Source organism: Loktanella atrilutea (assembly GCF_900128995.1).
Taxonomy (GTDB): Bacteria; Pseudomonadota; Alphaproteobacteria; order Rhodobacterales; family Rhodobacteraceae; genus Loktanella; species Loktanella atrilutea.
Window position 1 is genome coordinate 561927 of record NZ_FQUE01000001.1, and the last position, 221982, is coordinate 783908.

Annotated in this window: 229 protein-coding genes, 3 tRNA genes, 1 other RNA gene and 2 pseudogenes (2 of these 235 running past the window's edge); 107 read left to right on the forward strand and 128 right to left on the reverse strand. The window is 66.5% G+C overall.

The window, feature by feature from the left end; genetic code table 11:
- From BUA54_RS02660 to cysE, 17 genes and pseudogenes are all read left to right on the forward strand, one after another.
- A protein-coding gene (locus BUA54_RS02660; protein ID WP_072855636.1) for a phage portal protein crosses the window boundary here: on the forward strand, positions 1–1141 show its 3' portion. The gene continues 35 nt to the left of window position 1, outside the view; only the last 1141 of its 1176 coding nucleotides appear in the window; its start codon lies beyond the left edge, outside the window; its stop codon occupies positions 1139–1141.
- A complete protein-coding gene (locus BUA54_RS02665; protein WP_072855637.1) occupies positions 1141–1347 on the forward strand; it encodes a hypothetical protein in 207 nt (68 codons plus the stop codon). Before BUA54_RS02660 ends, BUA54_RS02665 begins: the two co-directional genes overlap by 1 nt.
- 20 nt (positions 1348–1367) lie before the next feature.
- Entirely contained in the window at positions 1368–1910 is a 543-nt protein-coding gene (locus BUA54_RS02670; protein WP_072855638.1) for an HK97 family phage prohead protease, read from the forward strand.
- A gap of 30 nt (positions 1911–1940) precedes the next feature.
- Positions 1941–3123, forward strand: a pseudogene (locus tag BUA54_RS02675) (phage major capsid protein).
- Between the two features lie 171 nt (positions 3124–3294).
- Positions 3295–3894 carry a head-tail connector protein gene (locus tag BUA54_RS02680; protein ID WP_072855639.1) on the forward strand — a complete coding sequence of 200 codons (600 nt, stop codon included), beginning with the start codon at positions 3295–3297 and terminating at the stop codon, positions 3892–3894.
- Positions 3891–4229: a head-tail adaptor protein gene (locus BUA54_RS02685; RefSeq protein ID WP_072855640.1), complete on the forward strand. Its 339-nt coding sequence runs from the start codon at positions 3891–3893 to the stop codon at positions 4227–4229. Before BUA54_RS02680 ends, BUA54_RS02685 begins: the two co-directional genes overlap by 4 nt.
- Positions 4226–4636 (forward strand): DUF3168 domain-containing protein, encoded by a 411-nt coding sequence (locus tag BUA54_RS02690; RefSeq protein ID WP_072855641.1) that lies wholly within the window; start codon positions 4226–4228, stop codon positions 4634–4636. The genes BUA54_RS02685 and BUA54_RS02690 overlap by 4 nt, the downstream gene beginning before the upstream one ends.
- Before the next feature lie 27 nt (positions 4637–4663).
- The gene (locus BUA54_RS02695) at positions 4664–5080 is read left to right on the forward strand and encodes a phage major tail protein, TP901-1 family (RefSeq protein WP_072855642.1); all 417 of its coding nucleotides are present in this window, start codon (positions 4664–4666) and stop codon (positions 5078–5080) included.
- Positions 5081–5395 carry a gene transfer agent family protein gene (locus tag BUA54_RS02700; protein WP_072855643.1) on the forward strand — a complete coding sequence of 105 codons (315 nt, stop codon included), beginning with the start codon at positions 5081–5083 and terminating at the stop codon, positions 5393–5395.
- Positions 5392–5595 carry a rcc01693 family protein gene (locus BUA54_RS02705; RefSeq protein WP_072855644.1) on the forward strand — a complete coding sequence of 68 codons (204 nt, stop codon included), beginning with the start codon at positions 5392–5394 and terminating at the stop codon, positions 5593–5595. Before BUA54_RS02700 ends, BUA54_RS02705 begins: the two co-directional genes overlap by 4 nt.
- Positions 5592–6251, forward strand: a complete 660-nt coding sequence (locus tag BUA54_RS02710; protein WP_072855645.1) for a phage tail tape measure protein — start codon at positions 5592–5594, stop codon at positions 6249–6251. The genes BUA54_RS02705 and BUA54_RS02710 overlap by 4 nt, the downstream gene beginning before the upstream one ends.
- A 12-nt stretch (positions 6252–6263) precedes the next feature.
- A complete protein-coding gene (locus tag BUA54_RS02715; RefSeq protein ID WP_072855646.1) occupies positions 6264–6896 on the forward strand; it encodes a DUF2460 domain-containing protein in 633 nt (210 codons plus the stop codon).
- Positions 6893–7774, forward strand: coding sequence for a DUF2163 domain-containing protein (locus tag BUA54_RS02720; RefSeq protein WP_072855647.1), 882 nt, complete (start codon positions 6893–6895; stop codon positions 7772–7774). The genes BUA54_RS02715 and BUA54_RS02720 overlap by 4 nt, the downstream gene beginning before the upstream one ends.
- Entirely contained in the window at positions 7771–8199 is a 429-nt protein-coding gene (locus tag BUA54_RS02725) for a C40 family peptidase (RefSeq protein ID WP_072855648.1), read from the forward strand. The genes BUA54_RS02720 and BUA54_RS02725 overlap by 4 nt, the downstream gene beginning before the upstream one ends.
- A 3-nt stretch (positions 8200–8202) precedes the next feature.
- Entirely contained in the window at positions 8203–12117 is a 3915-nt protein-coding gene (locus BUA54_RS02730) for a baseplate multidomain protein megatron (RefSeq protein WP_072855649.1), read from the forward strand.
- Positions 12117–12386, forward strand: a complete 270-nt coding sequence (locus BUA54_RS02735) for a DUF7742 family protein (RefSeq protein WP_072855650.1) — start codon at positions 12117–12119, stop codon at positions 12384–12386. Before BUA54_RS02730 ends, BUA54_RS02735 begins: the two co-directional genes overlap by 1 nt.
- A 66-nt stretch (positions 12387–12452) precedes the next feature.
- Entirely contained in the window at positions 12453–13262 is an 810-nt protein-coding gene (cysE, locus tag BUA54_RS02740; protein ID WP_072855651.1) for a serine O-acetyltransferase, read from the forward strand.
- 72 nt (positions 13263–13334) lie between these two features.
- Here the strand turns inward: cysE and BUA54_RS02745 are convergent, their stop codons facing one another.
- The 7 genes from BUA54_RS02745 to BUA54_RS02775 all read right to left on the reverse strand — a co-directional run bounded on the left by BUA54_RS02745 (position 13335) and on the right by BUA54_RS02775 (position 20061).
- Positions 13335–14693: a pyruvate dehydrogenase complex dihydrolipoamide acetyltransferase gene (locus BUA54_RS02745; RefSeq protein WP_072855652.1), complete on the reverse strand. Its 1359-nt coding sequence runs from the start codon at positions 14691–14693 to the stop codon at positions 13335–13337.
- Positions 14693–14947: a hypothetical protein gene (locus tag BUA54_RS02750; RefSeq protein ID WP_072855653.1), complete on the reverse strand. Its 255-nt coding sequence runs from the start codon at positions 14945–14947 to the stop codon at positions 14693–14695. The genes BUA54_RS02745 and BUA54_RS02750 overlap by 1 nt, the downstream gene beginning before the upstream one ends.
- A gap of 10 nt (positions 14948–14957) precedes the next feature.
- Entirely contained in the window at positions 14958–16337 is a 1380-nt protein-coding gene (locus tag BUA54_RS02755; protein ID WP_072855654.1) for a pyruvate dehydrogenase complex E1 component subunit beta, read from the reverse strand.
- Between the two features lie 4 nt (positions 16338–16341).
- The gene (gene pdhA / locus BUA54_RS02760; protein WP_072855655.1) at positions 16342–17367 is read right to left on the reverse strand and encodes a pyruvate dehydrogenase (acetyl-transferring) E1 component subunit alpha; all 1026 of its coding nucleotides are present in this window, start codon (positions 17365–17367) and stop codon (positions 16342–16344) included.
- 106 nt (positions 17368–17473) lie between these two features.
- A complete protein-coding gene (locus BUA54_RS02765; protein WP_072856118.1) occupies positions 17474–17773 on the reverse strand; it encodes an FtsB family cell division protein in 300 nt (99 codons plus the stop codon).
- 117 nt (positions 17774–17890) lie between these two features.
- Complete coding sequence (locus tag BUA54_RS02770) at positions 17891–18769, reverse strand: fructose bisphosphate aldolase (RefSeq protein ID WP_072856119.1); 879 nt, start codon at positions 18767–18769, stop codon at positions 17891–17893.
- 113 nt (positions 18770–18882) lie between these two features.
- Positions 18883–20061, reverse strand: a complete 1179-nt coding sequence (locus BUA54_RS02775) for a phosphoglycerate kinase (RefSeq protein WP_072855656.1) — start codon at positions 20059–20061, stop codon at positions 18883–18885.
- Positions 20062–20190: 129 nt separating this feature from the next.
- Here BUA54_RS02775 and BUA54_RS02780 point away from each other — a divergent pair, with 129 nt between their 5' ends.
- Both BUA54_RS02780 and BUA54_RS02785 read left to right on the forward strand, forming a co-directional pair.
- Complete coding sequence (locus BUA54_RS02780; RefSeq protein ID WP_072855657.1) at positions 20191–20697, forward strand: peptidylprolyl isomerase; 507 nt, start codon at positions 20191–20193, stop codon at positions 20695–20697.
- Complete coding sequence (locus BUA54_RS02785; RefSeq protein ID WP_072855658.1) at positions 20690–21238, forward strand: peptidylprolyl isomerase; 549 nt, start codon at positions 20690–20692, stop codon at positions 21236–21238. Before BUA54_RS02780 ends, BUA54_RS02785 begins: the two co-directional genes overlap by 8 nt.
- Before the next feature lie 155 nt (positions 21239–21393).
- Here the strand turns inward: BUA54_RS02785 and BUA54_RS02790 are convergent, their stop codons facing one another.
- The 7 genes from BUA54_RS02790 to yghU form a co-directional block, all read right to left on the reverse strand.
- A complete protein-coding gene (locus tag BUA54_RS02790) occupies positions 21394–22806 on the reverse strand; it encodes a protein adenylyltransferase SelO (protein ID WP_072855659.1) in 1413 nt (470 codons plus the stop codon).
- Positions 22803–23255: a GNAT family N-acetyltransferase gene (locus BUA54_RS02795; RefSeq protein ID WP_072855660.1), complete on the reverse strand. Its 453-nt coding sequence runs from the start codon at positions 23253–23255 to the stop codon at positions 22803–22805. The genes BUA54_RS02790 and BUA54_RS02795 overlap by 4 nt, the downstream gene beginning before the upstream one ends.
- Complete coding sequence (locus tag BUA54_RS02800) at positions 23252–24187, reverse strand: nucleoside hydrolase (protein WP_072855661.1); 936 nt, start codon at positions 24185–24187, stop codon at positions 23252–23254. Before BUA54_RS02800 ends, BUA54_RS02795 begins: the two co-directional genes overlap by 4 nt.
- Before the next feature lie 90 nt (positions 24188–24277).
- Complete coding sequence (gene ilvN / locus BUA54_RS02805; protein WP_072855662.1) at positions 24278–24850, reverse strand: acetolactate synthase small subunit; 573 nt, start codon at positions 24848–24850, stop codon at positions 24278–24280.
- Between the two features lie 39 nt (positions 24851–24889).
- Complete coding sequence (locus BUA54_RS02810; RefSeq protein ID WP_072856120.1) at positions 24890–26641, reverse strand: acetolactate synthase 3 large subunit; 1752 nt, start codon at positions 26639–26641, stop codon at positions 24890–24892.
- Positions 26642–26906: 265 nt separating this feature from the next.
- The gene (locus BUA54_RS02815) at positions 26907–27998 is read right to left on the reverse strand and encodes a YihY/virulence factor BrkB family protein (protein WP_072855663.1); all 1092 of its coding nucleotides are present in this window, start codon (positions 27996–27998) and stop codon (positions 26907–26909) included.
- A gap of 58 nt (positions 27999–28056) precedes the next feature.
- Complete coding sequence (yghU, locus tag BUA54_RS02820) at positions 28057–28920, reverse strand: glutathione-dependent disulfide-bond oxidoreductase (RefSeq protein WP_072855664.1); 864 nt, start codon at positions 28918–28920, stop codon at positions 28057–28059.
- Between the two features lie 167 nt (positions 28921–29087).
- Between yghU and BUA54_RS02825 the strand changes: the two genes are divergently transcribed.
- The gene (locus BUA54_RS02825) at positions 29088–29735 is read left to right on the forward strand and encodes a Type 1 glutamine amidotransferase-like domain-containing protein (protein WP_072855665.1); all 648 of its coding nucleotides are present in this window, start codon (positions 29088–29090) and stop codon (positions 29733–29735) included.
- On the opposite strand, the gene BUA54_RS02830 is transcribed toward BUA54_RS02825, so the two are convergent.
- The 14 genes from BUA54_RS02830 to BUA54_RS02895 form a co-directional block, all read right to left on the reverse strand.
- Positions 29732–30559, reverse strand: coding sequence for an arginyltransferase (locus BUA54_RS02830; RefSeq protein ID WP_072855666.1), 828 nt, complete (start codon positions 30557–30559; stop codon positions 29732–29734). The two genes, BUA54_RS02825 and BUA54_RS02830, sit on opposite strands and share 4 nt — an antisense overlap.
- Before the next feature lie 119 nt (positions 30560–30678).
- The gene (locus BUA54_RS02835) at positions 30679–31134 is read right to left on the reverse strand and encodes an RDD family protein (protein WP_245810546.1); all 456 of its coding nucleotides are present in this window, start codon (positions 31132–31134) and stop codon (positions 30679–30681) included.
- A 67-nt stretch (positions 31135–31201) separates the two neighbouring features.
- Positions 31202–31627, reverse strand: a complete 426-nt coding sequence (locus tag BUA54_RS02840; protein WP_072855667.1) for a DUF2852 domain-containing protein — start codon at positions 31625–31627, stop codon at positions 31202–31204.
- A 298-nt stretch (positions 31628–31925) separates the two neighbouring features.
- Entirely contained in the window at positions 31926–32837 is a 912-nt protein-coding gene (htpX, locus tag BUA54_RS02845; RefSeq protein WP_072855668.1) for a zinc metalloprotease HtpX, read from the reverse strand.
- A 107-nt stretch (positions 32838–32944) separates the two neighbouring features.
- Positions 32945–33691, reverse strand: a complete 747-nt coding sequence (locus BUA54_RS02850) for an amino acid ABC transporter ATP-binding protein (RefSeq protein WP_072855669.1) — start codon at positions 33689–33691, stop codon at positions 32945–32947.
- Positions 33688–34362: an amino acid ABC transporter permease gene (locus BUA54_RS02855; RefSeq protein WP_072855670.1), complete on the reverse strand. Its 675-nt coding sequence runs from the start codon at positions 34360–34362 to the stop codon at positions 33688–33690. The genes BUA54_RS02850 and BUA54_RS02855 overlap by 4 nt, the downstream gene beginning before the upstream one ends.
- Positions 34363–34366: 4 nt before the next feature.
- A complete protein-coding gene (locus BUA54_RS02860; protein WP_072855671.1) occupies positions 34367–35119 on the reverse strand; it encodes an amino acid ABC transporter substrate-binding protein in 753 nt (250 codons plus the stop codon).
- Between the two features lie 211 nt (positions 35120–35330).
- A complete protein-coding gene (gene rraA, locus BUA54_RS02865; protein WP_072855672.1) occupies positions 35331–35828 on the reverse strand; it encodes a ribonuclease E activity regulator RraA in 498 nt (165 codons plus the stop codon).
- Positions 35825–37333 carry a carboxypeptidase M32 gene (locus BUA54_RS02870; protein WP_072855673.1) on the reverse strand — a complete coding sequence of 503 codons (1509 nt, stop codon included), beginning with the start codon at positions 37331–37333 and terminating at the stop codon, positions 35825–35827. Before BUA54_RS02870 ends, rraA begins: the two co-directional genes overlap by 4 nt.
- Complete coding sequence (locus tag BUA54_RS02875; protein ID WP_072855674.1) at positions 37330–38322, reverse strand: ABC transporter ATP-binding protein; 993 nt, start codon at positions 38320–38322, stop codon at positions 37330–37332. The genes BUA54_RS02870 and BUA54_RS02875 overlap by 4 nt, the downstream gene beginning before the upstream one ends.
- Positions 38315–39319 (reverse strand): ABC transporter ATP-binding protein, encoded by a 1005-nt coding sequence (locus BUA54_RS02880; RefSeq protein WP_072855675.1) that lies wholly within the window; start codon positions 39317–39319, stop codon positions 38315–38317. Before BUA54_RS02880 ends, BUA54_RS02875 begins: the two co-directional genes overlap by 8 nt.
- Complete coding sequence (locus tag BUA54_RS02885; RefSeq protein WP_072855676.1) at positions 39316–40146, reverse strand: ABC transporter permease; 831 nt, start codon at positions 40144–40146, stop codon at positions 39316–39318. Before BUA54_RS02885 ends, BUA54_RS02880 begins: the two co-directional genes overlap by 4 nt.
- On the reverse strand, positions 40143–41081 hold the full coding sequence (locus tag BUA54_RS02890) for an ABC transporter permease (RefSeq protein ID WP_072855677.1): 939 nt from the start codon (positions 41079–41081) through the stop codon (positions 40143–40145). The genes BUA54_RS02885 and BUA54_RS02890 overlap by 4 nt, the downstream gene beginning before the upstream one ends.
- 75 nt (positions 41082–41156) lie before the next feature.
- A complete protein-coding gene (locus tag BUA54_RS02895; RefSeq protein ID WP_072855678.1) occupies positions 41157–42737 on the reverse strand; it encodes an ABC transporter substrate-binding protein in 1581 nt (526 codons plus the stop codon).
- A gap of 178 nt (positions 42738–42915) precedes the next feature.
- On the opposite strand from BUA54_RS02895, the gene BUA54_RS02900 reads away from it, so the two are divergent.
- From BUA54_RS02900 to BUA54_RS02950, 11 genes are all read left to right on the forward strand, one after another.
- The gene (locus tag BUA54_RS02900) at positions 42916–43884 is read left to right on the forward strand and encodes a GntR family transcriptional regulator (protein ID WP_072855679.1); all 969 of its coding nucleotides are present in this window, start codon (positions 42916–42918) and stop codon (positions 43882–43884) included.
- Positions 43881–44591, forward strand: coding sequence for a creatininase family protein (locus BUA54_RS02905; RefSeq protein WP_072855680.1), 711 nt, complete (start codon positions 43881–43883; stop codon positions 44589–44591). The genes BUA54_RS02900 and BUA54_RS02905 overlap by 4 nt, the downstream gene beginning before the upstream one ends.
- Positions 44588–45607: a ketopantoate reductase family protein gene (locus BUA54_RS02910; protein ID WP_072855681.1), complete on the forward strand. Its 1020-nt coding sequence runs from the start codon at positions 44588–44590 to the stop codon at positions 45605–45607. Before BUA54_RS02905 ends, BUA54_RS02910 begins: the two co-directional genes overlap by 4 nt.
- The gene (locus BUA54_RS02915) at positions 45604–46338 is read left to right on the forward strand and encodes an SDR family NAD(P)-dependent oxidoreductase (protein WP_072855682.1); all 735 of its coding nucleotides are present in this window, start codon (positions 45604–45606) and stop codon (positions 46336–46338) included. Before BUA54_RS02910 ends, BUA54_RS02915 begins: the two co-directional genes overlap by 4 nt.
- A complete protein-coding gene (locus tag BUA54_RS02920) occupies positions 46335–47717 on the forward strand; it encodes a M20/M25/M40 family metallo-hydrolase (protein WP_072855683.1) in 1383 nt (460 codons plus the stop codon). Before BUA54_RS02915 ends, BUA54_RS02920 begins: the two co-directional genes overlap by 4 nt.
- Positions 47718–47776: 59 nt before the next feature.
- Positions 47777–48784, forward strand: coding sequence for a tRNA dihydrouridine(20/20a) synthase DusA (gene dusA / locus BUA54_RS02925; protein ID WP_072855684.1), 1008 nt, complete (start codon positions 47777–47779; stop codon positions 48782–48784).
- 10 nt (positions 48785–48794) lie between these two features.
- Positions 48795–49613, forward strand: a complete 819-nt coding sequence (locus tag BUA54_RS02930) for a sulfite exporter TauE/SafE family protein (RefSeq protein WP_245810547.1) — start codon at positions 48795–48797, stop codon at positions 49611–49613.
- Positions 49614–49756: 143 nt separating this feature from the next.
- Positions 49757–49969: a twin-arginine translocase TatA/TatE family subunit gene (locus tag BUA54_RS02935; protein ID WP_072855685.1), complete on the forward strand. Its 213-nt coding sequence runs from the start codon at positions 49757–49759 to the stop codon at positions 49967–49969.
- Between the two features lie 21 nt (positions 49970–49990).
- Complete coding sequence (gene tatB, locus BUA54_RS02940) at positions 49991–50605, forward strand: Sec-independent protein translocase protein TatB (RefSeq protein WP_072855686.1); 615 nt, start codon at positions 49991–49993, stop codon at positions 50603–50605.
- Positions 50602–51480 carry a twin-arginine translocase subunit TatC gene (gene tatC / locus BUA54_RS02945; protein WP_072855687.1) on the forward strand — a complete coding sequence of 293 codons (879 nt, stop codon included), beginning with the start codon at positions 50602–50604 and terminating at the stop codon, positions 51478–51480. Before tatB ends, tatC begins: the two co-directional genes overlap by 4 nt.
- Positions 51477–52319, forward strand: a complete 843-nt coding sequence (locus BUA54_RS02950) for an ATP-binding protein (RefSeq protein ID WP_072855688.1) — start codon at positions 51477–51479, stop codon at positions 52317–52319. Before tatC ends, BUA54_RS02950 begins: the two co-directional genes overlap by 4 nt.
- A gap of 84 nt (positions 52320–52403) precedes the next feature.
- On the opposite strand, the gene BUA54_RS02955 is transcribed toward BUA54_RS02950, so the two are convergent.
- The 7 genes from BUA54_RS02955 to purF form a co-directional block, all read right to left on the reverse strand.
- A complete protein-coding gene (locus BUA54_RS02955; protein WP_072855689.1) occupies positions 52404–53645 on the reverse strand; it encodes a peptidoglycan DD-metalloendopeptidase family protein in 1242 nt (413 codons plus the stop codon).
- A 71-nt stretch (positions 53646–53716) separates the two neighbouring features.
- Positions 53717–54334 (reverse strand): protein-L-isoaspartate(D-aspartate) O-methyltransferase, encoded by a 618-nt coding sequence (locus BUA54_RS02960; RefSeq protein ID WP_072856123.1) that lies wholly within the window; start codon positions 54332–54334, stop codon positions 53717–53719.
- Positions 54335–54351: 17 nt separating this feature from the next.
- Positions 54352–55146 (reverse strand): 5'/3'-nucleotidase SurE, encoded by a 795-nt coding sequence (gene surE, locus BUA54_RS02965; protein WP_072855690.1) that lies wholly within the window; start codon positions 55144–55146, stop codon positions 54352–54354.
- A gap of 96 nt (positions 55147–55242) precedes the next feature.
- Positions 55243–55887, reverse strand: a complete 645-nt coding sequence (locus tag BUA54_RS02970; RefSeq protein WP_072855691.1) for an SDR family NAD(P)-dependent oxidoreductase — start codon at positions 55885–55887, stop codon at positions 55243–55245.
- 42 nt (positions 55888–55929) lie between these two features.
- Entirely contained in the window at positions 55930–56184 is a 255-nt protein-coding gene (locus tag BUA54_RS02975) for a hypothetical protein (protein ID WP_072855692.1), read from the reverse strand.
- Positions 56185–56331: 147 nt separating this feature from the next.
- Complete coding sequence (gene arsC / locus BUA54_RS02980) at positions 56332–56733, reverse strand: arsenate reductase (glutaredoxin) (protein WP_072855693.1); 402 nt, start codon at positions 56731–56733, stop codon at positions 56332–56334.
- A gap of 78 nt (positions 56734–56811) precedes the next feature.
- On the reverse strand, positions 56812–58275 hold the full coding sequence (gene purF, locus BUA54_RS02985) for an amidophosphoribosyltransferase (protein ID WP_143155348.1): 1464 nt from the start codon (positions 58273–58275) through the stop codon (positions 56812–56814).
- 307 nt (positions 58276–58582) lie between these two features.
- Between purF and BUA54_RS02990 the strand changes: the two genes are divergently transcribed.
- A complete protein-coding gene (locus BUA54_RS02990; protein WP_072855695.1) occupies positions 58583–59755 on the forward strand; it encodes an AI-2E family transporter in 1173 nt (390 codons plus the stop codon).
- 9 nt (positions 59756–59764) lie between these two features.
- Here BUA54_RS02990 and BUA54_RS02995 read toward each other — a convergent pair whose 3' ends face one another.
- The 5 genes from BUA54_RS02995 to alr form a co-directional block, all read right to left on the reverse strand.
- A complete protein-coding gene (locus tag BUA54_RS02995) occupies positions 59765–60325 on the reverse strand; it encodes a CvpA family protein (protein WP_072855696.1) in 561 nt (186 codons plus the stop codon).
- An 18-nt stretch (positions 60326–60343) separates the two neighbouring features.
- Positions 60344–61717 (reverse strand): DNA repair protein RadA, encoded by a 1374-nt coding sequence (gene radA, locus BUA54_RS03000; protein WP_072856124.1) that lies wholly within the window; start codon positions 61715–61717, stop codon positions 60344–60346.
- An 81-nt stretch (positions 61718–61798) separates the two neighbouring features.
- The gene (locus BUA54_RS03005) at positions 61799–62251 is read right to left on the reverse strand and encodes a paraquat-inducible protein A (RefSeq protein ID WP_072855697.1); all 453 of its coding nucleotides are present in this window, start codon (positions 62249–62251) and stop codon (positions 61799–61801) included.
- A complete protein-coding gene (locus BUA54_RS03010; protein WP_072855698.1) occupies positions 62248–63063 on the reverse strand; it encodes a DNA repair protein in 816 nt (271 codons plus the stop codon). Before BUA54_RS03010 ends, BUA54_RS03005 begins: the two co-directional genes overlap by 4 nt.
- Positions 63064–63424: 361 nt before the next feature.
- The gene (alr, locus tag BUA54_RS03015) at positions 63425–64459 is read right to left on the reverse strand and encodes an alanine racemase (protein ID WP_072855699.1); all 1035 of its coding nucleotides are present in this window, start codon (positions 64457–64459) and stop codon (positions 63425–63427) included.
- A gap of 193 nt (positions 64460–64652) precedes the next feature.
- Here alr and ctaA point away from each other — a divergent pair, with 193 nt between their 5' ends.
- Complete coding sequence (gene ctaA / locus BUA54_RS03020) at positions 64653–65798, forward strand: heme A synthase (protein WP_072855700.1); 1146 nt, start codon at positions 64653–64655, stop codon at positions 65796–65798.
- Complete coding sequence (locus BUA54_RS03025; RefSeq protein WP_072855701.1) at positions 65795–67267, forward strand: carboxypeptidase M32; 1473 nt, start codon at positions 65795–65797, stop codon at positions 67265–67267. Before ctaA ends, BUA54_RS03025 begins: the two co-directional genes overlap by 4 nt.
- Before the next feature lie 98 nt (positions 67268–67365).
- Here the strand turns inward: BUA54_RS03025 and BUA54_RS03030 are convergent, their stop codons facing one another.
- Positions 67366–68151, reverse strand: a complete 786-nt coding sequence (locus tag BUA54_RS03030) for an enoyl-CoA hydratase (RefSeq protein WP_072855702.1) — start codon at positions 68149–68151, stop codon at positions 67366–67368.
- Between the two features lie 51 nt (positions 68152–68202).
- Between BUA54_RS03030 and BUA54_RS03035 the strand changes: the two genes are divergently transcribed.
- Positions 68203–68622, forward strand: a complete 420-nt coding sequence (locus tag BUA54_RS03035; RefSeq protein WP_425434943.1) for a PaaI family thioesterase — start codon at positions 68203–68205, stop codon at positions 68620–68622.
- A gap of 45 nt (positions 68623–68667) precedes the next feature.
- Here BUA54_RS03035 and BUA54_RS03040 read toward each other — a convergent pair whose 3' ends face one another.
- On the reverse strand, positions 68668–68895 hold the full coding sequence (locus BUA54_RS03040; RefSeq protein WP_072855703.1) for a DUF1127 domain-containing protein: 228 nt from the start codon (positions 68893–68895) through the stop codon (positions 68668–68670).
- An 85-nt stretch (positions 68896–68980) separates the two neighbouring features.
- On the opposite strand from BUA54_RS03040, the gene BUA54_RS03045 reads away from it, so the two are divergent.
- The 7 genes from BUA54_RS03045 (at position 68981) to BUA54_RS03075 (ending at position 75427) form a co-directional block, all read left to right on the forward strand.
- A complete protein-coding gene (locus BUA54_RS03045) occupies positions 68981–70411 on the forward strand; it encodes an aminotransferase-like domain-containing protein (protein WP_072855704.1) in 1431 nt (476 codons plus the stop codon).
- A 149-nt stretch (positions 70412–70560) separates the two neighbouring features.
- Positions 70561–71022 carry a 50S ribosomal protein L13 gene (gene rplM / locus BUA54_RS03050; RefSeq protein WP_072855705.1) on the forward strand — a complete coding sequence of 154 codons (462 nt, stop codon included), beginning with the start codon at positions 70561–70563 and terminating at the stop codon, positions 71020–71022.
- Complete coding sequence (rpsI, locus tag BUA54_RS03055; protein WP_072855706.1) at positions 71022–71522, forward strand: 30S ribosomal protein S9; 501 nt, start codon at positions 71022–71024, stop codon at positions 71520–71522. The genes rplM and rpsI overlap by 1 nt, the downstream gene beginning before the upstream one ends.
- Positions 71523–71717: 195 nt before the next feature.
- On the forward strand, positions 71718–72602 hold the full coding sequence (locus BUA54_RS03060; protein WP_072855707.1) for a DUF2189 domain-containing protein: 885 nt from the start codon (positions 71718–71720) through the stop codon (positions 72600–72602).
- Positions 72603–72678: 76 nt separating this feature from the next.
- Complete coding sequence (locus tag BUA54_RS03065; protein WP_072856126.1) at positions 72679–73554, forward strand: ABC transporter permease; 876 nt, start codon at positions 72679–72681, stop codon at positions 73552–73554.
- Positions 73551–74351, forward strand: coding sequence for an ABC transporter permease (locus BUA54_RS03070; RefSeq protein ID WP_072855708.1), 801 nt, complete (start codon positions 73551–73553; stop codon positions 74349–74351). Before BUA54_RS03065 ends, BUA54_RS03070 begins: the two co-directional genes overlap by 4 nt.
- A complete protein-coding gene (locus tag BUA54_RS03075; RefSeq protein WP_072855709.1) occupies positions 74348–75427 on the forward strand; it encodes an ABC transporter ATP-binding protein in 1080 nt (359 codons plus the stop codon). Before BUA54_RS03070 ends, BUA54_RS03075 begins: the two co-directional genes overlap by 4 nt.
- On the opposite strand, the gene BUA54_RS03080 is transcribed toward BUA54_RS03075, so the two are convergent.
- From BUA54_RS03080 to mnmA, 7 genes are all read right to left on the reverse strand, one after another.
- Complete coding sequence (locus BUA54_RS03080; protein ID WP_072855710.1) at positions 75424–75936, reverse strand: acyloxyacyl hydrolase; 513 nt, start codon at positions 75934–75936, stop codon at positions 75424–75426. The genes BUA54_RS03075 and BUA54_RS03080 overlap by 4 nt on opposite strands.
- 152 nt (positions 75937–76088) lie before the next feature.
- On the reverse strand, positions 76089–76706 hold the full coding sequence (locus BUA54_RS03085) for a TetR/AcrR family transcriptional regulator (RefSeq protein WP_072855711.1): 618 nt from the start codon (positions 76704–76706) through the stop codon (positions 76089–76091).
- Positions 76699–77568: a polyphosphate kinase 2 gene (gene ppk2, locus BUA54_RS03090; protein WP_072855712.1), complete on the reverse strand. Its 870-nt coding sequence runs from the start codon at positions 77566–77568 to the stop codon at positions 76699–76701. The genes BUA54_RS03085 and ppk2 overlap by 8 nt, the downstream gene beginning before the upstream one ends.
- 43 nt (positions 77569–77611) lie before the next feature.
- Positions 77612–78613, reverse strand: coding sequence for an alpha/beta fold hydrolase (locus BUA54_RS03095; RefSeq protein WP_072855713.1), 1002 nt, complete (start codon positions 78611–78613; stop codon positions 77612–77614).
- Positions 78597–79520: a homoserine O-acetyltransferase MetA gene (metA, locus tag BUA54_RS03100; RefSeq protein ID WP_072855714.1), complete on the reverse strand. Its 924-nt coding sequence runs from the start codon at positions 79518–79520 to the stop codon at positions 78597–78599. Before metA ends, BUA54_RS03095 begins: the two co-directional genes overlap by 17 nt.
- A gap of 39 nt (positions 79521–79559) precedes the next feature.
- Positions 79560–80432, reverse strand: coding sequence for an ATPase (locus BUA54_RS03105; protein WP_072855715.1), 873 nt, complete (start codon positions 80430–80432; stop codon positions 79560–79562).
- Between the two features lie 84 nt (positions 80433–80516).
- Positions 80517–81656, reverse strand: coding sequence for a tRNA 2-thiouridine(34) synthase MnmA (gene mnmA, locus BUA54_RS03110; protein ID WP_072855716.1), 1140 nt, complete (start codon positions 81654–81656; stop codon positions 80517–80519).
- 130 nt (positions 81657–81786) lie between these two features.
- Between mnmA and sciP the strand changes: the two genes are divergently transcribed.
- From sciP to BUA54_RS21720, 5 genes are all read left to right on the forward strand, one after another.
- The gene (sciP, locus tag BUA54_RS03115) at positions 81787–82074 is read left to right on the forward strand and encodes a CtrA inhibitor SciP (protein WP_072856127.1); all 288 of its coding nucleotides are present in this window, start codon (positions 81787–81789) and stop codon (positions 82072–82074) included.
- A gap of 80 nt (positions 82075–82154) precedes the next feature.
- Positions 82155–82868, forward strand: a complete 714-nt coding sequence (gene ctrA, locus BUA54_RS03120; RefSeq protein ID WP_072855717.1) for a response regulator transcription factor CtrA — start codon at positions 82155–82157, stop codon at positions 82866–82868.
- Between the two features lie 518 nt (positions 82869–83386).
- Positions 83387–85609: an NAD-dependent DNA ligase LigA gene (ligA, locus tag BUA54_RS03125; RefSeq protein WP_072856128.1), complete on the forward strand. Its 2223-nt coding sequence runs from the start codon at positions 83387–83389 to the stop codon at positions 85607–85609.
- A complete protein-coding gene (recG, locus tag BUA54_RS03130; RefSeq protein ID WP_072855718.1) occupies positions 85606–87696 on the forward strand; it encodes an ATP-dependent DNA helicase RecG in 2091 nt (696 codons plus the stop codon). The genes ligA and recG overlap by 4 nt, the downstream gene beginning before the upstream one ends.
- Positions 87697–87802: 106 nt before the next feature.
- Positions 87803–87925 carry a hypothetical protein gene (locus BUA54_RS21720; protein WP_281250629.1) on the forward strand — a complete coding sequence of 41 codons (123 nt, stop codon included), beginning with the start codon at positions 87803–87805 and terminating at the stop codon, positions 87923–87925.
- A 161-nt stretch (positions 87926–88086) separates the two neighbouring features.
- On the opposite strand, the gene BUA54_RS03135 is transcribed toward BUA54_RS21720, so the two are convergent.
- The gene (locus BUA54_RS03135) at positions 88087–88533 is read right to left on the reverse strand and encodes an iron-sulfur cluster assembly scaffold protein (RefSeq protein ID WP_072855719.1); all 447 of its coding nucleotides are present in this window, start codon (positions 88531–88533) and stop codon (positions 88087–88089) included.
- A gap of 66 nt (positions 88534–88599) precedes the next feature.
- Here BUA54_RS03135 and hisI point away from each other — a divergent pair, with 66 nt between their 5' ends.
- On the forward strand, positions 88600–88962 hold the full coding sequence (hisI, locus tag BUA54_RS03140) for a phosphoribosyl-AMP cyclohydrolase (protein ID WP_072855720.1): 363 nt from the start codon (positions 88600–88602) through the stop codon (positions 88960–88962).
- A gap of 80 nt (positions 88963–89042) precedes the next feature.
- On the opposite strand, the gene gluQRS is transcribed toward hisI, so the two are convergent.
- From gluQRS to gyrA, 4 genes are all read right to left on the reverse strand, one after another.
- On the reverse strand, positions 89043–89888 hold the full coding sequence (gene gluQRS / locus BUA54_RS03145) for a tRNA glutamyl-Q(34) synthetase GluQRS (RefSeq protein ID WP_072855721.1): 846 nt from the start codon (positions 89886–89888) through the stop codon (positions 89043–89045).
- Positions 89885–91246: a methylenetetrahydrofolate--tRNA-(uracil(54)-C(5))-methyltransferase (FADH(2)-oxidizing) TrmFO gene (trmFO, locus tag BUA54_RS03150; RefSeq protein ID WP_072856129.1), complete on the reverse strand. Its 1362-nt coding sequence runs from the start codon at positions 91244–91246 to the stop codon at positions 89885–89887. The genes gluQRS and trmFO overlap by 4 nt, the downstream gene beginning before the upstream one ends.
- Before the next feature lie 39 nt (positions 91247–91285).
- On the reverse strand, positions 91286–91993 hold the full coding sequence (locus tag BUA54_RS03155; RefSeq protein ID WP_072855722.1) for a hypothetical protein: 708 nt from the start codon (positions 91991–91993) through the stop codon (positions 91286–91288).
- Between the two features lie 109 nt (positions 91994–92102).
- Positions 92103–94859 carry a DNA gyrase subunit A gene (gyrA, locus tag BUA54_RS03160; RefSeq protein WP_084114022.1) on the reverse strand — a complete coding sequence of 919 codons (2757 nt, stop codon included), beginning with the start codon at positions 94857–94859 and terminating at the stop codon, positions 92103–92105.
- A gap of 188 nt (positions 94860–95047) precedes the next feature.
- On the opposite strand from gyrA, the gene BUA54_RS03165 reads away from it, so the two are divergent.
- Positions 95048–95314, forward strand: coding sequence for an usg protein (locus tag BUA54_RS03165; RefSeq protein WP_072855724.1), 267 nt, complete (start codon positions 95048–95050; stop codon positions 95312–95314).
- Between the two features lie 89 nt (positions 95315–95403).
- On the opposite strand, the gene rocF is transcribed toward BUA54_RS03165, so the two are convergent.
- Genes rocF through BUA54_RS03180 form a run of 3 tightly spaced genes read right to left on the reverse strand, consistent with a single transcriptional unit; the run spans position 95404 to position 97372 of the window.
- A complete protein-coding gene (gene rocF, locus BUA54_RS03170) occupies positions 95404–96333 on the reverse strand; it encodes an arginase (protein WP_072855725.1) in 930 nt (309 codons plus the stop codon).
- An 11-nt stretch (positions 96334–96344) separates the two neighbouring features.
- Positions 96345–96794: a disulfide bond formation protein B gene (locus BUA54_RS03175; RefSeq protein WP_072855726.1), complete on the reverse strand. Its 450-nt coding sequence runs from the start codon at positions 96792–96794 to the stop codon at positions 96345–96347.
- The gene (locus BUA54_RS03180) at positions 96794–97372 is read right to left on the reverse strand and encodes a YqaA family protein (protein ID WP_072855727.1); all 579 of its coding nucleotides are present in this window, start codon (positions 97370–97372) and stop codon (positions 96794–96796) included. The genes BUA54_RS03175 and BUA54_RS03180 overlap by 1 nt, the downstream gene beginning before the upstream one ends.
- Positions 97373–97549: 177 nt before the next feature.
- Between BUA54_RS03180 and ypfJ the strand changes: the two genes are divergently transcribed.
- The 3 genes from ypfJ (at position 97550) to BUA54_RS03195 (ending at position 100264) form a co-directional block, all read left to right on the forward strand.
- The gene (gene ypfJ, locus BUA54_RS03185) at positions 97550–98407 is read left to right on the forward strand and encodes a KPN_02809 family neutral zinc metallopeptidase (protein ID WP_072855728.1); all 858 of its coding nucleotides are present in this window, start codon (positions 97550–97552) and stop codon (positions 98405–98407) included.
- 61 nt (positions 98408–98468) lie between these two features.
- Positions 98469–98554, forward strand: a tRNA-Leu gene (locus BUA54_RS03190).
- Positions 98555–98866: 312 nt separating this feature from the next.
- A complete protein-coding gene (locus tag BUA54_RS03195) occupies positions 98867–100264 on the forward strand; it encodes a sensor histidine kinase (RefSeq protein ID WP_072855729.1) in 1398 nt (465 codons plus the stop codon).
- 18 nt (positions 100265–100282) lie between these two features.
- Here the strand turns inward: BUA54_RS03195 and BUA54_RS03200 are convergent, their stop codons facing one another.
- Both BUA54_RS03200 and BUA54_RS03205 read right to left on the reverse strand, forming a co-directional pair.
- Positions 100283–100960, reverse strand: a complete 678-nt coding sequence (locus BUA54_RS03200) for a response regulator (RefSeq protein WP_072855730.1) — start codon at positions 100958–100960, stop codon at positions 100283–100285.
- A gap of 522 nt (positions 100961–101482) precedes the next feature.
- Positions 101483–102121: a hypothetical protein gene (locus BUA54_RS03205; protein ID WP_072855731.1), complete on the reverse strand. Its 639-nt coding sequence runs from the start codon at positions 102119–102121 to the stop codon at positions 101483–101485.
- A 202-nt stretch (positions 102122–102323) separates the two neighbouring features.
- Between BUA54_RS03205 and gspG the strand changes: the two genes are divergently transcribed.
- The gene (gene gspG / locus BUA54_RS03210; protein WP_178352699.1) at positions 102324–102752 is read left to right on the forward strand and encodes a type II secretion system major pseudopilin GspG; all 429 of its coding nucleotides are present in this window, start codon (positions 102324–102326) and stop codon (positions 102750–102752) included.
- Here the strand turns inward: gspG and BUA54_RS03215 are convergent.
- Genes BUA54_RS03215 through BUA54_RS03240 form a run of 6 tightly spaced genes read right to left on the reverse strand, consistent with a single transcriptional unit; the run spans position 102710 to position 106927 of the window.
- Positions 102710–103285, reverse strand: coding sequence for a hypothetical protein (locus BUA54_RS03215; protein WP_178352700.1), 576 nt, complete (start codon positions 103283–103285; stop codon positions 102710–102712). The genes gspG and BUA54_RS03215 overlap by 43 nt on opposite strands.
- 26 nt (positions 103286–103311) lie before the next feature.
- Positions 103312–103683 (reverse strand): type IV pilus modification PilV family protein, encoded by a 372-nt coding sequence (locus tag BUA54_RS03220; protein WP_072855734.1) that lies wholly within the window; start codon positions 103681–103683, stop codon positions 103312–103314.
- Positions 103673–104881 (reverse strand): type II secretion system F family protein, encoded by a 1209-nt coding sequence (locus BUA54_RS03225; RefSeq protein WP_072855735.1) that lies wholly within the window; start codon positions 104879–104881, stop codon positions 103673–103675. The genes BUA54_RS03220 and BUA54_RS03225 overlap by 11 nt, the downstream gene beginning before the upstream one ends.
- A 16-nt stretch (positions 104882–104897) precedes the next feature.
- Positions 104898–105407, reverse strand: a complete 510-nt coding sequence (locus BUA54_RS03230; protein ID WP_072855736.1) for a hypothetical protein — start codon at positions 105405–105407, stop codon at positions 104898–104900.
- A 3-nt stretch (positions 105408–105410) separates the two neighbouring features.
- Entirely contained in the window at positions 105411–105950 is a 540-nt protein-coding gene (locus tag BUA54_RS03235) for a GspMb/PilO family protein (protein ID WP_072855737.1), read from the reverse strand.
- Positions 105947–106927 (reverse strand): PilN domain-containing protein, encoded by a 981-nt coding sequence (locus BUA54_RS03240; protein WP_072855738.1) that lies wholly within the window; start codon positions 106925–106927, stop codon positions 105947–105949. Before BUA54_RS03240 ends, BUA54_RS03235 begins: the two co-directional genes overlap by 4 nt.
- A gap of 93 nt (positions 106928–107020) precedes the next feature.
- On the opposite strand from BUA54_RS03240, the gene BUA54_RS03245 reads away from it, so the two are divergent.
- Together BUA54_RS03245 and BUA54_RS03250 are read left to right on the forward strand one after the other, a co-directional pair.
- Complete coding sequence (locus BUA54_RS03245; RefSeq protein WP_072855739.1) at positions 107021–108478, forward strand: GspE/PulE family protein; 1458 nt, start codon at positions 107021–107023, stop codon at positions 108476–108478.
- Between the two features lie 680 nt (positions 108479–109158).
- Positions 109159–115290 carry a Hint domain-containing protein gene (locus BUA54_RS03250; protein ID WP_072855740.1) on the forward strand — a complete coding sequence of 2044 codons (6132 nt, stop codon included), beginning with the start codon at positions 109159–109161 and terminating at the stop codon, positions 115288–115290.
- 120 nt (positions 115291–115410) lie between these two features.
- Here the strand turns inward: BUA54_RS03250 and BUA54_RS03255 are convergent, their stop codons facing one another.
- The 3 genes from BUA54_RS03255 to hemB all read right to left on the reverse strand — a co-directional run bounded on the left by BUA54_RS03255 (position 115411) and on the right by hemB (position 117678).
- The gene (locus BUA54_RS03255) at positions 115411–115998 is read right to left on the reverse strand and encodes a nucleotidyltransferase family protein (protein WP_072855741.1); all 588 of its coding nucleotides are present in this window, start codon (positions 115996–115998) and stop codon (positions 115411–115413) included.
- Between the two features lie 18 nt (positions 115999–116016).
- Positions 116017–116571: a lipid-binding SYLF domain-containing protein gene (locus BUA54_RS03260; protein ID WP_072855742.1), complete on the reverse strand. Its 555-nt coding sequence runs from the start codon at positions 116569–116571 to the stop codon at positions 116017–116019.
- Positions 116572–116676: 105 nt separating this feature from the next.
- Positions 116677–117678, reverse strand: a complete 1002-nt coding sequence (hemB, locus tag BUA54_RS03265) for a porphobilinogen synthase (RefSeq protein ID WP_072855743.1) — start codon at positions 117676–117678, stop codon at positions 116677–116679.
- A gap of 124 nt (positions 117679–117802) precedes the next feature.
- Between hemB and BUA54_RS03270 the strand changes: the two genes are divergently transcribed.
- Both BUA54_RS03270 and mfd read left to right on the forward strand, forming a co-directional pair.
- The gene (locus BUA54_RS03270; RefSeq protein WP_072855744.1) at positions 117803–118327 is read left to right on the forward strand and encodes a component of SufBCD complex; all 525 of its coding nucleotides are present in this window, start codon (positions 117803–117805) and stop codon (positions 118325–118327) included.
- A gap of 47 nt (positions 118328–118374) precedes the next feature.
- On the forward strand, positions 118375–121827 hold the full coding sequence (gene mfd / locus BUA54_RS03275) for a transcription-repair coupling factor (protein WP_072855745.1): 3453 nt from the start codon (positions 118375–118377) through the stop codon (positions 121825–121827).
- 51 nt (positions 121828–121878) lie between these two features.
- Here the strand turns inward: mfd and BUA54_RS03280 are convergent, their stop codons facing one another.
- The 6 genes from BUA54_RS03280 to BUA54_RS03300 all read right to left on the reverse strand — a co-directional run bounded on the left by BUA54_RS03280 (position 121879) and on the right by BUA54_RS03300 (position 126442).
- Positions 121879–122295 carry a cupredoxin domain-containing protein gene (locus BUA54_RS03280; protein WP_072855746.1) on the reverse strand — a complete coding sequence of 139 codons (417 nt, stop codon included), beginning with the start codon at positions 122293–122295 and terminating at the stop codon, positions 121879–121881.
- Positions 122296–122404: 109 nt separating this feature from the next.
- Positions 122405–123049 carry a DsbA family oxidoreductase gene (locus BUA54_RS03285; protein ID WP_072856130.1) on the reverse strand — a complete coding sequence of 215 codons (645 nt, stop codon included), beginning with the start codon at positions 123047–123049 and terminating at the stop codon, positions 122405–122407.
- Positions 123050–123318: 269 nt separating this feature from the next.
- Complete coding sequence (locus BUA54_RS03290; protein ID WP_072855747.1) at positions 123319–123666, reverse strand: hypothetical protein; 348 nt, start codon at positions 123664–123666, stop codon at positions 123319–123321.
- A gap of 46 nt (positions 123667–123712) precedes the next feature.
- Positions 123713–124390: an aquaporin gene (locus BUA54_RS03295; RefSeq protein ID WP_072855748.1), complete on the reverse strand. Its 678-nt coding sequence runs from the start codon at positions 124388–124390 to the stop codon at positions 123713–123715.
- A gap of 115 nt (positions 124391–124505) precedes the next feature.
- On the reverse strand, positions 124506–124631 hold the full coding sequence (locus tag BUA54_RS21725; protein ID WP_281250630.1) for a hypothetical protein: 126 nt from the start codon (positions 124629–124631) through the stop codon (positions 124506–124508).
- On the reverse strand, positions 124628–126442 hold the full coding sequence (locus BUA54_RS03300; protein WP_072856131.1) for an extracellular solute-binding protein: 1815 nt from the start codon (positions 126440–126442) through the stop codon (positions 124628–124630). Before BUA54_RS03300 ends, BUA54_RS21725 begins: the two co-directional genes overlap by 4 nt.
- Positions 126443–126882: 440 nt before the next feature.
- On the opposite strand from BUA54_RS03300, the gene BUA54_RS03305 reads away from it, so the two are divergent.
- Positions 126883–127914, forward strand: coding sequence for a patatin-like phospholipase family protein (locus BUA54_RS03305; RefSeq protein WP_072855749.1), 1032 nt, complete (start codon positions 126883–126885; stop codon positions 127912–127914).
- Here the strand turns inward: BUA54_RS03305 and BUA54_RS03310 are convergent.
- The 5 genes from BUA54_RS03310 to BUA54_RS03330 all read right to left on the reverse strand — a co-directional run bounded on the left by BUA54_RS03310 (position 127907) and on the right by BUA54_RS03330 (position 131965).
- A complete protein-coding gene (locus tag BUA54_RS03310) occupies positions 127907–128509 on the reverse strand; it encodes a LysE/ArgO family amino acid transporter (protein WP_072855750.1) in 603 nt (200 codons plus the stop codon). The genes BUA54_RS03305 and BUA54_RS03310 overlap by 8 nt on opposite strands.
- Entirely contained in the window at positions 128506–129234 is a 729-nt protein-coding gene (locus BUA54_RS03315) for a DUF502 domain-containing protein (protein WP_072855751.1), read from the reverse strand. The genes BUA54_RS03310 and BUA54_RS03315 overlap by 4 nt, the downstream gene beginning before the upstream one ends.
- Positions 129235–129312: 78 nt before the next feature.
- On the reverse strand, positions 129313–130227 hold the full coding sequence (locus BUA54_RS03320) for a pseudouridine-5'-phosphate glycosidase (RefSeq protein ID WP_072855752.1): 915 nt from the start codon (positions 130225–130227) through the stop codon (positions 129313–129315).
- On the reverse strand, positions 130224–131117 hold the full coding sequence (locus tag BUA54_RS03325) for a PfkB family carbohydrate kinase (RefSeq protein ID WP_072855753.1): 894 nt from the start codon (positions 131115–131117) through the stop codon (positions 130224–130226). The genes BUA54_RS03320 and BUA54_RS03325 overlap by 4 nt, the downstream gene beginning before the upstream one ends.
- Before the next feature lie 47 nt (positions 131118–131164).
- The gene (locus BUA54_RS03330) at positions 131165–131965 is read right to left on the reverse strand and encodes a DUF4198 domain-containing protein (protein WP_072855754.1); all 801 of its coding nucleotides are present in this window, start codon (positions 131963–131965) and stop codon (positions 131165–131167) included.
- Between BUA54_RS03330 and BUA54_RS03335 the strand changes: the two genes are divergently transcribed.
- The 3 genes from BUA54_RS03335 (at position 131964) to tsf (ending at position 135185) form a co-directional block, all read left to right on the forward strand.
- Positions 131964–133298 (forward strand): HupE/UreJ family protein, encoded by a 1335-nt coding sequence (locus BUA54_RS03335; RefSeq protein ID WP_072855755.1) that lies wholly within the window; start codon positions 131964–131966, stop codon positions 133296–133298. The genes BUA54_RS03330 and BUA54_RS03335 overlap by 2 nt on opposite strands.
- Before the next feature lie 153 nt (positions 133299–133451).
- Positions 133452–134225, forward strand: coding sequence for a 30S ribosomal protein S2 (gene rpsB, locus BUA54_RS03340; protein ID WP_072855756.1), 774 nt, complete (start codon positions 133452–133454; stop codon positions 134223–134225).
- A gap of 87 nt (positions 134226–134312) precedes the next feature.
- Complete coding sequence (tsf, locus tag BUA54_RS03345; protein WP_072855757.1) at positions 134313–135185, forward strand: translation elongation factor Ts; 873 nt, start codon at positions 134313–134315, stop codon at positions 135183–135185.
- A gap of 191 nt (positions 135186–135376) precedes the next feature.
- Here the strand turns inward: tsf and BUA54_RS03350 are convergent, their stop codons facing one another.
- The 5 genes from BUA54_RS03350 to BUA54_RS03370 form a co-directional block, all read right to left on the reverse strand.
- Positions 135377–136726, reverse strand: a complete 1350-nt coding sequence (locus BUA54_RS03350) for a TrkH family potassium uptake protein (RefSeq protein WP_178352701.1) — start codon at positions 136724–136726, stop codon at positions 135377–135379.
- Between the two features lie 4 nt (positions 136727–136730).
- Positions 136731–137393: a potassium channel family protein gene (locus tag BUA54_RS03355; protein ID WP_072855758.1), complete on the reverse strand. Its 663-nt coding sequence runs from the start codon at positions 137391–137393 to the stop codon at positions 136731–136733.
- A gap of 239 nt (positions 137394–137632) precedes the next feature.
- A complete protein-coding gene (locus tag BUA54_RS03360) occupies positions 137633–138418 on the reverse strand; it encodes a LuxR family transcriptional regulator (protein WP_072855759.1) in 786 nt (261 codons plus the stop codon).
- 170 nt (positions 138419–138588) lie between these two features.
- Positions 138589–139617 carry a phosphotransferase family protein gene (locus BUA54_RS03365; protein WP_072855760.1) on the reverse strand — a complete coding sequence of 343 codons (1029 nt, stop codon included), beginning with the start codon at positions 139615–139617 and terminating at the stop codon, positions 138589–138591.
- A gap of 51 nt (positions 139618–139668) precedes the next feature.
- Entirely contained in the window at positions 139669–140631 is a 963-nt protein-coding gene (locus BUA54_RS03370) for an NAD(P)H-dependent flavin oxidoreductase (RefSeq protein ID WP_072855761.1), read from the reverse strand.
- Positions 140632–140754: 123 nt separating this feature from the next.
- Here BUA54_RS03370 and gndA point away from each other — a divergent pair, with 123 nt between their 5' ends.
- The gene (gndA, locus tag BUA54_RS03375; RefSeq protein ID WP_072856133.1) at positions 140755–142155 is read left to right on the forward strand and encodes an NADP-dependent phosphogluconate dehydrogenase; all 1401 of its coding nucleotides are present in this window, start codon (positions 140755–140757) and stop codon (positions 142153–142155) included.
- On the opposite strand, the gene BUA54_RS03380 is transcribed toward gndA, so the two are convergent.
- From BUA54_RS03380 to BUA54_RS03410, 7 genes are all read right to left on the reverse strand, one after another.
- Positions 142152–143333, reverse strand: coding sequence for a M24 family metallopeptidase (locus BUA54_RS03380; RefSeq protein ID WP_072855762.1), 1182 nt, complete (start codon positions 143331–143333; stop codon positions 142152–142154). The two genes, gndA and BUA54_RS03380, sit on opposite strands and share 4 nt — an antisense overlap.
- A gap of 39 nt (positions 143334–143372) precedes the next feature.
- Entirely contained in the window at positions 143373–144059 is a 687-nt protein-coding gene (gene phoB / locus BUA54_RS03385) for a phosphate regulon transcriptional regulator PhoB (protein WP_072855763.1), read from the reverse strand.
- A 4-nt stretch (positions 144060–144063) separates the two neighbouring features.
- Positions 144064–144774: a phosphate signaling complex protein PhoU gene (gene phoU / locus BUA54_RS03390; RefSeq protein WP_425434944.1), complete on the reverse strand. Its 711-nt coding sequence runs from the start codon at positions 144772–144774 to the stop codon at positions 144064–144066.
- A gap of 12 nt (positions 144775–144786) precedes the next feature.
- Positions 144787–145587: a phosphate ABC transporter ATP-binding protein PstB gene (gene pstB, locus BUA54_RS03395; protein WP_072855765.1), complete on the reverse strand. Its 801-nt coding sequence runs from the start codon at positions 145585–145587 to the stop codon at positions 144787–144789.
- Between the two features lie 10 nt (positions 145588–145597).
- Entirely contained in the window at positions 145598–146917 is a 1320-nt protein-coding gene (pstA, locus tag BUA54_RS03400) for a phosphate ABC transporter permease PstA (RefSeq protein ID WP_072855766.1), read from the reverse strand.
- Entirely contained in the window at positions 146914–148119 is a 1206-nt protein-coding gene (gene pstC / locus BUA54_RS03405; RefSeq protein ID WP_072855767.1) for a phosphate ABC transporter permease subunit PstC, read from the reverse strand. The genes pstA and pstC overlap by 4 nt, the downstream gene beginning before the upstream one ends.
- A gap of 82 nt (positions 148120–148201) precedes the next feature.
- Entirely contained in the window at positions 148202–149239 is a 1038-nt protein-coding gene (locus tag BUA54_RS03410; protein WP_072855768.1) for a PstS family phosphate ABC transporter substrate-binding protein, read from the reverse strand.
- Positions 149240–149432: 193 nt separating this feature from the next.
- On the opposite strand from BUA54_RS03410, the gene BUA54_RS03415 reads away from it, so the two are divergent.
- Positions 149433–149924, forward strand: a complete 492-nt coding sequence (locus BUA54_RS03415) for a DUF4188 domain-containing protein (RefSeq protein ID WP_072856134.1) — start codon at positions 149433–149435, stop codon at positions 149922–149924.
- Here the strand turns inward: BUA54_RS03415 and BUA54_RS03420 are convergent.
- Genes BUA54_RS03420 through BUA54_RS03440 form a run of 5 tightly spaced genes read right to left on the reverse strand, consistent with a single transcriptional unit; the run spans position 149921 to position 154212 of the window.
- Positions 149921–150946, reverse strand: a complete 1026-nt coding sequence (locus BUA54_RS03420) for a sensor histidine kinase (RefSeq protein WP_072855769.1) — start codon at positions 150944–150946, stop codon at positions 149921–149923. The genes BUA54_RS03415 and BUA54_RS03420 overlap by 4 nt on opposite strands.
- Before the next feature lie 12 nt (positions 150947–150958).
- Positions 150959–152164 carry a trans-sulfuration enzyme family protein gene (locus BUA54_RS03425; protein ID WP_072855770.1) on the reverse strand — a complete coding sequence of 402 codons (1206 nt, stop codon included), beginning with the start codon at positions 152162–152164 and terminating at the stop codon, positions 150959–150961.
- A complete protein-coding gene (locus BUA54_RS03430; RefSeq protein ID WP_072855771.1) occupies positions 152161–152685 on the reverse strand; it encodes a gamma carbonic anhydrase family protein in 525 nt (174 codons plus the stop codon). The genes BUA54_RS03425 and BUA54_RS03430 overlap by 4 nt, the downstream gene beginning before the upstream one ends.
- A 2-nt stretch (positions 152686–152687) precedes the next feature.
- A complete protein-coding gene (gene gmk, locus BUA54_RS03435) occupies positions 152688–153323 on the reverse strand; it encodes a guanylate kinase (RefSeq protein WP_072855772.1) in 636 nt (211 codons plus the stop codon).
- Positions 153324–153327: 4 nt separating this feature from the next.
- Positions 153328–154212: a YicC/YloC family endoribonuclease gene (locus tag BUA54_RS03440; protein ID WP_072855773.1), complete on the reverse strand. Its 885-nt coding sequence runs from the start codon at positions 154210–154212 to the stop codon at positions 153328–153330.
- 192 nt (positions 154213–154404) lie between these two features.
- Here BUA54_RS03440 and BUA54_RS03445 point away from each other — a divergent pair, with 192 nt between their 5' ends.
- Complete coding sequence (locus tag BUA54_RS03445) at positions 154405–155043, forward strand: PAS domain-containing protein (RefSeq protein ID WP_072855774.1); 639 nt, start codon at positions 154405–154407, stop codon at positions 155041–155043.
- Between the two features lie 5 nt (positions 155044–155048).
- Here the strand turns inward: BUA54_RS03445 and BUA54_RS03450 are convergent, their stop codons facing one another.
- Together BUA54_RS03450 and BUA54_RS03455 are read right to left on the reverse strand one after the other, a co-directional pair.
- Positions 155049–155414: a DUF2200 domain-containing protein gene (locus tag BUA54_RS03450; RefSeq protein ID WP_072855775.1), complete on the reverse strand. Its 366-nt coding sequence runs from the start codon at positions 155412–155414 to the stop codon at positions 155049–155051.
- Between the two features lie 89 nt (positions 155415–155503).
- Complete coding sequence (locus BUA54_RS03455) at positions 155504–156874, reverse strand: class II 3-deoxy-7-phosphoheptulonate synthase (protein ID WP_072855776.1); 1371 nt, start codon at positions 156872–156874, stop codon at positions 155504–155506.
- Positions 156875–157062: 188 nt separating this feature from the next.
- Between BUA54_RS03455 and BUA54_RS03460 the strand changes: the two genes are divergently transcribed.
- The 16 genes from BUA54_RS03460 (at position 157063) to BUA54_RS03535 (ending at position 169620) form a co-directional block, all read left to right on the forward strand.
- Positions 157063–158064: a GlxA family transcriptional regulator gene (locus BUA54_RS03460; RefSeq protein WP_072855777.1), complete on the forward strand. Its 1002-nt coding sequence runs from the start codon at positions 157063–157065 to the stop codon at positions 158062–158064.
- A 133-nt stretch (positions 158065–158197) separates the two neighbouring features.
- Positions 158198–159394: an ABC transporter substrate-binding protein gene (locus BUA54_RS03465; protein WP_072855778.1), complete on the forward strand. Its 1197-nt coding sequence runs from the start codon at positions 158198–158200 to the stop codon at positions 159392–159394.
- A gap of 84 nt (positions 159395–159478) precedes the next feature.
- Entirely contained in the window at positions 159479–160264 is a 786-nt protein-coding gene (locus BUA54_RS03470) for an ABC transporter ATP-binding protein (RefSeq protein ID WP_072855779.1), read from the forward strand.
- Between the two features lie 117 nt (positions 160265–160381).
- Positions 160382–161203, forward strand: a complete 822-nt coding sequence (locus tag BUA54_RS03475) for an ABC transporter ATP-binding protein (RefSeq protein WP_072855780.1) — start codon at positions 160382–160384, stop codon at positions 161201–161203.
- Positions 161204–161211: 8 nt separating this feature from the next.
- Complete coding sequence (locus BUA54_RS03480) at positions 161212–161586, forward strand: hypothetical protein (protein ID WP_143155328.1); 375 nt, start codon at positions 161212–161214, stop codon at positions 161584–161586.
- Positions 161586–162596, forward strand: coding sequence for a branched-chain amino acid ABC transporter permease (locus BUA54_RS03485; protein WP_072855782.1), 1011 nt, complete (start codon positions 161586–161588; stop codon positions 162594–162596). The genes BUA54_RS03480 and BUA54_RS03485 overlap by 1 nt, the downstream gene beginning before the upstream one ends.
- Positions 162593–163927, forward strand: a complete 1335-nt coding sequence (locus BUA54_RS03490; RefSeq protein ID WP_072855783.1) for a branched-chain amino acid ABC transporter permease — start codon at positions 162593–162595, stop codon at positions 163925–163927. The genes BUA54_RS03485 and BUA54_RS03490 overlap by 4 nt, the downstream gene beginning before the upstream one ends.
- A gap of 83 nt (positions 163928–164010) precedes the next feature.
- Positions 164011–164673, forward strand: a complete 663-nt coding sequence (locus BUA54_RS03495; RefSeq protein WP_072855784.1) for a phosphatidylserine decarboxylase — start codon at positions 164011–164013, stop codon at positions 164671–164673.
- A gap of 3 nt (positions 164674–164676) precedes the next feature.
- Positions 164677–165393 carry a CDP-diacylglycerol--serine O-phosphatidyltransferase gene (gene pssA / locus BUA54_RS03500; RefSeq protein WP_072855785.1) on the forward strand — a complete coding sequence of 239 codons (717 nt, stop codon included), beginning with the start codon at positions 164677–164679 and terminating at the stop codon, positions 165391–165393.
- A 29-nt stretch (positions 165394–165422) separates the two neighbouring features.
- Positions 165423–165774: a transfer-messenger RNA gene (gene ssrA / locus BUA54_RS03505) on the forward strand.
- Between the two features lie 81 nt (positions 165775–165855).
- On the forward strand, positions 165856–166587 hold the full coding sequence (locus BUA54_RS03510) for a phytochelatin synthase family protein (protein ID WP_072855786.1): 732 nt from the start codon (positions 165856–165858) through the stop codon (positions 166585–166587).
- Positions 166584–167237 carry a DUF1194 domain-containing protein gene (locus BUA54_RS03515; protein WP_072855787.1) on the forward strand — a complete coding sequence of 218 codons (654 nt, stop codon included), beginning with the start codon at positions 166584–166586 and terminating at the stop codon, positions 167235–167237. Before BUA54_RS03510 ends, BUA54_RS03515 begins: the two co-directional genes overlap by 4 nt.
- A gap of 67 nt (positions 167238–167304) precedes the next feature.
- Positions 167305–167781: an SspB family protein gene (locus BUA54_RS03520; RefSeq protein ID WP_072855788.1), complete on the forward strand. Its 477-nt coding sequence runs from the start codon at positions 167305–167307 to the stop codon at positions 167779–167781.
- Between the two features lie 35 nt (positions 167782–167816).
- On the forward strand, positions 167817–169208 hold the full coding sequence (gene fumC, locus BUA54_RS03525) for a class II fumarate hydratase (RefSeq protein ID WP_072855789.1): 1392 nt from the start codon (positions 167817–167819) through the stop codon (positions 169206–169208).
- The gene (locus tag BUA54_RS03530; protein ID WP_072855790.1) at positions 169205–169387 is read left to right on the forward strand and encodes a DUF4169 family protein; all 183 of its coding nucleotides are present in this window, start codon (positions 169205–169207) and stop codon (positions 169385–169387) included. Before fumC ends, BUA54_RS03530 begins: the two co-directional genes overlap by 4 nt.
- 8 nt (positions 169388–169395) lie before the next feature.
- On the forward strand, positions 169396–169620 hold the full coding sequence (locus BUA54_RS03535; RefSeq protein ID WP_072855791.1) for a ribbon-helix-helix domain-containing protein: 225 nt from the start codon (positions 169396–169398) through the stop codon (positions 169618–169620).
- Here the strand turns inward: BUA54_RS03535 and BUA54_RS03540 are convergent.
- From BUA54_RS03540 to BUA54_RS03550, 3 genes are read right to left on the reverse strand one after another with little or no spacing between them, the layout of a single operon-like run.
- The gene (locus tag BUA54_RS03540) at positions 169617–170975 is read right to left on the reverse strand and encodes a cytochrome P450 (RefSeq protein WP_072855792.1); all 1359 of its coding nucleotides are present in this window, start codon (positions 170973–170975) and stop codon (positions 169617–169619) included. The genes BUA54_RS03535 and BUA54_RS03540 overlap by 4 nt on opposite strands.
- Positions 170972–172213, reverse strand: a complete 1242-nt coding sequence (locus BUA54_RS03545; protein ID WP_072855793.1) for a hypothetical protein — start codon at positions 172211–172213, stop codon at positions 170972–170974. The genes BUA54_RS03540 and BUA54_RS03545 overlap by 4 nt, the downstream gene beginning before the upstream one ends.
- A 39-nt stretch (positions 172214–172252) precedes the next feature.
- Positions 172253–173008 carry a cytochrome c biogenesis CcdA family protein gene (locus tag BUA54_RS03550; protein WP_072855794.1) on the reverse strand — a complete coding sequence of 252 codons (756 nt, stop codon included), beginning with the start codon at positions 173006–173008 and terminating at the stop codon, positions 172253–172255.
- A gap of 113 nt (positions 173009–173121) precedes the next feature.
- Here BUA54_RS03550 and BUA54_RS03555 point away from each other — a divergent pair, with 113 nt between their 5' ends.
- A complete protein-coding gene (locus BUA54_RS03555) occupies positions 173122–173349 on the forward strand; it encodes a sulfurtransferase TusA family protein (protein ID WP_072855795.1) in 228 nt (75 codons plus the stop codon).
- A 65-nt stretch (positions 173350–173414) separates the two neighbouring features.
- On the opposite strand, the gene BUA54_RS03560 is transcribed toward BUA54_RS03555, so the two are convergent.
- The 7 genes from BUA54_RS03560 to purC form a co-directional block, all read right to left on the reverse strand.
- Positions 173415–176180 carry an Rne/Rng family ribonuclease gene (locus BUA54_RS03560; RefSeq protein WP_425434948.1) on the reverse strand — a complete coding sequence of 922 codons (2766 nt, stop codon included), beginning with the start codon at positions 176178–176180 and terminating at the stop codon, positions 173415–173417.
- Between the two features lie 454 nt (positions 176181–176634).
- On the reverse strand, positions 176635–177966 hold the full coding sequence (locus BUA54_RS03565; RefSeq protein ID WP_072855797.1) for a sigma-54-dependent transcriptional regulator: 1332 nt from the start codon (positions 177964–177966) through the stop codon (positions 176635–176637).
- Positions 177967–177978: 12 nt separating this feature from the next.
- The gene (locus tag BUA54_RS03570) at positions 177979–179739 is read right to left on the reverse strand and encodes a sensor histidine kinase (protein ID WP_072855798.1); all 1761 of its coding nucleotides are present in this window, start codon (positions 179737–179739) and stop codon (positions 177979–177981) included.
- Between the two features lie 43 nt (positions 179740–179782).
- Positions 179783–180448 carry a phosphoribosylformylglycinamidine synthase subunit PurQ gene (gene purQ, locus BUA54_RS03575; RefSeq protein ID WP_072855799.1) on the reverse strand — a complete coding sequence of 222 codons (666 nt, stop codon included), beginning with the start codon at positions 180446–180448 and terminating at the stop codon, positions 179783–179785.
- Positions 180445–180975 carry a 5' nucleotidase, NT5C type gene (locus tag BUA54_RS03580; protein WP_072855800.1) on the reverse strand — a complete coding sequence of 177 codons (531 nt, stop codon included), beginning with the start codon at positions 180973–180975 and terminating at the stop codon, positions 180445–180447. The genes purQ and BUA54_RS03580 overlap by 4 nt, the downstream gene beginning before the upstream one ends.
- Positions 180975–181205: a phosphoribosylformylglycinamidine synthase subunit PurS gene (gene purS / locus BUA54_RS03585; RefSeq protein WP_072855801.1), complete on the reverse strand. Its 231-nt coding sequence runs from the start codon at positions 181203–181205 to the stop codon at positions 180975–180977. Before purS ends, BUA54_RS03580 begins: the two co-directional genes overlap by 1 nt.
- A 13-nt stretch (positions 181206–181218) precedes the next feature.
- Positions 181219–181980, reverse strand: a complete 762-nt coding sequence (purC, locus tag BUA54_RS03590) for a phosphoribosylaminoimidazolesuccinocarboxamide synthase (RefSeq protein WP_072855802.1) — start codon at positions 181978–181980, stop codon at positions 181219–181221.
- A 136-nt stretch (positions 181981–182116) separates the two neighbouring features.
- On the opposite strand from purC, the gene BUA54_RS03595 reads away from it, so the two are divergent.
- From BUA54_RS03595 to bmt, 3 genes are all read left to right on the forward strand, one after another.
- On the forward strand, positions 182117–182431 hold the full coding sequence (locus BUA54_RS03595) for a DUF1476 domain-containing protein (RefSeq protein WP_072855803.1): 315 nt from the start codon (positions 182117–182119) through the stop codon (positions 182429–182431).
- 97 nt (positions 182432–182528) lie between these two features.
- Positions 182529–184466, forward strand: coding sequence for a phosphatidylglycerol lysyltransferase domain-containing protein (locus BUA54_RS21530; RefSeq protein ID WP_072855804.1), 1938 nt, complete (start codon positions 182529–182531; stop codon positions 184464–184466).
- Positions 184375–185346, forward strand: a complete 972-nt coding sequence (gene bmt, locus BUA54_RS03605; protein WP_245810575.1) for a betaine--homocysteine S-methyltransferase — start codon at positions 184375–184377, stop codon at positions 185344–185346. Before BUA54_RS21530 ends, bmt begins: the two co-directional genes overlap by 92 nt.
- Positions 185347–185458: 112 nt before the next feature.
- Here bmt and BUA54_RS03610 read toward each other — a convergent pair whose 3' ends face one another.
- Positions 185459–186538 (reverse strand): PA0069 family radical SAM protein, encoded by a 1080-nt coding sequence (locus BUA54_RS03610; RefSeq protein WP_072855806.1) that lies wholly within the window; start codon positions 186536–186538, stop codon positions 185459–185461.
- A gap of 145 nt (positions 186539–186683) precedes the next feature.
- Between BUA54_RS03610 and BUA54_RS03615 the strand changes: the two genes are divergently transcribed.
- The 3 genes from BUA54_RS03615 to BUA54_RS03620 all read left to right on the forward strand — a co-directional run bounded on the left by BUA54_RS03615 (position 186684) and on the right by BUA54_RS03620 (position 188253).
- Entirely contained in the window at positions 186684–187385 is a 702-nt protein-coding gene (locus tag BUA54_RS03615) for a corrinoid protein (RefSeq protein WP_072855807.1), read from the forward strand.
- A gap of 86 nt (positions 187386–187471) precedes the next feature.
- Entirely contained in the window at positions 187472–187627 is a 156-nt protein-coding gene (locus tag BUA54_RS21535; protein WP_245810582.1) for a hypothetical protein, read from the forward strand.
- A gap of 104 nt (positions 187628–187731) precedes the next feature.
- The gene (locus BUA54_RS03620; protein WP_342742677.1) at positions 187732–188253 is read left to right on the forward strand and encodes a DUF1638 domain-containing protein; all 522 of its coding nucleotides are present in this window, start codon (positions 187732–187734) and stop codon (positions 188251–188253) included.
- A gap of 88 nt (positions 188254–188341) precedes the next feature.
- On the opposite strand, the gene BUA54_RS03625 is transcribed toward BUA54_RS03620, so the two are convergent.
- The gene (locus tag BUA54_RS03625; protein ID WP_072855808.1) at positions 188342–188749 is read right to left on the reverse strand and encodes a SufE family protein; all 408 of its coding nucleotides are present in this window, start codon (positions 188747–188749) and stop codon (positions 188342–188344) included.
- Between the two features lie 122 nt (positions 188750–188871).
- On the opposite strand from BUA54_RS03625, the gene BUA54_RS03630 reads away from it, so the two are divergent.
- Positions 188872–189351, forward strand: a complete 480-nt coding sequence (locus BUA54_RS03630) for a hypothetical protein (protein ID WP_072855809.1) — start codon at positions 188872–188874, stop codon at positions 189349–189351.
- Here the strand turns inward: BUA54_RS03630 and rnd are convergent.
- The 3 genes from rnd to purM form a co-directional block, all read right to left on the reverse strand.
- Positions 189348–190505 carry a ribonuclease D gene (gene rnd / locus BUA54_RS03635; protein WP_072855810.1) on the reverse strand — a complete coding sequence of 386 codons (1158 nt, stop codon included), beginning with the start codon at positions 190503–190505 and terminating at the stop codon, positions 189348–189350. The genes BUA54_RS03630 and rnd overlap by 4 nt on opposite strands.
- Positions 190506–190585: 80 nt before the next feature.
- Positions 190586–191179, reverse strand: a complete 594-nt coding sequence (gene purN / locus BUA54_RS03640) for a phosphoribosylglycinamide formyltransferase (RefSeq protein ID WP_072855811.1) — start codon at positions 191177–191179, stop codon at positions 190586–190588.
- Positions 191176–192216, reverse strand: a complete 1041-nt coding sequence (gene purM / locus BUA54_RS03645) for a phosphoribosylformylglycinamidine cyclo-ligase (protein WP_072855812.1) — start codon at positions 192214–192216, stop codon at positions 191176–191178. The genes purN and purM overlap by 4 nt, the downstream gene beginning before the upstream one ends.
- A gap of 161 nt (positions 192217–192377) precedes the next feature.
- On the opposite strand from purM, the gene BUA54_RS03650 reads away from it, so the two are divergent.
- Positions 192378–192626, forward strand: coding sequence for a hypothetical protein (locus tag BUA54_RS03650; RefSeq protein ID WP_072855813.1), 249 nt, complete (start codon positions 192378–192380; stop codon positions 192624–192626).
- A 38-nt stretch (positions 192627–192664) separates the two neighbouring features.
- A tRNA-Ile gene (locus BUA54_RS03655) sits at positions 192665–192740 on the forward strand.
- Positions 192741–192978: 238 nt separating this feature from the next.
- Here BUA54_RS03655 and BUA54_RS03660 read toward each other — a convergent pair.
- From BUA54_RS03660 to iscR, 11 genes are all read right to left on the reverse strand, one after another.
- Positions 192979–193055, reverse strand: a tRNA-Arg gene (locus BUA54_RS03660).
- A gap of 50 nt (positions 193056–193105) precedes the next feature.
- Positions 193106–194326 carry a cysteine desulfurase gene (locus tag BUA54_RS03665; protein WP_072855814.1) on the reverse strand — a complete coding sequence of 407 codons (1221 nt, stop codon included), beginning with the start codon at positions 194324–194326 and terminating at the stop codon, positions 193106–193108.
- Positions 194326–194895 carry a YIP1 family protein gene (locus BUA54_RS03670; protein ID WP_072855815.1) on the reverse strand — a complete coding sequence of 190 codons (570 nt, stop codon included), beginning with the start codon at positions 194893–194895 and terminating at the stop codon, positions 194326–194328. Before BUA54_RS03670 ends, BUA54_RS03665 begins: the two co-directional genes overlap by 1 nt.
- Positions 194892–195389 (reverse strand): YIP1 family protein, encoded by a 498-nt coding sequence (locus BUA54_RS03675; RefSeq protein ID WP_072855816.1) that lies wholly within the window; start codon positions 195387–195389, stop codon positions 194892–194894. The genes BUA54_RS03670 and BUA54_RS03675 overlap by 4 nt, the downstream gene beginning before the upstream one ends.
- Positions 195389–196669: a SufB/SufD family protein gene (locus BUA54_RS03680; protein WP_072855817.1), complete on the reverse strand. Its 1281-nt coding sequence runs from the start codon at positions 196667–196669 to the stop codon at positions 195389–195391. The genes BUA54_RS03675 and BUA54_RS03680 overlap by 1 nt, the downstream gene beginning before the upstream one ends.
- Complete coding sequence (sufC, locus tag BUA54_RS03685) at positions 196669–197424, reverse strand: Fe-S cluster assembly ATPase SufC (RefSeq protein WP_072855818.1); 756 nt, start codon at positions 197422–197424, stop codon at positions 196669–196671. Before sufC ends, BUA54_RS03680 begins: the two co-directional genes overlap by 1 nt.
- A gap of 12 nt (positions 197425–197436) precedes the next feature.
- On the reverse strand, positions 197437–197748 hold the full coding sequence (locus tag BUA54_RS03690; protein WP_072856136.1) for a DMT family protein: 312 nt from the start codon (positions 197746–197748) through the stop codon (positions 197437–197439).
- A 40-nt stretch (positions 197749–197788) separates the two neighbouring features.
- Complete coding sequence (locus BUA54_RS03695) at positions 197789–198103, reverse strand: heavy metal-binding domain-containing protein (protein ID WP_072855819.1); 315 nt, start codon at positions 198101–198103, stop codon at positions 197789–197791.
- A complete protein-coding gene (gene sufB / locus BUA54_RS03700) occupies positions 198100–199623 on the reverse strand; it encodes a Fe-S cluster assembly protein SufB (protein WP_072855820.1) in 1524 nt (507 codons plus the stop codon). Before sufB ends, BUA54_RS03695 begins: the two co-directional genes overlap by 4 nt.
- Before the next feature lie 21 nt (positions 199624–199644).
- A complete protein-coding gene (locus BUA54_RS03705; RefSeq protein WP_072856137.1) occupies positions 199645–200679 on the reverse strand; it encodes a cysteine desulfurase family protein in 1035 nt (344 codons plus the stop codon).
- A 78-nt stretch (positions 200680–200757) separates the two neighbouring features.
- Positions 200758–201216 (reverse strand): Fe-S cluster assembly transcriptional regulator IscR, encoded by a 459-nt coding sequence (gene iscR, locus BUA54_RS03710; RefSeq protein ID WP_072855821.1) that lies wholly within the window; start codon positions 201214–201216, stop codon positions 200758–200760.
- A 162-nt stretch (positions 201217–201378) separates the two neighbouring features.
- On the opposite strand from iscR, the gene BUA54_RS03715 reads away from it, so the two are divergent.
- The 5 genes from BUA54_RS03715 (at position 201379) to BUA54_RS03735 (ending at position 206687) form a co-directional block, all read left to right on the forward strand.
- Complete coding sequence (locus BUA54_RS03715) at positions 201379–202032, forward strand: alpha/beta hydrolase (RefSeq protein WP_072855822.1); 654 nt, start codon at positions 201379–201381, stop codon at positions 202030–202032.
- A 5-nt stretch (positions 202033–202037) separates the two neighbouring features.
- Positions 202038–202256, forward strand: a complete 219-nt coding sequence (locus BUA54_RS03720; RefSeq protein ID WP_072855823.1) for a hypothetical protein — start codon at positions 202038–202040, stop codon at positions 202254–202256.
- An 85-nt stretch (positions 202257–202341) separates the two neighbouring features.
- On the forward strand, positions 202342–203481 hold the full coding sequence (locus BUA54_RS03725; protein ID WP_072856138.1) for an HD domain-containing protein: 1140 nt from the start codon (positions 202342–202344) through the stop codon (positions 203479–203481).
- Between the two features lie 84 nt (positions 203482–203565).
- Positions 203566–204405: a CPBP family intramembrane glutamic endopeptidase gene (locus BUA54_RS03730; protein WP_072855824.1), complete on the forward strand. Its 840-nt coding sequence runs from the start codon at positions 203566–203568 to the stop codon at positions 204403–204405.
- Between the two features lie 65 nt (positions 204406–204470).
- Complete coding sequence (locus BUA54_RS03735; RefSeq protein ID WP_072855825.1) at positions 204471–206687, forward strand: DEAD/DEAH box helicase; 2217 nt, start codon at positions 204471–204473, stop codon at positions 206685–206687.
- 172 nt (positions 206688–206859) lie between these two features.
- Here the strand turns inward: BUA54_RS03735 and BUA54_RS20775 are convergent, their stop codons facing one another.
- Entirely contained in the window at positions 206860–207153 is a 294-nt protein-coding gene (locus BUA54_RS20775; RefSeq protein ID WP_143155329.1) for a hypothetical protein, read from the reverse strand.
- A gap of 124 nt (positions 207154–207277) precedes the next feature.
- On the opposite strand from BUA54_RS20775, the pseudogene BUA54_RS03740 reads away from it, so the two are divergent.
- Together BUA54_RS03740 and BUA54_RS03745 are read left to right on the forward strand one after the other, a co-directional pair.
- A pseudogene (locus BUA54_RS03740) lies at positions 207278–207451 on the forward strand (YqaE/Pmp3 family membrane protein).
- Positions 207448–207822, forward strand: coding sequence for a DUF4112 domain-containing protein (locus BUA54_RS03745; RefSeq protein WP_072855826.1), 375 nt, complete (start codon positions 207448–207450; stop codon positions 207820–207822). Before BUA54_RS03740 ends, BUA54_RS03745 begins: the two are co-directional and overlap by 4 nt.
- Before the next feature lie 55 nt (positions 207823–207877).
- Here the strand turns inward: BUA54_RS03745 and ndk are convergent, their stop codons facing one another.
- The gene (gene ndk / locus BUA54_RS03750) at positions 207878–208300 is read right to left on the reverse strand and encodes a nucleoside-diphosphate kinase (RefSeq protein ID WP_072855827.1); all 423 of its coding nucleotides are present in this window, start codon (positions 208298–208300) and stop codon (positions 207878–207880) included.
- A 145-nt stretch (positions 208301–208445) separates the two neighbouring features.
- On the opposite strand from ndk, the gene BUA54_RS03755 reads away from it, so the two are divergent.
- The 5 genes from BUA54_RS03755 to BUA54_RS03775 all read left to right on the forward strand — a co-directional run bounded on the left by BUA54_RS03755 (position 208446) and on the right by BUA54_RS03775 (position 213832).
- On the forward strand, positions 208446–209066 hold the full coding sequence (locus BUA54_RS03755; protein WP_072855828.1) for a YceI family protein: 621 nt from the start codon (positions 208446–208448) through the stop codon (positions 209064–209066).
- A gap of 71 nt (positions 209067–209137) precedes the next feature.
- Complete coding sequence (locus BUA54_RS03760) at positions 209138–210577, forward strand: alanine/glycine:cation symporter family protein (protein WP_072855829.1); 1440 nt, start codon at positions 209138–209140, stop codon at positions 210575–210577.
- Between the two features lie 43 nt (positions 210578–210620).
- The gene (locus BUA54_RS03765) at positions 210621–212474 is read left to right on the forward strand and encodes an ABC-F family ATP-binding cassette domain-containing protein (RefSeq protein WP_072855830.1); all 1854 of its coding nucleotides are present in this window, start codon (positions 210621–210623) and stop codon (positions 212472–212474) included.
- 136 nt (positions 212475–212610) lie between these two features.
- Positions 212611–213237, forward strand: a complete 627-nt coding sequence (locus BUA54_RS03770) for a MarC family protein (protein ID WP_072855831.1) — start codon at positions 212611–212613, stop codon at positions 213235–213237.
- A gap of 16 nt (positions 213238–213253) precedes the next feature.
- Positions 213254–213832, forward strand: a complete 579-nt coding sequence (locus tag BUA54_RS03775; protein WP_072856139.1) for a retropepsin-like aspartic protease family protein — start codon at positions 213254–213256, stop codon at positions 213830–213832.
- Positions 213833–213934: 102 nt separating this feature from the next.
- Here the strand turns inward: BUA54_RS03775 and BUA54_RS03780 are convergent, their stop codons facing one another.
- Both BUA54_RS03780 and BUA54_RS03785 read right to left on the reverse strand, forming a co-directional pair.
- A complete protein-coding gene (locus tag BUA54_RS03780; RefSeq protein WP_072855832.1) occupies positions 213935–214396 on the reverse strand; it encodes a DNA polymerase III subunit chi in 462 nt (153 codons plus the stop codon).
- On the reverse strand, positions 214396–215862 hold the full coding sequence (locus tag BUA54_RS03785; RefSeq protein ID WP_072855833.1) for a leucyl aminopeptidase: 1467 nt from the start codon (positions 215860–215862) through the stop codon (positions 214396–214398). The genes BUA54_RS03780 and BUA54_RS03785 overlap by 1 nt, the downstream gene beginning before the upstream one ends.
- A gap of 136 nt (positions 215863–215998) precedes the next feature.
- Between BUA54_RS03785 and lptF the strand changes: the two genes are divergently transcribed.
- The 5 genes from lptF to pdxA all read left to right on the forward strand — a co-directional run.
- A complete protein-coding gene (gene lptF, locus BUA54_RS03790; RefSeq protein ID WP_072855834.1) occupies positions 215999–217129 on the forward strand; it encodes an LPS export ABC transporter permease LptF in 1131 nt (376 codons plus the stop codon).
- Entirely contained in the window at positions 217126–218220 is a 1095-nt protein-coding gene (gene lptG / locus BUA54_RS03795) for an LPS export ABC transporter permease LptG (protein WP_072855835.1), read from the forward strand. The genes lptF and lptG overlap by 4 nt, the downstream gene beginning before the upstream one ends.
- Before the next feature lie 8 nt (positions 218221–218228).
- Positions 218229–220322, forward strand: coding sequence for an LPS-assembly protein LptD (locus BUA54_RS03800; protein WP_425434949.1), 2094 nt, complete (start codon positions 218229–218231; stop codon positions 220320–220322).
- Positions 220323–220388: 66 nt separating this feature from the next.
- Entirely contained in the window at positions 220389–221573 is a 1185-nt protein-coding gene (locus BUA54_RS03805) for a peptidylprolyl isomerase (RefSeq protein WP_072855837.1), read from the forward strand.
- Between the two features lie 27 nt (positions 221574–221600).
- Positions 221601–221982: the 5' end (the start) of a 4-hydroxythreonine-4-phosphate dehydrogenase PdxA gene (gene pdxA, locus BUA54_RS03810; RefSeq protein ID WP_072855838.1), read on the forward strand. Its footprint extends 653 nt past the window's final position; the window shows 382 of its 1035 coding nt (coding positions 1–382); its start codon is at positions 221601–221603; its stop codon lies off the right edge, out of view.

A 221982-nucleotide genomic window follows, 5' to 3' on the forward strand; every position in this document is an offset into this window, starting at 1 on the left:
CAGGGCGGTGCCGGAGGTCAAGGCCTCTGCCGCCGGTCCGCTGGTCGCCATCGCCAGCCATGGCCGCGCCGCGTGGGGGGCGCGGGATACGGTGTCGCTGACGCGGGCCGGGTTCATCGCGAACCCCATCGGCTTTCGTGCGGTGAAGCTGATCGCAGAGGCCGCGGGTGCCCTGCCGCTGGTCGTGCAGGACCGGGTGCAGCGCTACGACACGCATCCGGTGCAGGAATTGCTGGCCCGCCCCAACGCGGCGCAGGGCCGGGCGGAGCTGCTGGAGGCGCTTTATGGCCAGCTGCTGCTAAGCGGTGATGCCTATCTGGAAGGTGTGGCAGAGACCGGTCTGCCGGTGGAGATGCATGTCCTGCGGTCGGACCGGATGCGGCTGATCCCCGGTGCGGACGGCTGGCCTGCCGCCTATGAATACACGGTGGGGGGGCGCAAGCACCGGTTCGATGTCGCGGGCGACGTCAGCCCCGTCTGCCATATCCGGAGCTTTCATCCGCAGGACGATCACTACGGCTTCAGCCCGCTGCAGGCGGCGGCCAATGCCATCGACGTGCACAACGCGGCGAGCGCGTGGTCGAAGGCGCTGCTGGACAATGCGGCCCGCCCCTCTGGCGCCATCGTCTATCGTGGCGGCGACGGGCAGAGCCAGTTGAGTCAGGATCAGTACGACCGTCTGGTGGACGAGATGGAAAGCCAGCATCAGGGTGCCCGGAATGCGGGGCGGCCGATGCTGCTGGAGGGCGGTCTGGACTGGAAGCCGATGGGGTTCTCTCCGTCCGACATGGAGTTCCAGAAGACCAAGGAGGCGGCGGCGCGCGAGATCGCCATCGCCTTCGGCGTGCCGCCGATGCTGCTGGGAATACCCGGCGATGCGACCTACGCGAATTATCAGGAGGCGAACCGGGCGTTCTATCGCCTGACGGTGCTGCCACTGGCGACGCGTGTGACGAGCGCGATCGCCGACTGGCTGTCGGATTTCACCGGGGAGCGGCTGGATATCCGCCCCGACCTCGATCAGGTCGCGGCGCTGTCGAGCGAGCGGGACAGCCAGTGGCGCCGGGTGGCCGAGGCGACGTTTCTGACCGACGCCGAGAAGCGCCGGTTGCTGGGGCTGCCGGCGCAGGAGGTGGAGTGATGCGCGAGAAGATCGTGTCGCTGAAGGTCGCGCCGCGGGGCGATCCGCCGCCCAGCGCGACGGACGTCTGGCAGGCGCAGATCAACGCGCGCCTGTCGGGGATCGAGCGGCTGATGCGGCGGCTGGAATGGCAGGTCTGGGCGCTGGTCTGCGGGGCCACCGGTTTGCTGGGTCTTGAAATGCTGCGCCATCTGGCGGGGCGCTGACACGACGTGAAAGGACGACCATGATGCTGGAACACAAGTTCTGTCAGCCGGAGACGGTGCTGACCGTGACGGAAGGGGCCGGGATTTCGGGCTATGCGTCGCTGTTCGATCAGACGGATCAGGGCGGCGACCGGGTCGGGCGCGGGGCCTATGTGGCCTCTTTGGCGGCGCTGACCGCCAAGGGGCGCGCGGTCAAGATGCTGTGGCAGCACGATCCGACCCAGCCGATCGGCGTCTGGGACGAGGTGCGCGAGGATGCGCGCGGACTGTGGGTCAAGGGACGCATCCTGACGGATGTGGCCCGTGGCCGCGAGGCCGCGGCGCTGGTCGCGGCGGGGGCGATCGACGGGCTGTCCATCGGCTATCGCACCGTGCGGGCCACGAAGGACGACAGGGGCGGACGGCTTCTGTCGGAACTGGAGCTGTGGGAGGTGTCGCTGGTGACGTTTCCCATGCTTCCCGATGCGCGGGTCGCGGCCAAGGCCGAGGACCCGGGCGATGCGGCGTTGCGCGATCTGGCGGCGGTGTTCACCGATGCGCGGGCCGCGCTGCGCCAAGGCTGATCGCAGCCGAACCAACCCGAGAGGAACAAGATGTCGACACCCGAGACCGAGTCTCGGACCGGGGAAGATGTGTCTCCGGCCGAGGCGCTGCGGACCGCGATCAGCGGATTCGTGCGCGAATTCAAGGATTTCTCCACCGGCGTTAACGCCACTTTGCAAAGACAGGACGACCGCATGAACAAGCTGGACCGCAAGACGATGATGATGAACCGCCCCGCGCTGGCCATGTCGGCCGAGACCGAGGCGCCGCACCAGAAGGCCTTTGCCGCCTACCTGCGGTCGGGTGACGATGACGGGCTAAGGGGTCTGGCGCTGGAGGGCAAGGGGCTGTCGACGGCGGTGGCCGGCGAGGGTGGCTATCTGGTCGATCCGCAGACCGCGGATACGATCAAGTCGACGCTGAGCACCACCGCCAGCCTGCGTGCCATCGCCAACGTGGTGAACGTGGATGCGACATCCTACGACGTGCTGGTCGATCATACGGAGATGGGGGCGGGCTGGGCGACGGAGAGCGCCGATCTGGAGGAAACCGACGCCCCGGTCATCGACCGCATCACCATCCCGCTGCACGAGCTGTCGGCGCTGCCGAAGGCGAGCCAGCGGCTGCTGGACGACAGCGCCTTCGACATCGAGGGCTGGCTGGCGCAGCGCATCGCCGACAAGTTCGCACGGTCCGAGGCGGCGGCCTTCGTCAAAGGGGGACGGCATCGACAAGCCGCGGGGCATCCTGTCCTATCCGGCCGTCGATAACGAAGTCTGGGCCTGGGGCAACATCGGCTATGTGCCGACCGGCGTGTCCGGCGAGCTGGGCGAGACCGACGCGATGATCGACCTTGTCTATGCGCTGGGTGCGGAATACCGCGCGGGGGCGGTTTTCGTGATGAATAGCCGCACGGCCGGGTCCGTGCGCAAGCTGAAGGACGCCGACGGGCGGTTCCTGTGGTCCGACGGCCTCGCCTCGGGCGAACCGGCGCGGCTGCTGGGCTATCCGGTGCTGGTGGCCGAGGACATGCCCGATGCGGCGCCGGGGGCCACACCCATCGCCTTTGGCGACTTCGGTGCGGGTTACACGGTGGCGGAACGGCCTGACCTGCGCGTGCTGCGCGACCCGTTCAGCGCCAAGCCGCATGTCCTGTTCTATGCCACCAAGCGCGTCGGCGGCGCGGTCAGCGACTTTGCGGCGATCAAGCTGCTGAAGTTCAGCGCCGCCTGATCCCGTTCCGCGCCGCGGGCCTGGGGAGGCTTTGCGGCGCGGACATCCGGGTGCGTTGCCATGAGGCAAGGCCCGCGTTGTCCAGCTGCTCACATCCGTCCGAGCAATGCGGGCAGGCGGCGCGCCCGGACCCTGACCCCCACCACGCCACAGGATTTGCGGAGAAGTTCCATGATGTTAGTCGAATTGAGCAGCGTGCCGCCCGCAGCGCTGGCCGTGGCGGGGTTCAAGGACCATCTGCGGCTGGGGTCGGGGTTCGCCGATGACGGCTTGCAGGACGAGACGCTGGAAGGGTTCCTGCGCGCGGCCCTTGCAGCGATCGAGGCGCGCACGGGCAAGGTGCTGCTGGAGCGGGAGTTCCGCTGGACGGTGACGGCCTGGCGCGACCGGGACCGGCAGGCGCTGCCGCTGGCGCCGGTCAGCGCGATTGCTGCGATGGTGCAGGTCGACCGGCATGGCACGCGGATTCCTGTCACGGCCTCTCGCTACACGCTTCAGCCGGATCAGCACAGGCCCGCCGTCGTGGCCTTCGGCACCAGCCTGCCAAGCATACCGCGCGGCGGTCATGTCGAGATCGACCTTCTGGCGGGCTACGGTCCCGACTGGTCCGATCTGCCGGCCGACCTTGCGCAGGCCGTGCTGCTGCTGGCCGCGCATTTCTACGAATACCGCAGCGATGCGGCGCTGCACGGGAATAGCATGCCGTTCAGCGTGACGACCCTGATCGAACGCTACCGCACGGTGCGGCTGTTCATGGGGGGGCGGTCATGAGCCTGCCGCTGCTGAACCGCAAGCTGGTGCTGGAGGCGGCGGTGCGGACGCCCGACCTGTCCGGTGGCTACGGCACCGCATGGCAGCCGCTTGGCACGCTCTGGGCCGAGATCAGGGCGGGGTCCGGCACGGCGCGGGGCGCCAACGGTCTGGCGCTGAGCCGGGTGCCGCTGCGGATCACCGTGCGGGCGGCGCCGGCGGGGTCTGACGCGCGTCCCGTGGCCGGGCAACGGTTCCGCGAGGGGGCGCGCGTCTATGCGATCGTCGCGGTGGCGGAGCGGGACGGCGGGGCGCGGTTCCTGACCTGTCACGCGGAAGAGGAGCGGACGGCATGAGCTATGCGATGTCACAGGCGCTGCAGGTCGCGGTCTTTGCGCGGCTAAGCGCGGACGCGGGCCTGACGGATCTGGTGGGGACGGCGATCTTCGACGCGCTGCCGCCGGGGGACGTGCCGGAGCTCTATGTGGCGCTGGGATCCGAGAAGGCGCGGGACGCGTCGGATGCGGACGGCACGGGGGCGGTGCACGCGTTCACGATCTCTGTCGTGACCGATCTGGCGGGGTTCGCCGCGGCAAAGCGGGCGGCGGCGGCGGCCTGCGACGCGCTGCTGGCGGCGCCACTGGTGCTGGCGCGCGGGCGGGTGCTGGGGTTCCGGTTCCACAAGGCGGAGGCCGCGCGCGTCGGCACCGGTGATACGCGCCGGATCGACCTGATCTTTCGCGCGCGTCTGTCGGACGACTGACCTTTCTTCAATCCAAGGAGCAATGACATGGCGGCACAGAGCGGCAAGGACCTGTTGGTCAAGGTGGACATGACCGGCGACGGGCTGTTCGAGAGCGCGGCGGGCCTGCGGGCGACGCGCATCAGCTTTAACGCGGAGAGCGTGGACGTCACCAGCCTGGAAAGTGCGGGCGGCTGGCGCGAATTGCTGGGCGGGGCGGGCGTGAAGACGGCCAGCATCTCGGGCTCTGGCATCTTTCACGATGCGGTGACGGACGAGCGGATGCGGCAGGTGTTCTTCGACGGTGAGACGCCGGATTTCCAAGTCATCATTCCGGACTTCGGGACGGTGACGGGGCCGTTCCTGATTTCCTCGATCGAATATGCGGGCACCTTCGACGGCGAGGCGACCTATGAGCTGTCGCTGAATTCGGCCGGTGCGATCAGCTTTGTCGCGGCGATCTGAATGGTGAACCCGCTGGCAGGAGAGGTCCGCGTGACCGTGGACGGCGTGCCCCATGTGGCCAAGCTGACGCTGGGCGCGCTGGCGGAGCTGGAGGTGGCGCTTGAGGAAGGATCGCTGGTCGATCTGGTCGAGCGGTTCGAGGCCGGGCGCTATCGCGGGCGCGACGTGCTGGCGCTGCTGGTGGCGGGGCTGCGCGGCGGCGGCTGGCGGGGCAGTGCGGCGGATCTGCTGAGCGCCGATCTGGCGGGCGGGCCGGTCGCTGCGGCGCGGGTGGCGGCAGAGTTGCTGGCCCGCGCCTTCACCCCGCCGCAATGAGCCGGGCGCTGGACTGGGCCGGGCTGATGCAGGCGGGGCTGCAGGGTCTGCGGCTGACGCCGGACCAGTTCTGGCGTCTGACGCCGGCGGAGCTGGCGCTGATGCTGGGGCAGGGGTCGCAGGCGCGCCCCTTGGGGCGGGCGGTGCTGGACGCGTTGATGCAGGCGTATCCGGACGCCGCGAAAGGAGACATGCGATGAACGAGACGGATCAGATCGACAGTCTGGATGCGACGACGGCGGCGTTGGAGCGCACTCTGGGCGATACCGCCGCCATGGCCGCGTCCTTCGATGCCACCCTGCGCGGGATGCAGGGGACTTTGGCCGAGACCACACGCGATCTGGGCAATCTGGAGCGCGGGTTTTCCGGAGGACTGCGGCGGGCGTTCGACGGGCTGATCTTCGACGGGCGGTCGCTGTCGGACACGCTGGGGTCGGTGGCGCGGTCGATGATCGACACCGCCTATGCGGCGGCGGTCAACCCGGTGATGAAGCAGGCGGGGTCGCTGCTGGCGGACGGCATCAACGCGGCCGTATCGGGGGCGATGCCCTTTGCGGGCGGCGCGCCGTTCAGTCAGGGGCGGGTCATGCCCTTTGCCAAGGGCGGTGTGGTCAGCAGTCCCGTGAGCTTTGGCATGCGGGGGGGCACCGGTCTGATGGGAGAGGCCGGGCCGGAGGCGATCATGCCGCTGGCGCGCGGCGCCGACGGGCAGCTGGGGGTGCGCGGTGGCGGCGGCCAGACCGTCAACGTCACGATGCACGTCAGCACACCGGATGTGCAGGGATTTCAGCGCAGCCAGAGCCAGATCGCGGCCCGGATGGGGCGCATGCTGGGGCAGGGACAACGGAACCGGTAGGGGATCAGAACGATGGCCTTTCACGACATTCGCTTTCCGGCGAACCTGAGCTTCGGCGCCACCGGCGGGCCGGAGCGGCGCACCGAGATCGTCACGCTGGCGAACGGCTATGAGGAGCGGAACACGCCGTGGCAGCACTCGCGCCGGCGGTTCGATGCGGGTGTGGGGCTGCGGTCGCTGGACGACATCGCGCAGCTGGTCGCGTTTTTCGAGGCGCGGCAGGGGCAGCTGCACGGCTTTCGCTGGAAGGACTGGGGCGACTACACGTCCTGTGCGCCGTCGCAGACGCCCGAAATGACGGATCAGCTGATCGCGGTCGGCGACGAGGTGACGACGGTGATGCCGCTGGTCAAACGCTATCAGAGCGGCGGGCAGAGCTATCTGCGGCCCATCACGAAGCCCGTGCCGGGCACGCTGCGCATCGCCATCGGCGGGGTCGAGACGCAGGAAAGCATCGACTGGACCGTCGATACGACCACGGGCCTTGTGACCTTTGCTCATGCGCCCGATCTGGGGGCCGAGGTGCGGGCGGGGTTTGCGTTCGACGTGCCGGTACGGTTCGACACGGATAGGATCGAGACCTCTGTGTCCAGTTTTCAGGCCGGACAGGCGCCCAGCGTGCCGGTGGTCGAGGTGCGGGTATGAGTGCCGCGGGGCTGTTTGCGCATCTGGCGACCGGGTCGACCCATATCTGCCAGTGTTGGGCCATCACGCGGGCCGATGGCGTCACCTTCGGGTTTACCGACCACGACCGGCCGCTGGCCTTCGACGGGATCACCTTTCTGGCGGATTCGGGCCTGAGCGCGCGGGCGCTGGCGCTGAGCTCTGGCTTGGCTGTCGATAACTCCGAGGCGGTGGGGCTGCTGCAGAACGACGTGATCGCAGAGGCGGATATCGTGGCGGGGCGCTATGACGGGGCCGAGATGCGTAACTGGCTGGTGCGCTGGGACAGCGTGGGTCAGCGGCAGCTGCGGTTTCGCGGCCGGGTCGGAGAGATCACCCGGCAGGCGGGGCAGTTCCGGGTGGAGCTGCGGGGGCTGACGGACGCGCTGAACCAGCCGTCGGGGCGCACCTATCTGCGCAGCTGTTCTGCGGTGCTGGGCGATGCGGCCTGTGGGGTCGATACGGACGATCCGGCCTTTGCCGTCGTGCGACCGGTGCTGGCGCAGACCGAAGCGCGGGAATTGACCGTCGCCGGAGAGGATTACACCGACCGCTGGTTCGAGCAGGGGGTTCTGGAGGTCGTGACCGGCAAGGCCAGGGGTCTGACGGCCGCGATCAAGCATGACCGGTTGGAGGATGACCGGCGGCGGATTACCCTGTGGCAGGCGCTGCGGGCGGATGTGCGGACCGGCGATACGGTCAGGCTGATCGCGGGGTGCGACAAGCGGGCCGAGACCTGCCGGGTAAAATTCACGAACCTCGTGAACTTTCGTGGTTTCCCCGACATGCCGGGCGACGACTGGATGACCAGCGTGCCGCGCAGCGATGACGCGGGCGACGGCGGGAGCCTTGTGCGATGAACGCCGTGGTGGCCGAGGCGCGGCGGTGGATCGGGACACCCTACGTGCATCAGGCCTCGCGCCGGGGGGCGGGGTGCGACTGTCTGGGACTGGTGCGTGGCATCTGGCGCGCGCTGCACGGGGCAGAGCCGCAGGCGATGCCGCGTTACACGCCGGACTGGGACGAGCCGCAGGGGGGCGAGGTGCTTTTGGCTGCCGCCCGCAGGCATCTGCTGCCGGCGGACGGGCAGCCCATGGCGGCGGGTCAGGTGATGCTGTTCCGCATGCGCGAGGACGCCGTGGCCAAGCATCTGGGCGTCGTGTCGGCCGTCGGGGCCGCGCCCCGCTTCATCCATGCCTATGCACGGCACGGCGTCGTGGAAAGCCCGCTGTCGGCCCCCTGGGTCCGGCGGATCGCGGCGCGTTTCGAATTCGGAAAGGGATAAACTATGGCAACGCTGGTTCTTTCGGCGGCGGGGATGGCGCTGGGCGGGTCCGTGGGCGGCACCGTCATGGGGCTGTCGATGGCGACGGTCGGACGCGCGGCGGGCGCGGTACTGGGCCGGGCGATCGACCAGCGGCTGCTGGGGGCCGGCAGCGATGCGGTCGAGGTGGGGCGCATCGACCGCTTTCGTCTGACCGGCGCCAGCGAGGGCACGGCGATCGCGCGGGTCCACGGGCGGATGCGGATTGGTGGTCAGGTAATCTGGGCCACGACCTTTCAAGAGGTCGCGACGACGACGGGCGGCGGCAAGGGGGCGGGGCCGCAGCCGGCGACGATGACCTTCAGCTATTCCGTGAGCCTGGCCGTGGCGCTGTGCGAGGGCGAGATCGCGCGGATCGGGCGCATCTGGGCGGACGGGGAGGAGGTTTCTTCCGCGGCGCTGAACATGCGCGTCTATCTTGGCACGCAGGACCAGCAGCCCGATCCCAAGATCGCGGCGGTGGAGGGGATGGCCTTCGCGCCCGCCTATCGTGGCACGGCCTATGTCGTGTTCGAGGATCTGCCGCTGGACCGGTTCGGCAACCGGGTGCCGCAATTCACCTTCGAGGTGATGCGCCCGGCGGAGCCAGGCACGCCCGCCGATCTGGCGGATATCGCGCGGCAGGTGCGGGGCGTGGCCTTGATCCCCGGCACCGGGGAGTATTCCCTTGCCACGACGCAGGTGAACCTGTCGGCCGACTTTGGCGAGGCGGTGGCGATCAACGTGAATTCGCCCGCCGGGGGGACGGATTTCAGTACCTCTCTGACGGCGCTGGACGAGGAACTGCCGCAGTGCGGGTCGGTCAGCCTTGTCGTGTCATGGTTCGGCAGCGACCTGCGCTGTGGCGACTGTCTGGTGCAGCCCAAGGTGGAGCAGCGGGAGGTCGACGGCGATCCGATGCCGTGGCGTGTAGCGGATATCGGGCGGACGCAGGCGGGGCTGGTGCCGCGTCAGGACGACCGGCCCGTCTATGGCGGCACGCCTGCGGATGCGGCGGTGATCGAGGCGATCCGGGCGCTGAAGGCCCGCGGCTTCAGCCCGATGTTCTATCCCTTCATCCTGATGGAGCAGATGACCGGGAATGGCCTGACCGATCCCCATACCGGCGCGGCGGACCAGCCGCGTCTACCTTGGCGGGGGCGGATCACGCTGGATCGCGCGCCGGGGCAGGAGGGATCGACGGATCGTACCGCGGCGGCAGAGGCAGAGGTCGCGGCCTTCATGGGGACGGCGCAGTCCGGCGATTTCGCGCTGGACGGCGAGGCGGTACGCTATACCGGCCCGGCGGAGTGGCGCTATCGCCGCTTCGTGCTGCACTATGCCCACCTGTGCAAGGCGGCGGGGGGCGTCGATGCCTTCTGCATCGGGTCCGAGATGGTGGCGCTGACCCAGATCCGGGGGGCGGGCGACAGCTTTCCGGCGGTCGCGGCGTTGCGGCAGCTGGCGGCGGAGGTGCGTGGCATCCTCGGGCCAGGGTGCAAGATCAGCTATGCTGCCGACTGGTCGGAATACCACGGCTATCAACCCGCGGGGACGGGCGACAAGTATTTCCACCTCGATCCGCTCTGGGCGGACGACAACATCGATTTCATCGGGATCGACAACTACATGCCGCTGTCGGACTGGCGGGACGGGACGGACCATGCGGATGCGGGGTTCGGGGCGATCTACAACCTCGACTACCTGAAGGGCAACGTCGCGGGCGGCGAGGGCTACGACTGGTATTACCACTCGCCCGAGGCCCGCGACGCCCAGATCCGCACACCGATCACCGATGGCGACGGCGAGCCCTGGGTCTGGCGCTACAAGGATCTGCCGGGCTGGTGGTCGCATGATCACCACGACCGCATCGGCGGCGAACGGGTCGCGGCAAAGACGGCATGGGTGCCGCAGAGCAAGCCGTTCTGGTTCACCGAATTCGGCTGTGCGGCAATCGACAAGGGAACCAATCAGCCGAACAAGTTCCTCGACCCGAAATCGTCGGAAAGCCTGCTGCCGTTCTATTCCAACGGAATCCGCGAAGACTTCATGCAGATGCAGTACCTGCGCGCGATTTTTGGCCACTACGCCACAGTGGCCAACAACCCGCGCGCGACGGGGCCGCTGTATCAGGGGCCGATGCTGGATATGGCGCGGGCGCATGTCTGGTGCTGGGATGCGCGGCCCTATCCGTTCTTTCCGGCGAACGGCACGCTGTGGTCGGACGGCGACAACTATCAGCGCGGTCACTGGCTGAACGGGCGCGCGGTGTCGCGGACGCTGGCCGGCGTCGTGGCAGAGATCTGTGCCGCCTCGGGCGTGACCGAGGTGGATGTCTCGCGGCTTTACGGCGTGGTGCGGGGCTATGCGCTGACGGATGTGCCCAGCGCGCGGGCGCAGTTGCAGCCCCTGCTGCTGGCCTACGGGGTGGAGGTGGCAGAGCGGGACGGGGCGCTGGTCTTTACCAACCGCGACGGGCTGGCGCGGCGGGTATTGACGCCGGACATGCTGGCGGAGGACCCGGAGCGCGACGCCGATGTCGTTCATTCCCGGGCGCCGCAGACGGAATTGGAAGGGCGGGTCCAGATCGGTTTCGTGGAGACGGACGGCAACTACGACGTTGCCGTGGCCGAGGCGCTTGATCCGCAGACCGCGGCGACCGGGGTCACGCGCAGCGAGCTCGCGCTGGGCCTGACGCGGGGCGAGGGGGCGCGGATCGCGGCGCGCTGGATCAACGCATCGCGCGTGGCGCGGGACGGCGTGAGCTTTGCCCTGCCGCCGTCGCAGGCGGACCTTGGCGCGGGCGACGTGGTGAATCTGCGCGACGGGGGAAATGCCGGTCTCTACCGGATCGACCGGATCGAGGAGGCGGGGCTGCGGCTGGTCGAGGCGACGCGCGTCGATCCGGAGATCTATCTGCCGCAGCGACGGCTGGAGGAGGGCGCGTCGCTGGTGCCGTTCACGGCGCCAACGCCGGTTGCGGCGGTCTTCATGGACCTGCCGCTGATCCGGGGCGACGAACCCGCGTTCGCGCCCTACTTTGCGGCGACGGCGCGCAACTGGTCGGGGGGCGTGGCGCTGTATGGCGGGATGCAGGACAACGACTACGTTTTGCAGGAGGTGCTGCGGTCGCGCAGCGTGATGGGAACGCTGACGGCCCCCCTGCCGCGGGGTCGGACGGCGCTGTGGGACCGCCATGTCCTGCAGGTCAAGCTGGTCAGCGGGGCGCTGAAGGCCGTCGATCCGGAGGCGGTGCTGGCGGGGGCCAATGTGCTGGCGATCGGCGACGGCAGCGCCGACGACTGGGAGATCGTGCAGTTCGCGCAGGCGCAGCTGATCGCGCCGCAGACCTATCAGTTGACCGAACTGCTGCGGGGGCAGCGCGGCAGCAGTGCAATGATCCGCGATGTCTGGCCCGCCGGCAGCCGCGTCGTGCTGATGGACGGGCGGCCGGAGCCGGTCACGATCCCGACCGCCGCGCGCGGGCTGGTCCGTCATTTCCGCTACGGACCCGTGAAGCGGCCCCTGACCGACCGCAGCTATCGCCACGTGGTGCATACCTTCAAGGGCAACGCCCTGCGGCCCTATCCGGTCGTGCATCTGTCGGCGGCGCGGACCGGGGCCGACTTGCGGGTTGCCTGGATCAGGCAGACCCGGATCGACGGCGACCTGTGGGGGCGGGGTGACGTGCCGCTGGGCGAGGAGACTCAGGCCTATGTGGTCGAGGTGCGTCAGGGCGATGCCGTTCGCCGCGAGGAGACGGTGACGGAGCCCGGCTGGACCTATACCGAGGCCATGCGGCAGGCGGACGGCGTGACTGAGCCCTATGTCGTTGCGGTGGCGCAGTTGTCGACGCGTTACGGCACGGGGCCCTTCACCCTGCATCGGATCGGCGCGTGATGCGGCCCATCGGGCTTTGCGACCTCGACGACGCGGTGCGCGCGCTGCTGGCGGTTCCGCCGTCGGACCGTGCCGCCACCGCCGCACGCATCGTCGCACGTGCGTCGGTTGCGGACCGCTATCGCAAGCGCCTGAACCGCCGTCATCCTGCGTGGGGCGACGGCACCCTGTCGGCGGCGGCGCGCAGCGCGGCGCTGGGCGCCCGATCCGGCCATTGCGGACCGGATTATCGGCGGGCGCTGATGCTGGTGCTGGCTGCTTTGGGCTAATGGACTTTTGATTTCGGCGCATCCGTCCTATATTCGGGACAGACGCGCCGGACAGGGAAGAACATCATGGCTCATTCGCAAACCAAGCTGCACAGCCTCGATCCGGTCTGGCAGAAGATCACCGACGAGGCGCGCAGCGCGATCGAGGCGGCGCCGGGCATGGGGTCCATGCTGCATGCCGGTATCCTGCAGCACGACGGCTTCGACGACGCGCTCGCCTACCGCATGGCGATGAAGCTCGCCTCGTCCGAGATGTCGGCGCAGAACCTGCGCGAGATTGCCGACGATGCCTATGCCCAGACGCCCGACCTGACGCTGGACGCACGCGCCGATCTGGTGGCGACGATGGACCGGGACCCGGCCTGCCACCGGCTGATGCAGCCCTTGATGTTCTTCAAGGGCTATCAGGCGATTCAGGCCTACCGGCTGAGCCATTGGCTGTGGTCCGACGGTCAGTTCGATCTGGCCTATTTCATGCAGATGCGCGTGTCGGAGGTCTTTGGCGTGGACATTCACCCCGCCGCGAAGATCGGCAAGGGCATCATGATCGACCACGCCCATTCCATCGTCGTGGGCGAGACGGCGGTGGTGGGCGACAATGTGTCGATGCTGCATTCGGTGACGCTGGGCGGCACCGGCAAGGAAGAGGAAAAGAGGCACCCGACCATCGGCAACGGCGTGCTGATCGGGGCGGGGGCAAAGGTGCTGGGCAACATCACCATCGGCTATTGCAGCCGAATCGCGGCGGGGTCCGTCGTGCTGCACGACGTGCCGCCGATGAAGACCGTGGCCGGCGTGCCCGCCCGCATCGTGGGCGAAGCGGGCTGTTCGCAGCCGTCGGTCAGCATGGATCACATGCTGTCGCGGATCGAATGAGCGCATTGCAGGGCTGAACGCAAACCGCCGGGTCGCTGACCCGGCGGTTTTTTCGTGCGTGGTGGCAGGCTGTCAGGCCAGCATCGTCATCGGGTTTTCAAGGTTGTCCTTGATCGCCTGCAGCAGGTTGGCCCCCAGCGCGCCGTCGATGACCCGGTGATCGACGGACAGGGTCACGGACATGACCGTGCCGACCGCCAGTTCGCCGTCCTTGCCGACGATCGGTTTCTTCACGCCGGCACCGACTGCGAGGATGGCGGAGTGCGGCGGATTGATGATCGCATCGAAATTGTCGATCCCGAACATGCCGAGGTTGCTGATCGCGAAGCTGCCGCCCTGATATTCGGCGGGGGCCAGCTTGCGGTCGCGGGCGCGGGTGGCGAGGTCCTTCATCTCTGCCGAGAGGGCGGAGAGGGACTTCATCTCGGCGTCCTTCAGCACGGGCGTGAAGAGCCCGCCTTCGATGGCGACGGCGACGGCCACGTCGGATTTCTTGAACTTCAGCGTGCGGTCGCCGGCCCAGACGGCGTTCGCTTCCGGCACCTGCTGCAGGGCCAGCGCGCAGGCCTTGATGATGAAATCGTTGACCGACAGCTTCACGCCGCGGCCTTCCAGCTGCTTGTTCAGCTGGGCGCGGAACTTCATCAGGTCGTCCAGCACGATATCGCGGCGCAGGTAGAAGTGGGGCACCGACTGCTTGGCTTCGGTCAGGCGGGCGGCGATGGTCTTGCGCATGCCGTCCAGCTTGACCTCTTCGAAGGGGCGGCCGTCGTACATCTTGATGACCTGATCGGTCGAGGGGCCGGAGGCCATGGCGGCGCCCTTGGCGGGAGCCGGGGCGGCGTCGGATTTCGCGGCGGGTGCGGCGTCGGACTTGGCGGCCTTCGGCTGGGCCGTGGCGCTTTCGACATCGGCCTTCACGATGCGGCCATGCGGGCCGGAGCCGGTGATGTCGGCCAGATCAAGACCCTTGTCCGCGGCGATGCGACGGGCGAGCGGCGAGGCGAAGATGCGTCCGCCATCCTTGTCGCCAGCGGCGGGTGTCTTTGGCTTTTCCTGCTGGGCGGCGTCGCCTTCGCGTCCGTAGCCCTTGGCCGGCGCCGTCTGCTCCGACGGTGTGGCCGGGGCGGCATGGGACGAGGCGTCGCCTTTCGGCGCCTCGGTCTTGCCGATGTCGTCGGCGCTCTCACCCTCGGCCAGCAGCACGGCGATCACGTCGTTGACCTTCACGCCCTCGGTGCCTTCGGCCACCATGATCTTGCCGATCACGCCCTCGTCGACGGCCTCGAATTCCATCGTGGCCTTGTCGGTCTCGATCTCTGCCAGCAGGTCGCCGGACGACACGGTGTCGCCTTCCTTGACCAGCCACTTTGCCAGCGTGCCTTCCTCCATCGTGGGGGACAGGGCGGGCATCAGGATTTCGGTTGGCATCAGCTTCTTCCCTTGAATGTCAGACGATCGAAGGGCGGCTCTGCGCTCCTTCCGTCGCTTATCGCCTTTACGGCCTTTTCCACGTCCTCGGAGCGTTCCATGAACCATGACGACACGGCGTTGCCGTTGGCACCTTCGTCGATCTGTTCGTCGATGAAGGACCGCGGCGCGATGGCCGTCAGGGTGGTCTTGTCATCAACGACGACGTCGAGCGTCGCGTCGCCGTCCCGGTCTGTCCGCACGATCAGGGTCATGGTCTTGTCCTCAGGAATAGGTCACTTTCTTCACGGCCTCGATCACCTCTGCGGTGGTCGTCAGGGCCAGCTTTTCGAGGTTCGCGGCATAGGGCATGGGCACGTCCTTGCCGGTGCAGTTGATCACCGGCGCGTCGAGGTAATCGAACGCCTCCTGCATGATGACGGAGGAGATGTAGCTGCCGACGCTGCCCTGCGGCCAGCCTTCCTCGACCGTGACGCAGCGGTTGGTCTTCTTGACCGACTCTATGATCGTCGCGGTGTCCATCGGGCGCAGGGTGCGCAGGTTGATGACCTCGGCCTCGATCCCGTCCTCTGCCAGCTTTTCCGCCGCCTGCAGGGCGTAGGTCATGCCGATGCCGAAGGACACGATGGTCACGGCGTCGCCGGCCCGTTCGATCTTGGCCTTGCCGAAGGGAATGGTGAAATCGTCCAGCACCGGCACGTCGAAGCTGCGCCCGTAGAGGATCTCGTTTTCGAGGAAGATCACCGGGTTGGGATCGCGGATCGCGGATTTCATCAGACCCTTCGCGTCGGCGGCGGAATAGGGCATCACGACCTTCAGGCCCGGCACCTGCATGAACCATGCGGCGTAGTCCTGAGAGTGCTGCGCACCCACGCGGGCGGCGGCACCGTTCGGGCCGCGGAACACCATCGGGGCCCCCATCTGGCCGCCGGACATGTAGAGCGTCTTGGCAGCGGAGTTGATGATCTGGTCCATCGCCTGCATGGCGAAGTTGAAGGTCATGAATTCGACGATGGGACGCAGGCCACCAAAGGCCGCACCGACCGCGATGCCGGCAAAGCCGTGCTCGGTGATGGGCGTGTCGATGATGCGCTTCGCGCCGAATTCATCCAGCAGGCCCTGGCTGATCTTGTAGGCGCCCTGATATTCGGCAACCTCCTCGCCCATCAGCAGGACCTTGTCGTCGCGGCGCATTTCCTCGGCCATGGCGTCGCGCAGGGCCTCGCGGACCGTGGTGGACTTCATCTCGGTTCCCTCGGGCCAGTCGGGGCTGGCGTCGGCCTGTTTCGGCTCGGGATGGGATTTCGCCGCCGCGGGGGCGGTTTCGGAGGATTGTTCCTTGTCGGCGGGGACGGGGGCTTGCGCCTTGCTGTCGTCGACCTTGGCGTCGTCCATCGACTCGCCTTCCTCCAGCAGCACGGCGATCACGTCGTTGACCTTCACGCCCTCGGTGCCTTCGGCGACGACGATCTTGCCCATGATGCCTTCGTCGACGGCCTCGAACTCCATCGTTGCCTTGTCGGTCTCGATCTCGGCCAGGATGTCGCCGGAGGAGACGGTGTCACCCTCCTTGACCAGCCATTTCGCCAGCGTGCCTTCCTCCATCGTGGGGGACAGGGCGGGCATCAGAATCTCGGTTGCCATCGCTTCAGGCCTCCTGCGGAACTTCGGTTGCGTAGATGTCGGTCCAGAGCTCGTCGACGCCCGGTTCCGGCGAGTCCTTGGAGAACTCGGCGGCCTCGTTGACGATGCCCTTGATCTCCTTGTCGATGGCCTTCAGGTCGTCCTCGGACGCGTGCTTGCCGGTCAGCAGCAGCTCGCGCACTTGCTCGATCGGGTCACGCTCGTCGCGCATCTTCTGCACTTCCTCGCGGGTCCGGTATTTCGCCGGGTCGGACATGGAGTGGCCGCGGTAGCGATAGGTCTTCACCTCGAGGATGTAGGGGCCCTTGCCCGCGCGGCAGTGGGCGACGGCCTTTTCACCGGCGGCCTTGACCGCCAGCACGTCCATGCCGTCCACTTCCTCGCCCGGGATGCCGTAGGCGGCGCCGCGTTCCCACAGGCTGGGCGACTTGGTCGACCGCTTGACGCTGGTGCCCATCGCATACTGGTTGTTCTCGATCACGAAGATCACAGGCAGGTCCCAGAGTTCCGCCATGTTGTAGGTTTCGTAGACCTGACCCTGGTTTGCGGCGCCGTCGCCGAAATAGGCGAAGGTCACGCGGTCGTTGCCGAGATACTTGTCGGCAAAGGCGAGGCCCGCACCCAACGGCACCTGAGCCGCGACGATCCCGTGGCCGCCGTAGAAGTGCTTTTCCTTCGAGAACATGTGCATGCTCCCGCCCTTGCCCTTGGAATAGCCGCCCTCGCGGCCCGTCAGTTCGGCCATGACGCCCTTGGGGTCCATGCCGCAGGCCAGCATGTGACCGTGGTCGCGATAGGATGTGACGCGCTTGTCGCCTTCGGCGGCGGCGGCTTCCAGTCCCACGACGACGGCTTCCTGTCCGATGTAGAGGTGACAGAACCCGCCGATCAGGCCCATCCCGTACAACTGACCGGCCTTTTCCTCGAACCGGCGGATCATCAGCATCTCGCGGTAATGGCCCAGCAGTTCCTCTGCCGAGACATTGGCACGGTGATCCTGAGGATTGGCTTCCTGTTTCTTCGGCGGCATGGTCACTCCCTCTGCACAGCGACAGATAGTTTAGCGTTAAACTAACTGATGATGATAGAGAGGCCTTGGCCGCAACGCAATGCGATCCGGCCAGTTTCTGCCGAAGTTACTGGATGACGATCTCGTCGGTGCGGACCATGCCCAGCACGTCGCGCGCCTGACTGTCCAGAAGGTCGAGGTCGAGGAAGTCGTCCGACAGGCGCTTGGTCAGGTTTTCCATCCGGGCAACCTCGACATTCAGGGTGGAGAGTTCGTCGCGCAGACCGCGCGCCTCGTCGTCGACTTCGGCCCGCTTGAAAGCGCCGTAGTCGCCCTGCACGGCGGCGAACATGAAGTAGAGCCCCAGCATCAGGGTCACGAGAAAGTAGATCAGTGTGCCCAGACCGGGGCGTGTCCGCTCGTTCATCGCTGCCTCGCGCGCCTCGGAACGGGCGCTTCGCGGACATTCTTCCATATAACGTCCGACAGGAAAAGACGGTCCGGGGGGCTTCTCGCAAATTCCCCGGACCGTGTCATGACGGACTCAATCCGCGGTAGAGGCCGCGTGGATCGCGTCGATGGTCGCGGCGATGCTGTCGTTGAACTCCGCATCCGACTGGTCGACCGACAGCCGTTCGGTCAGGGCGCGGCTGAAGCTGGCGATGATGCCGGGATTCAGTGTCAGGCGACGCGTCGCCTCTTCCAGACTGTAGCCCCCCGACAGGGCCACGACACGCATGACCTTGGGGTGGTCGACCAGTACCTGATAGAAGCCCGGCATTTCCGGCAGGGTCAGCTTCAGCATGACCTCCGTCCCGTCGGGCAAATCGTCCAGGTGACGCAGGATGCTGTCGCGCAGCAGGGTCTCTGCCTCTTGCTTGTCGGGGATGCTGATCGTGACCTCGGGCTCCAGAATCGGCATCATGTCGTGCGCCAGCACCTGACGCGCGACGTCGAACTGCTGCGCCACGATGGCATCTATCCCCTTGGCATTGGCAGCCTGGATGACAGAGCGTTCCTTGGTGCCGAAGACGCCCAGATCGTGGGCGCGGTCCAGCAGCGCGTCGAGGCCCGGCATCGGCTTCATCAGTTGCACGCCGTCGGCCTGCTGTTCCAGTCCCTTGTCGATCTTCAGGAAGGGGACGACGCCCTGCGTGTTCCACAGGTGGGCCGCTGCCGGTTCGCCCGCGAAGTCGCGGTCCATCGTATCCTCGAACAGGATGGCGCCGACGACCTTGTCGCCGTTGAAGGCGGGGGCCGCGACGATGCGCGCGCGCATGGCGTGGATGGTGTCGAACATCTCGGCGTCGCCGGAATAGGCGTCCTCCTTGACGCCGTATTGCGTCAGCGCCTTGGGCGTGGACCCGCCGCTTTGATCCAGTGCCGCGATGAAGCCGTTGCCCGCACGCACCTTGGCCGCCATGTCCTTGTTCACCCTGTCGCTCCTCTTAAGTCCGGGGCTTTATGCGCCCCCCAGCCCGTGGATAGGCGGGGGGCGTGCGGGTGGCAATTCTGGTAACGCTAACGCGGCGGCGATTAGTTTTCGAGCGCGGCGACACCCGGCAGGGTCTTGCCTTCCATCCATTCCAGAAAGGCGCCGCCGGCGGTGCTGACGTAGGTGAAATCGCCGGCCACGCCCGCCTTGTTCAGCGCCGCCACCGTGTCGCCGCCGCCGGCGACGGAGGTCAGCTTGCCCGCGCGCGTCAGATCTGCGGCGGCTTGTGCGGCGGCATTGGTCGCGGCGTCGAAGGGCGCGATCTCGAACGCGCCGAGGGGGCCGTTCCAGACGAGTGTCTTTGCCCGCTCCAGCACCTGCACGATATGCGCGACGGAATCGGGGCCCGCGTCGAGGATCATGGCGTCCGCCGGGCAATCCTCGGTCTTTACCGTTTCGTTCGCGGCGCCGGCCTTGAATTCACGCGCCACGACGACGTCGCGGGGCAGCAGGATCTCGCATCCCCTGTCGGCGGCCTTTTGCGCGATGTCGCGGGCGGTCTGGGCCAGATCGTGCTCGCACAGGCTTTTTCCCACGTCGATGCCGGAAGCGGCGAGGAAGGTGTTCGCCATGCCGCCGCCGATCACAAGCACGTCGACCTTTTCCACGAGGTGCGACAGCAGGTCGAGCTTGGTCGAGACCTTGGCCCCGCCGACCACGGCCATGACGGGCCTTTCGGGGTTGCCAAGCGCCTTGTCCAGCGCGCCCAGTTCCTCTGCCATCAGGCGACCGGCGCAGGCGGGCAGCAGGTGGGCCAGTGCCGCCGTGCTGGCATGGGCCCGGTGCGCGGCGGAAAAGGCGTCGTTGACGTAGACGTCGCCCAGCGAGGCGAGGCGCTGCGCGAAGCCTTCGTCGTTGCCTTCCTCGCCGGGGTTGAAGCGCAGGTTTTCCAGCAGGGCCACATCGCCGTCCCCCATCGCAGCGACGCCTTCGCCATACTTGCCGTCGAGAAAGATCACGTCCTGACCAAGTGCCGCTTCCAGTACGGGCACGATCTGGCGCAGCGACATTTCCGGCACGACCTTGCCCTTGGGGCGGTCGAAGTGGGCCAGCAGGATCGGCTTGCCGCCCTTGGCCTGAATGTCCTTCACCGTCGGCACGATCCGGTCGATGCGCGTGGTGTCGGTGACGCGCCCGTCCTCGACCGGCACGTTGATGTCCACACGCACCAGCACGCGCTTGCCCGTCAGGGTCATGTCGTCAAGGGTCTTCCAAGCCATGTCCGGCCTCCATCCGCTGTTCAGCCGTATTCCTGTGGGATGACCGGGGCCACGTCAACCGGGCGTGACTTGGCATCGGGCGGCATCCGCCATATGTGAGGGGCAAGTTCCGAACAATGAGGTGCCCCAATGGCCGATATCAAAGATCCTGAAAACACGATCATCCTGACGCTGAAGGATGGCGACGTGATCATCCAGCTGCTGCCCGACATCGCGCCCAAGCACGTCGAGCGGATGAAGACCCTGACCCGTGCGGGCGCCTACGACAACGTCGCCTTTCACCGGGTGATCGACGGCTTCATGGCGCAGACCGGCGACGTGGAACACGCGAACATGGAAAAGGACTACAACCCCGGCCGCGCCGGGACCGGCGGGTCCGAACACCCCGACCTGCCGGCGGAATTCGGCAAGGTGCCGCATGCGCGCGGGTCGATCGGGGCCGCACGTTCCGCCAACCCGAATTCGGCCAACAGCCAGTTCTTCATCAACTTCAAGGACAACGATTTCCTGAACGGCCAGTATACGGTCTACGGTCAGGTGATCGAGGGCATGGCCCATGTCGACAAGATCGCCAAGGGCGAGCCGCCGCGCAACCCGGACCGGATCATCAGCATGAAGGTGGCCGCCGATGCTTAAGCTTGCAGCAGCCCTGACGATGCTGGCCGCGCCCGCGATGGCGGACGGTCTGGACATCACCATCGCCGGTCAGGCGAACGGCACGATCCACGTCGACCTGTTCAAGGACAGCGCGCCGCAGCACGTGGCCCAGATCGAGAAGATCGCCGAAGAGGGCGGTTACGACAACGTCGTGTTCCACCGCGTCATCGACGGATTCATGGCGCAGACCGGCGACGTGCAATACGGCAAGGCCGGCGGCGACACGGCGCAGGCCGGCATGGGCGGATCAGAGCTTCCGGACATTCCGGCGGAATTCAACACTGACATGAGTTTCGACCGCGGCGTCGTGGGCATGGCCCGCAGCCAGGACCCGAACTCGGCCAACAGCCAGTTCTTCATCATGTTCGCGCCGGGTCCGTTCCTAGACGGGCAGTACACCATCGTCGGTCAGGTGACCGAGGGCATGGACGTGGTCGACCAGATCAAGCGCGGCGATGGCCCGAACGGGTCCGTCACCGGAGAGCCGGACGTGATGACCAAGGTCGTCGTCACCGAATAGGTCGCGGCACCCGTCTTGAAACAGCGGAGCGGGCCCTGCGGGGCCCGCACGACATTCCGGGTCCCGGTGGCGCCGCAGGGTGTAGCTGACCGGGCGGTCGGTGGTGTGGTTGGGCCGGAGCCTCCGGCGGGGATATTTCCAAGACAGAGAGACGCTCAGGTTCCGCAGAAGGTCGCCGTCACGATTTCCGCGGGCGTGGGCGGGGCGGCGAGATCCGCGCGCTCGGCGTCGAGCGGCGCGTAGGGGGCGGTGACGGCCCGCAGCAGGGTGTCGAAGGGCGCCATGTTGCCCGCGACGGCGGCGGCGATCACCTCTTCCACGCGGTGGTTGCGGGGGATGATCCGCGGATTGGCGCGGTCCATGAGTGCCGCGTGATCTGGGCTGCGCCGGTCATGCCAATCGTCGGCCCATCTGGCGAAGGCGTCGCGGTCTGTGATGCCATCCGGCAGATCAGTGGTGGCGAGGTCGGCGAAGGTCTGCGTGAAATCCGCGCCGCTTTCCGCCATCAGGGTCAGCAGCCGCTGGATCAGGTCGGCATCCTTTGCACCTGCATCCGCGATGCCGATCTTGGCGCCGAAGACCTGCAGCCACGCGGATTGGTAGAGATCGGAGAAGCGGTTGATGCGCGTGGTGAAGTCATCCACCGCCGCGTCCTGATCGGGCATCAGCGGGATCAGGGCCGTGGCGAGCTGCGCGATGTTCCACAGGGCGATGCCGGGCTGATTGGCATAGGCGTAGCGGCCTTGTCGGTCGATCGAACTGAAGACCTGCTGCGGGTCGTAGGCATCCATGAAGGCGCAGGGGCCGTAGTCGATCGTTTCTCCGCTGATGGCCATGTTGTCGGTATTCATCACGCCGTGGATGAAGCCTGCGCCCATCCAGCGTGCGATCAGGCTGGCCTGCGCTGTCACCACCGCGTCGAGCAGGCCGGGGATGCCATCCGCGTTCGGATAGTGACGGGCGATGACGTGGTCGGCCAGGGCGCGCAGGGCATCGGTGTCCTGCCGCGCGGCGTGGACCTGAAAACTGCCGACGCGGATGTGGCTGGCGGCGACACGGGTCAGGACGGCGCCGGGCAGCGCCGTTTCGCGGTAGACGGACTCTCCGGTCGCGACGGCGGCGAGGGCGCGGGTGGTGGGAATGCCCATGGCGGCCATCGCCTCTGACACGAGGTATTCGCGCAGGACCGGACCCAGCCAGGCGCGGCCGTCGCCGCTGCGGCTGTAGGGGGTGGGGCCTGCGCCCTTGAGCTGGATGTCGCGGCGCAGGCCATCGGTGCCGACCACTTCGCCCAGCAGGATTGCGCGGCCGTCGCCCAGTTGCGGGTTCCAGTTGCCGAACTGATGGCCCGCGTAAAGCTGTGCCAGCGGGGCGGCGCCGTCGGGGACGGTATTTCCGGCAAGCACCTGCGCGGCAGCCGGGCTGGCCAGCCACGCGGTGTCGATCCCGAGCAGGCGCGCCAGCGCGTCGTTATGGGCCAGCATCCGGGGCTCCGCCACCGGTGTCGGGTCCAGACGGGTGAACATCCGGTCCGGCAGGCGGGCAAAGCTGTTGTCGAAGGCGATCATAGCGGGTGTGTCATCATGCGGACGTCGGGCAGGGCGCGGAAGCCGGCCTTGGCGCAGAAGCGGGCGGCGGCGTCCTCTGACCCTTTCGGCAGGATCGCGTGCATCGCCTGCATGCCCGCGCGGCCGAGGTTCACGGCGACCGCATGCAGCACCTCTGTCCCGATGCCGCGGCCCCGGACGGAGGGGCGAATGTAGCATTCCTCGAGCCAGCCGACCATGCCGCCGTGGGCCATCGACCAGCCGAAGGTGACCATGACGTAGCCCAGCGGGCTGCTTTTCGGGCCGATCAGCCAGACTGCCCCCAGCGGCGAGCCGTCGAGCAGCGGGCCGACGACCGTGGCACGGTGGGTGTCGTCGTGCGGCAGGCCCGCGTCCGTGTGGTAGCGCGTCATCAGGTCCAGCACGCGGTCGGCGTCGTTCGGGCCTGCAAGTGCGATCCCGGTGCTCATAGCCGGGCCAGCCGGTCGGTAAGCAGGGCGAAGAAGCCGTCCGCGTCGATGTCCCCCATGAACATCGCGTTCGCCGGGCGTTTCGTGACGCGCCACCAGTCGGCGACGGTCATGCCGAGCGTCAGGTCCGATCCAATTTCGACCATGACGTTGATGTGCCGGCCGCTGAACAGGTCAGGCTGCAGCAGGTAGGCGATCACGCAGGGATCGTGCAGGGGGGCACCGGCGGAGCCGTATTTTTCCTTGTCGAAGCGTTCGAAGAAGTTCGTCCAGGCGGCGACCATGTCACCCACGCGCGTGCCCATCGCCTTGAAGCCATCGACGCGGGCCTGCGTGGTCAGCGCCTTGTGGGTGACGTCGAGGGGCATGACGACGAGGGGGGCACCTGCGGCGAAGACCTCTGCCGCGGCTTCGGGGTCGACGTAGATGTTGAACTCTGCCGTGGGCGTGATGTTGCCGACCTCGAAATAGGCGCCGCCCATCAGGACGATCTCCTGCACGCGGGGGATGATGTCGGGAGCGCGGCGGAAGGCGGTGGCGATGTTGGTCAGCGGGCCGAGGACGCAGAGGGTGACGGTGCCTTCGGGTTCGGCCCGCAGCGTGTCGATGATGAAATCGACGGCGTGGGTGTCCTGCAGCGGCATGGAGGGATCGGTCAGCTGCGGGCCGTCGAGGCCGGTCTTGCCGTGGACGTGTTCCGCCGTCACCAGTTTGCGCGATAGCGGCGCCTCGCAGCCGGCGAAGACCGGCACATCGGTGCGGCCGGCCAGTTCGCAGACGATGCGGGCGTTCTTCTGAGTCAGGGGCAGGGGGACGTTGCCGGCCACGGCGGTCAGGCCTAGAACCTCCAGCTCGGGCGAGGCGAGGGCCAGCAGGATGGCCACGGCGTCGTCCTGTCCGGGGTCGGTGTCGATGATGATCTTGCGCGCCATGCCCGGTCCTTTGAAACTCGCGGCAATGTGCCTGCCATGGGCGGCAGGGGCAAGGGGGCGCGGGCCCCCTCGCGATGGCGTGAGAGGGCGTCAGACGTGGCTGTCGCCGCCACGCGCGAGTGCCGCGACGCCGGTGCGCGCGACCTCTTGCAGGCCCAGGGGCCGCATCAGTTCGGCGAAGGCGTCGATCTTCTCGGGCGTGCCCGTGATCTCGAACACGAAGGATTCCAGCGTGCTGTCCACGACGTTGGCGCGGAAGATGTCGGCGAGGCGCAGCGCCTCGACCCGGGCGTCACCCTGGCCGCCGACCTTGAACAGGGCGAGTTCGCGTTCCACGGAGGGCCCTTCGACCGTCAGGTCGTGGACCTCGTGGACCGGCACGATGCGGCCAAGCTGCGCCTTGATCTGCACGATGACCTGCGGCGTGCCCGTGGTCACGATGGTGATGCGCGACCGGTGGCCGGTGTGGTCGATCTCGGCCACGGTCAGGCTTTCGATGTTGTAGCCGCGCCCGGCAAACAGGCCGATGACGCGGGCCAGCACGCCGGGCTCGTTTTCCACGATCACGGCCAGCGTGTGCTTCTCGATCGTGTCGCCGAAGGTGGAGCGCAGGTCATAGGCGGAATGGCTGCTGGCGCCCTTCTTGATGTTCAGTGCGGACATGGGATGTTCCTTGTTCTTGTGTCGCGTCAGGGCAGGGGATCAGACCAGCACCGCGCCGGTGCCGGTGATGCCGCCCTGCACCTGCGCATTGGCCAGCAGCATCTCGTTATGGGCATTGCCCGAGGGGATCATCGGGAAGCAGTTCTCGTGCTTCTCTACCAGACAGTCGAAGATGACCGGGCCGTCGTAGGCGATCATCTCCCTGATCGCCTCGTCCAGATCGTCGGGATTGTCGCAGCGGATGCCCTTGGCGCCGAAGGCTTCGGCCAGTTTCACCAAGTCGGGCAGCGCTTCCGACCAGCTTTGGCTATAGCGCTCGCCGTGCAGCAGCTGTTGCCACTGGCGCACCATGCCAAGCCGTTCGTTGTTGAGGATGAACTGCTTGACCGGCAGGCGATACTGCATCGCGGTGCCCATTTCCTGCATGTTCATCAACCAGGACGCCTCTCCCGCGACGTTGATGACCAGTGCGTCGCGGTGCGCCATCTGCACGCCGATGGATGCGGGTGTGCCGTAGCCCATGGTGCCCAGACCGCCGGAGGTCATCCAGCGGTTCGGTGCCTCGAAGCCCATGTATTGCGCGGCCCACATCTGGTGCTGGCCGACCTCTGTCGTGATGTAGCGGTCGTGATCCTTCGTCAGCGCTTCCAGCCGCGAGATCGCGTGCTGCGGGCGGATGATCGGGCCATCCTGCGTGAAGCCGAGGCAGTCGGTCGCTTTCCATGCCTCGATCTGCTTCCACCACTTGGCGAGTGCTTCCTTGTCGGTCTTGCCTCCCTGCGCCTTCCAGACCTTCAGCAGATCCTCCAGCACGTTGGCGACGTCGCCGAGGATCGGCATGTCGACGCGGATCACCTTGTTGATCGAGGAGGCGTCGATGTCGATGTGGGCCTTTTGCGACTTCGGACTGAAGGCGTCGATGCGCCCCGTGATCCGGTCGTCGAAGCGCGCGCCGATGTTGATCATCAGATCGCAGCCGTGCATCGCCATGTTCGCCTGATAGAGGCCGTGCATCCCCACCATGCCCAGCCACGCGGGACCCGAGGCGGGATAGCAGCCGAGGCCCATCAGGGTGGAAGTGATCGGAAAGCCCGTCGCCTCGACCAGTTCACGCAAGAGCTGCGAGGCGGCGGGGCCGGAATTGATGACGCCGCCGCCGGTATAGAAGACCGGACGCTTGGCGGTGGCCATCGCCTCTGCCAGTTCGGTGATCATGTTGATGTCGCCCTTGACCTGCGGGGCGTAGTGTGACGTGCGCTTGGCCTTTTCCGAATAGGTGCCCTTGGCGAACTGGACGTCCTTGGGGATGTCGATCAGCACCGGACCGGGGCGGCCCGACATGGCGACGTGAAACGCCTCGTGAATGGTGTTGGCCAGCCTGTCGGTGTCCTTGACCAGCCAGTTGTGCTTGGTGCAGGGCCGGGTGATGCCGACGGTGTCGGCTTCCTGGAACCCGTCGGTGCCGATCATGAAGGTCGGGACCTGCCCGGTCAAGACGATGATCGGAATACTGTCCATCAGCGCGTCGGTCAGGCCGGTCACGGCATTGGTGGCCCCGGGGCCGGAGGTCACGAGCGCGACGCCGGGCTTGCCGGTGGATCGGGCATAACCTTCGGCGGCGTGGACGGCGCCCTGTTCGTGGCGGACGAGGACGTGCTGGATATGGTTCTGCTGAAAGATCTCGTCATAGATCGGAAGCACGGCGCCGCCCGGATAGCCGAACACGACCTCGACCCCCTGATCGATCAGAGCCTGCACCACCATTTTCGCGCCAGTCATCATCTTTGTCATCGTCTTGTCCTTGTCAGCGGCTGTGATCGCCGGATCGCCTTTGTCGCACAAAAAAGCCCCCGTGGATGACGGGGGCGCATGGGGAACCTGAATGGTCAAACCGTTACCGGCCCATGCGCGTTCTTCCTACAATTAGTACGATCTTGTTCATGCGAGATTCCCTTGCGTGCGCCCGTTCTAGGCACAGGCCGCGGCAGGGTCAACCACCGCGCTGAGGAAAATGTCGTGCCGGTGCGGTTTGTCGCAACTTTCTTTCAGAACTCGGTCACTTGCCGCGGCGGGTCAGCAGCAGGGCGCCGGCGAGCAGGGCCACGGTGCTGAAAGTCAGTTTGGCAGGGGGCGGCGGCGTAGGGTCGCGCTCCGCCGGCCTGGCGGGTGATTGATCCTGCGACCCGGAGGACCCGGCCTTTGGCTTTGGACTGCCGATCAGGGCAGCGCTGCCCTGATCCAGCAGGTTGGAATCTGCTGTATCCGCGTCGCCGGTGGCGGGGGACGGGTTCTGCTTGCCCTGTGCCTCGATCTCTGAATCGACTTCTGCTCCCAGCAGCACGATGAACGACGACAACCACAGCCACATCAGCAGGACGATGACGCCGCCGAGCGTGCCGAAGGTCTCGTTGTAGGTGGCGAAGTTCTGGACGTACCACGCGAAGAGCACCGAACCCGCCAGCCACAGGATGCAGGCGAAGGCCGCCCCCGGTGTAATCCAGCGCCAGGCGCGGCGACGACGGGCGGGGGCGTAGCGGTAGATCACCGCAAGACCCGTGGCCAGCAGCAGCAGCACGACGGGCCAGCGGATCAGCAGGACCAGCCATTCGGTATCGGTATCGAGCCTGACGAAGCGCAGCACGACGGGGATCGCCACCAGCGTCAGGACGATCACGAAGAAGCCCAGCACCGCCAGCAGTGTCAGCACCAGCCGTGCCAGTGTCGCGCGCAGGTAGCTGCGCGTGTCGGACACGCCGAAGGCCACGTTCAGACCCTCGATCAGGGCGGCCATGGCGGCGCTGGCAGACCAGAAGGAGGTGAGCAGGCCGATGATCGCGGCGAGGCCGAGGCCGCCGCTGTCGCTGCCAGCCACGGACTTTGCCTGATCGATGACGATCTGCGCCGCCTCTTGTGGCATGAAGCGGGTGAGGGTCTGCAACTGATCGACCAGTCCGGTGGGATCGGTGAAGAGACCGGCCAGCGCCATGGCGGCGACGACGCCGGGAAAGAGCGCCAGCAGCCCGTAGAAGGCGCAGCCCGCCGCGATCAGCGTGACGTGATCGCTGCCGATGCTGGCCACGACGCGCTTGGTCGTCGCCAACCAGCCCTTGGCGCTGATGTCTTTCGGGCTGGTGGCGGTGTCGGGCATCGGTCAGGTCCTGTGTGGGTGGCGTCGAACCAATGCCCGTTGATCGGCCAGGTTCCGCTTATGCGTTCCCTTTGCCGATCTTGTCCTGCGTTTGCGAGTCGAAATCCGACGCCGCGTGGCGTTCGTGCAACTGTTCCGACGGGTCGCCGAACAGGCGGTTCACCATGCGGCCCCGTTGATAGGCGGGGCGGTTCATCACGGTGTCGGCCCAACGCTGCACATTGGTGTAGCTGTCGGCCTGCAGGAATTCGGCCGCCCCGTAGACCTGATCCTTGACCAGCGCGCCATACCACGGGGCCGTCGCCATGTCGGCGATGGTGTAGTCGGGACCGTTCAGGAATTCCCGGTCGGCGAGGTTGCGGTCCAGCACGTCCAGCTGACGCTTGGCTTCCATCGTGAAACGGTTGATCGGGTATTCGAACTTCTCGGGCGCATAGGCGTAGAAGTGGCCAAAGCCGCCGCCGAGGTAGGGGGCAGAGCCCTGCAGCCAGAACAGCCAGTTCATCGCCTCGGTCCGGGCCTTGCGGTCCTTGGGCAGGAAGGCGTCGAATTCCTCTGCCAGATAAAGCAGGATCGAGGCGCTTTCAAAGACCCGCGTGTCTGTCTGCGTGTCCAGCAGCGCGGGGATCTTGGAGTTCGGGTTGATGTCGACGAAGCCGGAGCCGAACTGATCGCCGTCGCCGATCCTGATCGGCCACGCGTCGTATTCGGCGCCCGCGTGACCCGCTTCCAGCAACTCCTCCAGCATGACCGTCACCTTCACGCCGTTAGGCGTGGCCAGAGAGTGCAGCTGGAATCGGTGTTCGCCGCGGGGCAGGGGCTTGTCGTGGGTCGGACCGGCGATGGGGCGGTTGGTCTTGGCGAACTGGCCGCCGTTCTCGGCATCCCACGTCCAGACCTTGGGTGGCGTGTAATCGGTCATCTCTGGCTTCCTTCTTGCATTGGGCCCACAGATAGGACGCGGATGCAGGTTTGACAGTGCGCCAGCACAGGGCCCCCTGTGCATCGCGGGTGGCGGTCCGTTTGGCGCTTGCCAAGCCCGTGCCCAGATTGCAGGTATGCGGGCAAAAGCCCAATCTGGTCGAACCCATGCGCCTTTATCTGTCGTCCCATCGCCTTGGCCGTCACACGGATACCCTGCTGCGTCTCGTCGGAAAGCGGCGCAATACGCTGGTGGTCGGGAATGCGCTGGATTACATCCCCGCCGCCGCCCGCGCGGTCTATACCGCAACCACCTACGATCCGGTGGCAGAGCTGAATGCGCTGGGGCTGCCGGCCAGCTGGCTCGACCTGCGCGACTTTGTCGGTGCGCCGATCCGGCTGCACGATCAGCTGTCGTCCTGCGGTCTGGTCTGGGTGCCGGGGGGTAATGCCTTCGTCCTGCGCCGGGCGATGCGTGCGAGCGGTTTCGATGGCGTGATCCACGGATTGCTGGCGCAGGACGCGCTGGTCTACGGCGGGGCCAGCGCCGGGGCCATCGTCACGGCGCCGACCCTGCGCGGTCTGGACCTGATGGATGATCCCACCGTCGGCACCTGGGGGGACGAGAAGATTTCCTATGAAGGGCTGAACCTGTTTCCGAAATCCTTCGTGCCCCACGTGGCCTCGGATCACCGGGATTCCGCCGGTGCCGACAAGGCGGCGGCCTGGCTTGCGGAACAGGGCATGCCCTTTGTCGCACTGCAGGACGGGCAGGTCGTCACGGTGGAGGGCGATACGACGACCCTGCTGCCCTAGCGGACGACGCTGGCCCCGTTGGGCAGGTTGATCCGCGCGACCTGTTCGGCAATGGGCGCCGTCGACAGCGGATGCAGTGCGGCGTCGTAGCCGTCGGGGTCGCCGATGTCGGACCATGTGCCGTTGCGATAGATTTCCAGCGCCGCGAAATTCGCCTTGTAGCCCATCTTGGGGCTGCCGGGCACCCAGTAGCCCAGATAGACGTAAGGCAGGCCCAGTTCCCGGGCGATGGCGACGTGATCGAGGATCAGGAAGCTGCCGGGACTGTGCCGCTCCAGCTCCGGCGCGAAGAAGGAGTAGACCATCGACAGGCCGTCGTCGAGGATGTCGGTCAGGCAGGCCGCCTGCGGGCCCGCGTCGCGATCGGCGGTGTCGGTGTATTCGATCAGGCGCGACCGGACCGGCGTTTCCTCGACCATGGCGGCGAATTCGAACATGTCCATGTCGGCCATGCCGCCGTCGGCATGCCGCGCGTCGAGGTAGCGGCGGAACAGTTCGTACTGCTCTTCCGTGGCCCAGGGCGAGGTGGCGCGCCGGTGCAGATGCGCGTTGCGCTTGAGGATGCGGCGCTGGCTGCGCGAGGGCGTAAAATCCGCGACCCGGATGCGCGCCGACATGCAGGCGGCACATTCCGCGCAGCTGGGCCGGTAAAGCACGTTCTGAGACCGGCGAAAGCCCTGCTTGGACAGGGTGTCGTTCAGCGCCGTCGCAGCCTCGCCCTGCAGCGCGGTGAAGAGTTTGCGCTCCATCCGCCCCTCCAGATAGGGGCAGGGTTGCGGTGCCGTCACGTAGAACTGCGGCGTCGGAGGAAGCAGGTGGCGCATGTCTGAAGATTGGAGGCTCGCACGCGGCCTGACAAGCCCCCGCCGTGGGGGAAACCGCGTGCGGGCTGAAATTCCGCCGACGGTATAGGGGCCTTCAGGGGAAGACCCGGTGTCGAGGGTCAGGCCGGCCTGTTGATCGCCGTCGTCCCCAGCACATGGTCGGTCAGACCCTTGCCCCGCGGCGTCACCGCCATCATGCCCGCGCTGATCAGCTGCAGCGGTGCCGTGATGACCGAAACGGTGTAGCCCAGCGTGTGCCAGAACGCCATGGTTCCGGTAAGGCGCGCGCCCGACATCTCTCGCAACTCGATCCCCATCAGGCGCATGCCCCATGTGGCAGAGGCGCCGGCGATCGTGAACCAGCGGTAGGTGAATCCGACCGCCAGCATCAGCAGCGGAAAGAAGAAGACCGCTGTGAAGGCGGTGAAGGGGACGATCAGCAGGGACACGATCAGGACGAGCGTCACGTCCAGCAACCAGGCGAGGGCCCGCTTGGTCGGCACACCGGCGTAGAAGGCGGCGTCCCGGTCGGGATCGGGCAGGCCGGTCATGGTGGTCATCGGGGCGGTGATCATCGGTGGCGTCTCCTTGCGTGCGGGTGGCGAAGGGGGCGGCCCGATGGGTCGGGCCGCCCCGTGTGTCTCAGTTGTCGTCCTGCGGGGCCGGTGCGGGCGCATCGCCCTTGCGGTCGGCCATGAACTGGTCGAATTCCGCCTTGTCCTTGGCGTCGCGCAGACGGCCCAGGAAATCGGCAAAGCTGTCCTGCTCTTCCTGCAGACGGCGCAGCGTCTCTTCCTTGTAGGCGTCGAAGGCGCGGTTGCCAGAGGATTGGGACACGCCACCGCCGAAGGGACGGGTCATGGCGCGGACGGGGGTATTGCGGGAAAACATGCGCTTGCTCCAGATCATGTAGGCGAGGAGGGCGAGGCCGGCGGGCCAGGCCACGACGAAACCGACGATCATGGCAGCGATCCATGCCCCGCGACCGCGGGCGTCAAGCCAGGCTTCGGCGCGCCGCAGCCAGACCATCGGGCCCGTGGCAGTGGCGTAGGTAGGGGTCGAATACATCGGGTGTGCTCCTGTCGGTTGAGGGATGTAAATGTCTTTCACATCCCTGATATGTGAACGCCCTCCGCGCTGCACAAGGGGTGATGTGAACGATTTTTACATAGGCGCTGGCAGAGTTTCATGACGGCTAAACAGCGAGAGGTTCGCCACCTCACGACGGAGCTCGGCGCGGCAGAACCTTGGGGTGGAAGGCGCGGCCGTCATCGATCGGTCGGATCAGGTCATACCGCCACAACGTGTATCATCATGCGGCGCCGAGGCGTTCAGTCGGCGTCGGATGGCAGTGTCGCCCGGCGCTTCAGCTCCACGGACCGCTGCGGCGGCTCTTGCGGATCAGAGGGACCGTGCTGGCGGTGGCGCGGGGGCCACGGGGGGCGGACCCCTGTGCCATCCGGCGCAGGGCAGCGACGCGGTTCTCTGTCGCCGGGTGGGTGGAGAAGAGCTTGTCGTGGCCGTGGGCGTGCAGCGGGTTGATGATGAACATGTGCGCGGTCGCGGGGTTGCGCTCGGCCGCATGGTTGTCGATCCGGGCGGCACCCTGCTGGATGCGTTCCAGCGCCCCGGCGAGCCAGAGGGGATTGCCGCAGATCTCGGCGCCGATGCGGTCGGCCTCGTATTCGCGCGATCGGCTGATGGCCATCTGCACCAGCGCCGCGGCGAGGGGCGCGAGGATCATCATGGCGAGCGTGCCGACCAGCCCCAGCCGCTCGCGCGAGCCGCCGAAGAACATGGCGAAGTTGGCAAGCATGGAGATCGCCCCGGCAAAGGTCGCGGTCACGGTCATGATTGCCGTGTCATGGTTGCGGATGTGCGCGAGTTCATGGGCGACGACGGCGGCGACCTCTTCCCGGCGAAGCGATTGGAGCAGACCGGCGGTCACGGCGACGGCGGCGTTGGCGGGGCTGCGCCCGGTCGCGAAGGCGTTCGGCTGGGGCGTGTCGATCAGGTAGACGGCGGGCATGGGCAGATTTGCGTTGCGGGCAAGGTCAGAGACCATGGCATGCAGGCCCCATCGGTCACCCGGCTGGACCGGCCGGGCGTTGTGCATCCGCAGCACCATCTTGTCGGAGTTCCACCACGAGAAGGCGTTCATCGCCACCGCGACGACGAAGGCGACGGCGATGCCGCCGGTGCCGGCCAGCAGATAGCCGACGCCCAGAAAGAGCGCCGTCATCGCGGCCATCAGGATGGCTGTCTTGGCGTAACCCATGGCTGTCTCCTCGCAGATGTTCACCGTGCATATGGTGGATCGCGTGGATTTTGGAAGGGTCTGCCGGCCGCCAAAATCGGGCATGCCGTCGCGACCGAAGATCGGGATCAGCCGACGCGTCGCAGGAATGATACGGTGCGCGGGTCCTGCGGATTGTCCAGCAGGTCGGCGGGCGGGCCCTGTTCCACGATGCGGCCCGCGTCCATGAAGATGATGCGGTCGGCGATCTCGCGCGCGAACTGCATCTCATGCGTGACGATCAGCATGGTCTGGCCCTTGTCCGCGACGCGGCGCATCAGGTCCAGCACCTCGCCCACCCATTCGGGGTCAAGGGCGGAGGTCGGCTCGTCGAAGAGCATCAGGTCCGCGTCCAGCGCCATCGCGCGCCCGATGCCGACGCGCTGCTGCTGACCGCCGGAGAGGGCAGCGGGGTAGGAGTCCGCCTTGTCGGACAGCCCGGTCTCCTTCAGGATCGTGTCGGCGCGGGCGTCGGCCTGCGCCTGGCTTTGCCCCTTCACCGTGACGAGGGCCTGCGTGATGTTCTGCCGCGCGGTCTTGTTGGCGAAGAGCGCGTAGTTCTGGAACACGAAGGACGTGCGCCGCCGCAGGGCGAGGATCTGCGCCTTCGTCGCCCGACCGGCGTCGACGGTCAGGTCGCCGACACGGATCGTGCCCGCATCTGGCCGGTCAAGGAAATTGAGGCAGCGCAGCAGCGTCGACTTGCCCGTGCCGGACGGGCCGATCACCACGACCCGTTCCCCCGGCGCGATGTCGAGGTCGATGTCGCGCAGCACGTGGGTGTCGCCGAAGGACTTCGTCAGCCCGGAGAGAGAGATGGCAGCGGTCGCGGTCATCGGGCGTGCGCCTTGTTGAGCCAGATTTCAAGATGCCGCTGCGCGAAGGCCAGCGCCTCTACCATGACCCAGTAGATCGCGGCGACGACGAGGAAGGCTTCGAAATAAAGGAAGCTGCCCGCCGCTTCCTTCTGGGTGGCGCCCATCAGTTCGGTGACGCCCAGCGTGAAGGCGAGAGAGGTGCCCTTGATCATGTCGATGAAGTAGTTGACCAGCGTCGGCGCCGCGACGCGGGCGGCCTGCGGCAGGATGATCTGGCGCATCATCTGGCCCTGCGTCATGCCGACGGCCTGCGCCGCCTCCCACTGGCTGCGGTCGACGCCGAGGATCGCCGCGCGGATGCTTTCGGCCATGTAGGCGGAAAAGTGCAGCGTCAGCCCCATGATCGTGGCGGTGACACCGTTGATGTTGCCGAGGAACGCCAGCACCTGCGGCAGGCCGTAGTAGAACAGGAAAAGCTGCACCAGTAGCGGCGTGCCCCGGAAAAAGCTGATGAAGAGCCGCACCACCCAGTCGAGGATGGGCACGCGGAAGACCCGTTCCACCGCCATGACCGACGCCAGCACCAGCGCGCAGACCATGCCGATGATCGCCATGAACAGCGTCAGCGGCACGTAGCCCAGCAGGACGGGCACCAGACCCCACATGTATTCCAGGTCGAGCGCCCGCACGGGTTTACTCGGCGACCGTGATGTCGGAGCCGAACCACTTGTCGGAAATCTCGGCCAGCGTACCGTTCTCCTTCAGCGTGGTGATCGCGGCATCGACCCGGTCCCGCAGGGCAAGGCCTTCCTCATCGTTGCGGAAGGGCAGGGCGTTGCGGATCTCGCTGAAGGGCTTGCCGGCCAGCGCCAGCGGCAGCGGGCTTTCGGCGATCAGCTGGGCCGAGGACACGCGGTCCATCACGAAGGCATCGACGCGGCCAAGGGCCGTGTCCTGTGCGATGTTGGACTCGTAGGTGCGGATGTCGATCTCTTCCGCGTTGGGCAGGCCGTTCAGCAGTTCCTCGAAGTTCGAGCCGAGGTTCACCGCCACGGTCTTGCCGCTCAGGTCGGCGGGGCCGGTGATCGTGTCCTCGTTGCCCTTCTTCACCACGACCTGCGCGCCGTCAAAGACGTAGGGTTGGGAAAATGCGAACTTGGCCTCACGCTCCGGCGTGATGGTGATCTGGTTGGCGATGGTGTCGATCCGGCCCGAATCCAGCGCGCCGATCAGGCCCGAGAAGGACATGGTGACGAAGTTCACGTCGTCGCCCGTCTCTGCGGCGATGGCGTTGATGAAATCGACCTCGAACCCCTGCAGTTCGTCCAGTTTCACGAAGGTGAAGGGGAAATAGCCGCCGGACATGCCGACGTTCAGGGTATCGGCCTGTGCGGTGCCGATGGTGGCGGCCAGCGTCAGGGCTGCGAGGGCGGTGGATTTCAGCATGGGAGGTCTCGTTTCGGTCAAAGTGCATTGACCCGTCAGATAACATGGGGGCCTGCGACTTCAATGCAGCGGGGACCGGTCAGGACCGGCGTCCGGACAAACCCGCGGGGATCGGAAGATTTTCCCGTCCGCAGGTCGGATCGCGGAACGCTGTTCGTGCGTGCAGCCCGTGACCGGCGGGCGGGGCCGTCTTCGGATGCCCGACCGGTTCCTAGGCGAGGGCGTGCGGGCTGACGATCACCCCGTCGCAGTCCGCATAGATCCAATGGCCCGGCAGGACCGCAGCCCCGCCGAGCGTGAGGGCGGTGCCCGCCTGCGACGGTTGCGGGGTCCAGCCGCGCCGGGGCGTGGCGGACAGGGCCATGACGCCCAGGGGCAGGGCGGCGATGCCACGCGAGTCGCGGATCGCGCCCCGGATCACGACACCGCGCCAGCCGTTCCGCACCCCCCGCTCTGCCAGCCGGTCGCCCATCACGCCCGTGTCCGTGATGCCGCCGGCATCGACGACGAGAACGCGCCCGTCTCCCGCCTGATCCAGTTGCGCCAGCACCGGGGTATGGTCGCGGTGGACCTGCAGCGTCTGGCAGGGCCCGAAGAAGGACCGCAGGCCACCGAAGGCGCGCAGCGGCAAGTCGATGACCGCGACCGTCTCGTGATGCAGGTCGTAAAGGTCGGCGGTGACGATGTCAGGCTGCGGCGGCAGGGTCATGTGGTCAGGTCATCCACCTTGGCGGTCAGGTCCGCGATGTAGGGCGCGGTGTCGAGCCCGCGGTCCGTGGCGCGGATCAGCGTCTCTTCGGGGGTGGAGGAACGGCCATGGGACCAGACGTTCGCGCGCATGTCTTCGAACAGCGGCTTGTAATCGCCGGACGCCAGCCCCTCTGCCACACCGGGTCGCGCCTGTGCTGCGGCGAAGAGCTGCGAGGACATGACGTTGCCCAGCGTGTAGGTCGGGAACGATCCGACGTAGCCGTGGCTCCAGTGCACGTCCTGCAGCACGCCGCGGGTGTCGTCGGGCACGTCGATGTCGAGCGTCTGCTTCATCTTCTCGTTCCAGACGGCGGGCAGGTCCATGGTGTCGATCGCGCCGCTCATCAGGTCGGCCTCGATTTCCGACCGGAGGATGATGTGCATGTCGTAGGTCAGCTCGTCCGCCTCGACCCGGATGAAGTCGGGCCGCACGCGGTTCACGGCGCGCCAGTATTCGTCCTGGGTCACGTCCGACAGCTGCTCGGGGAAATGTGCCTGCAGGTCGTCGTAGTGCAGCGCCCAGAACTGGCGCGACCGGCCGACGCGGTTTTCCCACATGCGCGACTGCGCCTCGTGCATCCCGAAACTGGCACCGCCGACGGCGTAAAGGTTCACAAGGTCGGTAGTAAAGATGCTGCGGGTGTGGTCCGGCGAGACGTTCTGTTCGTACATGCCATGCCCCGCCTCGTGCCAGAGCGCGAATGTGCCACCGGGCAGCCACTCCTCGCGGAAGCGCGAGGTGATGCGCACGTCGCCGCGGGTGAAGGAGATCTCGAACGGATGCGCCGTGTCGTCGAGGCGGCCGCGGTTCAGGTCGTAACCCATCTTCTGCGCCATCTTCAGGCCGAAGGCCTTCTGCTGCGGGATCGGGAAGGCGCGCGTCATGAAATCGTGTCGCGGCTGGGGCGCCGCCGCGGCGCGCTGGATCAGGGGGACAAGCGCCGCCTTCAGTTCGCCGTAGATGGTCTGCAGCCGGGCGTGGGTCATGCCCGGCTCGAACTGGCCGACCATCGCATCATAGGGATGGTCGCCGCCGATGGCTTCCGCGATGCGACGCTGCAGTTTCATCATCTTGTCCAAGGTCGGCGCGTAGGCTGCGAAGTCGTTCGACTGCCGCGCCGCGACCCAGGCGGAATGGGCGCGCGAGGACAGGGCGGCCTTCTCTTGCGTGACTTCGGCGGGGATGCGTTTCAGGATCTCGATCTCGCGGGTGGCCAGCGCCACGGCGCGGGCCTTCAGATCGTCGCCACTGCCCACCTCGTCCTGCGCCGCCTTCAGGGCGTCGGACATCGCATCGGACGTCGCCATCTCGCGCGCCAGCATGGTCAGGGTCGCGACCTGTTCGGCGCGGGCGTCGACGCCGCCCTCCGGCATCATCGTGCGGCTGTCCCAGGCGAGGACGTTCAGCGTGCAGAGCACGTCGTTGATCCGCGCGATGCGGTGTTGGAAGTCGGCGTAATTCATGGAAGCTCCGGATCGGGAAGGTGGCAGGCGGCGACATGGCCGGGCCTGCGGGGGGTCAGTTGCGGCACGTCCGAAACGCAGCGGTCGAAGGCGTGCGGACAGCGGGTGTGAAACAGGCAACCGCTGGGCAGGTTGATCGGGCTCGGCAATTCGCCCTTGGCGGCCACGCGGCGGGTGCGGCGGGTCGGATCGACCTCTGGCGCCGCGGCCAGCAGGGCTTGCGTGTAGGGGTGCTTGGGCGCCTTGAACAGCGTTTCGGTCGGCGCGACCTCCACCACCTTGCCCAGATACATGACCGCCACGCGATGAGAGATGTGGCGCACCAGCCGCAGGTCGTGGGCCACGAAGACGACGGTGAGCGACAGGCGGTCCTGCAGTTCCAGCAGCAGGTTCACGACCTGTGCCTGCACGGAGACGTCGAGGGCCGAGACCAGTTCGTCGGCGACCAGCACCTCCGGCTCTACCGCCAGCGCCCGCGCGATGCCGATCCGCTGGCGTTGGCCGCCGGAAAAAGCGTGCGGCAGGCGGTCGGCGGCGTCCTGCGGCAGGCGCACGAGGTCCAGCAGTTCGGCGATGCGGGCGTCGATTTCGACCTTCGGGCGCATGTTGTGGACCCGCAGCGCCTCTGACAGGATCTGGCGGACGGTCATGCGGGGATTCAGGGACGAATAGGGGTCCTGAAAGATCATCTGGACCTTGGTGTTGAACGCCCGCCGGTCGGCGCCGGACAGGGTCGCGATGTCTGTGCCGTCATAGACCACCCGCCCGCCGTCGCAGTCGTGCAACCGCACGAGGCAGCGGGCGAGGGTGGACTTCCCGCAGCCGCTCTCGCCCACGATGCCCAGCGTCTCGCCCCTTTTCACGTCGAGGCTGACACCATTTAACGCGTGGACGGCCTTGATTGGCGCGCCCTTCACCACGTCCAGCAGCGAGCGACCGAAGGCAAAATCCTTGGAGACATCTTGGGCGGACAGCAGGGTGTCAGACATGGGACAGGGCCTTTTTCACGGGTGACCCGGCGGCGATGACGGCATCGCTGTTGTGACAGGCGGCGCGGTGGCCATCGCCGGTCAGATGCGGCCGGGTCCGGCGGCAGATGTCGGTGGCGAAGTCGCAGCGCGGGTTGAAGGCGCAACCCTGCGGGATCGCGGCCAGACCCGGCGGGGTGCCGTCGATGGACAGCAGCATGCTGCGCTCCGTCCCGGCCTGCGGAATCGAACCGAGCAGCCCGCGGGTATAGGCGTGACGTGGCTGGGCGAAGACCTGCGTCACGTCGCCTTCCTCCACGATGCGGCCCGCGTACATCACGGCCATCCGGTCGCAGGTCGCGGCGACGACGCCAAGGTCGTGTGTGACCAGCACGACGCTCATCGCCAGTTCGTCGCGCAGGTCAAGGATCAGGTTCAGGATCTGGTCCTGGATCGTCACGTCAAGCGCCGTGGTCGGCTCGTCCGCCAGCAGCAGCTTCGGGTCCGAGGCGAGGGCGATGGCGATCATCACCCGCTGGCGCATCCCGCCGGAAAACTGGTGCGGGAACTCGTCGAGGCGACGGGCCGAATCTGGGATGCCGACGAGGTCCATCAGCTCTTTCGCGCGGGCGTTGCGACCTTTGCGGTCCAGCTGCGTATGGGCGCGCAGGTTCTCCTCGATCTGCACGCGGACGGGCAGGACGGGGTTCAGGGCGGTCATCGGTTCCTGAAAGATCATCGAGATCTGGCCGCCGCGCACCGCCCGTAGCTCCGCGTCGGTCATGCGGACGATATCCTTGCCATGCCACGACACGGACCCGCCGACATGGCCGCCTACGGGCAGCAGCCGCAGCAGGGACCGCAGGGTGACGGACTTGCCCGATCCACTCTCGCCCACTAGCCCCAGCACCTCGCCCGGCATGACGTCGAAGCTGACCTCGTTCACCGCGCGCAGGGCAGAGGCCCCTTGCCCGAAGGTCGCGGTCAGGTTGCGAACGGACAGGATCGGTTCGGTCATTTGCGCCCCCGCAGGATTTCCGCCAGCCCGTCGCCCAGCAGCGAGAAGCCGAGGCCGGTCAGCACGATCGCAAAACCGGGAAAGACGGAAATCCACCAGGCTGTCGCCATGAAGTTCTTGCCGTCCGCGATCTGCACGCCCCATTCCGCCGCCGGCGGCTGCGCGCCAAGGCCAAGGTAGCCGAGCGACGATCCCAGCAGGATCGCCAGCGCCATGTCGGTCATCCAGTAGACCACCGCCGGCGTGATCGCGTTGGGCAGCAGGTGGCGGAACACTATGCGGGCATGGGTGTAGCCCATGGCGCGGCCGGCGTCGGCGTAGTCGAGGCGCTTCTGCACCTTGACCTCTGCCGCGATGATGCGGGCGTAGAACACCCAGCCGACCACGCCGATGGCGATATACATGTTGATCAGCCCCGGCCCCAGAACCGACACGATGGCGATGACCAGCACAAGGAAGGGGAAGGTGATGACCGCATCGACGACACGGCCAAAGATGCTCTCGGTCACGCCGCCGACGTAGCCGACGATGGCGCCCACGATGGTGCCGAAGATGAAGGGGAACAGCGTCGCGAACAGCGCGATCTGCATGTCGATGGTATAGGCGTGGATCACCCGGCTCAGCACGTCGCGGCCGAAGTTGTCGGTGCCGAACGGATGCGCGGCGGATGGCGGGGCCAACAGGTTGACGTAGTCCATCGCCAGCGGATCGTAAGGGGCGAAGGCGGACGGGAAGGTCGCCACGATGACAGAGGCGATCAGGATCGCGGCGCCGAAGACGAAGGCGCGCGGCAGGCGGCGCAGGCGCGAGACGGACATCACGGTCATTTCGTCACCCGCGGGTCAAGCCAGGCCTGCAGGATATCTGTCAGCAGGAAGGTGACGGACACCAGCACGGCGAGGGCGATCGTCAGCCCCTGCACGACCGGGTAGTCGCGGCCGTAGATGCTGTCGACCATCAGGCGGCCCGCGCCGGGGACGGCGAAGACCGTCTCGGTGATGACGGCACCGCCCAGAAGGGTGCCGATGGACAGGCCGAACAGCGCGAGCGTCGAGATCAGCGCGTTGCGCAGGATGTGGCGGAACAGGATCAGGTTCGCCCGCAGCCCCTTTGCGCGGGCGAAGGTGACGTATTCGGCGTCCACCACGCCGATGATCGCCGACCGCAGGTTGCGCATGAGGATCGCACTCAGCGACAGGGCCAGCGTCACGGCGGGCAGGAACAGGTGGTAGAGGTGATCGAGGAACCCGTCGCCGTAGCCGCCGACCGGGAACCAGCGCAGCTTGGCCCCGAAGACCGTCAGCAGGATCAGACCGACGTAGAAAACCGGCATCGACAGCCCGACCTGGAACGCGCCGCGGATCGCGCTGTCTTCCAGCCGGTCGCGGCGCAGGGCGGCGACGAAGGCCAGCGGCACGGCCATGACGACGGCGATCACGGCGGCCATGAAGGTCAGCAGCATGGTGATCGGCAGCCGGTCCGCGATCAGCTGGGTCACGGGGATCTTCATCGAGATGGAATTGCCGAGGTTGCCAGTGAAGACCTGCTTGACGAAGGCCACGAACTGCACGGGCAGCGACCGGTCGAGGCCCAGTTCGCGGTTGATCCGTTCCACGTCCGCGTCGAGGGCGCGGTCGCCGAGGACGGCGCTGGCGGGATCGCCGGGCAGCAGCCGCACCAGCACGAAAACCACGATCAGGATGAAGATCAGCGTGGGCACGAGCTGCAGCAGGCGACGGCCAAGGAAAGCGGTCATCGACATCGGTGGGCCTTCGGTGGGGGGAGGGTCAGTCGGTGGAGGAGGCGCGGGGGCGGATGCCGCCTCCGCGTGATCGCGTCATTCTTTCTCGAGGTAGGTCTCGCGGAAGATGTTGTTGCCCAGCGGGATCTGGTTGAAGCCCTTCACGTTGTCCTGCAGTGCGACGGGGTAGGGCGTCTCGTAGAGCAGCACGGTCGGGCCTTCCTGATTGAAGACCTCCTGAATGCGGGCGTATTGCTCGGCGCGCTTGTCGGTATCCAGTTCGGACTGCGATTCCTCGAACAGCTTGTCGACTTCTTCGCTCTTCCAGCCGGAGTGCAGGGCGTCGATGGTCGGCGAGTAGGCAAAGTAGGACGTGATCTGGTTCGGGTCGGCGATGTCGTTGGTCCAGGCCCCGGCGCGCATGTCGAAGGTGCCGTTGCGGTATTGCTCGGTGCGCGTGGCGTTGTCGACCTGCTGGATTTCCAGCGTGATGCCGATCTGGGACCACATCTGCTGCAGCGCCGTGGCGATGCCCAGTTCGTCTTGGTTGCCGGCCAGCGTCAGGATGCTGGCGGTGAAGCCGTCCGGGTAGCCGGATTCAGACATCAGCTGCTTGGCCTTTTCCAGATCATAGGGAAAGACCGGGCCGTCGCCGGTGTGCAGCGGCGTGGTGGACGACATGAACGAGGAGGTCGGCGTGCCCACGCCGAAGGTCACGACCTGGATGATCGCGTCCTTGTTGGCGGCGTAGTTCATCGCCTGCCGCACCTTCACGTCGGACAGCGGGTTCGGCTCTCCGTCCAGCTCGGGGCGCACGTTGATGATGATGTCGGCGACGCGGGTCGAGGGGAAGAGCTCCATGTTGATGTTCGGATCGTCCTGCAGTTCCTTCACCCGGGCGAAGGGGATCAGTTCGGCGCCGTCGAGTTCGCCCGACTGCACGCGCAGGATGCGGGTGGCGTCGTCGGGGATCACCTCGAAGGTCACGCCGTCGAGGTAGGGCAGCTTCTGCCCGTCCGCGCCGTCGGCCCAGTAATGCTCGTTCTTCACCAGCTTCAGGGTCGATCCCCGTTCCCAGCTGTCGAAGACGAAGGGGCCGGAGCCGACGGGTTTCTCGGCGAAGGCGGTGGCCTTCTCGAGATCCGTCTCGCCGGGCATGGCTTCGAAAGCGGCCTTGGGCATGATCGCCGCGTTGAACACCGACAGGGCGGGCAGGATCGCAGGGTCGGGCTGCGCCAGCTTGATCTCGATCGTCTTGTCGTCGGGTGCCGTCACCTCTGACACGGCGGCCAGCAGGAAGTTCCAGATGCCGTTGTCGGGGTTGCGGGCGCGGTCGAGCGACCAGATCACATCCTCGGTCGTGATCGGCGTGCCGTCAGAGAACATGATCCCGTCGCGCATCGTCAGCGTGACGGTCAGGCCATCGTCGGAGACGTTCCAGTCGGTCGCCAGACCCGCCTGCACCGACTGGCCGTCGTCGGTCGGCAGCAGCAGGGTGTCGTACATGTTCGACAGGATCCAGATGTCGACGTTTGCGTCGTTCAGCACCGGATCAAGGAACATCGAATCGGCGTAGCGGCCGTATGTCATCACGCCGCCGCGCTCTTGCGCCTGCACCAGTGACGTCGTCGACAGCAGCACGGCGGCCGTGGTCGCGATCAATGAAAGTCGGGTCATGTGTCATCCCTCTGCTGTTGATGGAGTGTTATATTTTGAAAGAGCCTTTCACCAAGTCCGTACCAAGTCAACGATACAATTTTCGAAAATATGCTGGGCAAAGTGCAGATCGTGCTGCAATATGAGGCAGATATCGCGATAACCGTAATAATTATATAGAACACTTGTCGGACAGGTCATGGACGTAGAGATAGACCGGAAGAGTTCGGTATCCGCCCGCCAGCAGATCCGGGCGACCATCGTCGCGCAGATCGCGTCCGGCGCCCTGCGCGCCGGAGAGCCCCTGCCGTCGGTGCGCGATCTGGCTGACCGGTCGGGTCTTGCCCCGATGACGGTCACACGTGTCTATGCGGACCTCAAGCAGGGCGGGCTGATCGAGGCGCGGGCCGGTGCGGGCACCTTCGTCGCCGAAAGTGCGCTGACGCGACTTGGCGCCGGCGGCGCGGCGGCGGGGATCTGGCAGGCCATCGACGACCTGGTGGCCGATGCGACGCGGCGGGGGATCAGCGTCGGCGATCTGCTGTCGCTCGTCGCATCCCGCGACCGGGCCGCGACGCAGGGTGCCACGGTCGTCATGGTCGGCCTTTTCGTGGCGGCGACCCGCAGCTATGCGACACGGGTATCGGCCCAGACCGGCGTGCCCGTCACCGCTGTGGCGCTGCTGGACGAAGACCCCTCTGACACGGACCTTGCGGCGCGGCTGTCGGACGCGGACCTGATCCTGACCTTCGACAATCTGCACCCCAGGCTGGCGGCGCTGGCGCCGCAGGCGCGAATCGTGTCCCTGCGCTTCATCCCGGCAGAGGCGACGCGCCTCGCCCTTGCCGCGCTCGACCCGCTGGCGCGGGTCGTGGCCGTGTCCCGGTTTGACGACTTCCTGCCGGTGCTGACCGCCGGGATGCGCCGATTCGCGGCCCATGTGCCGTCGATCACCGCCCGCGTGATGGGGGATGACGACCTGCCGGACCTGCTGGCGCAGGCCGACGTCGTCGTCATGTCCACCGGGGCGGAGCACGCCGGCGACGGCGCGCCCCCGGGTGCCACGCTGATCGAATACCGCCACGTGCCCGATCCCGGCGATATCGACCGACAGGTCGTGCCGCTGCTCGGTCACCTCCCTCCCTCTGCGCGAAAGGAAGCGTCTTGAAAATCTCCGACATGAGTTGGCAACAGGTCGAGGACTACCTGAAGTCCGACGACCTTTGCGTCCTGCCGCTGGGCAGCACCGAACAGCACGCGGGCCTGTCCCTGTCCGTCGATTCGATCCTGGCCGAAAAGATGGCACTGGACGCGGCGGAACCGCTGGGCATCCCGGTCTTTCCAGTTCTGGCCTACGGCGTCACGCCCTATTTCATGGCCTATCCCGGCACCATCAGCCTGCGGGTGGAAACCTATGTCGCCATCGTGCGCGACATCCTCGACGGGCTGTATCATCAGGGGTTTCGCCGCATCGTCATCGTGAACGGCCATGGCGGCAATGCGCCCGCCGGATCGCTGGCGATCGAATGGATGGCCGACCATCCCGGCACCTCGGTCAAGTTCCACAACTGGTGGAACGCGCCGCAGACCTTTGCCAAGGTGCAGGAGATCGACCCGGTGGCGAGCCATGCGTCCTGGATGGAGAATTTTGCCTGGACCCGGTTGCCGCGCGACCTGCCGACGCAGGCGAAGCCGATGACCGACCTGACCGCGATGCGTGCGATGGACCCGGAACAGACCCGCGCCCTGCTGGGCGACGGAAACTTCGGCGGCCACTACCAGCGTGACGACGCCGAGATGCAGGCGCTGTGGGACACGGGCGTGGCCGAGACGCGGGCCCTGATGGAAGGCCCGTGGCCCAAGGTGACCCGGTGACATCCCCGATCCTGATCTGGGGCACCGGTGCCATCGGCGCGTCACTGGGCGCCGCGTTCCAGCGCGCCGGCGAGGCTGTGCACTTTGTCGACACCGATGCCGCGCATGTGGCGGCGATGAACGATACGGGTCTGACCATCGACGGACCGGTCCATCCGGAGCATCTGGCGGTCACCGCGATGCTGCCTGCCGACCTGAGGGGCACCTACGACCGCATCTTCCTGTGCGTTAAGGCCCTGCATACCGCGGGTGCGGTGCGGTCCCTCGCACCGCATCTGGCGCACGACGGTTACGTCGTCTCGGCGCAGAACGGGCTGAACGAGGTCGAGATCGCGCAGGTCGTGGGTGCGGACCGGACCGTCGGCTGCTTCGTCAACTTCGGCGCGGACTATCTGTCGCCGGGTGTCGTGCATTATTCCGGACGTGGCGCCGTGGTGGTGGGAGAGCTGGACGGCACCGAAACGGCCCGCATCCGCGACCTGCACGCCCTGATGCTGCAGTTCGACGACCGCGCGGTGCTGACCGACAACATCTGGGGCTATCTTTGGGGCAAGATGACCTATGGCGCCTTGCTGTTCGGGACCGCGCTGACGGACGATTCCATCGTCGACGTGCTGGACGGCGCCGATTGCCGCGCCGTGCTGACGGCACTCGGGCAAGAGACGGGCGCCGTCACCGCGTCGCAGGGCGTGACGCCGGTCGGCTTCAACGGCTTCGATCCCGAAGCCTTTACCCCCGGCGCGCCGCAGACTGCGCTCGACCGGACGTTCGACGAGATGGTGGCTCATAACCGCACCTCGACCAAGACGCACTCCGGCATCTGGCGCGACCTTGCCGTGCGCAAGCGCAAGACCGAATGCGAGGCGCAGCTGGGCCCCATCGTGGCGACGGGCCGCGCCAACGGGGTGCCGACGCCGCTGACGGAACGGCTGATGGCGATGATCGCCCAGATCGAGCGCGGCGAGCGACCGCTGGCGCGCGGAAACCTGAATGAACTGGCAGAGGTCATGGCATGAAGATCGCTTTCGACGGGCGGACCGTCATCGTCACGGGCGCCGCACAGGGGATCGGGCGGGCCATCGCGCTGGCCTTCGCCGACCTCGGCGCACAGGTCCACGCGGTGGACGTGGACGAAGCTGGTCTTGCGCAGACCGCGCGGGACGGCATCACCCCCCACACCCTCGACATCGGCGACCGGGACGCGGTGCAGGCGCTGATTCCCGGCCTTGACGCCGACGTGCTGGTGAACTGCGCCGGTGGCGTCCGCGGCCAGGTCGGCCGCCCGATCGAGGAGATTTCCGCCGCCGACTGGCAGACGATCTTTGACGTCAATCTGTCGGGCACCTTCTTCATGGCGCAGGCCGTGGCGCCGGGCATGAAGGCCAAGGGCAGGGGGCGGATCGTCAACATCTCCTCCGGCGCCGGGCGCACGATTAGTCTGACCGGCATTCAGGCCTATGCCAGCGCCAAGGCAGGCCAGATCGGCCTCACGCGGCAGCTGGGGCATGAGCTCGGCCAGTTCGGCATTACCGTGAACTGCGTCGCCCCCGGCTTCGTGAGGTCGAACCCCACGACGGAGCGGCAGTGGGAGGCGATGGGCGAGGCGGGGCAGAAGGCCCTGCTGAACAACATCGCGATGCGGACCCTGGGCCGCCCGGAGGATATCGCCAACGCGGTGCTGTTCTTCGCCTCGGACCATGCGGGCTGGATCACCGGCGAAACCCTTGGCGTGGATGGCGGCAAATGACCCGTGCTGTCGAAGACTGGCTGGCCGCGCGGGACGCGGACACGATCGAAACTCTCAAGGATTTCTGCCGCATCCCCAGCGTCAGCACCGACCCGGCCTACAATGGCGATGTGCGCAGGGCCGCGCAATTCGTCGTGGATCGCCTGACAGAGGCCGGGATGCCGGTGGTCGAGACGGTCGAGACCGATGGTCACCCCTGCATCTTCGCCGAATGGATCGTGGACCCGGCGACGCCCACGATCCTGATCTACGGGCACTACGACGTGCAGCCGCCCGATCCGCTGGACAAGTGGCAGACGCCGCCGTTCGAACCCGATATCCGCGACGACCGCCTCTATGCCCGCGGCGCTTCGGACGACAAGGGGTCGCTGCTGATTCCGCTGGTCGTCGCCCGCGCCTATGCGCAGGTGCACGGCGCGCCGCCACTGAACCTGAAGTTCCTGATCGAGGGCGAGGAGGAAAGCGGATCGCCTCATTTCGCGCCGACCGTGGCGGCGATGAAGGACCGGCTGACCTGCGACCTCGTCGTCTCTGCCGACGGTGCGATGTGGCGCGCCGACCTGCCGTCGATCACCGTCGCCAGCCGCGGCATGCTGGCGCTGGAGGCGACGGTGACGGGGGCGGCCAAAGACCTGCATTCGGGTCGCCACGGCGGGTCCGCGCCGAACCCGGTGCGCGCACTGGCCCGGATGATGGCCAGCCTGCACGATGACGACGGGTTGGTCGCGGTCCCGGGGTTCGCCGACGCCGCGACAGCCCCCGATCCCGCGATCACCGACGCGATCAACGATGTGGCCTTTGATGTGGGTGGCTATTTCGACGGCATCGGCGCACCGCGCCCCGATCCGCTGCCCGACAGCGCCACACTGCTGACGCGGCAGTGGCTGGTCCCGACGCTGGAATTCAACGGCATCTCTGGCGGCTATGCCGGCAAGGGCACCAAGACCGTCATTCCGTCCGAGGCTTCGGTCAAGATCACCTGCCGCCTCGTCGCCGGGCAAGACCCGGATGCGGTCTGCGAAGCGATCCGCGCCCATCTGGCCGCCGTCCTGCCGACGGGATACGCCATGGACCTGCATCGCCACGGTCCGGGCTCTCGGGCCTTCGCGCTGGACCCGGACCTGCCCGGGCTGCGGGTGGCCGAGGGTATTTTGGAGGAGCTGCTGGGCGCACGGCCCTTGCGGGTCGCCATGGGGGCCACGATTCCCATCGGGTCCGTCTTCGACGAACACCTTGGCGCGGGCCTCGTGTTCTTTTCCTTCTCGACCGCCGACGAGGATTACCACGCACCCAACGAGTTCTATCGCCTGTCATCCCTGCGCACGGGCCAGATCGCCTGGGCGCGGTTGTTCGACCGGCTGGGGGGCGGGCCGTCCTGAGGGTGGTGACCTTGGTGGCGACCGGTGCTAGAAGGCGGCCCTCGACAAAGGGATCGCACATGCCGATGAGACCAACGCCCCTTCCGCCCGCCGCCGCAGCCCGCCTGTCCGTCGCCCCGATGATGGACTGGACCGACCGGCACTGCCGCCACCTGCACCGGCTGATGTCGCGGCATACGCTGCTGTATACGGAAATGGTGACCGCCGCGGCGGTGGTGCATGGCGATCGGGCGCGCCTGCTGGCCTATGGCGAGGCGGAGCATCCCGTGGCGCTGCAACTGGGCGGATCGGACCCGGCGCTGCTGGCAGAGGCGACGCGGATCGCCTGCGACATGGGCTATGACGAGGTCAACCTGAATTGCGGCTGCCCCTCTGACCGGGTGCAGTCGGGACGCTTCGGCGCGATCCTGATGACCGAGCCGGATCTTGTCGCCGCCTGCGTCGCCGCGATGCGTGATGCCGCCACCGTGCCGGTGACGGTAAAATGCCGCATCGGCGTCGACGATCAGGACCCGGCCACCGTCCTGCCGGACTTTCTGCAGCGTGTGTCAGCTGCCGGGGTCGACCGCTTCACCATCCACGCCCGCAAGGCGTGGCTGCAGGGGCTCAGCCCGAAGGAAAACCGCGATATCCCGCCGCTCGACTACGACCTCGTCCACGCGATGAAGGCACGGTTCCCCGATCTGCACCTGTCGATCAACGGCGGGGTCGACAGTCTCGACGCGGTGCAGGCGCATCTGGCGGCCGGACTGGGCGGGGTGATGGTCGGGCGCGCCGCCTACCACGATCCTGCCGCGATCCTGCTCGACGCGGATGCCCGGATCTTCGGCGACGGCGCGCCGGGCGACGCGATCGCCGTCGTGCACGCCATGCTGCCCTATATCGACGATCACATCGCGCAGGGCGGGCGTCTGGGGCAGGTGACACGGCACATGCTGGGCCTGTTTCAGGGCCGGCCGGGCGCCCGGATGTGGCGGCGCCACCTGTCGGAGCATGCGCACAAGGATGGTGCAGGCTGCGCCGTGGTGCTAGACGCGCTGGGCCACGTGACCGAACTGGCGGCCTGAGGGACATATCTTGGAAAACATGACGTTGCTGTTGTCGATGGGGGCCCTTCTGCTGGCCATCGGTGCCTTTGCCGGTGTGCTTGCGGGACTGCTGGGCGTGGGAGGCGGAATCATCCTCGTCCCCGCGTTCTTCTATGCCTTCAGCGCGCTGGGCTTCGGCAGCCCGCAGCTGATGCAGATGTGCCTCGCCACCTCACTGGCGACGATCATCGTCACCAGCCTGCGGTCGCTGAATGCCCATAACAAGAAGGGCGCCGTCGACTGGACGATCCTGCGCACCTGGGCGCCGGGCATCGTGATCGGCGCGATCGTCGGCGTCTTCCTCGTGGCGAGTTTGCGCACCCTGTCGCTGCAGCTGATCTTTGGCGGGCTGGCCATCGCCATCGGCCTGTGGATGACGTTTGGCAGCAACAGCTGGCGCATCGCGCAGGCGATGCCGACCGGCCTGGCCCGCGCGGCACTGTCACCGCTGCTTGGCTTTCTGTCGGTCCTGATGGGCATCGGCGGGGGGTCCTTCGGCGTGCCGGTGATGAGCCTTTACAACACCCCGATCCACCGGGCGGTGGCGACCGCCGCCGGCTTCGGCGTGCTGATCGCCGTGCCTTCGGTCATCGTGCTGCTGTTTAAGGACGTCGCCGTGGCGCCGCCCTTTACCGTGGGATCGGTGAACTTCGTGGCCTTCGGCCTTGTCGTCGCCATGACGCTGATCACCGCACCCTGGGGTGCCGCGCTGGCGCACAGGACCGATGCCAACCGGCTGAAGCGGGTGTTCGGCGTGTTTCTGGTGCTGGTGGCGCTGAACATGCTGCGCAAGGCGGTCGGCTGGTAGGGCCGGCACTGGCAGACAGACGCGCATCACCCACGGTCAGTTGACCACTTGCCGCTTTTCATCAAGGGTCTGCGCGCGTATGTGAGGGGTGCCTCAATCACCCCCGCGTCGCGGACACGGGATTCCGCCATAGGAGAGATGACATGCTGAATAACATCGGGCTTCCGGGCCTTCTTCTGATTGCCGTCGTGGTCCTCGTCCTGTTCGGACGCGGCAAGATCTCGTCCCTGATGGGCGAAGTCGGCAAGGGCATCACCGCCTTCAAGCGCGGCGTCGACGACGGCAAGAAAGAGCTCGACGACAGCTTTGCCGACGCCCGCGACGTCACGCCAGACGCGAAAAAAGACAACGTCTAAACACCGGCCGGGGGTGCCCATATGTTCGGCCTAGGCTGGAGCGAGATGATCCTTATCGGGATCGTGGCCCTGATCGTGATCGGGCCGAAGGACCTGCCGAACATGTTCCGGGAACTGGGGCGCATGAGCGGCAAGGCCCGTGCCATGGCGTCCGAATTCCAGAGGGCCATGGAATCCGCCGCCGACGACAGCGGCATGAAGGACATCAGCAAGTCGATCCAGGCCGCCGCGAACCCCGCGAAATTCGGCACCGACAAGCTGAAGTCCGCGGCCGGCATGACCCACAAGCCCGGGTCCGAAACCGCCAAGCTGTCCGAGGAACGTCAGGCCGCCAAGGACAAGATCGCCGCCGCCACCGCCCGCGCCGCGGAGGAGCGGCGCGCCCGCGAACTGGCCGCCGCCGATGCGGCCGAGATGTCGGAAGAGCCGGAACCCGTCGAAAGCCCCCGCGCCGCCGCCGTGACCGCGGCGGTGGAGGCGGCCCCCGCAACGCAGGCCGAGGCGCCGACGCCGGTCGCGAAAGCCAAGCCAAAAGCGAAGGCGGTGCCCAAGGCCAAGCCGGCGGCGGCCACGTCAAAGACGACGGCCAAGCCCGCGAAACCACGCGCGAAAAAGACTCCGGCAGGTGACGCATGACGACCGCTGACGACCTCGAGGACAGCGCCGCGCCCCTGATCGAACATCTGGCAGAGCTGCGCTCGCGCCTGATCCGTTCGCTTCTGGCATTCGTCGTCGGCATGGTGATCTGCTTCACCGTCTGGAATCCGATCTTCGATTTCCTGACCCGCCCGCTCTGCACCGCCCTCGACGCCGAGGGGCAGGACTGCGGGTTGATCTTCATCGCGCTGGAGGAAGGCTTCTTCGTCGCGATCCAGATTTCGCTACTGGGCGGGCTCTGCCTGTCGTTTCCTTACATCGGCTACCAGATGTGGCGCTTTGTGGCGCCGGGCCTTTACAAGTCCGAAAAGGGCGCCTTCCTGCCGTTCCTGATCGCCTCGCCCTTCATGTTCTTCCTCGGCGCGGCCTTCGCCTACTACGTGATCACGCCGCTGGCCTTCAATTTCTTCCTCGGCTTCCAGCAGGGCGGTGTCCTGACGGACGGTCCCGACGTCACCACCCAGGCCGCCGGGCTGCTGTTCCAGGGCTCGGCCAAGGCCTACCTGAACCTGACGATCAAGTTCATCGTGGCCTTCGGGTTGTGCTTCCAGCTACCCGTCTTGCTGACCCTGATGGGCAAGGCCGGTCTGGTCAGCGCCGCCGGCCTGCGCAACACGCGCAAGTATGCGGTCGTCGGCATCCTGATCATGGCCGCCGTCGCCACCCCGCCGGATGTGGTCAGCCAGGTCATCCTCTTCACGGTGATCTACGGTCTCTACGAGATCTCGATCCAGCTTGTCGCCCGGATCGAGCGGATCCGCCTTGCGGACCTGCGGGCCGAGGGGATCGTGGGTGAGGACGAGGACGAGTTCGGCAACCCGCTGCACCCGGTGGACGAGGACGAAAAACCTTGACGGATCCCCTTCAACGGATCGCCGCGGCCCTGGAACGGCTGCGGCCGGGCCCTGCCGCAGCCCCCGACTTCGACGCGGCCGGGGCCTTCGTCTGGCACGCCGACCCGGATCGCCTCGATCCCGTGACACGCGTGTCCCGCATCGATGTTGGTCTTCTGGTCGGGATCGACCGGTCGCGCGACACGTTGATGGCCAATACCGAACGCTTCGCCCGCGGGCTGCCCGCGAACAACGCCTTGCTCTGGGGTGCGCGGGGCATGGGGAAATCAAGTCTCGTCAAGGCGATCCACGGGAAACTTCACGCAGAATACCCGCACCTCAAGATCATCGAGATCCAGCGCGAGGACCTGCCCAGCATCGGCCGCCTCCTGCACCTGCTCCGGCACGCGTCACAGCGTTTCGTCCTGTTCTGTGACGACCTGTCGTTCAGTCACGACGACAGCCACTACAAGTCGCTGAAGGCGGTGCTGGACGGCGGCATCGAGGGGCGGCCCGAAAACGTGATCCTCTACGCCACGTCGAACCGACGGCACCTGATGCCGCGCGACATGATCGAGAACGAGCGCGCCACCGCCATCACGCCCGGCGAGGCGGTAGAGGAAAAGGTGAGCCTGTCGGACCGCTTCGGCCTGTGGCTGGGGTTCCATCCCTGCGATCAGGATCAGTATCTTGCGATGATCCGCGGCTACGTCGACGCGCATGGCATCGAGATCGACGACGCTACCCTGCGGGCCGAGGCGATCGAGTGGCAGGCCACCCGTGGCAGCCGTTCGGGCCGGGTCGCATGGCAGTATTTCACCGATCTCGCCGGCAGGCGGGGCGTGAGACCCCAGCCCTAGTGCGCATTGCTGGCCCGATCCATCCCGACCGCGCCAGTCCTCGCTTTTTTCCAAATACTCCCCGCGGAGCGTCCGGCGCCGATCCTACAGAAAATCGTTCGGATCGACGGATTCCAGTCCGCGCCGCACCTCGAAGTGGACGAAGCTCGGGCTGCCCGCCTTCACCTTGCCCAGCGTGCCGCCGCGCGAGACGGAATCGCCCTTCGACACGCTCAGCCCCTCGAGGTTGGTGTAGACCGTCAGCAGCCCGCCCGCGTGCTTGACCACGACGATCGCCGTGCCGCTGGTGTCTGTGGTGACCGCGGCCACGGTCCCCGCATCGGCGGCCTTGACGGCCGTCCCCGCGGGTGCGCCGATGTCGATGCCCTCGTTCTTGCCGGGGGCGTAGTCGCGGATGACGCTGCCGGCGACGGGGCGCACGAACTGCCCGTCATCGGCCGGCGCAGGCGCCGGCGTCGGTGTGGCGGCGGCTGCGGGTTCGGGTGTCGGCGCCGGTGTCGCGGCGCGCGGCGGGGCGGCGTCCAGTACGGGCGCCGGCGGCACCGCGGCGACGGGCAACGGGGCAGAGGGGTTTTCCGAGGGCAGGGGTGCTGCGGCCGAGGGCGGCACCGGCGATCCGCTGCCCTGTCCAGGTGCCACGAGCGGCCCGCCGGTGGGGTCCGCCGGACGGTCGTTCTGCGGGATCAGCAGGTATTGTCCGTCGCGCACCTCGAGATTCCCGCTCAACCCGTTCCACGACGCCAGCGTCTCGACCGGCACGTTGTAAAGCCGGCTGATCGAGAAGGCCGTCTCGCCCGGCTGGACCTTGTGCCGGATCGGCTCGGCGCCGGTGACGCCCCCCGCCGGGATCGGGGCCAGACCACCCTGCAAGGGGGGGGTGCTGGCCGCTCGGTCCAGCGCCGTTGTGGCGATGGCACTGACATCCACCGGCTGGATCGGCCCGGTGCTGACCGCGCCGGTCGCGGGCGACGGCTCTGCCACGCGGCCGGGCAGGGCCACGACCTCGCCCTGCTGCAGGGCCTTGTCGGTGGGCGCGCCGTTGAAGCTTGCCAGCGCCGCGGCGTCGAGCCCCAGCCGCCCGGCGATGCTGCCGATGGTGTCGCCACGCCGCGCCACGACCACCTGATAGCCGGGGTAGGAGATGATGCCGCGATCATCCGGCTGCGGCCGGTCCGGCAGATTGGCCACCGCGGGCGAGGTGTCGAAACCGCCCGCCTGGTCGCGCAGGTCGAGGTCCGGCAGGCCGCCGGCACACCCGGCCAGAAGGGCCGCGACAGAGGCGGTCAGCGCCAGACGGCGCGCTGCGGTGATCGTGGTCGAACTCATGGCTCTGGTCCTGTCATGGCTATGCCGCGCGTCGGGCGAGAGTGCCCCGTCAAGAGGGCGTCGCCCCGGTTCTAGTCCTGACCGATCCCCTCGATCAAGGGCACAAACCGGACCGGGCGCAATTCCTCGTAGTCAAAGCCTTTTTCAAGCCGTGTAACGCGGATCAGGCTTTGCACCGTGTCGGACTGTCCGACCGGCAGCACCATGATCCCGCCGGTGCGCAGCTGCGCCAGCAGCGGCCCCGGAGGGTCCTCTGCCGCGGCGGTCAGCAGGATGCGGTCGAAGGGCGCCTGTTCGGCAAGGCCGAAGCTGCCGTCGGCGGTGATCGCGGTGATATTGGCGATACCCATCGCGTCGAACACGCCCTGCGCCTCCGTCACCAGCCGCTTGAAGCGGTCGATGGTGTAGACCCGCCGCGCCAGCTGGCTGAGGATCGCCGCCTGATAGCCAGACCCGGTGCCGATCTCCAGCACCTTGTGGCGCGGCTGGACATCCAGCGCCTGCGTCATCAGGCCGACGACGGACGGCTGGCTGATGGTCTGGCCGCAGGCGATGGGCAGGGGCGTATCCTCGTAGGCGCGTTCGGCGAAGAGGCCGCGCAGGAACGCGGCCCGGTCGATCCGTTCCATGGCGGTCAGCACGCGGGCGTTGGTGACGCCCTTGCTGCGCAGGGCAAACAGGAATTGCATCTTGGTCTGTGCGTCCGTCACCCGCCCTGACACCCGAACCGGTCCGACAACCTGTCGAAGGCATCATGCGCCGTCAGGTCGCAGCGCAGCGGGGTGACCGAAACATAGTCGTCAAGGTTCGCCGCCGCATCCGTCCCCTCCGCCGTGCGGGTCTGCTGGTCACCGCCGCGCACCCACAGGAACCTGCGGCCAGAAGGCGCCACCTGCGCCTCGACCCGGTGATGCACGCCGCGCCGCAGGCCCTGCTTCGTCAGGCGCATGCCACGCACCTCTGCCGCCGGCACCGGCGGGAAGTTCACGTTGTAGAACAGCGGGTAGTCGTCGCCGTCCCAGTACGTGTCGTCCATCAGGCGGCGCAGCACCGCGGCGCCGGCAGAAGCGGCCTCGAAGGGATCCGCCAGCCGCGCGTTACGGGGACCGTAGAACTGCGACAGGGCGATCGACCGATAGCCCTGCAGCGCGCCTTCCATCGCGGCGCCGATAGTGCCCGAGTAGAGCACGTTCTCGGCCGCGTTGTTGCCGCGGTTCACGCCGGACAGGATCAGATCAGGCGGCGCATCCGCCATAACATCGTAGATCCCGGCCAGCACGCAGTCCGCAGGCGTGCCTTCGGCGGCAAAGCGGCGCGGGCCGAATTCCGAGATCATCGTGGGATGGGTGTAGCTGATGCAGTGTCCCACTCCCGACTGTTCGAAGGCGGGGGCGACGGTCCAGACCTCTCCTTCCGGCCCGGCGAGGTCGCGGGCAAGGGCGTCAAGTACGACAAGGCCCGGGGCATTGATGCCGTCGTCATTGGTGATGAGGATGCGCATGAAGGTCCCGGTTGGTCTGGTCGTGGCAGGCTAGGACAGGGGGCGCGGATCGGCAAGATGCGGTCACGCTTTCCGCGGCATTGTGGCTTTGGGGAATCAGCCCCGGATGGCGTCCAGCAGGCGCAGGGCCTCGTCCTCGGGTGGGGTCAGGGCGGACCGGTCCTCTCCGGGAAAGAAGCGCGCGCGCAAGGCGGTGGGCATCGGCGCCGGAGCGACGAGCGTGACCCGCGGCCCGGTGCGGGCGGTCTCTGCCTGCCACGACCGCACGAGGGCGAGCTGCGCTGCCTTGGTGGCACCGTAGGTGCCGTAGAACTTCTGCCCCACCACGTCGTCATCGCAGAAGACCGCATGCCCCGCAGTGCCCAGCAAGGGCGCCACATAGGACATCAGCCGCTGCGTCGCCGTCACGTTGACATCCAGCGATGATGCGAAATCCTTCGGCGCGATGTGGCTGGCCGGGGCCAGTGGTCCCGCGTGGATCGCCGTATGCACCCAAAGGTCGAGACGCCCCCAGCGGTCGTGGATGCCGCGGCATAGCTGCTGCATGGCGGCATCGACGGTCACGTCCATCGGGGCGAGCGTCGCCTGTCCGCCCTTCGCCTGTATCGCGTCGTCAAGCTCTTCCAGCGCCCCCACGGTGCGTGCGACGGCGACGATGTGAAACGCGGGCGCCAGCGCCTTGGCGATGGCCGCGCCGAACCCGCGCGAGGCGCCGGTGATAAGGGCAATCCTGTCAGTCATGGCAGCGTCTTTGCCCCAGGGGGCCGGCGCTGTCCAGTGGCATCAGGCGGCGTCTGGCAGTGTCAGCTCGTATGTCCGCCCGCGATGGTCGCGCAGTTGGACCTGACGGTCGGTGATCGCGAGGATCGTCAAGCCGGCCACACGATCTCCGGCGGCGATCTTGTGGATTTCGCCCTTGCCGGTGCGGATCAGGGCGGTGTCGCCCTGCGGCCCGGTGAAAAGGCCGATCACGGTGATCGCGTCAAGCTGCAGTTTCGTGGTGCTCTGCGCCATCTGGCCTACGGTCTTGGCAGTCATGTCGTCATGTCCCATCAGGTTCGCCGGGGACATGCGACAGGAGCGGGGGGATGAAAAGGGCAGGCGGGCCGGGCACCGGTCAGGCCGCAGGATCCTGCCGGTCCAGTGCCGCCGGACGGCCGGAACCAGCCGATCCGGTCCCGCGGTCTAGCCGAACAGCGGCGATCCGTCTTCCTTGCGCAGCGGCCCGGTCGGCTGGCGTTCCAGCAGCGGCAGCACCGCCTCGGACGGGCGGCACAGGGCCACGCCCCTTGGCGTGCAGACGATGGGTCGGTTCACGAGGATCGGATGCGCCACCATCGCCTCCAGCAGCGCGTCCTCGCTGATGGCGGGATCGGTCAGGCCCATCTCCTCGGCCGGGGACTTCGACACGCGCAGGGCATCGCGCGCGGTGAGTCCCGCCACGGCGAAAAGCGCCAACAGTTGCGGCCTTGTCCAGCCCGCCGTCAGGTAGTCCACCACGACCGGCTCCGTCCCGGTCGCGCGAATCGCCGCCAGGACGTTGCGGGACGTGCCGCAGTCAGGATTGTGAAAAATGACCGTCGCCATGGTCCCAGCCTTCTTCTCGTCGAAAATACCTCGGGGGGACGGCGCAGCCGGGGGGGCTGGCCCCCCGCCGACACCTGCCTATTCCGCTGCCGTCCGCGTGATGAACCCGCGTTCGATCATGTCGGACGGCGCCACCGGATAATCGCCCGAGAAACAGGCGTCGCAATACTGTGGCGATGTCGCGTCGCGGCCCCGCGCCTCGCCCACCGCGCGGTAGAGGCCGTCGAGCGAGATGAACTTCAGCGAATCCACGCCCAGATGATCGCGCATCTCGTCCTCGGTCATCGTCGCCGCCAACAGCTTCTCCCGCTCCGGCGTATCGACGCCATAGAAGCAGGGCCATTGCGTCGGCGGGGACGCGATGCGGAAATGCACCTCGGCGGCGCCGGCTTCGAGGATCATCTCCTTGATCTTCTGGCTGGTGGTGCCGCGCACGACGCTGTCGTCGACGAGGATCACGCGCTTGCCGCGGATGAGGGCGCGGTTCACGTTCAGCTTCAGCCGCACGCCCATGTTGCGGATCTGCTCGGAAGGTTCGATGAAGGTCCGGCCCATGTACTGGTTGCGGATGATCCCCATGGCATAGGGAATGCCCGATTCCAGCGAAAAACCGATTGCCGCAGGCGTGCCGCTGTCGGGCACCGGGCAGACGAGGTCGGCGTCCACCGGTGCCTCTTTCGCCAGTTCGCGCCCGATCGCCTCGCGCGTCTCATAGACCGACCGTCCACCGAGGATGCTGTCGGGACGGCTGAAATAGACGTGCTCGAAGATGCAGAACCGCGACTTGGCCCGGCGGAAGGGATAGTGCGACTGCACACCCTCCTCGGCAGAGATCACGACCATCTCGCCCGGCTCGATCTCGCGCACGAAATCGGCGCCGACGATATCGAGAGCGCAGGTCTCCGACGACAGCACCCAGCCGTCGCCGAGCTTGCCCAGCACCAGCGGGCGCACGCCTAGCGGGTCGCGGCAGCCGACCAACTTGGATTGCGTCATGGCAACGACCGAGAATGCACCCTCGACCTTGCGCAGCGCCTCTTCCATCCGGTCCGGGATCGTGCGGCCCATGGACCGCGCCATCAGGTGGATGATGCATTCCGAGTCGCTGGAGGACTGGAAGATCGAGCCGCGCTCGATCAGTTCGCGCCGCAGGGCGACCGCATTGGTGATGTTGCCGTTATGGGCGATGGCGGCACCGCCCATCGAGAATTCGCCGAAGAACGGCTGCACGTCGCGGATCGCCGTCTGGCCCTTGTGCCCGGCGGTCGAATAGCGGACGTGGCCGATGCCGATCTGGCCCGGAAGAAGCGCCATCATGTCGGCACTGGTGAAATTGTCGCGCACCAGACCCATGCGGCGGGCCTGATTGAAACCGGTGTGGCTGTCGTAGGTGACGATGCCGCCCGCTTCCTGCCCGCGGTGCTGCAGGGCGTGCAGGCCAAGCGCCACGAAATTGCTCGCCTCGGTGATGCCGACGACGCCGAAGACCCCGCACTCCTCGTGCAGCTTGTCGCCGTCCGGATCGAAGGGATGGGCCGGCAGGTCCGGGGCGCGGCCGGGACAGGCGGATGTCGGGGTGGCGGGGGAGGTCGCTTCTGGCACGGGGCAGCTCCGAATCCTTGGAAGTTGGGCGCGTCTTAACGCGTTCGCAGGGCGGTGTCACGAGACTGATACAGCACCCGGTATCACAAGGCAGGCAATATCGCCGCGATGCAGCGAATATGGGCACCGGCGGGACCCGTTGTAGCATGGGAACCTGCGACGCGGTGTCGCGTTGGATGTTGTGTAATTTTGAAAAGTCTCCACGGGTGGTTTATTACCCTGTCCTCCAGCCCATGTCAGGCCATCCATGAAACGTGCGACCCACCTCGAAGCCATCAGGCGCAGCCTGAACGTGATCATGCTGATCTCTGTCTTCGTCACCTGCTACTTTGCGAAGGACCTGCTTCTGCCGGTCCTTTTGGGCTTTCTGATCGCCCTGACCCTGTCGCCCCTGTCGCGGGGCATGGCGCGCATCGGCATCCCGCACTGGGTCTCGGCCGTGGGTCTGATCGGGATCGTGGCGCTGGCGATTGCCGCGGTGATCTACTTCGCCTCTGGCACGGTGGTGGGCTGGATGGACAGCGCACGCAGCATGGGGACGGAACTGCAGACCAAGCTGAGCGGGTTGTTCCGGCAGCTGGAGCATGTCCGTCAGGCCGGTGCGGAAGTCGCCAACATGGGGGGAGCGAACGGCCCTGAGGGAGAGGCCGTTCAAGAGGTGGTGGTGAAGCAGCCGACCCTGATCGACAGCGCCATGAACGTGGTCAGCAGCGCGGGCGCGACACTGGCGGTTTCGCTGGTGCTGGCGTCCTTCCTGCTGGCGTCGGGTGACATGTTCTACATCAAGCTGGTGCAGTCGTTCCCAACGATGAGCGGCAAGAAGCGCGCCCTGACGATGGTCTACGACATCGAGCGTCGGGTTTCGCACTACCTGCTGACCATCGCGCTGATCAACGCAGGTCTCGGCCTGTGCGTCGGCGCAGTGCTGTGGCTGATCGGAATGCCATATGCCTACATCTGGGGGATCGCAGCGTTCCTGCTGAACTTCCTGCCCTACCTTGGTGCGCTGACCGGCGTGGCGCTGGTGGCGGCGCTCTCGATCCTGACGTTCGACAGCTTCTCCTACGCGCTGCTGGCACCGGCGGCCTACCTGACTCTGACGACGCTGGAAGGCAACTTCATCACGCCGATGCTGCTGGGGCGCCGGCTGGAGCTGAATACCGTCGCGGTGTTCCTGACGGTCGTGCTCTGGGGCTGGCTCTGGGGGATTGCCGGCGCGCTGGTGGCGGTGCCGTTCCTTGTCGTGTTCAAGGTGGTGGCCGACAATATCGAAGGCATGGAAATCGTCGGGAACTTTCTGGGGGCCGCCGATGACACCCACCACGAGAAAGAGCCGGCGTCAGAGCCTGCGCCGGAGCCGGACACCGTCAGCGCACAGCCCGAGGATATCGGCGACATGACACCGCATGCCGCCGTGTGACGGTGCGGCCTATTGGGGGGCGCCACACTCTCCGACCAGTTGCTGATACTGTGTCGTGACCCATGACAGCGTCGCTTCCGGGTCGCGGTCGGCGATCTGGCCGGTCATCCGGCCGAACACGCGGGCCGACCGGCTGTCGTCCACCATCGCGATGTTCTGGGATGTCAGGACCGTCTGGTACACGAAGAAGGCCACCGCCACGAGCAGCACGCCGCGGAACACACCGAAGAGGAACCCGGCACCCTGGTCCAGCCCGTTCAGGGCAGAGCGCTGGACGACGGAGGAGAAGAGCGGGGTGAAGATCGACACGACCACGAGGCTGACGGCGAAGACCGCGGCGAAGGCTGCGATGATCGACAATTCGCAGCTGTCGCCGATAAAGCTGTCCAGACCCGGGATCTGCGCCACCAGAGGCCGCGCCTGATCGGCGAAGATGAAGGCCAGCACGGTGGCGCCGACCCAGCCCGCGATCGCCATCGCCTCTCGGACGAGGCCGCGGCTGTAGGCCAGCAGCGCCGAGATGACGATGATTGCGGCCACGACGCCGTCGATGATGGTAAAACCGTCCACTGGTCTGCTCCCCGATGGTCAGTTCGCGCGTGCGCCAAAGACCTGTTCCACGAAACCGGCCAGATCCTGCATCTCCCGCAGCTCCAGTCCGGACGCCCCGGTGCCCTTTGGCGCGCGCGGCATGATCGCGGACGTAAAACCAAGTTTCTGCGCCTCTTTCAATCTGTTTTCCGTCTGGATGACGGGACGCAGCGCACCGGACAGGCTGATTTCCCCGAAAATGACGGCCTCTTTCGGTAACGCTGCGTCCTCTCGGGCGCTGACCAGCGCCGCCGCGACCGCCAGATCGGCGGCCGGTTCGCTGATCCGCAGACCGCCCGCGACATTCAGATAGACGTCCAGCCCGGTGAAGGGCACGCCGCAGCGCGATTCCAGCACGGCCATGATCATCGCCAGCCGCCCGCCGTCCCAGCCCACGACCGACCGCCGCGGCTGGCTGTGGGGAGAGGGGGCGACGAGGGCCTGGATTTCGCACAGGACGGGCCGCGTGCCCTCGATCCCGGCAAAGACCACCGATCCGGGCGCAGGCTCGCCACGTTCCGACAGGAAGAGGGCAGAGGGGTTTCGCACCTCGGCCAGACCGCGGCCGGTCATCTCGAAGACCCCGATCTCGTCCGCGGGGCCGAAGCGGTTCTTGACGGAGCGCAGGATGCGGAACTGGTGACCGCGCTCGCCTTCGAAGTAGAGGACGGTGTCGACCATGTGCTCGACCACGCGGGGGCCGGCGATGGCGCCTTCCTTGGTGACGTGTCCGACCATGATGACGCTCATGTCGTGGGTCTTGGCGAAGGTCGTCAGTTCATGGGCGCAGGTGCGGACCTGGCTGACGGAGCCGGGGGCGCTGTCGACGTGATCGGCCCACATGGTCTGGATCGAGTCGATGATGGTCAGATCGGGCTTCTCCGCCTCCAGCGTGGTCAGGATGTCGCGCAGGTTGGTGTCCGAGGCGAGCATGACGGGGCTCTTGTCCAGGCCCAGCCGGCGGGCGCGCATCTGGACCTGCGCGTTGGATTCCTCGCCCGAGACATAGATCACCTTCAGCCCGTTGCGGGCAAAGCGGGCGGCGGCCTGCAGCAGCAGGGTGGACTTGCCGATCCCCGGATCGCCGCCCACCAGCAAGGCGGAGGCCTTGACCAATCCGCCACCCAGCACCCGGTCCAGTTCCTCGACACCGGCGAGGGTGCGGGGCGGTGCGGCTTCCTGCGTGGCAAGGTCGGTAAGAGCCAGCGTCTTGCCGCGGCGTCCACCGATAGAGGTCTTCTTCGGCCCCGCGACGGACAGGCCGGTGTCTTCGTGTATCGTGTTCCATGCGCCGCAGGCCTCGCATTTGCCCGACCATTTGGAGGTCGCGGCGCCGCAGGCGGAACAGGTGAATGCGAGGTCTTTTGCCATGTTCACCTTTTGACCCATTCTTGCGACGGTGGCAACGGGTGCCGATTTTTCTAGAAAAATCGGAGACGCGTGCGGCTGGCCTCAGGCTGTCACGGCAGCGGGTCGCGACAAGCCCGAGATCACGACCGATGCGAGGATACAGCCGGTGAAGAACCAGAGGCCCCAGGCGGTTTCCACCCGACCGATCCCGGCGCCCTTCAGGATGACGACGTAAAGTGCGATCAGGAACACGTCGGCCATCGCCAGCTTGCCTGCCCAGGTCAACACCGGGAGCAGCCGCGGGCTGAGCAGGTCGTGGTGCAGCAGGGCCAGCCCGATGGTCTTCAGCATCGGCGCGAAGAGGGCGAGCGCCGTGACCAGCAGGGCTAGCGCCGGCTCGTCCGGCCAGAGCGACTGCAGGCCGGAGATCACGCTGATGTCCGACATGCCGAAGAGCGGCAGAAGGCCGGCGCGCAGGAGTGGTGCGAACCACGACAGCGGAAACAGGACCAGCAGCGCAAGGTTCGCCCAGCGCAGCCGGCGCGGTGCCGTCATTCGGCGGCTGGTTTCTGCGGCATCGGCACGATGTTGGTGCCGCCCGCCCGGCGCTGCTCCTGCCGCGCGCGCTCGGCCCCCTGCACCGCTGCGTCGAGGCGTTCGTCGTGTTCGAGGGCGTAGCCCAGCAAAGGCAGCGTCGACTGCAGACGCTCGTCCAGATAGGCGAGCTGGCTCGCGACGCGGGCCTCTTCGATCTCGACCTGATCGGACCATGCCCGAATTTGCTCGCAGATGTGCAGCGCCTCGACGATGCGCTCCTGCTGCTCTTCCGCCGCCTGCTGGCGCTGGCGAAGGAAGGTCTTGGCCCGGGCGACGCGTTCGACGGAATAGACCTCTGCCAGGTGACGGCTCTGTACGCTCATCTGGGCCGCGACCTCCAGCACGCCGCCCTCGAGCTGCGGCAGGTCGGGGTGGTCGCGCAGATAGGCGAGGCGGTCGCGCACGGCGTCGAATTCAGAGCTGAGGGTGAAGACCCCCGCCCGGTCCGCCGCATGGACCGCGTGATAGGCCCGCGCCACGTCGTCCATCCGGATATGGAAATCGCGATGACTGTTTTCCAGCGCCAGCATGCGGGCGGTTGTCGGCAGGAAGAATGCCATGGCCCCCAGCATCGCCGTCAGCGCCCCCTGCACCCAAGGCCCGGCATTCGGATAGGCAACGCCGCCCAGCGTCGCATCGAGTTGCAGCCAGTCTGTCAGACCGACGACGCAGAGCAGGGTGTAGATAACGGCGGCAAAGGCAAAGACCGCCACGACGAACAGCGCGGTCGCATGCAAGATGCGAATGACGTCGCGCAGAAAAGTTGACATGCCGGTGCGGTCCCATTGAAAACTACAAATCGATAACTTCAGGATGATTGCAATTTCGCGTGACGTCCAATGGATTGATGCGGCATGGCATTTCGATTGTGCGCGCGAAGGAAACAATGGCTTTCGGTATTGTGTGACGCGCGGCGCTTGCGGCGTCGGCACGGTGTGACCCTGACTGTTGTGATCTGCGATGGGGCTGAATGGATGGCTCTAGATTGACCGCTGCATCGGACAAGCGGCGCGTGCGGCAACAATGGATCAAATCCATTTTTTCCAGGAATTGCGACCGAAGCGGAATTTTTCGGTCGATTCTTTTGAAAGGGCCCCGTCCAACAGCTCCAATCAGCGAATCACCGCCTGATCAGCCGACGTAGCGGCGCGAGTAGCGATTGCCGAGGCTGGTCAGGATCTCGTATCCGATGGTGCTGCCGTTCTGGGCCAGCCGGTCCACCGGCTGTTCCGCGCAGAGGATGGCAAGCGAGGCGGGGTCTTCGCGTAGATCGGTGATATCGACGGTGATCGCATCCATCGAGATACGGCCGACCAGCGGGCAGGGGGTGGATCCGTGCCACAGCATCGCGCCCCGCGACAGCGCCCGGTGCAGCCCGTCCGCATAGCCCGCGGCGACCGTGGCCAGCCGGGTCGCGCGCTCGGCCTGCCAGGAATTGCCGTAGCCCACGACCTCTCCCGCCGTGAGGTCGCGGATCTGCACGACGGGCAGATCGAGGCGGACGACGGGCCGCGCGTCGGCGAAGGGCAGCCCGCCGTAGAGGCCGATGCCGGGGCGGCATTCGTCGAAGTGGTATTCCGGCCCCAGCAGCATGCCGCCCGTCGCGGCGAGGCTGCGCGGTGTCGTGATGCCGTCGGTCATCTGGTGAAAGACGTCGAGCTGGTAGGGGTTCATCGGGTGATCGGGCTCGTCCGCGCAGGCAAGGTGGGACATCACCACCACGGGCTTGCGGCGCAGGGCCTGTTCCGCGACCGCGGCCCAGTCGTCCCATTCCAGCCCCAGCCGGTTCATGCCGGTATCCAGCTGCAGCCCGAAGGGCGTGTCCGGCAGCGCCTCGAAATGGCGCTTGATCTGGTCGAGGGAATTCAGGATCGGCGTGAGCTTCAGGTCCGCGATGATGTCTGTGTCGCCGCGCATGTGGCCGGTCAGCACGCGGATCTGCGCCTTGTCGCCGACGGCGGCCCGGATCGCGGCGCCTTCCTCTGCCATCGCGACGTAGAAGGTACGCACCCCCTGCTTGGCCAGCGTCTTGGCGACCCGGTCGGACCCCAGCCCGTAGGCGTCGGCCTTGACGACCGCGGCAGTCTCGCAGGAGGTCAGCGCGTTCAGGCTGCGCCAGTTGGCCGCGAGGGCCGCAAGGTCGATTGTCAGGTGTCCGGTGCTCATGGCGGGTCTTTTGACAGGCGGACAGCCTTGCGGCAAGAGGCTGGTGTGGCCCCGGCGGGCCGGGGCCAGCCTCCGGCGGAGGTATTTGCAACGAGAAGAAGGACCGGCGTCGGCGCAACTGGCGTGACGGTCTGTCGCTTGCCCCTGCCACGGGGCGGCCTTAGGTTGCGCGCAACGATCAGGAGGCCCCCGGATGGCAACGAAATCCCGCAGCATCTTTGAAGAGGTCGGCACGACGGCCAAGCCGCTGGCCCGGCCCGGTGGCATCGACAGCCGCGGGCAGGGGGCGCGGGGTGCGATCCGGGTCTGGCTGATGGTGCTCTTTGCGCTGCTGGTGGCGATGATCGCCGTGGGCGGGCTGACGCGGCTGACGGACTCGGGCCTGTCGATCACCGAATGGCGTCCCGTGACCGGTGCGCTGCCCCCCCTGGACGATGCCGCCTGGCAGGCGGAATTCGCGAAGTATCAGGCCAGCCCCGAATATCAGCTGCAGAACGTCGGCATGGAACTGTCCGAATTCAAGCAGATCTTCTGGTGGGAATGGGGCCACCGGCAGCTGGGGCGGGTGATCGGTCTGGTCTGGGCGCTGGGGTTCGCGGGCTTTGCCCTGACACGCAAGATCCCGAAGGGCTGGACCGGGCGGCTGTTCTTCGTCGGTGTGCTGGGCGGCCTGCAGGGGGCGATCGGCTGGTGGATGGTATCTTCTGGGCTTGAGGGGGGCATGACGGATGTCGCCTCCTACCGGCTGGCGACTCATCTGGGGCTGGCCTTCGTCATCTTCGGCACGATCACCTGGTATATCCTGAAGATCGGGCGCCGGTCCGCCGATCTGCTGACCGCGCGACGGGCCGGCGATGCACGGCTGTGGACCCTGTCGAACGTGCTGATGGCGCTGGCCTTCCTGCAGATCGTGCTGGGCGCGCTGGTGGCAGGCATCGACGCGGGCCGCGGCTATCCCGACTGGCCGCTGATGGCGGGGGGCTGGCTGCCGCCGGACATGTGGCAGCTGCAGCCCGTCTGGCGCAACCTGTTCGAGAATGACGGCACCGTGCAGTTCATCCACCGGATCAGCGGCTATGTCCTGTTCCTGTTTGGCCTCTACGTCTGGTGGCGCAGCCGTCGCGGCGCCAACCGGCGGACCCGGGCGGCCTTTGCCATGGTGGCGGGGATGCTGGTCGTGCAGATGGCGCTTGGTATCGCGACGGTGATGACCATGGCCACGGCCCATGTCGCCATCGTTCATCAGCTGGGGGCGGTTGTGCTGTGGGTTCTGATCCTGCGCGCGCGGTTCCTGTCGCGCTATCCCTTCGCCCAATCCGTCAGAGAGGCCCGCCCATGACCACCGCCTACAACGATCTGCTGGATTTCGTACGCGAGACAGAGGCCCTGTCGCAGGTCGCGGGCCGGCTGGGCTGGGATCAGGAGACCATGATGCCCGACGGCGCGATCGACCAGCGGGCCGAGGAGCAGGGCGCCATGGCCGGGGTACTGCACGCGCGCCGGATCGACCCGCGCATCGGCGGCTGGCTGGAACAGGCGGTGGCCGAGGATGACGTAGCCGCGGCGCAGCTGCGCCAGATCGGCCGCAGTTTCGACCGTGCCGCCCGGGTGCCCGCACAGCTCGCCACCGCCATCGCGCGCGAGACCAGCCGCGCGCACCGGACCTGGGCGCAGGCGCGCGCCGAGGAGGATGTCGCGGCCTTCCTGCCAGCGCTCGCGCGGGTGCTGGCGCTGAAGCGCGAGGAGGCGCAGGCGATCGCGGGCGATGCCGATCCCTACGACGCGATGCTGGACGACTATGAGCCCGACGCCACCGCGGCGCAGGTGAGTGCGATGTTCGGCGCGATGCGGCCGCGGCTTGTGGCGCTGCGGGATGCAGTGCGTGCGCGGCCGGCGGCACCGGTGCTGAAGGGTGACTTTCCCGAGGCGGCGCAGATGGCCCTGTCGCGCGAGCTTGCGCTCGCCTTCGGCTACGATCTGGGGCGGGGGCGCATCGACAAGGCGGTGCATCCCTTCTCGTCCGGTTCCGGCCTCGACGTGCGGATCACGACGCGGACCAATCCGGTCGATCCGTTCAACTGCTTCTATTCCACGATCCACGAGGTCGGCCACGCCTGTTACGAGCAGAATATCGACCGCGCGTACCTGCTGACGCCGCTGGGCGGCGGCGTATCCATGGGGGTGCACGAGAGCCAGAGCCGGATCTACGAGAACCAGCTGGGCCGCAGCCGGGCCTTCACAGGCTGGCTCTTCGGGCGGATGCGCGACACCTTCGGGGATATCGGGATCGCGTCGGAGGAGGATTTCTTCGCCTGCGTCAACGGCGTCACCGACGGCTACATCCGGACCGAAGCCGATGAGGTGCAATACAACCTGCACGTTCTCCTGCGATTCGATCTGGAACGCGCGTTGGTCTCGGGCGATCTGACGGTCGATGATCTGGAGGCGGCCTGGAACGACCGTTTTGCCGCCGATTTCGGCTTTGCGGTCGACCGGCCGTCCCACGGTGTGCTGCAGGATGTGCACTGGTCCGAAGGGCTGTTCGGCTATTTCCCGACCTATGCGCTGGGTAACGTCTATGCAGGCTGCCTGCATGCGGCGCTGCGGAACGCGGTCCCCGACCTCGACGCGGATCTGGCGCGGGGCGACACGGGGCGGGCGACGGCGTGGCTGCGGGACAATGTGCAGCGTCACGGCGGGCTTTACCAGCCGCGCGAGGTCATCGCGCGGGCGACCGGGGCCGCGCCTTCCGAAGGGCCATTGCTCGACTATCTGGACGCGAAGTTCGGCGCGATCTACGGGGTGTGACGCCGACTCCGATTTTTCTAGAAAAATCGGCGGGGGGCCAGCCCCCCGTCCGCCCGGGCGCGGACTCCCGCCGGGATATTTCCGAGACAGAGAGGGCCTTAGCTCGGCCAGTCGGGTTTGCGCTTGGCCAGGAAGGCATCGATGCCCTCTGCCGTGGCATCGAGGGCCATGTTCTCGACCATGACCGCGCCGGTATAGGCGTAGGCCTCTGTCGTGGTCATCTGGTTCTGGGCATAGAAGGCGCGTTTTCCGATGCGGACGGCCGCGGAAAGTTTGCCCGCGATCTGCTCGGCCAGCGCGCGGGTGTCGCGGTCGAGGTGGTCGGTGTGCACGACGCGGTTCACGACGCCCTGGGCCTGCGCCTCCTCTGCCGTGAGAAAGCGGCCGGTGGTGAGCATCTCGAAGGCCATCTTGGTGCCGATGTTGCGGGTCAGCGCGACCATCGGGGTGGAGCAGAACAGGCCGATGTTGACGCCGTTCACGCCGAAGCGCGCCTCGTCCCCCGCGACGGCCAGGTCGCAGGTGGCGACCAACTGGCAGCCGGCGGCGGTGGCGAGGCCCTGCACCTGCGCGATGACCGGCTGCGGCAGGGACTGGATCCGGGCCATGACCGCGGCACAGCGGTCGAAGAGCGTCTTGAGGCCGGCCGCGCCCCGGTCGGGTTGTGCGCGCAGGTCGCGTAACTCGTTCAGGTCGTGGCCGGCGCAGAAGGCCCGGCCGGCGCCGCGCAGGATCACCACGCGGACCGTGGCATCCTCTGCGATCGCGTCGAGGGTCCGGTGCAGGGCTGAGAGCATCTCCGTCGACAGGGCGTTCAGCCGGTCGGGCGCGTTCAGGGTCAGGGTCGCCACATGGGCCGAATCGGCGCGGGTCAGGATTGTCATGGGCGGCCTTCTCTGCTGTCTTGGGGCGAGGTTAGGGCAGGGAGGCCGCTTTTGGAACCGAAGATGGACGAAGGCGCGCTGATGGATTTTCTGGCGCGGGAATTTCCACAGGTCCGCGACGATTTCGCGATCGACCGGCTGGATGCAACGGGCGTGCGGGTGCGCCTGCGGGTGGCTGACCGGCACCTGCGGCCCGGCGGCACCGTGTCAGGGCCAAGCATGTTCGCGCTGGCGGACGTTTCTCTTTACCTCGCGATCCTGGCGCGGCTGGGTCCGGTGGCCTTGGCGGTGACGACGAATTGCAGCATCGATTTCATGCGCAAACCGGTCAGCGGCGTCGACCTCTTGTGCGACTGCCGTCTGCTGAAGTTGGGGCGGCTGCTGGCGGTGGGCGATGCGCTGCTGTTCTCCGAAGGGCAGGATCAGCCGGTGGCGCGGGCCGGGCTGACCTATGCGATCCCGCCGGCCTGAAAAAAGGCCGGCCCGAGGGCCGGCCAAGTCGCTCGGGTCGAAACGTCAGCGCTGGAAAAAGACCTTCGCGGCCTCTGACCGGGCCTGACCGGGGGTCAGGCCGATGTCGCGCAATTCGTGCGGGTCAAGGCGCGACAGGGACTTGCGGGTCTTGCGGCGCATGTCCCAGACCGTCACCGCCACAGCGGCCATCACGCAGATCTGGGCCAGCTTGGGCAGGGCCTGCTGGTTCGTCAGAAGTGCGAGTTGCGCGGTGTGCAGTGCGGCTGCCATGGGTCCGATCCTTGATTGTATTGACACAATATAGTGTATTTGCTATGATGTAGGGATACAAAGCGATATGTGGGGCGTCCAGCGAATGATTGTATCGGATACAAAATGGACGCCGAAGCTGTCATCCGCCACGCGATCGAAGTACGAGGCGCTGGCATCCGCCATCCGCGATGGCGTCGCGGACGGCCAGTTGGGGCCGGGAGCACAGCTGCCGCCGGTCCGCGATCTGGCCTACCGGATCGGCGTGACGCCAGGCACGGTGGCGCGGGCCTATCGCCTGCTGGTGGATGACCGGGTGCTGGTCGCCGGCGTCGGGCGGGGGACCTTCGTCGCGGACCGTCCGTCGCACGTTCCCGTGGGGCTCAGCAGCGATCTGGCGCAGATGCCGTCGCTGACGGCCGACCCCGCGCAGGAGGAGCCGGACCTTGGCTACCTCGTCAGTCCGCGCATGCCGGACCGGGGGCAGGCGGCCCTGATGACGCGTGTGCTGGGCGAGCTTTCAGCGCAGCCCACCCATATCCTGATGCGCTATCCCAGCCGGACCACGGACCGCGTCGCGCGGGCGGCGTTTCACGCGACGCTGGATCCGGAGGCGATCGGCTCGTCGCAGATCGATGACATCGTGCTGGCACATGGCGGTCAGAATGCCGTCGTGATGATCATGCAGACGGTGCTGCATGGGCCCGCGCCCGCGATCATTGTCGATGAACTCAGCTACAACGGCTTTCGCAGCGCCGCGGAGCTGTGTCGCGCAGAAGTCCATTCCGTTCCGTGGGACGCGGAGGGACCGGACCCGGAGGTCTTTGCCCAGATCGTGCGCGACCACCGTGTGCAGCTGTATTGTACAGCCGCCGAGGTCTGCAATCCGACGACGCGTGCCACATCTCCCGCCCGGCGGGCACAGATCGCGCGCATTGCCCGACACCACGGCGTCCACGTGATCGACGACGACTGCTACAGCCGGACCCGGCGGGTCGGTCCCAGCTATCGCGCGCTTCTGCCGGATCTGGGGTGGTATGTGACCTCGCCCTCGAAATCGCTGACGCCGTCCCTGCGGATCGGTTTCGCGCTTGCGCCGTCCTCCTGCGCGCCGGCGCTGGTCCGGACGGCAACGGGGCACAGTTTCGGCATTTCCCAGATGATCTGTCACACCTATGCCGCCATGATGGCGGACCCCAGCCTGCCGGGGATCCTGGCTGCCGTCACCGCACGCATCGCGCAGGACATCGCCTGCGCCGTCGACACCTTGCAGGGCTACGACCTGACATGGGCCGACGGCGCGCCCTTCGTCTGGCTGACGCTGCCCGCGCCGTGGCGGGCCGGGGCCTTTGCCGATGCGGCCAAGGCGCAGGGGGTGGTGCTGAAGTCGGCAGAGGCCTTCGTCCAGCGCGACAGCCGCATGGTCCACGCGGTGCGCATCGCCGTGAACGGAGAGATCAGCCACGACGATTTCCGCAACGCCATGCTGCGGCTGCGGGGGCTGCTGGACGCGCCGCCGGCGCGAATCGCCGTCTGATGATGGGGTATTATTATACCGTAATTGCAGGTCTCTGATTTTGCTTGATAAATTTGGCTTCGCGCCGCTTGACCCGGCGTGCAGCGTGGCTATAACCCGCCCATCCGAATGACGGGTCAGCGATGGCCCCCGAATAACTCTGGTGAGATATGAAAACCTTTACCGCTACCCCGGCGGATATCGACAAGAAGTGGATCATCGTCGACGCCGAAGGCGTCGTCCTTGGCCGCCTCGCCTCGATCATCGCCATGCGTCTGCGCGGCAAGCACAAGCCGTCCTTCACGCCGCACATGGACATGGGCGACAATGTCATCGTGATCAACGCCGAGAAGGTGCAGATCACCGGCAACAAGCGCGAAGAGAAGAACTACTGGCACACCGGCCACCCGGGCGGGATCAAGTTCCGCACCACCGGCGAGATCCTTGAAGGCAAGCACCCCGAGCGGGTCGTCATGCAGGCCGTCAAGCGGATGCTGCCCGGCGGCAAGCTGTCCCGTCAGCAGATGACGCACCTGCGCGTCTTCGCGGGCGCAGAGCATGGCATGGAAGCCCAGAAGCCCGAAGTTCTGGACGTCGCGTCCATGAACAAGAAGAACACGAGGACCGCATAATGGCCGATCAGATCAACTCTCTCGAAGAGCTTGGTGGCGCTGTGACTGCCGATATCGGCGGCGTGCAGGGCACCGAAGAGCAGGCCGCCCCGCGCGAGCCCGTCCGCGACAGCCTTGGTCGCGCCTATGCGACCGGCAAGCGCAAGGATGCGGTCGCCCGCGTCTGGATCAAGCCGGGCTCCGGCAAGGTCACCGTGAACGGCAAGCCGATTGACGACTACTTCAGCCGTCCCGTGCTGCAGATGATCCTCAAGCAGCCGTTCCAGATCGCCGGTGTCGTCGGCCAGTTCGACGTGATGGCGACGGTCGCCGGTGGCGGCCTGTCCGGTCAGGCCGGCGCGGTGAAGCACGGTGTCTCCAAAGCGCTGCAGCTTTACGATCCGACCCTGCGCGCCGCGCTGAAGGCCGCCGGCTTCCTGACCCGCGACAGCCGCGTGGTCGAGCGGAAGAAATACGGCAAGGCCAAGGCCCGCAAGAGCTTCCAGTTCTCGAAGCGCTAAGCGTTTCGTCGCGATTGTGCGGATGGGCGGCCCGGTGGGCCGCCCTTTCGCGTTCCTGCACACCGGCGATGGTTTGCCCGGCGGGACAGGCGCACGAAATTGTTCAGCCGGATGGCGCAAGTCCGTGCTATGATCGGTGACATGACGCAGCGGCGTCGTCCGACGCCCACATCGTTTCACAACGGAGGTCGTCCCATGTCACATACCATCGGCAATCCCCTGACCTGGTTCGCGCAGAGGCTGGGCGAGTCGTCCCGACACATGGGGACGGGGGCCAAGGCCCTTGGCCCGGTCGACCGGTCCCGGATCACGGTGCACGATCTGACGACCCGCGATGTGACCCGAGCCCTGCGCCGGGGGGCGGATGATTTCATGGCGTTGCGCACCGATGTGATCGCCCTCGTGGTGATCTATCCGCTGATCGGCATGCTGCTGGTGTGGTTCGCCCTGCACCGCGCCCTGCTGCCGCTGGTCTTTCCGATGGCCGCAGGCTTTGCCTTGCTGGGGCCCATCGCGGCGCTCGGCCTCTACCGGATGAGCCGGCGGCGGGAGAGGGGTGAACCTGTCGGCTGGACCGATGTGCTGCACGTGGCGCGAACGCCCTCGCTGCTGCCAATCGTGACCCTCGCCGCTTATCTGGCGGCCATCTACATCGTCTGGCTGGTCGTGGCCGCGACCCTTTACGACGTGACCGTGGGGCCAGAAGCACCGGCATCGGTCGGGGCCTTCGTGGCGGATGTCTTCGGCACGCCGCAGGGCTGGGCGCTGATGGTCCTTGGCATCGGGATCGGAGCCGTCTTCGCCGCGATCGTGTTGGCGATCAGCGTGGTGTCCTTCCCGATGCTGGTCGACCGACCCGTCGGCCTTCCGACTGCCGTTGCGACCTCGATCAAGGTCGTGCGACGCAATCCGCTGCCCATCGCCCTCTGGGGCGTGGCTGTCGTGGTGCTGTTGGGAATTGGGGTGGTGACGGCTTTCGTCGGGCTGGTCGTGACGCTGCCGGTGCTGGGTCATGCGACATGGCACCTCTACCGCGCGGCGGTGGACATCGCGCCAGCGCAGGGCCCCGTCGCAAACTGACCGATCCACCGCAGGCGGCCGGGCCGAGGCATTTCCGTTATTGATCTTTGTCCGCAAGTCCTTAAGCATCGCGGACATGGGCAAACTCTCGAACCTGACAGGCGACCAGATCCGCGGTATCAAGCTGCTTGGCCTGCCGTTCACCTATGCGCTGTTGCTGCTGGCACTGCCGCTGGGTGCGATCGTGCTGTTCAGCTTCTGGACGCAGGATTTCATGACCGTGGACACGACGTTCACGACCAGGAACTATCAGGAAATCTGGAACAGCCCGATCTATGGCCTCCTGCTGCGCCGGTCGCTGATGGTGTCCGGCATCGTGACGTTGGTGACGGTGCTGTTGGCCTATCCGGTCGCCTATTTCATCAGCTTCCACGTCAAGCCCAGCAAGAAGAGCCTCTGGCTCTTTCTCATCACAATTCCCTTCTGGACCAGCTACCTGATCCGCGTCTTCCTGTGGAAGGTGATCCTCGGCTACAACGGCGTCATCAACTCCGGCCTGCTGGAGCTTGGGGTCATCACCGAGCCGCTGACCTTCATCCTCTATAACGTGAACGCCGTCATCATCACGCTGGCCCATGCCTTTGCACCCTTCGCAATCCTGCCGATCTTCGTCGTCCTCGAAAAGATCGACCGATCCCTGCTGGAGGCGTCGCAGGACCTTGGCGAAAGCAAGTTCAGCACTTTCCTGCGCGTGACCTTGCCGCTTTCGATGCCCGGCGTTGTGGGGGCCGTGCTGATCGTCTTCATTCCGACCATCGGCGACTACGTCACGCCGGAGTTGATGGGCGGCGCCGGCGGCAAGCTGATCGCCAACATGATCCAGACGCAGTTCCTGCAACTGAACAACGCGCCGCTGGGCGCCGCGCTCGCCATCGTGGCCATGGTCTGCGTCACAGCGATCTCTCTGTTCTTCGTGTTCCTGAACCGCAAGTACCTGGCGAGCCGGTCATGAAGCTGCGCATCTATGCCATCGCCTATTTGATCTTCCTCTATGCGCCGATCGTGCTGCTGCCGCTCTTTGCGTTCAACGACGCGACGATCATCGCCTTTCCGCTGACCGGCTTCACGACCCATTGGTTCACGGAATTGACGCAGAACGCAGCCCTTCACGCGGCTGTGAAAAACTCTTTGATCATCGCCCTTTGCACGGCGATCTTCGCGACGATCCTCGGGCTTTGCGCCGCCCGCGCTGGGGCGATGTCGGCCTTTCCGGGCAAGAAGGGGATCGTCGGATTCGTCATGCTGCCGCTCGTCCTGCCGGAAATCATCATCGCCGTGTCGCTGCTGGTGATCCTGCGGCAAGTGCTCGGCCTGTCTCTCGGAAATTGGACGATCATCCTCGCCCATGTGCTGATCTGCACGCCGTTTTCAATCGCGATCCTGAACGGCGCCTTCGGGGCCCTCGACCCCGCGATGGAGGAGGCGGCGCTCGACCTCGGCGAGACGCGATGGAGCGCGTTCCGCCTCGTGACATTGCCGCTGGTGATGCCGGGCATCATCTCCTCGATGCTGATCGCTTTCACCATCAGCCTTGACGAGTTCATCATCGCCTTCTTCCTGACCGGGTCGAATCCGACGATGCCCGTCTATATCTGGGGGCTGTTGCGGTTCCCGTCGTCGCTGCCGGTCATCATGGCGCTGGGGACGATCCTTGTCGCGCTGTCCATCGTGCTGCTGACCATTGCCGAAATTTTCCGCCGGCGGGGCGTGCGACGCTCTGGCGGCACCGATACCGGGGGCTTCCTGTGACCGACCTCATCAAGCTGCGCGGCGTGCAGAAATACTACGGCGACTACCACGCGCTGCGCGACATCAACCTGACGATCCGGGCGGGAGAGTTCTTTTCCCTGCTGGGCCCGTCAGGCTGTGGCAAGACCACGCTGCTGCGGGTGATCGCGGGGTTCGAGGGGGTGTCGAACGGGTCAGTGATGATCTCGGACAAGGACATGAAGGACGTGCCGCCGAACCAGCGGCCGACGAACATGGTGTTCCAGTCCTACGCGATCTTTCCGCACCTGACCGTGGCCGAAAACGTGGCCTTCGGTCTGCGCAAATCGAAGATGAGCAAGGCCGAGAAGGCCGATGCCGTGGCGGAGGCGCTGAAGATGGTCGGCCTCGACGGCTACGGCAAGCGCGCGGCCCATGCCCTGTCGGGCGGCCAGCGGCAGCGCGTGGCGCTGGCGCGCGCGCTGATCCTGAAGCCCAAGGTGCTGCTGCTGGACGAGCCGCTGAGCGCGCTCGACAAGAAGATGCGCGAGCACATGCAGGTCGAGCTCATTCGTCTGCAGCGCGCCGTCGGCATCACCTTCATCCTCGTGACCCACGATCAGGAGGAAGCGCTGGTCATGTCCGATCGGATCGCCGTCATGTTCGCGGGCGAGATCGGCCAGATGGACGACCCGGAAACGCTCTATCGTCGCCCGAAATCGCGCCGCGTGGCGGAGTTCATCGGCAAGATGAACTTCCTGCCCGCCACGGTGACGTCGGTGGGCGAGAGTATCGGTCTCGATATCGCGGGATTCGGCCAAACGGACGTGCCGCAGGATCAGGCGCCGGAAGGCGCCAAGCCCGGCGAAGCCGCGATAGGCATCCGGCCAGAGACGCTGGCGATCCTCTTCGAGGGCGAGACCGCAAGCCGTCACGAGGCGCCCGCAACGGTGGACGAGGTCGTCTATTACGGGGACATGACCTATTACGATGTCCGCGTGAAGGACGTGCCGGAACCCCTTACGATCGCAATGAAAAACCTGATCGGGCGTCCGGTGCTCGAGGTCGGGGCGCAGACCCGCATCGCCTGGGACGAGCGGGCGATCGTCGTCTTCTAGAACGGGATCGCGTAGCGGATCGAGGCGACCTCCAGCCCCGGATTGGTGCGGTTTGTATCGGCGTTCGACCGGTGATCGTAGGCCACGGTCAACGTGGCCCCATTGTCGAAGCTGTAGCCGACCCCCACACTCGACCGGAACTGAAGGTTGCCGCCAAGGTCGCTGTCAGCGCCCGCCGCATAGATCCCCGGCATCAGGCTCGTTTCCACGAACAGCGGCCCCGGCAGGACGCGGGTCGATGTCCATTTCGCCCCGATCCCGACCCATGTCGCCCCGTTTTCGGTCATCGAGGCACCGATGGTCGGCTGGAACGGCCCCCTGCGATAGCCGAGGTCGTAGCCGACATAGACCTCTGCCCCGAGGTTCGTGTCGTCAAGCTGCGCCTGACCCAGCTGGAACGACAGCCGCTCGGGCGCATCGTGGCGGGCAAGGCAGCCGGTCTTGCATTCGTTCAGCCCCATGTCCGTCAGGCTGGTGATCACGAAGATCGCGGCAAGGGTTCCGTTCATCGACAGGCTCCTGTGGGGTGGTGAGATTTGTTGTGTCCGGTTGCGCGGGGTCTGGCAAGTGGCGATCCGCGCGATGCGCGGCGCCTGTCGTGTGCCTGTGGCGCCGCCAGATCACCGGGGCGGAAGATGCCCCGTCGAAGAGAAAGGCGGTGTCATGCATCGGGGGGCAGGATGCCAAGGCCGCGCAGGTAGATGCCGATCCCGGTCTCCAGCAGGTCGTCGGGGGGATAGGGGCTTTTCGTGCCCGGGCTGCCGCGCTGGAACAGTTCGACCACGCCGTGCGACAGCGCCCAGACGTGGGCTGCGAACATCTGCGGCGGCGGCCGGCGGTGCGGCGGGATGTGCTGCGACAGATCCTCTGCCGCCCGTTCCAGCACCCCCAATCCGCGTGTCGCGGCGGCATTCAGGGCCGACGACCGGTTGATCGAGATACCGCTTTCGAACATCGCGACGTAGTGCCCCGGGTTGTCGCGGGCAAAATCGAGGTAGGCCGCCCCCGTCGCCAGAAACGCCCGCAGGTCGGACGGCTGGCCGCCGGCATAGGCGGCTTCCATCCGCTCGGCAAAGATCGTGTAGCCTTGCAGCGCGGCCTCTGCGATCAGGTCCTCTCGGCCCTGAAAGTGGCGATAGACGGCGGCAGGGGTGACGCCCGCGTCGCGGGCCGCCTCTGACAGGGAAAACCCGGTAGGACCACGTTCCTCGATCAGTTCCAGACAGGAATCGACCAGCGCCTGCGCAAGATTGCCGTGGTGATACCCGCGCTTAACCATGTCGCAGGTCAGGTGCCCCCGCGATCTTGGGATCGGTCGTGCCGATGGCGCCCATCGACTTGCCGGCGTAGGACAGCGGCGTCAGCACCGACCGGATCGCATTGACCCGGGCCCGACGCTTGTCGTCAGCGCGAATCACCGTCCAGGGCGCGTGGGCGCTGTTGGTCCGGCGCAGCGTCTCGTCGATCGCGTCCGTGTAGGCGTCCCACTTGCGCAGCCCGTCAACGTCGATCTGGCTCAGCTTCCACTGTTTCAGCGGATCGCTTTCCCGGTCGAGGAACCGCTTCAGCTGTGTTGCGCGCCCGACATTGAGCCAGAGCTTGAAGAGCTGGATGCCGTCGTCGACCAGCAGCTTTTCGAATTCATTGACCTGTCCGAACCACGTTTCGCGCTGGTCCGGCGTGCAAAAGCCGAAGACGTGTTCCACGACACCACGGTTGTACCAGGACCTGTCGAAGAAAACCACTTCACCCGCCGCTGGCATGTGCCGGATATAGCGTTGGAAATACCACTCCGTCGCCTCTGTCGGGGTTGGCTTCGACAAGGCGACGACACGGGCGTGCCGGGGGTTCATGTTCTCGCGGAAGCGGGCGATGGTGCCGCCCTTGCCGGCGGCGTCGCGCCCCTCGAAGACGACAACGATGCGCTGGCCGTCCTGCTGAGCGGCGACTTGCAGCTTGGCCAGTTCGATCTGCAGCTTCGCCAGCGCGTCCTCGTAGGGCTTGCGGCCCCATTTCGCGTCGTAGGGAAAATCGGGGTTGAGGATGTCGCCCTTCTTGGCGTCCCGGATCGCGTCGCGCACGGACGGGGTGGCGTGCTGCTCGAAATAGCGACTGATGCCGCCGTCAAAGGGTTTGGTCATGGGCATCCTCCGCTGGTCGCCGCAATATGGGCAGTGACAGCCCCTAGCGCAATCCGGCGCGGGCGGCTGCACGGTCAATCGCGGCGATGGCCGCCTCCGGATCGACGTGGTGCGGCATGTGGCCGACGCCCGACATCCGCGTCAGATGGGCGGAGGCGACAAGCGAGATCACCTTCTCGGAGTGGATGTCGATCGGCACCGTCGTGTCCGCCGTGCCGTGCAGAATCTCGATCGGCAGGGTCAGTTCCGGATAGCGTTGCGACAGCTCTACCGCGTGGGGCCGCAGCGTGTTGACCTGACGCACGTTCGCCCGGAAGGTTTCGGGACGCAGGGCCAGCGGTGCGCCGATGTATTCGGCATAACCGTCGGGTGCAGCCTGCGGCGCGAAGGTGCCTTCGATCACATCCTCTACCTTCGAGGTCGGCACGAATGCCGAGATCAGCGGGATCGTCACCGCACCGCCGAAGGCGCTGCCGTTGATCTGGTAGTAGGGCCCGAGCTCGCCCGGCCAGGGCATGGCGACACCGGCAAAAGACACCATGGCAGAGGCGTTTACGGGGCTGTCCTCGTCCAGTCCCATGACCGCCCAAGCGTAGGCCACGATCCCGCCGAAGCTGTGACCGACGACGACCGGATCGTGGACGCCAAGCGCTAGGGCCGCCTCCCGCAGCATCGTGGCCTGTTGCCGTGGGCTTTCGCCGGCGGTGGCGAAGGGGCCGTCGGCGATGCCCGGATAGCGGTCCGTATAGCCAAGGCCGGGCCGGTCGAAGGCGGTGACGCGGTAGTGGTCGGTCAGCCGGTCGAACAGGTCGAACTTGAAATCCCGCAGGTTGCCGCCGGCGCCGTGGATCAGCACCACGTCCGGCCCGTCGCCCGCCTGAATGTAATGCACGCGCGCGCCGCCGTCGACGGTGACGAACTTGCCGATGGGCGGGAACGCGCGTTCTGCCTCTGCCGTGCGGTAGGTCGCGGTGCAGCCCGTGAGGACCGCGGCGATGCCGAGGGCCATGGCCGAGGCGGTGACGGTTCTACGTGCCAATTTCATTCAGGTCATACTTCGTGGTCTGGTAGATCTCGTTGATCCAGTTGCCATATAGAAGGTGCGCGTGGCTTCGCCAGCGGTTTTGCGGCGGATTGGCGGGGTCGTCGTCGGGATAGTAGTTGCAGGGCACGTTGATCGCGGTCCCCTGCGCCACGTCGCGGTCGTATTCCTGCTTCAGCGTGGTGCTGTCGTATTCGAAATGATTGAAGACATAGAGCGCGCGGTGGGCCTGATCCTCGACCAGACAGGGGCCCGTCTCGGCGCTGGTGATGAGGGTCTGAAGACCGGGCTTCGCGTCGATCTCGCCCTGCCGCATTTCCGTCCAGCGGCTGACCGGCACGACGATGTCGTCGGAAAAGCCGCGCAGGTAGGGCGAGGCGGGCGCCGTCACGACATGACGGAAGCAGCCAAAGGCCTTGGCATCCAGCATGTGTTTGTCGACGCCGTGCAGGTAGTTGATCATCGCCATGCCGCCCCAGCAGACGCCGAAGGTCGAATGGACATGGGTCTGCGTCCAGTCGAAGACTTGGCGCAGCTCGTCCCAATAGGTGACCTCAGCGAAAGGCATGTGCTCGATCGGGGCGCCTGTGATGATCAGGCCATCGAACTTCTCTCCCGTCGCGGCCACGTCCGAGAAGGGGCGATAGAACTCCTCCATGTGCTCTGCGGCCGTGTTGCGGGTCTGATGCTCGGACATGCGGATCAGCGAGAACTCGATTTGCAGGGGGGTGGCGCCGATCAGCCGGGCGAACTGGTTCTCGGTCTGGATCTTCTTGGGCATCAGGTTCAGCAGCGCGATCCGCAGCGGTCTGATGTCCTGCCGGTCGGCCGCATCCGTCGCCATGACCATGACCCCTTCGCGCGACAGCACGGCATAGGCGGGCAGGGAGGCTGGCAGTTTGATGGGCATGGGACTGTTCCTTGCAGACGGGGCTGACAGATAGGCGGGTCAGCCCTGCATCTCAACCCGTGTCAGTGCACTGGCGACGAGAGCGTCGAAATCCGCAGCGGTGCGGATGGCGCCGATCTGCGTCGCCGGGATGGTCAGGCCCCAGCGGTCGGCCATGGCGCGGTAGCGCGGCTGACGGTGGGCGAGGGCACGGGCATAGGTCCAACGGATGAAGTCATCGGGATCGACCTCCGCCTCGGTGCAGTCGTTTTCGGAAAGGTAGGCGGTCCAGGCGTCCAACAGGAAACCGGGCTGGTAGGACATCGGCTTTGGCGCCGCATCGAAGCGGCGCACCAGTTCGGCGGTATGCGCCTCGGTCCCTTCGATCCAGATCATCAGCGTGCGCGCGGCCAGATGTCGCATCACCGCGTCCTCGGGATCGTCCGGGTCGACCCATTCACAGATCGATCCGCCGGTATCGCAGACGAAGTGCGGATAGCCGTAAAGCGCCTGCGCACGGTCGATGAAATGCCCGGTGTCCAGCAGCGCCGCGACCTCTGCCCGGCGGAACTGGTCCTGACGGCGGGTGTATTCGGCCAAAGGCAACCCGCCACGCCCCACGCCGCCGGGCTTGCCGAGGTAGGTCGACACCGGGTTGAGGTTATCGAAGGTGATGTTGGACCCGATGTAGATGCTGTCCGACAGCAACAGGTCGCGCAGGAACGGCACCTTCATCGCCTCTGCCTTGGCGTTGTCGGCGATCAGCTCGCCCATGTAGCGCGTGCCGATGCGGTAATCGACCGAGTAGTGGAACCAGTCGCCGGTGCGGCGCAGAAGGCTGGCCACATGGGTCTTACCCAGCCCCGACATGCCAAAGAGCAAAACGCGTTTCTGCGGGGCGGCAAGCCAGTCGGCGGCGGATGTGTAAATCATGCGCCCTGCCTAACGGGGGGGCAAAAAATCTTCTAGAAGATTTTTCGGCCGGTCAAAATTTTCGAGAAAATTTTGCGCCCCGGGCTACCGGCCGCGCCAGATCCAGCCACCGCCGAGCACGCGGCTGCTGTCGGGATCGTAGAACACGCAGGCCTGCCCGGGGCTGACACCTTCCTCGGCTGCCAGCAGTTCCACCTCCGCCTCCGTGGCCGAGATCGGGCGCAGGATCGCATCGGTCGGCGGTTTCGTCGACCTGACCTTGACCGCGATCTGCCGCGCGCCGCCCGTCAGGAAATCGCCGTCGCCCAGCCAGTTGATCTCGCGCAGGGGGACGCGGCGGGTGGCCAGCATCGCCTTGGGCCCCACGACGACCTGTCGCGCATCCACGTCGAGCTTGACTACGTAGAGCGGATCGACGAGGCCGCCGATGCCAAGGCCCCGGCGCTGGCCGATGGTGTAGTGGATGACGCCGTCATGATGGCCCAAAACGCGGCCCTCGGTATCGACGATGTCCCCGGGAACCGCGGCGCCGGGACGCAGCTTCTTGATGACGGCGGCGTAGTCGCCGTTCGGGACGAAGCAGATGTCCTGACTGTCGGGCTTGTCGGCGACGGTCAGCCCGAATTGCGCAGCCAGCGCGCGGGTCTCTGCCTTCGTCGACAGATGGCCCAGCGGGAAGCGCAGGTAATTTAGCTGTTCTTCGGTCGTGGAGAACAGGAAATAGCTCTGGTCGCGCTGCGAATCAGCCGCGGCGTGCAGTTCTGCCCCCTGCGCGCCCATCTTGCGCTGGATGTAATGACCCGTCGCCATGCAGTCCGCATCCAGGTCCTTCGCGGTCGCCAGCAGGTCCTTGAACTTCACCCGCTCGTTGCAGCGGATGCAGGGCACGGGGGTGGCGCCGCCAAGGTAGCTGTCGGCGAATTCGTCGATCACGGCCTCGCGGAAGGTGTTCTCGTAATCCAGCACGTAATGCGGAAAGCCCATCGTCTCGGCCACGCGGGCGGCGTCCTGGATGTCGCGCCCGGCACAGCAGGCACCCTTTTTCGCAAGGGCCGCGCCGTGATCGTAAAGCTGCAGCGTCACGCCGACGACATCGTAGCCTTCGCTTGCCAGTTGTGCCGCCACGACGGAACTGTCCACGCCGCCCGACATCGCGACGACGACGCGGGTCTGGGCGGGTGGCTTGGCGAAACCGAGCGAATTGAGCGGGTGATCAAGGGACATCGGACACCGTCGGACTGGAACTTGAGGCAATATAGACGAAAAAGCCCGATATACCCATGGCCGCGCGCTTACCAGTCCTTAAAGGATTTCGGTGACCAATCGGCACGGGGACGCCGGAAAGGGGCTGAACATGTTTCTGAAGAAGATCGATGGCCCGCGGTCCGTCACCCTTCCCGATGGCACCGTGATGACACGCGCGGACCTGCCGCCCGCCCGCACGCGACGTTGGGTCGCGTCACGCAAGGCCGCCGTCGTCGCTGCCGTCATGCACGGGCTGCTGACGCGCGGTGCCGCGCTCGAAACCTATGGCCTGTCAGAGGATGAGTTCGCCGAATGGGAAACCGCGGTGCGGCTGCACGGTCAGGATGCGTTGAAAACGACGGCGCTGCAACGCTACAGACAACTACAAGGTGATTGACCAGAAACCCCGGTATCGGTAACGGAGGATTAACTTTTCGAAGCGAGATTATGATTATCAACTTTTAGCGGAGTAGCCCGATGCGTGTATTGCTGGTCGAAGACGATCCTACCACCTCCAAAAGCATCGAGCTCATGTTGAGTCACGCGAACCTGAATGTCTACTCCACCGACATGGGGGAGGAAGGCATCGATCTGGCGAAACTCTACGACTACGACCTGATCCTGCTGGACCTGAACCTGCCCGACATGAATGGGCACGAGGTGCTGCGGCAGTTGCGGCTGGCACGGATCGACACGCCGATCCTGATCCTGTCAGGCGAGGACGATACCGAAAACAAGCTGAAAGGCTTTGGCTTCGGGGCCGACGACTATCTGACCAAGCCGTTCCACCGCGAGGAACTGGTCGCCCGCATCCATGCCATCATCCGCCGGTCGAAGGGGCATGCCCAGTCGGTCATCACAACCGGTGGCATCGCCGTCAATCTCGACGCCAAGACGGTCGAGGTCGAAGGCAACGCGGTCCATCTGACGGGCAAGGAATACCAGATGCTGGAACTTCTCAGCCTGCGCAAGGGGACGACGCTGACGAAGGAAATGTTCCTCAACCACCTTTACGGCGGTATGGACGAGCCGGAACTCAAGATCATCGACGTCTTCATTTGCAAGCTGCGCAAGAAGCTGTCCGAAGCAACCGGCGGCGACAATTTCATCGAAACGGTCTGGGGCCGCGGCTATGTCCTGCGCGACCCCGAAACGCAGTCCGACAAGGCCCGCATCGCGATCGGCGCCTGACGCGGCTGACGCCCGGTCGCTTACGCATTCCAGACGCCATCGGTGCCCCGGGCCAGCCAATACGTGCAAGCTCGGGCAGTCCCCGGGTGTGTTGGGCACAGCAAACCTCTTGACGCGCGCTGTCCGCTGGACCTTGGCCGGCCGGCGCCCTAAATTTCGATCAACCCGTCACTGCGGGACGACCGAACCGAAGGCTGTGCCATGACGACGAATTGCGACGGAAGCCCCGCACCCGACGGCGGTTTGAACGGACAGTGCTGCGATACCGCGCTGCGGACGTTGACGGATACGGGCTTGGATGGGGTCGCGCGTGATCCTGCGTTGCTCTGGACGGTCGGCGCAGCAGTATTTCGGTCGCGCGCAGCGGGTTCGGTCATCGAAAGCCGTGCGGTGGCATCATGACCAAGCCCCATGACGACGACGAGCCGCACCCTGACGACAGCGTGACCGACCGCAATGGCACCGGCACGTCTGAAACGCTTGACGGTTTACCCGATACCGATGCCGACGTGACCCTCATGTCGCCAAAGGCTGCGGCGGAGGAGCTCGCGGCGTTGGCCGATGCGATCAACGCGGCCAACACGGCCTATCACACGCAGGATGCGCCGACGCTGTCGGATGCGGACTACGACCGGATGAAGCGGCGCAACACCGCATTGGAAGCCGCCTTTCCCGACCTCAAGCGCGACGATTCGCCGACCGACCGGGTCGGCGGGGCGGTGGCAGAGGGCTTCGGCAAGATCACCCATGCGCTGCGCATGATGTCGCTGGCAAATGCCTTCTCGACCGAGGATGTCATCGATTTCGATGCCGGCATCCGCCGCTACCTCGGGATCGCCGCCGATGCGCCGCTTGCCTACACGGCAGAACCGAAGATCGACGGGCTGTCCCTGTCCCTTCGGTATGAGGACGGCACACTGGTGCAGGCCGCAACCCGCGGCGACGGCACCGTGGGCGAGAATGTTACCGCCAATGCCCGCACCATCGCCACGATCCCGCAACAGCTGTCCGGCGCCCCGCAGGTGCTGGAGGTGCGCGGCGAGGTCTACATGCGCCACGCCGACTTTGCCGCACTGAATGCACGGCAGGAGGAGGCGGGCCTGAAACCTTTTGCCAATCCCCGCAATGCCGCGGCCGGATCGCTGCGCCAGCTTGATTCCGCGATCACTGCCGCACGTCCGCTGCATTTCTTTGCCTACGCCTGGGGCGAGGTATCGGACCCGCTGGCGGAGACGCAGAGCGGGGCCATCGCCCGCCTGTCCGACCTCGGCTTCGACACCAACCCGTTGACGCGGATCTGCGAAACGACGGAGGCGCTGGTCGCCCATTACGACCGCATTGCCGCGGACCGGGCGACGCTTGGCTACGATATCGACGGCGTGGTCTACAAGGTCGACGACCTTGGCCTGCAGCGGCGGCTCGGGTTCCGGTCCTCCACCCCCCGCTGGGCCATCGCGCACAAGTTTCCCGCCGAACGCGCCTGGACCCGGCTTGACGGGATCGACATACAGGTCGGCCGGACCGGGGCCCTATCGCCGGTCGCGCGGCTGACGCCGGTGACGGTCGGCGGCGTCGTGGTGTCGAACGCCACCCTGCACAACGAGGATTACATTGCCGGGCGCAGCAGCGACGGCACCCCCATCCGTGACGGCCGCGACATCCGCATCGGCGACTGGGTGGAAGTCTATCGCGCCGGCGATGTCATCCCCAAGATTCGCGACGTTGACCTGGCCCGCCGCCCCGACGACGCGCAACCCTATGAATTCCCCGCCGTCTGCCCGGACTGCGGGTCCGCCGCCGTGCGCGACGACGGCGATTCCGTGCGCCGCTGCACCGGCGGCCTGATCTGCCCCGCGCAGGCGTTGGAAAAGCTGCGCCATTTCGTCAGCCGCGCCGCCTTCGACATCGAGGGGCTGGGCGCGAAGCAGGTGGAATATTTCTTCGGCGACGAGAGTCTGCCGATCCGCCAGCCGGCCGACATCTTCACCCTGCAGGCCCGCGATGCAAAGGCGGTGGCCAAGCTCGAAAACCGCGACGGCTTTGGCCGCACAAGCGCGAGGAACCTCTTTCAGGCCATCGAGGAGAAACGGACAATCCCGCTGAACCGCCTGCTCTTCGCCCTCGGGATCCGCCATGTCGGGGAAGTCGCCTCTGCCGATCTTGCACGGCATTTCGGCACATGGGACGCTTTGGTCGGTATCGTCGATGCCGCAGGTCCCGCCGCCGCTGCGCATCGCGCCGCCGACGCGGCAGAGGCCGCGGCCCGGGCTGCCGCCGCCGATGCGGGCAAACGGGCCAGCATCAAGCCCGTGCGCGACGCCTGCTGGACCGACGTGCCGGTAGAGGCCATCGCCGCATGGGACGAGCTGACCGGGATCGAGGGGATCGGCGCCACGGTGGCCGTCTCCCTCGTCACGACCTTCCAGCAAGAGGCGGAGCGCGCCTCGATCGACCGGCTGGTAGCGCAGCTCGACGTGCAGGCCGTGGCGGCGCCGAAAACCTCTGGCAGCCCGGTGGCCGGCAAGACCATCGTCTTCACCGGCACGCTGGAACGCACCACCCGGGCAGAGGCGAAGGCCCGCGCAGAGGCGCTGGGCGCCAAGGTGGCGGGATCGGTCAGCGCCAAGACGGATCTTCTGGTGGCAGGGCCGGGTGCGGGGTCGAAGGCCACCAAGGCTGCAGAGCTGGGGGTGGAGACCATCGACGAAGCAGCCTGGATCGCCCTGATCGGCGAGGCATGACCGGCCGCCCGGAAGTCCTGTTCCCCCTGTTCGCGGGGCTGACGCAGCTGCCCGGCGTCGGTGCGCGGACGGAAACGCTGCTGGGCCAGATCGGGGTAACGCGTCCGCGCGACCTGCTGCTGACCTTGCCGCAGGGGGGTGTCGACCGGCACCGCCGCGCGTCGATCCGCGAGGTCGTGGCCCCCGCCGTCGTAACGGTCGAGGTGACCGTCGGGCCGCACCAACCGCCCACGGTCAAGGGGCGCCCCTACCGGATCGTCGTCACCGACGCAGAGACGACGTTCCAGCTGATCTTTTTCCACGCCAAGGGCGACTACCTGCAAAAGCTGCTGCCGACCGGTCAGCGGCGGGTCGTGTCCGGCCGGATCGAGCTGTTCGACGGCATCGGGCAGATGGCGCATCCCGACCATATCCTGCCGGTGGCAGAGGCAGAGGCGATTCCCGCCTTCGAGCCGGTCTATCCCCTGACCGCCGGCCTGACGCAGAAACTGATGTTCCGCGCGACCCGGGGTGCGCTGGAACTTGCGCCGGATCTTGCGGAATGGATCGACGGCCCGCTGCTGACCCGCGAGGGTTGGCCCGGCTGGCGTGCGGCGCTGCTGGCCGCCCATGCGCCCGCCGCCACCACCGACCTGTCGCCGCTCGCCCCGGCACGGGTGCGTCTGGCCTACGACGAGTTCTTTGCCCATCAACTGACGCTTGCGCTGGCGCGCGCGCGCATGCGGCGCAAGGCCGGGCGTGTGTCGAAGGGCAGCGGCGCGCTGCAGGCCCGTGTGCTGAAAGCCTTGCCCTACAGCCCCACCACGGCCCAGACCCGCGCGGTGGCCGAGATCGCCGGCGATCTGGCCGCGCCGCACCGGATGAACCGCCTGCTGCAGGGCGATGTCGGCGCGGGCAAGACGCTGGTCGCCCTGATGGCGCTGCTGATCTCGGCAGAGGCGGGCGGGCAGGGCGTGATGATGGCGCCGACGGAAATCCTTGCCCGGCAGCACCTTGACGGGTTGCGCCCGCTGGCGGCCGATGCGGGTGTCAGGCTCGACATCCTGACGGGCCGCGACAAGGGACGCGACCGCGCGGCGAAGCTTGCGGCACTGGCGGCGGGCGAGATCCAGATTCTCGTCGGCACCCATGCGGTGTTCCAGAAGGACGTCGTGTTCCACGACCTGCGGCTGGCGGTGATCGACGAACAGCATCGCTTTGGCGTTGCCCAACGGATGGAACTGGGGGTCAAGGGGCAGGCGGTCGACGTGCTTGTGATGACCGCGACGCCGATCCCGCGCTCGCTCAGCCTCGCGCAGTACGGAGAGATGGACCTGAGCGTGCTGGACGAAAAGCCGCCGGGCCGGACGCCGGTGACGACCGCCCTGATCAGCACCGACCGCATGGACGAGGTCATTGCCAAGCTGCGCGGCGCCGTCGCCGACGGGCGGCAGGCCTACTGGGTCTGTCCGCTTGTCGAGGAGAGCGAGACCGTCGACATGACCGCCGCCGAACAGCGCTTCAAGCTGCTGCGCGCGGCGCTGGGCGAAGGCGTCGTGGGCCTCGTCCACGGCCAGATGCCGCCCGCAGAGAAGGACGCGGCGATGGCGCGCTTCGTGGCGGGGCGGACCAAGGTGCTGGTCGCCACTACGGTGATCGAGGTGGGGGTGAACGTGCCCAACGCCTCGATCATGGTAATCGAACGGGCAGAGAGCTTTGGTCTGGCGCAGTTGCACCAGCTTAGGGGCCGCGTTGGGCGTGGGGCGGCAGCCTCCACCTGCCTGCTGCTCTATCAGACCCCGATGAGCGAGACTGCCCAGCGGCGACTGGCGATCCTGCGCGAGACCGAGGACGGTTTCCGCATCGCGGAGGAGGATCTGGCGATCCGGGGCGCCGGCGACATGATCGGTACGGCACAGTCCGGCCTGCCACGGTTCCGAATCGCCGACCTCGAACGGCAGGCGGCGCTCATGGCGCTGGCGCAATCGGACGCGCGCAAGCTGCTGCACGACGATCCCGATCTGACAGGGGAACGCGGACGCGCCGCGCGCGTCCTGTTGTGGCTGATGGAACAGGACCGGGCGATCCGTTTGATATCAGTGGGTTGACCCGACGGATAACTTTTTGTTCTCTAATGTTCTTAAAAAGTTCTTTACAGGTGCGTGATGAAATGAGAACAAAGGAGCAACAGAAGGCAACCAGAGGAGAGACCCCATGGCCAAGGACATCAAGACCGCGATCCACCGCAGCCGAGAGACCCTTTTGGCCGATGCGATCGGGGCCGCATCACTGGTCGTCATGCTGTTCGTCGGACTGTCGTTGCCTGCGGTGATCTGACCTGACTGCCCCGTGTCCCGGCGATCCCGGCGTCCGCCTGTGCCACCTCGCGGACGCCAGCCTGCCTGTTCCATGTGCGATCACGGGTTGCCTGCCCCGATCGCCGTCGTCCGGGACGCCTCACTCGCCGCCGCCATCCCCCCGGATGTGCGGCGGTTTTTTCATGCGGTGACCTGCGCGTCGTCGAGGGCGGCGAGGGTGGCATCGAAGGCCAGCATGATCGAGGCGTGACGGTTCTTGTAGTCCTTTGCCGGTTCCAGCACGGCCAGCCCGTCGAATGGCGCCGCGGGGACGGGGCCACCGTCCTTCAGCATGGCCAGCAACTCGTCATGCCCGCGCTGAATCGTGCCGCGGTCGAGGCCGATGACGCTTTGTCCGACGACGGAGGCGGCTGCCTGACCCAGCGCGCAGGCCTTCACGTCCTGCCCGAACGCTGCGATGCGCCCGTCAGCGACCTTGAGGTCGACCGTCACGGTCGACCCGCATAGGGGTGAGCGCTTGCGTGCGGTGCCGTCAGGGTCGGGCAAGCGGGTCGTGTGCGGGATCTCTGACGCCAGCGCAAGGATGCGGGTGGAGTAGAGTTTGATCATGTCGGTCTCGGCACTCACCGGTTTGCCCTTTCGCTTGGTCCCCCATAGATAGGGCGCGACGCGATGCTTGGAAAGGTTGCCCCGATGTCCTTCGACCCCGCTACCCTGCGCTACAACGATGCAGGCCTGATCCCGGTCATCGCGCAGGACGCGCAGTCGGGCGAGGTGCTGATGCTGGCTTGGATGAACGCAGAGGCGGTGGCGCGCACGCTGGACACCGGTGACGTGACCTACTGGTCGCGCTCCCGTTCGGAATTCTGGGTGAAGGGGGCGACGTCGGGTCACACGCAAAAGCTGGTGGAATTCCGGCTGGACTGCGACCGTGACTGTCTGCTGGTGGCGGTCGACCAGACCGGGCCCGCCTGCCACACCGGCAGGCGGTCGTGCTTCTATACCAAGGTGGAGGGTGGCGCAGAGGTTGTCACCGATGCGCCGATGGCGGGATGAGGACGCCTGCCGCGGGCGAGTATTTCGGAAAAAGCGAGGACACGCCGGTCACGCTGACCGATCCGCGTCACGGGGCGCGTTCATTTGTCCGAATGAACGGGCAGGCCGACCATGCGCCTGATGTCGGCGGGGGTGGCGCCCTCCGCACGGTAGGTCGCGATGGCGCGGGCGTCGTCGCGTTTGGCGAGGCGCTTGCCCGCGTCGTCGCGGATCAGGCGGTGATGGTGGTAGGCCGGCGTTGGCAGGTCCAGCAGATGCTGCAGCAGGACGTGGATCGGGGTCGCTTCGGCCAGATCCGCGCCGCGGACGACGTCTGTGATACCCTGTGCGGCGTCGTCGATGACGACGGACAGGTGGTAGGACGTCCCCATGTCGCGGCGCGCGAGAACGACGTCGCCGATGTCGGTAATCAGGCTATGAGGGGCGATTGATCGGGTCGCGCCGTTGTCGAGATAATATTTCAAGTCAATCCCTTGCGTGGCGATCTTCATGTCGAGCCGCAGTGCCGTGTCGGCGGGCAGGGGCCCGCTGCGCGGCTTGTGGCGACAGGTGCCCGGATAGATCACGCCGTCGGGACCCATGGCTGCGCCTTCCTGAGGCGCGCTGGCGGCGGCGAGGATATCGCGGCGGTTGCAGGTGCAGGGATAGAGCAGGCCGCGGTCCCAGAGGTGCGCCAGCGCATCGCGGTAGACGACCAAGCGGTCCGATTGGCGCAGGACAGGTCTGGGCCAGCTCAGGCCAAGCCAGGTAAGGTCGTCGGTGATCTGCGCCTCCCACTCCGGGCGCGCACGGGTCTGGTCGATATCCTCGATCCTCAACAGAAAAGTGCCGCCTGCCGCCTGCGCCATGTCGTGGGCCAGCATGGCCGAATAGGCGTGGCCCAGATGCAGCGGGCCGGTGGGCGAGGGCGCGAAGCGGGTGATCAAGCGGGGACGGTTTCCGTCTGCGCCAGCCACGCGGTCCAGTCGGCCTTGGCCCGATCGGTGTAGGCCTTGTAACGCTCCTTGCGGCCCCGGCGTCCGCCCTTGATGCCCGTACCTTCGAGTGGGGGGAAGAGGCCGAAGTTCACGTTCATCGGCTGGAAGGTCCTCGCATCCGCGCCGCCGGTGATGTGGGTGACGAGGGCGCCCATCGCGGTCGTGTTCGGCACGGGCGGCAGGTCGATGCCCTGCGCCTCTGCGACCGCGAGGCGGGCGGCCAGCAGGCCCATGGCGGCGGATTCGACGTAGCCTTCGACCCCGGTAATCTGACCGGCGAAGCGGATATGGGGGCGCGATTTCAGCCGCATCCGGTGGTCGAGCAGCCTGGGCGAGTTGATGAAGGTGTTCCGATGGATGCCGCCAAGGCGCGCGAACTCCGCATCCTCCAGCCCCGGAATCATCTTGAAAACAGCCTTCTGCGCGCCGTACTTCATCTTGGTCTGGAAGCCGACGATGTTGTAGAGCGTCCCCAGCGCGTTGTCGCGGCGCAGCTGCACGACGGCATAGGCCTTGGTCGCCGGGTCATGGGCGTTGGTCAGGCCCACGGGCTTCATCGGGCCGAAGCGCAGGGTTTCGCGGCCGCGTTCGGCCATGACCTCGATCGGCAGGCAGCCGTCGAAGTAGCCGGCGGTCTCGCCCTCCTTGAACTCGGTCTTCTCGGCGGCCAGCAAGGCATCGATGAAGGCTTCGTACTGGTCCTTCGTCATCGGGCAGTTGAGGTAGGCAGTGCGCTCGTCCTCGGTCTCTCCCTTGTCGTAGCGGGACTGCATCCAGGCCACGTCCATATTCACCGTCTCGGCGTAGACGATGGGGGCGATGGCATCGAAGAAGGCCAGCTGGTCGGCGCCGGTCTCGATCCGGATCGCCTCGGCCAGGGCACCGGAGGTCAGCGGGCCGGTTGCGATGATCCACTGGCCCTGGTCGGGGAGTTCGGTGATTTCCTCGTGGGAAATCCGCACGTTGGGGTGCGATCTTAACACGGCGGTGACGCTGGCGGCAAAGGGGTCACGGTCCACGGCGAGCGCGCCGCCCGCGGGCAGGCGGTGCTGATGGGCGGTCTGCATGATCAGCCCGTTCGCGGCCCGCATTTCCCAGTGCAGCAGGCCCACGGCGTTCTGCTCGTGGTCGTCGGAGCGAAAGGAGTTGGAGCAGACCATCTCGCCCAGATCGCCGGTGCGATGGGCGAAGGTGCCGACCTTGGGGCGCATTTCATGGATGACGACGGTCAGGCCGGCATTCGCCGCCTGCCAGGCGGCCTCGGACCCGGCCATGCCGCCGCCGACGATGTGGAGTTCATGTGTCATGCCCGCGATGTAGGACACCGCGGGCGGATTTGCAAAGGCTCAGAAGCCCGGCAGCACCTCGAAGATGCTGCGGTTCGTGAATGTCGTCCCGCGGGAGGCGCCGAAGGCCACCTTGGCGCCCACGGTGAAGAAGCCGACGCCGTCGGACTGGCCGTCGACATCGCCGGAGATCCGGCCGACCTGGGCGTAGAACTGCGGGCCGACTTCCATCTGGTATTCTGCCCCGACGGAGATCTGGCTGAGCGTGTCCCCGTCGACGGTCAGCAGGTCGGCGTTACCGATCAGCCCGAAGCCGTCACGCAGCGCATAGCTCGCATCGACGCCGAAGATCGTGCCGTTCTCGTCCTCGCTGACGGTGCGGCCCAGGTAGCCGCCAAAATCGCCGCCCATGAATTCGGTCCCGCCTTCGATACCCAAAAGGTCGACATCGCCGTCGTCGACGCTGTCGTGGGCATAGAAGCCACCGACGGAGGCGGCGGAGGAGAGGTGATAGGTGCCGTGCAGCGTGATGTTGCTGGCAGTGGTGTCGATGTTATCGGGTTTGTAGCCGGCCGCGTTGGCGGACAGGCTGAAGGTCTGCATGAAGCCGTATTCGACGCCGCCGGAATAGGTCGTGCCGCCGAAATCGGATCCATTGGTAGGGGCGTTGTACTCGATGCCGAGTTCGCCGCCGGTGATGCCCTGCGCCGTGGCGGCGGAGGACGCGGCCACCAGAACGGTGGCAGCGAATGCTGCTTTGTAGATCATGTTACACGCCTCAATCTTGTTGTTGTCCGCTGAGGGTTTCGACCCTCTTGCGCCCAAGATTACGCAAAACCCCGCGAGGCGACAACCGATCTGTCCGGATACGGCGTCTTTACGCCTCTGGCGTGGGGACCTCTGTGTCTTCTGCGTCACCTTGATCGGCGATCCAGGCGACGCTGACGACCTCTTCGCCCTTCGCGGTGTCGAAGACCTTGACCCCGCCAGCCCCGCGCGAGCGGAAGCTGATGCCGTCGACGGGAACACGGATCGACTGGCCGGTCGAGGTGACCAGCATGATCTGGTCCGACAGATCGACCGGGAAGGAGGAGACGAGACCGCCGCCGCGCATCGCCTTGTCCATCGCCGTCACCCCCATTCCGCCACGACCGCGCACGGGATAATCGTGACTGGAGCTCAGCTTGCCCGACCCTCTTGATGTGATCGTCAAAATCAGGTTCTCGGCCGCCGACATCTCGGCGTAACGTTCCTGGCTGATGGCACCGGGTGCCACGTCGTCCTCGTCATCAGAGGTTTCCGCGTCATCGGCAAGGCCCGCCATGGCGCGTCGCATCTTGAGGTAGGCGGCGCGTTCCGCCGGATCCGCCTCGAAATGGCGGATGATCGACATCGACACGACCGTGTCGTCGCCGTTCAGCCGGATGCCGCGCACGCCGACGGAGGCACGGGAGTTGAAGATCCGCACGTCCGTCGCCGGAAAGCGGATCGCCCGACCGGAGTTAGTGACCAGCATGACGTCGTCGTCGTTCGACGCGATGCGGGCGTTGATCAGGGTGTTGTCGGCCTGTTCGTCCTCGAACTTCATCGCGATCTTGCCGGCGCGGTTCACATTGGTGAAATCCGACAGCTTGTTGCGGCGCACGGTGCCCTTGGAGGTCGCGAAGACGACCTGCAGGTCGTCCCAGTCGGCCTCTGGCCGGTCGACGGGCATGATGGCGGCGATGGACACGCCGGTCTGGATGGGCAGGATGTTGACGACGGCCTTGCCCTTGGCGGTGCGGCTGCCCAGCGGCAGCTGCCAGCATTTCAGCTTGTAGACCATGCCGTCGGTCGTGAAGAACAGAAGCTGCGTATGGGTATTGGCGACGAAGAGGGTGGTGACCACGTCCTCTTCTTTCGTGGCCATCGAGGACAGCCCCTTGCCGCCGCGCCGCTGCTGGCGGAAGTCGGCCAGCGCCGTGCGCTTGATGTAACCACCCGAGGTGACGGTCACGACCATGTCCTCGCGCTCGATCAGGTCCTCGTCGTCCATGTCGGCCGCCCAGTCGGTGATTTCCGACCGGCGGGGGACGGCGAACTGGTCCTTCACCTCGTGAAGCTCGTCGCGGATGATCTGCATGATCCGATCGCGAGAGCCGAGGATTTCGAGGTAGTCGCGGATCTTGGCGGCGAGGTCCTTCAGTTCGTCGGTGACCTCTTTCACGCCGATCTGGGTCAGGCGCTGCAGCCGCAACTCCAGAATGGCGCGGGCCTGCGCCTCTGACAGGTTGTAGGTGCCGTCCTCGTTCGCCGTATGGGTCGGATCGTCGATCAGGGCGATGTATTCCAGGATGTCCTGCGCGGGCCAGCGGCGGGTCATCAGCGCCTCGCGCGCCTCGGCGGCATCGGCGGATTTCCGAATGGTGGCAACGACTTCATCGATGTTCGTGACGGCGACGGCCAGGCCGCAGAGAATGTGGCTCCGCTCCCGCGCCTTGCGCAGTTCGAACGCCGTGCGGCGGGCGACGACGTCTTCGCGGAAGTCGACGAAGGCGGTCAGGAACCGGCGCAGGGTCAGCGTCTCGGGGCGGCCGCCGTTCAGGGCCAGCATGTTGCAGGCAAAGTTCGTCTGCATCGGCGTGAAGCGGAACAGCTGGTTCAGCACGACCTCGGCCGTCGCATCTCGCTTCAACTCCACCACGACGCGCACGCCGTTGCGGTCGGATTCGTCCTGCACGTGGGCGATGCCCTCGATCCGCTTCTCGCGGGCGGCCTCGGCGATGCGGTCGATCATCGCAGCCTTGTTCACCTGATAGGGCACGTCGTCGATGACGATGGCCCAGCGGTCCTTTCGGATCTCTTCCGTATGGGTGCGGGACCGCATGATGACGGACCCACGGCCTTCCAGATAGGCCTTGCGCGCGCCGGAGCGGCCGAGGATCACGCCGCCGGTCGGAAAGTCGGGGGCGGGGATGTATTCGATCAGCTCTTCGCTGGTGAGGTCGGGATTGTCGATCAGCGCCAGCGTGGCGTCGATGACCTCGCCCAGGTTGTGGGGCGGGATGTTGGTCGCCATGCCGACGGCGATGCCACCGGCGCCGTTGACCAACATGTTGGGATATTTCGCCGGCAGGACGGTGGGTTCGCGGTCTTTGCCATCGTAGTTGAACTGGAAGTCGACGGTATCCTTGTCGATGTCGTCGAGCAGGTAGTTCGCCACCTTGCGCATCCGCACCTCGGTGTAGCGGTAGGCCGCGGCCTTGTCGCCGTCCATGGAGCCGAAGTTGCCCTGACCGTCCAGCAGCACGAGGCTCATGGAAAAGTCCTGCGCCATCCGCACCAGCGCGTCGTAGATCGCGGAGTCGCCGTGCGGGTGGTACTTGCCCATCGTCTCGGCCACCGGGCGCGAGGATTTGCGGTAGGGCTTGTCGAAGGTGTTGTTGGTATCGTGCATCGCGTAGAGGATGCGCCGGTGGACCGGCTTCAGACCGTCGCGCAGGTCCGGGATCGCCCGGCTGACGATGACCGACATGGCGTAATCGAGGTAAGCCGTCTTCAGCTCGTGCTCGATCGTGACCGAGGGGCCATCGTAGGACCACTTCGGCGTGCCGTTTTCGTCATCGTTTTCAGGAGTTTCCGGGGTATCGTTCACGTGACTGCCTTGTTGCAAGCGGGCCTGTATCTGGGTCGCGCGATCCTACCAGATACATGATCTGGTGTGCAACGCCTGATGCCGGGATGCTTTGGCAGCCGCGGCCTCCATCTGCCAACAAACTGTTTTCGTTGACATATAATCGTCACGTGGAATCGTGGTCGCGGGGGACAGGCAAGGAGACCGCGATGACGACCGAAACGGAACTGATGCTGAAGGGTTACGGGCTGACCACGGCAGAGATGACCTATCACATGCCGGACTATCCGCATGTGCTGAACACCTACATCTGGCAGGACTACGATCTGGCGCCGGACCACGACCGCCTGCTGCACTTCATCGGCTTCTGGCGCGACACGCTGGACGGGGTGCTGCATTCGGTGCGCTATTCCCACCGCAAGCTGATCGCCCCGAACGAATGGCGCAACGTGGTGGGAGAGTTCCGCTACCACTGACGGCCGCCACCGGGCGGTCTCCGATTTTTCTAGAAAAATCGGCTCGGGGCGCTGCCCCGAACCCCGAGGTATTTCCGACGAGAAGAAGATCAGGCGTGACTGCGCGTGGGCCTGTCGAAGACGCGGCGGCCCAGCAGGGACGCCGTGAGGTCGACCATCAGCGAGGCGGTCTTGCCGCGGTCGTCGAGGAAGGGATTGAGCTCCACAAGATCGAGGGAGGTGACGAGGCCGCTGTCGCAGAGCATCTCCATCACCAGATGACCCTCGCGGACGGTGGCGCCGCCGGGGACCGTGGTGCCGACGGCGGGGGCAACGGAGGGGTCGAGGAAGTCGACATCGAGGCTGACGTGCAGCATGCCGTTCGCCGCCTGCACCCGGTCAAGGAAGGCGGCGAGCGGGGTGCGGATGCCGCTTTCGTCGATCACGCGCATGTCGACGACATCGACGTTGATGTCGAGCAGGGCCGCGTGTTCTGCGCCATCCACGGACCGCAGGCCGATCATGCAGATGTTGGCGGGATCGACGCGGGCGGGCAGGGGCGGGAAGGCGTCGAAGCCGTCGCGGCCGATGACGTAGCCGACCGGCGTGCCGTGCAGGTTGCCGCTGTCGGTGGTGTCCGGCGTGTGGATGTCGCTGTGCGCGTCGAGCCAGAGGGCGAAGAACGGACGATCCTGCGACGCCGCATGCGCCGCCATGCCGGCGACGCTGCCCAGCGCCAGCGCGTGGTCGCCGCCGAGGAAGATCGGCAGCCCGCGGGGGGCCGCCTCTTGCGCGGCGGCCATCAGGGTCTGTGTCCAGCCGATGTTTTCCGCCAGCGCATGGACCTTGGGGTTGCGGTGGGGCGCCACATCGACCGGGGCGGGGGCGAGATTGCCCAGATCCTCGACACTGTGACCCAGGGCGGTGATCGCCTCTGCCAGCCCGGCGGTGCGATAGGCGTCGGGCCCCATCAAGCAGCCGCGGCGGCGCTTGCCGCAGTCGACGGGGGCGCCGATCAGGATGCAGTGGGTCTTGGGCATGGGCGAACCTTTCAGGTGCGGGCGCGGGCGGCGGCGATCCAGACGATGACCAGCAGGGCCGAGAACAGGGCGTTCCAGCTGGCCATCGAAAGGTGGAAGAGCTCCCAGCTGACCTGATCGCACATGATCAGGCGCGGGCCGTCGGTCGACAACAGGTCGCCCGACAGTGCACCGCCACCGCCGCCGGTGCAGGAGGAGGGGCCCGGCCACCAGCCACGCTCCACCCCGCTGTGAAAGACGCCGATGCCGCTGGTCACGGCGGCGGCCAGTGCGCCCAGCACCGGCAGGGCCGCGCCGGGGATCGCCAGCGCCAGCGCACCGATCACGATCGCGGCTGCGTGCGGCCAGCGCTGCCAGAGGCACATCTCGCACGGAAGGTAGCCCATGAACTGGAACAGGAAGGCGCCGGCCAGCAGCAGGGCCGATCCGCCGGCGGCGATGACGATGAGGGTGTTGCGCATCAGACGACCTTGAGCAGTGCGAAACCGCCGACCAGCAGGACGACGAAGACGGTGAAGACGAGGCCGAGGCGGCGCTCGATGAAGTCCTGGATCGGCGCGCCGAAGCGCCAGAGCAGGGCGGCCACGATGAAGAACCGCAGGGCGCGGGCGAGGATGGCTGCCAGCACGAAGACCGGCAGCGACAGGCCGGTGACGCCGGATGCGATGGTGATGACCTTGAAGGGGAAGGGTGTGATCCCTGCGATCAGCACGGCCCATGCGCCCCAGTCGTTGTAGGTGACGGCAAAAGAGTCGAACTCCGCCCCCTTGCCGTAGAAGTCCAGCACCGGGCGGCCAACCGTGTCGAACAGGGCGGCACCGATGTAGTAGCCCAGCAGCGCACCGAGGACCGAGGCCACCGTCGCGACGGCGGCAATCAGGAAGGCGCGGCGCGGGCGGGCGATGATCATCGGGATCATCAGCACGTCCGGCGGGATCGGAAAGACGCTGCTTTCGACGAAGCTGACGATGGCCAAGGCCCAGAGCGCGTAGGGCGAGCGCGACAAGGACATCGTCCAGTCGTAAAGGCGTCGGAGCATGGACGTGATCCCGTGGTTTCTGGCGCGCTTAGGCCATACCCGACCACGGCCCGTCAAGCCATCCGCCGCGCAGCCCGCGCTTTGCACATTGCAGCGGCCCGTTGCCGCACTACCCTGTCGATCACAAGTCAGCGATCAGGCCGGATGCGGCCCGGTTTTCAGCGGAAGGATCATCGGATGAAGTGGCAGGGGCGGCGGGTCAGCCGGAACGTGGAACGACGCAGCGGCGGAAGCGGACGCGCGATCGGCGGGATCGGGGGCGTCGGCGGGATCGTGATCCTGCTGCTGGGCTGGTATTTCGGGGTCGATGTGTCGGGCATCGTCGGCAGCGGCAGCGGCGGCGGTGGCGGCACCCAGCAGGTCGACAACAGCACCATCGACGCGCAGGATCCGGAGATCGAGCAGTTCGTCGGCGTGGTTCTGGCAGATACCGAGGACGTCTGGGGCGCGATCTTTCAGCAGCAGGTCGGCGAGGCCTACAACGAGCCCAAGCTGGTGCTGTTCGACGGCATCACCCGCTCGGCCTGCGGCACCGCGAATGCGGCCACCGGGCCGTTCTACTGCCCGGCGGATCAGGACGTCTACCTCGACACCGCGTTCTTCCGCACGCTGAAGCAGCAATTGGGCGCCGGGGGCGACTTTGCTGCGGCCTATGTCGTGGCGCACGAGGTCGGGCATCACGTGCAGGACGAACTGGGCATTCTGGAACAGACCAACCGGATGCGGTCGCAGATGAGCGAGGCGGATGCCAATGCCCTGTCGGTCCGGACGGAACTGCAGGCGGATTGCTATGCCGGCATCTGGGCGCAGGGCACCCAGTCGATGAACGGCACGCTGGAATCGGGCGACATCGAGGAGGCGATGAACGCCGCTGCGAAGATCGGCGACGATACCCTGCAGCGCAACGCGGGACAGGCGGTCAGTCCCGACAGCTTTACCCACGGCACCAGCGAACAGCGGCAACGCTGGTTCAAGCGTGGCTTCGACAGCGGCGACATGACCGACTGCGACACCTTCTCTGCCCCGCAACTTTGAGCGGCTTTGGCTGCCGGGCCCGATTGACGCGGGCCCGCAGCTTGTTTACCTGAACCCACCGGCCGGTGTGGCGGAATGGTAGACGCAGGGGATTCAAAATCCCCCGATCGCAAGGTCTTGTCGGTTCGAGTCCGACCACCGGTACCAGCTGTCCTGAGGGACGCTGCAGCTTTTTCATGAATTGCAGAGCGTTTGGGAATGGCGCTTGCCGGCTGTCGAAGTCGCGTAGGCTCCGGTGCCGTGCGCCGTCGGCGTCGTGACGGTCCTTCTCCGGGTGCCCGGGCCAAAGGGGACTACGACCTTGGTCTGACGATCTCTCCGCCTCGGGCGGGCGGAACTTGACCTGTATCAGTCCCGCCTCGTAGCCTGCAGGTCATTGTAAGACAGTGAATAATACATTTTCCGACCATCCGGCCGCTTACTCTATCGGCCGGCGGTCCGAACCGCAGGACGCTTCTGATGACGCCTCTGCACAACGCCCGGCCGCGCGGCTGGACCTTCGACCTTTCGCCCGCCCGCCGGCGCAGCCTTGTCCTGCTGCTGGCCGGGCTGGGGCTAAGCATCGGGGTGCCGATGGCGCTGTCGCTTTATGTGACCGAACAGTTCCGGCAGGCGCAGATGCTGGACGCGCAGGCGGCGGGCGAATTGCTGACCGAAGGGTTCCTGTCGCCCCATGCCCGCCGCGCCCTGCGCAACGGATCGATCAGCTCCGCCGAAACGCAGGAAATGCACGCCGACTTCGACCGCATCGCCGCGGATGGCGACATTCTTGGGGCCGTGATATGGGATCTGTCCGGCAGTCCGGTCTACAGCTCGGTCGGCAACATCACGGAAGAGATGTTTCCACAGGCCGACTTCCAAGCCGCCCTGAAGGGGCAAAGCTCGCATGTCGAGGTCACCGATCTCGACGCGGTCGGCCGCCACGATACCGTGCCGCTGCCCTACCTCGAGCTTTACACACCCATCGTGTCGCCAGACACCGGCGCGGTGATTGCGGTGGGCGAGATGCTGTTCAATATCTCGCAGATCCTGGAGAACCGGCGTCACGCGGCGCGGTCCGTCCTGATCGCCAGCGGTCTGGCCAGCCTCGCGCTCAGCGCCATGGTGGTGCTGATCCTGTTCCAGCGCGAGCGGCTGCTGCAGCATCTGGCCCACGTCCGCGCTCTGGGACGCCAGAACATCAGGCTGCGGCGCGGCGCCGAACGGGCGCGTCTGCTGGCCAGCCACTCGAACGAGGCCCTGCTGAACCAGTTGGGTGCCGAAATTCACGACGGACCGGTGCAGGTCCTGAGCCTTCTGATGCTGTCGGAGGACAAGAACGCGCCGCAGCCCGTCGCCAACGCCGGCTTCGACCGGCGGGCGCTGATTTCCTCCGTGATGGGCGAGTTGCGTGCGATCTCCGACGGGCTGATCCTGCCGGAGATGGACCCGCAGTCGCTGGCCGGCAGCCTGAAGCTCGCGATCGCACGCCACGAAACCCTGACCGGACACCGCGTCGCCCATGACCTGACCGGCCTGCCGCAGGTGGTCGATCCGGAGTTCGCGGTCTGCCTTTACCGCTTCGTGCAGGAAGGGCTGACGAACGCCTTTCGGCACGCGGGAACGCCGACCGAACGGGTCACGGGCCGCCAGGACGGCGACTTGCTGCTGTTGACGGTCAGCGATGGCGGTCCGGGTGCGGGTGTCCGTCAGGCGCCTGTCACGTCGCACCGCGGGCTGGGCCTGCAGGGGATCCGCAACCGGCTGAAGGTCTTTGGCGGGACGATCACACTGGAACCGAACGCAGAGGGCGGCATGGACCTGACGTTGCGCGTCGTGACGACCCTGCCGGGACAACTGATGCCCGACCGGGACTGACCCGGCCGGGCGGGCCCCTCAGTTCATGGCCATGTGCGGTTCGCGCCGGTTGCCCGCCAGCCCCAGCTTCTCGGCGCTGATGACGACCTCGATCCGGCTGCGGACGTTCATCTTCTGCATGATGATCGTCATGTAGTGCTTGACAGTCTTGTCGCTGATCGACAGCGCCTCCGCGATCTCGCGGTTGGTCAGCCCGGTCATCAGCAGCCGCAGCACCTGCTCCTCGCGCACGCTGAACCGGCAGTTCTCGCGTGCGGCGCGGCGCAGCTTTTCCGTGCGCAAGCCGGTCAGAACCTTGTTTGCAAAGGCCGGAGAGATGAAGGTCTCTCCCTGATCCACGGTTCGGATCGCCTGCTTCAGCTCCGCGATGGTGCTGCCTTTCAGCAGATAGCCCGCGGCCCCTGCCTCCAGTGCTGCTATGGCGTAGTCGACGCCGGCGACAGCGGTGAAGGCCAGCACACGTGTCTTGCCCTCGTTCATCTGAGAGATGTCGGTAAAGGCCTTGATGACATTGCCTGGCATGTTCACGTCCATCACCAGCACCGAAGGCTTGTGGGTCCGGGCCAGCTTCACGGCTTCTTCCGCCGATCCGCCTGTTGCCACGACCTTGAAATCCTCGTCCGTCTCTAGCAGGGCTTGAATACCGCCCAGAAGCACGGGGTGATCATCAATAAGTCCGATTAAAATTTCACTCATCTTGCCGTATCCTCAATTGATAACGCAGGTGGGTTGAAACAGCTTGATCGTCAATTTACCGGCGCGGCGGGACTGGTTGGCCCCGTCGCCGTATGCTGTCCACCAATCGAAGCGTCGGTGGATCGCGTCGTATCGTGTCGTCCGATCGGCCGGGCGTTCAAATGCCAGGACCGAAGGCAGAAGGCCTTTGTCGCGACCCGAGCCCCGGAATATGCGGGGTTCGCCCTGTCACCACATCGGCGATCTTCCGCCGTTAATAGAAAATTAATACCACATGGTGGAACCTGCGGAAAACAAAATCCACTCAACAACCTTGAGTTGACCTAAGGCAAACGATCACGATGGTGGTCGGGCCGTTCCGGATTGGCGACGTAGCGTCAACAATGCAAAATTTGGCATTGATTTACTAGACTTCGGTCGCGACGCCTGAATACGCATGGACGCGATCACCCACAGAGAAAGCCGTGTCGCACGACGTCAAGACTGTTCTAAAGTCGAAAGCGCCAGAAAGCTGATAACAGGTTAAGGTTGTGGTGATCGTGAGATGGCTACGGTTGCAGACTGTCCGCTTGCTACGTCTTGGGCTTCTGTTCGGCGGGATTCGGCCCGGATTGATTCGGGGGCAAGGGCCGGATTGATCTGCCCGGTCCGCGCGTCCTGCGTCACAAGCGGCATGATCGCCTGCCGGGTCGCGGCATCAAAGCCGAAACGCGCCATCGTCTGATTGATGGTCAGAAACCGCATGCCCGCAGGTACCGTGGCGAGCGCTGACTCGCGCATCGCGATGACCTGAAGCGCCGGTACCGGCAAAAGCGCGAGAACCTCTTCGGGTGCGAGGTAGAGGTCGATCAGACCCTCGACGTCCGTCAGGCGGACGTCGAAGCTGCGACCGGCGAAGATTTCCTGCCGAACCGTCCCGTCCAGCGGCGGACGGGGCCCGTTGCCGTCCAGCCGCGCTGTCAGGCGGCGGAGGATCGCGGTGGTGGCCATGGCATCGACATGCCGGCTTTCTAGACGGGCCAGCACCTGAACCGCCGCCTGCGTGCGGACCTGCAGGGTGACCACCATGCTCGACAGCAGCATCAGGCCGATCAGCGTCGTCAGCAGCACGATCCCGCCGTGCGGCGACCGGTCGACCGGCGTGGCAAGCAATTGCGGCATGGGGTCCGTCCTGTCCGGCGCCGCCCGCGCGACGGCTGTCCCACCATGGCCCTGCATCCGCCGCTTGAAAAGCGTGCATCGCAGGGGCAGGGGTCGGCACGACCCGCGACAGTGCAGGGACTTCGGCATTCCCAAGCAGCGATTTATCGCCTATGATTCCGGCATTGTTTTCGAAATTTGACAGATCAGGTGTGCGATGGCCATGTCCGCTTCACGTCCGCCGCGCAGGTCCGACGCCGGGCTGACGCTTCTTGAAATGATGGTCGTTCTGGCGATCATCGCGCTTGTCGTGGGCCTTGGCGCGCCACGGCTGATGGAAAACTTCGGCCGGGCAAAGGGGCAGGCCGCAGCCGCCGCGATGGCAAATGTGAAATCGGCGGTGCAGCTCTACTACATCGACACCGGCCGCTACCCGTCCGAGACGGAGGGCCTGTCGGCCCTGCTGACGCCGCCCTCCGGTGTGACCGGCTGGGGCGGACCCTACCTCGACGATGCGACGGCGACGGTCGATCCCTGGGGGCGGGCGTATCTGTACCGCTTTCCCGGCGCCGACGGGTCGTTCGATCTGATGACGCTTGGCCGCGACGGTCAGCCCGGCGGCGCGCGAGAGGACAGCGATATCACGCTTTGACGCTGGTTGCGCGCCGGCACGACGATCAGCGGCGGCGCCGCGCGCCCGTCGATGTCGTAGGTGATCCGCACGAGGTCCGGCAGCACCGGCCCTACCGGCCAGCCCGTCACCCAATCGTCGGCCCCCGTCTCTGCCGGGGGCATGAAGGCAAGGCCGACCTCTGTCACGGCAGGCGACAGGGTGATGCTGCGGGACTGGCCCGGATGGTCGCCCACGTCCGGCGTCGTGGCGGTGGCGACCAGCATATCATCCTGACGCGCCAGCGTGACCGTGGCCAGCGCACCGGGCCAGAACAGCCCGTCGTCGATCAGCGTCTCGAAGGTCAGCGTGACGTCATCACCCTGCAGCAGCGCCTCGCGCGGCATGTCCTCGATCCAGTTCCGCAGCGTGCCGCGGTCCAGCAGCAGCGCCAGCCCCCGCTGCGCAGGGTCCAGCCGCTGCAATGCCCGCCCGACGGCGCCGAAGCTGGCTGCAAGGATCAGCGCCAGCGCCGCCATCATCGCCAAGGAGATCAACAGCTCCAACAGGGTCACACCGGCGGTCCGGCGGCGCGGGACCGTCATCGCAGGGTCGACAGGGTGACGACGAGGTCCGGGCGACGTTCGCTCCAGCCCTCGATGGTGACCGCGCGCAGGCCGGTGGTGCCGTCGTCCTGCGGTGCCGGTCCGTCGCTGATCCGCCAGCGCCAGTCGGGCGGGGCCTCGCCGCGGCGTGCTGCGGGGTCTGGACGGCGCAGATAGGCTTCCAGCATCGAGCGGTTCAGCTCGGTCAGCCATGCCCGTTCCAGCCGCAGGGTCTGGGTTCGCATCGACCAGCCGAGGGTGCCCATGACCCCGCCCAGCACCAGTGCCAGCACTGCCGTCGCCACCAGCGTTTCCAGCAGCGTAAAGCCCGCGTCGCGCCGGCGGGCCGTGCCGCGGTCAGAACGCAAGGTCGTTGACCGAAAACACGGCCCCCATGATCGTCGTGATCAGCAGCCCGATGACCCCGCCGATCAGCAGGGTCAGCGTCGGCGTCAGGGCGGCCAGCAGGCGCTGTGTCCGCCGCTCCGTCCGGTCGGACAGGGCGCGCGACACGGCTTGCAGGACCTCTTCCAGCGTGTTCGTCTCCTCTCCGATCCGAAAGAGGTCGAGGAACAGCGGCGGCATGCCCCCCGCCAGCGCCAGCGCGTCATGGGCGCGACCGCCCTTTTCCAAGGCGTCGGAGGCCGCGCGCAGGGCAGGGGCGAAGGGATCCTGCGGCGCCAGCGTGGTGCAGGTCTGCAGCGCGTCGTTCAGCGGCCAGCCTGCGCGCAGCAGCAGCACCAGCGCCCGGTTCAGGCGCAGCAGGGCGTTGTCGCGCAGGATCGGACCGATCAGCGGCAGACGCAGGGCAATCCGCGACCAGAACCGGCGCAGCAGCAGGACTGCCGCCAGCCCCGCCAGCACGACGGCAAGGGCCAGCGCCACGCCATGGGTCTTCAGCACCGCGCCGATGGCAAGGAACGCCGCAAGGCCGCCGGGCATCGGCCGGTCCTGCCCGGCAAAGATCGGCGCCAGCGCCGGCGCCAGCGACAGCGTCACGATCAGCAGCAGGCCGAAGGTCGCCGCCAGCAGCACCGCGGGATAGAGCAGGGCGCCAACCACCTTGCCCTTCAGACGCTGCTGTTCGCGCAGGTAGTCCGCAAGGTCCGCCATCAGGACCGGCATGGCGTCCGACCGGTGGCCCATCTGCAGCAGGGTCAGGAACATCGGCGATACCCGCGGCCCCGCCTGCGCGAAGGCATCGGGAAAGGACGTGCCTTCGCTGACCAGCCACCGGATCCGCGCAAGGCGGTCGCGCATGTCGCGCCGTTCGGCGCTGTTCTGCAGGATGCTCAGGATCTGCGTCAGGGGCAGCCGCACCCGGAACAGCACCGCCAGCTGTTCCGCCAGCGCCGCCTGATCCGCCAGCGGAAGGGCGCCCGACGTCAGGCTGATCTCGCGCCGGTACCATGGCACCGGTGGCGACAGGGCGCTGTCGCGCAGGTCCACGACCGACAGGCCCATGGCGCGCAGCGTGTCGTAGGCGGCCGCCTCTGACAGGGTGTCGAGCTGGCCGTTCTCGACCCGCCCCTCTGCGGTGTAGCCCTTGTAGCTGAAGACCGGCACGGCGTCCTTCCTTCCGCTAGTGGAACATGTCGACGGTGGCGCTGCGGTCGCCCAGCTGCAGGTCGAGCGTCCGCGGGCCGATCGCCGTGACCTGCCAGCCGGCGACGTCGTCGCCCGTCTGGACCCAAAGCTCCCCTTCACCGCCCGTCGCGATCACCAGCGCCCGGCGATCTGCCCCCTGACCGATCACCGCCATCAGCCGCAGGTCGAGGTCCGAGGGTGCCGCTTCCCGCTCCGGGGCTTTGGATGCCGCGGCCTGCACCGGTGCCGCCGCCGCGCCGGCGGGCCTGCGACCGGCAAGGAACAGGGGGCGGGCGTCCATGGCGGGGAGGATATCGTCGTAGGCACCCACCTCCGGCAGGGGAAAGAGCGTGCTTTCGGCCATTGCCGTCACTGGTGCCGGGGCAGGGGCGTCGCCAGCGTCAGGCAGCTGCGGCAGGTCGGACAGCCGCAGCAGGCAGACGGCGCCCACCGCCAGCAGGATGCCCAGATGCCCCAGGGGCGGCCAAAAGATCAGCGGACCCATGCGTCAGACCCCGCCGCCGGGGTAAAGGCCCCAGACCACCAGCTGCAGCGACACCGGGGCGCGCAGGCCCGGGTCGGACGACCCCGGCAGGGCGCGCAGGGTCATGTTGGCGATGGCGACCCGCGGGGTCAGCGCCTCGAGCCCCGCAATGAAGCGGATCGCGTCCGACCATTCGCCCTGCGCCTCCAGCTCTACCGCGACGGCGGGAGTCGCAAGTTCGTAGGGCGTCCGCCCGGCTCCGAAGGTCAGCAACGTCAGCCGGTGCGACGTCCCCAGATCGACGATCCTCTGCTGCAGCAACAGGGTTGCGGCGGCGGCGGTCTCTCCATCGTGGGCGAGGTCGGCGGGAAGGGTCGCGTCCCCGTCGATCTGCGACACGGCGGCAAATCGGGTGCGCAGATCGGCGGCGCGTGTCGACAGCAGGGCGTGCTGCACGAGCGCGGCGTCCAGCCGTGCGGCGCCGACGCCGGTCAGCGCAAAGACGCAGGCCGCCGCGATCCCGGCCAGCACCACCGCCAGCCCGATCATGCGCAGCGCGGTCACGAGGGCACCTCGAACGGGCGCAGGGTCACGCGCAGCTGGAACCGGTTCTCGCGCCGGACCGGGTCGACGACGACCGGCCCGTCGATCGTCACCTCCTCTGCCCATGGCGCGGCCTGCACCTTCTGCACCGTGTCCGACAGGGCCGCTTGCGAAAATCCGGCCAGCCGCATGTCGTCCCCATCCAGCGACAGGGAAGAGATCCAGACCCCGTCGTCGAGGCTGTCGGTCAGGTCGGCGATGACCGGAAACCGGCGGTAGTCGGCGTTGAAGCGTGCGACATCGGTCACCAGCCCGCTCATCGCCGCATCCCGTTCGACCAACTGCGCCTTTGCAGCGGCTGCCGCGTCCAGCAACTGCGTGATTTCTGCCGACAGCGCGGCGGAGCGGGCGTTCAGCACGGCCGTCTGCCGCATCTGCAATGCCAGCACGGCGCCCGTGGCCAGCACCGCGAGGCCGATCGCCAGCCCGTGCCAGACGCGGGTGATGCGGTCGGCGCGGGTGCGGCGGTGATAGACCGGCGCCGTGGGGGCATCGGTCGCGATGGTGACGCGGCGCACCTCGGCCCCCGTCGCGGCGGCGGCCTGCAGCAGATCGGTCAGATCCTGCTGCTTGAAGATATGGACGCGATAGCCTTGCGTGCCGCCGCTGCGCCCGGTTCGTTCGGACCGCCAGATCAGCCCTGCGGCCCGGGCGGGCATCTGCTGGCGCAGCTGCATGTCGATCGCGGCGGGGGCCGCCCGTCGGGCGGCATGGGGCAGGGCGATCGTCTTGGTCAGGCACAGCGCCCGGTCAAGGACCAGATCCACCGGCCGCCGCCGCGCCGCGTATGCGCGCAGGGTCGCAAGCACCTCTGCGGCCAGTGGCAGCGCGGTGACGCGCACCGTTGCGACCTGCCGCGGCGGCAGCCCCGCGGCAAAGACGGCGGACGCCCCGCCGAATCGCAGGCTGCGCCCCTGAAAGATCTGTCGGACTTGCATTGAAATACCAAAGGCCGATGATGAAGGTTAAGCAATTATCAAATATACGCCGCTGATCTTATTTGAGTCTGACACGGAAAACGCGCTGTCGCCATGACAATTTCCCCCAAGCCCCCGTCGGCCTCTCCAGCCGAGATCGATGCAGCCCTCGCCCTGCGGCTGCGGGACGCGGACCTGATCCCGCAGGACGGCATCGATCGCGCGCTGGCCCGGGCGCAGGCGCAGGGCACCACCCTCGACCGCGCCCTACTGGAACAGGGGCAGCTGGAAGAAGACGTGCTGCTGACGCATCTGTGCGACCTGACCGGGCTTGCATTTTGCGCCGACCCCTTTGCCGAGGGACTTGTCGCGGACCCCGCGGCAGTCGCCCATCTGTCGCCGGGCTACCTGTCCGCCAAGGCCGCCGTGCCGGTGCTGGGCGAGGACGGCGCACCGCGGCGCGTGCTTCTGGCGGCGCCGCGTGACATGGACCTGCGGGAGGAACTGTCGTTCCACCTTGGCGGGCCCATCCATGTCATCGGGGCGACGGCGCGATCCGTTCGCCTGATGTTGTCGCAGGTCGATGCAGCCGAGCCCGCGCGCACGGACCGGGTGCCCGATGCCGCGACCGCCACGGCGCCGGAAATCGACGGGCCGGTGATCCGCTTCGTCGCGTCGAAGCTGGCGGATGCGGTGGCGCTGGGCGCCTCTGACCTGCATTTCGAGGTGACGGCCCGCGATCTGGTCGTGCGGCTGCGCGTGAACGGCATCCTGACGCCGCAACCGGTCGACCGCGCCCTGTCGCCAGAGGCGGTGCTGGCGCGGCTGAAGGTCATGGCCAATGCCAATGTCACCGAACGACGGATGCCGCAGGACGCGCGCCTGACCGCCACCATCGCCGGCCGGCGGATCGACTTCCGCTTCTCCTCGATTCCGACGCAGACCGGGGAAAGCGTCGTGCTGCGCGTGCTGGACCCGCGCGCGCTGCGTCTGGGATGGGACCGGCTGGGGTTCGACGCCGACATGGTGGCGCGCATCATCCGCATCATCGAACAGCCCAGCGGCCTGTTCCTCGTCACCGGTCCCACCGGGTCCGGCAAATCGACGACACTCTATACCGCGTTGTCGCACCTCAACCGGCCGGGGGTGAAGATCGTCACGGTCGAGGATCCGGTCGAATACAATCTGTCCGGCGTCCAGCAGGTGCAGGTGCAGGAGGCGGTCGGCCTGACCTTCGCCCGGGTGCTGCGGGCGATCCTGCGGCACGATCCCAACGTAATCCTGGTGGGCGAAATCCGCGATCAGGAAACCGCCGAGATCGCCTGCCGCGCGGCGCAGGTGGGCCGCATGGTGCTGTCGACGCTGCATGCCAACACGCCCGCCGGTGCGGCAACGCGGCTGACCGACCTTGGCGTGCCGGCCTTCATCGTGCGCGACGTGCTGCGCGGCGTGCTGGGGCAGGAACTGGTGATCCACGGCTGCCCCTCCTGCGGCGGGACCGGTTGCCAGACCTGCGGTTTCACCGGGACCGCGCCGCGCACCCTTGCCGCCGATCTCTTGGACCTGACCTGACTGCTTTCCCTGACTCGGGTCCTGCGGGGCGCCGCCACAATGCTGCCTGAATCTTCAGTTGATTCCGAAATCTCGCGGCTCGCTGTCTCTGCCAAGTGCCCAATTTACTATCTCTGGTGGTTTCGTCGCCGGTTTGGCGACAGACCAGGGCACATCTTGTCCAAATTTGCCGTAATTCGAGGCAGCGGTCGTGTGTATTATCACTGTTTCGTGATCGCACCTGAAAGGCCGCCACAGCCCCTTCGTTTGATCCGCCTCACAGCCCCGCCGTCAATAAATAAAGGGGTTGGAGCAATCGTGGCATCCCGCCATAGGCCGTAACTGTTTCTGATTTCGAAACAACCGCTTACCTCAGGGTTGTAAGGGCGCGAACGACATACCCGTCCGGCGAAATTCGGCAAAGATTTTGCCTCATTCTGGACAACTTTTTTCTTTTTCGGACGCCACAACCTGTCTATTGCTGAACATGCCCAACTGGGGGGCAAAACCGGCCGATTGGGGCGGTCGGGCCGATGAAGAGAAAATCGGCGAACTTTTGTGTCTGCGGCGAAGGGTTCTCCCACGCTGATACGAATGCTGAACGGCACTGCGCCGTGACGCAATTTTAGTCGCGCCGGCATCATTTGCCGGTGCCGTTGAAGCATGGGACGACGCCTTTTCCGGCGTTTTGGAGTGATCTAATGACTACGAGTGGCTATTCTTACAAGTGGTGCGATCTGGGCGGCTCTTGGCACGCCGGTTACCCGGACAGTCTTCTGAAGTGCCTCAAGATCGAATTCTGCGCCCCGGACAAGACCGTTTATCAGGACTGCACACCGCCGGAATGCACGAACAACACCCCCACGACCCCGGGCGGCCACGCCGTTCTTGACGGAATCGTCGAGGGGACGAACGGCGCAGACGTCATTGACACAAGCTACAACGGCGACCCGCAGGGCGACCGCATCGACGCGAACGACCAGATCCTGCCCGGCGAGGGCGTGAACGACGACATCGTCCTGGGCCTCGGCGGCAACGACAAGATCTACTCCGGCAAGGGCAACGACGATGTCTATGCGGGCAGCGGCAACGACTACGTCGAAGGTGGCGCAGGTAACGACGTGATCTATGGCGACAAGGGCGGCAGCGCCCCCAAGACCACCGTGACCCGCGAAAGCTTCGAATGGGACAAGGCTCCCGACCAGTGGCAGGGCGGCTGGACCGACTGGAACTACAGCGGCACCATCGACAACGGCGACCATCTGGGCGGGTTCAGCCAGAACACCGGCAGCGTCAACGTGAAATTCGACGTGATGAAGACGACCGGCTACGGCATCGACACCACCTTCACCACCGACACGCAAAATGTAGCCGGCATCGTGGCCGACGGCGCGCCCGTCGCGAACAACAGCTCGCTCGCCAGCGAACTGGACAGCTGCGGCGATCAGGTCGAATACAAGCTTGGCTTCGACAAGCCGGTGTCCAACGTGTCCTTCAACATCAATGACATCGACGGCGACGGCGTGGTCAAGGTGCTGGCCTATGATGCCGCCGGCAAAGAGATCAACGTCGACCTGACCGGTGGCGCCAAGCTGACGCTGAAGGACACGGACGGCAAGTTCGGCGCCGATACGGCCGACAGCAAGGGCGGCTACGAGGCCGACACGTCCACCAATTACTCCGTCACCGTGTCGGTCCCCGGCCCGGTGTCCAAGATCGTCATCATTCACAGCCAGGACGGCAACAACGACTCGGGCGTGAACGTCACCGACGTCTATTTCGACGCGGGAACCCCGATCGCAGAGGATACCGGCGCCGAGGGGAACGACACGCTGCTGGGCGGGTCCGGCGACGACGTGATCTATGGCGAGGGTGGCAACGACATCATCTACGGCGATCGTGGCCCGCATGCCGAGGCCACGCCGAAGCAATACGTCCGCGAAGACTTCGAATGGGACAAGGCGCCCGATCCCAGCGGCAATGGAACCTCCATCGACGACGGTGACAACCTGAACGGCGGCTTCAGCCAGAAGACCGGCAACGTCACGGTCAAGTTTTCCGTCACCGATACCAACGAACATCCGGAATCGACATTCGAGACCGAAGCGGTCAAGGTCCACTCGATCAATGATGGCGGTCTTGGCCTGAACGGCAACAGCTCGCTCGACTCGGTGCTGGACAAGGACGGCGAGACCGCGACCTACAAACTAGACTTCTCCGATGACGTGAAGAACGTCAGCTTCCGCATCGACGACATCGACAATTCCTCCAAGGTGGAGGTGCGCGCCTACGACGCGAATGGCAACCTCGTGCCGATCGATGTGCAGACCGGTGCCGGCATCGAGGCGTCCGACACGGACGGCGTCGGCGGCAACGAACTGCTGCTCAGCAAGGGTGGCGACGGCACCGAGCTCAATCAGGATTACTCGGCGCTGGTGAACATCGCGGGCCCGATCAGCCGGATCGAGATCACGCACACCAAGGTGCAGTCCCTGCAACCGGGCAGCAATGCCGGTATCAACATCACGGATGTGTATTTCGATGCCCCCGTTGTCGGCACGGGCGATAACGGACCGGACGGCAACGATCATCTGTTCGGTGGCGCCGGTGACGACATCATCGCAGGGCAGGGTGGCAACGACCGCATTCTGACCGGCACCGGCCACGACGTGGCGACCGGCGGCAAGGGCAACGACACCATCGATGCCAGCGGCGACGGCGCGACCTCCACCGGTGCGGCCAACGGCAGCCGCCCGGCGGCGGACTACCAGAACGTCCTGGCCGGCGGCGCGGGTGACGACACGATCACCGGCGGCGACGGCGACGACATCATCACCGGCGACGATGACAGCCGTGCCAGCGCCAAGACCGGAGAGGCCTTCAACGCGGCGGCCGACGGTCACGACGTCATTTACGGCGGCAAGGGCAACGACGAGATCCACACCGGCAGCTGGGCGGATGGCGAACAGGGCCTGTCAAACACCCAGACCGGCATGGTCGGTGACGTCGCCTATGGCGGCGACGGCGACGACATCGTGCTGGGCGCCAGCGGTGACGACAAGCTTTACGGCGATGCGGGCAACGACCGCATGAACGGCGGCGGCGGTGTCGATCACATCTATGGCGGCACCGGCAACGACGCCATCGACGGCAGTGCGGGCAACGATGTCCTCTACGGCGGCGACGACCGCGACACCTTCACCGGCGGTGCAGGCGACACGGTCGACGGCGGTGCCGGCGGCGACGATTTCGACACGCTGGTCCTGCCGGACGGGTCGTTCTACAAGAACACCGGTCCTGACGGCACCGGGTCGCCCATCGCCGATGCCGACGGCAACAGCTTTACCGGGCGCATCATCTTCACCGACGCGCAGGGCAATCCGACCGGCGGCAAGATCGACTACACCGAGATCGAGAAGATCCAGGGCGGCACCCCTGCCAACGGCGCGCCCGACGCGATGAACGATGCCTTCCCGGTCAAGTCGACCGAGGTCGTCGGCGACATCGACGGCAACGTGCTGGCCAACGACACCGATCCGAACGGCGACCCGCTGACCGTGGTTGGCGTCGGTGCGGCGAACACCGGTGTCGGCACGCCTGTTGCCGGCAGCAACGGCGGCCTGATCACGATCAAGGCCAACGGCGACGTCGATTTCGACGCCAACGGCGACTTCGACGATCTGGGCCTGAACGACACCCGTGAAACCAGCGTCACCTACACCGTCAGCGACGGCAAGGGCGGCTTCGACACGGCCACCGTCACCTTTCAGGTCGGCGGCGTGAACGACGGCACCGTCTTCGGCACCGACGGCAACGACGTGATGAACCCGGGCTATGTCGACGCCAACGGCGACATCATCGATGGTAACGACGCGATCCTGCCGGGCGACGTCGGCAACGACGACCTGATCTTCGGCAAGGGCGGCAACGACACCATCAACGCCGGCGACGGCAATGACGAGGTCTACGGCGGTCTCGGCAACGACTCGATCACCGGCGGCGCCGGCAACGACACCGTCAGCGGCGACGCGGGTGACGACACGCTGCGCGGCGGCGCCGGTGACGACATCGTCGACGGCGGTGACGGCAACGATACAGAGTTCGGTGGCGACGGAAACGACACGGTCGTCGGCGGCGAAGGCAACGACACCCTGTCCGGCAACGCCGGCAACGACACACTTTACGGAGATGCGGGCAACGACAGCATCTCTGGCGGCACCGGCGACGACAAGATCGAGGGCGGCGTCGGCAACGACGTCATCGACGGCGGCACCGGCAGCGACAGCATCGACGGCGGTGACGGCGACGACATCATCAACGCCGGCAACCACGTCAATCCGGCCACCGACTACGACTATCCGGGCACGGAGGTGCCAGGCCTGCCGATCGGCGACAACGATCCGTTCCCCTATGACGACCGCGACGTGGTCTACGGCGGGGCCGGGAACGACACGATCACCACGGGCGACGACGCCGACTCGGTCTACGGCGGCGCTGGCAACGACTACATCGACGCCGGGATCGACAACGACTTCGTGCAGGGCGGGGCCGGCAACGACACCATCATCGGTGGCCAGGGCGAGGACATCATCGAAGGCAACGACGGTGACGACCTGATCTACGGCGGCTTGGAAACCGACATCCTCGACATACCCGACGCCTATGACCCCGCGCCGAACGACAACCGCGACACGATCTACGGCGGTGCCGGCAACGATACGATCTACGGCCGTGACGACAATGACAGCATCAATGGCGGCGCCGGCGATGACCTGATCTACGGCGGTGTCGATGACGACAAGATCCTGGGCGATGGCGGCGACGACATCATCTACGGCGGTCAGGGCAACGACAGCGTGTCCGGCGGAGCCGGAAACGACGAAGTTTATGGCGACGACGGCGACGATTTCGTCGGCGGCGGCTTCGGCGGCGGCAACGACACCCTGTTCGGCGGGGCCGGCAACGACACCCTGAACGGCAGCCTCGACGACGACACGCTCTACGGTGGTGACGGCAACGACACGTTGTCCGGTGCCGAAGGCAACGACACCTTCTACGGCGGTGCCGGAGAGGATAAGATCCAGGGCAACAAGGGCGACGACCTGATCTACGGCGGTGCGGACAACGACGAGATCCGGTCCAACACCGGCAACGACGTGGTCTACGGCGACGATGGCGACGACACCATCTTCACCGGCGAGGTCCCCTACGGCGAGTTCCCGGACGTCGACGTGCCCGGCGACGGCTTCCCCGCCGATGCCAATCCGTTCGATGACCGGGATCTGGTCTATGGCGGTGCCGGCAACGACACGATCCGCACCGGTGACGATCAGGACACGATCTTTGGCGGCACCGGCAATGACACGATCTATGCCGGGATCGACGACGACACGGTCAACGGCGATGCCGGCGACGACCTGATCTATGGCGGTCAGGGCAACGACAGCCTCTCCGGTGGTGCCGGTAACGACATCGTCTACGGTGAAGACGGCGACGATTTCCTCGGCGGCGGTCAGTTCACGGGCAGCGACACGTTGTATGGCGGTGCCGGCAATGACACCCTGAACGGCGGTCTGGACGATGACGAGCTGTATGGCGGCGACGGCAACGACACGCTGTCTGGCGCTGAAGGCAACGACAGCTTCTACGGCGGCGCCGGCGACGACAAGATCCAGGGCAACAAGGGCGACGACCTGATCTACGGCGGTGACGGCAACGACGAGATCCGGGCCAACACCGGCAGCGATCTGGTCTACGGCGGCGATGGCGACGACATCATCTTCACCGGTGAAGTCCCCTACGGCCAGGTTCCCGATCGGGATTTGCCTGACGACGGTCTGGACGCTGATCCCGATCCGTTCGATGATCGTGACACGGTCTATGGCGGTGACGGCAACGACCAGATCCGGACAGGCGACGACGCCGACCTGATCTATGGCGGTGCCGGCAACGACAGCATCGACGCGGGGATCGACGACGACGTCATCTTCTCCGGCGACGGCGCCGACATCGTGAAGGGCGGTCAGGGCAACGACGTTTTCCGCGATGCCTCTTCCGGCGACGTGATCATCGGTGGTGAAGACCCCGACGGCAAGGACATCGATACCTTCAACTTCGATCAGGAGACGCTGGACAAGATCGACCGCATCGTGCGCAACGGCGGTGCCAACGCCAGCGAGGCGCTGCGGGAATCCGGGACTATCTACTTCAAGGATGGCACCACCGCGACCTTCCAGGAGATCGAGGCACCCTGCTTCACGCCGGGCACCACGATCGCCACGCCCAAGGGCGAGCGTCTGGTCGAGGATCTGCGTCCCGGCGACAAGGTCATCACCCGCGACAACGGCATCCAGGAAATCGCCTGGGTCGGGTCGAAGGAGATGTCGGGCAAGGAACTGGCCGCCAAGCCGCACATGAAGCCGATCCTGATCAAGGCCGGGGCCCTCGGCCACGGTCTGCCAGAGCGGGACATGCTGCTGTCGCCCAACCACCGGGTGCTGGTCGCAAGCGAGAAGACGCAGCTTTACTTCGAAGAGCGTGAGGTTCTGGCCGCCGCCAAGCACATGACCGGTGCGCAGGGCATCCACACCCTCGACGTGATGCGGACGACCTACATCCACTTCATGTTCGAGCGTCACGAGGTCGTGCTGTCGAACGGGGCCTGGACCGAAAGCTTCCATCCCGGCGACTACTCCTTGAACGGCCTCGGCAACAGCCAGCGGAACGAAATCTTCGAACTCTTCCCAGAACTGCAGACCGAAGCGGGTATCGAAGGCTACCAGTCGGCCCGCAAGGCGCTGAAGAAGCACGAAGCCCGCCTGCTGATGAAGTAGTGCGATTGCAGCCCTCCCCTGCGCAGGGGGCTGTGACGGGGACAAACGAAAGGCGGGCCGCGACTGCGGCCCGCCTTTTCACGTGATGCGAAAGAGTCGAAGCCCAAGCCGTTGAAACGATCAGGTTTTGCGGTTTCGATAGGCGGCCCAATCCTCCGGTGTGTCGAGGTCCAGTCGCGCGCGGTCGTCGGCAAAACGCAGCAGGACGGTCCTGTCGCGCAGCGGTCTGACGACCGCGCCGGCGCCGTCGTCGCCTTGCAGGTCCGCGAACTGCGGGCGCAGGCTTGCATCGAAAAGCACCGGATGACCCGGCCGGCCGTCGGGCATGGCACCGCGCCAAATCAGGGCGTCGCGCTGCGACTGCCGTGCTGCGATGATCCGGGACATGTCATCGCCCGTGATCTCCGGCAGGTCGGCCAGCACCACGAGGAAGGCGTCACATTCCGGCAGCCTTGCCACGGAGCCGCGCAATGTGCCGGATTGGCCCTCCGCCGCCTCTGGCACGCCCAGCGCCGTGACCGGCAGGCCGTCAAGCAGCGTCAGCCGCTCGTCCGCCCGGTGGTGCAGCGCGACGAAGGTCGGCGCGACACGCACCGCTTCGGCCGCAATGCGGCGCAGCAGGGGCTGTCCGCCGACCGGCTCTGCCAGCTTGTCCAGCCCGCGCATGCGGCGCGATTCCCCGGCGGCGAGGATCAGGATCGGGATCATCGCGGCGGCACGCCGGCCCTAGGGGATGATACGTGTGTACTTGGTGCCCTTCAGGGTCGCGCCAATGCGCAGCCCGGACTGCGCGAAGACAACCGCGATGACCGGCGCAAGCGAGGTGATCGTCTCTGCCCGCAGCACGTCACCCTGATCGGCGGCGACGTATTCCAGATCGGCCCCCGCCGCCCAGCCCATCGAGGACCGGAAATCCGCCAGCGCGTTCTGCGTCATGAAGAACAACACGTGGCTGTACTGCTGCGCCCCGATCTGCAGCCCGGCAGAGCCGGAGGCCGCGGAATAGTAGTCGACCGTCGATCCGTTGATCTGCAGCGCACCGCGCCCGAAGGACCCGCCAAGGCCCAGCCCCGCCTCTGTCACCAGCGGCATCACGAGGACGCCGGCGGCCTTTTCGCCCAGATCCTTCGTCCCGGGATAGGTGTCGTACATGAAGCTGAGCGTCGAGGCCACGCGGGCGTCGATGGTCGCAGCACCATTGGAATTCACGCCGTTGCCGCAGGCCGCCAGCGGAATCGCTGCGGCGCCCAGCACGAAGTGCCGTCTTGTCAGATGTGTCATTGGTTCGCCCTTGTCTGCTGCCCACGGGACGTTGACCGCCCTCGTTAGGGCAGAACCATAAGGCGTCTTTGCGAATCTGTCACACCCAAAATGCAGGGCGGGGGTTTACAGGCGGTTCAGCAGCTTCGCCGCCTCGGGCGCGAAATAGGTCAGGATGCCGTCGCAACCGGCGCGTTTGAAGGCAAGCAGGCTTTCCATCATCACCTTCGGCCCGTCCAGCCAGCCGTTCTGGATCGCCGCCTGCAGCATCGCGTATTCGCCGCTGACCTGATAGGCATAGGTCGGCACGCCGAAGGTGTCCTTCACCCGGCGGCAGATATCCAGATAGGGCATGCCCGGTTTCACCATCACCATGTCGGCGCCCTCCTGCAGGTCGCGTTCGACCAGCCGCAGCGCCTCGTCCGCGTTGCCGGGATCCATCTGATAGGTGTTCTTGTCCCCCGTCAGCGCGGCGGAGGCACCGACCGCGTCGCGGAACGGCCCGTAGAAGGCGGAGGCATATTTCGCCGTGTAGCTCAGGATCGCCACGTCGATGTGGCCCTCCGCCTCCAGTGCGGCGCGCATCGCGCCGATGCGGCCATCCATCATGTCCGAGGGGCCGAGGATGTCGGCCCCGGCCTCTGCCTGCGCCAGCGCCATCTTGACCAGCGCCGCGACCGTGCGGTCGTTCACGATGCGCCCGTCCTCGACGAAACCGTCGTGGCCGTTGATGTTGTAGGGGTCGAGCGCGATGTCCGTCATGATCGCGATATCGGGCACCGCATCCTTGATCGCGCGGATCGCCTGATTGCTGATATTGTCCGGCGACCAGGCGAGGGCGCAATCCTCGGTCCGTTCCGCCATGCCGGTATAGGGAAAGATGCACATCGCGGGGATGCCCAGCTTGTGCGCCTCCTGCGCGGCCTGCACAGCGCGGTCAACGGTCTTGCGCGTGACACCGGGCATCGAGGGGATGGCGTGTTCGTCGTCCTTGCCCGCCATGACGAAGATCGGCCAGATCAGGTCATCGACGCTCAACCGGTGCTGCCGCGCGAGCCTGCGTACGGCGGGCTTGGCCCGCAGGCGGCGCAGCCGGGTGGCGGGAAAGGGGGCGACGGTCGGTTTCATGGGGCAGGGCCTTTCTGGTCACAGGTCAGACCTTGCACGGAAAATCGGGCTGGACAAGTCTGGGCATTGCGGGCCTGCCCGACTAGGGTCCGCCGCAGCACGGAACGACAGAAAGACACGCGTCTTGGACTGGCATAACATCCTCTTTCAGGTGATCGACCTGCGGTCGTTTTCGTCGGTCTGGTACTGGATCATGCTGGCGGTCCTCTGGTCCTCGATGAGCTACTATGTCCTTGGCGTCCCCTTCGACCTGATCACCAAGGCACGCCAGCGTGGCGGGCAGGATCAGGACGACATGGTCGACCTCGTTCGCATCAACGTGAACCGCCTTTTGACCATTTCGCAGACCACCGGCCCGATCCTGATCGGCATCGTCAGCTTCATCCTGACCACGCTGTTGCTGCTCGGCTTCGTCTATGGCGTCGAACTGGCACAGGCCCTGTTCCTCGTGGCGCTGCCGCTCAGCGTCCTCGGGGCGGTCAGTGTCGCCAGCGCACGTCGCATCCGCGCCGCCGATCCCGAGCCGGAGCAGCTTTATGCCATGCTTCTGCGGCACCGGCTCTGGACGCAGATCATCGGCATGGTCGCGATCTTCGTGACGGCCATGTACGGCATGTTTCAGTTGCTGGGCACCTTGCGCGGGCTGTGACGCAAGGCCCGCTTGACACGGCCCCCGATGCGGATAGGTCAGCGGCCATGGCCAAATCTCCCGATCATATCGCCGTCAGCGGCGCCCCCGAAGGTTTCGACGCCCGTCTGATCCTGAAGGAACTCGAAAGCTCCGCCCGGCCCGTCCTGCACGTGGCCCGCGACGACAAGCGACTGGCGGCGATGCAGGCGGCGCTGGCCTTCTTCGCGCCCGGCCTGCCGGTCTTCACCTTCCCGGCGTGGGACTGCCTGCCCTACGACCGGGTGTCGCCCAATGCCGACGTCTCTGCCGCGCGGATGGCGACACTGGCGGCGCTGGTGCACGGGATGCCGGACCGCTTCGTCCTGCTGACCTCGGTCAATGCCGCGACCCAGCGCGTCCCCGCCCGCGCCACGTTGAAAGAGGCCGCCTTCAGCGCCCGCGTCGGCGACAGGATCGACGAATCCGCCCTGCGGGGCTTCTTGACGCGCATGGGCTTCAGCCAGACCGCCAACGTGATGGAAGCGGGCGACTACGCCGTGCGCGGCGGCATCATCGACATCTATCCGCCGGGCCAGTCGGGGCCGATCCGCCTTGACCTCTTCGGCGACACGCTGGACGGCGCCCGCCGCTTCGATCCGGGAACGCAGCGCACGACCGAGAAGCTGAAGGAGATCGAGCTGGCGCCGGTCAGCGAGGTCATCCTCGACGAGGCGGCGATCACCCGGTTCCGGCAAAGCTACCGCATCGAGTTCGGCGCCGCCGGCACCGACGATCCGCTCTACGAAGCGGTCAGTGCAGGCCGCAAGCACGCGGGCATCGAACACTGGCTGGGCTTCTTTCAGGACGATCTGGAGACGCTGTTCGACTACCTGCCGCGCTGCACCGTCACGCTGGACGACCAGACCAGCCCGCAACGGCTGGCGCGGTGGGAATCGATCGCCGATCAGTACAGCACCCGGATGCACGCCCTGACACAGAAGGGGCGGATGGACTCCGTCTACAAGCCCGCGCCACCGCAGCAACTCTACCTCGACGATGCGGCGTGGGACGCTGCCGTGGCAGACCACCGGGTCATCCAGTTCCACCCGCTGCCGCAGGCCACCGGCCTTGGCGTGACGAACGCGGGCGGCCGGCCGGGGCGGAATTTCGCCCCGGAACGCCAGCAGGAAAACCTCAGCCTTTTCGGGGCCCTGGCGTCCCATGTAAAGGCAAGGGTGCAGGACGGGCCGGTCGTCATCGCGTCCTATTCCGAAGGTGCGCGCGAACGTCTAACCGGCCTGATCGAGGACGAGGGGATCGGAGAGGTCATTCCCGTCAGCGACTGGTCCCGCGTCGGCAAGCGCGGCGTGCATCTTGCGGTCTGGGCGCTGGACGCAGGCTTCGAGGGGCCGGTCGAGGACGGCACGCTGACCGTCATCTCGGAACAGGACGTACTCGGCGACCGGCTGATCCGCCAGACCAAGCGCAAGCGCCGTGCCGACAACTTCCTGACAGAGGCCAACGCCCTGTCCCCCGGCGATCTGGTCGTCCACGTCGATCACGGCGTCGGCCGCTTCATCGGGCTGGAGGTCGTGACGGCGCTAGGGGCGGCGCACGAATGCCTGGCGCTGGAATACGCCGAAAGCAGCAAGCTTTACCTGCCGGTCGAGAACATCGAGCTGCTGAGCAAGTATGGCCACGAGGAAGGCCTGCTCGACAAGCTGGGCGGCGGGGCCTGGCAGGCCAAGAAGGCGCGGCTAAAGGAACGCATCCGCCAGATCGCCGAACGCCTGATCCGCGTCGCCGCCGAACGCGCGTTGCGCAAGGCACCGGTGCTGGAGCCGATGGAAGGCATCTGGGACCAGTTCCTCGCCCGTTTCCCCTATTCGGAAACCGACGACCAGTTGGCTGCTATCGATGACGTGCTCACGGACCTCGAAAGCGGGCAACCGATGGACCGGCTGATCTGCGGCGACGTCGGCTTCGGCAAGACCGAGGTCGCGATCCGCGCCGCCTTCGTCGCCGCCCTGTCGGGCGTGCAGGTAGCGATCATCGCACCCACGACATTGCTCGCCCGCCAGCATTATCAAAGCTTTGCAGAGCGTTTCCGCGGATTTCCCGTCACCGTGCGCCCGCTGTCGCGCTTCGTCTCGGCCAAGGACGCGGCGGCGACTCGCGCCGGCCTGACCGACGGCACGGTGGATATCGTCGTCGGCACCCACGCGCTGCTGGCGAAGTCGGTCAAGTTCCGCAACCTTGGCTTGCTTGTCATTGACGAGGAACAGAAATTCGGCGTCCAGCACAAGGAACGGCTGAAGGCGCTGCGCACGGACGTCCACGTTCTGACCCTGACCGCCACACCGATCCCGCGCACCCTGCAACTGTCCCTGTCCGGCGTCCGCGACCTGTCGATCATCGGCACGCCGCCCATCGACCGCCTCGCCATCCGCACCTATGTGTCGGAGTTCGACACCATCACCATCCGCGAGGCGCTGCTGCGCGAACACTATCGCGGCGGGCAAAGCTTCTTCGTCGTGCCGCGCATTTCGGATATGGACGAGATGGTCGATTGGCTGAAGCGCGAGGTGCCGGAGGTGAGCTATATCACCGCCACGGGCCAGATGGCGGCGGGCGAGCTCGATGACCGGATGAACGCCTTCTATGACGGCAAATACGACGTTCTAATGGCGACGACGATCGTGGAATCGGGCCTCGATATCCCCACCGCCAACACGATGATCGTCTGGCGTGCCGACATGTTCGGTCTCGCGCAGCTCTACCAGATCAGGGGCCGCGTTGGTCGGTCCAAGACACGGGCCTATGCCTATCTGACGACGATGCCGCGGCAAAAGCTGACCGACACCGCGCAGAAGCGTCTTCGCGTGCTGGCGAGCCTCGACAGCCTTGGGGCAGGCTTCACGTTGGCAAGCCAGGACCTTGACATTCGCGGTGCGGGCAATCTGTTGGGCGAGGAACAATCGGGCCAGATGCGCGAAGTCGGCTACGAACTCTATCAACAAATGCTGGAGGACCAGATCAACGCGATCCGGTCCGGCGCGGCCAAAGGCCTGCAGGACGACGGTGAATGGTCGCCGCAGATCAACCTCGGCGTGCCGGTGCTGATCCCCGAGGACTATGTGCCCGACCTCGACGTGCGCCTCGGCCTATACCGCCGCCTGTCGGACCTGACGACGAAGGTGGAACTGGAAGGCTTCGCCGCCGAGCTGATCGACCGCTTCGGCAAGCTGCCGCGCGAGGTGAACACGCTGCTGCTGGTCGTGCGGATCAAGGCGATGTGCAAGAAGGCTGGCATCGGACAGCTGGACGCCGGCCCCAAGGGCGGCACGATCCGGTTCCACAACGACAAGTTCGCCAATCCGGCGGGGCTGGTGGAATTCATCGGCGACTACAGGGGGCAGGCGAAGGTCAAGGACAACAAGATCGTCGTCATGCAGGACTGGACGCGCGAACGCGACAAGATTCAGGGCGCCTTCAACATCGCCCGCGATCTGGCGGGAAAGCTGGCCGCAGCGAAATAAAAAGGGCGGCACCCTGCGGTGCCGCCCCCGTTTCGTAACGTCTGCAACTGCTTACGGCGTGACGTTGATGGTGCCGATCATGCCCTGCTCTGCGTGACCGTCAGAGAAGTAGCGATAGGTGCCGGGAATGTTGAACGACTGGTCGTAGCTGCTGTTCGGCGCGATTTCGCCCGAGTCGAAGGGCGCGGCACCGGCGGGCATCAGGACGACCTTCGTCTCTGCCGGAGTGTCGGCCATGGTGCTGACGGACTGGGCAAAGGACGACACGTTCTGGAAACGCACCGACTGGCCCGCCTGAATCGACACGGCGGCCGGGGCGAACTGCAGGTTGTCGGACATCTGGACGGTCGCGGCCGGGATCGTCGATCCGGCACCACCGACGGGGGCCGTGCCACCGGTCGTGGTCATGCCGGCCCCGGCGCAGGCAGCGACAAGGGCAAGGGGGGCGAGGGCAATAAGGCTGCGCATGGCATACTCCGGCTGTTGATTGGCTTCGCTGGCAAACGCGGCGCCGGACGATGATGTTCCATGTGACTTGGACATCCTGCCGCACTGCCGGCGGGGATGTGCCGACGCGTCAGTCGGCACCCTCAAGCTCTGCCATGATGTCGGCGATGATCTGCGACCACGTCTCGACCGGTTGGGCGCCGGGCACGGCGTGGCGGTTCGCCACGATGAAGGTCGGCACGGCGTCGATGCCCATCTTGCGGCTATGGGCGTCGCGGTCACGGATGTCCTGCACATCGGCATCGCTGGCCAGCAGGCGCGTCACGATGGCCGCATCCAGACCGACCACGTCGGCCAGATCCGCCAGCACCTCGTGGTCCGAAATGTCGCGGCCTTCGACGAAATAGGCGTTGAAAAGCTGGTCGACCATCGAAGTCTGCTGCTTCTCGATCCCCGCCCAGTGGATCAGGCGATGCGCGTCGAGCGTGTTGGGCGTGCGCGCAATCCGGTCGAGGTTCAGCGTCAGGCCCGCCGCCTCTGCCCGCTCGACAACGGGAGCATAGGCCTTCACCGCCGCCTCCTTGCCGCCGAATTTCCGCTCGAGGTAAGTGCGTCGGTCCATGCCGTCCGCCGGCATGTCCGGGTTCAGCTGGAAAGGATGCCATTCCAGAACGAAGGGATGATCGGAAACGTCCTCCAACGCTTTGAAGAGGTTCGTCTTTCCGATGTAGCACCAGGGGCAGATCGGATCGGAAAGGATATCGAGTTTGACCATGGTGGCCTCCGGTTCTTCGCGCGCTTGCCCGGCATCGCCGACCGCGCCGTCGTTTCGCATGGCCGGACCCGTGGCCGCGACCCGCAGGTCCCGGTCGCCGCGTCCGGGTTTCGCATCTTCTAACACAGCGGCACGTTCATGACAGCCGTGCCGTGGCAAAAGAAAAGCCCCGCTCCGGAAGCCGGGGTGGGGCGCTCTTTGCGGTGCCGGCACGCCGGACTGCGGTCACACCGCACGGGGTCGGACGATCCCGCGCGGTGGGTGCGTTGTCAGGACGCGCGGCCGATCGGCGCTGCGGCCTTGTTGTCGTCGCCGAACTTGGCGTCGTCGTCGGTCACGTCTTCACCGGCGGGCACGTTGGCGGCGCTGCCGTTGATGTTGGCGTTGTCGTTCTGCTCTGCCATCTTGACGTCGATCGGCTCTCCGCCCATCAGCCAGTCGGCCAGTTCCATCTGGGCGGCGACACGGTCTTCGCCCTTGGACTTCGACAGGTAGGCAAGGAAGGCGTCCTGATCACCGTCGATGCTCAGCACCTCGGATTCGTTCAGGTTCGGCCATTGCGTCAGGATGCGCGGTGTGTAGGCGGCCCAGTTCTGAGAAACGTCTCTCCATTGCATGGGAAATCTCCTTTTGTTGTTCGTTGCGGGACCAACGGCCCGGTCGTCACTTCTGTTCCGCAGCCGATTTCCACAAATGCGGCAGCAGCAGCAGGGCAAGCCCTGTGCCGCACAGTTGCGCAAGTATGAACATCGGCACATTGGCCGGATTGATGCCCGCGAAGGTATCGGTCATGGCGCGGGCCAGCGTGACTGCCGGATTGGCAAAGCTGGTCGATGAGGTGAACCAATAGGCCCCGGTGATGTAAAGTGCAACCAGTGTCGGCACCGTATCGGGCCTGTGCCGCACGCCCGCGAAGATCACGAAGACGAGACCGAAGGTCGCGATGGCTTCCGACAGCCACTGCGCGGGACCGGACCGGGCGGTCACGCTGAACTGGAGAAGCGGCAGGTCGAACATCAGGTGCGCCAGCCAGACACCGAGGACGGCGCCGATGATCTGGACCGTGGTGTAGGCACAGGCATCACGGGTCCCGATCTCTCTCTTGATGCGGAATGCCAGGGTCACCGCCGGGTTGAAATGCGCGCCGGAGACGGGGCCGAGCGTCGTGATCAGCACGTGCAGGATGCAGCCCGTGGCGATGGCATTGGCCAGCAGCGCCACCGCGTCGTTGCCCTGCGCCAGCCGGTCGGCCATGATGCCCGACCCCACGACACCGATCAGCAGGAAGGTCGTGCCAAGGGTTTCGGCGATCAGGCGGGCGCGAAGCGGGGGCTGTGTCATGACCTTCGATTATGACGGTTGCGTAACGGTTTGATGACAGCGCGCGGGGCGGGGCGGGACCGGGGCCAGCCCCGGACCCCGAGGTATTTTCGACGAGAAGAAGGGGGACCGCGGTTCAGATCGCGACGTCTGCGGCCCCGAGGGCCATGTGGCCCGCGCCGATCGCGGTCTTGCCGGCGATGCGGGCGGGCGTGCAGGCGGTGGCGGCGAGAAGGGCGGTCAGCATGAGCAGGCGGATCACTCCTCCCACCACCAGACGTCGGGTTGCCAGCCGGGGGAATCGCCGAAGACCGGGATGACGTCCGGGTATTTCAACTGTTTCGCATGGGCGAGGCGGCTGACGTTCCACTGGTAGATCGGGATATAGTAGCGCCCCGCCGTCAGCACCCGGTCCAGCGCCTTGACCGAGGCCACGAAATCCTCTTGCGCCGTGACGGTGAGCAGTTGTCCGATCAGGGCGTCGACGGCGGGCGACTTCACACCCATCAGATTGCGGGTGCCCGGCGTGTCGGCCATGGCCGAACCGAAGTAGAGGTATTGCTCGTTTCCCGGCGAGAGCGACAGGGCAAGGCGGCTGTAGGTCATGTCGAAATCGAGCTGGTCAGTGCGGGCCTTGTACTGGGCGGGGTCCGTGACCTCGACCGTGGCGCGCACGCCGATCCGGGCAAGGCTTTCGACGAACATGTCGACGATGGATTGATTCTCTGACCCGCCGCTTTGCAGCAGGATGTTGAAGGTGAAAGGCTGGCCCGCCGCGTTCTTCATCACGCCGTCCTGCACGGTCCAGCCCGCGGCCTCCATCTGTTTCAGGGCGGCGCGGGTGCCGGTGCGGTTGCGCTCTGTCCCGTCGCCGACGGGCAGGCTGTAGCCGTCCAGCGTGCCGGGGATCAGGTCGGCGGCGAAGGGGGCCAGCATCTCTGCCACGCGGCCCGTGGCGGGGCCGGGGTCCATGGCGAGGGGCGAGTTCGACCAGTAGGAGGTGATGCGCGGCTGCGCGCTGCCGGTCATCGCCTCGTTGATGAATTCGAAGTTGAAGACGTGCAGCATCGCGTCGCGCACCCGCCAGTCGCTGAACTGGTCGTGGCGCGTGTTCATCACGAAACCGGTCATGCCTGACGGCAGTTGCTGCGGCAGCACGGATTTCACCACCGCGCCGGACTGCACGGCGGGAAAGTCGTACTGGCTGTCCCAGCGCGCCACGTTGAATTCGCGGTTGGAATTGACCTCGCCTGTCTTGAAGGCCTCGAAGGCGGCGGTCTCGTCGGCAAAGAACTCGATGCGCACCTCGTCGAGGTTGTGCAGGCCGTTCTCGGTGGGCAGGTCGGCGCCCCAGTAGTCCGGATTGCGCTTCAGGCTGACGAAGCGGCCCGCCTCGAAATCATCGATGACGTAGGGGCCGGTGGTGATCGGCACCATGTCAAGGCCGCTTTGCGCGAAATCGACGCCGTCCCACTGGGCCTTCTTCAGGATCGGGCGCAGGCCGGCCAGCATCACCAGTTCGCGGTCGGCTGTGTTGAAGGTCAGGCGCACGGTGCCGGGGGCGGTCTCCTCGATCTTCTCGACCTTTTCCCAGAAGCCGCGGTAGCGGCCGTTGCCCTGCGTGCCGAGTGTTTCGAAGGACCAGATCACGTCCTCCGCCGTCACCGGCGTCCCGTCGGAAAACCGGGCCTCGGGGTTCAGAACGTATTCCACCCACTCCCGGTTGGGCCCGGTTTCGACCGACTGGGCCAGTTGCGCGTATTCGGTGAAGGGCTCGTCGAGCGAGCGGACCATCAGGCTTTCGCCGATCAGGAACCGCAGCTGCCACGGCACGCTGCCCTTGAGGACGTAGGGGTTGAGGCTGTCGAAGCTGCCGACCTCTGCCGTGACGATGCGCCCGCCGGTCGTTGCGTCCGGATTGGCATAGGGCAGGGCGGTAAAATCGGCGGACAGGGCGGGTTCGCCGTACATCGCGATGCCATGCTGGGGTTCGGCCGGGGCCATGCCGGCAGGCAGGCAAAGGCCCGCCGCAAGCAGCAGCGGACGCAGCCGGGGGCGCGGTGGGAATGTCATGGCGGTGGTGTCCCTGTCGGTCTGGTTGTTTCCGGTGAAGCTAAAGAAGGTTTCAAGGTTTTTCAAACTTTTGCCTTGGATACCTGCGCGGAAGGGATTATACAGAACTCACTGCTCGATAGGTTTCTTGCCTGTATGAAACCTGCCTCAATAACTACACCCCGGCTTCGCGCCGGGGTTTTTTTTCGTCCGACGCCATGTTTTGAAGGGGTTAACGCGGGTCGAATCGGGGGGCAAGGGCCAATCGCCCCGCCCACTGTGCGAGGGCGACTCAGTCAAATCCACTTCGTTTCGCAACCCGCTGTCCTGAGTCGCTTTTTTGCGAATCAGGGGAGGGCCGGATAATTTTCGGGTAAGGTGTCGGCGGTGCCGAGCGACCTTGGCATCCGCGGGCCGTCCATGCGATGACACTGCAGTCGCAGCACGAAGGGACAACCGCCATGATCCGCATCAATCTCGGCCTGCAGGGCGGCGGTGCCCACGGTGCATTCACCTGGGGCGTGCTCGACCGTCTGCTGGACGAAGAGGACATCGAGGTGGCTGCGATTTCGGGCACCTCGGCGGGGGCGATGAACGCGGCAGCCTTCAAGGCGGGGCTCGTCGGCGGCGGGCGGCAGGGCGCCCGCGACAATCTCGACTGGTTCTGGGAACAGGTCGGCGCAGTCAACGCACCGTTCCTGCAGGACTGGCTGGCGGCAATGGCGCCTTCGGTCAAGGGATGGGCCGCGGCGCTGGAGCTCTCGCCCGCCTACCGCGCCTTCGACAGCGTGACGCGCATGACGTCGCCCTATGTCTACGGGCCCATGCTGCGCAACCCGCTGGCGCGGATCCTGGGGGATCTGCGGTTCGAGCATGTTTGCAGCGCCGCGGGGCCCCGCCTGTTCGTGGGTGCGACCAACGTGCGGACCGGCAAGATTCGCGTCTTCGCGGGGGAGGAGATTACCGTTGACGCGCTGCTCGCCTCTGCCTGCCTGCCCACGCTGTTCCAGGCGGTAGAGATCGCCGACCCCGCGACCGGCAGGACGGAAGCGTTCTGGGATGGCGGATACACCGGCAATCCCGCGCTCTTTCCCCTGTATGAAAAGGACCTGCCCGACGACATCCTGATCGTCGGCATCAATCCGATCGTGAGAGAGGAACTGCCGAAGACACCCGAAGCCATCGCCAACCGCATCAACGAGATTGGGTTCAACACCTCTCTCTTGCGGGAGTTGCGGTCGGTCGATTTCGTGCGGCGGCTGCTGGACGATCACAAGATCACGCCCGGCACGATGAAGCGCGTGCTGATCCACATGGTCGACGACGACCACCTGATGAACGAGCTGAACGTGGCGACCAAGACCATCCCGGTGCCCGTCATCCTCGCCCGGCTGAAGGCGGCGGGGCGGGCGGCGATGGACGGCTTCCTGAAGGATCACAAGGGCGATCTTGGCCAGCGCGACTCGGTCGATCTGCGCGCGATGTTCAGCTGAGCAGCTTGGCCGCCAGCGCCCACATCACCAGTCCGATACCGGTGTCCAGCACCCGCCACGCGTGGGCGGACTGCATCACCGGTCCCATCAGACGCGCGCCATAGCCGAGGCTGAAGAAGAAGACGAAGGATGCCGCGACGGCGCCTGCGCCGAAGGCTGTCTTTGGCGCGGTCCCGTGAAAATCGGTCGAGATGGCGCCGATCAGGCCCAGCGTATCAAGATAGACATGTGGATTCAGCCAGGTGAAGGCGGCGGCAGTGGCCAGCGTCGGCCAGAGCCCGCGCGTCTGGCCCGCCAGCTGCAGCGCGTAATCCCCGCGCCATGCCGCGATCAGGCGCTGCAACCCGTAGACGACAAGGAACGCGGCCCCCGCCAGCGCCATGACGCGCGGCAGACCGGGCCAGAGGGCGACGATCGCGCCGAACCCCAGCACGCCCGCCGTGATCAGCACCGCGTCGGAGGCGGCGCAGAACAGGCACAGCCAGAACACATGCGCCCGCGCCAGCCCCTGCCGCAGGACAAAGGCATTCTGCGCGCCGATGGCAAGGATCAGGGAAAATCCCGTCGCGAATCCCGTCAGCGCCGCCGCGATCATGCGGTCACGGGCGGCAGCTTCGGATCCTTCGGGTTGGGATAGACGAGGCCGGCGGAAATCACGAGCTTGGCCGCGTCCTCCACCGTCATGTCAAGCACGATGACCTTGGACCGGGGCAGGAACAGCAGAAAGCCAGAGGTCGGGTTCGGCGTCGTCGGCAGGAAGACGGTCGCGATCTCCTCGTCCCCGGGCAGGCGTGCGGCGATCTCTCCCTTCGCGGCGGTCGAAATGAAGGCGATGGCCCAAAGTCCATCTCGGGGATATTCGACGAGGCAGGCGTGATCGAAGGAGGTGTCGCGCTGGCTGAAGACTGTCTCTGCGATCTGCTTCACGCCGTTGTAGATGCTGCGCACGATGGGCGTGCGGTCGACGAGGCGCTCTCCTGCCCGGATGACGGCGCGCCCGATGTAGCCCTTGCCGATCCAGCCGACGATCACGGTGAAGACGAGGAAGATCACGACGCCGATGCCGCGGACGTTGACGGCGATGGGCGGCGCGCCATCGGTGCCGAACCAGCGGTTGATCAGTGCGTCCGGGCGGTAGCGTCCGGGCACGAAGGGCCAGACCCAGCCGTCGATCCAGCCCACGACCGTGTAGATCAGCCAGAAGGTCATCCCGATCGGGGCGACGATGATGAGGCCGGCCAGAAAGTTTCCGCGCAACCGCCCGATCAGGCCGGCACGGCGCGGACGCCTGATTTCTTCGGGATGGGGGTCGTGGCTCATGAACGGGTCCGTGCGAAGGTGTCGCACAGATATGCGGCGGCGCGGCGCTTCACAAGCGCGCGCGCACCGCCGGTCCCATCATGATGCGGCGCTGCCCATTTCGATGGCGATTGCCGCGGCCAGACGCGCGTTGTTGCGCACCAGCGCGATATTGGCGGTCAGCGACCGCCCGTCGGTCAGGGTAAAGATCCGGTCCAGCAGGAAGGGCGTGACGGCCTTCGCGCTGATGCCCTGCGCCTCTGCATCCGCCAGTGCCTCCGCGATGATCGGCGACAGGTCGGCGGCGGGAATTTCGTCCGCCTGCGCGATCGGGTTGCAGACCAGTTGCCCGCCGGGCAGACCCATGACGTTGCGCACGACCATCGCGGTCGCGATGTCGCGGGCGGTGTCCATGCGCAGGGGCGCCGCCATGCCGCTGTCGCGCGACCAGAAGGCGGGCAGGGTGTCCTGACCATAGGCGATCACGGGAACGCCAAGGGTTTCAAGCACTTCGTAGGTCTTGTTGAGGTCGAGGATCGCCTTCGCCCCCGCCGCCACCACGGTCACGGGCGTCTGCGCCAGCTCGTGCAGGTCGGCGCTGATGTCGAAGGTCGTCTCGGCCCCGCGATGCACGCCGCCGATGCCCCCCGTGGCAAAGACAGCGATGCCCGCCAGATGCGCCGCGATCATCGTGGCGGCCACGGTCGTGGCGCCGGTGCCGCCGATGGCGATGCAGGCGGCAAAATCGGCGCGGGACAGCTTGGCGACATCCTTTGCCTGACCCAGTGCCGTCAGCGCGTCATCCTCCAGCCCGATGTGCAGGGTGCCGTCGATCACCGCGATCGTGGCGGGCACGGCACCGGCGTCGCGCACGTCCTGTTCCACCAGACGCGCCGTCTCGACGTTCTGCGGATAGGGCATGCCGTGGGTGATGATGGTGCTTTCCAACGCCACGATGGCGGTGCCTGCATCCCGTGCGGTCTGCACTTCGGCGCTGAAGGTCATGGGGATCATAGGGGGGTCTCTCCGGATACGTAGGCGGCCGCGGCGTCGAGCGCGCGGGCAAGGGCGGCGCGGCGGTCGAGGCCCTGCCGTTCGGACGCGATATGCGCGGCCATGAAGGTGTCGCCGGCGCCGGTCACGCGGGTGACGAGGACGCTGGGCGGATGGGCGGTGATGACGTCGCCGGCGGTGCCTTCGGACGCGGCGCGCCCGCCGTCGGTGACCAGCACCCGGTGTGCGCCACGCGTCAGCAACGCCGCGCAAGCCTTTGCGCTGTCATCGAAATGCGTCTGGCACAGAAGACCCGCCTCTTCGAGGTTCACGTAAAGCGTGGCCGAGGGATGGCCGAGCAGCGCCAGCAGACGCTCGGCCTTGCCCGGGCTGGCCGGCGCGACCCGCAGATCGGCGCGCGCAAACAGCGGCGAGGTGGCGATGCTGCGCAGCAGATCTTCGGTCAGGTTGCCGTCGAGGGCGACGGACCCGGCGTAGGGCGCATCCGCGGTGCCAAGCCGTCCGTCGGACAGTGGCCGCAGGATCTTGTCGCCCGCCGCTTCCAGCGAATGGGCGTCGGCGATGGCGGCGATCAGGCCGTTCGCGGCTTCGATCGCCATGTACACGTCCGTCGGCAGATCGTCGGAGCGGTAGATGTGGTCACAGATCAGCCCCATGCCCTGCGCCTCCGCCACCAGCGCGTCACCGTCCACGTCGCGGCCGATGACGGTCAGCAGGGCAGGGCTCAGGCCAAAACGCTTCAGCGTCATCGCGATGTTCATGGCGACGCCGCCGGGCAGGCGGGTGATGCGCCCGGGCACGTCCGCCCCCGCCCGCATGTGGCTGGCGGTGCGGCCGATCACGTCCCACAGGACGGAGCCGATGCAGATGATGTCAGGGGCGGCGCTCATGCGGCCCTTTTGGCGCGGCGGGTCGCCGCGCGCAAGGTGGAGCGGCGTCAGTCGGGAACGGCCCAGGTCATGTTGGCCCAGAGCGTTTCCCACAGGGCGCCGGTTTCGGCGGCCAGATCCGCGGCGGGTTCGCGGATCAGCACGGCGTCCGCCATGTAGGTATAGCCGGGCTGCACCGGCACCGTGACCATGCCCTGATCGTCGGTCTTGAGGAAGGTTTGCGTGACCGTGCCGTCGGGGCTGCGGTCGTAGACCTCGAACCGAACGTTGGCGCGGGGCGCGTCGCCGTACCACAGCTGGAATTTCATGCCGTCCGCCAGATCGTCCGCATAGGGATTGGTCAGGGCCACGATCTCGGTTTCCAACCCGTCGCGCTGGTCGGCGCCCTGGCCGTCGCCCACGGCAACGAGCGACTTGGAATAGCGGGAATAGACCTCGCGAAAAGCCTCCTCGGCAAAGCCACGTTCGCGGTGGCGGTCGAGGATGCCGGGGAAATCCTTGTGTTCGGTGAAGCGCACGAAGGTGTCCCAGTCCTTGTAATCCACGGTCGCGTTCTGCGCCTGATAGACGAGGACGTTCAGCCCCTCCGGCGGATTCGGGATCTGGACGGCGGGAATGTCGCCCGTCCGGCCCGCGACGGGGCTGGCCGTGCCGTTCACGACATCGTCAAACCGCACGAACCGCTGTGGCAGATAGGGCAGCTTCTGCCCGACGTAGTCCGAGCCGTTGACAATCTGGGCCATCAACGTAGCGTCCGGGTTCACCGTGTAGTCGAGCGGCTGCAGCCAGTATTCATGGGCGCTGACGGGCGACGCGAGCAGAGCAAGCATAAGGGTAAGACGACGCATGAAGAGTTCCTTTCGGGTTGATGGCAGGGTGTTCCTCCTGCGGCTGTTGTCAAGCTTTGCCCTGCTGACGCTCACGCTCGCGTCACCGGCTCGGGCGCACGAGGTGCTGCCGTCGATCACCGACATGACGCAGGACGGCGCGACGCTTGTCTTCGACATGCGGCTGAATATCGAAAGCTTTCTGGCCGGAATCGATCAGGACGCCGTCGCCGACACCGCCGAATCGGCGCAGGCGGCCACCTATGACGAACTGCGCGCCCTGCCTGCGGAAGAACTGGACACCCGGTTCCGCGACTTCTGGCCCGACATGGCGGACAACATCACCGTGCAGGCGGGCGATACCGATCTTGCGCTGACCCTAACCGACGTGCAGGCGGCAGAGGTTGGCGACGAAAGCATCGCCCGCCAGTCCGCCATCCAGTTCACCGCCGCCCTGCCCGAAGGGGCCGACAGCGTGCGGATTGGCTGGATCCGCCCCTACGGCACGCTGGTCGTGCGTCAGATGGGGGTGGAGGACCCTTACGACGGCTTCCTCGAGGCCGGGCAGATGTCCGACCCGATCGTGCTGACGGGCGGCAATGCCATGGGGGCTGCGGCGACCTTCTTTTCCTACGTGCCGACGGGGTTCGACCATATCGTGCCGCTGGGCGTCGATCACATCCTCTTCGTGCTGGGCCTGTTCTTTCTGTCCACCCGCATGCGGCCGCTGCTGTGGCAGGTCAGCGCCTTCACGCTGGCGCATACGATCACGCTGGCGCTGGCGGCATTGGGCTACGTCACCGTTCCGGCCAGCATCGTGGAGCCGCTGATCGCCCTGTCGATCGCCTATGTCGCGGTCGAGAACATCTTTCTGCGGACCCTGTCGCCCTGGCGGCCCTTCGTGATCTTCGGCTTCGGGCTGCTGCACGGGCTCGGCTTCGCCTCCGTCCTCGCGCAGTTCGGCCTGCCGGAGGCGAATTTCGTGCCCGCCCTGATCGGCTTCAACATCGGGGTCGAGATCGGGCAACTTTGCGTGATCGCGGTGGCTTACCTCTGCGTCTACATGGCGCGCGAATACAGCGAGAGGGGCGAGCGCAGCGGCATGGCGGCGGCGCTTTACATGGTGACGGCGGCGGTGGTGCTGGCCATCGCGATCCCGCTGTCGATCTGGGCGCCGGACCTGCTGGGCGACCTGTTCCCGCTGCTGGCGATCATCGCCGTCCTGCTGGGCCTGTCGGCGGTGGCGGTGAACGTGGGGCAGTACGACACCTATACCACGATGATCGCCATGCCCGCGTCGGTGCTGATCGCGCTGGTCGCGGTCTTCTGGGTGATCGAGCGCGTGTTCCTCTGACAGGCTTGCAACGGGGCGCGCCCGCGGCTATAGGGCGCGCACGTATCCCGCAGGCGGGGGCGGGTGAGGCGGGGAGACATCCCGTCTGATCCACCGGTTGGGCCATTTCGGCCTGATACCCCCGCCGAGGCTAAACCGGAAAAGGATAAGACCATGGCTCTTCCCGAGTTCTCCATGCGTCAGCTGCTGGAAGCTGGCGTTCACTTCGGCCACCAGACCGCACGCTGGAACCCCAAGATGGGTGAATACATCTACGGCGCGCGCAACGGCATCCACATCATGGACCTGACGCAGACCGTTCCGATGCTGGATCAGGCCCTGCAGGTCATCCGTGACACCGTCGCCAAGGGCGGCCGCATCCTGTTCGTCGGCACCAAGCGTCAGGCGCAGGCCCCGATCAAGGACGCCGCAGAGAAATCCGCGCAGTTCTACATGAACCACCGCTGGCTGGGCGGCACGCTGACCAACTGGCAGACCGTGTCCCAGTCGATCAACCGTCTGAAGCAGATCGACGAAGCCTCCGAGAACGGCTTTGCCGGCCTGACCAAGAAAGAGCGTCTGGGCATGGAGCGCGAGCAGGGCAAGCTGACCGCCTCGCTCGGCGGCATCCGCGAAATGGGCGGCGTGCCCGACCTGATCTTCGTCATCGACGTGAACAAGGAAGACCTTGCGATCCTCGAAGCGCAGAAGCTGGGCATCCCGGTCGTGGCCGTGGTCGACACCAACTGCTCGCCCAAGGGCGTCGACTACGTCATCCCCGGCAACGACGACGCCGCCCGCGCGATCCAGCTCTACTGTGACCTCGCCGCCCGCGCCGCCCTTGACGGCATGAGCGCGCAGCTGGGCGCCGCCGGCGTCGACATGGGCGCCATGGAAGAGCTGATGGCCGAGGAAGAGGCCGCCGGCCAGCAGACCGCCGACGCCTGAGCGTCACGGACGGCTGCGACAAGATAGGGCAGGGGCCGTGCGCCTCTGCCCGTTTCAAATGAATTTCCCCACTTCAGGAGAGTGAGCATGGCAATCACCGCTTCAATGGTCAAGGAACTGCGCGAATCCACCGGCGCAGGCATGATGGACGCCAAGAAGGCGCTGACCGAGACCGACGGCGACATGGAAGCCGCGGTCGACTGGCTGCGCACCAAGGGTCTGGCCAAGGCCGCCAAGAAATCCGGTCGCACCGCTGCCGAGGGCCTCGTCGCCGTGGCGACCGAAGGCGGCAAGGGCGTCGCCGTCGAGGTGAACTCCGAAACCGACTTCGTCGGTAAGAACGCCGACTTCCAGCGCATGGTCGGCAAGATCGCCACCGCCGCGATCGCGGTCGAGACGGTCGAAGAGCTGAAAGCCTCCTCCGTCGACGGCAAGACCATCGAGCAGACCGTGACCGATGCCATCGCCGTGATCGGCGAGAACATGTCCGTGCGCCGCATGGCGACCGTGCACGGCACCAATGTCGTGTCCTACGTCCACAACTCCGTCGCACCCGGCATGGGCAGCATCGGCGTGCTGGTTGGCTTCGACGGCTCTGACGAAGGCTTCGCCCGTCAGGTCGCGATGCACATCGCCGCCGCCAACCCCGCCGCCCTGGGCGAGGCCGATCTGGACCCGGCCGTGGTCGAGAAGGAAAAGTCCGTGCAGATGGACATCGCCCGCGAGTCCGGCAAGCCGGAAGCGGTGATCGAGAAGATGATCGTCGGCCGCATGGCGAAGTTCATGGCCGAATCGACCCTGATGGGTCAGGCCTTCGTCGTGAACCCCGACCTGACCGTCGAGAAGGCCGCCGAGGAAGCCGGCGTGAAAATTACCGGTTTCGTGCGTCTGGAAGTGGGCGAAGGCATCGCGGTGGAAAAGGAAGACTTCGCCGCCGAGGTCGCCAAGCTGAACGGCTGATTACTCAGATCCGATCGAAAGGGCGCGCCGGAGGTCTCTCCGGCGCGCTTTTTCGTGGGCTGTGCATGGGGCAGGGGGTTTCGGTTCGCCTGACGCGAACCGACCGGGCGGGGGGCTAGCCCCCCGCACCCCCCAAGGTATTTTCGACGAGAAGAAGGGGACCCGGCGCCGCGGCAACGGTTCGCGCGCGGTCAGCCGAGGTAAATCTGGCCCGCGGGATAGCGCACGCGCGGGACGCTGCGGGTGGCGAGGAAGAAGCCGATGGTCAGCGGGCCGACCCGGCCGATGAACATGATGATCATGATCAGCGTCAGCCCGAAGGTGTCGAGTTGCGCGGTGGCCCCCCGCGACAGGCCGACGGTGCCGAAGGCCGAGGTCACTTCGAACATCAGGTCGAGAAAGTTGCCGTCGTGGCTGATCGAGACCGCGAAGAGCCCCAGCGCCACCAGCAGCATGCTGACCGTGGTCAAGGCCATGACCTTCATGATCTCTTCCATCTTCAAGCTGCGGCCGAAGACGTGCAGCGTCGTCGAGCGGCGGAAGAAGGCCGCAGTGGCAAGGATCAGCACGATCAGCGTCGTGACCTTGATGCCGCCGGCGGTGGAGGTGCTACCGCCGCCGACCAGCATCAGCAACATCGTCATCAGCGTCGTGCTGTCGTGCATTTCGGCGGTGTTGATCGTGTTGAACCCGGCGGTGCGTGGCGTCACAGCCTGAAACCAGCTGGCCCAGAGCTTCGTCGCGGTGTCCGGCAGGTCGCCCAGCGTGCCGGGGTTGTTCCATTCCAGCGCCGCGAAGGTCACGAAGCCCCAGACGATCAGGGCCGCCGTGCCGACCAGCATCAGCTTGGAATGCAGGGTCAGCCGCGACCACTTGCGCTTCTGGTAGATGTCGCCGACGACGATGAACCCGAGACCGCCGAGGATGAAGAGGGCGGGGATCACGATGTTCACCACCGGATCGCCGACGTAGAGGCTGAGGCTGCCGGGAAACAGCGCGAAACCCGCGTTGTTGAAGGCAGAGACCGCGTGGAAGGCGGAATACCAGAGGCCTTGCGCCCAGCCGAACTGCGGCACCCAGACCCAGGCCAGCGCCAGTACGCCGACCGCCTCGCACAGCAGGGCGACGGAGAAGATGATCCTGACCAGCACCGTGAGGTTGTTCAGCGTGGTCTGGTTCAGGTCCTCGCGCAGGATCAGGCGCTGCGGCATGCCGATGGGAATGCCCATCGCCGACAGCACCAGCACGGCGAAGGTCATCAGGCCAAGCCCGCCCAGCTGGATCAGGACCATGATGACCGCCTCGCCGAAGAGGCTGAAGGTCGTGCCGATGTCCACCGTCGACAGGCCCGTCACGGTGACGGCAGAGGTCGAGATGAAGAGGGCGGTGAACAGGCTGATCTGCTCTTGCGTCGAGACCGGCAGCCAGAGCAGCAGGCCGCCCACAATCACCGATCCCAGATAGAGCAGCGCCAGCACCGCCGGCGGCGGAATGCGAAGGCTTTGCAGGTGCAGTCGGCCACGGGCGCGTTTCAGGTCCATGGGATCAGAGGCTTGCCGCGAAGTCGCGCAGATCCTTGCGCTGGCCCAAAAGCAGCAGCAGGTCATCGCGCTGCAGGGTGCAGCCCGATCCGTCCTGTCCCACGAATTCCGTCCCCCGCATCACGCCGACGCAACGCAGGTCGTAGTCCTGCGTATGCGGCAGTTCCGCCAGCTTGCGGCCTTCGAGGCTTTCGGGGATGCGGAAGTTCACCACGTGGTAGCCGTTGCCGAGGCTCACGTAGTCGCGCACCAGCGGATTGTGCATCACCTGCGCAATGTGCTGACCGACCTCGACCTCTGGCTGGATGACGCGGTCGACGCCGAGTTTCAGCAGGATCCGGTGGTGGGTCTTGGTGCGGGCCTTGGCCCAGACCACGGGCACGCCGATCAGCTTGAGGTTCATGACCGCGACGATCGATGCCTCCAGATCGTCGCCCATGGCGACGAGGCCCACGTCGCAATCGCCGATTCCGGCCTCGCGCAGGGCGACATCGTCGCGGGCGTCGACGATCATTGCCTGAGAGATCTTCTCGATCATGTTCGCCACGGCCTGTTCGTCCGAATCCACGCCGATCACGTGATTGCCGAACCGGGCCAATTCCGTGCCGACCGTGCTGCCGAAAATCCCGAGACCGACGATCCCGAAGGTTCTCTTGCCCTGTGCCATACGCGCTTTCCGATGCCTGTTCTGGCGCGCAAGCTACAGCATTGGCGAGTGGTGGAAAGGGCGAAGCGGCAGATCGCGGCAATTCGCGCGGGCCGTGTCGGGGTGGACGAAAAATGGCCGGGCCCGGACCGGAGAGCCTGATAATTGTCAGGTTTGCACGGCCCGGGTGTCCGACGAGGCCCAAGGCCAATCGATGATCGAACCTCGTCACCCTGACGATTGACCCAAGGTAAGGAAAGTCAGGTTTTCCTGACCTTAACGTCAGCTTCCGCTGTGCCAACGAACATCTGGTTGGTGAATGCGGCCTTCAGCACCGCCTGCGCGGTGGTTTCCACGCCAAGGGCGCTGCGGGCCAGACGCAGGTGCTTTTCCACCGTGGCGACAGTCAGTCCCAGAAGGGTCGCGATGTCCTGCGTCGTCTTGCCGTCACCGGCCCATTGCAACACCTCCAGCTGCCGCTGGGTCAAAGGGCGGCAGCCCGATTGCGGCAGTGTCATCAGCTTGAGGTGCATGACGTTGTTCAGGATCAGCAATTCCGTCTGGTGAACGTTCCAGATCGCATCGACCTCGGCCTGCGTCCGGTCCGGTCCGCCGACCAGCGCGATGGCGGCGGCCGTCCGGTCAGAGGTGGTGTGAAAGCTGATCGTGACGCCAGCGGTGATGCCGAAGCGCTGGTTGAAGGCCAATACCTCCATTTCCCGCGGAGACATTGCATCGCGCGCGACGCGGTCGCGGATGGTCTGCCAGCTGATGTGTTCGCCCGGATGGTTCAGCGCCCAGTGGATCATGGGCGCGTGGTGGATATGGCCCAGGCCGACGTAGTCGCGCATGAAGCCGTCCGGGTATGTCGTCAGCACGGTCCAGTCCAGCGGATCGCCGAGGGACGCGCGGTTGCGGTATCGGGTGCAGCCATACAGCAGATGATCGAACCCGTAGGACCGCATGGCGGCGCAATGGCCTTGCCACAGCAGCTGGTCCGTCTCGGCGCCGGTCAGAGCGGCAAGATGCGCGACGAGATCGGTCATGCGGTATGCACCTTGATGCGCCGGGGGGCGATGGTATGGCGATCGAGGCAATGCACGAGTTGATCCTAGACCGTGGTGAAGCTGCGAGGCAACGGCGTTGCGCCCAACGACTTTATTTTACATAATACTGATTACGCGCGCGAGAGTTACGCTGGATGTGGTGCGCCCCGTCAGTCTGTCACAGTTATTGCAGCTTCCAGACCTTGCCGCGCGAATTCCGGCACGTAGGCCCCAAGTTTTGCGGCTTTTTTCGGGTTGGCAGCGTTGCCGGACAGGCCACGCGCCTTTACCCCCTGCAGGATCGCCGCCATGCGGAAGAAGCAGAACGCGAGGTAGAAGTTGAACCGCGGGATTCCGTCCAGACCCGTGCGTTTGCAATAGGATGCTACGAAGGCCTCATCCGTTGGCAGACCCGCCGCCGCCCGGTCGACACCGGCCAGACCGCGCCCGTCCGGCCCCGGCGGCATACGCCATTGCATGATGACGGCTGCAAGGTCCGCGAACGGATGGCCCAGCGTCGACAGCTCCCAGTCCAGCACGGCCACGACATCGGTGCCGTCGGCGGCGAACAGCAGGTTGTCGATGCGGTAGTCGCCGTGCACCAGCGTCCGTCGCCCATCGTCCGCTGGCTGATGGTCCTCCAGCCAGCGTATCAGCGCCTCCATCTCCGCGATCTTCTCGGTGGCCGAGGCGCGGTATTGCTTGACCCAGCGTGCGATCTGGCGACCGTAGTAGTCGCCCCCCGGCCCATAGTCCGTCAGGCCGACCGCCGTCAGATCGACGCTGTGGATCGCGGCGAGCGTCCGGCCCATGGAGTCGATGATCGCAGCCCGGTCCGCCGGAGTCTGGTCCGGCAGTCGCGGATCGTCGAAGCTGCGTCCTGCGACGTGGTCCATAATATAGAACGGCGCGCCGATCACCGCCGGATCCTCGCAGAGCAGATGCATCCGCGGCACCGGGACATCGGTGTCCCACAGCGCCCGCTGCACCGCGAACTCCCGCTCGACCGCATGGGCCGATTTCAGCAGCGTGCCGCCGGGCTTGCGCCGCAGGACGTAGTCGCCGGCGGGCGTCGCGATGCGGAACGTCGGATTTGACTGACCGACCTGAAACCGATGCACCGTGACCGGCCTGTCCAGCCCCGGCAGACGTCCCTCGACCCAGCTCGCGACGGCACGAATATTAAGATTTTCAGCCATCTGTCCGGCGTCCTTCATGCGTCGTGCGAGCCCTGAACCGGCGGACATGGGTCACAGCGCCAGCCTCTGCCGGGCGGCGGCATACTCGCGTCCGATCCGGGCGATCAGGTCGGCGGCGGGCACGACGTCCCGGACCGCCCCGATGCCCTGCCCCGCGCCCCAGATCGCGCTCCATGCCTTGGGCTTGGACGCGCCGTCGGCAAAGTTCATGTCGGTCTGGCTGGCAGGCAGGTTGTCGGGGTCGAGCCCCGCCTTGCGGATCGACGGCCCGAGGTAATTGCCGGACACGCCGGTAAACAGCGCGGAGGTCACGATGTCCGACGCGCCGCTGTCCACGATCATCTGCTTGTAGTCCGGTGCGGCATTCGCCTCTTTCGTCGCGATGAAGGGCGAGCCGACGTAGGCCAGATCCGCGCCCATGGCCTGCGCCGCCAGCACAGCGTCGCCGGTGGCGATAGCGCCGGACAGCAGCAGCGGCCCGTCGAACCAGTCGCGGATTTCCCGGATCAGGGCAAAGGGCGACTGATGCCCCGCGTGCCCGCCTGCCCCGGCGGCCACGGCGATCAGGCCGTCGGCCCCTTTCTCGATCGCCTTGCGGGCGAAACGGTCGTTGATGACGTCGTGCAGCGCAATCCCGCCGCAGGAATGGGCGGCCTCGTTCACCTCTGGCCGCGCGCCAAGGGACGTGATCCAGATCGGCACCTTCCAGCGGGCGCAGATCTCCAGATCCCGCTCCAGCCGGGCGTTGGACCGGTGCACGATCTGGTTGACCGCGAATGGCGCCGCCGGCGTGTCGGGATGCGCCTGATTCCAGCGGTCCAGCGCCTCGGTGATGCGCTTCAGCCAGGCCTCCAACATGACCGACTCGCCTTCGCCCTCGCGGGCATTCAGCGCCGGAAAGCTGCCGACGATCCCGGCGCAGCACTGGGCGATGACAAGGTCGGGGTGCGAGACGATGAACAGCGGCGCCGCCACCATCGGCACCCGCAAGCGTGACAGAACATCCGGTAACATGCTGATCCTCCCGCAAGCCGCTGGCACCCACCTTATGGACTGGCGCCGGGGGGGCAACCCGTCACCCTGTTGTTTCGTGGCGTCACGATCTATGTCCTGTGGCAATCGGAATCGGAGAGCGACATGACCACAAGCGAGATCGGCCTGCTGGGCCTTGGCACCATGGGAGCGGCCCTGGCCCTGAACATCGCGGACCACGGGTTCGACATCGCGGTCTACAACCGCACCACCGCCGTCACCCGCGACTTCAAGCGCGACGCCGGCGATCTGTCGGACCGGATCACCCCGACGGAAAGCCTGCAGGATTTCGTCGCCGCCATCGCCAAGCCCCGCGCGATCATCCTGATGGTCCCCGCGGGCGATCCCGTCGATCAGCAGATCGCCGCCCTGCGCCCATTGCTGGACGACGACGACCTGATCATCGACGCGGGCAATGCCAATTTCCACGACACCAACCGCCGCGCGAGAGAGGCGGGCGACAAGCCCTTCCTCGGCATCGGCGTGTCCGGCGGTGAGGAAGGCGCGCGCTTTGGCCCGTCGATCATGGGCGGCGGCAAGAAGGCGTCATGGGACCGTGTCGCGCATATCCTGACCGCCATCGCCGCCGACCACGAAGGCACCCCCTGCGCCACATGGATGGGCGAGGAAGGCGCCGGGCACTTCGTCAAGGCGGTCCACAACGGCATCGAATACGCTGACATGCAGATGATCGCAGAGGTCTACGGTATCCTGCGCGACGGCATGGGACTCGACAACGCCGCCATTGCCGCGGTCTTCGACCGCTGGAACGCGGGCCCTCTGAAATCCTACCTGATCGAGATCTCGGCCCGCGTGGCAGAGGCGAAGGATACGGACACCGGCCGCCCCCTCCTCGACATCATCACCGACGCGGCGGGCCAGAAAGGCACCGGCCGCTGGACCGCGATCGAGGCGCAGCACCTCGGCGCCCCCGTCCCCGCCATCGAGGCCGCCGTCGCCGCCCGCAACCTGTCCGCCGCGCGCAACCTGCGCAAGATCGGCGAGGAGATGTACGGTGCCGCCCCGCAGCCGCTGGATGGCGCGCTGTCCGAGGACCAGCTGGAACAGGCGCTGATCGCGGGCAAGATCATCTGCTACGCGCAGGGCTTCCAGATGATCTCTGCCGCCTCCACCCAGTTCGGCTGGAAACTGCCCCTGCCCGACATCGCCCGCGTCTGGCGTGAAGGCTGCATCATCCGCTCCGTGATGCTGGACGACATGGCGACGGCGCTGACCCAGACGCCGGACGAAAACCTGATGTTCGCCGCTAAGTTCGCCGACGATCTGAAGGCGAACCACACAGCCCTGCGGCAGGTCGTGGCGCAGGCGGCGCTGCACGGTCTGGCGGTGCCGGCCCTGTCGTCGGGTCTGGCCTATTTCGACACCATGCGCACGGCGCGCGGCACCGCCAACATGCTGCAGGGCCAGCGCGACTACTTCGGGCGCCACGGGTTCGAGCGGCTGGACCGCGACGGCAAGGACTATCACGGCCCCTGGGCCGACTAGGCCTTCACCACCAGACCGGGGGGCGTGGCGCACAGCCGCTCCGCCCCGCGGTCGGTGATCAGGATCGGCTCCGTGATCTCGATCCCGCCATCGTCGAGCCAGAGCGCCGGCATGAAATGGAAGGTCATGCCGGCCTGAAGGGTCGTGGTGTCCCCGGCGCGCAGCGACATGGTGCGTTCGCCCCAGTCCGGCGGATAGCTCATGCCGATGGAATAGCCGACTCGGCTGTCCTTGTGAAAGCCGTGCGCCGCCAGCGTGCCGTTGAAGACGCGCGCCAGATCCTCACAGCGCACGCCGGGCTGCGCCATGCCCAGCACCGCCTCCGTCGCCTCGCCCACGGCGGCCTCCGCCCGGCGATAGGTGTCCGGCACCTCGCCCAGGAACAGCGTGCGCGACTGCGGGCACTGGTAGCGCCGGTAAGCCCCTGCGATTTCAAAGAATGTCGGCACGCCGCGGGTCAACGGGCTGTCGTCCCACGTCAGATGCGGCGCCGTCGCGTCCCGGCCCGAGGGCGCCATCGGCACGATGGCCGGGTAATCCCCCCAATGGCCGTCGGCGCCTTCGATCCCCGTCGCCATGATCTGCGCCACCAGATCGTTCTTGCGCATGCCCTCCTCCGCCACTTCGGCGATATGGGCGTGCATCCGGGTCACGATCGCACCGGCGCGGCGCAGATAGGTAATCTCCGTCGGGGATTTCAGCGCGCGGCACCAGTTCACAAGACCGGTGGCGTCGATCATCGCGGCCTGCGGCAATCCTGTCAACAACGTCTCGTAAGCCGCTGCGGTGAAATAGTAATTGTCCTTTTCGATCCCGATGCGCCTGGTGTCCCAGCCACAGGCCCGCACCAGACCGCACAGGTCCAGCATCGGATGCTTCACCGGGTTCTGCACAAAGCTGTCGTCGTAGCCGTGGATGTGGTCGTCGGGCATCCAGACCGTGCGCAGCGCCCCGGCCCCGTCCATGGTCCGGCCCCACCAGCGCGGAGGGACGTCAGGACCGACAAGCACCCCCTGATGCACGTAGAACGACCAGCCGTCGTAGCCTGTCAGCCAGCCCATGTTGCTGGGATCTGTGATGAACAGGCAGTCGAGGCCCGCATGTTCCATCGCGGACCGCACGCGGGCCAGACGGGCGGCGTATTCCTCGGGCGAGAAGGCGGGATTCGGATGTGTCATGGTGCGACTATGCGCCCGCCCCCACGCACCGCGCAACGCCTATCCCAGCGCGTAGCCCGCCCCGCGCACCGTCCGCACCGGATCGCTGCCGCCGGTCGCCGTCAGCGCCTTGCGCAGCCGTCCGACGTGCACGTCCACGGTCCGCGTATCGACATAGATGTCGCGCCCCCAGACCCGGTCCAGCAGCTGGTCGCGCGACCAGACGCGCCCCGGTTTCTCCATGAAGGTGGACAGCAGCCGGAACTCCGTCGGACCCAGCTTCAGAGAGGTGCCGTCGCGGCTGACCCGGTGGGTTTCCGCATCCAGCAGGATGTCGTCGAATGCCAGCACCTGCCCCACCGTCGTCGGCCGCACGCGGCGCAGCTGGCTGCGCACGCGCGCCATCAGTTCCGTCACCGAATAGGGCTTCGTGACATAGTCGTCCGCCCCGGTTTCCAGTCCGCGGACCTTGTCGACCTCTTCGGACCGGGCCGAGAGCATGATGATCGCGATGCCCCGGGTGGCCGGGTCCATCTTCAGGCGGCGACAGACCTCGATCCCCGTCACGCGCGGCAGCATCCAGTCCAGCACCATGACGTCCGGCGCATCCTCGGCCACCAGCAAAAGCCCCTCCTCGCCGTCCTCGGCGCGGCTGACCCGGAAACCCTCCGCCTCGAGGTTGTAGGCCAGCACCTCGCGCTGCGCCTCCTCGTCCTCGACGATCAGGACATGGGGTTGCGGTGCCATGGGCCTACTCCGGCTCCTTCATGTAGGACGTGCGGTCGCTCTTGGGACGCGCCTCCTCCGGCATCTCTCCGGTGATGAGGTAGATAACCTGTTCCGCCATGTTGGTCGTCAGATCGCCCATCCGTTCGATGTTCTTGGCCATGAAATGCAGGTGCATGCAGGCGGTGATGTTGCGCGGATCCTCCATCATGAAGGTCAGGAATTCCCGGAACAGGGCGTTGTACATCTGGTCCACGTCCTGGTCGTGCTGGCGCACGTCCTCGGCCATCTGCGCGTCGCCCTTGATGTAGGCATCCAGCGTGTCCTTCAGCATCCCCTGCACTTCCCGGGCCATGCGGCGCAAGGATGCCTCCGCGCCCGCGATCGGCGTCATGTCCACGAGGACAGAGGTGCGCTTCGCCATGTTCTTGGCATAGTCGCCGATCCGTTCCAGCGCCGCGGCCAGCCGCAGCACCGTCAGCACCGACCGCAGGTCCTTGCTGACCGGCGCCCGCAGGGCGATCGTACGCGCCGCCGCCTCGCTGATTTCCATCTCCAGCGCGTCGATGGCCTTGTCGCCCGCGCGGACCTTCTCGGCCAGTTCCACGTCGCGGTTCGCAAGGCTTTCGGCGGCCTGCAGGATCGCATCCTCGACCAGCCCGCCCATCTTGAGGATCAGCGTCGTGATCGCATCCAGATCGCGGTCGTAGGCAGAGGAGATATGTTGCTCTTTCACGGGTGCCATTCCTTATCCGATCCGGCCAGAGATGTAGCTTTCGGTGCGTGGATCCTCGGGGTTGGTAAAGATCCGGTCGGTCTCGCCGTATTCCACCATGTTGCCAAGGTGAAAGAAGGCTGTCTTCTGGCTGACGCGGGCCGCCTGCTGCATGGAGTGCGTCACGATGACGACCGAATAGCTCTGCCGCAGCTCGTCGATCAGCTCTTCCACCTGCGCCGTGGCGATGGGGTCAAGCGCAGAACACGGCTCGTCCATCAGCAGGACCTCCGGCTCCGTCGCCACGGCGCGGGCGATGCACAGGCGCTGTTGCTGGCCGCCGGACAACCCGGTCCCCGGTTCCTGCAGGCGGTCCTTCACCTCGTCCCAGATCGCGCCGCGGCGCAGGGCACGTTCGACGATCTCGTCAAGGTCGGACTTGTTGCGGGCAAGGCCGTGGATCTTCGGCCCGTAGGCCACGTTGTCGTAGATCGACTTCGGAAACGGGTTCGGCTTCTGGAACACCATGCCGACCTTGGCGCGCAGCTGCACGGGATCGACGCGGGGGTCGGTGATGTCCTCGCCGTCGATCAGGATGTCGCCGGTCACGCGGGCGATGTCGATGGTGTCGTTCATCCGGTTGATGCAGCGCAGGAACGTCGACTTGCCGCAGCCCGACGGCCCGATGAAGGCGGTGACGGTCTTGTCCGCGATCTCGACGCTCACGTCCTTGATGGCGTGTTTCTCGCCGTAATAGACGTTCACGTTCCGGGCCGAGATCTTGGTGTCCTGCTGTGCGTTCATCGCCCTGTCCATTCGATACATATCTTCCATGTGGCGTCCCCTACCAGCGGCGTTCGAAGCGGCGGCGCAGCACGATGGCCACCGTATTCATGATCAGCAGAAACACCAGCAGCGTGATGATGGCCCCCTGCGCACGTTCGACGAAGGCCGGATCGGCGCGCTGCGTCCAGTTGTAGATCTGCACCGGCAGCGCGGTCGAGGGATCGCCGAAGAGACCGGTGGCCGATGAATAGGCCTCCGGGTAGTCGCGCACGAAGGCGACCATGCCGATCAGCAGCAGGGGTGCGGTTTCCCCCAGCGCCTGCGCCAGACCGATGATCGTGCCGGTCAGGATGCCCGGTGCGGCCAGCGGCAGGACGTGGTGAAACACGCTTTGCATCTTGCTGGCACCCACACCCAGCGCCGCATCGCGGATCGACGGCGGCACGGCCTTCAGCGCCGCCCGGGTCGAGATGATGATCGTCGGCAGCGTCATCAGCGCCAGCACCATGCCCCCCACCAAGGGCGACGACTGGTTGAACTGCATGAAGTTGATGAATATCGCGAGCCCGAGGATACCGTAGACGATGGAGGGTACGGCGGCGAGGTTGGCGATATTCACCTCGATCACGTCGGTCCAGCGGTTCTTCGGCGCAAACTCTTCAAGGTAGATGCTGGCCGCGACGCCGATGGGCAGCGCCAGCACCAGCACCACGATCATCATGTAAAGGCTGCCCAGGATCGCGACACCCAGACCGGCGGCTTCGGGGCGCTGGTCGGACGCATCGGGCGCGGTCAGGAAGGCCCAGTTGAACTTGATCTGCATGATGCCCGCGTCGCGCAGCTTGTCGGCCAGGTCCAGTTTTTCCGGGCTGGTGTTCTGGTCGAGCGCGGCACTCGCCATCGTCACGCGGCCCTTGAAATAGCCGTCGATGCGCCCGTCCGCCAGCAGGCTGAACCGTTCCGGCTGACCGATCAGGTCCGGGTGCGCCAGCACCCGGTTGCGGACCGTGGCGGCGGCCTCCTTGGAAATCAGGTCGCCGATCTCCTTCTCGCTCAGATCGGTCTGGATGCCGGCCTCTGCAATGGCGTTGACCAGCCCGTCGCGCAGCAGCGGCGCATAGCCGATGGTCGTGACCTTGCTCATCACCGCCATGTCGCGGGTGCCGGACTTGTCCAGCTTCGCCTCTGGCAGCGGCACGTCGACGGTGATGTAGGTCTGGCGGAAGGCACCGATGCCCTGCGTCACGACGGATGTCAGCAGGATCACCAGCGCCACCATGGCGATGCCGATGGCGGCGGCGCCGTAGGCCTTGAAGCGGCGCTCTGCCGCGTTGCGCCGCTTGGTGCGCGCATCGGCGGAATACAGGGACTTGGTCATTCGTATTGCTCCCGGTAGCGGCGCACGATGTAGAGGGCGAGGACGTTCAGCCCCAGCGTGATGACGAAGAGTGTCAGACCCAGCGCGAAGGCGACCAGCGTCTCTGGCGAGGCAAAGTCGGTGTCGCCGGTCAGCTGGCTGACGATCTTGACGGTGACGGTGGTCATCGCCTCGAAGGGGTTGAGGCTGATGCGGGCCGCGGCCCCTGCCCCCAGCACCACGATCATCGTCTCGCCGATGGCGCGGGATGCGGCCAGCAGCACGGCGCCGACGATGCCGGGCAGCGCGGCGGGCACGACGACCTGACGGATGGTTTCCGACTTGGTGGCGCCAAGCCCCAGCGACCCGTCACGCATCGACTGCGGCACCGCGTTGATGATGTCGTCGGACAAAGAGCTGACGAAGGGGATCAGCATGATCCCCATGACAAGACCCGCGGTCATGACCGAGGACGCCGAGTCGCCGAACCCCATCGGCTGCGCGAAGTAATCGCGCAGGAACGGACCCACCGTCGTCAGGGCGAACAGGCCGTAGACGATCGTCGGGATGCCGGCCAGAATCTCGATCGCCGGCTTGACGATGCCGCGGATCCGGGGGCCTGCGTATTCGCTCAGGTATATTGCGGCGAAGAGGCCCGTCGGCACGGCGAAGGCCAGCGCGATGAAACTGATGTAAAGCGTGCCCCAAAGCAGCGGGATGATCCCGAGGTCGGAATTGCCGCGGAAATTGGGCGACCAGTTGGTCGAGAAGAAGAACTCGGTCCACGGATACTGGCGGAAGAAACTGATCGTCTCGAACAGCATCGAAAACACGATGCCGACGGTCGTCAGGATCGCGATGGTCGAGGCGCCGATCAGCAGCCCCTTGATCCATGTTTCCGACGCGGTGCGGGCGCGGAAGGTGTTGGACACCTTCACCACCGAAAGGACGACGCCGGCCACGGCCAGCGCCATGATCGCCAGCGGCACCCACAGCGGCGCGGCGCCGCGGTATTCCATGATCCGCGCCGCCATCAGCCAGGCGATGATCGCCAGCAGCGGCGGCACCACGGTGGACAGGATCGCGTTCAGCCCGTGCTGCTTGGGCAGCGAGGCAAGGTGACGGATATCGCCCCCCGATACGGACAGCGCCCGACGCCGGGCAAGGAACGACCCGACGATGGCAAGCACGATGATGACCAGAAGGGGCAGCGTCAGGGACATGTGGCAGCTTTCGGTCTGACGTGTGGAAGGGGTCGGACCGGATGCGCAGCGCACCCGGTCCGGGGATTAGGCTTGCGCCTGATTACATGGTGGTCTCGTCGGCCACGGCGGACTGGGTCGTGGCCAGCTCGGGGTCGGACACCAGACCGTATTCGGCAAGCGGGCCGTCGGGGCCGGCCATGTCGTCGCTGACGAAGAACTCGGCGTATTCCTTCAGGCCGGGGATCGTGCCGATGTGCTGCTTCTTGACGTAGAAGAACAGCGGACGCGACACCGGATAGTCGCCAGAGGCGATGGTCTCGGTCGACGGCTCCACACCGCCCATGGTCGCGACCTTCAGCTTGTCGGTGTTGTTCTCGTAGAACGACAGGCCGAAGACGCCGACGCCGTTGGGGTTCGCGTCGATGCGGGCCAGCGTCTCGGTGTAGTCGCCGTCGATGTCGACCGACATGCCGTCGGTGCGGATCGCCATGCAGGACGCTTCGGCCGCGTCTTCGTCGCCGCCGTTGATCGTCAGGATCTGCTCCATCGCGCCGCTGTCCTCGCAGCCCTGCAGGATGACCTTCTCTTCGAACACTTCACGGGTGCCGTGCTTGGTGCCGGGGATGAAGGCCATGATGTCCGCATCGGGCAGATCGCCGTTCACTTCGTTCCAGTTGCCGTTAGGGTTCGCAACCATCGCGCCGTCGACGGGCAGCTCGGCGGCCAGCGCGGTGTACCAGTCGGCGGGGGTGAAGGCAGTGAAGGCCGGGCCGTCGATCTGGCTGGCAAAGACGATGCCGTCATAGCCGATGCGCACTTCCATGATGTCGGTCACGCCGTTGGCGGTGCAGGTCTCGCGCTCGGAGTCCTTGATCGGGCGGGATGCGTTCGCGATGTCGACGGTGTTTTCGCCCACGCCCTCGCAGAACCGCTTCAGACCGGCGGAAGAGCCGCCGGATTCGACGACCGGCGTCGGGAAATCGAAGTTCTCGCCAAAGGCTTCGGCGACGATGTTGGCATAGGGCAGGACGGTGGACGATCCCGCGATCTGCACGTTGTCGCGGCCTTGCGCGGCGGCGACGGTCGCCGTGGCGGCGGTGATCGCAAGGGCAGAGGTCGCGATTTTCATGAATGACATGTGTTGCTCCTGTCAGGCTTCGTGGATCGAACCCCCCGGGTCCGACCGCTGCCGTCCACCTATGGTCCGGCAGCTACGCTTTTGTGACAGCCGTGTAAAAGTTTTATGACAGCGCCAAAGTTAACGTGACGGTAGCTATTTCCTGCGCAGCGGCTAGGATCGCGGCAACCCTCGCAGCCTCATGGTCATCCCGATGCCACCCATCGACCCCCGCCGCATGTCCGCCCGGATCGAGGGCGATTTCGTCGTCTTCCTGATCGGGTTGCGCATCAACGCCTGGCACAAGCCGCAGAAATGGTTTCCCGCGCTGATGGCCATGCCGCGGATGCTGCAGGAACTGGCGGCGCGCCCGGTCGAGGAGACCGGCTTCCTTGGCCACAATGGACTGAACCGGCACTGCATCGTGCAATACTGGCGCAGTTTCGATCACCTCGAATCCTATGCCCGCGCCCCGGATCGCTCCCATTTCCCCGCTTGGACCGCGTTCAATGCCCGGATGAAGGACAGCCGCGGCGACGTCGGCATTTGGCATGAAACCTACCTTGTCCGCGCCGGTGACTTCGAGGCGATCTATTCCGGCATGCCGCCCTACGGACTGGGCCGTGTGGCGGAACGGGTGCCCGCGACCGGCAGCCGAAACGCCGCCCGAGGCCGGCTGCGGACGACGGCACCGACGCGCGACTAGGCCAGCGGCAGAATCACGGTGAATGTCGTGCCCTGCCCCAGCGTGCTGTCGATCACCAGCCGCCCGCGGTGCCGGTTCACGATATGCTTGACGATCGCCAGCCCCAGCCCGGTCCCCCCCAGCGCCCGGCTGCGGTGGGTGTCGACGCGGTAGAACCGCTCGGTCAGGCGCGGGATGTGGTGCGCGGCGATGCCCGGCCCACGGTCCTGCACATGCAGTGCCACGCCCTCGCCCCGCAGCACCCGGTGCGGTGCGGGCGCGTCCAGCGTCACGTTCAGCACCCCGCCGCTGGCGCCGTATTTCACCGCGTTCTCGATCAGGTTCCCCACCACCTGCCGCATCTGGTTTGCATCCGCGCGGACCTCTGCCCGCCCGCTGTCGTCGGTCAGGGTGACGGTGACGCCAGAGGCCGCGATGACGGGTTCGAGGTCGGCCAGCGTCGCCGCAACCAGCGGCCCGAACTCCACCGCCGTGGCGGGGCGCATGCGCTCGTTCTCCTCGACACGGCTCAGCGACAGCAGGTCGTCGACCAGATGCGTCATCCGCGCCGTCTCGCGCTCCATGATGCCAAGGAACCGCTCGCGGGCCGGCGCGTCGTTGCGGGCAGCACCGCGCAGCGTCTCGATGAAGCCCTGCAGCGCCGTCAGCGGCGTGCGCAGCTCGTGGCTGACGTTGGCGACGAAGTCACGGCGGAACTGGCCCACCGCTTCTGCCGCCGTGCGGTCCTCGAAGGTCAGGACGATGCGACCCGCGTCGGGTGTCACATGCACCAGCCACGTCGTGTCGCGCCCGCCGTCGCTGCCCAGCCAGCGGGTCTGGCCGGGCTGGCCGCTGCGCAGGGCCGTCTCGATCGCCTCCAGCGTGATCGGCTGGCGCAGGGCGTTGATGTAATGGCGGCCGACGACATGGTGGCCCAGCACCGCGGCCAGCGAGGGGCTGATCGCCGCGACCGTCTGGTCGGCGGCGATCAGCATGACAGGGAACGGCAGGGCCGAGGTCGGGATCGCCGTCGCGTCAACCATGCCCGCGTCCCATCAGGTCTGGCTGGCCGCCGCCACGGCAGCGCCCAGTTCCGCGATCAGCAGGTCCGCATCCTCCACCCCGACAGAGACGCGGAAGAATCCTTCGGTGATCCCCAGCGCCGCGCGCCCCTCGGGCGTCAGGCCGCGGTGGGACGAGGACGGCGGATGCGACAGCGTCGTGCCGATGTCGCCCAGCGTCGGCGCGAACGCGATGTCGGGTGCGGCCTGCGTCAGCTTGTTTGCCGCTTCGCGCCCGCCGTGCAGGGCGAATGACAGCATGTTGCCGCCCTGCCCGTCCAGCAGCGCCACGGCGCGGTTGTGATCCGGATGGTCGCTTCGCGTGGGATAGAGGACCTGCTTCACGCCCGGCATATCCGCCAGCGCATCCGCCAGACGCCGCGCATTGTCCTGTGCCGCGCGGTGGCGCAGGTGGAAGGAATGCAGCCCCCGCTCTGCCAGCCAGCAGTCGAAGGGGCTGGGGGTCAGCCCCCATGTCACGTTGGCGTCGTTCATCCGGGTCCGCAGATCGGGGTCCTGCGTCGCGACATAACCCAGCGTCGCGTCCGAATGGCCCGCCAGCAGCTTCGTCACCGAATGGACGACGATATCGGCACCCTTCGACAACGGCTGATAAGCCACGGGAGTCGTGAAGGTATTGTCCACAACCAGCAGGATGCCGCGCTCTTTCGCCAGCGCCACGATACCGTCCATGTCAGCAACCCGGATCGTCGGGTTCGACACGACCTCCACCAGGATCATGCGGGTGTTGGGCCGCAGCGCGGCCGCCATCGCCTTCGCATCCGTGGGATCGGCCAAAGAGGTCTCGATTCCCAGCCGCGGCAGGTCCTGCGCCATCAGCCGCAGGGACCGACCGTAAAGCTGATCGCCGCCCAGAACGTGATCGCCCGCCTTCAGCAGACCGAGGAACACCGCACCGATCGCCGACATGCCGGACCCGGTGACGATACCGCCGCCGGACGCCGGATCGACGCCTTCCAGCATGTCGATCTTCTCGGCCAGCACCTGCGCGTTGGGGTGGCCTTCGCGGGCATAGGTATAACCAGACTTGTCCGCATACTGCGCGTCCAGCGCGTCGGGGTCCGGGCTGGAATAGACGACCGAGGGCTGCAGCGGCGTCACCACCGGCCGCGACACGGAGGTCGGCCACTCGGTGCGGCGGACGATGCTTTTCAGGGGGGCTTTCGGGGTCTGCGTCATTCCATCTCTTTCAGATCGCGGGCAAAGCGCGCCGCATTTTCGCTGTAGTGCAGGGCCGAGGCGCGCAGCCGCTGGATTGCCGCTTCGTCCAGATCGCGCACCACCTTGCCGGGCGCCCCCATGACAAGGCTGCCGTCGGGAATGACCTTGCCCTCGGTCACCAGAGCGCCCGCCCCGATCAGGCAGTTCGCGCCGATGACGGCGCCGTTCAGGACCGTCGCCCCCATGCCGATCAGGCTGTTGGCGCCGATGGTGCAGCCGTGCAGCATCGCCTTGTGACCGATCGTGCAGCCCGCGCCGATGGTCAGCGGAAAGCCCATGTCCGTGTGCAGCACGCAGTTTTCCTGAATGTTGCTGCCGGCGCCGACGCTGATCAGCTCGTTGTCGCCGCGCAGGGTCGCGTTGAACCAGACGCTGCTGCCCGGTTCCAGCCGCACACGGCCTAGAACATGGGCGCCGGGCGCGATCCAGACGTCGTCGGCCACGTCGGGTGTCACGTTGCCAAGGGCATAAAGGGCCATGTTCAGCGCTCCTCGAACTGGCGTTGCAGGGTGCGGACGTGGTCCAGCAGGTCGGGCTGCTGCGCCCGCCGCAGGCGTTCCGCGCTGATGATGGTGCGCAGCTGCGCCTCGGTCACGTCAAGGTCGTCGTTCACCAAGACATAGTCATAGCTGTCCCAGTGACTGATCTCGTCCCAGCTTTTCTGCATCCGGCGGTTGATCGTGTCGGGCGCATCCTGCCCGCGTTCCACCAGCCGGCGGTGCAGTTCCGTGATCGAAGGCGGCAGGATGAAGATCGACAGCACCGCGTCCTGCAGGTCCGAGTTGGCGATCTGCTGCGCCCCCTGCCAGTCCACGTCGAACAGCACGTCGCGCCCCGCCTCGATCGCCCGCTGCACCGGGGCCTTCGGACTACCGTAGTAATTGTCGAAGACCCGCGCGTGTTCCAGCATGCCGCGGTCGTCCACCAGCTTGCGGAAGGCGGGTTCGGTCACGAAATGATAATCGGTGCCGTCGATCTCTCCCGGTCGGGGGGCGCGGGTGGTGGCCGAGACGGAGAACGACAATGTCGCATCCCAGCCCATCAGCCGCCGCGCGAGGGTGGATTTCCCGGCCCCCGACGGCGACGACAGGATGATCAGTAAACCGCGTCGTGCCATGGGGTTATTCCACGTTCTGGATCTGCTCGCGCATCTGGTCGACGACCAGCTTCAGCGCAAGGCCCACCTGTGTCAGATCCGTGTCCTGCGACTTGGCGCAAAGCGTGTTGACCTCGCGGTTGAACTCCTGCGCGAGAAAGTCGAGGCGGCGGCCCGCGGGGGCGTCGTCCTCGATGATGTCCCAGGCGGCGGCGACGTGGGCCTTCAGGCGGTCCAGTTCTTCGGTCACGTCCTGCTTGACCGCCAGCACCGCCAGTTCCTGTACCAGCCGCGCGTCGTCGGCGGCAGTGACCTCCATGATGCGGGCATAGGCCTCTCGCAGGGCCTGCCGCACCCGGGGCTGACGCGCTTCGGCCAGCGTGCGGGCCTCGTCGATAAGGGCGCGGATGCGGTCCAGCTGGTCGGCCACGATGCGTTGCAGGGCATCGCCCTCCTGCTTGCGCATGGCGCGGAAGTCCGACAGCAGCGGGCCGATGTCGGTGGTCAGCGCGGCGATCAGCGCGTCGTCGTTGCCCGTCGCCGCCGTCCCGATCACCCCGCGCGAGAACAGCACGTCGGCCGCGGTCGGCTGAGCCAGCGTGACACCGGCCGCAAAGGCGCGTTCCTGCACCAGATCCAGCGCGTGCAGCACCCGGTCCAGTTGCCTTTCGTCGATGTCGAGGTCCTGCGCGTCCGACGTCCGCGTCAGCCGCAGGTTCACCGTGACCGTGCCCCGGTGCAGCGCCTTGCCAAGTGCCGTACGCAGCGTCTGTTCCAGCCGGTCCATGCCGTCCGGAAGCCGCGTGCGGATATCCAGACCGCGCCCGTTCACGCCCCGCATCTCCCAGTGCCAGCTGGCGGTGTCGGTCTGGCCGGTGCGGCTGGCAAAGGCGGTCATCGAATGCGTCATGCAAGGTCCCTTTTGATCGTGGCAGCACCTAAGGGAATTCCGCCGCCCGGGGCAAGGGGCCGCCGTCTGCGGAGTCGATTAACCGCTTAAGACTTTCTTAAGTGATTTCGGCCCATAAAAGTTTAAGATTTTCTTAACAGCAGCAGTCCCGCCAAGGCCGCCGCGCCCCGTTGCCAAAGGACGTTTTTCCCCATGTTCGACCGCACAGATCCCCGCTCCGCGCCGACCGCCGCCGCCTCTCGCCTGCCGGAGGCCGAGCGTGCCGTCCTGCGCCTGCTGGAGGAGGACTGGCGTCAGATGTGCAGCGGCAGGGAAATCCCGGTCCACGCCCAGCTGGACCCGCACGCCTTGCACAACGCCCTGCCCCATGCCTTCCTGCTGCAGCGCACGGCGCCCGGTGCAGTGCGGATCCGCGTCGCAGGACAGCGGCTGCACGACCTGCTGCGGGTCGACCCGCGCGGCATGTCCTTCGGTACCTTCTTTACTGCCGCGGCGCGCGACGTGGCGATGAACATCGTCGAGTCCGCCTTCGACGCCCCCGCCATCGTGGGTCTGCCCCTGACGGCGTCGCGCGGGCTGGGGCGCCAGCCGATGAAGGCGGAGTTGCTGCTGCTGCCGATGCGCGACGCCCAGGGCCAGACCACCCGCATGATGGGCGCGCTGGTTGCCGCGGGCCCGCTGGGCAACCGCAGCTATCGCTTCGACATCGCAGAGGACGCGACTCTGCGCTTCGACGACCTGAACCTGCCCTTCGACGACCGCCGCAGCCACCGCGCACGACCCGTCCCGGGCCAGCGGCCGGTGCTGCGACTGGTGGTGGACAACACCTGACCGGTTCAGCCGCGCCGCATGACTTTTTGAAGCGGCCTGCCCTTCGCCAGTTCGTCCACGACCTTGTCGAGGCGGCGGATGTCGCGGGTCAGCGGGTTGGCGATCTCCTCCACCCGGACGCCGCAGATGACGCCGGTGATCCGCTCTGCTTCGGCAGGCGGACTTGCCTGCGCGAACAGCGTCGCAAAGGTGGCATCCGCTTGCGAAAGGACGTCGAGTGCTGCCTGATCCAGACCGGTCAGCCACCGGATGACGGTGTCCAGCTCCTCTTGCGTCCGGCCCTTGCGCCTCACCTTGGCCAGATACATCGGATAGACCTTTGCATAGCGCAGACCGGCGATTCGCGCGTCATGGGCCGTGGCTGTGGTCATCGCAACATCCTCCCCCGGTGCAACCAGCGCAGTTTACGCGAAAAAGGCGCCCCGCAGGACGCCTTTTTGAAACGCGCGTGCGGCCCGGCTCAGCTGGCCTTGGCTTCCGCCATCTTTTCGCGCCGCGCGCCGAGTTCCTCGGCCACGAGGAACGCCAGTTCCAGCGACTGGCTGGCGTTCAGCCGGGGGTCGCAAGCGGTGTGGTAGCGGCTCGACAGGTCCTCGTCCGTGACCGCCCGGACGCCGCCGGTGCATTCGGTCACGTCCTTGCCCGTCATCTCGAAATGCACGCCGCCGGGGATCGTGCCCTCTGCGTTGTGGATGTCGAAGAACTCGCGCACCTCGCGCAGCACGCTTTCGAACGGCCGGGTCTTGTAGCCCGAGGACGACTTGATCGTGTTGCCGTGCATCGGGTCGCAGGACCAGACGACCTTGGCGCCTTCCTCTTCCACGGCCTTGATCAGCCGCGGCAGGTGATCGCCCACCTGCCCCGCACCGAACCGCGCAATCAGCGTCAGGCGACCGGCGTCGTTGTCGGGGTTCAAAGAGTTCATCAGCGACTTGAGGTGGCCGGACGTCATGCTCGGCCCGCACTTCAGACCGATCGGGTTCATCACGCCCTTGCAGTATTCCACATGCGCGCCGTCCGGCTGCCGCGTGCGGTCGCCGATCCAGATCATGTGACCCGACCCAGCCAGCCACTTGCCAGAGGTGGAATCGACCCGCGTCAGCGCCTCTTCGTATTCCAGCAGCAGCGCCTCGTGGCTGGTGTAGAATTCAACCGTCTGCAATTCGTGGTTCGTCTCGGTGCTCAGCCCCGCCGCTTCCATGAAGTCGAGCGTATCGCTGATCCGGTTCGCCAGATCGCGGTATTTCTCGGCCTCGGGCTTGTCGGTGAACCCCAGCGTCCAGGCGTGGACCTTGTGCACGTCGGCGTAACCCCCCGTCGAGAACGCCCGCAGCAGGTTCAGCGAGGCCGCCGCCTGCAGGTAGGCCTGTTCCATCCGCGCCGGGTCCGGCATCCGGGATTCCGGCGTGAAGTCGAAACCGTTGATGATGTCGCCGCGGTAGCTGGGCAGCTCCTGTCCGCCCACCACCTCGGTCGGGGCGGACCGCGGCTTGGCCATCTGGCCCGCCATGCGCCCCAGCTTCACCACCGGGACCTTGGCGCCATAGGTCAGCACCATCGCCATCTGCAGCATCACCTTGAAGGTGTCGCGGATGCTGTCGGCGCTGAACTCGGCAAAGCTCTCGGCGCAGTCGCCGCCCTGCAGCAAGAACGCCTCGCCACGGCTGACCTTGGCCAGATGCGACCGCAGGCGGCGCGCCTCGCCCGCAAAGACCAGCGGCGGATAGGAAGACAGCTTGCGCTCGACCGCGTCCAGGCTTGCGGCATCGGTATAATCCGGCATCTGCACCCGCGGCTTCGCGCGCCAGTCCGATTTTTTCCAGTTGGTCATCTGACCCTCCCGTGGCCGGTCCGTATTCATTCGAGCGGCGCTTATAGCGCGGGCGCCGTCGCGGGCCAATGGGGAATCGGGGTCGAAAAGCGACCGCTTCTGCCGCAAAAGATCATAATTCGGGCAGGCCCCCCTTGTGGCACCCGCCGTTCCGCGATTGTGTTTCGCGCAGAGTCAACGGGGTCGTCATGCAAGTCGCGCCACAGATCATAGAGACCGGTCACACGGGCAAGCCGCGGCGCTTCGTCTTCGTGCTGCTGGACCAATTCACCATGCTTTGCTTCTCGGCCGCGATCGAAAGCCTGCGCATCGCCAACCGCACAGCGGGGCGCAAGCTCTATGACTGGACCATCCTCGGCGAGGGCGGCGAAACGGCGACCTGTTCCAATGGTTGCACCTTCCGGCTGGACGGCGACCTGATCGAGCTGGACCGCGACGACACCATCATGCTGTGCGGCGGCATCGACATCGCAGAGGCGACCACCCGCCGCATCCTGAACTGGCTGCGCCGCGAGGCGCGCCGCGGCGCCGCCGTCGCGGGGCTGTGCACCGCGGGTTACACCATGGCACGGGCGGGACTGCTGAACGGGCGACGCGCCACGATCCATTGGGAAAACCAGGACAGTTTCTCCGAGGAATTCGAGGACGTGAACCTGACCAAGTCGGTCTTCGTCATCGACGGCAACCGGATCACCACCGCCGGCGGCACGGCGTCCATCGACCTGATGTTGAAGATCGTGGCCGACGACCACGGCGAGGATCTGGCCAATGCGGTCGCCGACATCCTGATCTATTCCGCGATCCGCACGGATCAGGACACCCAGCGCCTGTCGATCCCCACGCGCATCGGCGTGCGGCACCCCAAACTCAGCCGCGTGATCCAGCTGATGGAAAGCAATATCGAGGATCCGATCAGCCCCGCGACGCTCGCCCATGACGTCGGCATGTCGACCCGGCAGCTGGAACGCCTGTTCCGCCGTTACCTGTCGCGCAGCCCCAAGCGGTATTACATGGAACTGCGCCTGTCGAAGGCGCGCAACCTGCTGATGCAGACCGACATGACGGTCATCAACGTGGCGCTGGCCTGCGGCTTTGCCTCGCCGTCGCACTTTTCCAAATGCTACCGGTCGCACTACGACACGACCCCCTACCGCGAACGCGGCACCCATGCGGGCAAGTTGCAGGCCTGATCGCGATGCGCGGCCCGATCCGCCTGCAGACCTTGCGTCAATCGGGCGGAACGCCTTGAAATCGCGGCTTCACAATCCGTTCAGCGCTGCTAGTCTGCGCTGCAGAATAATAAACCAACCTGGGAGACTTTCGATGAACAAACTGCTTCTGGCGACCGCCGCCACCGCCCTGATGGCCGGACAGGCCTTTGCCGAGTCCCATACCGGCGACATCAAGATCGGGGTCGAGCTTGGCTTTACCGGCCCGCTGGAATCCATCACCCCCGCCATGGGTGCCGGCGCCGACCTTGCGATCAAGGAAGTGAACGACGCGGGCACGCTGCTGGACGGTGCCACCGTGACGGCCGTGCGCGCCGACAGCACCTGCATCGACGCGGGTGCCGCGACGGCCGCGGCCGAAGGTCTCGTGACCGGCGACATGGTCAATGCGATCATGGGCGCCGACTGCTCCGGCGTGACCGGCGCGATCCTGCAGAACGTGGCCCGCCCCAACGGCATCGTGATGATCTCCCCCTCCGCCACCTCGCCCGCCCTGTCGGACGCAGAAGATGACGGTTTGTTCTTCCGCACCGCACCGTCGGACGCGCGTCAAGGCGTCGTGATGACAGAGATCCTGATGGACAAGGGCATCAAGACCGTCGCCGTGACCTACACCAACAACGACTACGGCAAGGGTCTGGCCGACAGCTTCGAGGCGGCCTTCAAGGAAGCCGGTGGCGAGGTCACGATCTCTGCCGCGCACGAGGACGGCAAGGGCGACTATTCGTCCGAGGTGGCCGCACTGGCCGCTGCCGGCGGCGACGTGCTGGTCGTGGCCGGCTATACCGACCAGGGCGGCAAGGGCATCATCCAGAACGCGCTCGACACCGGCGCCTTCGACACCTTCGTCCTGCCTGACGGCATGGTCGGCCAGCAGCTGGTGGATGACATCGGCGAGGGGCTGAACGGGTCCTTCGGCCAGTTCCCCGGCACCGACAGCCAGGGCGCAGAGCTGTTCCAGGCGATGGCGAAAGAAGCGGGCTTCGACGGCACCGGGGCCTTCGCACCGGAATCCTACGACGCCGCGGCGCTGATCATGCTGGCGATGGAGGCGGCAAAGTCCAATCAGTCCGCAGACTTCAAGGACAAGGTCATGGACGTCGCCAACGCGCCGGGCACCGAAATCTTTCCGGGCGAGCTGGCCAAGGCGATCGACCTGCTGAAGGCGGGAGAGGACATCGATTATGTCGGCGCGACCGCGGTCGAACTGATCGGACCCGGCGAATCCGCGGGCAACTACCGCGAGATCGAGATCAAGGACGGCAAGATCGAGACCGTCAAGTTCCGCTGAACCGAAACCGGACGGCGCGGAAGGTTTTCCGCGCCGTTCCAATAGCTTGCGGCGCACTCTGAATGGGCCGGACGGGGACACCGCATGATCGTCGTTGAAAATCTGGTGAAGACCTTTGGTGGTTTTCACGCCGTGGACGGGGCGAGCCTGACAATCCGCGAAGGGTCGATCACCGGGCTGATCGGGCCCAACGGCGCCGGAAAGACCACGCTTTTCAACGTGATCGCGGGCGTTCTTCAGCCGACCTCTGGCCGCGTGACGATGCAGGGGCAGGACATCACCGGCCTGCCGCCGCACGACCTGTTCCACCGCGGCTTGCTGCGCACCTTCCAGATCGCGCACGAATTCCCTTCCATGACCTGCCGCGAGAACCTGATGATGGTCCCCGCGGGCCAGACTGGCGAGACCCTGTGGAACACCTGGTTCGGCCGCAAGCGGATCGCGAACGAGGAACGCGCCCTGCGGGCGAAAGCCGACGAAGTGCTGGACTTCCTGACGGTGTCCCATCTGGCCGACCACAAGGCGGGACAGATCTCTGGCGGGCAGAAGAAGCTGCTGGAACTGGGCCGCACGATGATGGTCGATGCCCGGATCGTGTTTCTGGACGAGGTCGGCGCCGGCGTGAACCGCACGCTGCTGAACACCATCGGCGACGCCATCCTGCGGTTGAATCAAGAGCGCGGCTATACATTCGTCGTGATCGAGCACGACATGGATTTCATCGAACGTCTCTGCGATCCGGTGATCTGCATGGCCGAAGGCCGCGTGCTGGCCGAAGGCACGCTGGCCGAGATCAAGGCCAACGAGCAGGTGATCGAGGCCTATCTCGGGACCGGCCTCAAAAACAAAGATCAGGTGGCAACTGCATGATGTGTCCGCACTTTTGGCCAGCGGCGGCAGGGGGCTGTCTGCCCCCTCTGCGCTGCCGCGCATTCACCCCCGAAGGTATTTTCGACGAGAAGAAGACCCGACCGGAAGGGCTGGCGCATGTCTGACACCCCCTACCAGGACGATCGCGGCAACAAGGACCGGTCGATCACCAGACCGGGCGGCGGCACGGCGCAGCCGCATGCGCCGGGGCGCACGACGCCCGCCCCCGGCACGCCGTTCCTGATCGGCGACGCGATGACGGGCGGCTACGGCAAGGGGCCGGACATCCTGCATGCCTGCACCATCGCCGTCGATCCGGGCGAGATCGCCGTGATCGTCGGCCCCAACGGCGCCGGCAAGTCGACGGCGATGAAGGCGATGTTCGGGATGCTCGACGTGCGGTCGGGCCACGTGATGCTGGACGGCGAGGACATCACCGACCTGTCGCCGCAGCAGCGGGTCGTCAAGGGGATGGGCTTCGTGCCGCAGACGCAGAACATCTTCACCTCGATGACGGTGGAGGAGAACCTCGAGATGGGTGCCTTCATCCGCCGCGACGATTTTCGAGACACGATGGCGCAGATCTACGACCTGTTTCCGATCCTGAAGGAAAAGCGCCTGCAGCCCGCGGGCGAACTGTCCGGCGGCCAGCGCCAGCAGGTCGCCGTGGGCCGGGCGCTGATGACCAAACCCAAGGTACTGATGCTGGACGAGCCCACCGCCGGTGTCAGCCCGATCGTGATGGACGAGCTCTTCGACCGCATCATCGAGGTCGCCCGCACCGGCATCCCGATCCTGATGGTCGAACAGAATGCCCGGCAGGCCCTCGAGATCGCCGACAAGGCCTATGTCCTCGTGCAGGGCGCCAACGCCCATACGGGCACCGGCAAGGAACTGCTCGCCGACCCCGAGGTGCGGCGGAGTTTTCTGGGCGGATGATGCGCGCCGTGATCCTCACCGGTGCGCTGGCCTGCCATGCGACGCTCGCCGCGGCGGAGGGTGCGGTGCAGGTGCTGTCCTGCACCGCCACCACCTCCTGTGATGAGCGGGGGTCCTGCACGCCCGCGACCGATGCGGTAACCTTCACCCTGACCCCGGTGCAGGTGGATGCGGACGGCGCCGGGCAGTTCACCATTGCCTACGGTGATGTTACGGCCCAGATGGGCAGCCTGTCCCGGACCGGCCCCTTCGTCTGGGCCGAGGGCGAGGCCGACACACAAAGTCTGCTGGTCAGCGGCCCGGACAGCCTCGTCTGGGTCCGGCAGGACCGCGGCACGCCCAATGCCACCACACTCTTTCTGACCTGCAAGGACCCGGCCTGATGGAACTGCTCAACGGTCTCGTCTTTCTGACGAACTTCGTCATCGTCCCGGCGCTGGCCTATGGCGCGCAGCTGGCCATCGGCGCGCTGGGGGTCACGCTGGTCTATGCGATCCTGCGGTTTTCCAACTTCGCCCACGGCGACACCATGGCCTTCGGCACTGCCGTCACGATCAAGGTGACAGCAGTGCTGGTGGCGCTTGGGGTGACGCTGGGACCCTTGCCGACGGCCCTGCTTGCGCTGCCCGTGGGGATCGCCGCGACGGGGCTTCTGCTGTTGGGGACCGACTGGCTGGTCTACAAGTTCTACCGCGAGCAGAAGGCGAAGCCGGTGATCCTCGTGATCGTCTCGCTCGGCGTCATGTTCGTGCTGAACGGCCTGACCCGTGTCTTCATCGGCGTGCGCGACATCCAGTTCGCCGACGGCGCGCGGTTCCTGTTCACCGTGCAGCAGTTCAAGGCCTGGTCCGGGCTGGACGAAGGGCTGGCGGTCCGCACGACGCAGGCGATCACGCTGGTCACGGCGGCGATCACGGTGGCGGTGCTGTTCTGGTTCCTGAACAAGACCCGCACCGGCAAGTCGATGCGGGCCTTTTCAGACAACGAGGATCTGGCCCTGCTGTCGGGCATCGACCCCGACCGCGTGGTCCGCGTGACATGGCTGATCGTCGCGGCGCTCGCGACCATCGCGGGGGTGCTCTACGGGCTCGACAAGTCGTTCAAGGCCTTCACCTACTTCCAGCTGCTGCTGCCGATCTTCGCCGCCGCCATCGTAGGCGGCATCGGCAACCCGGTGGGTGCCATCGCGGGCGGCTTTCTGATCGCCTTCGCCGAGGTCACGGTGACCTATCCGCTGAAGAAGGTGCTGACCTACTGGCTGCCTGACGGCATGGGGCCCGACGGGCTCGTCCAACTGCTGTCGGGCGACTACAAGTTCGCCGTCAGCTTCATGATCCTGCTGATCGTGCTGCTGTTCAAACCGACCGGCCTGTTCAAGGGGCAGAGCATATGACCGACCGCCGTCGCACCGGCCTGTTCGCGGGCCTCGTCGCGCTGCTGATCCTCGGCACCGGGTTTTTCGACAACTGGAACCTCGCGCTCATCATCCTGAACTACGGGTTGATCTCTGCCATCATGGCGCTGGGGGTGAACCTGCAGTGGGGTCTGGCCGGACTCTTCAACGTCGGCATCATGGGCTTCGTGGCGCTGGGGGGCCTCGCCTCTGTCCTGCTGTCGATGCCGCCGGTCCGCGAAAGCTGGGCCGCAGGCGGCGGGCGCACGCTTTTGGGGCTGGCGATCGGGGCGGTGGCGATCGTGGCGCTGGTTGCGGTCTACAAGCGGATGCGCAAGGGGCGCACGCGCGCCTTCGTCATGCTGGCGCTGACCATCGCGGGCTTCTTCGCCTTCCGCACCGTGTTCGACGGCGGGGTAGAGGCGATCGAGGCGGTGAACGCGGCCTCTGCCGGCTACCTCGGCGGGCTGAACTTCGGCGGTGACACGGGACGCGACTGGTGGTGGATGCCGATTCTCGGCTGGCCGGTGGGCGGGTTGCTGGCCGCGGGCGCCGCATGGGCCATCGGCAAGACGGCGCTGGGGCTGCGCAGCGATTACCTTGCCATCGCGACGCTGGGCATCGCGGAAATCATCATCGCCGTGCTGAAGAACGAGAACTGGCTGTCGCGCGGCGTGCAGAACGTGACCGGCCTGCCCCGCCCCGTGCCGTACGAGACCGATCTGCAGGCCGATCCCGCCTTCGTCGCCGCGGCGGCCGAATTCGGCATCGACCCGACGACGGCCTCGACGCTCACGGTCAAGCTGGCCTACGCCGGGCTCTTTGCCGTTTTCCTCATCGTGATCCTGATCCTCGCGCAACGGGCCCTGCATTCCCCCTGGGGCCGCATGATGCGGGCGATCCGCGACAACGAGGTCGCGGCAGAGGCGATGGGCAAGGACGTCACCCGCCGCCATCTGCAGATCTTCATCATCGGATCTGCGATCTGCGGGCTGGCGGGCGCGATGATGACGACGCTCGACGGGCAGTTGACGCCCGCCTCCTACCAGCCGCTGCGCTTCACCTTCCTCGTCTGGGTCATGGTGATCGTCGGCGGTTCCGGCAACAACATCGGCGCGGCGCTGGGGGGCATGCTGATCTGGTGGCTTTGGGTCGCCGTAGGCGAATACGGGCCCGACCTGATGATCTGGGCAACCTCGGCCCTGCACGCGGATTCCGCGCTGAAGGCCAGCCTGATCGATTCCGCGCCGCAGATGCGGTTCCTCGTCATGGGGACGGTGCTGTTGCTGATCCTGCGGTTCAGCCCCCGCGGCATCCTGCCCGAAAAGTAGGCCGCGGCCCCGCGATCGGCCTTGCGCTTCACGCCCTCACACCTATGAGGGGTGAATGGCACCTCATTACGGGACCGACGCGCATGAACATGGCCAGCACCTTCATCAAGCCGATGCACCCCGAGGGGCGGCGCTTCGTCGCGATCTTCGGCGCGGTCACGCTGGTGCTGTTCCTGATCTGGGACCCGCTGGGCTGGCTGGGCGTGCTGCTGACGGTCTGGTGCTACTACTTCTTCCGCGATCCGGAGCGTGTGACGCCCGACCGCCCGGGCCTTGTCATCAGCCCCGCAGACGGCATCGTCAGCCTGATCGAACCCGCCGTCCCGCCGGCAGAGCTTGGGATGGCCGACGTGCCCCTGACCCGGGTCAGCGTCTTCATGAACGTCTTCAACTGCCATGTGAACCGCGCGCCGGTGGCGGGCACGGTCAAGGCCATCGCCTATCGGCCGGGCAAGTTCTTCAATGCGTCGCTGGACAAGGCGAGCGTGGATAACGAGCGCAACTCACTGCGGATCACCATGGCTGACGGGCGCGACATCGCCGTGGTGCAGATCGCGGGCCTCGTCGCCCGAAGGATCGTCTGCTTCGTGAAACCGGAGGCACCGCTTGCCGCCGGCGAACGCTTTGGCCTGATCCGCTTCGGGTCGCGCCTCGACGTCTATCTGCCCGACGGCGTGGCGCCGCTGGTCGCCATCGGCCAGACCATGGTCGCGGGCGAGACCGTCATCGCAGATCTGAAGGGCTGAGGCATGGCCCGCCGCGACGTCCCCCTGCTGCAACTGCTGCCCAACGCGCTGACGATCACCGCGATCGGCGCGGGCCTGTCGGCGATCCGCGCCGCGGTCGAGCACGACTTCAAGACCGCGGTGCTGCTGATCCTGTTCGCGGCCCTGCTGGACGGGATCGACGGACGTGTGGCACGGCTGCTGGGCAGTTATTCCAAGGTGGGAGCAGAGCTCGATTCCCTCGCGGATTTCGTCAACTTCGGCGTGGCGGCGCCCCTGATGCTCTACTTCTGGGCGCTGCAGGATTACCGCAAGATCGGCTGGATCGCGGTGCTGGTCTTCGCGATCTGCTGTGTCCTGCGGCTGGCCCGCTTCAACGTCGACGCCAAGGAGGCGCCGAGCGGCACCAAGGCCGACCATTTCGTCGGCGTCCCCTCGCCCGCGGGCGCGATGCTGGTCTTGCTGCCGATGTTCACCTCTTTCGCTTTCGCGGATGCGGCCCTGCTGCCGGACCCGCTTCTCTGCCTTTACATGGCGGGGATCGGCTTGCTGATGATCAGCGGCCTCCGCACCTCGTCCTTCAAGTCGGTGCGGATCGCCCGCGGCAACGTGCGCTATGCCCTGCTGGGCGTGGTCGTGCTGATCGCGGCGCTGCTGGCCTATCCATGGATCACGCTGGTCGCGCTGTGCCTGGCTTATATCGTGGGGGTCGTCTGGGGCGCCCTGCGGCCCTCGCACTGACCGGTCCCTTTCACGCCCCGCGCCGATCCCCCCTTGCCACTCCGCCCACTGGCGCCTATCTGTAAGGTGTCCTTCGGGACTATGGACATAAACGCGCTCGTAATAAGCGGATCGGACCCGGGGGCGGTACCCGGCGGCTCCACCAACACTCTGGTCATTTGCCAGCGATGGGGCCGAAACAGGATCGACGAACGTCTAAAGGGGTTATGCTTTGTCCCGGTGAGTTACCACCGTTATCGGTACGAAAAAGCTAGTTGCAAATGACAACAAAGCACCGATGGCCCTCGCAGCGTAAGCTGTGCGGAATATCGAAACCTTAAGCCCTTAGGTTTTGCGACCTAAGGCGGGGTCCGCAGGTACCTGGCAACAGAAACCTGCACCTTTCCCCACGCATCACGCCCCCTTTTCGGCAGCCGCTTGGCCGTCTAGCCTGACGACATCCCGCCACGAAAGGATTTCGCCATGCGCCTGCTTCTTCCGCTCCTCCTCTTCGCCGGACCGCTGGCGGCACAGGACACGCAGCCCAAGCTGGGGCCGAACGCCACGCCGATCACCGCCGACAACGCCTTTCTGCGCGATCACCCGGCGCCGGATTACTGGGCGTTCTCGCCCTTCGTGAAACCGCAGTTCAGCACCTCTGCCTGTTCCATCGCCACCGTCACCGCGGCGTTGAACGGCCTGACCGGCCTTGCCCCCAATGCAGAGGACGAGGTGATGACCCAACAGGTCCTGCTGGACCGCACCGGCGATTCCACCTGGGCCGACCTGTCGGCAGAAGGCGGCGACGGCGTCACCTTTCAGCAGCTGGCCGATTTCACCGCGCAGGCGCTCGCTGCCGACGGTCTGGCCGACCGCATCGTCACCACCTACCAGCCCGCCGATACCGCGGCGATCGACGACGTGCGCACCATGCTGGCGGAAAACGAGGCGACCGCCGACAACGCCCTGCTGCTTTACTTCAATCAGGGCGTCGTGACAGGCGACTGGGACGGGCCGCACATTTCCCTCATCGGGGCCTATGACGCAGAAGCCGACCGGGTCCTTATCCTCGAGGTCGATCAGGAGTGGTATATCCCCTACTGGACCCCGGTGCCGGTGCTGATGGAGGCGATGACCAAGCCCACCGGCGCAGAGCATGGCCCGCTGGAGGGCGAGACCGGCGGCCTCGTGATGATCGGCGCCCCTGTCGGATGAGGGGTGCGCTTCTCGGCCTGCTGGCCTGTCTGGGTGTGCCGGGGCTAGCCACGGCCTGCGACACGGCCCTGATGCTGACGATCGACGTCTCGAATTCCGTCGACACGGCCGAGTACCGCCTGCAGGCAGAGGGGCTGGCCGACGCCCTGACCGATCCCGACATCGTGGACGCGCTGGTGCGCGGTCAGGGCGCGCTCTCGGTCGTCCAGTGGTCCGGCGTCGACCGGCAAAGCGTCGCCGTCCCGTGGACGCGCATCCGCTCCGCTCTCGATGTGGCGCGCCTGTCGGACGCGGCCCGGCTGATGCCGCGCGCCTACACCCTGTCGGGCACCGCCCCTGCGCAGGCGATCCTGTTCTCGCTGTCGAACTTCGGCCCGGTGATGGACTGCAAGCGGCGCGTCATCGACATTTCGGGCGACGGCACGCCCAACACCGGCGGCGACGTCGCTGCCGCCCGGCGTCAGGCAGAGCGTGACGGAATCACCATCAACGCCATCGCCATCGAATCGATGGGTCAGGCGATCACCAATTTCTACGCGCGGCAGGTCATCACCCGCGACGGTTTCGTCATGACCGCGCGCATGCACCGCGACTATCCGCGTGCCATCCGGGCCAAGATCCTGCGCGAACTGACCCGCGTCATCAGCTGACCGGATGCCCTTTCATCCGGCGCCATTTTGGCTATGGTATGGACCAGACACTCGAGGGAAGATCAGCATGTCGCGCACCATCGACTATGGAAACCTGATGCACCGCGCCATGCGGAGCCTGATCCAGAACGTCCTGACCGACATTCAGAAGACCGGGCAACTGCCCGGATCGCATCATTTTTTCATCACCTTCGACACCCAGCACCCGGACGTGGAAATCGCCGACTGGCTGTCCGACCGCTACCCGGGAGAGATGACGATCGTCATTCAGCACTGGTTCGAGGGGCTGGAGGTGACGGACGAGGGTTTCTCGATCGTGCTGAACTTCGGCAACGCGCCGGAACCCCTCTATATCCCCTATGACGCCATCAAGACATTCGTCGATCCAAGCGTCGAATTCGGCCTGCGGTTCGAAACCCAGCCCGGCGACGACGACGACGAGGATGACGACGTCGAGGCGCCGATGGACGAGATGGTCGAGGATGACGACGACGCCCCCCGCAAGGATGCGGAAGTCGTCAGCCTCGACAAATTCCGCAAGTAAGCGGCCCCCAAAAACAACAAAGCCGGGACAGACAAATGACCGATCAACGCAGCGAATCCGACAGCTTCGGACCCATCGACGTGCCCGCAGACCGCTATTGGGGCGCTCAGACCCAGCGCAGTCTGGAAAATTTCCCCATCGGCTGGGAAAAGCAGCCCGTGGCCATCGTGCGCGGCCTTGGCGTCATCAAGCAGGCCTGCGCCACGGCGAACATGGCGCGCGGCAAGCTGGACGCGAAGATCGGCGAGGCCATCGTGGCGGCGGCGAAAGAGGTCGTCGCGGGCCAGCTCGACGATCACTTCCCGCTGGTGGTCTGGCAGACCGGGTCCGGCACCCAGTCAAACATGAACGCGAACGAAGTGATCTCCAACCGCGCGATCGAGATGCTGGGCGGCACCATCGGGTCGAAGGATCCGGTGCATCCCAACGATCACTGCAACATGGGCCAGTCGTCCAACGACACCTTCCCGACCGCCATGCACATCGCCGTCGCCCGCACCGCCCACGACATCACCCTGCCGGGGCTGGAGCATCTGCTGGAGGCCCTGCTGGCCAAGGTCGCGGAGTTCGACGACATCATCAAGATCGGCCGCACCCACACGATGGACGCGACGCCGCTGACCTTGGGACAGGAATTCTCGGGCTACGCCCATCAGGTCGCCATGGGCATCCGCCGCATCAATGCCGCCCTGCCCGCGATCTATGAACTTGCACAGGGCGGCACCGCCGTCGGCACCGGCCTCAACACGCCGAAAGGCTGGGGGGAAACCGTGGCCAAGGAGATCGCCGAGATCACCGGCCTGCCTTTCGTCACCGCCCCCAACAAGTTCGAAGCACTCGCCGCCCACGACGGTCTGGTGGAGATCTCGGGCGCCGTCCGCACCGCCGCCGCCTCGATCTACAAGATCGCCTGCGACATCCGCATGCTGGGCTCCGGCCCCCGCTGCGGTCTGGGCGAGCTGATGCTGCCGGAGAACGAGCCCGGCTCGTCCATCATGCCGGGCAAGGTGAACCCGACGCAGGTCGAGGCGATCACCCAAGTCTGCGCCCACATCATGGGCAACGACGCCGCCGTCGGGTTTGCCGGCTCTCAGGGTCATTTCGAACTGAACGTCATGAAACCCATGATGGCCTACAACGTGCTGCAATCGCTTCAGCTTCTGGGCGATGCCGCGCGCGCCTTCACCGACAACTGCGTCGTCGGAATCAAGGCCGACCGCCCCCGGATCGAGAAGCTGATGCGCGAATCGCTGATGCTGGTGACGGCGCTGGCGCCGACCATCGGCTACGACAACGCCACGACCGTCGCCAAGACCGCCCACAAGAACGGCACTACGCTGAAGGAAGAGGCGATCGCCCTCGGCTTCGTCGACGCCGAGACCTTCGACCGCGTCGTGCGCCCCGAAGACATGATCGGCCCGAAATGACCGACCACACGCCGATCAACCTCAACAAGGTGCGCAAGATCCGCGACCGCGCGGCCGAAAAGGCGCAGGCCGATGCCAACGCGGTAAAGTTTGGCCGCAGCAAGGCCGAACGCCTGCTGGAGGCCGCCCGTGCTGACAAGGCGCGCAGCGCCCTCGATCAGTCCAAGTTCGAGGAATGAAGCCCCCGGTGTCCGCGCGCCCGGTCAAGCATTCGCTGACCCTGCGCGGACACCGCACGTCCGTCTCGCTCGAAGATGCCTTCTGGCAGGCCTTCCGCGATCTCGCGGCCCGTCAGGACATGACGATCAACGCCCTCGCCACCCGCATCGACGCAGAGCGTGGGGACGTCGGCCTCGCCTCTGCCATACGGGTGCATGTGCTGCGCGACCTGCAAGCGATGCGTCAGACCTAGTCACCCGCCCGCGGCGTCAGGCGCAGCCACATGCCATGGGCCGTCCGCACCGTCAGATGCGCGACCGGCACCGGCGGACGGTCTGCCGCGACCTCGAACCGGTAGGCTGCCAGCACCTGCGCCAGCAGCACGACCCCTTCGATCATCGCGAAACCGGCCCCGGTGCAGACGCGGGGCCCGGCTGAAAACGGCATGTAGGCGGTGCGCTGCCCGGTCTTGCCGTTCTCGGTCTGCCAGCGGGCGGGATCGAAGGCGTCCGGGTTGTCCCAGATCCGCGTATGCCGGTGCAGGTGCCACGGCGACAGCACCACCTGCGCCCCCGGTTTGACGTCCCGCTTGCGGAAAACCTCGGCCCGCGTCGTCTCTCGCACCATCATCGGCACGGGGGGATAAAGCCGCAGGCTCTCTCGGAAGACGTCACGCGTGATCCGCAGCCCCGACAGCCCGGCAAAGCTGCCGTCCCAGCCTTGCGCTTCCTTCGCCACGCGGTCCTGCCAGTCGGGGTGCAGCGCCAGCAGGTAAAGCGTCCAGGCCAGTGCGGCGGCGCTCGTCTCGTGCCCCGCAAGGAAGAAGATCGCGACCTGATCGACCATCTGGTCCACGTCGAAGGTCTGCCCGGTCTCGGGGTCCGCGGTCGTCATGATCTTGGTCGCCAGATCGTCCGGGGCCGTGCCGTCCTCGATCTGCGCCAGCCGCGCCGCGGTCATGTCGGTGATCAGCCGCCGGATCAGTCGCGCCGTCGCCCGTGTATCTCTGCGGAAAAATCGCGGCATCCAGCGCGGGCCGGGGATGAAGGCCGCAAGGTTCAGGATCGGCTGGGTGCGCTGGTAGGTCTTGAAGGCGGCGAAGACCTCCGACGCGATGCGATCCTCGATTGGCACGGAAAAGAGCGTGCGAAAAATCACGTCGGCGGCGGCGTGGCTCGTCTCCGGCTCGATATCCTGCGGCGTGCCGTCGGCCAGTGGCGCCATGCGCGCGACGGCGGCCTGCCCCGCGGCCCGGATCGCCGGAAAGGTGTCGCGCAGCCGCCCGCCGGCAAAGGCGGGGTCGATGATCCGGCGCTGCTGCTTCCACAACGCGCCGTTGGTCAGAAACACCGACTGCCCCAACAAGGGCCGCAACCCCGCGCCCACCCGGTCGGATTTCGGGAAATCGTCTGGCCGGTCCTGCAGCACCAGCTTCACCACCTCGGGGTCGTTCACCATGTAGCTGCGAAAGAACGGCGTCCGGAACTCTGCCATCCAGGCGCCATAGAGCTTGGCGGGCTGGGCCGACAGGATGTCCTGCCGAAAGAGCCTGAGGTAACGCCAGAGCGAGACCTTGTCGGGACGTGCCGGCGGCTTGGCGGGGATCACGGCGCCATGTCCGTGTATTTCGACGCCGGCACGTCGATGCGCGACGCCGACGGCGCGCGCCCGCGATACCGGTCGCCCAGTGTCAACGGCCCAGCGGTGATGCGGAAATAGTCATAATCGCCGGGCCGGTCGAAGGCGCAAAGATACTGGAAATGCAGGCGAAAGAACTTCCACCGCAGCTCTTGCCAGCGGGCGGGCGACAGGGTCTGCGTGAAGGCGGCAGAGATCACCAGCGGCCAGCGCTTGCCCGGCCCCTCGACCCCGGACACGCTGACCGGATCGCACAGCGCGAAGGCGCAGCCATCGCCGGGGGCGGTCACGTCGACCCAGGGCATCGACTGTTCGGACAGGAAATGAAGATCGCGGCGCAACCTTCTGGCATCTTTCAGGAAAGAGACCATCGGCACCACCTGCCCCAGCGACAGGAACGACAGCACTGGCCCGTCCGGCGCGACCCGCCCGTTGCGGTGCAGGTCCGACAGGATCGACACCCCCAGATGCGCGCCTGATGAATGGCCGACTACCAGCACCTCGTCCAGATCCTCGCACAGGGCCTCTGCGATGCGATCGGCAAAGGCCGCCATCCGCGTCTCCAGCGCAGGAGGATTGGCGCCGTTCCAGCGCGCTGAATAGGCGTAGTCGTGCAACAGGTAGTAGGCAAAGAGCTTGTTGTCCTTCCGCTTGAACCACCGCAGCACGGCGACGATCACCGCGGCCCAGACGACCCAGGACAGAACCGTGACGGCCCATCCGAGAGCCCCGCCGATGGGCAGCAACGCGACGCACCACGCGGCCAGCCCGCCCAGCAGGACGGCGACAGCCAACTGGACCAGCAGCATCCCGACGGGGTAGAGCGCCGCGATCACCGGCCCCTTGCGCAGCCACATCAGCCGCCGCAGCGTGCCGCTGGCGATATAGGTCCACGCCGTGCGGACCAACTGGGCATAGGTCGCGGGAATCGAGTTCGACATGCTGTCGCGCACGATGTCGGACCAGACCAGCACGTCGACCTCTGCCGCGACCTCCGCCCCCTCGATCACCGCGTCGACCTTCCAGCCATAGGTCTTGCCGCGCGGCTTGGGTGTCAGGCGCAGATCGTAGCCGCTGATCGTTGCCTGCGCCGTGCCTTCGGTGCGATACAGCTCGCGGTAGCGGCGCGGATGGATCGGGTCGTAGCCGGGGATGTAGAACACCCGCCGTCGCGCCACCTGCCCGTCCTCTGCCTGCATCTCGGTCATGCCCGGACCCTGTCGCGCAAACCCGGCGAAATTAAGCCCCTAACCGATCGCGCCCAAGGCCGGAAAGCGTTCCAGCAGCCAGAAGCTGAAGGCGCTGAACTGCCCCGTCAGCATCATCAGCCCCACGGTCCAGAGCAGCAGGCCAGAGGTCCGCTCGATCCGGTCCATGTGCCGCTTCATCCATGCCATCGGGCGCTTCAACCGGGGAAAGAAGGCGGCGACCGCAAGGAACGGCAGGCCCAGCCCCAGCGCATAGACCGCCAGCAGCACGGTGCCGCGCGCGACGTCGCCTTCGGACGCGGCCAGACCCAGGATCGTGCCCAGGATCGGCCCCAGGCAGGGCGTCCAGCCGAAGGCGAAGGCGAGGCCGAGGATATAAGCCCCGAAAGCGGTGCCGCCGGTATCGCCGGTGGCGACCCGTGCCTCTCGGTCGAGGAACCGCAGGCGGAAGACGCCGATGAAATGCGCACCGAAGATCATCACGACGATCCCCGCGATCGGCACGAACCAGCCCTGCCATTGCAGCAGCGCCCGCCCGAGGGTCGAAAAGGCCATGCCCAGCAGCAAGAACACCGTGGACAGCCCCAGCACGAACATCAGCGCCGCCAGCATGACCCGCCGCCGGGCGGTGGCGGTCTGGTCCAGTTCCGTCACGGACACGCCGCCCATGTAGGCGAGGTAGGGCGGCACGATGGGCAGCACGCAGGGCGACAGGAACGACAGCAATCCCGCCATCAGCGCGATGGCCATGGCCGGCAGAAGGCTCGCGTCCAGCAGCGACAGATTCTCGAACATGGGGGCCCTCGCGATGGTTCGCCCAAGGCTTAGGCCATCACGCCGCCCGCGTCACGCCGCGATGCGTCACGAGGGCGTTTACAAAATGCCTTCGGCCCCCTAGCTGATGCCGCATGGACCATGATGCCGATCTCGATGCCGTCGGGCTGTTGTGCCCCCTGCCCGTCCTGAAGGCCCGCAAGCGCCTGCAGGCGCTGACCAGCGGTCAGGTGCTGCGAATGCGCGCCGACGATCCCGCCGCGGTCATCGACGTGCCGCACTTCTGCGCCGAGGCGGGCCACGCGCTGGCCGCGACCGCCGAAGACGGCCCGGTGCAGATCTACTTCATCCGCAAGGGCTGATCGGCCTGACCCCATGAAAAAAGGCGGGCCCGCGGGCCCGCCTTTACTGTGTCATGCGCGGGGGTCTAGCGCCCCAGCGACCACCAGCCGCGCTTCTTCGGCTTCTCTGCCACGTCCGCCTCGGCCTCGGCGGGGGCGGCATCGGGGGCGGCGGATTTCGTCTCTGGCGCGGCCTCCTGCGCCGTGGTTTCGGGCGCGGCGTCCGGCGCGGTCTGCTCCGGCTCCGGTTCCGTGGGCTGGACCGGGACGGCGACGGGGGCGGTTTCGGTCGCAGTGTCCGCGACCGGTTCCTCCGCCACCGCGACGGCGGCCTCGGCTTCAGTCACGACCGCGGGCTCCACCGGCTTCTTGGCCCGGCTGCGGCGCTTGGGCTTCGGCGCGTCCTCCGCCGCAGGTGCATCCTCCGCCGCAGGTGCGGCCTCGGCCCCGCCTTCGGCAGCGGCGGCCGGCTTGCGCCGGGTCCGCGTCCGCTTCTTCGGGGCCTCTTCGGCGGCGGCGTCCTCTGCAGGTGCCTCTGCCGGCGCGTCGACGATGGCATCCGTGCCGGTCGCGTCCTCTGCCGTCACATCGGCCTTGGGCTTGCGGCTGCGCGACCGGGTGCGCTTGGGCTTCTCCTCGGCCGCGGCAACGACGGTTTCGGGCGCATCCGTCCCGGTCTCGTCATCGGTGTCGTCGCCGTCGTCGTCGCCCTGCGTCTGGTCGTTCGCCTGATCGCCACCGGCGCCACCCCGCCGCCGCCGCCGGCGGCGCCGCTTCTTGCGGGGCTGGTCGCCCTCGTCCGCATCGGATGCACGGCCCTGCGGCGCCTTCTCCTCGGTCGCATCGTCGGTTTCGGTCACGGCGGGGGCCGCGACCTCTTCCTCCTCGACCTCGTCGAAGACATGCTCGTCGGCCTGATCGCGGGCGTCCATCGCGGGCGGCACGAAGGGCTGCGCCTCTGGCACCACGCGGGTCGCGGTCTTGAACTTGTCGATCGCGAAATCGGGGGACACCAGCGTCACGTCGCATTCGACACGCACGGACATGCCGTAGCGTGCCTCGATCCCGGCGATGTGGTCACGCTTGCCGTTCATCAGCACGTTGGCGATGGACACGGGCGCGCGCACCAGCACTTCCTTGGACCGGGCGCGTGTGCCCTCTTCCTCGATCTGGCGCAGGATGTTCAGCACGACGTTGTCGTCGGACCGCAGCAGGCCTGTGCCATGGCAGTGCGGGCAAGGCTGCGTCGTCGCCTCCAGCATGCCGGGGCGCAGGCGCTGGCGCGACATCTCCATCAGGCCGAAGCCGCTGATGCGACCGACCTGGATGCGGGCGCGATCGGTCTTCAGCGCGTCCTTGAACCGCTTTTCCACCGCGACGTTGTTGCGGCGTTCGTCCATGTCGATGAAGTCGATCACGATCAGGCCCGCAAGGTCGCGCAGGCGCATCTGGCGCGCCACCTCGTCGGCGGCCTCCAGATTGGTCTTCAGCGCGGTCTGCTCGATCGAGCCTTCCTTCGTCGCCCGGCCGGAGTTCACGTCGATCGCCACCAGCGCCTCTGTCACGCCGATCACGATGTAACCGCCGGATGGCAGCTGCACCGTCGGGTTGAACATGCCCGCAAGGTAGCCTTCGACCTGATAGCGCGCGTAAAGCGGCATCTGTTCGGCATATTGCTTCACGTTCTTGGCGTGGGACGGCATGATCATCCGCATGAAGTCCTTGGCGGTGCGGAAGCCTTCGGCCCCGGCCACGATGACCTCGTCGATGTCCTTGGAATACAGGTCGCGGATCGTCCGCTTGATCAGGTCGCCCTCTTCGTAGATCTTGGCCGGCGCGATGGATTTCAGCGTCAGCTCGCGGATCGTCTCCCACATGCGCTGCAGGTATTCATAGTCGCGCTTGATCTCTGTCCGGGTGCGCTGGGACCCCGCGGTGCGGATGATCAGACCGGCGCCTTCGGGCACCGACATCTCTCCGGCGATGTCCTTCAGCTTCTTGCGGTCGGCAGCGTTGGTGATCTTGCGTGAAATGCCGCCGCCACGGGCGGTGTTGGGCATCAGCACGCAGTAGCGACCGGCAAGCGACAGGTAGGTGGTCAGCGCCGCGCCCTTGTTGCCGCGTTCTTCCTTCACGACCTGCACCAGCATGATCTGGCGGACCTTCACGACCTCCTGGATCTTGTAGCGCTTGGGCCGCGGCTTGCGCGCGGGGCGCATGTCGTCGCCGTCGTCGTCGGCCACGACGTCGATGCTTTCGTCACGGTCTGCCGCCGTCGGCTGATCGTCGTCGCCGTCGTCGTCATCATCGTTGCTGGGCGTGTCGACCGGCGTCTCTCCGACCAGTTCCATCGGGCTGGAGCCTTCGTCGGGATCGTCGAGGTCGATGGTTTCCATGCCCGCGACGTCTCGCTTGGCCGTGGCATCATCGCCAGAGGCATCCGCAGCCCGCGATCCCCGGCGCCGGGTGCGTCGCACGCGGGGCTTGGACCCTGCGTCGTCGCCGGCGGCCTCGGCCTCGTCGGCCTCATCCTCTGCGTCGTCGTCGGCGCGCTGGCTGGCGGCATAGGCCCGCTCTTCTGCGATCAGCGCCTGCCGGTCGGCAATCGGGATCTGGTAGTAATCGGGGTGAATTTCGGAAAAGGCGAGGAAGCCATGGCGGTTGCCGCCGTAATCCACAAAGGCCGCCTGCAGCGAGGGTTCGACCCGCGTGACCTTGGCGAGGTAGATGTTGCCGGCAAGCTGACGCTTGAACTGGCTTTCGAAATCAAATTCCTCGACCTTGTTTCCGTCGACCACAACGACGCGGGTTTCCTCCGCGTGGGTGGCGTCGATAAGCATTTTCTTCATGATATCCAATCGCATGACGCGCGCAGGCCGCCCCGGGTGGAGCGGTCGTGCGGCTGTCATGTCTGATGCTGGCGATGGGTGCGCGGGCCACGACGACACCCCTTGGGGTGCGGATCGTGTGGCCATCTGTCTGCGCGCCTCGCATCGCGGTCCTTATCTGGCCCAAGCGAACAGGGGCCGGTTCAATGCCCGGTCACTGTTATTCACATGCAGACCAAGGGCGTTCTTGCGATCGTTGCCGATCCAATCAGCTGAGCGGCGCCGCGGGCCATGCCCGTGCAGACCGCGCCAGAGAATCTCACCGGGGATTTGCACATACCGTCATGGCAACCGCCCGTATCACCTTCATAGGGGAGATGACTGTCATAAGACAATCACAAAGTGCGAAAGGGCCCCGGCGGGTGTGCCAAGGGTCGCGCGGCGACGGAGCCGCGCGCCCCGCCGCCGCCCGGGCAGGTCACAGGTAGTCGGACCGGCTCAGGTTATATTTTGCCATCTTCTCGTTCAGCGTCCGGCGCGGCAGGCAAAGTTCTTCCATGACGGACGTGATGCTGCCCTTGTGCCGGCGCATGGTGTTGTCGATCAGCATGCGCTCGAAGGCCTCGACGAACTCCTTCAGCGGCTTGCCTTCGGTCGTCATCGCGGGGCGGCTGTCGTCGTTGTCGGCCATCAGCAGCGACGCGATGGACCCGGTGCCGCGCCGGTTCTGAAGGACGGCGCGTTCCGCCACGTTGATCAGCTGGCGCACGTTGCCCGGCCACGGCGCCTGCAGCAGCTGCGCCGCCTCCTGCGCGCTGACTTCGGGCGCGTCGCAGCCGTATTCATCGGAAAACTGGTCCGACAGCCGCGTGAACAGGGTCAGGATGTCCTCGCCCCGTTGACGCAGAGGTGGAACAACGATCCGCAAGGCACTGATCCGGTAATACAAATCCGGGCGAAGCACGCTTTCGCAGGTCTTGTCCTGTTCCTGCAGATTGCAGATCGCGACGATCCGCGTTTCGGCCGGGTTGCCCTGATCGTTGATGGCGGTCAGCAGACGGGCCTGCAGGGTCTGGCTCAGGCTTTCGATATCCTCCAGCACCAGCGTGCCGCCGCGCGCCTCCTCCATCGCGGGGATCGGCTCGTCCTCGCCCGCCGGGCCGAACAGGCGGCGTGTCAGGGTCGCCTCGTCATAGGCGGCGCAGGCGATCAGGACGAACTTCTTCGTGGCCCGCGCCCCCACGGCGTGCAGCGCATGGGCGACCAGCGTCTTGCCGGTGCCAGTCTCGCCCTCGATCAGCACATGGCCGTCGGCCTGACCGAGGTCGAGGATATCCTCCTTCAGCCGTTCCATCGGGGCGGACTGGCCCATCAGCTTCTTGATCAGGGCGGACCCGTCGGACAACTCCTTGCGCAGGGCGCGGTTGTCCAGTGTCAGGCGGCGGGCGTTGCAGGCACGCTTGGCCAGTTCGGTCATCCGGTCGGGATTGAACGGTTTTTCAAGGAAATCGAAGGCGCCGACGCGCATCGCCTCCACCGCCATCGGCACGTCGCCGTGGCCGGTGATCATGATGACGGGCAGCGCCGAATCGACGCCGCGCAGCTTTTTCAGGAACTGCATCCCGTCCATGCCGGGCATCTTGACGTCGCTGACCACGATTCCGGGAAAGTCCGCACCCACGCTGCGCAGCGCTTCCTCGGCGCTGGCATAGGCTTCGGTCTCGAACCCCGACAGGGCCAGCCACTGGCTGATCGACTGACGCATATCCTTCTCGTCGTCGACGATCGCGATCTTCATGGCTTTGCTCATGGACAAATATCCTTATTCCGCCGCCTGTGCGGCTGTCTTCAGCAACGGCAACTGCACTTCGAATACAGCGCCGCCGTCAGCCCCGTTACGCGCCGTCAGGCGCCCGCCGAGATCGTTCACGATACCCGACGAAATCGCAAGGCCGAGGCCCACGCCGTCGCCGGGCTGTTTGGTTGTGTAGAATGGCTCGAACAGCTGTTCGAGGTCGTCGATTCCATCGCCGTTGTCGCGCACGGTCAGCGTCACGGTCTCGCCCACGGCGAGGATCACGTCGATGCGCGGATCGGTCGAGGATTTGGTGGCGTCGATCGCGTTGCGCAGCAGGTTGATGATCACCTGCTCCAGCCGCAGCCGGTCGCCGTGGATCAACGCAGGCTCTCCCGGCAGGGTGCGGCTGATCTCGACGTGGCGGGTCTTCAGCTGCGGTTCCATCATCGAAAGGGCCGACGACACCGCCGCCCGGGTATCCACCGGCTCGAAGGCCTCCGACCCCTTGCGGGCATAGGATTTCAGCTGCCGGGTGATCGCGCCCATGCGGTCGATCAGGTCGTCGATGCGCTGAAACGACGACAGCGTCTCTTCTGGCCGCTTGCGCTGTAGTAGCAGCCGCGCGCCGGCGAGGTAGGTCTTCATCGCCGCCAGCGGCTGGTTCAGCTCGTGGCTGACCGCCGCCGACATCTCGCCCAGGGCCGCCAGCTTCGAGGTCTGCGCCACGGTCTGCTCTGCGACCTCTAGATTGCGCTCCATCTGCTTGCGGGCCGCGATCTCGCGCTGCAGCGCCACGTTCAGGCTGCGCAGTTCCGCTGATTCGCGGGCAAAGATCGCCATGCGCGACGTGGCCTTGCGGCTGGACAACCAGAACAGCAACGCCAGCAGGATGGCAAATCCCATGACCTCCAGCGCCAGCACGCCGTTCACCCGCTCGCGCACGGACGAATAGGCGGTATAGCTGACCATGCGCCAGCCCTGGAACGGCACGCGCGCTTCGCGGCGCAGCACCGCTTCGCCGCGCAGGTAGGCGTCGATCGGCAGGGCGGCCCAGTCCTGCGTCGCCCGCAGGGCCATCTCGATCGCACTGGGCGGCGTCTGGCGGCGCAGCGCCTCTGCCTCGTCCAGACCGCGCCAGCGCGGTTCCGTGGACAGGATGATCTTGCCTTCGGAATTGGTGACGTAGACCGCGTCGGACACCCCCGCCCAGCCACGTTCCAGCTTCGCCAGATCGACGGCGACGGAGATCACGCCCAGCACCGTGCCGTTCTGGTCGACCCTGCGCGAATAGACGAAGCCGTAGCCGCCCTGCTTGGTCTCGCTGAGGGTAAAGACCGTAGTGTTGCTGCGCATCGCGTTGACGAAGAACGGATCCGTCCGGTGCTGTTCCCCCAGACGGTTGCGGTCGGTCGCGGCCACGGCGCGCCCGTCCTTGTCCAGCAGCATCAGCGACGCGGCACCGATCTCGTCCACGAAGGACAGCAGACGCTGGGTCGACAGGGTATAGTTCCCCTCGGACAGCGCGTTGATCAGTTCGGGGTCGCGGGCCAGCAATTGCGGCACGATGGAATTGCGCTGCAATTCGCTCATCAGGTTGGCGACATAAAGCGTCAGGCGCACTTCCGACCGGTTGCGCGTCGTCTCGGTGAAACGTTCGGTCAGCAGCAGGTTGGTGGTATAGATCGTGCCGATTCCCAGCAGGCAGATCAGCAGGACACCCAGACGCAGCAGCCAGCGGCCCTGCCCTCCTGTGGTCCGGTCAGTCGTGGTTGCCCCGCTGTTCATCGGCGTTAGATAGGGGATCGCCCGCCGACCGGCAAGCGATGGCTCACGCGTGGGCGAGTTGCTGCACAAGGCCCCGGAACAGCGCAAGGCCGGCGGTGCTGCCGGTCAGGGCGTCCACCGCCCGTTCCGGGTGGGGCATCATCCCCAGCACCCGGCGATTCGCGCTCAGCACGCCGGCGATCTCGTTCCGGCTGCCGTTGAAATTGTCGCCGTAGGTGAATGCGACGCGATCCTCGCCGCGCAGCGCGTCCAGCGTGGCGGCGTCTGCGGTATAGTTGCCGTCGTGATGCGCCACCGGCAGGCCGATGGTGTCGCCCGCGGTGTAGCCTTGGGTGAACGCGCTGTCAGAGGTGGCAACCGTCAGCGGCACCGTGCGGCAGACAAACTTCAGCCCCGCATTGCGCATCAGCGCGCCGGGCAACAGGCCGGTTTCGGTCAGCACCTGAAAGCCGTTGCAGACGCCAAGGGCATAGCCGCCCCGGTCCACGTGGTCCTTCAGCGCCCGGCAGACCGGCGACTGCGCGGCAATCGCACCGCAGCGCAGGTAGTCACCGAAGGAGAAACCGCCCGGCACGGCGACCAGATCGACGTCGCCGATCTCGGCGTCCTTGTGCCAGACCATCGAGACGTCGGCGCCGGCGGCGCGCAGCGCCACGGCCATGTCGCGGTCGCAGTTCGACCCCGGAAAGACGATGACGGCGGCCTTCATGACTGCATCTCCCGCAGGGTGTCGTGGGCGTGGTCCCAGTGCGTCAGCCGGTGCGGCCAGTCCACATTGGCATTGTGCAACGCATCGAACAGCAGGCCCTTCCCGCCGAAGCCGTCGAAGTGCCGCGTGTGATCGTCGATCAGCACGTCGGCTTTCAGGATGCTCTTGTCACCGCACATGACCAGTCGGCTCAGGTCGAAGAACGGGAAATGCCGCATCATCCACGCGACCTTGTGCGCGCAGGAGGCGGGATAATCCATCGCGGCGGTCGCGACGAAGATCTCGTGATCCTCGCAGAGCCGTTCCAGCGCATCTGCTGCGCCCGGCATCGGGTCGAGGTTGGCAAAGAAGGTGCCCTGATGCAGATGCCGCTCCACGGCGGTGACGGCCTCCGGCGGGGCAACCTCCTTCAGCTCCTGCCCGCGCAGGGCGTCGTCGGTAAAGGTGTGGCCCTCGGCCGCATACAACCGGCGCTGACCGCCATGGGCATCCGCCAGAACCTCGTCCATGTCGATGGCGATCCGCATTACAGGATTTCGATCCGGTAGGATTCGATCACCGTGTTGGCCAGCAGCGCCTCGCACATCCGGGCGATCGTGTCCTCGGACGTGCCGTCGGCGAGGTCGAGCGCGATGACCTTCCCTTGCCGCACGCCGTTGACGCCGTCGAACCCCATGGCCCCCAGCGCATGACGCACCGCCTCGCCCTGCGGGTCCAGCACGCCGTCCTTCAGCATCACATGAATATTGGCTTTCATGGTGTTGATATCCTTAGTTGATCAGCGTAGGCTTCGGCCGGTGGGTGACATTGCTGGGCAGCACACCCAGACGCCGCGCGACTTCCGTATAGGCATCGGCCAGATTGCCGAGGTCCTGCCGGAACACGTCCTTGTCCAGCTTCTGGCCCGTCTCCACGTCCCAGAGCCGACAGCAATCGGGGCTGATCTCGTCGGCGACGACAAGGCGCGGGAACTCGTTGTCCCAGATGCGCCCGATCTCGATCTTGAAGTCGATCAGCTTGATGCCGACGCCGTACATCGTGCCCGACAGGAAATCGTTCACCCGCAAGGCCATGCTGACGATATCGTCCATGTCCTGCTGGCTCGCCCAGCCGAAGGCGATGATGTATTCCTCGGGCACCAGCGGGTCGCCCAGCTTGTCGTCCTTGTAAGAGAATTCGACGATCGGACGCGGCAGGGCGGCGCCTTCTTCCATTCCCAGACGCTTGGCCATCGATCCTGCGGCAAAGTTGCGCACGATGACTTCCAGCGGAATGATCTCGACCTGACGGATCAGCTGTTCGCGCATGTTGATCCGGCGGATGAAATGCGTGGGGATGCCGATGTTGCCCAGACCGACCATGAAGAATTCGGACATGCGGTTGTTCAGCACGCCCTTGCCCTCGATCACGTCCTTCTTGGCGCCGTTCCCGGCGGTGGCATCGTCCTTGAAATACTGGACATAGGTGCCCGGCTCCGGCCCTTCGTACAGGATCTTCGCCTTGCCTTCATAGATCAGTTTGCGGCGCGCCATGGGATGCCTCACGTCTGGGGGCGGCCCCGTTGGCGGGCCGCCGCTGACCGCCTCTTACGCCAAGCCCCCCTTGCGGGCAAGCGGTGCGGTCCCCATAACTTCTGCAATGCAACGCCGGACAAAGGACCAATGCCCCATGTCGACGATGAAGGACCGCGAAAACGCGTTCGAGAACAAGTTCGCCCACGACGCCGAGATGCAGTTCAAGGCCGAGGCGCGCCGCAACCGGCTGCTGGGCCTCTGGGCCGCCGACCTGCTGGGCAAGACCGGCGAGGACGCGCAGGCCTATGCCAAGGAGGTCATCAAGTCCGACTTTCAGGAGGCCGGCGACGAGGACGTGTTCCGCAAGGTCCACGGCGATCTGGGCGACAAGGTCTCTGAATCCGACCTGCGCGCCAAGATGGACGAACTGCTGGTCGCCGCCAAGGCGCAGCTGATCGACGAAAACTGATTGCATTTTAGGGGATACGCGGTCTTTCGGGTCCGCGTTTACCCCGCTTTCACACCGCCTGCGCTAGGCCCCTGACATCCCAGTCAGGAGGCCCCGGATGGACGGCATATCTCTCTCGCCACGGGCCGCCGCGCGCACGGCCCTGCCGCTGGCTGTCGGTCTCGGCCTGCTGATCTGGGGCGCCGGGCAATTGCCGCCCGATGCGTTGCGAACGGCGCTGTCCGGCCTGCCCGCCATCGCGCCCTGGCGCTGGATCGCCGCCGTCGCCCTGACCGGCCTCAGCTTCCTCGCCATGGGCCGGATGGAGGCGTCGTGGCACGTCGCCCTGCGCCTGAACACGCAACCCTGGGCCGCGCGCCGGACCGGTCGCCTTGCCGTCGCCATTGGGCAATGCCTCGGCGCCGCCAGCGTCGTCGCGGCCCTCATGCGCTGGCACCTGCTGCGCGAAACCGCCCGCGCCGCCGACATCGCCCGCCTGTCGCTCGCCGCTTCCCTTTCCTTCATGCTGTGCTGGGGCCTGACGGCGCTGGTCGCGCTCTGGTGGATCGCACTGGCGCAAATGCCGTCCCTGTCGCTGTCTGCGCTGCCATTGGTCGTGACAGGTGCGGCACTGGCGCTGTGGCGCTACGCCCCGATGCTGTGGCGGCACCGCAGGCTGGCGGCGGCGGTTTTCCTCTGGTGCCAGCTCGACCTGCTCTGCGCTGCGCTGGTCTTCGTCCTGCTGGCCCCCGCCGACCTGCCGGTGGCAGAGGTGGCGGCGGTCTTCACGCTCGCCCTTGGCGCGGGTCTGGCCACGCACCTGCCGATGGGCCTCGGCGCCTTCGATCTGGTCGTGCTGGCCCTGTTGCCTGTCCCGGTGGCGGACATGTTACCCGCCCTGCTCGCCTACCGCCTGATCTACGGCCTGTTGCCGGGTGTCGCGGGCCTGTTGTCCTTGCGCCAAGCCACCGCTCTGCCGGGCCGCGACGCCCTGCGCCACCTGCTGCGCGACCGCGCCCCCGCCATCTGGGGCCTCGCGGAGCAGGGCGGCGCCGTCTGGCAGGACGCACGGGGCGCCGCCCTCGTCGGGCGGGCCCTCTTCGCCAAAACCGTCATCGGCGAACCCCTGGGCCGGATCCCCGCCGCCCTGACCCTTACCGCCCGCTACAAGTGCTGCGCCCGCACCGCGGTGCGCCTGCGGCGGGGCGGCTGGGCCGTCATGGTCATCGCCATGGACAGCATCATCGACCCGCAGGTCTGGTCACTTGACGGGCCCCACCGCGCCGCCCTGCGGCGCAAGCTGCGGCAGGCGCAGGCAAAGGGGGCCACCGTCGCAATCATCGACCCCGCCAACCACCGGCACGACATGGCACGCATCGCCGCCGCGTGGGCCCGCACCCATGGTGGAGAGCGGGGCTTCTCCATGGGCCGCTTCCATCCGCACGCCCTGTGCGATCAGCTTGTCTTCGGCATCCATGTGGACGGCACCCTACGCGGCTTCGTCAGCTTTCAGACCGGCCCGCAGGACTGGGTGCTCGACCTGATCCGCTACGACGGCACCCTGCCCTCCGGCGCGATCCACACTGCCGTCGCCGCGGGCCTCTCCGCCGCTCAGGCCGCCGACGTGACCGAGGTCAATCTTGGCGCCACCGTGACCCAGCGCGGCCCCTGCGGCTGGCTGGGCCGCCGCCACGGCGGTCTCGCGCAGTTCAAGGGCAGCTTCGGCCCGCGGTCCCGCCCGCTCTATTTCGCCGCACCGGGGCCGCTGCGGTTCGGGCTGACCGGCCTTGCGGTGCTCTGGGCCGTCCAGCGGCCCCATGCGCGCCTGTCCTGCCGGCTCGGACGATTGTCTTTTGCCGCGCCTCATGCGACGGAGGGGACAACTGTCCGCTCCGGACTCCCTGCACCGCTCGAGGCCCCCGATGACCAACGCATTCGCCCAACTTCTCGCCGCGCGCGACTGGATCCTCGCCGATGGCGCCACTGGGACAAACCTGTTCAACATGGGCCTCTCCTCCGGCGACGCGCCCGAGATGTGGAACGTCGAACATCCTGACCGCATCGCAAAGCTCTATCAGGGCGCCGTCGACGCGGGCTCCGACCTCTTCCTGACGAACAGCTTCGGCGGCAACGCCTCTCGGCTGAAGCTGCACGACGCGCAGAACCGCGTGATGGAACTGAACAGGGCCGCCGCCGAAATCGGACGAGAGGTCGCCGACAAGGCCGGCCGCACGGTCATCGTCGCGGGGTCCGTCGGGCCGACGGGCGACATCATGGTGCCGATGGGCAGCCTGACACACGCGCTGGCGGTCGAGATGTTCCACGAACAGGCCGAAGGCCTGAAGGCCGGCGGCGCCGATGTCCTCTGGGTGGAAACGATCTCCGCCTTCGAGGAATACGCCGCCGCCGCAGAGGCCTTCAAGCTGGCCGACATGCCCTGGTGCGGCACCATGAGCTTCGACACCGCGGGCCGCACGATGATGGGCGTCACCAGCCGCGAGATGGTGAAATCCGTGGGCAAGCTCGACTACCAGCCGCAGGGGTTCGGTGCCAACTGCGGCACGGGTGCGTCGGACCTGCTGCGCACGATCCTCGGCATGGTCGACGCGAACCCTGACCTGCCGCTGATCTCCAAGGGAAACGCCGGCATCCCGAAATACCACGACGGCCACATCCACTACGACGGCACGCCGGAGCTGATGGCCGACTACGCCGAACTCGCCCGCAACTGCGGCGCAAGGATCATCGGCGGCTGCTGCGGCACCACGCCGGAACACCTGACCGCCATGCGCGAGGCGCTGGAAACCCGGCCCAAAGGCGACCGCCCGACGCTGGATCAGATCACCGCGGCCCTGGGCAGCTTCTCTTCCGACTCCGACGGCACCGACGGTAACGGCCCGGTCCGCGCCGCCCGCCGCGGCAAGCGCCGGGGCTGACCGCACCGAAGGACGCCCCCCCGACCGGGAAGGCGTGACCTCCGCCCCTCTCTGTCTTCAAAATATCCCCGCCGGAGGCTCGGCCCCCCGGGGCCGACATCCACGGCCCGCCCTACAGCAATGACAGCTGATCACCGGGCCTTGGCGGCACCGCGAACAGATCGCACCGCAGCGCCGGCAGCCGCCGGTCCAGCCCCAGCCGCCGCGCGGCAAGATCGAACCGCTGCCGCAGCAGCCGCGCCCATTCCCCCTGCCCGGTCATCCGCGTGCCGAACGCCGGATCGTAGTCCATCCCGCCGTGCAGTTCACGCACCCGCCCCATGATCCGGGCGGCGCGGTCGGGATAGGCCTCTGCCACCCAGTCGCGGAACAGCCCCGCGACCTCGCGCGGCAGGCGCAGCACGATGGAGGATGCGGCAACGGCACCCGCCTCCGCCCCCGCCGCCAGAATCGCCTCCAGCTCATGGTCCGTCAGCGCGGGCACGACGGGAGAGACCATGACCCGCACGTCGATCCCCGCGTCGGTCAGCGCCCGGATCGCCCGCAGGCGCACGGCGGGCAGCGGCACGCGCGGTTCCATCGCGCGGCTGGTCGCAGGGTCCAGCGTCGTCACCGATATTCCGACCCGCGCCAGCCCCTTCGCCGCCATCGGGGCAAGGATATCGATGTCGCGGGCGATCAGCGCGCCCTTGGTCACGATGGCGACCGGGTGGTTGAAATCCGACAGCACCTGCAGGATGCCGCGCATGATCTTCCGGTCCCTCTCGATCGGCTGATAGGGGTCGGTGTTCGTGCCGATCGCGATCGTCCGCGGCACGTAGCCCCTCGTCCGCAACTCCTTTTCCAACACCGCCGGCGCATCGGGGCGCGCGATCAGCCGCGTCTCGAAATCCAGCCCCGGCGACAGGCCGAGGTAGGCATGGCTCGGCCGCGCGAAGCAGTAGATGCAGCCGTGTTCGCAGCCGCGGTAGGGATTGATCGACCGGTCGAAAGAGATGTCGGGCGAGGTGTTCCGCGAGATTACCCGTCGCGGCACCTCCTCGCTCACCTGGGTGCGCAGCACCGGCAGGTCGTCGTCATGGGTCCAGCCATCGTCGGCATCTTCCCGCGTCAGCCGGTCGAAGCGGACGTCCGGATTCCCCCCGGCGGCCCGTCCGGGGGTGCGATAACGTGGCGGCGGTCCCAGATCCATGGCTGCAATCTGGAACGAAACGGAAACAAAGGCAAGGCCGCGTCGGTCCCATTCGCGGACATGTCGCAATTTATCGCGTGCCGGTCTGGGCAAAGGCGCATGACGAAACTACAACCCGGCCAAAGCCGCGCAAAAGGATCGCCCCATGTCCGACGACGACGACATCATCCTCGCCGACCTCAACGACGAAGACCTCGTCGCGCAGATGTTCGACGACCTCTACGACGGCATGAAGGAAGAGATCGAGGAAGGCGTCAACATCCTGATCGAACGCGGCTGGGAACCCTACAAGGTCCTGACCGAAGCGCTGGTCGGCGGCATGACCATCGTCGGCGCCGATTTCCGCGACGGCATCCTCTTCGTGCCAGAGGTCCTGCTCGCCGCCAACGCGATGAAGGGCGGCATGGCCATCCTGAAGCCCCTGCTGGCCGAAACCGGCGCACCCACCATCGGCAAGATGGTGATCGGCACGGTCAAGGGCGACATCCACGACATCGGCAAGAACCTCGTCGGGATGATGATGGAAGGTGCCGGATTCGAGGTCATCGACCTTGGCATCAACAACGCTGTCGACGGCTATATCGAGGCGCTGGAAAAGGAAAAGGCCGACATCCTCGGCATGTCGGCGCTGCTGACCACGACCATGCCCTACATGAAGGTCGTGATCGACACGCTGGTCGAGAAGGGCATGCGCGAGGACTACATCGTCCTTGTCGGCGGCGCGCCCCTGAACGAGGAATTCGGCCGCGCGATCGGCGCCGACGCCTATTGCCGCGACGCCGCCGTGGCGGTCGAGACGGCAAAAACATGGATGGCGCGCAAACACAATCGTGCGAGCGCCGGCTGACCTGCTTTCAGGTTTGGCCAGATCGCACTTTACAGACGGTGAAGAAGTTCTCTACTGGAGGTCGTCTCTAGGGGGGAGGAAACATCATGCGTATCGGATCGTTTCTATGGCTGCTGACCGCGGTGCTTGCCCTGTCCGCGCTGACCGTGAGTCTTGCCAGCATGTCGGGGATGCTGGCCCTGTTGCCGGCGGTGACCGCCGTGTTGCTGGTGCTGTCGGTGCTGCTGCGCCGGGCGCGCTGACACCGCCACCGGACCACCTGCTGACCGAAACCGGACTGCGCCCCACCGGGCGCGGCCGCGTCCTGCTGCTGGCCTGCGGGGCACTGGCGCACGAGATCATCGCCTTGCGGCGGATGAACGGCTGGGACCACCTCGACCTGCAATGCCTGCCCGCGATCTGGCACAATCACCCGGAGCGGATCGTGCCGGCGATCGAAGAGGCCGTCGCCGCCCGCCGCGGCGCCTACGACCGCATCTTCGTCGTCTACGCCGACTGCGGCACCGGCGGCCAGCTGCAGGCCGCCTGCGAAACCCTGGGCGTCCAGATGATCCCCGGCCCGCACTGCTACAGCTTCTTCACGGGCAACGCGGCCTTTGCCGAGGCCTGCGACACGACAGCCTTCTACCTCACGGATTTCCTCGCCCGTCAATTCGATGCCTTCGTCTGGCGCCCCCTCGGCCTCGACCGCCACCCGCAGCTGCGCGACACGTATTTCGGCAACTACACCACGCTGATCTACCTGGCCCAGACCGACGACCCGGTCCTGACGAAGACCGCCCACAAGATCGCCGCCCGCATGGGCCTTGCCTTCGAACACCGCCACACCGGCTACGGCGATCTCGCGCAGGCCCTCGCCACCGCCTGAGCCCTTACGTCTCGTCACGAATACCTCGGCGGACGCCGGCACGGCGGGGGGCAGCGCCCCCGGTCTCCGATTTTTCTAGAAAAATCGGCTAGCGCCCAGCCGCCACCGCGCGAATCCGCTCCACCATGGCGCGCAACCCGTTCGACCGCTGCGCCGACAGGTGATCCGTCAGCCCCAGCCGCCCCAGTTCTGCAGCCGCGTCGATGCGGTCGACCTCGGCCAGCGGCACGCCGTCGTAAAGCGCGCCCAGGATCGCCACCAGACCGCGCACGATCATCGCGTCGCTGTCGCCGCGAAAGTGAAAGACCCCCTCCTCCGGCAGCGGCACCAGCCAGACCTGGCTGGCACAGCCGTCGACCTTGGTGGCAGGCACCTTCAGCGCCTCGTCCAGCGCGGGCATCGCCTTGCCCATATCGATGACATGGCGATAGCGGTCCTCCCAGTCGTCGAGGAATTCAAAGGTCTCCACGATCTCCTCGAATGCGGGCGTGGCCATGCTGCGGTCTCCTGTCTGGTCAAGGTTGATCTAGGCAACAGGGGGGCAAAGGTCCAGCCGCAGGCACTTTCCTCAGCACGGCAATTCGGCTAGGTCATGGATCACACTGCGAAAGGCCCGCCATGCGTCCCGTCCTCAGCCTGATTCTGATCGCCACGCTCGCCACCTCGGGCTGTGCCCGCATCGCGGAATCGCCGCTCAACCCGATGAACCTTTTCCGCGGGTCCGGCGCCGTGCCGCGGGATGCCAACGGCAACGTCCAGCCGCTCGTCACCGCGCGGGATCTGGAACGGGCAGAGGATACGCGCGGCCTGATCGCGACGGTCGACACGGTCGAGCTGGAAAACGTCCCCGGCGGTGCCGTGCTACGCGCCACGGGTCGCGCCGCGGGCCAGGGATTCTATGACGCGGGCCTCGTGCCCGTCGCCGCTGCGGATGGCACGCTGGTCTATGAATTCCGGGTCCGGGCCCCCGCCACGATGCCCGTCGCCCCGACCCCGCAGGACATCACCGTCGCCGCCAAGATCGACAGCGTGACCCTTGCCGGGGCCACGCGGATCGTCGTCATGGCCGCGCAGACGGGCCGCAGCGTCGCCCGCTAGCGCGGCACCGTCACCACGCGCTGGCCATCGACCGCCAGCGCGACCTTGCCCTGCGTCAGCAGCAGCGCGTCGCGGCCGAAGACCTCGTTGCGCCAGCCCTTCAGCGCCGGGATGTCGCGCTGTCCCGCCGCCAGCAGGTCCAGATCGGCAGACGACGCGATCAGCTTCTGCGCCACGTCCTCGGCGTCCGACTTGGCTTTCAGCAGCACGCGCAGCATGTCCGCGATCGCCGGGTTCACCTGCAGCTTCTCGCGGCTCAGGTCCGGCTTCGGCAGCTTGTCGTTGGGCATCGCCAGACCGTCCTTGACCGCCTTCAGGATGCCGTCGGCGATCTCGCCCCGCCGCGCCTCGCGCAGCAGCAGGCGCAGACGGCCCAGATCGCCCTCGTTCCCCGGCTTGGCGCTGGCGATCTCGACCAGCGCATCGTCTTTGAACACCCGGCTACGCGGCACGTCCTTGGTCTGGGCATAGCTCTCGCGGAACCGCGCCAGCTCGCGCACGATGCTCAGGAACCGGCCGGAGTTCGTGCGCGTCTTCACCCGCTCCCACGCCGTATCGGGATCGGTTTCATAGGTGGCAGGATCGTTCAGCACCGCCATCTCCTCGTTCACCCACTTCTGCCGCCCGGTGCTGCGCAGCCGGTCGTTCAGGTATTCGTAGATGTCGCGCAGATAGGTCACGTCGCCGATGGCATAGGTCTTCTGCGCATCGGTCAGCGGCCGGCGCGACCAGTCGGTAAAGCGGCTCGACTTGTCGACGCCGTCCTTGCAGATCTTGCGCACCAGCGTCTCATAGCCCGCCTGATCGCCGAAGCCGCAGACCATGGCCGCGACCTGCGTGTCGAACAGCGGGCTGGGGATCAGCTTCGCCTCGACCCAGAAGATCTCCAGATCCTGCCGCGCCGCGTGGAACACCTTCACCACGCCCTCGTCCCGGAACAGATCGTAAAGCGGTTCCAGCGACAGCCCCTCGGCCAGCGGATCGACCAGCACCTCGTCGTGGCCGGTCTCGTCCTGCCACGCCAGCTGCACGAGGCAGAGCTTTGCATAGTAGGTCCGTTCGCGCAGGAATTCCGTATCGACGGTGACATAAGGGCGCTTGGCGGCGGCGGCGCAGAAGGTGGCCAGCGCCTCGGTCGTGGTAATGGTCTGCATGAAAGCCTTGTATTCTGGGCCGCTATGGCGCGGACAGCACCGTGATAAGCGATCGCGCGGGCCTTGGAAACCCTGGCGTATCAGCCGTCCAGCATCACCGGCGTGCGGTCACCGGCCAGATACCGGCGCAGCACCAGCGGATACAACCGGTGTTCCAGCGGCAGCAGCCGTTCGGCCAGCGTCTGCGGCGTATCGCCAGGGCGCACGTCCATCCGCGCCTGCCCCAGGATCGGCCCGTCGTCGAGATCGGCGGTCACCTCGTGTACCGTGCAGCCATGCCGCGCGTCGCCCGCCTCCAGCACCCGCGCATGAGTGTGCAGCCCCTTGTATTTCGGCAGCAGGGACGGATGGATATTCAGCATCCGCCCGGCCCATTTCGCAGTAAACGCAGGCGTCAGGATCCGCATGAATCCCGCCAGCGCCACGACCTCGATCCGCGCCTCTTCAAGTGCCGCCTGCAGCGCCGCCTCGAACCCCACGCGATCCTTGGGGAAATCGCGGTGATCGACCACGGCGGTCGGGATTCGCAGGGCATTGGCCTTCAACAGGCCGCCGGCACCGGGATCATTGGCGATCACCAGCCGCGCCCGCCCCGGATGATCGCCGGTCATGTCCCGGGCCAGCGCCACCATGTTGGACCCGCCGCCGGAAATCAGGATGCCGACGCGTGTCACGCAAGCGCGCCGGTATAGCGCACGCCCGCACCCGTCGCCACGCGGCCGATGCGATGCACCGTCTCGCCCTCGGCCACCAGCAGGTCCGCCAGTGCATCGGCCCGGTCCGCGGCCACGACCAGCACCATGCCGATCCCCGCGTTGAACGTCTTCAGCATCTCGGCCTCTGCCATGCCGCCCGCATCCCGCAGCCAGCCAAAGACCGGCGGCAGCGCCCAAGAGGACAGCTCGATCTCGCAGCCCAGATCGTCTGGCAATACGCGCGGCAGGTTCTCGGTCAGGCCGCCGCCGGTGATATGGGCCAGCGCATGCACGCCGCCCGCCCGCACCGCCGCCAGCGCCGGTTTCACGTAAAGCCGCGTCGGCGTCAGCAGGGCGGCCCCCAGCGGTCCGTCAGCGAAGGGCGCCGCGTCGTGCCACGCAAGGCCAGAGGCTTCGACCACGCGCCGCACCAGCGAATAACCGTTGGAATGCACGCCATTGCTGGCGAGCCCCAACAACACATCGCCCGCCGCGACCCCTGCGGGCAGGTCCGCCCCGCGTTCCATCGCGCCCACGGCAAAGCCCGCAAGGTCGAAATCGCCGCCATGATACATCCCGGGCATCTCCGCCGTCTCGCCGCCGATCAGCGCGCACCCCGAGGCTGCGCAGCCCGCGGCGATGCCCTCGATGATCCGCGTCGCGGCCTCCAGCTCCAGCTTGCCTGTCGCGAAATAGTCGAGGAAGAACAGCGGCTCTGCCCCCTGGCAGACCAGATCGTTGACGCACATGGCGACAAGATCGATGCCGATGGTATCCACATTGCCGGTGTCGATCGCGATCCGCAGCTTGGTCCCCACGCCATCCGTCGCCGCCACAAGGATCGGGTCGTCATACCCCGCGGCCTTCAGGTCGAAAAGCGCGCCGAATCCGCCCAGACCGGCCATCGTGCCGGACCGCTGCGTGCGTTTCGCGGCGGGCTTGATCCGCTCGACCAGCGCATTGCCCGCGTCGATGTCGACGCCCGCGGCGGCGTAGGTCAGTCCGTTCTGTGTCATGTGGCGATCCCCGTATCAGGCCCCGTTCCGGTGCCTGCGCGATACCTCAGGTCCGCGCTTGGTGCAACGGCGCAACACGTCAACGGCCTGCGCGAAAAACCGCTGAATGTGATGAAACCTTTCCGGCAAAGGCGGGTTAGGCTCGCATGATGATACACCGCATGTTTCCCCTGATCGCCCTGCTTGCCACCCCCGCCACGGCAGAGGTCGTGTCCATGGCCCCGATGCCGATGGACGACCTCTGGGTCGAGGTGCCGGTCGACGCGACCTTCACCCCTGGCCCGCCGACCTATGACGACATCGTCGCCATGGCCAACCTCGACGACGATCCTGCCGTCATTTCCGACCGCGAACGCGAGATGATCGCGCTGCTGTCGCAGGTCCTCGGATCGGCCCCGATCACCAACTGACTTGACCCCGCCGATGCGGACGTTATGCCTGACACGGGGGGCCTGTAGCTCAACGGTTAGAGCAGGGCGCTCATAACGCCTTGGTTGCGGGTTCAAATCCTGCCGGGCCTACCAACCTCCCCACAAGACAACCGGCGACCCTGATGTGCAGTCACAGTCAGGTCTCGCAACGTCCTGAAAACCAGCCATCCCGCGCACCGCGGTCCATCCCGGCGCGATTGACGCCGGGGCCCCTCGCCGTCACCACCTCCCCCGACAGACCGGGTCCGCCACGGCGTCCCCCTTCTTCTCGTCAAAAATACCTCGGGGGCGCGGGGGCTGGCCCCCGCCACTTCGGCGCGCTGCGGAAATGTGGTGCACCCGACAGGATTCGAACCTGTGGCCTCTGCCTTCGGAGGGCAGCGCTCTATCCAGCTGAGCTACGGGTGCCTTGGTGCGTCTATAGCGGCGCGAAAACCGCGCCGCAACGCGAAAAGGCCTCAGGCGAAAAGTTCGTGGCACAGCTCCAGCGCGTCGACCAGCGCATCGACCTCGGCCGTGGTGTTGTAGACGCCGAAGGACGCGCGGCAGGTCGCCGTCAGCCCCAGGTGATCCATCAACGGCATCGCGCAATGGGCACCGGCGCGCACGGCCACGCCCTTCTTGTCCAGCACGGTCGAGATGTCGTGCGCATGCGCGGGCCCGTCCAGCGTGAAGCTGAAGATCGCGCCCTTGCCCGGCGCGTTGCCCTGCACCTGCAGCCAGTTCAGCCCGTGCAGCCGGTCCTGCGCGTAGTCGCGCAAGCCAGCCTCGTGCGCCGCGATGTTGTCCATGCCGACGTCCATCATCCAGTCCAGCGCGACGCCAAGGCCCACCGTCTGCACGATCCCCGGGGTGCCGGCCTCGAACTTCATCGGGGCGTCGTTGTAGGTCACCGCATCGCGGCCGACCTCTCGGATCATGTCGCCGCCGCCAAGGAAGGGCCGCATCTCCCTCATCCGGTCCGGATGCACGAAGATCGCCCCGGATCCGCTTGGCCCGTATAACTTATGTCCCGTGATGGCATAGAAGTCGCAGCCGATGTCCTGCACATCGACCGGCAGGTGCACCGCAGCCTGAGAGCCGTCGACCAGCACCGGCACGCCCTTGGCATGGGCGCCCGCACAGATCGCCTTCACGTCCACCAGCGTGCCCAGGACGTTCGACATCTGCGTGACGGCGACCAGCTTGGTCTTCGGCCCGATCGCATCGATCACCGCCTGCGGGTCGAGCGATCCGTCGGCGGCGGTGTCCACCCATTTCAGCACCACGCCCTGCCGCTCGCGCAGGAAATGCCAGGGCACGATATTGGCGTGGTGCTCCATGATCGACAGCACGATCTCGTCGCCCGCTTCCATCCGCGGCGCGGCCCAGCCATAGCTGACCATGTTGATGCCCTCGGTCGTGCCGGAATTCAGGATGATGTCATCCTCCGACCCCGCGTTCAGGAACCGCGCGATCTTGCCACGCACGCCTTCGTAATGATCGGTCGCCACATTCGAAAGGTAATGCAAGCCACGGTGAACATTGGCATATTCGCTTTCGTACATCCGCGTCATCGCGTCGATCACCACGCGCGGCTTCTGGGCAGAGGCACCGTTGTCGAGGTAGACCAGCGGCTTGCCGTTGACCTCTCGCCCAAGGATCGGGAATTGCGCGCGGATCGCGTCCACATCGAACATCAGAGGGTGCCTCCTTGCAGGGTCACGCCGATCAGGGCCAGCAGCAGCGCCAGCCCGAAGGATATGCCAAGCACGCCGATCACGACGGTGCCCAGCGATTTCAGCAGACTGTCGAACCCATGCAGCACGTTCACGAGGTGCAGCAGCGCAAAGACCAGCCACGCCAGACCGGCCAGCGTCACGATCCCCGCCAGCGGCGGGAACAGCAGCAGGGCCAGGGTCTGCACGATCTGGATCACCAATGCCATGGCCTGCCACCAGACGACCAGCAGGATCGCCGCGGCAAAAGCGCCCTGTCCGCCGATCATCCGCCCCGTCCAGTAGATCGCGGCGATCATCATCAGCAGCGACGACCCGAGGATGACGCACAGCATGAAGGGGCTGGCGCCGACCATTGCCGCCTCTGCCGGCGACAGGAACAGGCCCAGTTGCAGCACCAGCACCGATGCTACGGTGACCAGCGCCGCCATCTGCCACAGCACGCCCCCCGGCAGCGCCGTCCGCGTCAGCGCGCGGGCGGTCCCCGCCGGGTCGCGGAACGATCCCCCTATGAAGGCCCCGGGCGTCACGCCTCGGCCTCGCGCAGGGATTGCAGCCAGATCACGGCAAAGGCCACGATCCAGAACGCGCCGACCAGATGCGTCCCCGCCACCTGCCCCAGAAATCCGGCCATCAGGCCATAAAGCAGCAGCACCGGCACGCTCGCCAGCAGCGACCAGAACAGCGCCAGCCGGGCAGAGTAGAACGTCCCCTGCCCGCGAAACGCTTTCGCGACCAGATGGCTGATCGCCGCCAGAGCATAGAGCGCCAGCGGCCAGATCGTCAGCCAGGCGAAAAGCTCGTAGGTCATCAGCTGCCCGATCTCGCGCGGCTCCACCCCCGGGGCAAGGTCGAACCCCGCCGCCGTGCGCGCCAGCCGCGGCCATTGCGCGACGAAGACCAGCAGGCAGAACACGATGAGGTAGGCCAGCGCCCGGTCCTCCCGCTTGCCCTGTGCCAGCAGGTCGCGCATGACGGCGCGCGGTCCGCGCCAGGTGCGGACGATGTCAGCCGTGACCGCCATCAGTGCTGGTGACGGTCCAGCCAGCCCGCCAGCCGGTCGCGCAGATCGTCTGCAAGGCTCTCGTCCGCGATCTCCTGCAGCGCTTCGGCGAGGAACGACAGGGTCAGCAGAGTCGTCGCCGTCTTCTCCGGCACGCCGCGGGACCGCAGGTAGAACAGCGCATCCTCGTCGATCGCGCCAGAGGTGCTGCCGTGCGAACAGGCCACATCATCGGCATAGATCTCCAGTTCCGGCTTGGCGAGGAACTGGCTGTCGCCGTCCAGCAGCAGCGACTGGCTGATCTGATAGCCGTCGGTCTTCTGCGCGCCGTGCTTCACCAGGATCTTGCCCTGAAACACGCCAACGGCACCGTTGCGCAGCACCTTCTTGAACACCTGCCGGCTCTCGCAGCCAACCGCGTCATGGGTGATGAACACCGTGTCGTCGTGGTGGAAATCCTCGCCATCGCCGACGCAGGCCCCTGCGACATGCGCCGTGGCATCGTCGCCCAGGATCTCCATGATGCAGTCGTTGCGGGTCAGCGCACCGTTCACCGACAGGGTGAAGGACTTGAAGGTCGCTTCCGCCCCGATCCGGGCAAACGTGTGGGTGTTCATGCGGCGGCCATGGTCGCGGCCCTGCGCGCGGACATGGTGGAACGCGGCACCGTCGGCCACATCGACCTCCATGTTCGAGGCAAACCGCGCCGCCCCGGCGCCGCTTTCCAGCAGCGTCACGACAGCACCCGCGTCCAGCTTCACCACATGATGCAACGCCACGTCGGCCCCTGCGTCCTTGCGGTCATAGCGCAGATGGATCATCCCTGCCTGCCCGGTCACGTGGATCAGCAGCCCGTCCGTCGCCGTGGCCGTGGTCAGCGCCGCCAGGGGACGCTCCACCGGTTGCTGCCCACGCTCTTCCAGCGTGCCCAGCAGGTCGGCGGCCCAGGTCAGGTCCTGCGCCTGCGCCAGCCGCGTGATCGTCACGCCGGCGGCCGACAGATCGTCAGAGGCACCTTCGTCGAAGACTCCGTCCACGAAGACCACCCGCAGGGCGTCGGCCCCGGAAAACTCCGGGTCTTCTTCGACCTCCAGCACATCGGCCGTGATCGCAGCCGCGTCGGTCAGCGTCGTCGGATCGGTGAACCGCCAGTACTCGTCGCGCCGCGCCGGCAGCCCCACGGCCGCCACGCGCCCCAGCGCCGCCTTGCGCGCCTTGGTCAGCCACGCAGGCCCTTCGGGCAGCATGACGCCCTCCAGCCGCGCGTCCGTCGCGTCCTGTTTGCGTTGCGGCAGGGCCATTACGCCTCCTCCGCCATCAGGTCCGCGTAACCGTTGTTCTCGACCTCCAGCGCCAGCTCCGGCCCACCGGTCTTGATGATGCGCCCGTTCGCCATGATGTGCACGACGTCAGGTTTGATATGGTCCAGAAGCCGCTGATAATGCGTGATGACAAGGAACGACCGCCCTTCAGACCGCAGTGCGTTCACGCCGTCCGCCACCAGCTTCATCGCGTCCACGTCAAGGCCGGAATCGGTCTCGTCAAGGATACACATCTTCGGTTCCAGCATCGCCATCTGCAGGATCTCGTTGCGCTTCTTCTCGCCACCCGAAAAACCGACGTTGACCGGCCGCTTCAGCATCTCGGCGTCGATCTGCAGGTCCTTCGCCTTGGCGCGGACTTCCTTCAGGAAGTCGCCCGCAGACAGTTCCTCCTGCCCCCGCGCCTTGCGCTGCGCGTTCACGGCCGTGCGCAGAAAGGTCATGTTGCCGACGCCCGGAATCTCGACCGGGTACTGAAACGCGAGGAATAGGCCCGCCGCGGCGCGCTCTTCCGGCTCCATCTCCAGCAGGTCCACGCCGTCCAGCGTCGCCGTCCCGCCGGTCACTTCGTAGCCGTCCTTGCCGGACAGCACGTAGGACAGCGTCGACTTGCCGGACCCGTTCGGGCCCATGATCGCATGCACCTTGCCCGCCGGAACGGTCAGGTCCACACCCTTGAGGATCGACTTGTCCTCGTCTTCAAGATCGACCTTCAGGCCCTTGATTTCCAACATGACTTCTTCCTTCTATCCTTTGAACACCATGGCTGCCCCGCACGCCATCAGCGCGAAACCACCCAGCGTCATCCAACTCACGCCTTCCTTCAACCAGAAGACAGAGAACCCCGTGAAGACCACCAGCGTGATGACCTCCTGCATCGTCTTCAGCTGCGCCGCCGAATAGACCGTGTGACCGATCCGGTTCGCCGGCACCGCCAGCCAGTACTCGAAGAACGCGATCCCCCAGCTGACCAGCACGACGACCCACAACGCCTGCGCCGGAAACTTCAGATGCCCGTACCACGCGAAGGTCATGAAGACGTTCGACGCGACCAGCATCAGCACCGGCAGGACGTAGGGCGTCACCGCAGAACGCGCCTCATCCCAGCACCACCGCGGTGCCAGAGACCGAGACCATCAGCATCGTGTCGCCGACGACCTCGTAATCGATATCCACGCCGACGACCGCATTGGCCCCCATCTTGGCGGCCTCGTCCTGCAACTCGCCCATCGCGGCCTCCCGCGCATCGCGCAGCTTCGTCTCGTAAGCCCCTGACCGGCCACCGACAAAATCGGTGACCTGCGCAAAGAAATCGCGCACCACGTTGGCGCCCATGATCGCCTCGCCGACCACAATCCCCTTGTAGTCGCGGATCGGACGACCCTCGACGGTGGGTGTCGTCGTGACGATCATCCGACCGACCCTTCGAGGCTGATCGCCACCAGCGCCTGCGCCTCCATGGCGAATTCCATCGGCAGCGCCTGCAGCACTTCCTTGCAGAAGCCGTTCACCACCAGCGCCACGGCCTCTTCCTCGTCCATGCCGCGGCTGCGGCAATAGAACAGCTGCTCGTCGTCCACCTTTGACGTCGTCGCCTCATGCTCCACACGGGACGAATTGTTCTTCACCTCGATGTAGGGCACAGTATGCGCCCCGCACTCCGACCCAATCAGCAGGGAGTCGCACTGGGTATAGTTGCGCGATTCCTTGGCCTTGGGGTGCATCGACACCAGCCCGCGATACGTGTTCTGCGCCTTGCCCGCCGAAATCCCCTTGGACACGATCCGCGACTTCGTGCGCTTGCCGAGGTGCACCATCTTGGTACCCGTATCGGCCTGCTGCATGTTGTTGGCGATGGCGATGGAATAGAACTCGCCCTGTGAATCGTTCCCCCGCAGGATGCAGCTGGGATACTTCCACGTCACGGCAGAGCCCGTCTCCACCTGCGTCCACATGACCTTCGCCCGGTCGCCCCGGCAGTCGGCGCGCTTGGTCACGAAGTTGTAGATGCCGCCCTTGCCCTCGGCGTCGCCCGGATACCAGTTCTGCACCGTGGAATACTTCACCTCGGCGTCTTCCTCGACGATGATCTCGACCACCGCCGCGTGCAGCTGTGCGACGTCGCGCTTCGGCGCCGTGCAGCCTTCGAGGTAGCTGACATAGGACCCCTTGTCCGCGATGATCAGCGTCCGTTCGAACTGGCCGGTATTTTCGGCGTTGATGCGGAAATAGGTGCTCAATTCCATCGGGCAGCGTACGCCCGGCGGGATGTAGACGAAGGACCCGTCGGAAAACACAGCCGAATTCAGCGTGGCATAGAAGTTGTCCGACGGCGGCACGACGCTGCCCAGATACTTCTTCACCAGTTCCGGATGCTCGCGGATCGCCTCCGAGATCGAGCAGAAGATCACCCCGGCCTTGGCCAGTTCCTTCTGGAACGTCGTGCCCACGGACACGGAGTCGAAGACAGCATCCACGGCAACCTGACGGCCCTCGGCGGGCGGCGCCTCGGCGCCCTCGACCCCGGCCAGGATCGCCTGCTCCTTCAGCGGGATCCCCAGCTTCTTGTAGGTTTCCAGAAGCTTCGGATCGACCTCGTCCAGCGACTTCGGCTTCACCTCCATGCTCTTCGGCCGGGCATAGTAATACAGGTCCTGGAAATCGATGTCCGCCAGCTGCAGCATGGCCCAGTTCGGGACGCTCATGCCTTCCCAGCGCTGGAACGCCGACAGGCGCCAGTCGGTCATCCACTCCGGCTCCTCGTTCTTGGAGGAGATCAGCTTCACGATATCCGGGTTCACGCCCTTGGGCGCGTAGTCCATCTCGATCTCGTCGTCGTTCCAGCCGTACTTGTAGGCCCCCGACAGCTGCGCCACCGCATCGACGGTCTCCTGATCGACGCCCTCTTTGACGTCAACATCCATTGCAGCCATTTTACTCACCTCTCTCGGCACTCACGCCGCCATCATCCGTCTGGCCCTGGCACACCATGCATCCGCAAAGGCCATGACCTCGTCTTCCGTCGTCTCCAGCCCCAGCGACACGCGCAGCGCGCAGCGGGCCTGATCGTCACCGTATCCCAGCGCCGTCAGCACCGGCGATGTGCGGACCTTGCCGCTGGAACAGGCGGACCCCGCGGACACCGCGAAACCCGCCAGATCCATCGCCATCACCTGCGTCTCGCCCCGCCAGCCGGGACAGATCATGCAGCTGGTATTGGGCAACCGATCGACATCATTCCCGACAAAAATAGTCTGCGGCACGGCATCCGCAACCGCTTCTTCTAGAATATTTCTAAGTTGCGCAACCCGCGACCAGCGCCCGGCGGCCAGATCGTCCTGCGCCGCCGCCGCCGCCGCCGACATGCCGGCGATCGCCACGATGTTCTCGGTTCCCGACCGCCGCCCCATCTCCTGCCCGCCACCGCGCAACCGGGCGGTCACGTCAAAGCCCTGCGGCACCACCAGCGCGCCCACGCCCTTCGGCCCGCCGAACTTGTGAGCGGACAGAAAGACCTGCTCCACTCCGGCCCAGGCATAGGAAAAGGCGACGCGGCCAAAGCCCTGCGTGATGTCGCTCACCGCCAGCCCCTCGGGCAGCGCCTGCAGGATCCCGGTCTCGGAATTGGCAAGCTGCACCACGGACCGGGCGGGATCGGTCACGACGACGCGCCCCCCCGCCACGGGCAGATCGCAGTCGACCCAGGCCCGCACCGCTTCATGCTCCAGGTCCGACCCATGCAACCCGCGCCCCGCCAGCGCCAGCGCCGCCGCCTCCGTCGCCCCCGACACGAAGACGACATCCGCCCCGGAGGCGCCCACCGCCTCCGCCACCGTGGCCCGCGACCGCTCCAGCAGCGCCTTCGCCGCCCGCCCCTCGCCGTGCACCGAACTGGGGTTGCCCACCACGTCCATCGCCGCGATCATCGCCGCCCGCGCCTCCGCCCTCACGGGCGTCGTTGCATTATGATCCAGATAGATCCGGCTCACGGCCACAGGTCCTCGCTTTTTCCATAAATACTCCGGGGGAGGCCCTTCAGGGCCGGGGGCAGCGCCCCCTGCGACATCTCACTCATCGACCACCTCGAACAGGGCGGGCACCGCCGGACAGGGGGCCATGGCATTGCCCACCACGTCGCTCAGCCGCGTCTGGTGCAGAAAGACATAGACATGCGCGCTCAGCCCCTCCCACAGCCGATTGGTCAGCGACTGGGCGCGGCTGCCCGATGCCCCGCCAGAGGCGCCGGCCCCCTTGTGCATGGCACTCACCGTCTCGTCCACGGCACCGAGGATGTCGGCCACCCTGATCTCTGCCGCGGGACGCGACAGGCGGTAGCCGCCGCCGGGGCCGCGCACGGATTCGACCAGCCCCTCGCGCCGCAGCTTCACGAACAGCTGTTCGAGATAGGGCAGGCTCACGTCCTGACGGCGCGCGATCTCCGTCAGGCTGACCAGCGTCCCGTCCGGTTGCAGGGCCAGATCGGCCAGCGCCACCATCGCATAGCGTCCCTTGGTGCTCAATTTCATCGCAAATGCCCTCCAACCGCCATAAACATTGACGAAGCCGCGCGGCCTGATTAGGTCACGGCCAATCCCCTCGCCCGGCACGCCGTGCGAATTTAGAATCTTTCTAAGGTGCCCGAGCGTTTTCGTCAAGAATACCTCTCGCCCGCAGCAGATGGAACGTTCATGCCCGAAGTCATCTTTCCCGGTCCCGAAGGCCGCCTCGAAGGCCGCTATCACCCGCAAAAAGACCGTGACGCGCCCATTGCCATCGTGCTGCATCCGCATCCGCAGTTCGGCGGCACGATGAACAACAAGGTCGTCTACAACCTGCATTACGCCTTCTACAACATGGGCTTCACCGTGCTGCGGTTCAACTTCCGCGGCGTGGGCCGGAGCCAGGGCGAATACGACCAGGGCATCGGGGAACTCTCCGACGCCGCCTCCGCCCTCGACTACCTGCAGTCGATGAACAACAACGCCAAGCATTGTTGGGTCGCCGGTTTCTCCTTCGGGGCCTGGATCGGCATGCAGCTTCTGATGCGCCGGCCCGAGATCACGGGCTTCATCTCCGTCTCGCCGCCCGCCAACATGTACGACTTCAGCTTCCTCGCCCCCTGCCCGGCCTCGGGCCTCATCATCAACGGCGCCGCCGACCGCGTGGCGCCGCCCGCCGATACGGTCAGCCTCGTGAACAAGCTGCACGACCAGAAGGGCATCACCATCACGCACGAGGAAGTGCCCGGCGCCGGCCATTTCTTCGAGGATCCGCACATGGACCCGATGATCGGCAGCGTGAAGTCCTACGTCCGCCGCCGCCTGACCGAAAGCACCCGGTAAGCCCCATGTCCTACGTCGACGACGTCGCCCTCGACCTTGCGCAACTGGCCCTCGCCGATGCGGAACGCACCGGCGACGACAAGATCGTCGACCAGATCGGCGAATTGCTTGGCGCGTCGTCGCAGACGCTGCAGGAAAGCTACCTCACCTTCGTCCGCATCCGCCGGGCAGAGGCGCGGGCGCGTCAGATCCTGACCGCCCGGGCCGCGAAACCGGCCGGTTGACGCTCAGTGCGGTCCGGTTAAGGGGTCGTGAAATATAACATAATATGTTTCGCATGCGAAACATTTGCTTTTTGAAATGTATTTCATGTCCGCTTCCGATCGCCTCTCCCGCCAGCTTGCCTTCCTGTCCGAAGCCGACCGCCTGAAGTCCGTGGTCCGCGCAAACGTCCTGATGGACGGCTCGCGGCACGAGAATTCCGCCGAACATTCGTGGCACCTCGCGCTCTGGGCCCTCGTCTTCGGCGCGCCGCCGGCGGCGATCCACATGGCCCTGCTGCACGACGTGGTCGAGATCGACGCGGGCGATCATCCGATCCACCTGCCACAGGACCACGCCGCCATCGCGATCAAGGAACGCGCCGCCGCCGACCGGCTCTATCCGATCCTGCCCGCCGATCAGGCAACCACCTTCCGCGCGGTGTGGGAGGATTTCGAGGACGGCACCTCGCCCGCCGCCCGCACGGCGCGGATGCTCGACATGGCGCAGCCGCTGATGCAGGAACTGGGCAACGCCGCGCAGACGGAGGTGGAGCGTGACATCATCCGCGCCCTGCTCGCCACCGGTCGCCCCGCCGCGCTGGCCGACGACTGGCCCGGCCTCTACACCTACGCCCTCGGCCTGCTCGATCGCACCGGCGCCCGCCTCGACGCGGACACCACCGCCCGGCTGCGCTTTCTGGCAGAGGCGGACCGGCTCAAGACAGAGCTGCGCGCCACGACCCTCTTCGACGGTTCCCGCCGCGAGAATTCGGCAGAGCACAGCTGGCACCTTGCCCTTTACGCCCTGACGCTGGCGGAACATGCGGTCCGCCCCGTGGACACCGACCGGGTCATCGCGATGCTGCTGATCCACGACCTCGTGGAAATCGACGCGGGCGACCTGCCGATCCACACCGCCGCCTCCGACCGGAACGCCAAGGCCGCCGACGAGGCCCGCGCCGCAGCGCGCCTGTTCGGCCTCTTGCCACGGGACCAGGGAGCCGCGCTTCACGCGCTCTGGACCGAATTCGAGGCGGCGACAAGCGACGATGCCGTCTTTGCCAAGGCGCTGGACCGGGTGCAGCCGGTCATGGCGAATCTGGCGACCCGTGGCGGCACGTGGCTGTCCTACAACGTGACCCGCGACCAGCTTGAGACCCGTGTCGGCGACAAGGTCCGGCGCGGGGCGCCGGCCCTGTGGGATGCCATTCTGCCGCAGATCGACGCGTTTTTCACCGCGACGTGACCTGACCGCACGATCCGCAGTCTGACCGCTGGTCACGGCGGGCGCGATCGGACATGGTCGCGCATCGCCCCGACAGGACACTGCATGCGCCCCTTCTCGACCCTCGCCGCCCGCTATCCCGGGGCCTGCGCCGCCTTCGTCCTGACCCTCTTCGCGGTCTGGTTTGCGCTGCCCACGATCCTGTCCCGACCGGTCGATGCGACGGGCGGTACCGGCACCTTCGACCTGTCCGACCTGCGCCCCTACATCGTGACAGAGGCGGTGGTGGCGGCGGTGCTTCTGGTGCCGGTCGCCCTGTTCCGCTGGGGCCGCTTGACCGGCCTGCGCGGGCCGGTGGACCGGGCGGGCCTGCGCCTGTCGCTCTGGTTCATCCTGCCGGGCCTCGGCATCGTCGCTCTGGTCTGGGCCGCGCTGCTGACCGATGCGCCGCGGGAGGACACCGCCCGCCAGATCGCCATGATCGGCACGATGACCCTGCTGATCGGACTGTTCGAGGAGACGCTGTTCCGCGGTGTCGTGCTGGGCGCGCTGCGCCATCGCCTGTCTGCCGGGATGGCGATCGTGGTCTCGGGCGTGCTTTTCGGCCTGTTCCACGTGGTCAACGCGCTGGTGGGTCAGGACATCGCCCTGACGGCGATCCAGATCGTCAGCGCCACGGGCCTCGGGCTGTTCTTTGGCGCGATCACCGTGCAGGCGCGCAGCGTCTGGCCGGCAATCCTGCTGCATGCGATCTGGGACGCTTTCGCCCTGTCGATGGCGCTGATGCTGCGTCTGTCGCCGCAGGCCGCGACAACGACGTTGCCGCAACCGGGATTCGCTGCGCTGATCGGTCCCGCCTTGCTGACCTTCGCCGCCTGGCGCATCCACCGGCGCTGGCGTCGGCGCACCGCAGCGGCGGAAGAACGCCAAATGCCCTGCATTTGATGCTGGACAGCGTGGGTCAAGGGGCATAGGGCGCGAAGCTTATATTCAGACCGGACCCTTGCCCCATGATCGATTCCCTTGCCAAAGCCCTTGCCGAAAAGGGCTATGACACCCTGACGCCCGTTCAGGAGGCGGTGACCGATCCGGCACTCGACGGTCAGGATCTGCTGGTCAGCGCGCAGACCGGGTCCGGCAAGACGGTGGGATTCGGTCTTGCCATCGGGCCGACGATCCTCGCGGAGGACGGCACCTTCGGCCCGGCCGGGCGGCCGCTGGCGCTGATCGTGGCGCCGACGCGGGAACTGGCGTTGCAGGTCAAACGCGAATTGTCGTGGCTTTACAAGGACACCGGGGCCGTTCTCGCGTCCTGCGTCGGCGGCATGGACGCGCGTGACGAACGCCGCGCGCTGGACCGCGGCGCGCATATCGTCGTCGCCACGCCGGGGCGTCTGGTCGACCACGTGAACCGCAGCAACATCGACCTGTCCGACATCCGCGCCATCGTGCTGGACGAGGCGGACGAGATGCTGGACCTCGGCTTCAAGGACGATCTGGAGTTCATTCTGGGCGAAGCTCCGCCCGCGCGCCGCACCCTGATGTTCAGCGCCACCGTGCCGCCGATGATCGTGAAGCTGGCGAAATCCTATCAGAAGGACGCGGTGCGCGTCGCCACGACCACCAAGGAAGGCCAGCACGCCGACATCGACTATCGCGCGCTGAGCGTCGCACAGCATGACGCCGACAATGCGATCATCAATGTGCTGCGCTATTACGATGCGCCCAATGCCATCGTCTTTGCCAACACCCGCGCCATGGTCACGCGGCTGACCACGCGGCTGAGCAACCGTGGCTTTTCCGTTGTCGCCCTGTCCGGTGAGTTAAGCCAGCAGGAACGGTCCCATGCCTTGCAAGCGATGCGCGACGGGCGGGCCAAGGTCTGCGTGGCGACCGACGTGGCGGCGCGGGGCATCGACCTGCCGAACCTGGAACTGGTGATCCACGCGGAATTGCCGACCAATGCGGAAATCCTGCTGCACCGGTCCGGCCGGACGGGTCGCGCGGGGCGCAAGGGCATCTCTGCCATGATCGTGACGCCCAAGATGCGCCGCCGGGCCGAGAATCTGCTGACCTGGGGCAAGCTGACCGCGACATGGGCGGTCCCACCCTCTGCTGACGAGATCCTGCGCAAGGACGAGGAACGGCTGCTGAACGACGAGATCTGGTCCGAAACCTTCAACGCGGAGGAGCTGGCCTTTGCCGGTCGCCTGCTGGAGGCACATGACGCGACCCAGATCGCCGCGGCCTACCTGCGGCTTTATCAGGGCAAGCAGTCCGCGCCGGAAGACCTGACCGAATATAACGCACCGCCGCCGCGTGAAGGCCGCGAGACGGCGCCGCGCGAACGGAAAGAGACCTTCGGCCCGTCGAAGTGGTTCCGCGTCAACGTGGGCCGCGACCAGAAGGCCGAGGCGCGCTGGCTGCTGCCGATGCTGTGCAAGGCCGGCGACATCACCAAGAAGGAAATCGGTGCGATTCGCATTCAGGCGGACGAGACCTTCGTCGAGATCGCCGAAGCGGCCGCCGCCGGGTTCCTGAAGGCCGTCGGCCCCGACATGGTGCTGGAGAATCAGGCGGAGCTGTCCGAGGTGGACGGCATCCCGCAGATCAGTGACCGGGGCGCGCGCCCCGACAAGAAGGCCTATGCCAAGCGCGACGACGCCGCCCCGCGAAGCCCTCGCCCGCGCGACACGACCCCGCCGCCGCCCAGCCGTCAGGACGACGTGGCCGCGATCGCGCCGCAGTCCGATACGCCGAAAGAGCGCAAGCCGCGCGCCAAGCCCTTTGCCAAGCCGGAGCGTCGCGATCACGGCGATGCGGTCGTCGATCTGAACAAGCCGAAGGCGAAGCCGGTCTGGAGGGGCAAGTCCGACGACGCCCGCCCGGCCCGCGCCCCCTATCGCGCCGACGGCGACGCCAAGCCGGCCTACAAGGGCAAGACCGATGGCAAGCCCGCGTGGAAGGGCAAGTCGGACGACAGGCCCGGCTACAAGGGGAAGTCGGACAAGCCGCCCTACAAGGGCAAATCGGACGGAAAGCCGGGCGAAAAGCCCGCGTGGAAAGGCAAATCCGACGCAAAGCCCGCGTGGAAGAAGCCCGACGGCGCGCCAGCGAAGCCCAAGGCCAGTGCCTCTGACACGTCCAAGCGGTTCGTGCCGCCGGGCGGCAAGGCGGGACCCCGCAAGCCCGCAGGCAAGGGTCCGCTGAAGCGCGGACCGAAGTGACGATTGCTGCGGCGGAGCGGTGAACAATGCCTTAATTCCGCCACAGTTGCGCCCCGCGCGCGACACGATTCGACCCCATCCACGACACATCGTCCGGTAGAAGACGATGGGTTTCGGAACCAACCGAAGGCAAATTACAGGACCTACAATGGCCAGCCAGTACCCCGCCCAATCAGAGGCAGCACCCCAGCAACAGGGCGACTCGCACGCCCTGCCGCAGCAGACAGGCACCCCTTTGGCGCCGACGCACGCGCCGCAGCAGCAACAGCAGACGATCCCGATGTTCCGGGATTTCGCCAGCATCTGAGCGACGCAATTCGTCCGCACCGCCGATCCTCCCGGCGGCGGTGCGGATCTTTTTCTGATATTCAGCGCGTCCGATCGTCATGATCGGCCTGCATGTCGTTCGGACGCCGAAACGTCCGCGCGTCACGTGCCCCTGCGGTTCGCGCGGGATGGCGCGCACGACCTTTCCTTCATTTGCATATGACGCACTGCGGACCGCCCCGAAACGGATCGCGTCCCGCGCGGTTCAGGGAACCGGCAGGCCCTGTCGCGCATTGATTCAGCGATACATGAAAGGAATTGCCATGAACCTCGTTCGCATCATCCTGTCCATCCTGATCCCACCGCTGGGGGTCTTTCTGAAGGTCGGCCTTGGCGGTCAGTTCTGACTGAACGTCATCCTGACGATTCTGGGCTATATCCCCGGCCTGATCCACGCGATCTGGATCATCAGCCGCAGCGAGCCAGCAGCCGCATGACCGATCATCACGCGAGACTGCAACGGCTGGAGAAGATGGCTCACCGGATGGATTCGGCGATCCGGATTCCGGTCATCGGGCTGCGGGTCGGCTATGATTCGATCATCGGGCTGATTCCGGGTGTCGGCGACATTCTGACGCTTGCGCCATCTGCCTGGATCATCATCGAGGCGAAGCGTCTGGGTGCGCCCGCGCATGTCATCAGCCGGATGGTCGCGAATACCGCGACCGATACGCTGGTCGGCATGATCCCCCTGATCGGCGATCTGTTCGACGCGACGTTCAAGTCGAACCGCAAGAACGTGGCGATCCTGCGCGACCATCTGGAACGCAAAGGGGCCGTCCCGGCAGGACGACCCCGTTTCGCCTGAAGGGGCGAAAGACGAACGAAGGCGGGCGCCTGGCCCGCCTTTTTCATGTCAGGCCTCAGCCGACCAGTTCGAGGCCGGAGAAGAAATACGCGATCTCTTCCTTCGCCGTCTCCGGCGCATCGGATCCGTGGACCGAGTTCTCGCCGATGGACAGGGCGAATTCCTTGCGGATCGTGCCTTCGGCGGCATCCGCGGGGTTGGTGGCGCCCATGACGTCGCGGTTCTTCTGGATCGCGTTCTCGCCTTCCAGCACCTGCACGACGATGGGTTCAGAGATCATGAACTCGCAGAGCTCGCCAAAGAAGGGGCGGTCCTTGTGGACGCCGTAGAATTCCTGCGCCTGTGCCAGCGTCAGCTGGATGCGCTTGGAGGCGACGACGCGCAGGCCGGCGTCCTCGAACTTGGCGATGATCTTGCCGGTCAGGTTGCGCTTGGTGGCGTCGGGCTTGATGATGGAGAATGTGCGCTGGATGGCCATGGGTGCCTCTTGTCTATTGTGCCGCGCTGCGGCGTTGAAAGCTGGCGCTGCCCTAGCATGGTGCATCTGCGGTGAAAAGGCTTTGCCTTGACAGGCGCGTCGCCACGGCCCGAGATGGCGGCGCCCCTGTCCCGAAGGAACCGCCATGCGCCTCTCCGCCCTTCTGACCTGCCTGATCCTTGCCACGCCGCTGGCCGCACAGGATGCCGCCTTTCCGCGCCAGACCTTCACGCTGGACCCCGCCCACGCCAGCCTGACCTTCTCTATCATGCATCTGGGGCTGTCCAACTTTACCGCCGGTTTCGATACCTTCGCGGCGACGCTGGACCTTGACCCAGCGGCGCCGCAGCATGCGGCGCTTTCGGTGACGGTCAATGTCGCATCGCTCGACCTGCCGACGCCGCCGCTGGGGTTCAGAGAGGAGCTGCTGGGGCCGAACTTCTTCGATGCCGATCAATATCCCCAGATCACCTTCGTCAGCACCGCAGTCGCGCCGACCGGCGCGAAGACGGCGGATGTGACCGGCGATCTGACGATGCACGGTGTCACGCAACCGGTCACGCTGCAGGTCACCTTTAACGGCAACAGCGCGGCGGGCCTGTTCGAACCATGGGTCCGTGCCGGGTTTTCCGCCACGGGAGAGCTGAGCCGCAGCGCCTTCGGCATGGGGGCCGGCGTGCCGGCCGAGGGCAGCACGCTGGGTGTCTTCGACACCGTCCGTTTCCGGATCGAGACCGAGTGGACCGGGGAAGCCGTTCAGAATTAGGGCCGCGCGGGGGTGGTCACGGCGGTGTGATGCGTTAGGCTGATATTCATAACCTGCGAAGGAGCCGGATCATGAATGCCGTCGTCGATTTTCTGAACACCATCCTGTGGGGGTATGTGCTGGTCTACGGCCTGCTCGCCGTGGGCATATTCTTTACGATCCGGCTGGGCGCGATCCAGTTCCGCCACTTCCCCGAGTATTTTCGCGTCATCACCGGATCGCGCGAGACCTCTTCCGACGGCATCAGCCCGCTGCAGGCGCTGACGATCTCGCTCGCCTCTCGCGTCGGCACCGGCAACCTTGCTGGTGTCGCGGTGGCGATCTACCTCGGCGGGCCGGGGGCGATCTTCTGGATGTGGATGGTGGCGCTGGTCGGCATGGCGACGGCCTATGCGGAATCGACGCTGGCGCAGCTTTACAAGGTCAGGAACGGCGACGGACAGTACCGTGGCGGGCCGGCCTTCTACATGGCCGCCGGCGTCGGATCGCGGGCGATGGGCTATGCCTTCTCGATCTGCCTGATCCTGAGCTTCGGCCTGATCTTCTCGGCCGTGCAGGCCAATTCGATCTCGGAAGCGATGACGGAGGCCTTCGGCGTGCCGGGCATCGTCACCGGCCTTGTCATCGCGGCGCTGGCGGGCATCGTGATCTTCGGCGGTATCCGGTCGATCGCCAACGTGGCCGACAAGATCGTGCCGGCAATGGCGGGCATCTATTTGCTGGTCGCGATCTACGTGCTGGCGATCCACATCACCGAAGTGCCCGCGATGCTGGCGCTGATCGTGAAGTCCGCCTTCGGCTTCGAGCAGGCGGCGGGCGGCTTCACCGGCGGCTTCATGGCTGCCCTGATGAACGGCGTGAAGCGCGGCCTCTTCTCCAACGAGGCCGGCATGGGCTCTGCCCCCAACATCGCCGCCGCCGCGGTGCCCGATCCGCACCACCCCTCGTCGCAGGGTCTGGTGCAGGGTCTTGGCGTCTTTATCGACACGCTGCTGATCTGCACCGCGACGGCCCTGATGATCTTGCTGTCGGGCGCGGTGGACTACGGTCCCGATGGCGCGCAGGGCATGGTGCTGACCCAGAACGCGCTGGGGGAACACATCGGCGCGGCAGGCCCCTACTTCATTGCCATCGCCATCCTGTTCTTCGCCTTCACCTCGATCATCGGCAACTACAGCTACTCTGAATCCGCGATGGAGTTTCTGGGGCTGGGCGGCCGCATGCCGCTGATGGTGCTGAAGACCGTGGCGATGGGCATGGTGATCTGGGGCGCGGTGCAGCCGGTGTCGGCGGTCTTCAACCTTGCCGACGCCAGCATGGCGGTGATGGCGACGATCAACCTCGTCGCGATCCTGATCCTGTCGAAGACCGTGGTGACGCTGACCCGCGACTACTTCGACCAGAAGAAGGCGGGCAAGACGCCGCTGTTCCGGTTCAAGGAACACCCCGGCATCGACAAGGGTGTCGACCCCACGATCTGGAACCGCGACGTGGCGCAGGAACGCGGCTAATCGGGCGCTTTCCCATGGCCGCCGCCTCTGCTATGCGGCGGCCATGCTCAAAATCTCAGACATCACATATTCCGTCGAAGGCCGCACGCTGCTGGAAAACACCAGCGTCACCATTCCCACGGGTCACAAGGTCGGTCTGGTCGGTCGCAACGGCACCGGCAAGACGACCCTTTTCCGCATCATCCGGGGCGAGATGATCCTCGACACCGGGACGATCAGCCTGCCCAAGGGCTGGAAGATCGGCGGCGTCAGCCAGGAAGTGCCCGGCAACGAGGTCAGCCTGATCGACACCGTCCTGCGCGCCGACACGGAACGCGAGGCGCTGCTGGCCGAGGCCGAGACCGCGACCGACCCGATGCGCATCGCAGACGTGCAGACGCGGCTGGCCGATATCGACGCGTGGTCCGCGGAGGCGCGCGCCTCGACGATCCTCAAGGGCCTCGGCTTCACGGACGAGGAACAGCGGATGCCCTGTTCCGCCTTCTCGGGCGGCTGGCGGATGCGCGTGGCGCTGGCCGCGGTGCTCTTTGCAGAGCCGGACCTGTTGCTGCTGGACGAGCCGACGAACTACCTCGACCTCGAAGGCGCGCTGTGGCTGGAAGCCTATATCGCCAAGTATCCGCATACGGTCATCATCGTCAGCCACGACCGGGAACTGCTGAACCGGTCCGTCGGCGCGATTCTGCATCTGGAGAACAAGGGCCTCACCTACTACACCGGCCCCTACGACCAGTTCGCCCGGCAACGGGCCGAGAAGATCGCACTGCTGACCTCGGCGGCCAAGAAGCAGGACGCAAAGCGCGAGCATCTGCAGAAGTTCGTGGACCGGTTCAAGGCGAAGGCGTCGAAGGCCAAGCAGGCCCAGTCCCGCGTCAAGGCGCTGGAAAAAATGGAAACGATCCGCGTCCCGGCCGACGCCGCCCGCACCGTCTTTACCTTCCCGGAGCCCGAGGAGCTGTCGCCGCCCATCATCAGCGTCGAGGGCGGCGCCGTGGGCTATGGCAACACCATCGTGCTGCACGACCTGAACCTGCGTATCGATCAGGACGACCGGATCGCGCTGCTGGGCCGCAACGGCGAGGGCAAGTCGACCCTGTCGAAGATGCTGTCGAACCGCCTCGATCTGGCGCGGGGCAAGATGGTGACGTCCAACAAGCTGCGCATCGGCTTCTTCGCCCAGCATCAGGTGGACGAGCTGCGGGTCGAGGAAACCCCGCTGGAACACCTGCTGCGCGAACGGGCGGAAGAAGGTCAAGCCAAGCTGCGGGCACGGCTGGCGGGCTTCGGCCTTGGCGCCGATCAGGCGGATACGGAAGTCGGTCGCCTCTCGGGTGGGCAGAAGGCGCGGCTGTCGCTGCTGCTGGCGACGCTGCCCGCGCCGCACCTGCTGATCCTCGACGAGCCGACCAACCACCTCGACATCGAGAGCCGTGAGGCGCTGGTCGACGCGCTGACCGCCTATTCGGGTGCCGTCATCCTCGTGAGCCACGACATGCACCTGCTGAGCATGGTCGCCGACCGGCTGTGGCTGGTGAAGGGGGGCAACGTGAAGCCCTACGACGAGGACCTCGAAGCCTATCGCAAGATGCTGCTGACCCCGGACAAGCCCGCGAACACCAACAAGCCCGCCGCCCCCAAGGTGGTGAAGCCGACCCGCGACGAAATCCTCGCCCTGCGCGCCGACGTGCGCAAGAACGAGGAGCGCGTCACCAAGATCAACGACATGCGCGACAAGCTGGCGAAGAAACTCGCCGACCCCGCGCTTTACGAGGATGCGCGGATCGGCGAGCTGGCCACCTGGAACAAGAAGTACGCCGAAGTCATGGACGGCCTCGGCCGGGCCGAGGCGATGTGGATGACCTCGCTCGAAAAGCTGGACAAGGCGGAGAAGGCCTGACGGCCCTCCTCGCTTTTTCCTCAAATACTCCCGCCGGAGGCTCCGTTACCGCCACCGCCATCGACATTAGGATTATCGCGCACCCCCTTCATCTGGCCAGATAAACTCTCGCCGAAGGCATCCGGAGGCCAGCCCCATGACCGACCTGCCCACCCTGATCGCCGCCTTCACCGCGATGTTCATCGTGATCGACCCGATCGGCCTCGCGCCGCTCTTCATCGCGATGACGCAAGGAATGACCTCCGGCCAGCGGAGGAAGATCGCGGTCCGGGCCTGCACCGTGGCGATCGGGCTGCTGCTGCTCTTCGCGGTCTTCGGCGAGGCGCTGCTGGAATTCGTCGGCATCTCAATGCCCGCCTTCCGGATCGCGGGGGGCGTCCTGCTGTTCATCACCGCGCTCGACATGCTGTTCGAGCGGCGTCAGGCGCGGCGGCAGGACAATGCGGACGATGCGGTCGATCCGGAACAGGATCCCTCGATCTTTCCGCTGGCGATTCCACTGATCGCGGGGCCGGGGGCCATCGCCACGATCATCCTGCTGACGGGCCAAGCGGACAGCGCGCTGGGCTTCGGTGCGGTGCTGGGGGTGATGATCCTCGTGATCGCCATGGTCTTCGCCATGTTCATGGCGGCGGGTCTGCTGGAACGGCTGCTGGGCAAGACCGGCATCAACGTCGTGACGCGGCTGCTGGGGATGCTGCTGGCGGCCCTGTCGGTGCAGTTCATCCTGGACGGGCTGAAGGGTTTCGGTCTGGCGGGCTGAGCCCTATATGGGTGGCATGGACACCGACCGCATCATGCAGATCACCTATCTGACCCTTCTAGGGGGTGCGATCGCCGTCAGCTACATCGTCAGCCAGCGGGGCCAGATGGGCAGGATGGCGCAGCAGGCCAGCATCTGGGGCCTGATCTTCGTCGGCGTCATCGCCGCTGCGGGGATGTGGGGCGATATCCGGCAAAGCGTCGCGCCGCAGCAGGCGATCATGACCGAGGGGCAGATCGTGCTGCCGCGACAGGCGGACGGTCATTTCTACGCCCGGCTCGACGTCAACGGCCGACCCCTGACCTTCATGGTGGATACCGGCGCCAGCCAGATCGTGCTGAGCGCCGCCGACGCGGCCGCCGTGGGCATCGACACGGACACCCTGCGCTATCTGGGTCAGGCGAGCACGGCGAACGGCACGGTGCGGACGGCGCAGGTGACGCTGGACAGCGTGAGCCTTGGCGGCGTCACCCAGGCGGACGTGCGGGCCGTGGTCAACCAGGGCGATATGGCGGGATCGCTGCTGGGCATGAGCTATCTGCGGAACTTCAGCAACATCCAGATCACCGCAGACGACCTGATCCTGACGAGGTAGACCGATGACACGCTTCCTGACACCCCTGCTGCTGGTCCTTGGGCTGACCGCCTGCGCCGCCCCGGCCACCCTTCCGGAAAACTTCGATTCCAGTTTCGCCTACTAGACGGCGCCGCTTTCGGCCTTCTTGACCCAGCGGCCGTCGTCCTGCGCCCAATACTGCGCGGCGACAGAGGCGGAGGTCAGCGCCTTCCACTGGCCGCGCGCCCGTTGCAGGGCGTCGCCGTCGTGGCCGTCGAAGAGGACGCAGGCGCGCTTGCTTGCGGCGATCTCGGCGGGGGTCAGGTCGGCACCGTCCACGCTCATCACGCAGTCGAATCCCGCGGCGGGCGTGTCCACGCCCAGCAGGATCGGCTGGTCGGCGTCGTGGTCGCCCGCCAGCCCGTGGGCGCGGAAACTGTCGGGCGGCCCCTGCCACAGCACCGCGTCGAGCCGTTCCAGAAGCGGCATCCGCCGCCCCCGGATCAGCACGCGCCAGCCCTGCCCCGCGGCCCGGTCGACCAGTTGCGGCAGCGCCTGATCAAGGGGGCTTTCGGTCAGGTGGTAGAAATAGACCGCCCCCATCAGGACTCGTAGCGGTCGGCGATCAGGCGGTTCAGCGCCATGACGCCCCAGCCGGTCGCGCCCTTGGGTGCCAGTGCGGTTTCCGCCTTTACGCTGGCGACGCCCGCGATGTCGAGGTGGCACCACGGCACATCGTCCTTGACGAAGCGGCGCAGGAACTGCGCCGCGGTGATCGACCCCGCCAGCCGTCCGCCGGAGTTCTTGACGTCCGCGATGTGGCTGTCGATCATCTTGTCGTAGGCCTTGCCCATCGGCATCCGCCACGCGCCTTCGCCTTCGGCGTCGGCGGCCTTGAGGAAGGCCCCCGCCAGATCGTCGGAGTTGCTGAAGACACCCGCATTCTCGTGCCCCAGCGCCACCAGCATTGCGCCGGTCAGGGTGGCGAGGTTGATCATGCCCGAGGGCTTGAAGCGGTCCTGCGCGTACCAGAGCACGTCGGCCAGCACGAGGCGGCCTTCGGCGTCGGTGTTCACCACCTCGATCGTGTCGCCCTTCATCGAATGCAGCACGTCGCCGGGGCGGTAGGCGGTGGAGGACGGCATGTTTTCCACGATCCCGACGAGGCCCACGACGTTTGCCTTGGCCTTGCGCAGCGCCAGCGTGCGCATGACTCCGGACACGACGCCGGCGCCGCCCATGTCCATCGTCATGTCTTCCATGTTGGCGCCGGGCTTGAGGCTGATGCCGCCGGTGTCGAAGACGACGCCCTTGCCCACCAGCGCGAAGGGCGCCTCGTCCCCGCCGCCGTTCCATTGCATGACGACGACCTTGGAGGGGCTCGCGCTGCCCTGCCCCACGGCCAGCAGCGCGCCCATGCCGAGCGTCTTCAGCTCGTCCTCTTCGAGGATCTCGACTTCCAGCCCCAGTTCCTGCATCGCCGCCAGACGCGCGGCGAAGTCGTCGGTGGTCAGCACGTTGGCGGGTTCGTTGGTCAGGTCGCGGGTGAAGAAGACGCCCTCGGCCACGGCCATGCCGACCTGTGCGGCCTTGGCGGTGGCTTCGGGATCGTCGGTCATGATCGTGACGTCGCCCGGCGGGTTGCCCTTGTCGGTCTTGTGGTCGGTGAAGTTGTAGCCCCGCAGGGCCAGACCCAGTGCCACGTCGGGGGCGTTGGCGGTCTTGCCCAGCAGCAGGGTCATCGGGTGCCTGCCCTGTGCCTTGGCCAGCTGCGCGCCGATGCGACGGGCGGTGGTCTGGTCGGGCTTCGGCCCGGATTTGGCGACCAGCACCGCATCGGCGGCAAGGCCCGCAGGGAAGGACAGACGCATGACGTCGCCATCCTTGGCCTTGGCGAAGGCCTCGCTTTCCGAAAGTCGGGCCAGCGCCTTGCGGGTCAGGCTGTTCACGCGGCGGGCGCCCGCGTCCATCTTGCCGCCCTCGCCCACCAGCACGGCGATCAGGCCCGTCGCCTCGGCCAGCGTGTCGGTGTCGGTGGCGGCAAAGCGGATATCGGCGATCTGTGTCATGGGCGGGCCTTTCGGGTGGCATCTGATGGGATGCCGCCTTGCTAGCGGTCCCGCGCCGCAATGACCAGTTTGCAGTTTCGGAACGGGCGGCCTTCGGCTAGTTTGCCGCAACCTCTTGCACGGGACACCGCCACGTTTGGGACGCTTCGACCGCTACATGCTGAGCCAGCTGATGGTGACCTTCGGGTTCTTCAGCCTCGTGCTGGTGATGATCTACTGGATCAACGCCGCCGTGCGGCTGTTCGACCAGTTGATCGCGGGCGGTCAGGGGATCGGCGTCATCGTGGAGCTGGTCGCCCTGTCGCTGCCCAACGTGATCCGTCTGGCGCTGCCGCTGTCGGCCTTCGCGGCGAGCGTCTATGTCACCAACCGGATGATGCAGGACAGCGAGCTGGTGGTGATGCAGGCCACCGGGTTCAGCCCGTGGCGGATGGCGCGGCCGGTGCTTTACTTCGGACTGATCGTGGCGGTCCTGATCTCGATCCTGATGCAGGTGCTGGTGCCGCTGTCGACGACCGCGCTGAACGTGCGGCAGGCGGAAATCGCGCAGAACATCACCGCGCGCATCCTGACCGAGGGCCAGTTCATCGAGCCCGTGCCGGGCATTACGTTGTATATCCGCGCGATCACGCCGGAGGGCGAGTTGCAGGACGTGTTCCTGTCGGACCAGCGCGACCCGGCGACGCAGACGACCTATACGGCGCGGCGCGCCTATCTGGTGCGGGATGAGGGGGACGCGCAGCTGGTCATGGTCGACGGCATGGCGCAAAGCCTGCGGAACGACGACGCGCGGCTGTTCGTCACGGATTTCAAGGATTTCTCCTACAACATCGGCAATCTGATCAAGATCACCCCGCGCGAGAACCGGACCGCGCGAGAGCTGTTCATCAATGACCTGCTGCACCCCACCGCGGCGCTGGAGGCGGAGACCGGGCGCACGGCGGCGCAACTGGTGACGGAAGCGAACGACCGGATCAGTCAGGCGCTGCTGGGCACCGTGGGTGCGCTGCTGGGGTTCGCGGCGCTGATGCTGGGCGGGTTCAGCCGCTTCGGCGTCTGGCCGCAGATCGTCTTTGCGATCGTGCTGATCATCGTCATCAAGGCGCTGGAGACGACGGGCCTGAACATCGCCCGGACCACGCCGCAGGTCTGGTTCGCAACCTACCTGTCGGTCGCCGTGGGCTTTGCCATCGTGACGGCGCTGCTGTTCGTGGCGGCACGGCCCTACCTGTTCCGGCGCACGCCGGCGCGCGGGGTGGCGGCATGATCCTCGACCGGTATTTCGCGCGGCGGTTCCTGCGGATCTTTCTTGGCATGTTCCTCGTCTTCGCGGTGATCCTGACGTTCCTCGGCCTTGCGGACAACCTGCGCCGCTATGGCGGCGACGCGGCGAGCTTTCGCGATATCCTGAACCTCGCTCTGCTGGACGCGCCGCAGGGGGTCTATCAGATCCTGCCGCTGATCATGATCATCGCGAGCGTGGCGCTGTTCCTCGGGCTGGCCCGCACGTCCGAACTGGTGGTGACGCGCGCCGCCGGGCGGTCCGGGCTGCGGCTGCTGGTGGCACCGCTGGTGACGGCGCTGGTGATCGGGGCGCTGGCGGTGGCGGTGCTGAACCCGCTGGTCGCGGCGACATCCCGCGCCTTCGACGCCAAGGTCGCCGACCTGCGCGGTGCGGGATCGGTGCTGAGCCTTGCGTCGTCCGGGCTGTGGCTGCGGCAGGGCGATGACGCCGGGCAGACGGTAATCCACGCGGTCAGCACCAACCTGTCGGGGACGACGCTGTCGGACGTCACATTCCTGACCTACGGCCCCGACGGCACGCCGCTGGCGCGGATCATGGCGGACAAGGCGGTCCTGAACGACGGCGGCTGGGACCTGAGCGGGGTGAAGACATGGCCGCTGGACACCGACACCACGCCGGAGGCGGCTGCGACGCTGGCGGACACCGACCGCATCGCGTCGACCCTGACGGCAGACCAGATCCGCAACAACTTCGGCACGCCGAGCAGCATCTCGATCTGGAACCTGCCCGCGTTCATCGCGCGGCTGCAGGCGGCGGGCTTTTCGGCGCAGCGCCATATCGTCTGGTTCCAGATGGAGCTGTCGCAGCCCCTGTTCCTGGCCGCGATGATGCTGATCGGCGCGGCCTTCACCATGCGCCCGCAGCGCGGCGGAAAGGTCGGGCTGAACGTGATGATCGCGATCCTGCTGGCCTTCTCAATCTACTTCATCCGGAACTTCGCGCAGATCCTGGGCGAGAACGGCGACGTGCCGGCGGCCCTTGCGGTCTGGGCGCCGCCTTTGGCGGCGGCGGGTCTGGCGATGGGGATCCTGTTGCAACGCGAGGACGGATGATGCGGTTGGTGTGGATTCTGCTGGCGCTGCTGCTGCCGCAGGTGGCCGTGGCGCAGATGGCCGCGACGCTGGTCGCCGACGACGTCTTCGTCGAAGGACAGGACCGGCTGACCGCGCAGGGCAACATCGAGGTGCTGTATCAGGGCAGCCGCCTGACCGCGTCCCGCGTCATCTATGACAAGCCGACCGACCGGCTGCGGATCGAGGGGCCGATCCTGATCACCGGCCCCGATGGCGAGATCCTGACCGCCGATCAGGCGGACATGGACCCCAAGCTGGAAAACGGCGTGCTGCTGGGCGCGCGGCTGGTGCTGGATCAGCAGTTGCAGCTGGCCGCCAACCAGATCGACCGGGCGGACGGCCGCTACAGCCAGTTGTACAAGACCGCCGTGACCTCTTGTCAGGTCTGTGCCGGGCAGAAGCCCCTGTGGGAGATCCGGGCCGAGAAGGTGATCCACGACGCCGAGGCGCAGCAGCTGTATTTCAGCAATGCGACCTTCCGGGTAAAGGGGGTGCCGATCCTATATCTGCCCTACCTGCGGCTGCCGGACCCGAACAACACCCGTGCGACGGGCCTGCTGCTGCCGCGGCTGCAGTCCAGCAACCGGCTGGGGATCGGGATCGAGGTGCCCTATTACATCGCCCTGTCCGACAGCCGCGATTTGCTGCTGACGCCCTACCTGTCGTCGAACAGCCGCACGCTGACGACGCGCTATCGTCAGGCGTTCCGCAACGGCACCGTCAGCGTCACCGCCGCCGGGTCGAACGACGATCTGGGCGTGTCCGACGGGCTGCGCGGCTATGTCTTCGCCGAGGGCGATTTCGCGCTGGCGAACGGGGCGAAGCTGCGCTTCGACATCCAGACCGCCTCGGACGCGGCGTATCTGAGCGATTACGGGATCACCGATGTCGACCGGCTGTCGAGCATCGTGGCCCTGACCAAGGTGACGGAGGATGTGCTGTGGTCCACCAGCCTGTCCTACTACCAGACCCTGCGGACGGACGAGCGCAACGCCAGCCTGCCGCCGCTGGTCGCAAGTGCCGGGCTGGTGCATCGCTTCTACCCGGCGATGGGCGGCACGCTGACGGCGACCGCCAGCGCGGACACGCTGCTGCGCTATGGCAGCGCCACCGGGCAGTTGGGGCGCGACGTGACGCGCACGGGGGGCAGCCTGCGCTACGTGCGCGACTGGCTGAGCGGGACCGGCGTGCTGGTAACGGGCACCGGGGCGCTGACGGCGGATGTCTGGCAGGTCAATGACAGCGACCAGTTCGATGCGACGATCGCGCGGGCGGTGCCCTATGCGCAGGTCCTGCTGCGCTATCCGCTGGTGCGGCGCAACGGGCGGACGCGGCATGTGCTGGAACCGGTCGCGGCCCTGTCGTGGTCGCGCCTCCTTGGCGGCACGCCGCCGAACGAGGACAGCACCCGGCCGGAACTGGACGAGGGCAACCTGCTGGCGCTGACCCATTTTCCCGGTCAGGACGCGGCAGAGGACGGCCTGCGGCTGGCGCTGGGCCTGACATGGACCCGCGCGGGGTCCGAGGGCGTGACCTCGACCCTCGGCTTCGGCCGTATCCTGCGCGCGGATGCCGATCCGCAGTTCACCCGCACCTCGGGTCAGGACGGCGACGTGTCGGACTGGCTGGTGGCGGGGCAGATCATCCTGCCACGCGGCTTGACCTTCGACGGGCGCGCGCTGCTGCAGGACGACGGCACGACGACACTGGCCACCGCGCGGGTGTTCTGGAACCGGCCAGAGGTGCAGCTGGCCGGCGGCTACATCTGGCAGCAGGCGGATGCGGCGGGCGGGCGGCCCGGAACGGTATCGGAATACAGCCTCGACGGGACGGTGCAGCTGACGCCCGCGTGGGACATCAGCTTCGACACGCGCTATGACATCGCGCGCGACAGCCCGGTACGGGCGGGGATCGGCCTCGGCTGGCGGAATGAATGCGTCGCGGTCTCGCTTTCGGTCTCGCGCCGCTATGCGACTTCGACTACGCTGCGGCCAACGACGAACTACGGCCTGTCGGTGGCCTTGCAGGGGTTTTCCGCCAATGGCGTGCCACGCATCGCGCCCACCGCCTGCCGTGGATGACATCGCGCCGCCCGGATCAGGTCCGGTCCCGGCCGGACGACACATAGACGATAGGACCAAGACCCGATGCGCCTGACCGCCCTTCTAACTGCCCTGCTGCTGCCACTCGGCGCGCCCCATGCGATGGCGCAGGGGCAATTCTCGCCCGTCATCACCGTGAACGACGCGGCCATCACCGGATACGAGCTGGACCAGCGGCAGCGGCTGCTGACCCTGTTCCGCACGCCGGGCGACACGGCGGCGCTGGCGCGTGAACAACTGATCGAGGAGTCGCTGAAGCAGCAGGAGCTGGACCGCCGTGGCGTGACCCTGCCGCCGGAGTCGCTGGCCTCCGAGGTCGAGGCCTTTGCCCTGCGCGGCGGGCTGTCGACGGAGGAGTTTCTGCAGGTGCTGAACCGCGGCGGCGTGTCGCCGACGACGCTGGAGCAGTTCGTGCGCGTGGGCGTCACGTGGCGCGACTACATCCGCCAACGCTATGGCGCACAGGCGCAGATCAGCGACGCGGAGGTCGAGCGCGCGGCCAACCAGCAGTCTGGCAGCGCCGACGCGCTGGAGGTGCTGCTGACCGAGATCATCATTCCCGCCCCGCCGCCCCGCGCGGCAGAGGCCAATGCCATCGCCGAGCAGATCAGCCAGTCCCGGTCTCAGGCGGAGTTCGAGGCGGCGGCGCGGCGCTATTCCGCCCTGCCCAGCCGCAGCAACGGCGGCCGCCTTGGCTGGCTGCCGCTGTCGAACTATCCGCCGGCGCTGCAGGGTCTGATCAGCGGGCTGGGCGTGGGCGAGGTGACGCCGCCGATCCCGATCCCGAACGGCGTGGCGCTGTTCCAGTCGCGCGGCATCCGCGAGGTCAGGCAGCCCCGTGCGCAACCCACGAGCGTCGATTACGCGACCTATGCGGTCGGTGGCGATGCGGCGGCGGCGCAGGCCGTGGCGCTGCGGGTGGACACCTGCGACGACCTTTACGGCGTGGCCAAGGGCCAGCCCGAAGGCGTGCTGACCCGCCAGACCGTGCCGCCCGCGCAGATCCCGCAGGACGTGGCGCTGCAACTGGCGCGGCTGGACCGGAACGAAACCTCCGTCGGGTTGCGGCAGGGCAATGCGACGATCCTCGTGATGATGTGCGGGCGGACCTATGGCGACGCCGCAGCCGATCCGGAAGCGCTGCGCGGCCAGCTGCAGAGCCAGCGTCTGGAAGGCTTCGCCAACGCGCTGCTGGCGGACCTGCGGGCCGCCGCGACGATCCGCCCGTGAGGGCGGCAGGCGCGTGACGGTACCCGCATGAGCAGGGCTGCGGCGGATGCGCCGATCGCGATCAGCTGCGGCGAACCGGCGGGCATCGGACCGGAGGTCGCCGCCGGCGCATGGCGCGCGCTGGGGGCCGAGATGGCGCTGCTGTGGATCGGCGATCCGGCGCATCTGCCCGACGATACGCCTGTCAGGGTTGTCACCTCGGCGGCAGAGGCGCACGGCCCCTGCCCCGATGCCCTGCCGGTGCTGGCCCGCGACTTCGGCAGCCCGCGCCGTCCCGGCGTGGTGGACCCGCGCCACGCGCAGGGGGTGATCGACGCCATTCGCGAAGGGGTGGCACTGGCCACCGCCGGACGGGCGCGCGCCCTTTGCACCGCGCCGATCAACAAGGCGGCGCTGATCGACGGGGCGG

What these genes read in the sequence shown, in the direction of transcription:
- BUA54_RS02665 (WP_072855637.1), top strand. Translation starts at nt 1,141, where the DNA reads ATGCGCGAGAAGATCGTGTCGCTGAAGGTCGCGCCGCGGGGCGATCCG.
- BUA54_RS02670 (WP_072855638.1), top strand. Translation starts at nt 1,368, where the DNA reads ATGATGCTGGAACACAAGTTCTGTCAGCCGGAGACGGTGCTGACCGTG.
- BUA54_RS02680 (WP_072855639.1), top strand. Translation starts at nt 3,295, where the DNA reads ATGATGTTAGTCGAATTGAGCAGCGTGCCGCCCGCAGCGCTGGCCGTG.
- BUA54_RS02685 (WP_072855640.1), top strand. Translation starts at nt 3,891, where the DNA reads ATGAGCCTGCCGCTGCTGAACCGCAAGCTGGTGCTGGAGGCGGCGGTG.
- BUA54_RS02690 (WP_072855641.1), top strand. Translation starts at nt 4,226, where the DNA reads ATGAGCTATGCGATGTCACAGGCGCTGCAGGTCGCGGTCTTTGCGCGG.
- BUA54_RS02695 (WP_072855642.1), top strand. Translation starts at nt 4,664, where the DNA reads ATGGCGGCACAGAGCGGCAAGGACCTGTTGGTCAAGGTGGACATGACC.
- BUA54_RS02700 (WP_072855643.1), top strand. Translation starts at nt 5,081, where the DNA reads ATGGTGAACCCGCTGGCAGGAGAGGTCCGCGTGACCGTGGACGGCGTG.
- BUA54_RS02705 (WP_072855644.1), top strand. Translation starts at nt 5,392, where the DNA reads ATGAGCCGGGCGCTGGACTGGGCCGGGCTGATGCAGGCGGGGCTGCAG.
- BUA54_RS02710 (WP_072855645.1), top strand. Translation starts at nt 5,592, where the DNA reads ATGAACGAGACGGATCAGATCGACAGTCTGGATGCGACGACGGCGGCG.
- BUA54_RS02715 (WP_072855646.1), top strand. Translation starts at nt 6,264, where the DNA reads ATGGCCTTTCACGACATTCGCTTTCCGGCGAACCTGAGCTTCGGCGCC.
- BUA54_RS02720 (WP_072855647.1), top strand. Translation starts at nt 6,893, where the DNA reads ATGAGTGCCGCGGGGCTGTTTGCGCATCTGGCGACCGGGTCGACCCAT.
- BUA54_RS02725 (WP_072855648.1), top strand. Translation starts at nt 7,771, where the DNA reads ATGAACGCCGTGGTGGCCGAGGCGCGGCGGTGGATCGGGACACCCTAC.
- BUA54_RS02730 (WP_072855649.1), top strand. Translation starts at nt 8,203, where the DNA reads ATGGCAACGCTGGTTCTTTCGGCGGCGGGGATGGCGCTGGGCGGGTCC.
- BUA54_RS02735 (WP_072855650.1), top strand. Translation starts at nt 12,117, where the DNA reads ATGCGGCCCATCGGGCTTTGCGACCTCGACGACGCGGTGCGCGCGCTG.
- cysE (WP_072855651.1), top strand. Translation starts at nt 12,453, where the DNA reads ATGGCTCATTCGCAAACCAAGCTGCACAGCCTCGATCCGGTCTGGCAG.
- BUA54_RS02745 (WP_072855652.1), bottom strand. Translation starts at nt 14,693, where the DNA reads ATGCCAACCGAAATCCTGATGCCCGCCCTGTCCCCCACGATGGAGGAA.
- BUA54_RS02750 (WP_072855653.1), bottom strand. Translation starts at nt 14,947, where the DNA reads ATGACCCTGATCGTGCGGACAGACCGGGACGGCGACGCGACGCTCGAC.
- BUA54_RS02755 (WP_072855654.1), bottom strand. Translation starts at nt 16,337, where the DNA reads ATGGCAACCGAGATTCTGATGCCCGCCCTGTCCCCCACGATGGAGGAA.
- pdhA (WP_072855655.1), bottom strand. Translation starts at nt 17,367, where the DNA reads ATGCCGCCGAAGAAACAGGAAGCCAATCCTCAGGATCACCGTGCCAAT.
- BUA54_RS02765 (WP_072856118.1), bottom strand. Translation starts at nt 17,773, where the DNA reads ATGAACGAGCGGACACGCCCCGGTCTGGGCACACTGATCTACTTTCTC.
- BUA54_RS02770 (WP_072856119.1), bottom strand. Translation starts at nt 18,769, where the DNA reads ATGGCGGCCAAGGTGCGTGCGGGCAACGGCTTCATCGCGGCACTGGAT.
- BUA54_RS02775 (WP_072855656.1), bottom strand. Translation starts at nt 20,061, where the DNA reads ATGGCTTGGAAGACCCTTGACGACATGACCCTGACGGGCAAGCGCGTG.
- BUA54_RS02780 (WP_072855657.1), top strand. Translation starts at nt 20,191, where the DNA reads ATGGCCGATATCAAAGATCCTGAAAACACGATCATCCTGACGCTGAAG.
- BUA54_RS02785 (WP_072855658.1), top strand. Translation starts at nt 20,690, where the DNA reads ATGCTTAAGCTTGCAGCAGCCCTGACGATGCTGGCCGCGCCCGCGATG.
- BUA54_RS02790 (WP_072855659.1), bottom strand. Translation starts at nt 22,806, where the DNA reads ATGATCGCCTTCGACAACAGCTTTGCCCGCCTGCCGGACCGGATGTTC.
- BUA54_RS02795 (WP_072855660.1), bottom strand. Translation starts at nt 23,255, where the DNA reads ATGAGCACCGGGATCGCACTTGCAGGCCCGAACGACGCCGACCGCGTG.
- BUA54_RS02800 (WP_072855661.1), bottom strand. Translation starts at nt 24,187, where the DNA reads ATGGCGCGCAAGATCATCATCGACACCGACCCCGGACAGGACGACGCC.
- ilvN (WP_072855662.1), bottom strand. Translation starts at nt 24,850, where the DNA reads ATGTCCGCACTGAACATCAAGAAGGGCGCCAGCAGCCATTCCGCCTAT.
- BUA54_RS02810 (WP_072856120.1), bottom strand. Translation starts at nt 26,641, where the DNA reads ATGACAAAGATGATGACTGGCGCGAAAATGGTGGTGCAGGCTCTGATC.
- BUA54_RS02815 (WP_072855663.1), bottom strand. Translation starts at nt 27,998, where the DNA reads ATGCCCGACACCGCCACCAGCCCGAAAGACATCAGCGCCAAGGGCTGG.
- yghU (WP_072855664.1), bottom strand. Translation starts at nt 28,920, where the DNA reads ATGACCGATTACACGCCACCCAAGGTCTGGACGTGGGATGCCGAGAAC.
- BUA54_RS02825 (WP_072855665.1), top strand. Translation starts at nt 29,088, where the DNA reads ATGCGCCTTTATCTGTCGTCCCATCGCCTTGGCCGTCACACGGATACC.
- BUA54_RS02830 (WP_072855666.1), bottom strand. Translation starts at nt 30,559, where the DNA reads ATGCGCCACCTGCTTCCTCCGACGCCGCAGTTCTACGTGACGGCACCG.
- BUA54_RS02835 (WP_245810546.1), bottom strand. Translation starts at nt 31,134, where the DNA reads ATGATCACCGCCCCGATGACCACCATGACCGGCCTGCCCGATCCCGAC.
- BUA54_RS02840 (WP_072855667.1), bottom strand. Translation starts at nt 31,627, where the DNA reads ATGTATTCGACCCCTACCTACGCCACTGCCACGGGCCCGATGGTCTGG.
- htpX (WP_072855668.1), bottom strand. Translation starts at nt 32,837, where the DNA reads ATGGGTTACGCCAAGACAGCCATCCTGATGGCCGCGATGACGGCGCTC.
- BUA54_RS02850 (WP_072855669.1), bottom strand. Translation starts at nt 33,691, where the DNA reads ATGACCGCGACCGCTGCCATCTCTCTCTCCGGGCTGACGAAGTCCTTC.
- BUA54_RS02860 (WP_072855671.1), bottom strand. Translation starts at nt 35,119, where the DNA reads ATGCTGAAATCCACCGCCCTCGCAGCCCTGACGCTGGCCGCCACCATC.
- rraA (WP_072855672.1), bottom strand. Translation starts at nt 35,828, where the DNA reads ATGACCCTGCCGCCGCAGCCTGACATCGTCACCGCCGACCTTTACGAC.
- BUA54_RS02870 (WP_072855673.1), bottom strand. Translation starts at nt 37,333, where the DNA reads ATGAATTACGCCGACTTCCAACACCGCATCGCGCGGATCAACGACGTG.
- BUA54_RS02875 (WP_072855674.1), bottom strand. Translation starts at nt 38,322, where the DNA reads ATGTCTGACACCCTGCTGTCCGCCCAAGATGTCTCCAAGGATTTTGCC.
- BUA54_RS02880 (WP_072855675.1), bottom strand. Translation starts at nt 39,319, where the DNA reads ATGACCGAACCGATCCTGTCCGTTCGCAACCTGACCGCGACCTTCGGG.
- BUA54_RS02885 (WP_072855676.1), bottom strand. Translation starts at nt 40,146, where the DNA reads ATGACCGTGATGTCCGTCTCGCGCCTGCGCCGCCTGCCGCGCGCCTTC.
- BUA54_RS02890 (WP_072855677.1), bottom strand. Translation starts at nt 41,081, where the DNA reads ATGTCGATGACCGCTTTCCTTGGCCGTCGCCTGCTGCAGCTCGTGCCC.
- BUA54_RS02895 (WP_072855678.1), bottom strand. Translation starts at nt 42,737, where the DNA reads ATGACCCGACTTTCATTGATCGCGACCACGGCCGCCGTGCTGCTGTCG.
- BUA54_RS02900 (WP_072855679.1), top strand. Translation starts at nt 42,916, where the DNA reads ATGGACGTAGAGATAGACCGGAAGAGTTCGGTATCCGCCCGCCAGCAG.
- BUA54_RS02915 (WP_072855682.1), top strand. Translation starts at nt 45,604, where the DNA reads ATGAAGATCGCTTTCGACGGGCGGACCGTCATCGTCACGGGCGCCGCA.
- BUA54_RS02920 (WP_072855683.1), top strand. Translation starts at nt 46,335, where the DNA reads ATGACCCGTGCTGTCGAAGACTGGCTGGCCGCGCGGGACGCGGACACG.
- dusA (WP_072855684.1), top strand. Translation starts at nt 47,777, where the DNA reads ATGCCGATGAGACCAACGCCCCTTCCGCCCGCCGCCGCAGCCCGCCTG.
- BUA54_RS02935 (WP_072855685.1), top strand. Translation starts at nt 49,757, where the DNA reads ATGCTGAATAACATCGGGCTTCCGGGCCTTCTTCTGATTGCCGTCGTG.
- tatB (WP_072855686.1), top strand. Translation starts at nt 49,991, where the DNA reads ATGTTCGGCCTAGGCTGGAGCGAGATGATCCTTATCGGGATCGTGGCC.
- tatC (WP_072855687.1), top strand. Translation starts at nt 50,602, where the DNA reads ATGACGACCGCTGACGACCTCGAGGACAGCGCCGCGCCCCTGATCGAA.
- BUA54_RS02955 (WP_072855689.1), bottom strand. Translation starts at nt 53,645, where the DNA reads ATGAGTTCGACCACGATCACCGCAGCGCGCCGTCTGGCGCTGACCGCC.
- BUA54_RS02960 (WP_072856123.1), bottom strand. Translation starts at nt 54,334, where the DNA reads ATGCAATTCCTGTTTGCCCTGCGCAGCAAGGGCGTCACCAACGCCCGC.
- surE (WP_072855690.1), bottom strand. Translation starts at nt 55,146, where the DNA reads ATGCGCATCCTCATCACCAATGACGACGGCATCAATGCCCCGGGCCTT.
- BUA54_RS02970 (WP_072855691.1), bottom strand. Translation starts at nt 55,887, where the DNA reads ATGACTGACAGGATTGCCCTTATCACCGGCGCCTCGCGCGGGTTCGGC.
- BUA54_RS02975 (WP_072855692.1), bottom strand. Translation starts at nt 56,184, where the DNA reads ATGACTGCCAAGACCGTAGGCCAGATGGCGCAGAGCACCACGAAACTG.
- arsC (WP_072855693.1), bottom strand. Translation starts at nt 56,733, where the DNA reads ATGGCGACGGTCATTTTTCACAATCCTGACTGCGGCACGTCCCGCAAC.
- BUA54_RS02990 (WP_072855695.1), top strand. Translation starts at nt 58,583, where the DNA reads ATGAAACGTGCGACCCACCTCGAAGCCATCAGGCGCAGCCTGAACGTG.
- radA (WP_072856124.1), bottom strand. Translation starts at nt 61,717, where the DNA reads ATGGCAAAAGACCTCGCATTCACCTGTTCCGCCTGCGGCGCCGCGACC.
- BUA54_RS03005 (WP_072855697.1), bottom strand. Translation starts at nt 62,251, where the DNA reads ATGACGGCACCGCGCCGGCTGCGCTGGGCGAACCTTGCGCTGCTGGTC.
- BUA54_RS03010 (WP_072855698.1), bottom strand. Translation starts at nt 63,063, where the DNA reads ATGTCAACTTTTCTGCGCGACGTCATTCGCATCTTGCATGCGACCGCG.
- alr (WP_072855699.1), bottom strand. Translation starts at nt 64,459, where the DNA reads ATGAGCACCGGACACCTGACAATCGACCTTGCGGCCCTCGCGGCCAAC.
- ctaA (WP_072855700.1), top strand. Translation starts at nt 64,653, where the DNA reads ATGGCAACGAAATCCCGCAGCATCTTTGAAGAGGTCGGCACGACGGCC.
- BUA54_RS03025 (WP_072855701.1), top strand. Translation starts at nt 65,795, where the DNA reads ATGACCACCGCCTACAACGATCTGCTGGATTTCGTACGCGAGACAGAG.
- BUA54_RS03030 (WP_072855702.1), bottom strand. Translation starts at nt 68,151, where the DNA reads ATGACAATCCTGACCCGCGCCGATTCGGCCCATGTGGCGACCCTGACC.
- BUA54_RS03040 (WP_072855703.1), bottom strand. Translation starts at nt 68,895, where the DNA reads ATGGCAGCCGCACTGCACACCGCGCAACTCGCACTTCTGACGAACCAG.
- BUA54_RS03045 (WP_072855704.1), top strand. Translation starts at nt 68,981, where the DNA reads ATGATTGTATCGGATACAAAATGGACGCCGAAGCTGTCATCCGCCACG.
- rplM (WP_072855705.1), top strand. Translation starts at nt 70,561, where the DNA reads ATGAAAACCTTTACCGCTACCCCGGCGGATATCGACAAGAAGTGGATC.
- rpsI (WP_072855706.1), top strand. Translation starts at nt 71,022, where the DNA reads ATGGCCGATCAGATCAACTCTCTCGAAGAGCTTGGTGGCGCTGTGACT.
- BUA54_RS03060 (WP_072855707.1), top strand. Translation starts at nt 71,718, where the DNA reads ATGTCACATACCATCGGCAATCCCCTGACCTGGTTCGCGCAGAGGCTG.
- BUA54_RS03065 (WP_072856126.1), top strand. Translation starts at nt 72,679, where the DNA reads ATGGGCAAACTCTCGAACCTGACAGGCGACCAGATCCGCGGTATCAAG.
- BUA54_RS03070 (WP_072855708.1), top strand. Translation starts at nt 73,551, where the DNA reads ATGAAGCTGCGCATCTATGCCATCGCCTATTTGATCTTCCTCTATGCG.
- BUA54_RS03080 (WP_072855710.1), bottom strand. Translation starts at nt 75,936, where the DNA reads ATGAACGGAACCCTTGCCGCGATCTTCGTGATCACCAGCCTGACGGAC.
- BUA54_RS03085 (WP_072855711.1), bottom strand. Translation starts at nt 76,706, where the DNA reads ATGGTTAAGCGCGGGTATCACCACGGCAATCTTGCGCAGGCGCTGGTC.
- ppk2 (WP_072855712.1), bottom strand. Translation starts at nt 77,568, where the DNA reads ATGACCAAACCCTTTGACGGCGGCATCAGTCGCTATTTCGAGCAGCAC.
- BUA54_RS03095 (WP_072855713.1), bottom strand. Translation starts at nt 78,613, where the DNA reads ATGAAATTGGCACGTAGAACCGTCACCGCCTCGGCCATGGCCCTCGGC.
- metA (WP_072855714.1), bottom strand. Translation starts at nt 79,520, where the DNA reads ATGCCCATCAAACTGCCAGCCTCCCTGCCCGCCTATGCCGTGCTGTCG.
- BUA54_RS03105 (WP_072855715.1), bottom strand. Translation starts at nt 80,432, where the DNA reads ATGATTTACACATCCGCCGCCGACTGGCTTGCCGCCCCGCAGAAACGC.
- mnmA (WP_072855716.1), bottom strand. Translation starts at nt 81,656, where the DNA reads ATGTCCCTTGATCACCCGCTCAATTCGCTCGGTTTCGCCAAGCCACCC.
- sciP (WP_072856127.1), top strand. Translation starts at nt 81,787, where the DNA reads ATGTTTCTGAAGAAGATCGATGGCCCGCGGTCCGTCACCCTTCCCGAT.
- ctrA (WP_072855717.1), top strand. Translation starts at nt 82,155, where the DNA reads ATGCGTGTATTGCTGGTCGAAGACGATCCTACCACCTCCAAAAGCATC.
- ligA (WP_072856128.1), top strand. Translation starts at nt 83,387, where the DNA reads ATGTCGCCAAAGGCTGCGGCGGAGGAGCTCGCGGCGTTGGCCGATGCG.
- recG (WP_072855718.1), top strand. Translation starts at nt 85,606, where the DNA reads ATGACCGGCCGCCCGGAAGTCCTGTTCCCCCTGTTCGCGGGGCTGACG.
- BUA54_RS21720 (WP_281250629.1), top strand. Translation starts at nt 87,803, where the DNA reads ATGGCCAAGGACATCAAGACCGCGATCCACCGCAGCCGAGAGACCCTT.
- hisI (WP_072855720.1), top strand. Translation starts at nt 88,600, where the DNA reads ATGTCCTTCGACCCCGCTACCCTGCGCTACAACGATGCAGGCCTGATC.
- trmFO (WP_072856129.1), bottom strand. Translation starts at nt 91,246, where the DNA reads ATGACACATGAACTCCACATCGTCGGCGGCGGCATGGCCGGGTCCGAG.
- BUA54_RS03155 (WP_072855722.1), bottom strand. Translation starts at nt 91,993, where the DNA reads ATGATCTACAAAGCAGCATTCGCTGCCACCGTTCTGGTGGCCGCGTCC.
- BUA54_RS03165 (WP_072855724.1), top strand. Translation starts at nt 95,048, where the DNA reads ATGACGACCGAAACGGAACTGATGCTGAAGGGTTACGGGCTGACCACG.
- rocF (WP_072855725.1), bottom strand. Translation starts at nt 96,333, where the DNA reads ATGCCCAAGACCCACTGCATCCTGATCGGCGCCCCCGTCGACTGCGGC.
- BUA54_RS03175 (WP_072855726.1), bottom strand. Translation starts at nt 96,794, where the DNA reads ATGCGCAACACCCTCATCGTCATCGCCGCCGGCGGATCGGCCCTGCTG.
- BUA54_RS03180 (WP_072855727.1), bottom strand. Translation starts at nt 97,372, where the DNA reads ATGCTCCGACGCCTTTACGACTGGACGATGTCCTTGTCGCGCTCGCCC.
- ypfJ (WP_072855728.1), top strand. Translation starts at nt 97,550, where the DNA reads ATGAAGTGGCAGGGGCGGCGGGTCAGCCGGAACGTGGAACGACGCAGC.
- BUA54_RS03195 (WP_072855729.1), top strand. Translation starts at nt 98,867, where the DNA reads ATGACGCCTCTGCACAACGCCCGGCCGCGCGGCTGGACCTTCGACCTT.
- BUA54_RS03200 (WP_072855730.1), bottom strand. Translation starts at nt 100,960, where the DNA reads ATGAGTGAAATTTTAATCGGACTTATTGATGATCACCCCGTGCTTCTG.
- BUA54_RS03205 (WP_072855731.1), bottom strand. Translation starts at nt 102,121, where the DNA reads ATGCCGCAATTGCTTGCCACGCCGGTCGACCGGTCGCCGCACGGCGGG.
- gspG (WP_178352699.1), top strand. Translation starts at nt 102,324, where the DNA reads ATGTCCGCTTCACGTCCGCCGCGCAGGTCCGACGCCGGGCTGACGCTT.
- BUA54_RS03230 (WP_072855736.1), bottom strand. Translation starts at nt 105,407, where the DNA reads ATGGGTCCGCTGATCTTTTGGCCGCCCCTGGGGCATCTGGGCATCCTG.
- BUA54_RS03240 (WP_072855738.1), bottom strand. Translation starts at nt 106,927, where the DNA reads ATGCAAGTCCGACAGATCTTTCAGGGGCGCAGCCTGCGATTCGGCGGG.
- BUA54_RS03245 (WP_072855739.1), top strand. Translation starts at nt 107,021, where the DNA reads ATGACAATTTCCCCCAAGCCCCCGTCGGCCTCTCCAGCCGAGATCGAT.
- BUA54_RS03250 (WP_072855740.1), top strand. Translation starts at nt 109,159, where the DNA reads ATGACTACGAGTGGCTATTCTTACAAGTGGTGCGATCTGGGCGGCTCT.
- BUA54_RS03255 (WP_072855741.1), bottom strand. Translation starts at nt 115,998, where the DNA reads ATGATCCCGATCCTGATCCTCGCCGCCGGGGAATCGCGCCGCATGCGC.
- BUA54_RS03260 (WP_072855742.1), bottom strand. Translation starts at nt 116,571, where the DNA reads ATGACACATCTGACAAGACGGCACTTCGTGCTGGGCGCCGCAGCGATT.
- hemB (WP_072855743.1), bottom strand. Translation starts at nt 117,678, where the DNA reads ATGAAACCGACCGTCGCCCCCTTTCCCGCCACCCGGCTGCGCCGCCTG.
- mfd (WP_072855745.1), top strand. Translation starts at nt 118,375, where the DNA reads ATGGCCAAATCTCCCGATCATATCGCCGTCAGCGGCGCCCCCGAAGGT.
- BUA54_RS03280 (WP_072855746.1), bottom strand. Translation starts at nt 122,295, where the DNA reads ATGCGCAGCCTTATTGCCCTCGCCCCCCTTGCCCTTGTCGCTGCCTGC.
- BUA54_RS03285 (WP_072856130.1), bottom strand. Translation starts at nt 123,049, where the DNA reads ATGGTCAAACTCGATATCCTTTCCGATCCGATCTGCCCCTGGTGCTAC.
- BUA54_RS03290 (WP_072855747.1), bottom strand. Translation starts at nt 123,666, where the DNA reads ATGCAATGGAGAGACGTTTCTCAGAACTGGGCCGCCTACACACCGCGC.
- BUA54_RS03295 (WP_072855748.1), bottom strand. Translation starts at nt 124,390, where the DNA reads ATGACACAGCCCCCGCTTCGCGCCCGCCTGATCGCCGAAACCCTTGGC.
- BUA54_RS03300 (WP_072856131.1), bottom strand. Translation starts at nt 126,442, where the DNA reads ATGACATTCCCACCGCGCCCCCGGCTGCGTCCGCTGCTGCTTGCGGCG.
- BUA54_RS03305 (WP_072855749.1), top strand. Translation starts at nt 126,883, where the DNA reads ATGATCCGCATCAATCTCGGCCTGCAGGGCGGCGGTGCCCACGGTGCA.
- BUA54_RS03310 (WP_072855750.1), bottom strand. Translation starts at nt 128,509, where the DNA reads ATGATCGCGGCGGCGCTGACGGGATTCGCGACGGGATTTTCCCTGATC.
- BUA54_RS03315 (WP_072855751.1), bottom strand. Translation starts at nt 129,234, where the DNA reads ATGAGCCACGACCCCCATCCCGAAGAAATCAGGCGTCCGCGCCGTGCC.
- BUA54_RS03320 (WP_072855752.1), bottom strand. Translation starts at nt 130,227, where the DNA reads ATGATCCCCATGACCTTCAGCGCCGAAGTGCAGACCGCACGGGATGCA.
- BUA54_RS03325 (WP_072855753.1), bottom strand. Translation starts at nt 131,117, where the DNA reads ATGAGCGCCGCCCCTGACATCATCTGCATCGGCTCCGTCCTGTGGGAC.
- BUA54_RS03335 (WP_072855755.1), top strand. Translation starts at nt 131,964, where the DNA reads ATGAAGAGTTCCTTTCGGGTTGATGGCAGGGTGTTCCTCCTGCGGCTG.
- BUA54_RS03330 (WP_072855754.1), bottom strand. Translation starts at nt 131,965, where the DNA reads ATGCGTCGTCTTACCCTTATGCTTGCTCTGCTCGCGTCGCCCGTCAGC.
- rpsB (WP_072855756.1), top strand. Translation starts at nt 133,452, where the DNA reads ATGGCTCTTCCCGAGTTCTCCATGCGTCAGCTGCTGGAAGCTGGCGTT.
- tsf (WP_072855757.1), top strand. Translation starts at nt 134,313, where the DNA reads ATGGCAATCACCGCTTCAATGGTCAAGGAACTGCGCGAATCCACCGGC.
- BUA54_RS03350 (WP_178352701.1), bottom strand. Translation starts at nt 136,726, where the DNA reads ATGGACCTGAAACGCGCCCGTGGCCGACTGCACCTGCAAAGCCTTCGC.
- BUA54_RS03355 (WP_072855758.1), bottom strand. Translation starts at nt 137,393, where the DNA reads ATGGCACAGGGCAAGAGAACCTTCGGGATCGTCGGTCTCGGGATTTTC.
- BUA54_RS03360 (WP_072855759.1), bottom strand. Translation starts at nt 138,418, where the DNA reads ATGACCGATCTCGTCGCGCATCTTGCCGCTCTGACCGGCGCCGAGACG.
- BUA54_RS03365 (WP_072855760.1), bottom strand. Translation starts at nt 139,617, where the DNA reads ATGGCTGAAAATCTTAATATTCGTGCCGTCGCGAGCTGGGTCGAGGGA.
- BUA54_RS03370 (WP_072855761.1), bottom strand. Translation starts at nt 140,631, where the DNA reads ATGTTACCGGATGTTCTGTCACGCTTGCGGGTGCCGATGGTGGCGGCG.
- gndA (WP_072856133.1), top strand. Translation starts at nt 140,755, where the DNA reads ATGACCACAAGCGAGATCGGCCTGCTGGGCCTTGGCACCATGGGAGCG.
- BUA54_RS03380 (WP_072855762.1), bottom strand. Translation starts at nt 143,333, where the DNA reads ATGACACATCCGAATCCCGCCTTCTCGCCCGAGGAATACGCCGCCCGT.
- phoB (WP_072855763.1), bottom strand. Translation starts at nt 144,059, where the DNA reads ATGGCACCGCAACCCCATGTCCTGATCGTCGAGGACGAGGAGGCGCAG.
- pstB (WP_072855765.1), bottom strand. Translation starts at nt 145,587, where the DNA reads ATGGAAGATATGTATCGAATGGACAGGGCGATGAACGCACAGCAGGAC.
- pstA (WP_072855766.1), bottom strand. Translation starts at nt 146,917, where the DNA reads ATGACCAAGTCCCTGTATTCCGCCGATGCGCGCACCAAGCGGCGCAAC.
- pstC (WP_072855767.1), bottom strand. Translation starts at nt 148,119, where the DNA reads ATGTCCCTGACGCTGCCCCTTCTGGTCATCATCGTGCTTGCCATCGTC.
- BUA54_RS03410 (WP_072855768.1), bottom strand. Translation starts at nt 149,239, where the DNA reads ATGTCATTCATGAAAATCGCGACCTCTGCCCTTGCGATCACCGCCGCC.
- BUA54_RS03415 (WP_072856134.1), top strand. Translation starts at nt 149,433, where the DNA reads ATGCCACCCATCGACCCCCGCCGCATGTCCGCCCGGATCGAGGGCGAT.
- BUA54_RS03420 (WP_072855769.1), bottom strand. Translation starts at nt 150,946, where the DNA reads ATGGTTGACGCGACGGCGATCCCGACCTCGGCCCTGCCGTTCCCTGTC.
- BUA54_RS03425 (WP_072855770.1), bottom strand. Translation starts at nt 152,164, where the DNA reads ATGACGCAGACCCCGAAAGCCCCCCTGAAAAGCATCGTCCGCCGCACC.
- BUA54_RS03430 (WP_072855771.1), bottom strand. Translation starts at nt 152,685, where the DNA reads ATGGCCCTTTATGCCCTTGGCAACGTGACACCCGACGTGGCCGACGAC.
- gmk (WP_072855772.1), bottom strand. Translation starts at nt 153,323, where the DNA reads ATGGCACGACGCGGTTTACTGATCATCCTGTCGTCGCCGTCGGGGGCC.
- BUA54_RS03440 (WP_072855773.1), bottom strand. Translation starts at nt 154,212, where the DNA reads ATGACGCATTCGATGACCGCCTTTGCCAGCCGCACCGGCCAGACCGAC.
- BUA54_RS03445 (WP_072855774.1), top strand. Translation starts at nt 154,405, where the DNA reads ATGTTCGACCGCACAGATCCCCGCTCCGCGCCGACCGCCGCCGCCTCT.
- BUA54_RS03450 (WP_072855775.1), bottom strand. Translation starts at nt 155,414, where the DNA reads ATGACCACAGCCACGGCCCATGACGCGCGAATCGCCGGTCTGCGCTAT.
- BUA54_RS03455 (WP_072855776.1), bottom strand. Translation starts at nt 156,874, where the DNA reads ATGACCAACTGGAAAAAATCGGACTGGCGCGCGAAGCCGCGGGTGCAG.
- BUA54_RS03460 (WP_072855777.1), top strand. Translation starts at nt 157,063, where the DNA reads ATGCAAGTCGCGCCACAGATCATAGAGACCGGTCACACGGGCAAGCCG.
- BUA54_RS03465 (WP_072855778.1), top strand. Translation starts at nt 158,198, where the DNA reads ATGAACAAACTGCTTCTGGCGACCGCCGCCACCGCCCTGATGGCCGGA.
- BUA54_RS03470 (WP_072855779.1), top strand. Translation starts at nt 159,479, where the DNA reads ATGATCGTCGTTGAAAATCTGGTGAAGACCTTTGGTGGTTTTCACGCC.
- BUA54_RS03475 (WP_072855780.1), top strand. Translation starts at nt 160,382, where the DNA reads ATGTCTGACACCCCCTACCAGGACGATCGCGGCAACAAGGACCGGTCG.
- BUA54_RS03485 (WP_072855782.1), top strand. Translation starts at nt 161,586, where the DNA reads ATGGAACTGCTCAACGGTCTCGTCTTTCTGACGAACTTCGTCATCGTC.
- BUA54_RS03490 (WP_072855783.1), top strand. Translation starts at nt 162,593, where the DNA reads ATGACCGACCGCCGTCGCACCGGCCTGTTCGCGGGCCTCGTCGCGCTG.
- BUA54_RS03495 (WP_072855784.1), top strand. Translation starts at nt 164,011, where the DNA reads ATGAACATGGCCAGCACCTTCATCAAGCCGATGCACCCCGAGGGGCGG.
- pssA (WP_072855785.1), top strand. Translation starts at nt 164,677, where the DNA reads ATGGCCCGCCGCGACGTCCCCCTGCTGCAACTGCTGCCCAACGCGCTG.
- BUA54_RS03510 (WP_072855786.1), top strand. Translation starts at nt 165,856, where the DNA reads ATGCGCCTGCTTCTTCCGCTCCTCCTCTTCGCCGGACCGCTGGCGGCA.
- BUA54_RS03515 (WP_072855787.1), top strand. Translation starts at nt 166,584, where the DNA reads ATGAGGGGTGCGCTTCTCGGCCTGCTGGCCTGTCTGGGTGTGCCGGGG.
- BUA54_RS03520 (WP_072855788.1), top strand. Translation starts at nt 167,305, where the DNA reads ATGTCGCGCACCATCGACTATGGAAACCTGATGCACCGCGCCATGCGG.
- fumC (WP_072855789.1), top strand. Translation starts at nt 167,817, where the DNA reads ATGACCGATCAACGCAGCGAATCCGACAGCTTCGGACCCATCGACGTG.
- BUA54_RS03530 (WP_072855790.1), top strand. Translation starts at nt 169,205, where the DNA reads ATGACCGACCACACGCCGATCAACCTCAACAAGGTGCGCAAGATCCGC.
- BUA54_RS03545 (WP_072855793.1), bottom strand. Translation starts at nt 172,213, where the DNA reads ATGACCGAGATGCAGGCAGAGGACGGGCAGGTGGCGCGACGGCGGGTG.
- BUA54_RS03550 (WP_072855794.1), bottom strand. Translation starts at nt 173,008, where the DNA reads ATGTTCGAGAATCTGTCGCTGCTGGACGCGAGCCTTCTGCCGGCCATG.
- BUA54_RS03555 (WP_072855795.1), top strand. Translation starts at nt 173,122, where the DNA reads ATGGACCATGATGCCGATCTCGATGCCGTCGGGCTGTTGTGCCCCCTG.
- BUA54_RS03565 (WP_072855797.1), bottom strand. Translation starts at nt 177,966, where the DNA reads ATGAGCAAAGCCATGAAGATCGCGATCGTCGACGACGAGAAGGATATG.
- BUA54_RS03570 (WP_072855798.1), bottom strand. Translation starts at nt 179,739, where the DNA reads ATGAACAGCGGGGCAACCACGACTGACCGGACCACAGGAGGGCAGGGC.
- purQ (WP_072855799.1), bottom strand. Translation starts at nt 180,448, where the DNA reads ATGAAGGCCGCCGTCATCGTCTTTCCGGGGTCGAACTGCGACCGCGAC.
- BUA54_RS03580 (WP_072855800.1), bottom strand. Translation starts at nt 180,975, where the DNA reads ATGCGGATCGCCATCGACATGGACGAGGTTCTGGCGGATGCCCATGGC.
- purS (WP_072855801.1), bottom strand. Translation starts at nt 181,205, where the DNA reads ATGAAAGCCAATATTCATGTGATGCTGAAGGACGGCGTGCTGGACCCG.
- purC (WP_072855802.1), bottom strand. Translation starts at nt 181,980, where the DNA reads ATGGCGCGCCGCAAACTGATCTATGAAGGCAAGGCGAAGATCCTGTAC.
- BUA54_RS03595 (WP_072855803.1), top strand. Translation starts at nt 182,117, where the DNA reads ATGTCGACGATGAAGGACCGCGAAAACGCGTTCGAGAACAAGTTCGCC.
- BUA54_RS21530 (WP_072855804.1), top strand. Translation starts at nt 182,529, where the DNA reads ATGGACGGCATATCTCTCTCGCCACGGGCCGCCGCGCGCACGGCCCTG.
- BUA54_RS03610 (WP_072855806.1), bottom strand. Translation starts at nt 186,538, where the DNA reads ATGGATCTGGGACCGCCGCCACGTTATCGCACCCCCGGACGGGCCGCC.
- BUA54_RS03615 (WP_072855807.1), top strand. Translation starts at nt 186,684, where the DNA reads ATGTCCGACGACGACGACATCATCCTCGCCGACCTCAACGACGAAGAC.
- BUA54_RS21535 (WP_245810582.1), top strand. Translation starts at nt 187,472, where the DNA reads ATGCGTATCGGATCGTTTCTATGGCTGCTGACCGCGGTGCTTGCCCTG.
- BUA54_RS03625 (WP_072855808.1), bottom strand. Translation starts at nt 188,749, where the DNA reads ATGGCCACGCCCGCATTCGAGGAGATCGTGGAGACCTTTGAATTCCTC.
- BUA54_RS03630 (WP_072855809.1), top strand. Translation starts at nt 188,872, where the DNA reads ATGCGTCCCGTCCTCAGCCTGATTCTGATCGCCACGCTCGCCACCTCG.
- rnd (WP_072855810.1), bottom strand. Translation starts at nt 190,505, where the DNA reads ATGCAGACCATTACCACGACCGAGGCGCTGGCCACCTTCTGCGCCGCC.
- purM (WP_072855812.1), bottom strand. Translation starts at nt 192,216, where the DNA reads ATGACACAGAACGGACTGACCTACGCCGCCGCGGGCGTCGACATCGAC.
- BUA54_RS03650 (WP_072855813.1), top strand. Translation starts at nt 192,378, where the DNA reads ATGTTTCCCCTGATCGCCCTGCTTGCCACCCCCGCCACGGCAGAGGTC.
- BUA54_RS03665 (WP_072855814.1), bottom strand. Translation starts at nt 194,326, where the DNA reads ATGTTCGATGTGGACGCGATCCGCGCGCAATTCCCGATCCTTGGGCGA.
- BUA54_RS03675 (WP_072855816.1), bottom strand. Translation starts at nt 195,389, where the DNA reads ATGGCGGTCACGGCTGACATCGTCCGCACCTGGCGCGGACCGCGCGCC.
- BUA54_RS03680 (WP_072855817.1), bottom strand. Translation starts at nt 196,669, where the DNA reads ATGGCCCTGCCGCAACGCAAACAGGACGCGACGGACGCGCGGCTGGAG.
- sufC (WP_072855818.1), bottom strand. Translation starts at nt 197,424, where the DNA reads ATGTTGGAAATCAAGGGCCTGAAGGTCGATCTTGAAGACGAGGACAAG.
- BUA54_RS03690 (WP_072856136.1), bottom strand. Translation starts at nt 197,748, where the DNA reads ATGCTGGTCGCGTCGAACGTCTTCATGACCTTCGCGTGGTACGGGCAT.
- BUA54_RS03695 (WP_072855819.1), bottom strand. Translation starts at nt 198,103, where the DNA reads ATGATCGTCACGACGACACCCACCGTCGAGGGTCGTCCGATCCGCGAC.
- sufB (WP_072855820.1), bottom strand. Translation starts at nt 199,623, where the DNA reads ATGGCTGCAATGGATGTTGACGTCAAAGAGGGCGTCGATCAGGAGACC.
- iscR (WP_072855821.1), bottom strand. Translation starts at nt 201,216, where the DNA reads ATGAAATTGAGCACCAAGGGACGCTATGCGATGGTGGCGCTGGCCGAT.
- BUA54_RS03715 (WP_072855822.1), top strand. Translation starts at nt 201,379, where the DNA reads ATGCCCGAAGTCATCTTTCCCGGTCCCGAAGGCCGCCTCGAAGGCCGC.
- BUA54_RS03720 (WP_072855823.1), top strand. Translation starts at nt 202,038, where the DNA reads ATGTCCTACGTCGACGACGTCGCCCTCGACCTTGCGCAACTGGCCCTC.
- BUA54_RS03725 (WP_072856138.1), top strand. Translation starts at nt 202,342, where the DNA reads ATGTCCGCTTCCGATCGCCTCTCCCGCCAGCTTGCCTTCCTGTCCGAA.
- BUA54_RS03730 (WP_072855824.1), top strand. Translation starts at nt 203,566, where the DNA reads ATGCGCCCCTTCTCGACCCTCGCCGCCCGCTATCCCGGGGCCTGCGCC.
- BUA54_RS03735 (WP_072855825.1), top strand. Translation starts at nt 204,471, where the DNA reads ATGATCGATTCCCTTGCCAAAGCCCTTGCCGAAAAGGGCTATGACACC.
- BUA54_RS03745 (WP_072855826.1), top strand. Translation starts at nt 207,448, where the DNA reads ATGACCGATCATCACGCGAGACTGCAACGGCTGGAGAAGATGGCTCAC.
- ndk (WP_072855827.1), bottom strand. Translation starts at nt 208,300, where the DNA reads ATGGCCATCCAGCGCACATTCTCCATCATCAAGCCCGACGCCACCAAG.
- BUA54_RS03755 (WP_072855828.1), top strand. Translation starts at nt 208,446, where the DNA reads ATGCGCCTCTCCGCCCTTCTGACCTGCCTGATCCTTGCCACGCCGCTG.
- BUA54_RS03760 (WP_072855829.1), top strand. Translation starts at nt 209,138, where the DNA reads ATGAATGCCGTCGTCGATTTTCTGAACACCATCCTGTGGGGGTATGTG.
- BUA54_RS03765 (WP_072855830.1), top strand. Translation starts at nt 210,621, where the DNA reads ATGCTCAAAATCTCAGACATCACATATTCCGTCGAAGGCCGCACGCTG.
- BUA54_RS03770 (WP_072855831.1), top strand. Translation starts at nt 212,611, where the DNA reads ATGACCGACCTGCCCACCCTGATCGCCGCCTTCACCGCGATGTTCATC.
- BUA54_RS03775 (WP_072856139.1), top strand. Translation starts at nt 213,254, where the DNA reads ATGGACACCGACCGCATCATGCAGATCACCTATCTGACCCTTCTAGGG.
- BUA54_RS03780 (WP_072855832.1), bottom strand. Translation starts at nt 214,396, where the DNA reads ATGGGGGCGGTCTATTTCTACCACCTGACCGAAAGCCCCCTTGATCAG.
- BUA54_RS03785 (WP_072855833.1), bottom strand. Translation starts at nt 215,862, where the DNA reads ATGACACAGATCGCCGATATCCGCTTTGCCGCCACCGACACCGACACG.
- lptG (WP_072855835.1), top strand. Translation starts at nt 217,126, where the DNA reads ATGATCCTCGACCGGTATTTCGCGCGGCGGTTCCTGCGGATCTTTCTT.
- BUA54_RS03805 (WP_072855837.1), top strand. Translation starts at nt 220,389, where the DNA reads ATGCGCCTGACCGCCCTTCTAACTGCCCTGCTGCTGCCACTCGGCGCG.